At 43.5% G+C, this 210,599-nt stretch carries 165 protein-coding genes, 4 tRNA genes, 1 other RNA gene and 2 pseudogenes; 64 read left to right on the forward strand and 108 right to left on the reverse strand.

All coding sequences use genetic code 11. The features are described 5' to 3' along the window. Nucleotides 1-535: 535 nt before the first annotated feature. Both DWW52_RS15160 and DWW52_RS15165 read right to left on the reverse strand, forming a co-directional pair. Nucleotides 536-1,234, reverse strand: a complete 699-nt coding sequence (locus DWW52_RS15160) for a response regulator transcription factor (protein ID WP_118716360.1) — start codon at nucleotides 1,232-1,234, stop codon at nucleotides 536-538. Beyond that, nucleotides 1,174-2,577 (reverse strand): sensor histidine kinase KdpD, encoded by a 1,404-nt coding sequence (locus tag DWW52_RS15165; protein ID WP_118716361.1) that lies wholly within the window; start codon nucleotides 2,575-2,577, stop codon nucleotides 1,174-1,176. The genes DWW52_RS15160 and DWW52_RS15165 overlap by 61 nt, the downstream gene beginning before the upstream one ends. A 317-nt stretch (nucleotides 2,578-2,894) precedes the next feature. On the opposite strand from DWW52_RS15165, the gene DWW52_RS15170 reads away from it, so the two are divergent. Beyond that, nucleotides 2,895-3,626: a hypothetical protein gene (locus DWW52_RS15170; protein ID WP_118716362.1), complete on the forward strand. Its 732-nt coding sequence runs from the start codon at nucleotides 2,895-2,897 to the stop codon at nucleotides 3,624-3,626. A 760-nt stretch (nucleotides 3,627-4,386) separates the two neighbouring features. Here the strand turns inward: DWW52_RS15170 and DWW52_RS15175 are convergent. Continuing rightward, entirely contained in the window at nucleotides 4,387-5,505 is a 1,119-nt protein-coding gene (locus DWW52_RS15175) for a hypothetical protein (protein WP_118716363.1), read from the reverse strand. 225 nt (nucleotides 5,506-5,730) lie between these two features. On the opposite strand from DWW52_RS15175, the gene DWW52_RS15180 reads away from it, so the two are divergent. The 8 genes from DWW52_RS15180 to DWW52_RS15215 all read left to right on the forward strand — a co-directional run bounded on the left by DWW52_RS15180 (nucleotide 5,731) and on the right by DWW52_RS15215 (nucleotide 17,231). Beyond that, on the forward strand, nucleotides 5,731-7,068 hold the full coding sequence (locus DWW52_RS15180; protein ID WP_118716364.1) for a DUF4270 family protein: 1,338 nt from the start codon (nucleotides 5,731-5,733) through the stop codon (nucleotides 7,066-7,068). Nucleotides 7,069-7,101: 33 nt separating this feature from the next. Then, complete coding sequence (locus DWW52_RS15185; RefSeq protein WP_233556934.1) at nucleotides 7,102-8,361, forward strand: hypothetical protein; 1,260 nt, start codon at nucleotides 7,102-7,104, stop codon at nucleotides 8,359-8,361. 35 nt (nucleotides 8,362-8,396) lie between these two features. After that, nucleotides 8,397-9,482, forward strand: a complete 1,086-nt coding sequence (locus DWW52_RS15190) for a TlpA disulfide reductase family protein (protein ID WP_118716365.1) — start codon at nucleotides 8,397-8,399, stop codon at nucleotides 9,480-9,482. A 147-nt stretch (nucleotides 9,483-9,629) separates the two neighbouring features. After that, on the forward strand, nucleotides 9,630-12,563 hold the full coding sequence (locus DWW52_RS15195) for a glycoside hydrolase family 3 N-terminal domain-containing protein (protein WP_233556935.1): 2,934 nt from the start codon (nucleotides 9,630-9,632) through the stop codon (nucleotides 12,561-12,563). A 285-nt stretch (nucleotides 12,564-12,848) separates the two neighbouring features. Further along, entirely contained in the window at nucleotides 12,849-13,538 is a 690-nt protein-coding gene (locus DWW52_RS15200) for a succinate dehydrogenase cytochrome b subunit (RefSeq protein WP_118716367.1), read from the forward strand. Nucleotides 13,539-13,634: 96 nt separating this feature from the next. Beyond that, complete coding sequence (locus tag DWW52_RS15205; RefSeq protein ID WP_118716368.1) at nucleotides 13,635-15,575, forward strand: fumarate reductase/succinate dehydrogenase flavoprotein subunit; 1,941 nt, start codon at nucleotides 13,635-13,637, stop codon at nucleotides 15,573-15,575. Between the two features lie 20 nt (nucleotides 15,576-15,595). After that, nucleotides 15,596-16,357: a succinate dehydrogenase/fumarate reductase iron-sulfur subunit gene (locus DWW52_RS15210; RefSeq protein WP_118716369.1), complete on the forward strand. Its 762-nt coding sequence runs from the start codon at nucleotides 15,596-15,598 to the stop codon at nucleotides 16,355-16,357. 97 nt (nucleotides 16,358-16,454) lie between these two features. Then, complete coding sequence (locus DWW52_RS15215; RefSeq protein WP_118716370.1) at nucleotides 16,455-17,231, forward strand: alpha/beta fold hydrolase; 777 nt, start codon at nucleotides 16,455-16,457, stop codon at nucleotides 17,229-17,231. A 5-nt stretch (nucleotides 17,232-17,236) separates the two neighbouring features. Here DWW52_RS15215 and DWW52_RS15220 read toward each other — a convergent pair whose 3' ends face one another. After that, nucleotides 17,237-18,286 carry a hypothetical protein gene (locus tag DWW52_RS15220; RefSeq protein ID WP_118716371.1) on the reverse strand — a complete coding sequence of 350 codons (1,050 nt, stop codon included), beginning with the start codon at nucleotides 18,284-18,286 and terminating at the stop codon, nucleotides 17,237-17,239. A 131-nt stretch (nucleotides 18,287-18,417) separates the two neighbouring features. On the opposite strand from DWW52_RS15220, the gene DWW52_RS15225 reads away from it, so the two are divergent. Then, a complete protein-coding gene (locus DWW52_RS15225) occupies nucleotides 18,418-19,389 on the forward strand; it encodes a type I phosphomannose isomerase catalytic subunit (RefSeq protein WP_118716372.1) in 972 nt (323 codons plus the stop codon). A 32-nt stretch (nucleotides 19,390-19,421) separates the two neighbouring features. Continuing rightward, nucleotides 19,422-19,958 carry a thiol peroxidase gene (gene tpx / locus DWW52_RS15230; protein WP_118716373.1) on the forward strand — a complete coding sequence of 179 codons (537 nt, stop codon included), beginning with the start codon at nucleotides 19,422-19,424 and terminating at the stop codon, nucleotides 19,956-19,958. 185 nt (nucleotides 19,959-20,143) lie between these two features. On the opposite strand, the gene kdsA is transcribed toward tpx, so the two are convergent. From kdsA to DWW52_RS15265, 7 genes are all read right to left on the reverse strand, one after another. After that, nucleotides 20,144-20,938, reverse strand: coding sequence for a 3-deoxy-8-phosphooctulonate synthase (gene kdsA / locus DWW52_RS15235; protein ID WP_118716374.1), 795 nt, complete (start codon nucleotides 20,936-20,938; stop codon nucleotides 20,144-20,146). Between the two features lie 174 nt (nucleotides 20,939-21,112). Further along, entirely contained in the window at nucleotides 21,113-22,384 is a 1,272-nt protein-coding gene (locus DWW52_RS15240; RefSeq protein WP_118716375.1) for a replication-associated recombination protein A, read from the reverse strand. Between the two features lie 103 nt (nucleotides 22,385-22,487). Continuing rightward, the gene (locus DWW52_RS15245) at nucleotides 22,488-22,796 is read right to left on the reverse strand and encodes a DUF3276 family protein (protein WP_118716376.1); all 309 of its coding nucleotides are present in this window, start codon (nucleotides 22,794-22,796) and stop codon (nucleotides 22,488-22,490) included. Between the two features lie 176 nt (nucleotides 22,797-22,972). After that, nucleotides 22,973-24,181, reverse strand: a complete 1,209-nt coding sequence (locus tag DWW52_RS15250) for an OmpA family protein (RefSeq protein ID WP_118716377.1) — start codon at nucleotides 24,179-24,181, stop codon at nucleotides 22,973-22,975. 39 nt (nucleotides 24,182-24,220) lie between these two features. Beyond that, the gene (locus tag DWW52_RS15255; RefSeq protein ID WP_199692007.1) at nucleotides 24,221-24,967 is read right to left on the reverse strand and encodes a YjbH domain-containing protein; all 747 of its coding nucleotides are present in this window, start codon (nucleotides 24,965-24,967) and stop codon (nucleotides 24,221-24,223) included. Nucleotides 24,968-25,032: 65 nt separating this feature from the next. Next, a complete protein-coding gene (locus tag DWW52_RS15260) occupies nucleotides 25,033-26,937 on the reverse strand; it encodes a carboxypeptidase-like regulatory domain-containing protein (protein WP_158582628.1) in 1,905 nt (634 codons plus the stop codon). A 39-nt stretch (nucleotides 26,938-26,976) separates the two neighbouring features. Next, a complete protein-coding gene (locus tag DWW52_RS15265; protein ID WP_118716380.1) occupies nucleotides 26,977-28,215 on the reverse strand; it encodes a hypothetical protein in 1,239 nt (412 codons plus the stop codon). Between the two features lie 445 nt (nucleotides 28,216-28,660). On the opposite strand from DWW52_RS15265, the gene DWW52_RS15270 reads away from it, so the two are divergent. Beyond that, nucleotides 28,661-28,888: a hypothetical protein gene (locus tag DWW52_RS15270; protein ID WP_233556936.1), complete on the forward strand. Its 228-nt coding sequence runs from the start codon at nucleotides 28,661-28,663 to the stop codon at nucleotides 28,886-28,888. A gap of 39 nt (nucleotides 28,889-28,927) precedes the next feature. Here the strand turns inward: DWW52_RS15270 and DWW52_RS15275 are convergent, their stop codons facing one another. From DWW52_RS15275 to DWW52_RS15305, 7 genes are all read right to left on the reverse strand, one after another. Further along, nucleotides 28,928-30,124, reverse strand: a complete 1,197-nt coding sequence (locus tag DWW52_RS15275; protein WP_118716381.1) for an OmpA family protein — start codon at nucleotides 30,122-30,124, stop codon at nucleotides 28,928-28,930. A 34-nt stretch (nucleotides 30,125-30,158) separates the two neighbouring features. Further along, nucleotides 30,159-30,902 carry a YjbH domain-containing protein gene (locus DWW52_RS15280; RefSeq protein ID WP_199692008.1) on the reverse strand — a complete coding sequence of 248 codons (744 nt, stop codon included), beginning with the start codon at nucleotides 30,900-30,902 and terminating at the stop codon, nucleotides 30,159-30,161. Between the two features lie 56 nt (nucleotides 30,903-30,958). Then, nucleotides 30,959-32,293: a hypothetical protein gene (locus DWW52_RS15285; RefSeq protein ID WP_158582629.1), complete on the reverse strand. Its 1,335-nt coding sequence runs from the start codon at nucleotides 32,291-32,293 to the stop codon at nucleotides 30,959-30,961. Nucleotides 32,294-32,380: 87 nt separating this feature from the next. Then, nucleotides 32,381-33,589 (reverse strand): hypothetical protein, encoded by a 1,209-nt coding sequence (locus DWW52_RS15290; RefSeq protein WP_118716384.1) that lies wholly within the window; start codon nucleotides 33,587-33,589, stop codon nucleotides 32,381-32,383. A 223-nt stretch (nucleotides 33,590-33,812) separates the two neighbouring features. Continuing rightward, nucleotides 33,813-35,519, reverse strand: coding sequence for an acyl-CoA dehydrogenase family protein (locus tag DWW52_RS15295; RefSeq protein ID WP_118716385.1), 1,707 nt, complete (start codon nucleotides 35,517-35,519; stop codon nucleotides 33,813-33,815). Nucleotides 35,520-35,609: 90 nt separating this feature from the next. Then, nucleotides 35,610-36,629: an electron transfer flavoprotein subunit alpha/FixB family protein gene (locus DWW52_RS15300; RefSeq protein WP_118716386.1), complete on the reverse strand. Its 1,020-nt coding sequence runs from the start codon at nucleotides 36,627-36,629 to the stop codon at nucleotides 35,610-35,612. Between the two features lie 100 nt (nucleotides 36,630-36,729). After that, nucleotides 36,730-37,602, reverse strand: coding sequence for an electron transfer flavoprotein subunit beta/FixA family protein (locus DWW52_RS15305; protein ID WP_118716387.1), 873 nt, complete (start codon nucleotides 37,600-37,602; stop codon nucleotides 36,730-36,732). Between the two features lie 502 nt (nucleotides 37,603-38,104). Here DWW52_RS15305 and lpdA point away from each other — a divergent pair. Then, complete coding sequence (gene lpdA / locus DWW52_RS15310; RefSeq protein ID WP_118716388.1) at nucleotides 38,105-39,496, forward strand: dihydrolipoyl dehydrogenase; 1,392 nt, start codon at nucleotides 38,105-38,107, stop codon at nucleotides 39,494-39,496. A gap of 89 nt (nucleotides 39,497-39,585) precedes the next feature. Continuing rightward, nucleotides 39,586-40,965, forward strand: a complete 1,380-nt coding sequence (locus DWW52_RS15315) for an aminopeptidase C (RefSeq protein WP_118716514.1) — start codon at nucleotides 39,586-39,588, stop codon at nucleotides 40,963-40,965. Between the two features lie 40 nt (nucleotides 40,966-41,005). Here DWW52_RS15315 and ispF read toward each other — a convergent pair whose 3' ends face one another. Next, complete coding sequence (gene ispF, locus DWW52_RS15320; RefSeq protein ID WP_118716389.1) at nucleotides 41,006-41,485, reverse strand: 2-C-methyl-D-erythritol 2,4-cyclodiphosphate synthase; 480 nt, start codon at nucleotides 41,483-41,485, stop codon at nucleotides 41,006-41,008. A 79-nt stretch (nucleotides 41,486-41,564) separates the two neighbouring features. Here ispF and murF point away from each other — a divergent pair, with 79 nt between their 5' ends. The 3 genes from murF to DWW52_RS15335 all read left to right on the forward strand — a co-directional run bounded on the left by murF (nucleotide 41,565) and on the right by DWW52_RS15335 (nucleotide 45,074). Then, nucleotides 41,565-42,857: a UDP-N-acetylmuramoyl-tripeptide--D-alanyl-D-alanine ligase gene (gene murF / locus DWW52_RS15325; RefSeq protein WP_118716390.1), complete on the forward strand. Its 1,293-nt coding sequence runs from the start codon at nucleotides 41,565-41,567 to the stop codon at nucleotides 42,855-42,857. Nucleotides 42,858-42,867: 10 nt separating this feature from the next. Next, nucleotides 42,868-43,596: a polyprenol monophosphomannose synthase gene (locus DWW52_RS15330; RefSeq protein ID WP_118716391.1), complete on the forward strand. Its 729-nt coding sequence runs from the start codon at nucleotides 42,868-42,870 to the stop codon at nucleotides 43,594-43,596. A gap of 146 nt (nucleotides 43,597-43,742) precedes the next feature. Beyond that, nucleotides 43,743-45,074, forward strand: a complete 1,332-nt coding sequence (locus DWW52_RS15335; protein WP_118716392.1) for a dihydroorotase — start codon at nucleotides 43,743-43,745, stop codon at nucleotides 45,072-45,074. Here DWW52_RS15335 and DWW52_RS15340 read toward each other — a convergent pair whose 3' ends face one another. After that, the gene (locus tag DWW52_RS15340) at nucleotides 45,075-46,046 is read right to left on the reverse strand and encodes a hypothetical protein (RefSeq protein WP_118716393.1); all 972 of its coding nucleotides are present in this window, start codon (nucleotides 46,044-46,046) and stop codon (nucleotides 45,075-45,077) included. A gap of 16 nt (nucleotides 46,047-46,062) precedes the next feature. Continuing rightward, the gene (gene purD, locus DWW52_RS15345) at nucleotides 46,063-47,331 is read right to left on the reverse strand and encodes a phosphoribosylamine--glycine ligase (RefSeq protein ID WP_118716394.1); all 1,269 of its coding nucleotides are present in this window, start codon (nucleotides 47,329-47,331) and stop codon (nucleotides 46,063-46,065) included. A gap of 229 nt (nucleotides 47,332-47,560) precedes the next feature. Here purD and DWW52_RS15350 point away from each other — a divergent pair, with 229 nt between their 5' ends. Next, nucleotides 47,561-48,136: a Fic family protein gene (locus tag DWW52_RS15350; RefSeq protein WP_118716395.1), complete on the forward strand. Its 576-nt coding sequence runs from the start codon at nucleotides 47,561-47,563 to the stop codon at nucleotides 48,134-48,136. Here the strand turns inward: DWW52_RS15350 and DWW52_RS21045 are convergent. From DWW52_RS21045 to DWW52_RS15365, 4 genes are all read right to left on the reverse strand, one after another. Then, nucleotides 48,117-48,290 carry a hypothetical protein gene (locus tag DWW52_RS21045; protein ID WP_158582630.1) on the reverse strand — a complete coding sequence of 58 codons (174 nt, stop codon included), beginning with the start codon at nucleotides 48,288-48,290 and terminating at the stop codon, nucleotides 48,117-48,119. The genes DWW52_RS15350 and DWW52_RS21045 overlap by 20 nt on opposite strands. 278 nt (nucleotides 48,291-48,568) lie before the next feature. Further along, entirely contained in the window at nucleotides 48,569-49,228 is a 660-nt protein-coding gene (locus tag DWW52_RS15355) for a DUF2461 domain-containing protein (protein WP_118716396.1), read from the reverse strand. Between the two features lie 157 nt (nucleotides 49,229-49,385). Then, the gene (locus DWW52_RS15360) at nucleotides 49,386-49,949 is read right to left on the reverse strand and encodes a cob(I)yrinic acid a,c-diamide adenosyltransferase (protein ID WP_199692010.1); all 564 of its coding nucleotides are present in this window, start codon (nucleotides 49,947-49,949) and stop codon (nucleotides 49,386-49,388) included. A gap of 83 nt (nucleotides 49,950-50,032) precedes the next feature. Then, nucleotides 50,033-50,653, reverse strand: a complete 621-nt coding sequence (locus DWW52_RS15365) for a hypothetical protein (RefSeq protein ID WP_118716398.1) — start codon at nucleotides 50,651-50,653, stop codon at nucleotides 50,033-50,035. A 123-nt stretch (nucleotides 50,654-50,776) separates the two neighbouring features. Between DWW52_RS15365 and recG the strand changes: the two genes are divergently transcribed. Continuing rightward, on the forward strand, nucleotides 50,777-52,879 hold the full coding sequence (recG, locus tag DWW52_RS15370) for an ATP-dependent DNA helicase RecG (RefSeq protein WP_118716399.1): 2,103 nt from the start codon (nucleotides 50,777-50,779) through the stop codon (nucleotides 52,877-52,879). A 314-nt stretch (nucleotides 52,880-53,193) separates the two neighbouring features. Here recG and DWW52_RS15375 read toward each other — a convergent pair whose 3' ends face one another. The 9 genes from DWW52_RS15375 to DWW52_RS15415 all read right to left on the reverse strand — a co-directional run bounded on the left by DWW52_RS15375 (nucleotide 53,194) and on the right by DWW52_RS15415 (nucleotide 66,427). Then, entirely contained in the window at nucleotides 53,194-53,676 is a 483-nt protein-coding gene (locus DWW52_RS15375) for a DUF3332 domain-containing protein (protein ID WP_118716400.1), read from the reverse strand. A gap of 67 nt (nucleotides 53,677-53,743) precedes the next feature. Beyond that, nucleotides 53,744-55,156, reverse strand: a complete 1,413-nt coding sequence (aspA, locus tag DWW52_RS15380; protein ID WP_118716401.1) for an aspartate ammonia-lyase — start codon at nucleotides 55,154-55,156, stop codon at nucleotides 53,744-53,746. Nucleotides 55,157-55,771: 615 nt separating this feature from the next. Continuing rightward, on the reverse strand, nucleotides 55,772-57,424 hold the full coding sequence (locus tag DWW52_RS15385; RefSeq protein ID WP_148315384.1) for a hypothetical protein: 1,653 nt from the start codon (nucleotides 57,422-57,424) through the stop codon (nucleotides 55,772-55,774). A 33-nt stretch (nucleotides 57,425-57,457) separates the two neighbouring features. After that, nucleotides 57,458-59,782, reverse strand: a complete 2,325-nt coding sequence (locus tag DWW52_RS15390) for a DUF4906 domain-containing protein (RefSeq protein ID WP_118716403.1) — start codon at nucleotides 59,780-59,782, stop codon at nucleotides 57,458-57,460. A 21-nt stretch (nucleotides 59,783-59,803) separates the two neighbouring features. Beyond that, entirely contained in the window at nucleotides 59,804-61,213 is a 1,410-nt protein-coding gene (locus DWW52_RS15395) for a hypothetical protein (RefSeq protein ID WP_118716404.1), read from the reverse strand. A gap of 20 nt (nucleotides 61,214-61,233) precedes the next feature. After that, nucleotides 61,234-62,241, reverse strand: a complete 1,008-nt coding sequence (locus tag DWW52_RS15400) for a FimB/Mfa2 family fimbrial subunit (RefSeq protein ID WP_118716405.1) — start codon at nucleotides 62,239-62,241, stop codon at nucleotides 61,234-61,236. 429 nt (nucleotides 62,242-62,670) lie between these two features. Beyond that, complete coding sequence (locus DWW52_RS15405) at nucleotides 62,671-64,269, reverse strand: Mfa1 family fimbria major subunit (RefSeq protein WP_158582631.1); 1,599 nt, start codon at nucleotides 64,267-64,269, stop codon at nucleotides 62,671-62,673. A 50-nt stretch (nucleotides 64,270-64,319) separates the two neighbouring features. Next, nucleotides 64,320-65,858 (reverse strand): hypothetical protein, encoded by a 1,539-nt coding sequence (locus tag DWW52_RS15410; RefSeq protein ID WP_118716407.1) that lies wholly within the window; start codon nucleotides 65,856-65,858, stop codon nucleotides 64,320-64,322. Nucleotides 65,859-65,866: 8 nt separating this feature from the next. Next, nucleotides 65,867-66,427: a DUF3575 domain-containing protein gene (locus tag DWW52_RS15415; RefSeq protein ID WP_118716408.1), complete on the reverse strand. Its 561-nt coding sequence runs from the start codon at nucleotides 66,425-66,427 to the stop codon at nucleotides 65,867-65,869. Nucleotides 66,428-66,771: 344 nt separating this feature from the next. Between DWW52_RS15415 and DWW52_RS15420 the strand changes: the two genes are divergently transcribed. Then, a complete protein-coding gene (locus DWW52_RS15420) occupies nucleotides 66,772-67,743 on the forward strand; it encodes a hypothetical protein (RefSeq protein WP_148315385.1) in 972 nt (323 codons plus the stop codon). Nucleotides 67,744-67,922: 179 nt separating this feature from the next. On the opposite strand, the gene DWW52_RS15425 is transcribed toward DWW52_RS15420, so the two are convergent. The 3 genes from DWW52_RS15425 to DWW52_RS15435 form a co-directional block, all read right to left on the reverse strand. Next, nucleotides 67,923-68,435, reverse strand: coding sequence for a DUF4494 domain-containing protein (locus DWW52_RS15425; protein WP_118716410.1), 513 nt, complete (start codon nucleotides 68,433-68,435; stop codon nucleotides 67,923-67,925). Between the two features lie 203 nt (nucleotides 68,436-68,638). After that, on the reverse strand, nucleotides 68,639-68,935 hold the full coding sequence (locus tag DWW52_RS15430) for a hypothetical protein (protein ID WP_118716411.1): 297 nt from the start codon (nucleotides 68,933-68,935) through the stop codon (nucleotides 68,639-68,641). 235 nt (nucleotides 68,936-69,170) lie between these two features. Next, the gene (locus DWW52_RS15435; protein WP_118716412.1) at nucleotides 69,171-69,503 is read right to left on the reverse strand and encodes an RNA-binding protein; all 333 of its coding nucleotides are present in this window, start codon (nucleotides 69,501-69,503) and stop codon (nucleotides 69,171-69,173) included. A 320-nt stretch (nucleotides 69,504-69,823) separates the two neighbouring features. Between DWW52_RS15435 and DWW52_RS15440 the strand changes: the two genes are divergently transcribed. From DWW52_RS15440 to clpX, 4 genes are all read left to right on the forward strand, one after another. Further along, nucleotides 69,824-71,119 carry an alpha-L-fucosidase gene (locus DWW52_RS15440; protein ID WP_118716413.1) on the forward strand — a complete coding sequence of 432 codons (1,296 nt, stop codon included), beginning with the start codon at nucleotides 69,824-69,826 and terminating at the stop codon, nucleotides 71,117-71,119. Nucleotides 71,120-71,256: 137 nt separating this feature from the next. Next, the gene (locus DWW52_RS15445) at nucleotides 71,257-71,814 is read left to right on the forward strand and encodes a hypothetical protein (RefSeq protein WP_118716414.1); all 558 of its coding nucleotides are present in this window, start codon (nucleotides 71,257-71,259) and stop codon (nucleotides 71,812-71,814) included. 84 nt (nucleotides 71,815-71,898) lie between these two features. After that, nucleotides 71,899-72,576, forward strand: a complete 678-nt coding sequence (clpP, locus tag DWW52_RS15450; RefSeq protein WP_118716415.1) for an ATP-dependent Clp endopeptidase proteolytic subunit ClpP — start codon at nucleotides 71,899-71,901, stop codon at nucleotides 72,574-72,576. Then, nucleotides 72,576-73,793: an ATP-dependent Clp protease ATP-binding subunit ClpX gene (clpX, locus tag DWW52_RS15455; protein WP_118716416.1), complete on the forward strand. Its 1,218-nt coding sequence runs from the start codon at nucleotides 72,576-72,578 to the stop codon at nucleotides 73,791-73,793. The genes clpP and clpX overlap by 1 nt, the downstream gene beginning before the upstream one ends. A 60-nt stretch (nucleotides 73,794-73,853) precedes the next feature. On the opposite strand, the gene DWW52_RS15460 is transcribed toward clpX, so the two are convergent. The 3 genes from DWW52_RS15460 to DWW52_RS15470 form a co-directional block, all read right to left on the reverse strand. Next, nucleotides 73,854-74,567, reverse strand: a complete 714-nt coding sequence (locus DWW52_RS15460) for a ThiF family adenylyltransferase (RefSeq protein ID WP_118716417.1) — start codon at nucleotides 74,565-74,567, stop codon at nucleotides 73,854-73,856. 1 nt (nucleotide 74,568) lies between these two features. Continuing rightward, nucleotides 74,569-75,243, reverse strand: a complete 675-nt coding sequence (locus DWW52_RS15465; RefSeq protein ID WP_118716418.1) for a TatD family hydrolase — start codon at nucleotides 75,241-75,243, stop codon at nucleotides 74,569-74,571. Between the two features lie 134 nt (nucleotides 75,244-75,377). After that, on the reverse strand, nucleotides 75,378-76,682 hold the full coding sequence (locus DWW52_RS15470) for a serine dehydratase subunit alpha family protein (RefSeq protein WP_233556937.1): 1,305 nt from the start codon (nucleotides 76,680-76,682) through the stop codon (nucleotides 75,378-75,380). A 129-nt stretch (nucleotides 76,683-76,811) separates the two neighbouring features. Here DWW52_RS15470 and DWW52_RS15475 point away from each other — a divergent pair, with 129 nt between their 5' ends. Continuing rightward, nucleotides 76,812-77,357, forward strand: coding sequence for an SPOR domain-containing protein (locus tag DWW52_RS15475; protein ID WP_118716419.1), 546 nt, complete (start codon nucleotides 76,812-76,814; stop codon nucleotides 77,355-77,357). Between the two features lie 321 nt (nucleotides 77,358-77,678). On the opposite strand, the gene DWW52_RS15480 is transcribed toward DWW52_RS15475, so the two are convergent. Beyond that, nucleotides 77,679-78,665 (reverse strand): GSCFA domain-containing protein, encoded by a 987-nt coding sequence (locus DWW52_RS15480; protein ID WP_118716420.1) that lies wholly within the window; start codon nucleotides 78,663-78,665, stop codon nucleotides 77,679-77,681. Nucleotides 78,666-78,764: 99 nt separating this feature from the next. Between DWW52_RS15480 and DWW52_RS15485 the strand changes: the two genes are divergently transcribed. The 3 genes from DWW52_RS15485 (at nucleotide 78,765) to DWW52_RS15500 (ending at nucleotide 80,470) form a co-directional block, all read left to right on the forward strand. After that, nucleotides 78,765-79,319 (forward strand): manganese efflux pump MntP family protein, encoded by a 555-nt coding sequence (locus DWW52_RS15485; protein WP_118716421.1) that lies wholly within the window; start codon nucleotides 78,765-78,767, stop codon nucleotides 79,317-79,319. A 59-nt stretch (nucleotides 79,320-79,378) separates the two neighbouring features. Further along, nucleotides 79,379-79,780: a transfer-messenger RNA gene (ssrA, locus tag DWW52_RS15490) on the forward strand. Between the two features lie 306 nt (nucleotides 79,781-80,086). Continuing rightward, nucleotides 80,087-80,470, forward strand: a complete 384-nt coding sequence (locus tag DWW52_RS15500) for an MmcQ/YjbR family DNA-binding protein (RefSeq protein WP_118716422.1) — start codon at nucleotides 80,087-80,089, stop codon at nucleotides 80,468-80,470. 78 nt (nucleotides 80,471-80,548) lie between these two features. On the opposite strand, the gene DWW52_RS15505 is transcribed toward DWW52_RS15500, so the two are convergent. Continuing rightward, nucleotides 80,549-82,030: a catalase gene (locus DWW52_RS15505; RefSeq protein WP_118716423.1), complete on the reverse strand. Its 1,482-nt coding sequence runs from the start codon at nucleotides 82,028-82,030 to the stop codon at nucleotides 80,549-80,551. Between the two features lie 83 nt (nucleotides 82,031-82,113). Next, nucleotides 82,114-82,446 carry a PAS domain S-box protein gene (locus DWW52_RS15510; protein ID WP_118716424.1) on the reverse strand — a complete coding sequence of 111 codons (333 nt, stop codon included), beginning with the start codon at nucleotides 82,444-82,446 and terminating at the stop codon, nucleotides 82,114-82,116. A 164-nt stretch (nucleotides 82,447-82,610) separates the two neighbouring features. Here DWW52_RS15510 and DWW52_RS15515 point away from each other — a divergent pair. Further along, nucleotides 82,611-82,684, forward strand: a tRNA-Asn gene (locus DWW52_RS15515). Nucleotides 82,685-83,214: 530 nt separating this feature from the next. Here DWW52_RS15515 and DWW52_RS15520 read toward each other — a convergent pair. The 40 genes from DWW52_RS15520 to DWW52_RS15710 form a co-directional block, all read right to left on the reverse strand. Then, entirely contained in the window at nucleotides 83,215-84,483 is a 1,269-nt protein-coding gene (locus DWW52_RS15520; protein WP_118716425.1) for a co-chaperone YbbN, read from the reverse strand. A gap of 22 nt (nucleotides 84,484-84,505) precedes the next feature. Beyond that, a complete protein-coding gene (locus tag DWW52_RS15525) occupies nucleotides 84,506-85,663 on the reverse strand; it encodes an aspartyl protease family protein (RefSeq protein ID WP_118716426.1) in 1,158 nt (385 codons plus the stop codon). Nucleotides 85,664-85,692: 29 nt separating this feature from the next. After that, nucleotides 85,693-87,396, reverse strand: coding sequence for a S8 family serine peptidase (locus DWW52_RS15530; protein ID WP_118716516.1), 1,704 nt, complete (start codon nucleotides 87,394-87,396; stop codon nucleotides 85,693-85,695). Between the two features lie 107 nt (nucleotides 87,397-87,503). Next, nucleotides 87,504-88,490 carry a TlpA disulfide reductase family protein gene (locus DWW52_RS15535; RefSeq protein WP_118716427.1) on the reverse strand — a complete coding sequence of 329 codons (987 nt, stop codon included), beginning with the start codon at nucleotides 88,488-88,490 and terminating at the stop codon, nucleotides 87,504-87,506. A 9-nt stretch (nucleotides 88,491-88,499) separates the two neighbouring features. Further along, on the reverse strand, nucleotides 88,500-89,405 hold the full coding sequence (locus DWW52_RS15540) for a hypothetical protein (RefSeq protein ID WP_118716428.1): 906 nt from the start codon (nucleotides 89,403-89,405) through the stop codon (nucleotides 88,500-88,502). Between the two features lie 24 nt (nucleotides 89,406-89,429). After that, entirely contained in the window at nucleotides 89,430-90,944 is a 1,515-nt protein-coding gene (locus DWW52_RS15545; protein WP_158582632.1) for a RagB/SusD family nutrient uptake outer membrane protein, read from the reverse strand. Nucleotides 90,945-90,962: 18 nt separating this feature from the next. Next, nucleotides 90,963-94,475: a SusC/RagA family TonB-linked outer membrane protein gene (locus DWW52_RS15550; protein ID WP_233556938.1), complete on the reverse strand. Its 3,513-nt coding sequence runs from the start codon at nucleotides 94,473-94,475 to the stop codon at nucleotides 90,963-90,965. Nucleotides 94,476-94,620: 145 nt separating this feature from the next. Continuing rightward, nucleotides 94,621-95,796, reverse strand: a complete 1,176-nt coding sequence (locus tag DWW52_RS15555; RefSeq protein WP_118716431.1) for a FecR family protein — start codon at nucleotides 95,794-95,796, stop codon at nucleotides 94,621-94,623. Between the two features lie 153 nt (nucleotides 95,797-95,949). After that, the gene (locus DWW52_RS15560) at nucleotides 95,950-96,474 is read right to left on the reverse strand and encodes an RNA polymerase sigma factor (RefSeq protein ID WP_233556939.1); all 525 of its coding nucleotides are present in this window, start codon (nucleotides 96,472-96,474) and stop codon (nucleotides 95,950-95,952) included. Nucleotides 96,475-96,912: 438 nt separating this feature from the next. Next, nucleotides 96,913-97,788, reverse strand: coding sequence for a hypothetical protein (locus tag DWW52_RS15565; RefSeq protein ID WP_148315386.1), 876 nt, complete (start codon nucleotides 97,786-97,788; stop codon nucleotides 96,913-96,915). An 11-nt stretch (nucleotides 97,789-97,799) separates the two neighbouring features. Beyond that, nucleotides 97,800-99,353, reverse strand: coding sequence for a RagB/SusD family nutrient uptake outer membrane protein (locus tag DWW52_RS15570; RefSeq protein ID WP_158582633.1), 1,554 nt, complete (start codon nucleotides 99,351-99,353; stop codon nucleotides 97,800-97,802). Between the two features lie 15 nt (nucleotides 99,354-99,368). Next, complete coding sequence (locus DWW52_RS15575) at nucleotides 99,369-100,397, reverse strand: TlpA disulfide reductase family protein (protein ID WP_118716435.1); 1,029 nt, start codon at nucleotides 100,395-100,397, stop codon at nucleotides 99,369-99,371. A 26-nt stretch (nucleotides 100,398-100,423) separates the two neighbouring features. Then, the gene (locus tag DWW52_RS15580) at nucleotides 100,424-101,455 is read right to left on the reverse strand and encodes a TlpA disulfide reductase family protein (protein ID WP_118716436.1); all 1,032 of its coding nucleotides are present in this window, start codon (nucleotides 101,453-101,455) and stop codon (nucleotides 100,424-100,426) included. Between the two features lie 12 nt (nucleotides 101,456-101,467). Next, a complete protein-coding gene (locus tag DWW52_RS15585; RefSeq protein ID WP_158582634.1) occupies nucleotides 101,468-104,986 on the reverse strand; it encodes a SusC/RagA family TonB-linked outer membrane protein in 3,519 nt (1,172 codons plus the stop codon). A gap of 147 nt (nucleotides 104,987-105,133) precedes the next feature. Further along, complete coding sequence (locus DWW52_RS15590) at nucleotides 105,134-106,324, reverse strand: FecR family protein (protein ID WP_118716438.1); 1,191 nt, start codon at nucleotides 106,322-106,324, stop codon at nucleotides 105,134-105,136. A gap of 123 nt (nucleotides 106,325-106,447) precedes the next feature. Next, a complete protein-coding gene (locus DWW52_RS15595; RefSeq protein WP_118716439.1) occupies nucleotides 106,448-106,999 on the reverse strand; it encodes a sigma-70 family RNA polymerase sigma factor in 552 nt (183 codons plus the stop codon). Between the two features lie 199 nt (nucleotides 107,000-107,198). After that, nucleotides 107,199-108,332 carry a TlpA disulfide reductase family protein gene (locus DWW52_RS15600; protein WP_158582635.1) on the reverse strand — a complete coding sequence of 378 codons (1,134 nt, stop codon included), beginning with the start codon at nucleotides 108,330-108,332 and terminating at the stop codon, nucleotides 107,199-107,201. Between the two features lie 32 nt (nucleotides 108,333-108,364). Then, nucleotides 108,365-109,492, reverse strand: a complete 1,128-nt coding sequence (locus DWW52_RS15605; protein ID WP_118716441.1) for a TlpA disulfide reductase family protein — start codon at nucleotides 109,490-109,492, stop codon at nucleotides 108,365-108,367. A gap of 11 nt (nucleotides 109,493-109,503) precedes the next feature. Next, nucleotides 109,504-110,448 (reverse strand): hypothetical protein, encoded by a 945-nt coding sequence (locus tag DWW52_RS15610; protein ID WP_148315387.1) that lies wholly within the window; start codon nucleotides 110,446-110,448, stop codon nucleotides 109,504-109,506. Between the two features lie 21 nt (nucleotides 110,449-110,469). Continuing rightward, entirely contained in the window at nucleotides 110,470-112,047 is a 1,578-nt protein-coding gene (locus tag DWW52_RS15615; RefSeq protein ID WP_118716443.1) for a RagB/SusD family nutrient uptake outer membrane protein, read from the reverse strand. An 11-nt stretch (nucleotides 112,048-112,058) separates the two neighbouring features. Beyond that, entirely contained in the window at nucleotides 112,059-115,562 is a 3,504-nt protein-coding gene (locus tag DWW52_RS15620; RefSeq protein WP_158582636.1) for a SusC/RagA family TonB-linked outer membrane protein, read from the reverse strand. Between the two features lie 140 nt (nucleotides 115,563-115,702). Next, entirely contained in the window at nucleotides 115,703-116,851 is a 1,149-nt protein-coding gene (locus DWW52_RS15625; RefSeq protein ID WP_118716445.1) for a FecR family protein, read from the reverse strand. Between the two features lie 12 nt (nucleotides 116,852-116,863). Further along, complete coding sequence (locus tag DWW52_RS21050) at nucleotides 116,864-117,028, reverse strand: hypothetical protein (protein WP_158582637.1); 165 nt, start codon at nucleotides 117,026-117,028, stop codon at nucleotides 116,864-116,866. Between the two features lie 88 nt (nucleotides 117,029-117,116). Beyond that, complete coding sequence (locus tag DWW52_RS15630; RefSeq protein WP_158582638.1) at nucleotides 117,117-117,686, reverse strand: RNA polymerase sigma factor; 570 nt, start codon at nucleotides 117,684-117,686, stop codon at nucleotides 117,117-117,119. Between the two features lie 734 nt (nucleotides 117,687-118,420). Continuing rightward, entirely contained in the window at nucleotides 118,421-119,833 is a 1,413-nt protein-coding gene (locus DWW52_RS15635; protein WP_118716447.1) for a RagB/SusD family nutrient uptake outer membrane protein, read from the reverse strand. A 7-nt stretch (nucleotides 119,834-119,840) separates the two neighbouring features. Next, nucleotides 119,841-123,206 carry a TonB-dependent receptor gene (locus tag DWW52_RS15640; RefSeq protein WP_158582639.1) on the reverse strand — a complete coding sequence of 1,122 codons (3,366 nt, stop codon included), beginning with the start codon at nucleotides 123,204-123,206 and terminating at the stop codon, nucleotides 119,841-119,843. A 149-nt stretch (nucleotides 123,207-123,355) separates the two neighbouring features. After that, nucleotides 123,356-124,528: a FecR family protein gene (locus tag DWW52_RS15645; RefSeq protein ID WP_118716449.1), complete on the reverse strand. Its 1,173-nt coding sequence runs from the start codon at nucleotides 124,526-124,528 to the stop codon at nucleotides 123,356-123,358. An 84-nt stretch (nucleotides 124,529-124,612) separates the two neighbouring features. After that, nucleotides 124,613-125,209, reverse strand: a complete 597-nt coding sequence (locus DWW52_RS15650; protein ID WP_118716450.1) for an RNA polymerase sigma-70 factor — start codon at nucleotides 125,207-125,209, stop codon at nucleotides 124,613-124,615. Nucleotides 125,210-125,387: 178 nt separating this feature from the next. Further along, complete coding sequence (locus DWW52_RS15655; RefSeq protein ID WP_199692011.1) at nucleotides 125,388-126,656, reverse strand: thioredoxin domain-containing protein; 1,269 nt, start codon at nucleotides 126,654-126,656, stop codon at nucleotides 125,388-125,390. 25 nt (nucleotides 126,657-126,681) lie between these two features. Next, a complete protein-coding gene (locus tag DWW52_RS15660; protein ID WP_118716452.1) occupies nucleotides 126,682-127,851 on the reverse strand; it encodes an aspartyl protease family protein in 1,170 nt (389 codons plus the stop codon). A 3-nt stretch (nucleotides 127,852-127,854) separates the two neighbouring features. Beyond that, the gene (locus DWW52_RS15665) at nucleotides 127,855-128,994 is read right to left on the reverse strand and encodes a hypothetical protein (RefSeq protein WP_118716453.1); all 1,140 of its coding nucleotides are present in this window, start codon (nucleotides 128,992-128,994) and stop codon (nucleotides 127,855-127,857) included. A gap of 6 nt (nucleotides 128,995-129,000) precedes the next feature. Next, complete coding sequence (locus DWW52_RS15670) at nucleotides 129,001-130,704, reverse strand: S8 family serine peptidase (protein WP_118716454.1); 1,704 nt, start codon at nucleotides 130,702-130,704, stop codon at nucleotides 129,001-129,003. Between the two features lie 105 nt (nucleotides 130,705-130,809). After that, nucleotides 130,810-131,811 carry a TlpA disulfide reductase family protein gene (locus DWW52_RS15675; protein WP_118716455.1) on the reverse strand — a complete coding sequence of 334 codons (1,002 nt, stop codon included), beginning with the start codon at nucleotides 131,809-131,811 and terminating at the stop codon, nucleotides 130,810-130,812. A gap of 58 nt (nucleotides 131,812-131,869) precedes the next feature. Beyond that, entirely contained in the window at nucleotides 131,870-132,769 is a 900-nt protein-coding gene (locus DWW52_RS15680) for a putative zinc-binding metallopeptidase (RefSeq protein WP_118716456.1), read from the reverse strand. A gap of 17 nt (nucleotides 132,770-132,786) precedes the next feature. Continuing rightward, on the reverse strand, nucleotides 132,787-134,277 hold the full coding sequence (locus DWW52_RS15685; RefSeq protein WP_118716457.1) for a RagB/SusD family nutrient uptake outer membrane protein: 1,491 nt from the start codon (nucleotides 134,275-134,277) through the stop codon (nucleotides 132,787-132,789). 18 nt (nucleotides 134,278-134,295) lie between these two features. Further along, nucleotides 134,296-137,871, reverse strand: coding sequence for a SusC/RagA family TonB-linked outer membrane protein (locus DWW52_RS15690; protein WP_118716458.1), 3,576 nt, complete (start codon nucleotides 137,869-137,871; stop codon nucleotides 134,296-134,298). 102 nt (nucleotides 137,872-137,973) lie between these two features. Next, nucleotides 137,974-139,137 (reverse strand): FecR family protein, encoded by a 1,164-nt coding sequence (locus DWW52_RS15695; RefSeq protein WP_118716459.1) that lies wholly within the window; start codon nucleotides 139,135-139,137, stop codon nucleotides 137,974-137,976. Between the two features lie 223 nt (nucleotides 139,138-139,360). Continuing rightward, nucleotides 139,361-139,906, reverse strand: a complete 546-nt coding sequence (locus tag DWW52_RS15700) for an RNA polymerase sigma-70 factor (RefSeq protein WP_118716460.1) — start codon at nucleotides 139,904-139,906, stop codon at nucleotides 139,361-139,363. A 382-nt stretch (nucleotides 139,907-140,288) separates the two neighbouring features. After that, the gene (locus tag DWW52_RS15705) at nucleotides 140,289-142,898 is read right to left on the reverse strand and encodes a hypothetical protein (protein ID WP_118716461.1); all 2,610 of its coding nucleotides are present in this window, start codon (nucleotides 142,896-142,898) and stop codon (nucleotides 140,289-140,291) included. 17 nt (nucleotides 142,899-142,915) lie between these two features. Continuing rightward, on the reverse strand, nucleotides 142,916-145,069 hold the full coding sequence (locus DWW52_RS15710; protein ID WP_118716462.1) for a cation:proton antiporter: 2,154 nt from the start codon (nucleotides 145,067-145,069) through the stop codon (nucleotides 142,916-142,918). 123 nt (nucleotides 145,070-145,192) lie between these two features. Here DWW52_RS15710 and DWW52_RS15715 point away from each other — a divergent pair. Further along, nucleotides 145,193-147,559: pseudogene (locus DWW52_RS15715) on the forward strand (GH92 family glycosyl hydrolase); the annotation flags it as partial. Between the two features lie 37 nt (nucleotides 147,560-147,596). On the opposite strand, the gene DWW52_RS15720 reads toward DWW52_RS15715, so the two are convergent. Continuing rightward, the gene (locus DWW52_RS15720; protein WP_118716464.1) at nucleotides 147,597-148,613 is read right to left on the reverse strand and encodes a 2-oxoacid:ferredoxin oxidoreductase subunit beta; all 1,017 of its coding nucleotides are present in this window, start codon (nucleotides 148,611-148,613) and stop codon (nucleotides 147,597-147,599) included. Nucleotides 148,614-148,615: 2 nt separating this feature from the next. After that, entirely contained in the window at nucleotides 148,616-150,460 is a 1,845-nt protein-coding gene (locus DWW52_RS15725; protein ID WP_118716465.1) for a 2-oxoacid:acceptor oxidoreductase subunit alpha, read from the reverse strand. A gap of 395 nt (nucleotides 150,461-150,855) precedes the next feature. On the opposite strand from DWW52_RS15725, the gene DWW52_RS21125 reads away from it, so the two are divergent. Then, a complete protein-coding gene (locus DWW52_RS21125; protein WP_199692009.1) occupies nucleotides 150,856-152,394 on the forward strand; it encodes a mechanosensitive ion channel family protein in 1,539 nt (512 codons plus the stop codon). Between the two features lie 37 nt (nucleotides 152,395-152,431). After that, complete coding sequence (corA, locus tag DWW52_RS15735) at nucleotides 152,432-153,493, forward strand: magnesium/cobalt transporter CorA (RefSeq protein ID WP_118716466.1); 1,062 nt, start codon at nucleotides 152,432-152,434, stop codon at nucleotides 153,491-153,493. Nucleotides 153,494-153,619: 126 nt separating this feature from the next. On the opposite strand, the gene DWW52_RS15740 is transcribed toward corA, so the two are convergent. The 17 genes from DWW52_RS15740 to DWW52_RS15820 all read right to left on the reverse strand — a co-directional run bounded on the left by DWW52_RS15740 (nucleotide 153,620) and on the right by DWW52_RS15820 (nucleotide 170,586). Further along, nucleotides 153,620-153,928 (reverse strand): DUF3467 domain-containing protein, encoded by a 309-nt coding sequence (locus DWW52_RS15740; RefSeq protein WP_118716467.1) that lies wholly within the window; start codon nucleotides 153,926-153,928, stop codon nucleotides 153,620-153,622. Nucleotides 153,929-153,985: 57 nt separating this feature from the next. Beyond that, nucleotides 153,986-158,236: a DNA-directed RNA polymerase subunit beta' gene (rpoC, locus tag DWW52_RS15745; RefSeq protein ID WP_118716468.1), complete on the reverse strand. Its 4,251-nt coding sequence runs from the start codon at nucleotides 158,234-158,236 to the stop codon at nucleotides 153,986-153,988. 74 nt (nucleotides 158,237-158,310) lie between these two features. Then, nucleotides 158,311-162,123 (reverse strand): DNA-directed RNA polymerase subunit beta, encoded by a 3,813-nt coding sequence (gene rpoB, locus DWW52_RS15750; RefSeq protein ID WP_118716469.1) that lies wholly within the window; start codon nucleotides 162,121-162,123, stop codon nucleotides 158,311-158,313. Between the two features lie 93 nt (nucleotides 162,124-162,216). Further along, nucleotides 162,217-162,594, reverse strand: coding sequence for a 50S ribosomal protein L7/L12 (rplL, locus tag DWW52_RS15755; protein WP_118716470.1), 378 nt, complete (start codon nucleotides 162,592-162,594; stop codon nucleotides 162,217-162,219). 41 nt (nucleotides 162,595-162,635) lie between these two features. After that, complete coding sequence (rplJ, locus tag DWW52_RS15760) at nucleotides 162,636-163,154, reverse strand: 50S ribosomal protein L10 (protein WP_118716471.1); 519 nt, start codon at nucleotides 163,152-163,154, stop codon at nucleotides 162,636-162,638. Nucleotides 163,155-163,183: 29 nt separating this feature from the next. Further along, a complete protein-coding gene (gene rplA / locus DWW52_RS15765; RefSeq protein WP_118716472.1) occupies nucleotides 163,184-163,879 on the reverse strand; it encodes a 50S ribosomal protein L1 in 696 nt (231 codons plus the stop codon). 24 nt (nucleotides 163,880-163,903) lie between these two features. Continuing rightward, nucleotides 163,904-164,341, reverse strand: a complete 438-nt coding sequence (gene rplK / locus DWW52_RS15770) for a 50S ribosomal protein L11 (RefSeq protein WP_118716473.1) — start codon at nucleotides 164,339-164,341, stop codon at nucleotides 163,904-163,906. Between the two features lie 23 nt (nucleotides 164,342-164,364). Beyond that, nucleotides 164,365-164,913, reverse strand: coding sequence for a transcription termination/antitermination protein NusG (nusG, locus tag DWW52_RS15775; protein ID WP_087420801.1), 549 nt, complete (start codon nucleotides 164,911-164,913; stop codon nucleotides 164,365-164,367). An 18-nt stretch (nucleotides 164,914-164,931) separates the two neighbouring features. Next, complete coding sequence (gene secE, locus DWW52_RS21390; RefSeq protein ID WP_118716474.1) at nucleotides 164,932-165,123, reverse strand: preprotein translocase subunit SecE; 192 nt, start codon at nucleotides 165,121-165,123, stop codon at nucleotides 164,932-164,934. A gap of 19 nt (nucleotides 165,124-165,142) precedes the next feature. Then, a tRNA-Trp gene (locus DWW52_RS15785) sits at nucleotides 165,143-165,215 on the reverse strand. Nucleotides 165,216-165,260: 45 nt separating this feature from the next. Then, on the reverse strand, nucleotides 165,261-166,448 hold the full coding sequence (gene tuf / locus DWW52_RS15790; protein WP_118716475.1) for an elongation factor Tu: 1,188 nt from the start codon (nucleotides 166,446-166,448) through the stop codon (nucleotides 165,261-165,263). A 172-nt stretch (nucleotides 166,449-166,620) separates the two neighbouring features. Beyond that, complete coding sequence (hpf, locus tag DWW52_RS15795; protein ID WP_118716476.1) at nucleotides 166,621-166,917, reverse strand: ribosome hibernation-promoting factor, HPF/YfiA family; 297 nt, start codon at nucleotides 166,915-166,917, stop codon at nucleotides 166,621-166,623. Between the two features lie 18 nt (nucleotides 166,918-166,935). After that, complete coding sequence (locus DWW52_RS15800) at nucleotides 166,936-167,841, reverse strand: tyrosine-type recombinase/integrase (protein ID WP_118716477.1); 906 nt, start codon at nucleotides 167,839-167,841, stop codon at nucleotides 166,936-166,938. A 65-nt stretch (nucleotides 167,842-167,906) separates the two neighbouring features. Then, nucleotides 167,907-168,098, reverse strand: a complete 192-nt coding sequence (rpsU, locus tag DWW52_RS15805; RefSeq protein ID WP_118716478.1) for a 30S ribosomal protein S21 — start codon at nucleotides 168,096-168,098, stop codon at nucleotides 167,907-167,909. 477 nt (nucleotides 168,099-168,575) lie between these two features. Further along, complete coding sequence (locus DWW52_RS15810; protein ID WP_118716479.1) at nucleotides 168,576-168,851, reverse strand: tetratricopeptide repeat protein; 276 nt, start codon at nucleotides 168,849-168,851, stop codon at nucleotides 168,576-168,578. A gap of 15 nt (nucleotides 168,852-168,866) precedes the next feature. Next, nucleotides 168,867-169,766 carry a hypothetical protein gene (locus DWW52_RS15815; RefSeq protein ID WP_118716518.1) on the reverse strand — a complete coding sequence of 300 codons (900 nt, stop codon included), beginning with the start codon at nucleotides 169,764-169,766 and terminating at the stop codon, nucleotides 168,867-168,869. 136 nt (nucleotides 169,767-169,902) lie between these two features. Then, the gene (locus tag DWW52_RS15820; RefSeq protein ID WP_118716480.1) at nucleotides 169,903-170,586 is read right to left on the reverse strand and encodes a hypothetical protein; all 684 of its coding nucleotides are present in this window, start codon (nucleotides 170,584-170,586) and stop codon (nucleotides 169,903-169,905) included. 271 nt (nucleotides 170,587-170,857) lie between these two features. On the opposite strand from DWW52_RS15820, the gene DWW52_RS15825 reads away from it, so the two are divergent. Beyond that, nucleotides 170,858-171,511 carry a hypothetical protein gene (locus DWW52_RS15825; protein WP_233556940.1) on the forward strand — a complete coding sequence of 218 codons (654 nt, stop codon included), beginning with the start codon at nucleotides 170,858-170,860 and terminating at the stop codon, nucleotides 171,509-171,511. On the opposite strand, the gene DWW52_RS15830 is transcribed toward DWW52_RS15825, so the two are convergent. Then, nucleotides 171,485-173,173 carry a M23 family metallopeptidase gene (locus DWW52_RS15830; protein ID WP_118716481.1) on the reverse strand — a complete coding sequence of 563 codons (1,689 nt, stop codon included), beginning with the start codon at nucleotides 173,171-173,173 and terminating at the stop codon, nucleotides 171,485-171,487. The genes DWW52_RS15825 and DWW52_RS15830 overlap by 27 nt on opposite strands. An 88-nt stretch (nucleotides 173,174-173,261) precedes the next feature. On the opposite strand from DWW52_RS15830, the gene DWW52_RS15835 reads away from it, so the two are divergent. From DWW52_RS15835 to DWW52_RS15870, 8 genes are all read left to right on the forward strand, one after another. Beyond that, nucleotides 173,262-173,552: a hypothetical protein gene (locus DWW52_RS15835; RefSeq protein ID WP_118716482.1), complete on the forward strand. Its 291-nt coding sequence runs from the start codon at nucleotides 173,262-173,264 to the stop codon at nucleotides 173,550-173,552. Nucleotides 173,553-173,554: 2 nt separating this feature from the next. Then, the gene (locus DWW52_RS15840; RefSeq protein ID WP_118716483.1) at nucleotides 173,555-173,842 is read left to right on the forward strand and encodes a cell division protein ZapA; all 288 of its coding nucleotides are present in this window, start codon (nucleotides 173,555-173,557) and stop codon (nucleotides 173,840-173,842) included. A gap of 273 nt (nucleotides 173,843-174,115) precedes the next feature. After that, nucleotides 174,116-175,651, forward strand: coding sequence for a ribonuclease Y (rny, locus tag DWW52_RS15845; RefSeq protein ID WP_118716484.1), 1,536 nt, complete (start codon nucleotides 174,116-174,118; stop codon nucleotides 175,649-175,651). 213 nt (nucleotides 175,652-175,864) lie between these two features. Then, nucleotides 175,865-176,743, forward strand: a complete 879-nt coding sequence (locus DWW52_RS15850; protein WP_118716485.1) for a nucleoside phosphorylase — start codon at nucleotides 175,865-175,867, stop codon at nucleotides 176,741-176,743. A 13-nt stretch (nucleotides 176,744-176,756) separates the two neighbouring features. Beyond that, nucleotides 176,757-177,218, forward strand: coding sequence for a DUF4293 domain-containing protein (locus DWW52_RS15855; protein ID WP_118716486.1), 462 nt, complete (start codon nucleotides 176,757-176,759; stop codon nucleotides 177,216-177,218). Nucleotides 177,219-177,250: 32 nt separating this feature from the next. Beyond that, nucleotides 177,251-178,948 (forward strand): dipeptidase, encoded by a 1,698-nt coding sequence (locus DWW52_RS15860; RefSeq protein WP_118716487.1) that lies wholly within the window; start codon nucleotides 177,251-177,253, stop codon nucleotides 178,946-178,948. A 253-nt stretch (nucleotides 178,949-179,201) separates the two neighbouring features. After that, complete coding sequence (gene rplS, locus DWW52_RS15865; protein WP_118716488.1) at nucleotides 179,202-179,555, forward strand: 50S ribosomal protein L19; 354 nt, start codon at nucleotides 179,202-179,204, stop codon at nucleotides 179,553-179,555. Nucleotides 179,556-179,793: 238 nt separating this feature from the next. Then, complete coding sequence (locus DWW52_RS15870) at nucleotides 179,794-181,536, forward strand: phospho-sugar mutase (RefSeq protein WP_118716489.1); 1,743 nt, start codon at nucleotides 179,794-179,796, stop codon at nucleotides 181,534-181,536. An 87-nt stretch (nucleotides 181,537-181,623) separates the two neighbouring features. On the opposite strand, the gene DWW52_RS15875 is transcribed toward DWW52_RS15870, so the two are convergent. After that, nucleotides 181,624-183,048 (reverse strand): ATP-dependent RecD-like DNA helicase, encoded by a 1,425-nt coding sequence (locus tag DWW52_RS15875; protein WP_118716520.1) that lies wholly within the window; start codon nucleotides 183,046-183,048, stop codon nucleotides 181,624-181,626. A gap of 183 nt (nucleotides 183,049-183,231) precedes the next feature. Here DWW52_RS15875 and DWW52_RS15880 point away from each other — a divergent pair, with 183 nt between their 5' ends. The 14 genes from DWW52_RS15880 (at nucleotide 183,232) to DWW52_RS15945 (ending at nucleotide 194,629) form a co-directional block, all read left to right on the forward strand. Beyond that, on the forward strand, nucleotides 183,232-183,876 hold the full coding sequence (locus tag DWW52_RS15880) for a hypothetical protein (protein ID WP_118716490.1): 645 nt from the start codon (nucleotides 183,232-183,234) through the stop codon (nucleotides 183,874-183,876). Between the two features lie 27 nt (nucleotides 183,877-183,903). Then, nucleotides 183,904-184,746 (forward strand): DUF3822 family protein, encoded by an 843-nt coding sequence (locus tag DWW52_RS15885; protein WP_118716491.1) that lies wholly within the window; start codon nucleotides 183,904-183,906, stop codon nucleotides 184,744-184,746. After that, complete coding sequence (locus tag DWW52_RS15890) at nucleotides 184,734-185,273, forward strand: RsmD family RNA methyltransferase (RefSeq protein ID WP_118716492.1); 540 nt, start codon at nucleotides 184,734-184,736, stop codon at nucleotides 185,271-185,273. The genes DWW52_RS15885 and DWW52_RS15890 overlap by 13 nt, the downstream gene beginning before the upstream one ends. A gap of 122 nt (nucleotides 185,274-185,395) precedes the next feature. Then, nucleotides 185,396-186,382: a porin gene (locus DWW52_RS15895; protein WP_118716493.1), complete on the forward strand. Its 987-nt coding sequence runs from the start codon at nucleotides 185,396-185,398 to the stop codon at nucleotides 186,380-186,382. 99 nt (nucleotides 186,383-186,481) lie between these two features. Next, nucleotides 186,482-187,537, forward strand: coding sequence for a phosphate ABC transporter substrate-binding protein PstS (gene pstS, locus DWW52_RS15900; RefSeq protein ID WP_118716521.1), 1,056 nt, complete (start codon nucleotides 186,482-186,484; stop codon nucleotides 187,535-187,537). A gap of 93 nt (nucleotides 187,538-187,630) precedes the next feature. Then, complete coding sequence (gene pstC / locus DWW52_RS15905; RefSeq protein WP_118716494.1) at nucleotides 187,631-188,482, forward strand: phosphate ABC transporter permease subunit PstC; 852 nt, start codon at nucleotides 187,631-187,633, stop codon at nucleotides 188,480-188,482. Nucleotides 188,483-188,489: 7 nt separating this feature from the next. Then, nucleotides 188,490-189,353: a phosphate ABC transporter permease PstA gene (pstA, locus tag DWW52_RS15910; RefSeq protein WP_118716495.1), complete on the forward strand. Its 864-nt coding sequence runs from the start codon at nucleotides 188,490-188,492 to the stop codon at nucleotides 189,351-189,353. Nucleotides 189,354-189,389: 36 nt separating this feature from the next. Further along, nucleotides 189,390-190,148: a phosphate ABC transporter ATP-binding protein PstB gene (gene pstB / locus DWW52_RS15915; protein WP_118716496.1), complete on the forward strand. Its 759-nt coding sequence runs from the start codon at nucleotides 189,390-189,392 to the stop codon at nucleotides 190,146-190,148. 138 nt (nucleotides 190,149-190,286) lie between these two features. Further along, nucleotides 190,287-190,964, forward strand: a complete 678-nt coding sequence (locus tag DWW52_RS15920; protein WP_118716497.1) for a PhoU domain-containing protein — start codon at nucleotides 190,287-190,289, stop codon at nucleotides 190,962-190,964. A 12-nt stretch (nucleotides 190,965-190,976) separates the two neighbouring features. Continuing rightward, nucleotides 190,977-191,660 carry a response regulator transcription factor gene (locus tag DWW52_RS15925; protein WP_118716498.1) on the forward strand — a complete coding sequence of 228 codons (684 nt, stop codon included), beginning with the start codon at nucleotides 190,977-190,979 and terminating at the stop codon, nucleotides 191,658-191,660. 24 nt (nucleotides 191,661-191,684) lie between these two features. After that, nucleotides 191,685-193,445, forward strand: a complete 1,761-nt coding sequence (locus tag DWW52_RS15930) for a cell wall metabolism sensor histidine kinase WalK (protein ID WP_118716499.1) — start codon at nucleotides 191,685-191,687, stop codon at nucleotides 193,443-193,445. A gap of 172 nt (nucleotides 193,446-193,617) precedes the next feature. After that, nucleotides 193,618-194,298: a NigD-like C-terminal domain-containing protein gene (locus DWW52_RS15935; RefSeq protein WP_118716500.1), complete on the forward strand. Its 681-nt coding sequence runs from the start codon at nucleotides 193,618-193,620 to the stop codon at nucleotides 194,296-194,298. Between the two features lie 170 nt (nucleotides 194,299-194,468). After that, nucleotides 194,469-194,550, forward strand: a tRNA-Tyr gene (locus DWW52_RS15940). A gap of 6 nt (nucleotides 194,551-194,556) precedes the next feature. Continuing rightward, nucleotides 194,557-194,629 (forward strand) — tRNA-Gly (locus tag DWW52_RS15945). Nucleotides 194,630-194,853: 224 nt separating this feature from the next. Here DWW52_RS15945 and DWW52_RS15950 read toward each other — a convergent pair. From DWW52_RS15950 to DWW52_RS15965, 4 genes are all read right to left on the reverse strand, one after another. After that, nucleotides 194,854-195,900 (reverse strand): IS256 family transposase, encoded by a 1,047-nt coding sequence (locus tag DWW52_RS15950; protein ID WP_118716501.1) that lies wholly within the window; start codon nucleotides 195,898-195,900, stop codon nucleotides 194,854-194,856. Between the two features lie 148 nt (nucleotides 195,901-196,048). Continuing rightward, nucleotides 196,049-197,659: an ABC-F family ATP-binding cassette domain-containing protein gene (locus DWW52_RS15955; RefSeq protein WP_118716502.1), complete on the reverse strand. Its 1,611-nt coding sequence runs from the start codon at nucleotides 197,657-197,659 to the stop codon at nucleotides 196,049-196,051. 376 nt (nucleotides 197,660-198,035) lie between these two features. Beyond that, nucleotides 198,036-199,094: a DNA polymerase beta superfamily protein gene (locus tag DWW52_RS15960; RefSeq protein ID WP_118716503.1), complete on the reverse strand. Its 1,059-nt coding sequence runs from the start codon at nucleotides 199,092-199,094 to the stop codon at nucleotides 198,036-198,038. Then, nucleotides 199,091-199,858: a nucleotidyltransferase domain-containing protein gene (locus DWW52_RS15965; protein WP_118716504.1), complete on the reverse strand. Its 768-nt coding sequence runs from the start codon at nucleotides 199,856-199,858 to the stop codon at nucleotides 199,091-199,093. Before DWW52_RS15965 ends, DWW52_RS15960 begins: the two co-directional genes overlap by 4 nt. Nucleotides 199,859-200,152: 294 nt before the next feature. Between DWW52_RS15965 and DWW52_RS21395 the strand changes: the two are divergent. The 9 genes and pseudogenes from DWW52_RS21395 to DWW52_RS16010 all read left to right on the forward strand — a co-directional run. Further along, a pseudogene (locus DWW52_RS21395) lies at nucleotides 200,153-200,315 on the forward strand (flavodoxin family protein); the annotation flags it as partial. A 273-nt stretch (nucleotides 200,316-200,588) separates the two neighbouring features. Next, on the forward strand, nucleotides 200,589-201,167 hold the full coding sequence (locus DWW52_RS15975) for an RNA polymerase sigma-70 factor (RefSeq protein WP_118716505.1): 579 nt from the start codon (nucleotides 200,589-200,591) through the stop codon (nucleotides 201,165-201,167). Nucleotides 201,168-201,201: 34 nt separating this feature from the next. Continuing rightward, entirely contained in the window at nucleotides 201,202-202,353 is a 1,152-nt protein-coding gene (locus DWW52_RS15980; protein WP_118716506.1) for a FecR domain-containing protein, read from the forward strand. Nucleotides 202,354-202,513: 160 nt separating this feature from the next. After that, nucleotides 202,514-205,987, forward strand: a complete 3,474-nt coding sequence (locus DWW52_RS15985) for a SusC/RagA family TonB-linked outer membrane protein (protein WP_233556942.1) — start codon at nucleotides 202,514-202,516, stop codon at nucleotides 205,985-205,987. 11 nt (nucleotides 205,988-205,998) lie between these two features. Continuing rightward, nucleotides 205,999-207,591 (forward strand): RagB/SusD family nutrient uptake outer membrane protein, encoded by a 1,593-nt coding sequence (locus DWW52_RS15990; protein ID WP_118716508.1) that lies wholly within the window; start codon nucleotides 205,999-206,001, stop codon nucleotides 207,589-207,591. Beyond that, nucleotides 207,579-208,202, forward strand: coding sequence for a hypothetical protein (locus DWW52_RS15995; protein ID WP_117722443.1), 624 nt, complete (start codon nucleotides 207,579-207,581; stop codon nucleotides 208,200-208,202). The genes DWW52_RS15990 and DWW52_RS15995 overlap by 13 nt, the downstream gene beginning before the upstream one ends. A 10-nt stretch (nucleotides 208,203-208,212) precedes the next feature. Next, a complete protein-coding gene (locus DWW52_RS16000; protein WP_148315388.1) occupies nucleotides 208,213-208,998 on the forward strand; it encodes a hypothetical protein in 786 nt (261 codons plus the stop codon). Nucleotides 208,999-209,083: 85 nt separating this feature from the next. Further along, on the forward strand, nucleotides 209,084-210,364 hold the full coding sequence (locus DWW52_RS16005) for a thioredoxin family protein (RefSeq protein ID WP_118716510.1): 1,281 nt from the start codon (nucleotides 209,084-209,086) through the stop codon (nucleotides 210,362-210,364). Continuing rightward, nucleotides 210,361-210,594 carry a hypothetical protein gene (locus DWW52_RS16010; RefSeq protein WP_118716511.1) on the forward strand — a complete coding sequence of 78 codons (234 nt, stop codon included), beginning with the start codon at nucleotides 210,361-210,363 and terminating at the stop codon, nucleotides 210,592-210,594. The genes DWW52_RS16005 and DWW52_RS16010 overlap by 4 nt, the downstream gene beginning before the upstream one ends. The last annotated feature ends 5 nt before the right edge of the window (nucleotides 210,595-210,599 follow it).

A 210,599-nucleotide genomic window follows, 5' to 3' on the forward strand; every position in this document is an offset into this window, starting at 1 on the left:
ATGGAGAAAGGCATGGAGGAAGGTATGGAAAAAGGTATGGAAAAAGGAAAAGCGGAAGAAAAACAGCAAATTGCCCGAAACATGAAATCATTTGGCCTGGCTCCGGAGGCTATCGCTAAAATGACCGGACTCTCTCTCGAAGAGATCAATAGGTTATAATTTCCTCAATACCAAGGCTTACATCTCTTCGTTATCTCTCCGTTATCTTTTCGTTATCCCTTCGTTCCTATGTAGGGAAGTTTATCCTTACTATAACGAAAACATAACGAAGAGATGTAAGCCTTAGTATTGATTTAATACATCTTACAACAGGCATATCATTAAAGGTTTTCGAACCACACCTGAAAATATCATATCTACTTCTTTGGGCTTTCTGTTACTCTAGCTCCCATCTTCATTCTATCTAGCTTCTATCTATTTTCTATCAACATAGAATCGAGACAAAATAAACGAAGATGAAAATCAAGATGGAGTACATATTAAATATATTCCATCTTCCTTTAAGCATCAAAATATTTTCCTTGACACGCTTTTACTAAAATTCACTAGAAGACAAAACATACCCTTCCCCGAAAGTATTTGAGAGAAACAAGGAAGTATCCGGTTCCAATATTTTCTTCAATTTAATAATACCTTTTCTTAGCGCATTTCCTTTCTCTTTATACTCGAAATTTCCCCACAATCCACGGATCAGATACTCATACCCCGCCACCTCATGCATTTTAACACAAAGCAAATGCAATAGACGAGCATCCATCGTTTTCAGAAGTATCATTTGCCCGTCCATCGTCAACAGACCAGCGACAGCATTAAACTTTGTCATCTCCGATAAGAAATAAACCTGATGATTGCCATCATCCCGTACAACCCGACGGTAGACGTTGTTCAGTTTTGCTATTAAAAATTCCACGGGAACTCCCTTCCGGATACAATCATCTGCTCCCAATTTTATCGCCTCCAATTCCTTCGCAACATCCATGTGCGAACTGTAAAAAATGATAGGAACTCGCTCGTTTATTTTCCTGACGCATTCCACGAGCTCTAACCCGTCTTTTCCGGGAATCTCCAAGTCTACCAATAATAAATCCGGAGGATTATAGCGAAAGACATCCCACGCTCTCACCCCATCATAAACGACCCGAACCTGAAATTCATGTTCTTCCAACGAATCCTTCACCATTCTGGCAGTTCGTTCGTCATCTTCCGCGTACAAAATATCCACTTTCTTTCCCATTGTTCACAAGGTAAAATAATAATAAACTCGGTTCCTTCATTTACAACACTATTAACACTCACGTTCCCGTGATGAGCTTTCACGGCAGAATGCACGAAAGACAATCCGATGCCAAACCCTTTCCTCGAACGATCTTCCCGCACGGAAGGATCACGATAATAAATCTCGAAAATATGTTTTAATCCCTTAGGTGAAATCCCCAGCCCGTTATCCTTCACCCGGATCTCAACCCATTTTCCCCGTTCCTGACAAGTTATGTCTATCGTTACACTCTCTCCCGAATACTTTATTGCATTCCCGATCAGGTTCTCGAAAACCACGGGTAAATAAACCGGATCGGCCGATATCTCCGGATTCTTCATATCGCAACAGATATTAATTTTCACGTGTTTACCCAACGGAACTTGTACGAAATTCAACACGGACAACTTCTCGAACATTTCTTTCAAATGAATCATTCGAGGGTAAATCTCAATTCTGTGAAAAATATCCGATAGAGTTAACAAACGGGTAATCGCATTACCCATATCGTCTTGTCTCTCACCTACACCCTCTAGTAATTGCCGGTGCTTTTCCTTCATCATCCCCCCGCACTCCTTGTAAATAATACCTCGGGCCACGCTCATGTAGTCCAAGGGAGATCGTAAATTATGCATGACCGTGTTCAGGAAAAGATGTTGCCCGATTGTACGCTTTTTATCCCGGCTAATTTTACGTGTCAAAATCACGATACATACAACCAACAAAATCAAGAAGATAAACAAAATGCTAAAAGAAGCTTTCGATCGCTTCCAAAACAGGTGCAGCGGAAACATAAACTCCATTTTTAGCACATGTTTTTCTGAAAAGCCCAATTTAACCGAGTCAGCTTCAATCGTTAACCAAGAATATATATGCCCTACTTCAAAACGGTCGATTCCGTTTCCAAGACTATCTGACAAATAAATCACGGCAGGAAAGCTCTTTTCTTCTATTTTCATCTTTTGCCGAAGCATGGTATACAATTTATCCAACGACCAAAGTGCCGTGTCACGAATATCATACAGCGCCCGAAGTTCGGCCTCGGCTAAATCTTCCTCTCCTTGAATCGAACACTTCTTGATCTTCCCCCCTTTTGCAACCGTCAAACAATGTATTGCACGATCAATCGACACCGCCGTTGGTTTCTGTGCGGATAATAAATTCAATTCGTTTATGACACGAGTAACTTTATGATTCACTCTCGAAATAAACTTATCATTTTGGAATTGATACAACTTCACGATTGAAACGACTTGCCAGGCAAGCACTCCAAGAATTGCGATCACCGCAACAATCCAGTTAATTCCAATGCGTTTCTTCATATACAGGGGAATTACTATAACATATTTATCATATTAAACAAACTAAAACACGTGAAAAATAGAACAATTTTGCCACAACTGAGCCTATTATTCGACTATTTATTATCATACATTTACAAAAGTAACAAATACTAATTGAAATAAAAGAAAAAACGAGAATCTATTCCAACTTTAGTAGGTAATCTTATTTTTTCAAGAAAGAGAGGTGAAAACAAGAGAAAATCAGACATTTGAAGAAAAAACCGTAATCTTCACACGAATAACTCATTTGTGTTTCTATACCGGAATCAATATTTAATCAACAAAATCTAAAATTTATGAGAAAAATTACATTTTTTGCAGCTCTATTTATCAGCATCCTATTCGCTGCATGTCAAAACTCGGACCTAGAACTTGCACAAGTAGAAAACTTAACAAATGGGGAGCAAGTTACCCCGTTAAGAGAAACCTTCGATTTCACCTACAAAGGGGAATCTTATTCTTCACCTTTCTATATGGAGAACGACACGCTGATGATTCTTGAAGATGAAAAAGTTGCAGCCGTTTATGATAGAATTCAAGAGTTGCCGGAGCTAGCAACTTATGTTGCTCCCAATGGAGATATTGAATATTACGATTCTTATGAAGAACTGGAGATAAATAAACAATCTAAAGGACTTAAAAATAAGAATGCAATTTCCAGATCATTTGGCTATTCATACGAAATCTACATATACGAACATGCAGACTACAACACTCAACGCCAAGGAAGAAAAGTATTACTTAATTCTCCTGTTGCAATCCCACACCTTAAAGCTTATGCCATGGATGACATGATATCATCATTTACAGCAGGTGCTCGCAATCTGATATATTCTGCTAGGGGCGGAATAACATTTTTCAGAAATCCTGATTATAAAGCCCAATCTATAACATTTACAATTAATGGCATCATCAGTGAGGAATCTGGTTATCGCTATTATTGCAAAGTTAGGAATTTTCATGATTATAAGGTAAAAAAAGGAATTAATTGGAACGATCGAATTTCATCTATAAAAACCTTTGAATAATAAAATATATAAAAGCTCAATCGAAACAACCGAGTTTCATCTCTCAAAGTTCATTATTAATTAGCTTTTAAATAAACTTGTCACGCAAAAGTCAATGAATCCATTCTGGAATTGTTGACTTTTGTTTTCTAATAATAATCATAGATTCCAGCAGCATGAACTATCCTTCAAAAATAGTCAGAGGGAAGAAAACAAGAAGATAGGATGTTCTATTTCCATCGAAAATACGCAAGAATTTCATCACAACAATATCCCCTCATCATATATTTAAGACTCGACGATCTCTATTCAATTATTTTTCGGGTATAGAAATAGCATCCCACTACCATATAACAACAAGATAAGATAATTAAAGAAGGATGAAGTATCATAAACCTTAGATCAACTTTTGGATTATACTTGATAGTCTCTTATCATGTAAAAATTCAGATAAATAATCAACAAATAAAACTGGAATAATCCTATCCCCCGAGTATTCATCTAAAAGCTCCGGGAAGAGTGATTTTTTCCTCTCTGTTACTTCTATCTCCTAGCCGAAATCATATCCAAAAGATCGAATGACTTAAGACTTCCTATATTTTCATTTACAGTGGAGGAATGTAGTACTCTGTCACTTCAAAATATTCTAAGAAAATCACATCATAATCCATTCACAGAATCGAACTATTTCATTTATTTCTCTACGGCTACAAATCAATCCCAAAAAAAGAGGAGTCGGTAAGACTCCTCCTATATTTCATAGAAACTCTTTATATAAGAATTAATAGTCGTTTCTACGCGTTTCTTTCACATCCGGAATAAACTTCCAAGTAGAATTAGAAAAATATCTTACTGAAGAACTAGAAGAAGCATCTATAGGATCAGGGCTAACTCCTCCCGTAGTATAATATCCGTAACCATCAGCAACAAAAGAAACAGCCCCACAAACAGTACCTGCGGATGGAGCTAAATCCTCCATCTGATGCCATTGGTCTTTTTTGTGATTATATTTCCATACTGTTTGGATAGCAGTTCCCCCATACCCGGTTGCAATATAAGCATAGTAATCAGCATCTTTCCCTTTATTAGAAACAAAAGAAACAGCAAAAGCTCTTGGGATTCGACCATAATCCTTATCCTGTTTCACTCCAGGCTTATCAGTTAGAGCTTGCATTTCCTCCCAAGCAACCTTACCTCCACCAAGTGGGGTACACTTTATATTATCGTAGGCATATCCAGACCCCTTTGCTCCCAAACATACATAAGCAGCACCACCAACAACAAAAGCTGATGCACCATATTTTTGATCTCCTTTAAATCCTAAATCTCCTGACCAAGAATCATTTTCAGGATCATAGCAGTAAAAATCTTTAAAAAGTAATGCCTTATCAGCACGCCCTGTTCCCACGTATCCATAATTATCTAATGTGAAAGCGACTGCATCTCGACGAGCTTCACCAGGGAAATCGGCTACTTTTTCCCAAGTTTCAGTTTCAGGATCAAAGCGATAAAAATCATCCAAATACTCCTTAGGACGATTACCTTCCGTTGTATTCATTGAAGAGATATAACCTAATCCTACATAAGCATAGGTCTTCCCTCCCTTTTGTGCAACAAATGCAACTGCACCATGACGCCCTTTACCTGGGAAGTTATCAGGAACATCACTCCAAGTACCTTCTTTTAAATTATACTTTTTAAAGTCCTTATATTCAGCTAAATCGACTCCAAACCCCAATCCTACGTAAGCGTAATCACCTATCGTAAACGATACCGCCTGATTTCGCAATCTACCACTAAATTCAGGAGCTTTTGCCCAGTCACCCAAATGATCATCATCATCACAAGCGACAAAAGCAAACCCTAAAATGGCTAGTACTAATAAACTAAATGTTCTCATACTTTTTCCTACTTGATTATTTTATATTTGCAATATTCTAATAATGCTTTTTCTGATTCGAAAGGCAAAACTACATATTTTATTATGAAATCCAACAAAACAATGACAGAAATGTCACGCATTCTTTTTTTTTAACCTCTCATTAGATAAAATACAAGTCCAAATATCGATTTTTTAGAAAATAGTTATACCTTCGCATCTTGTTATAAAACAAAATCAAGAAACATGAGAGTATTCTTTATCGCTATTTTTTTGTTATCATTATATGCGTGTGACAATGATCTTACAACGATTGGAGATAATTTAATTCCCAATGATCGTTATGTAGAAGTTAAACGTTTTATACTGGATGAAACTTCAACAATCAAGTTAGATTCGTTTCCGACGTCCGCCCTGTCATCCACAAGTGCATTCTTGCTTACAATGGGAAATATTCAAGATTATTATACAGGGGAAACCAAAGCAACACCTTATTTTCAAGTAACTCCTACTGGTTTTGCGACAAGTGTTACGTGGGAATCGAACTGTATGTTTGACTCTCTAACGTTAAAGATTCCCAATCCCGTAACACTAGCAGGTGATACAACCAGTTACCAGACTTTTGATTTATATCAATTGGCTGAACACATGGTTTATGACATAGATAACCCCATATTTTGTAATATAGATTCCTTACCGTGGTACAAGAAACTATCGACCCTAACCATCTATCCCCAACAAGATAGTTATACAAGAGAATTGTATTTCAAAATAAATGACACGATCGGTCAAAATTTATTTGATCGTATGCGATCCCGTGACCCTATGTTTGAAGACGGTTACAAATTTATGGACTATCTTAAAGGATTAGCCATTGTTCCGAGAGACGACAATTCATTACTTACATCTCTTACAGCTTCAGGGATAGAACTCAGATGTTATTACCACATCGGTGCAAAAGAAGGATTGTATTTCAGCTTTCCAACATCCTCAGGATCTAGTTATGCCTATACAAATATAAAATATAAACATACAGAATCTGCAAAATTCAAAGCGATCAAAGATGCAACATTCAGAGACTCTATACCTTTCCAAAAAGAAAACATGGCCGTTATAGAGGGAATGAATGGATTCATGTTAAAAATGAAAGTACCATCTATCATAGAGTCTATCAAGTATCAAACAATCGTGAAAGCCGAGATCGAATTGAAGCCGAACACGGATATATGGGAAAATATTCCAGAACCACAACTATTAAGTGTATATGTTGTCAGCAGTGATAACTATGTAAAACAAGTATTGTCAGACTATTCTAACAATACTATATATGGAATTCTTTCTCAAAACATATTAGATCGTGATAGCAAGAAATATACTATTGACCTCACGGATTTTTACATGCAACAAGTGGAAGGACTCCAACCTTTAGATCGAGATATTTATTTATTGATCGGTTTGCCAGGATATATTTATTCTCCATGGAACGGTTATCAAATATTTGCCGGAGATGTCTATAATAAATTCCAACGGGTTATCTTCGAAGAGTTACCAGTATTCAGTATATATTATAGCAATTACAAGTAAACGAATTATTACGTAGGGTCAAAAATGAAACTTATGAGAAAGTTATTAGCATGTATCATTATTTTATTGATAACAATCAGTTCTTTTGGACAAAATAATTCAGGAACTCCCTATTCAAAAGAGGGATTCGGATTATTACCAGACAATTACGGAGCGTTTACGGGTATGGGAGGAGTATCTGCCGCAATGCGGGATAATTACAATATCAACTTTTTAAATCCGGCTTCTTATACGGCATTGGATTCTGTTCGGTTTTATTTTCAAACCGGAGCCACAGGAGAATACGTTGACATCTCGTCAAACAAAACACATTCAACTTATAAAGTTGCCCAAAATGGAGAAGTTACGATGGCTTTTCGCGTATACAAAAAACTATTTATGTCACTAGGTATTCTTCAACGATCCAACCGAGGATTTGACGTATTATATAATAACAATGTACGAGGAGATTATTCCATGCGTTACATACAACATATCGAAGGAGAGGGTGGATTGAATGAAGTATATCTGGGATTAGCTTATCAATTAGGTCGACTATCAGTGGGAGTAAATGCTTCTTATTTATTTGGACGAATCGATGATCGACTAACATTAGTCTTACAGCCTGCAACTAGTGGATATTACATGAAGACGCAAACGGTCACCCAGATGGGAAGTGCTCTATTTACCCTAGGCGCCCAATTACCATTCACTATTGGTAAGAAACATGATTTTGTAATCGGTACAAGCTTTAATTTTGGCACGCCATTACATGCAAATCAAACTTTTGTTTCTTACAAAATAAGTAATACAACTTCTACCATGATTCCCGTAGATAATGATGCAACAGAAAATAGTAGTGTATTTTATCCTTTCAGAATAACGACAGGGATCTCTTATCAGTTTAATAAAAAATGGCTCTTTTCAGGAGATTATACATTCCAAAACATGTCTCAATACGAAGAGTTCCATACAAACAAAGAATATCAAAATTATCACAAAGTAGCTCTTGGAGGATTTTTGCAACCTAACGTAAGTGGACGTTACTGGTGGCAAAGAAATAAATATATGGCAGGAACCTATTTCACAAGATCACATCTTAGATTCAATTCGACGGATATTAATACCTATGGAGTGGCCATCGGAACACAAATCCCAATTCGTCTTCAACGTCAGGAATTGATGTTGGGAGTGGCGGTAGATCTTGGAATGAGAGGAACGCACCGGAATAACCAGATTCTGGAAAAATACGCGAAATTAAGAATAAACATTGCCTTTAAAGAGATCTGGTTTATGAAAGCCAAGATTTATTAAAGACATCATATTTCATATTTAGAAAACTAAAACACATGAGAAAACTTTTTTTATCAATCGTTGCAGCAGGTATGACGCTTGCAGCATGTAACGCCCAAAACGGCTACAAGGTAACCGGAACTATCGAGGGTATGCCCGACGGTAAAGCTATTCTTGCCACTTATGACGGCAGCAAACTTGATACGTTGGCAAAATCAAACATTGTTAACGGAGCATTTGAATTTACCGGAAATGTAAGCGAACCTGTTGGTGCCCTTATGTTGGTTGAAGGACAACGTTTCCAACTTCCGATCATGCTGGAAAACGCAAACATAACTGTTAGTGCAAGCCAAAGCGGATTGAATATCACCGGTAGCGAAGGTCAAAAAATATATGACCAGATTTCGGCTCTCAATATGACAATTCAACAAGAACAACAAAAATTGATGCCGGAATTCCAAGCTGCCAATCAAGCTGGAGATCAAGCAAAAATGCAATCTATTCAAGAAGCATTCCAAAAAGTTGTAGAGGAAGTTCAAGCAAAACAAAATGAATTGCTGAAAGCTAATGCAGACTCTTACGTTGCCGCTTTCGTTATCGTATCCGGCATGGGTCAGATGGAAGTTGAGCAATTGAAAGAACAATACGCTTTACTTGGTGAAAAAGTGAAAGCAAGCGCTCAAGGAAAAGCTATTGCCGCTCAAATCGCTAAATTAGAAAGCACCGCTATCGGTCAAATCGCACCGAATTTCACGATCACTACCCCGGAAGGAGAATCTATCTCTTTGTATGATATCAAGGGTAAAGTGAAATTGATCGATTTCTGGGCTTCATGGTGTGGTCCTTGCCGTGGCGAGAATCCTCATGTAGTGGAAATCTACAAAGAATACCACCCGAAAGGATTGGAAATCTTCGGTGTTTCTTTGGATAACAACAAAGAGGCTTGGGTTAAAGCTATCGCTGATGACGGTTTAGTATGGAAACACGGTTCTGACCTGCAAGGTTGGAAATCAGCTCCCGCGAAATTGTACAGCGTTAGTGGAATTCCTCACACGGTTTTGTTGGACGAGAACAACAAAATCATCGCCAAGAACCTGAGAGGTGAAGAATTAAAACAAAAGATTGCTGAGATTTTGAAATAATTTCACAACAAATAAAAAAGTGCGGCAATCTATACAGTTTGCCGCACTTTTCTTTAGAGAAGACCAACCAACCTGTAACCGACAACATCTAAACTTGTAACCAAAATGTATAAGCTCCTTCTATTACTCGGATTATCGTGTTTTCTCATGGCACCATTTACCGGCAGGGCACAATCCTCATGGGTAGATTCTACACTGAACACCATGAGCCTGGATGAAAAAATCGGGCAATTGATCATGGTGGCCGCTTATAGTAACAAAGACAGTCTTTACGAGAAACAACTGGGTACATCAATAGAAAAATACCATATCGGGGGAATCATTTTTTTCCAAGGCGGCCCGAAAAGTCAGGCCCTGATGACGAACAAGTATCAACAAAAATCCCGAATTCCCCTCATGATCGGCATGGACGCGGAAAACGGGGTTGGCTGGCGCATCAAACCTGCTATGGAATTCCCCAATCAAACCTTGCTAGGAGCAATCCGGGACACGAATCTCATATACCGCCTAGGAGAAGCCATCGGTCAACAATGCAGGGCCTTGGGTATCCACGTGAATTTCGCACCCGTGGCCGATATCAACGTGAATCCTAAAAATCCGGTTATCGGTATCCGATCTTTCGGGGAGAAAAAGGAAGAGGTCGGGAACCGCACGCTTCAATACATGCGAGGACTGCAATCCCAACACGTTATGGCTGTTGCCAAACATTTCCCGGGACACGGGGACACGGACACGGATTCACATTTTGCCTTACCCCTGATACGACATTCCGTGGCACGTATTGATACTGTCGAATTATACCCGTTCAAACAACTCTTCGAAGCCGGAATACCGGGAGTAATGATCGCTCACCTGAATGTTCCCTCGTATGACACGACAAATATACCCGCATCCTTATCAAAACGTATTGTCACCGGCTTATTACGTGAAAAATTGCATTTCGACGGACTTTGTTTCACCGACGCTATGAACATGAAAGGAGTTACCAAGGGAAGGCCTCCGGGAGAAGCTGATGTTGAAGCTCTTGTCGCCGGGAATGACATTCTGTTATTCCCGGAAAATGTAGAGGCCACCGTGAAAAAGATAAAATCAGCCATCCGGAAAGAAATTCTCACGGAAGAAATGATAAACGAAAAATGTAGAAAAGTCCTCGAAGCGAAAGTGAAATACGTGCTCCCGTATTCCACTCTCGTGGATACGGCCCAGCTCACGGAACGCCTGAGTTCTCCCTCGGCAAAAGCATTATTACAAGAAACTTACGCGAAAGCGATCACGTTGGTAAAAAACGATGATCTTCTACTCCCGCTAACCCATTTAGATACTCTACGCATCGCATCCTTGAATTTCGGAGACAGAAAAGCAAAAGAATTCGAAAACATGCTGGAAAAATATGCCCCATGCGCCCATTTCTCCATATCCCCGGAAGCTTCAAAAGAAAAGATGCAAAAATTAGTCAAGGAGCTATCAGATTACAATTGCATTATCCTATACAACAGTGCCGCCCGTAACTCGGCTGCCCGCCAATTCGGGGCAACACTGGAATTGACAAAGCTGGTCAAAGAGCTGAAAGGCAAACACGTCATTTTCTGTCATCCCGCAACTCCTTACGGGATGGATATGTACAGTTATCTCCCGATGGACGCTATCATCGTGAGCTACTCGCATGATATTCCGGCACAACAATGTACCGCACAAGCCATATTCGGGGGAATTACTGTCAATGGTAAACTCCCGGTTAGTATCAATTACTTTTTCCCCGCCGGGACCGGATTATCAACCCCGAAAATCCGTTTGGGATATTCCCAACCTGAAAGTCGCGGGATGGATTCTCAAACATTACTCAAAATTGACAGCATTTGCCAAGCCGCAATCAAGGAAAAAGCGACTCCCGGCTGCCAGGTCCTAGTGGCAAAAGACGGTTACGTTATTTATGATAAGGCGTTCGGATTTAACACGTTCGACAAAAAAAAGAAGAACACGACCGATGACATATACGACATCGCCTCGATCACGAAGATCGCGGCCACTCTCCCTTCCGTTATGATGCTTTATGATCAGCAATATATCACTCTGGACTCGCCGATCGCTCAATATTCATACGCACTCAAAAACACGAACAAGCAAAATCTCACGATCCGGGAGTTACTCCTGCATACGGCCGGATTAAAAGCATCTTTTTCCTATTTTCAGCACGCCATTGACTGGGAAAAGATGCAAGGACGTTTGTTTACCACGAAATACACGAAAACAAATACCCGTAAACTCCGGGACAGGCTCTATCTCAACCCGAATTTCAAGTACCGGGACAGCACCTTCAACTTTTCCGGGGGTGAAAATTATTTGCTGGTTTCACCCCATTTCTATATCCACAAGCATTTTCAGGATTCCATACACGACCTTCTGTTAAATACCGACTTGTTGCCACATAAAAAATACACGTACAGCGACCTCGGATTCGTGTTATTAAAAGATATCGTGGAGGAACAATCTGCCACCCCGCTCGACATTTATTGCCGGAAACATTTCTTTAAAAAGCTGGGGGCTTATAACACGGCTTTCAACGCCCATTTCAATCTCGACATGAACAGGGTAATTCCCGCCAACGAGGATAATATTTTCAGAAAATCCCAACTACACGGCTACGTGCATGACCCCATCGCCGCACTCATGGGAGGAATTTCGGGAAATGCCGGATTATTCACCACGGCCAACGATCTGGCCAAAATCATGAGCGTCTATTTGAACAATGGGACATACGGGGGAGAACGTTTTATCGACTCCGCCACAATCGACCTTTTCACACAAACACAACTCCCCCTTGAACAAAACAGACGAGGACTCGGATTCGACAAACCGGAAACCCTCCCCAATAAATCCGGCCCTACCTGCAAAGAAGCTCCCTGTACCAGCTACGGACACACGGGCTTCACGGGTACCATCGCCTGGAACGACCCGGACAACCAGCTAATTTATATATTCTTATCCAATCGCACTTACCCCAACGAGTTCAACGACAAACTTATCAAAGATAATATCCGTACAAAAATTCAAGAAATAATTTACAGGGCGATGAATAAATGAGTCCATAAAGTCTGTAAAGTCTATAAGGTCTATAAAGTCTATAGACCCCTGCAGGGCGCTTTGTCTACGGCAGCACAAGCTGCCGATTAACACTGTCCGAAGGACACCCGTGACCTTATAGACTTTATGGACCTTATAGACCTTATGGACTAACTTTCATTACGGAAAAAATTCTTTATATTTAGAATGAATTTAAAATAGATAAAGCCGTTTAAAATGACAGAAAAATAGATACTTTTGTTGCCGGAAAAGAATTTAAATAGTTATCAATAAATAGACCTAATTATGAGTAATTTCTTAACATCGTCGATTGGGAAAAAGTTCATTCTGAGTTTATCAGGACTTTTTCTTATTGCGTTTTTGTGCGTCCACTTGGCACTTAATCTACTTTTAATTGTAGATAATAGTGGAGAGTTATTTAACATCGGGGCCCATTTCATGGCTACGAATCCTATCATTAAAATCGTTGAGCCGATTCTTGCCATAGGATTCATTATCCATATTTTGCTGGCTTCTATCCTGACTCTTCAAAACAGAGGTGCACGTCCCATCAAGTACGATCGTCGCAGTCAATCAGGCAATTGCACTTGGTCATCCAGAAACATGTACATCCTGGGAGGTTTGGTTCTGATCTTCTTGTTAGTTCACCTTTGGAACTTCTGGTGGAAAATCAAGTTTGCCGGAGACCCTCTTTTAGCAGAGATTCACGTGGACGGTACGGCCATGGAAAACACCTATGCTTTGGTTGCCGGACTATTTAAATCAAGTATCATCTACTGTTTACTCTACATCTTGGGAGGTATTTTCTTGGGATTACACTTAACTCACGGTTTCTGGTCTGCATTCCAATCTATCGGTTTCTGCAACCAAATCTGGAGAAAGAGACTGGAATGTGTTGCTAAAATCTTCGCATTTATCATCGCGGCAGGATTCAGTATCATCCCGCTTTATTTCATGCTTGGACTGGCAAACTAACAACAATTTTAAATTTATAGATTGTAGATTTTAAATTGCATAAATCAACGATCTAAATTTAAAATTTAAAATTCAAAATCTAAAATTAAAAAGGTTATGACAGAATTAAATGCTAAAATACCAGCAGGCCCGTTAGCCGAGAAGTGGTCGAATCACAAAGCACATATCGGAGTTGTTAGTCCTGCTAATAAAAGAAAACTTGATGTTATCATCGTGGGTACCGGACTTGCCGGAGGATCAGCCGCAGCCAGTTTAGCGGAATTGGGATATAACGTAACCACGTTCTGTTACCAGGATTCTCCCCGTCGTGCGCACTCTATCGCCGCACAAGGAGGTATCAACGCCGCCAAGAACTACACGAACGATAATGACTCTGTATACAGGCTATTTTATGAAACTATTAAAGGTGGTGACTACCGTGCCCGGGAAGCTAACGTTTACCGTTTGGCCGAAGTAAGTAACGCCATTATCGACCAATGTGTCGCTCAAGGTGTTCCGTTTGCCCGCGATTACGGCGGTCTCCTGGATAACCGTTCTTTCGGAGGAGCATTGGTAAGTCGTACGTTCTATGCCCGCGGTCAGACCGGACAACAGTTGTTGTTAGGATGCTACGGGGCAATGAACCGTCAGATTGAAAAGGGAAAAATCAAATCATATACCCGCCACGAAGTGCTAGATGTAGTCATCGTGGATGGTAAAGCAAGAGGCGTTATCGCCCGTAACTTGGTTACCGGAAAGATCGAACGCTTCGGGGCGCATGCCGTTGTGCTGGCTACCGGAGGATACGGAAACGTGTTCTTCTTGTCAACCAACGCTATGGGATGTAACGGAAGTGCCGCTTGGCAAGCATATAAACGCGGAGCCATGTTCGGTAATCCTTGTTTCGTGCAAATCCACCCGACTTGTATCCCGGTACACGGAGACCAACAAAGTAAGTTGACTTTGATGTCCGAGTCATTACGTAATGACGGACGTGTTTGGGTTCCCAAAAAACTTGAGGATGCGAAGAAATTACAGGCAGGTACATTGAACCCCAATGACATCCCGGATGAAGATCGTGACTTCTACTTGGAGCGCCGTTACCCGGCATTCGGAAACTTGGTTCCCCGTGACGTGGCTTCTCGTGCTGCTAAAGAAAGATGCGATGCCGGATTCGGTGTGAACAACACGGGTAAAGCCGTATTCCTGGATTTCAAATACGCTATCGACCGTTTGGGAAGACACACGATCGAAGAACGCTACGGAAACTTGTTCCAGATGTACGAAAAGATCACTGCTGTTGACCCGTACAACAATCCGATGATGATTTACCCGGCTATCCACTACTCTATGGGAGGTCTTTGGGTTGACTACAACTTGATGACCACGATCCCGGGATTGTACGCTATCGGAGAGTGTAACTTCTCTGATCACGGAGCTAACCGCTTGGGTGCTTCCGCCTTGATGCAAGGTTTGGCTGACGGATATTTTATCTTACCGTACACGATCGGAGATTATCTCGCACACGATATTCAAACCCCGAAAATCAAAACCAACACACCGGAGTTCGACGCTGCTGAAAAGAACGTTACCGATCACTTGCGTAGATTGTACGACATCAAAGGAACGAAATCTCCGGATCACTTCCACAAAATGTTGGGACACATCATGTGGGATTATATCGGAATGGCACGTGAGGCCGAGGGCTTGAAGAAAGCTATCAAGATGATCGCCGAGTTGAAAGAAGAATTTTACAAGGATTTGCGCGTGACCGGAGAGTTTACCGCCATGAACAACGAGCTTGAAAAAGCCGGACGTGTGGCTGACTTTATCGATATCGCACACCTGATGGCATTGGATGCCCTTGATCGTAACGAGTCTTGCGGAGGTCACTTCCGCTTGGAATCTGTTACCGAAGAAGGTGAAGCAAAACGTGATGACGAGCATTATCAGTATGTTTCCGTATGGGAATACAAGGGAGACAATAAAGAGCCTGAATTACACAAGGAACCGCTTGTATTTGAAAACATTCAGGTCGCTCAACGTTCTTATAAATAATCTTTAAATGAAAAATCGTTATGGCAGATAAAATATTAAAAGAACTAACCCTAAAGATCTGGCGTCAAAAAGATGCAAAATCAAAAGGTGGGTTTGAGACTTACAAAATTCATGATATTTCAACTGGTAGCTCATTCCTTGAAATGCTCGACATTCTGAATGAACAACTAGTAAGCGAGAACAAAGAACCGGTGGCTTTCGATCACGACTGCCGCGAAGGTATCTGCGGAACCTGTAGTTTATTCATTGACGGACGTGCACACGGGCCGGACGATGATGTAACCACTTGCCAATTACACATGCGTCGTTTCGAAGATGGAGCAACCATCACGATCGAACCGTGGCGTTGTGGTGCCTTCCCCGTAATCAAAGACTTGATCGTGGATCGTGGGGCTTACGAGAAGATTCTTCAAGCCGGTGGATATGTTTCAGTAAACACGGGTGGAGTACCTGACGGTAACGCAATTCCAATCGCTAAACCGGCTGCTGACGAGGCGATGGATGCCGCTGCTTGTATCGGCTGCGGTGCTTGTGCCGCTACTTGTAAGAACTCTTCAGCCATGCTTTTCGTGGCTGCCAAGGTTTCCCAACTGGCTCTTCTTCCGCAAGGAAAAATCGAAGCTGCCCGTCGTGCAAAAGCCATGGTTGCTAAAATGGATGAACTCGGATTCGGTAACTGTACCAACACGGGAGCCTGCGAATCAGAATGTCCCAAAAGTATCTCTATCGAGCACATCGCTCGCTTGAACAGAGAGTTCTTGTTAGCTAAATTGAAAGACTAGTACATTAGCCTTAAATAAAGAAAAGACCGCCCGATCGGGCGGTCTTTTTTGTTTATTCATTTCCTCTTTGTAAATTTGCACAAACAAATTGCTAACCATGAAATTATTCTTTCGCACAATCGGAGAGGGGACACCCCTGATCATACTTCACGGACTATGGGGAGCTTCTGAAAACTGGCTCCCGATCGCTCATATTCTGGAAAACAAATTCCGGGTAATACTGCCCGATGCTCGTAATCACGGGCAATCCCCCCATGACGAGGAGATGAACTACGAGGTCATGAGCAACGATATCATCGAATTGATTGAAGATTTACACCTCCCCGTCCGGCCTCATATCGTGGGACATTCCATGGGAGGCAAAACCGTCATGGCCCTATTACTCAAAAAACCGGAACTCGTGAACAAAGCCATCATCGTGGACATCGCTCCCGTATCTTACTCCCAACGGGACGGGGGAAGTCACAACCGGATCATTGATTTCATGGCAAACTTCGATCTTTCCCGCTTTAGTAGTCGGGAAGAAGTCAAAGAAGCCATCCGACAACATTTTAAAACAGAACGCTCTCAACAATTATTCCTGAAAAATATCAAGAAAACGCCCTCCGGGTTCGAATGGAAAATCAATCACCGGGTAGTCAGTAAACATTTTGATGAAATCAGCGGTTGCCCGGATAACCTACCGTTCGCAACCTACGGCAAAGAAATATTATTCATCAAAGGAGAGCAATCCAATCTTATAACTGGGCTCGACACCCTACAAAAACAATTTCCGGCCGCCCGCTTAATCGAACTCCCACGTTGTGGTCATTGGATCCATAGCGAACAGCCGGAAAAACTGGCACAAGCGATTAAAGACTTTATCTTCGATTAGCTTGCTTACAGCCAGATATCGTCAGTTACATAAATAACCGCTTGCAAATTGTTCGGAGCATAGGTGTTATTAAAAGCAATCCCATCTTCCAACATGGCAACGGTCAAACGCAATTTATATTTCTTATCCGGATTCAAGTCATTCAATCGATTAATAACACCCGCTGAATTCCGGGAAAGCTCGAAACCATTCTTCGGGTAAGCAATCAATTGACTGACATAATAAGGATTACCCTCTTCTTTCTCATCATACACTTCCAGACGATAACATATTTCCTTATCATCCACCTGAATATCTTTCCATGCAATAGTCCATATATTTTCAGTTTTAGCCATGGTCATACCGATCTCGTTCTTATTTACTACCGGAAAATTATCAGCGGACAAATACTCGTCAAATTTCACGTAATTTCCTCCGATTCGACAAGAGAAACGTACCCGCTTCGCTTTTTTATCATACCCGACATTTTGTTGGGTATTTTCTCCCCAGGTAGAACTCCCCAATCTCTGCAATTTTATACGTCCGGAAGTCTCGTCTGACAATAAAGCATAAGCATATCCTTCACGAATACTCTTATTTCCTTCCAAACGAACACCTAATCTTGTCTTAAGAACGTCACTATCAAACTCATTTACCCAAAAAGCATCTCCCGTCAAATTCTCCAGATAAGAAAGATCATTACGATATTCCCGATCACCCCAACCATTATTCACTTTTAAAGCTTTACCCGAACAGTCCATAACTGTCCAAGTCTCGGCCGTCTTAAAATTCCAATCCATTCGAAGCGTATTCACGCCAATCTCTTCCCACGAACCGGCAACCGAATCACGTCGCCCACTGAATTCGATACCAATAATCTGTTTATTGTTTTCAAAACGCATCACTTCAAGCACGTCAGGACTAGCATACGAAAATTGATCACCCTTGTAGCCATTATAATACCAATCCACCCCGGACAACCGCTCCGTGTTTAATACAAAATCTTTATCATCATCGCTACAACCTCCCAGCAACACTCCTCCCACGATGAGACTCAACATACTTAATTTCTTCATTTTACTCCGTTTTTATATCATTAACCCTTATTTTATCCCACAAAATTAATTCATAAATCTATAATCCCTCAATCACAAAATTCCTATCTTTGTTCTTTGTACAATAATTATGCCTAATAAAGAAATAAATCATGTTATACCCGTTAAAATTCCATCCAATACTCAAAAAAAAGATATGGGGAGGAGAAAAATTAGCTTACAAAAGTAACGAACACGAGGAAGCGATAGGTGAAAGCTGGGAAATATCTGCCGTGGAAGACAACATTTCGGTTGTTTCAAACGGAATCCTCGCGGACAATGATTTACAGGAATTAATTGAAGTTTACATGGGAGAGCTTGTCGGTGATCATGTCTATGAAAAATTCGGGATCGAATTTCCATTACTGATAAAATACATTGACGCCAACGATGACCTGTCCATTCAGGTACATCCCGATGATGAAACGGCAAAAGAACGCCATAATGCCTACGGGAAAACCGAAATGTGGTACATGGTCGACGCCGAGAAAGATGCTTCTCTCGTACTGGGATTCAATCAGGAAATCGACAAAAACACGTACCTGCAAGCCTTGCATCAAAACAAACTCATGGACTTACTGAACGTGCAGAAAGTAAAAAAGGGAGAAAGTTTTTTCATTCCTGCCGGACTCGTTCATGCTATCGGGAAAGGATGTTTCATTGCCGAAATACAACAAACCTCCGATATCACGTACCGGATCTACGATTACAACCGGAAAGATGCCAACGGGAACACTCGCGAATTGCACACGGACTTGGCAACTGATGTTATTGATTACAGCTATCACCCCCAACACAAGGTGAACTACACACCTCATGACAACCAATCCGTGCAACTGGTGAAATGTCCCTACTTCACGACCAACCTACTAGTATTTGATCGGGATATAGAAAAAGAATACGTACGTCTCGATTCATTCGTGATCTACATGTGCTTGCAAGGGAAATTCACGATCACCACCGGCGAATGTGACCCCGTTCTTGTCAACAAGGGAGAGACCGTCCTCGTTCCCGCTTGTTTCAAAAACCTCACATTATACCCGGATGATGTAACACAAGTACTGGAAATATACGTAGAAGAGTAAGCGACATTAAAAACAATCTTAAACAAAAGATTATGGCACTTACAAATTTTCTAATAAAAGCAATCCTTGTCACCACGGTTACTTTAGGAGGAGCCAAAATAACATTGGATGGCACCTTCCCTAAAGTGGGTGACACCGCCCCGAACTTCACGCTTGTGAACGGGGAATTAAAAGATATCTCTTTAAGCGATTTCAAAGGGAAACGGGTGTTACTAAACATTTTTCCCAGTCTCGACACCAAAACATGCGCCATGTCCGTAAGAGAATTCAACGAGAAAGCAGCAGATATGAAAAATACGGTAGTTCTGGCAATATCCAAAGATCTCCCGTTCGCCCAATCCAGATTCTGCTCAACCGAGGGAATAAAAAATCTAATTCCCCTATCGGCTTTCCGGAATGAATCTTTCGGGAAAGACTACGGTGTTGCCATCAAAGACAGTCCCATGGCCGGATTACTGGCCAGAGCCGTCATCATCATCGACGAGAATGGGAAAATTATCTACACGGAACTCGTCCCCGAACTCCGGCACGAACCGAATTATAAAGCCGCTCTAGCTGTCTTGAAATAAAAAAGAATATCTCAGGTAGCTTACCAACTACCACCTCTTTCCCCTCCTGTGTAAGGAGGGAAAATTGTTTGGTGATCAGCTTCTCCCCTGTATAAGGAAGCTTCACTTACTAGCTCTCCCCCTGTGTAAGGGGGAGTCGAAGGGGGTAGTCATTTCAGAAGAAAAATACTTTTTAGCGTCCCCCTTTATAATGCCTTTCTTATTCGGACTAACCTCTCCAACAACCCATCAATCAAATCCAACTGCAACATATTCGCCCCGTCCGATTTCGCACAGCGAGGATCAGCATGCGTCTCGATAAAAATACCGTCTGCACCCACGGCTATACCCGCTTTAGCAATCGTCTCAATCAATGCAGGTTGTCCCCCAGTCACCCCGGAAGCTTGATTCGGCTGCTGCAATGAATGAGTTACATCCACAACAACCGGACACTGGCAAGCCTGTTGCATAATACGAATTCCCCGGTAATCCACGACCAAATCCTGATATCCGAAAGTTGTACCCCGTTCTGTCACCATCACCTGCTCGTTCCCGGATTCCCTTACCTTATCCACGGCAAACTTCATCGATTCGGGAGAAAGGAATTGTCCTTTTTTGATATTCACGATCTTCCCGGTCTTTGCCGCGGCTACCAACAAATCGGTCTGCCGACACAAGAAAGCCGGAATCTGCAATACATCCACGTATTCTGCCGCCATTTCCGCATCGCTTTCCGTGTGGATATCCGTGACCACCGGTATATTAAACTCTTCTCTTACCTTAGCCAATATTTTCAACGCCTTCTCATCACCGATACCCGTGAAAGAATCCAACCGCGAGCGATTAGCCTTTTTAAACGACCCCTTAAACACGTAGGGAATCCCCAACCGATCGGTAACCTTTTTCACGTGTTCGGCAATATTCAACGCCATCTCCTCCCCCTCAATCACGCAAGGTCCCGCCAACAAAAAAAACATCTCTTGATTTATCAACTTATCCATCTTACATTTAAATTTTAGATTTTAGATCCCAACCACACAAGGCCGGATTCTTTCTGTGATTTAAGATTTCAGATTAGGTGATTCCTGTCGCGCAAGAATAACGTTTTCAATAATCACTAAATCATTAAATCGGCAATCACCGAATCTTTCCATCTTTATCTTTTATCTTTTATCTTATCTATACTTTCTCCACCAAGCCCTCAACCGTTCCAGAATCTTCACCTCTTGGGCATTCTGCTGTGGCAGATAAAACTTCTTCTCCTTCAACTCTTCCGGCAAATAAGGCTGTTCCACGAAATTTCCCGGATAATCATGCGGGTACTTGTAATCCTGCCCGTAATTCAAATCCTTCATCAACTTGGTCGGGGCATTCCGCAAATGCAATGGTACCGGAGAATTTCCAGTATGTCTCACCGTATCCATGGCCGCATCAATTGCGAGATAAGCCGAATTACTCTTGGGCGAAGTCGCCAGATAGATCACGCATTCGGACAAAGGAATCCGAGCCTCCGGCATCCCAATCTTGTGAACCACCTCGAAACACGTGTTCGCAATCAAAAGTGCATTCGGATTAGCCAACCCGATATCCTCCGATGCGGAAATAATCAAGCGACGGGCAATAAACTTCGGGTCTTCTCCCCCCAACAACATACGGGCCATCCAGTAAACCGCCGCATTCGGATCACCGCCACGGATCGACTTGATCATGGCTGAAACAATATCATAATGCTGCTCCCCGTCCTTGTCATACATCAACGGATTTTCATGCAATTCCCGATGTACCGCCTCGTTATCAATCACGATATCACCCTCACCCAATCCATTCACCACCAGCTCCAAAATATTCAGTAACTTCCGTGCATCTCCCCCACTATAAGAAATCATGGCATCCTTCTCCTTCACCGTGATATTCCGCTTACTCAGGTAATAATCCTTCGAGACAGCACGATCAATTAAATCCTCCAAATCCTTCTTCTCCTGCGACTTCAACACGTACACCTGACAACGGGACAAAAGAGGAGAAATCACCTCAAACGAGGGATTTTCAGTCGTGGCCCCAATCAGCGTCACCGTCCCTTTCTCTACAGCCGCTAACAACGAATCCTGCTGGGCTTTTGAAAAACGATGAATTTCATCGATAAAGAGAAGCGGGTTCGGGGTATTAAAAAAACGCTGTCCCTCGGCTTTCTGGATCACCTCCCGCACATCCTTCACCCCGGAATTTACCGCACTCAACGCGTAAAACGGACGCTTCAACTGCTCCGCGATAATCATCGCCAATGTCGTCTTTCCCACACCCGGAGGTCCCCATAAAATAAAAGAGGATACCACCCCGGAATCAATCATTTTCCGAAGCACCTTTCCCGGTCCGACTAGATGTTGCTGCCCGATATAGTCTTCTAAAGACTTCGGCCTCATTCGCTCTGCCAACGGCTTATTTTCCATTTTTCTCTTCTTTCTATCCGTACAAAGATACTACAAAATTCAGAGACGAAAAAGCGGAACACCTTTACCGGCATTCCGCTTTTATATCTAATTACAGTACTATTTACAGGTCTAAGTCTTTCTCGGGAAGTTCGCCATTGATTGCAGCTTTTACCACTCCAATAGCCTCTTCTAAGCCCTCGACAAACTTATCAAAATCTTCTTTATACAAGAACACCTTATGCTTCTCGTAGCTTGGATTTCCATTATTATCAAATTTTTTCTTGCTTTCGGTGATCGTCAAATAGTAATCATTATTACGGGTCGCCTTCACATCAAAAAAATAAGTTCTTTTCCCTGCTTTCACTGCATTGGAATAGATTTCATCTCTATCGTTCGTATCCATTCCGTCGTTTTGTTCGTATCCTTCCATTGTTTCTCAATTTTATTTGACTTCGCACCCCAAAGGTAAAAAAAACAAAGCAATAAATAGACTTTTTTAATCTTTTTTTTCGCTCATGGCCCATTCTACTGCCATATAGAAAAAAGAGGTCGCCTAAATTCGACCTTTAGACACCTCTCTTTTCTTTTTACTTCTCTCGAATCTTATTATCTTTCACCTAAAATTATCACGGAACGATTATACACATCCTCCTTGAAAGGCTGTTCTTGATCTCCGAGACCAATATAGGTCAAACGTTCAGCGGGAACCCTGAATTTCTTAACCAACAAATCGTAAACAGCTTTCGCTCTTTTTTCACTGATTTTCAAATTATAACTTGCTTTCCCGCTCTGTCGATCCGCATAACCTACAACTTTCATTTTCACGTTGGGATTAGCCGACATATAATTTGCAACCGCCTGTAAAACGACCATTTGCTCTGCTGTAACAGCATTCTTGTTGATCGTGAAACCCACGTACTGCCTGAAATCTTTTCTAGCGGCCTCTGCCGTTGCTTTTGTTATCGCTTCAGCTTTCTCCGTTTCTGTCCGGGCTAACTCTTTTTTAGCCACGGCCTCCGCAACTTTAGCTGCATCCAACTGGGATTGAGTATTCTTCAACTCTTTTTCGAGAGAATTAATCTTATCATTCAACTGTTGACGTTCCGAGGCAGTACTTCTTTCATAAGCAACAAATTTCTTCCCCCCGAAGGTATAAGTAGCTCCCAAGGCCACGGAAAGCAACCCGTCCTGATAAGAACGTCCTGCAATCTCTTCGGATCCGGAATATTTCGTCGTATAGAAAAAAGTCGGCATAATATGCGTACGAGCTTCCAAATCAATAGCCCAGTATTTATTAATATTATACTTTCCTCCCAATCCGATAGACCCGTTTATGGCAACATCCACATCCTTGTTATGAAACTTTCCAAAACTCAGACCCGAACCGAGAAACAATGTCATATCCCACTTATTATCAAGACTATATTGACGCCACAAATTTGTCAGGTTCAACATGAAATCCACGTTAAAATTGACATACTTATGCTGGAATTTGTTGTAAACGTTACCATTATTCAAACGATCAATATCCGTGTACAACTTTGCTTGCCAACCGGACAATTGTGCCCGAAGTCCCCAACAGGGATCCACCCACTTACCCACAGACAAATTAACTAATGGCTCCATCACTTTACCAAAGCCATAATCAAAATTATCCGTATTCAAATAGCCTTGCACACCGACACCGATACTAATAAAAATATTGTCTCTAAATTTTTCAGACGAATATTTCACTTTGGGAGTCGATGTTTGGGCACTCACGGAACAGGATGCCCCCACAACCAAGGATAGAAATAATAAAGTCTTTATTTTCATTTCATTTCTTTTTACGTTCTATAAATTTCATCGTCATCTCTATTTACCTTTCAAATAAATCTTGTATGCCAATCCCCCGCTAAAATATTTACCATCCTGCAAAAGAACTTGCATAAACAGATGTCTCAAAAGCAAATAATTGGCCCCGACACAAAAACTACGCGAATCATATTGAGCGATCAGGTTCAAATCCGGGGCAAATGACGGCCTATAACTAATTCCTCCCGCAAAACCGTTTAAATGGTTAGAAGTTCGCCGATTATACATATATGACACATGCAACCCCACTTTCTCCAGCTTGCTCACGCTCACGTATTTCGAAGCACTCGCATAAAACCGGCTGAAATATTGATTACCACTTCCTTCTGAAAGAATCTTTCCCCCGCCACTTTGCGTGTAAAGGTCGTTAGACCCTACCACGATCGCCGGAAGATACTTTCTTTCTCGAAGCAACCGTAAACGCACCGAGAAAGACCGATCCTGATTCACGAACCTCCCTTTCTTTTCCGGGACAAAAGTATCTGTCGCTTTAAACAAGGTACAGGTATACGCCACTTCCAAAAAAGGCAAAAACGTGATATTCAAGAAATAATTATACGTGTCATACGGGAAACCGCCAGGTGTGATATGATCATTCAAAAAATTCCCGCCTATCATCACGGTCTTATCCGGCTGCATATCTGCCGACGGACTGTTTAACAAACCACTAGTGCCCAATGTTAGCTGAGCCGAAAGCAATAACGAGCTAAACAAAAATAAACAAATAAATAGTAGTTTCTTTATCATGTTGAATTTCATTACGTTATTACTTTCGACCCATTTTATAATTTCATATATTTCAAGTTTTTATCTTATTCGCCGGCTCCACCACCAGTTCCGCCTTCTGTGATATGTCCTCCATGAGTGTGATGTTGGTCATATAGCTCAGACCGACCGCTTATCACAACAGCTTTTGCCTCGCGAACAACCACTTTCACCTCTTTTCCATCAATACCGAAGGTATACGTCTTGGTCACGAATTGTTGTTTTCCGGTAGCGATATAAATCCAACCCGGGATTATTTCAATATCATTCGTTCCGGTCATATTAACCGAATCAATACCAGCTATTTGCTTCATCTCTACCGCTTTCTTAAGCATAATCGTAATCTTGGCATCAGAGATTCCCGCGGCAGCCAAAGCGTCTTCCACTGAAATCACGTATTCAGAACCCTTGTAAGCTTTATACGAGAACTTGCCTTCACCTTTGGCAATCGGTTTAGCCCCCTCGTTCAAGATAGTGCCCATTGTCAAAGCTTGTGATGCAGTTGCAGTATCAACCTTAGAAGTTACAACCATACGATAACTGGAGAAGTGATGAATTTCTGTCGAATACACCCCATTCTTATAAGTCACCTCATTCTCAACATCACTCCAAACTTTACCATCTACACTGTATTGCATTTGCAATTCATCAAAAACGTGGCCGGATTCTTTAAAAGGATTAACAACATTCCAGACAATCGGTTTCTCGAAAGTAAGACCGTTCGGTAAAAATTCGCCAGTAACAAAGGCTGCATTGGCGGGAGTCTCGTCCGTGATAGGAGTTGTTTCATCAGCAATAACCGCATTTTCAATCACACCTCTCACAATTGCCGTAATTAACGTTTCTTCTTTCAATGCTCCAGCTGGAATATTTAAATCTGTTTTCACGGCAATCGAAGTTTCAACTTCCGGATCAGCCACAACCTCTGGCACATCTATCATTGTCGGCTCGTCAGGAAGCACCACTTCTGAAACATTCCCTTCTTCAGCCAAAGTCAAGTACACGGGTAAATTAATTATTGTCCCTATATTAAATGCACTCAAGTCATACGTCATAGCATAACCATTATATTTAGAATCAGCAACTTTAACAAAAATAGTAACAGTCCCGGTTTTCAAACCAGATATCATACAAGAACCAGAGCTAACCGGCATCTTAACAGCCTCCTCGTCATTGTTCCGGTACACGAGAGTCACATTCTTATTATAAGGAGTTCCATCCGTATCTATAATATTGCAACTAAGCGCGTAAGTCTTACCCTCAACCGTTCCTTTCTCGTACATCGGCACTTCCAAGTTAAAATTATACACTTGTCCAGCAGACACTTGCTGTAATGTTGCGGCATAACGAACATCGTTCATACCTTCTTTCGTGATCACGATATCATAAATTCCCACTTCAGCAACTTCGGTGTAAGCGAAAGTTCCATCCGCATCCGTCGTCTTCTCTGCCAGCGTAACATCCGAACCTCTCAACGTTCCGTTTACCTTTGCACCCGCAATCGGCTCGTTCGTTATTCCGTCAAAAACTTTACCCAATATATTATAAACAGCCGGTTCTTCAACCTTCACCGCTTTCATAAAGAATATGGCTGGTACAGTAACTTTCTCGCCATTTGCAGCTTTCGGCAAAGAGACCGTGTAGGAAACATTTTCGTATCCTTCTTTCACTAACGAAAACACTACATTTCCCGAACCCGTTTGTGTATAAGTACTCTTACCACTCGCATTGGTCGTCAGGTTCATCGGGTAGATACTTACCCCCTCAAGTGCCCCTTTGTCACTAATAACGGTAATATCCACCGTGTACGTGGCCGGGTCTGTTGATACCGTTGGTGGAACCACGGGAACATCATCTTTCGTGTAACAACTACTAAACAGTGATCCGAAAAACACTGTTATTAACAGCATTAAATTAATACCAATTCCTGAATGTTTTACTTCTTTCTTCATTTTCATGTTATTTAAGTTCGAAACTTTGCGTACCGCACTCTAATTTTTTAACTGCGATTTTATATATTTAGGGTTAAAATTATTGATTGCCTTATTTTCTCCGGGCCTTGTCTCGTAGGACTTTCCGTTAAAGAATAATCCTGCCGCCTTGTATTCCAAATCAAAATACCGGGCGGGCATTACCCGAAAATATTTCCCTCGCTTTTGCCTCATGGGTGGCAGGGCTATTGCGAAATGAAATCCGCCATCCACGTTCCCCCGGTTATTCTTCATGATATAAAACCCGACCGATGCTCTCTTGAAATGGCGTGTCATATCAGCCCTCACCCCGTAATCTCCCGCCAGAAACTTTATGGCTTTGACCTCACACAACACGTTAAACATCGGGTTGAAATAACTTCCCCCGACATTCCATGTTATCAACTTCGCCGGCCCGTAATGCCAGTTCCAATGATAAAAATAAGAGGAGCCGGTTAGACCGATTCGTCCCTCCACGGCAAAATTACTTAGCCATCCTTCGGTCATAACCGGACGAGACAGGCGCAAATCCAACCCCCAACGGTCTTGGTTAAAAATCCCTGCAGTCAGGTCGACAAAATTATTCAGTACGCGAAAATGTTGTTCGAGCGTAAAGAAACCTGGACGTATTTGCTCGTATTTGGCACCGTACTGATTAAATACAGGGATAATCACCTGTCCCGTGATCTTCATTCCTCTCATCGGTGCAATTTCCAGCGCGGGAGACAAATTCAACAAAACATCATATATTCTTCGATATTTCTGATTTCTAAACGCAAATTGCGGGTAAAAGACAAGGTCAACCTTCCACCTTGAACGATTGATCCGGGGAGTGTTTTTTACCGCTTTCCACACGTCGCCCAACCCATACGTTGACAACCAGCCGGAGTTTGTGGTACCCGGAACGGCAACAGGAGCAGATGGCGGTAGAACTAATGAGATTTGAGGAAGCCCCAGTTGCAAAACAATCACCCTCCTTGTCTTTCCCGCAATAAAAGGATATTTCTCGATAACATTAATAGCTTCACGGATTCCTTCTCCGTCGGCTTTCCAAACAGAATTTTCAAAAGTGATAATTTCTTCCGTATCCGATACGACCCGGCTGACATTCTCAAAGCCTGCATTTACCAATGCCTTGACAATTTCATCATCTTTCTGGGCATATAGCCCGGCAGAACAAAAGATGGTTAAAATCAATCCAAGCATCCATAAACGACAAACACGTACACATCCCTGTACTATTTTCTTCTTTGCAACCATTAAGAATCTGTTTACATTATATTCAGCAACACGTCTATAAATTCTGTTTTAACCATTTTCTAATCGAATCAAAGAAGAATTCATTATTTCCAATAAATCTTCTAGTTATCGAAACACGAAAATAATCTATCAGTAATCCAACGATTAATGGTATTCATATTTTTTACACAATTCCATTTTACGCAATAGGATAACTCTCTGATTACGAAAATGGACAATTTTCTATAAATTATTTTTCAATTAACAAAATTGTCGTATATTTGTATCGCATTAATCGTTCGATTAATAACACTTTTTCACAAGACATTTATAACACCTGCAGTAGGTAAATGAACTAACATAGTAATCCTAACAACTATTTTCCGCAAGCATTCAATCTTAAAAATAGACAAAACTCGACTCGCTACTTGGGAAACCGGAGGATTGTTAGTATATTTGTATAAACATGAACCGAATAATTATGATAGGTATTTATTTTACAATCATAGCCGTGTTGGTAGGAATCGCTTTTTTAGGCCTAGGTATTTCTACCTTCTTCAGCAAAAAAAAGAAATTCCCGGATACACATATCGGGAAAAATAAAGCGATGAAAGAACGAGGCATCAGTTGTGCTGCCACGACGGATCGCAAGGAAAGAGAAAATTACAAACCGATCGAAATAGATCAAAAATAGGAATAAAAAAAACCGCCTCGAAACGAGGCGGTTTTCATATTATCTTTCTCCCAGGATCATCACCAAACGGTTATACATATTATCCTTGAAAGGTTGATCTTGGTCTCCTAGACCAACATAAGTCAACCGATCAGCAGGAACCCCGAATTTCTTCACCAACAAATCGTAAACGGTCTTCGCCCGTTTCTCGCTAAGTTTCAGATTGTAATTCTTCGTTCCGGTCTGCCGATCAGCGTAACCGACAACTTTCATCTTCACGCTAGGATTAGCCGACATGTAATTGGCCACAGCTTGCAAAACAACCATTTGCTCAGCCTTCACCGCACTCTTGTTGATCGTGAAACCAACGTACTGCGTGAAATCTTTCCTAGCTGCTTCTGCCATCGCCGCAGCTTTCTCGGCCTCGGTTAGAGCCAATTCTTTCTTGGCCACAGCCTCTGCAACTTTAGCCGCATCCAACTGAGATTGAGTATTTTTCAATTCATTCTCAAGCGAATTAATCTTATCGTTCAACTGTTGACGCTCCAAAGCGGTACTTCTTTCATAAGGAACAAACTTCTTGCCCCCGAAAGTATAAGTAGCTCCCAACGACACGGAAAGCAACCCGTCCTGATAAGAACGTCCCGCGATCTCTTCAGACCCGGTATATTTAGACGTGTAAAAGAACGTGGGCATCATGTGCGTACGAGCCTCCAGGTCGATTGCCCAATACTTGTTGATATTGTACTTTCCACCCAAACCGATAGAACCGTTAATAGCAACATCCATGTTCTTGTTATGGAATTTACCGAAACTCAACCCCGGTCCCACGAACAACGTCATATCCCACTTGTTATCCGGGCTATATTGACGCCACAAATTCGTCAGGTTCAACATGAAATCCAGATTCAAGTTGATATACTTATGTTGGAATTTATCATACACGCCGCCATTATTCAAACGGTCTACATCCGTATACAACTTAGATTGCCAGCCGGAAACCTGTCCGCGAAGTCCCCAGGTGGGATCCATCCATTTACCGATAGATAAATTGACTAGCGGCTCGATTACCTTACCGAAACCATAATCAAAATTATCTTGATTCAGGTAGCCTTGAATACCGACACCAACACTGATAAAGATATTATCCTTGAACCTCTCGGATACATACTTTACATTCGTGTCTGTCTTCTGGGCGCTTACAGAGTAAGAGGCTCCCAAAACCAATGCCGAAAGTAATAAAGTTTTTATTTTCATCGTATTCTTGTTTATATTTTCATTAAATCCCCTCTCACTTGCCCTTCAAATAAATCTTGTACGCAATCCCGCCGGAAAAATAACGGCCGTCCTGCAAAAGCACTTGCATAAAAAGATGTTTCAAAAGCAGGTAATTCGCACCCACGAAAAAATCCTTCGAATCATGTTGCACGATCAAATTCAGATTCGGCACGAATGAGGGTTTATAACTAATTCCGCCGGAAAAACCATTCAAATGGTTCGATGCCCGCCGATTATACTGATATGCCAAATGCAACCCGACCTGTTCCCGTTTCGTCACGTTCACGTGTTTCGTTGCCGCCACGTAAAACCGGCTGAAATACTGGTTTCCACTCCCCTCGGAGAGAACGCTCCCGCCACCGCTCTGCGTGTACGCGTCATTTGACCCGATCACGACAGCCGGACGGTATTTCCTCTCTTTAAAAGGACGTAAACGAACTGAAAAAGAACGATCCTGATTGACAAACCGCCCTTTCTTTTCCGGGACAAACGTGTCTGTCGCCTTGAACAAGGTACAGACATAAGCCACTTCCAGGAAAGGCAGGAACGTGATATTCAGAAAATAATTGTACGTGTCATACGGAAACCCGTCCGGGGTTATCTTGTCGTGCAAAAAATTCCCACCCAACATCACCGTTCCATCCGGTTGCATTTCAGCCGACGGACTATTCAATAATCCGGTTGTACCTAACGTCAGCTGGGCCGAAAGCAACAATGTGCTAAAGACAAATATACAGGTCAGTATTATTCTCTTCATATCCGATACTATTTATCACTTCCGGCTTTCACTTTAACGTTCGATTCTCTCTTAAATTAGTCTCCGATTACCATACCACCACCGGCACCACCATTATAGATGTGTCCGCAGTGTCCGTGTGTATGATGCGCCCCGCAGAACTCGTTCTGCACGGATATGGATACTTTACCAGCCACCTTAGCGTTCACGGTCAAAGTAACCTCAGTCTTGGTATTTTTATCGTACACCTTAAAAGTAAAGGTATAATAATTGATATCCTGCGTACCTTTCGATAGTAAATGATAATCATATAATAACGATATCGGATCTCTTAACTGGAAAACAGCAGCAACAGGTCCGTTAAAACCACTCAAATCAACTTGTACTTTAGCTTTCACAGCCTCGGTTACCAAGTTCTTGATCTGATCCAAGTCAGCACCCAACGTTGTCCATTCCGTTCCGGCAAACTCCAATTCTCCTCCCTCGTATTTCTCGTAAGGAATTTCAGTAATTTGCACGGTTCCGGCAGTCTCGTTCGTAATCGGTGCGATTGCCGGTAAATTCTCGACCACATCGTTCGAGTTCATGCTGCTAGCCCGATACACCATTCTATATTGAGAGAAATGAGTCAAGTTAACATTATATTTACCATTTTCGAAGATAACCCCAGTCTCAAGGATTGTCCAATCACCGGCTCCGTTATTAGCCCGGTACTGTAATTGAGTATTCGCTAAATAATAATTTGCCAAACTCGGGTAAGCCACGCTCCATGCAACCGGAGAAGAGAAGATCGTACCGCTGGGACCAAACTCTCCCAACAAGAATTGAGCGGCAGCCTCTTGCGTTCCATTCACTTCGATCGCCTGTTGAACATCGCTATTAATGTTCATCGTGATATTCGTATTTGCAGCCAAAGCTCCGGCAGGGATCTCCAAAGTTGCGTTACCTTGTGTTACCGTTCCTCCAGAAGTTCCAACCTGTCCCTCGCCGGGATTAGACGTGTTCTTAAGATACATCGTCAACTGAACATTCACTGAAATCAATTGTCCTGTAATCTGATCACCGGGACTCGGAACAACCACTTTATACGTGATATTATCATATCCATCTTTCGTTAACGTCAAGGTATAAATATCCGGACTCGGTACTGTTACGATAAAGTTGGCATCACCCGACGTAACCACCCCGTTTTTGTCGGAAGTCACGGTCACCCCTTTCAAGGTTTCTTGCTGCCCGTTATTATTTGTCACGATTGTCCCCTCGATCACATACTTGTTAGGAACAACTTCCGGTTTCTGCACAACTGGAATATCATCTTTCGTATAACAACTACTGAAAAGTGTTCCGAAGACAACCATTACCATTAGTATAGCTTTCGCGCTTATACCTAAATGTTTTACTTCTTTTCTCATCATTCTTAATTTATAAAGGTTTACACTTGTTTTAATATTCTCTTTTTGATTCAATCTTTTGCTTTTTTGACTACTTGGTTTTAAATGTTAATTATTCGGTAATTGTGATTTTATATAATTTGGATTAAAATTATCTTCTGCCCGATTCTGTCCGGGCAGCGTCTTGTACGATCGCCCGTTGTAGAACAATCCTGCCGCCTTGTATTCCAGATTAAAATACTTGGCTGGAGCCACCCGTATGTGACGTCCTCGCTTCAATTTCATCGGCGGGATCAAAATTGAAAAATGGAATCCTCCATCCACGTTATCCCGGTCATTCTTCATCACGTAAAAACCAATCGACGTTCTCTTAAAATGCCGGGTCATATCGGCACGTACACCAATATCCCCGGCCAAAAATTTCTCAACCCGCAAATCACACTGAACATTGTATTGCGGGTTATAGTAACTTCCCCCGACATTCCACGTGAAGAGTTTCGTCGGTCCGTAATGCCACTCCCAATCATAAAAATAGGAGGAACCCGTCAGACCGACCTCTCCTCGAAGTGCAAAATACTGCAACCAGCCCCTCGTGAAAGGACGAAATAACGTCAAATCCATTCCCCAACGATTTTGGTTAAAATTACCCACGGACGCCTGTACGAAAAGATTCTCGACACGAAACGTCTGCTGCACCACGAGATACCCCGGACGAACTTCCTCGTACAGGGGCCCGTACTCGTTAAACACGGGAATAACAATCTGCCCTACCACTTTCATTCCCCGAAATGGAGCAATTTCCAAAGTCGGGGCTATATTAAATAACACATCATATATCTTGTGAAATTTCTGATTTCTCAAAGAGAGTTGCGGGTAAAGCACAATATCCGCCTTCCAACGGGAATTGTTCATGAACTTCTTTTCTGGCACCGGTTCCCACGACATCCCCAGTTCATAACTGACAATCCAATCCGAACCGAACTCCCCGGCAGGCAACAACAGCGAAACTTGAGGAACTTTATTCCTCAGAATAATCACACGGCGACTCTTTCCAGGAATCATGGGAAACTTATCCACAAGCTTCACGATCTCACGAACCCCGTCACCATTTCCCCTCCACAAAGAATTTTCCAACAGGATAATTTCTTCGGTCTCCCCCACACTTCGACTGACATTTTCATAACCGGCTCCCGTCAACGCCTTCACAAGGTCATTCCCGTCTTGCGCGTACAAAAAATCTATCGTACAGAAAAGTATAAAAAATACCCCTGACGTTTTAAAAAAAACATTATAAATAGACTTTTTTATCGCATTCATATAATCACAACTCGTTAACTTTGCCCTTCTAGAGCCTATTTTAGAAGATTTAATACATTCTAAATCAACTACTTACGAGAACAAAGATAGTGTTTTAATTATATATATATAAAAAACATTGCTTTTTTTTTGTAAAGAAAATATGGGATCAAACGTGTAAAAATAACGAGAGGGATGATTCGAAAATCATCCCTCTCGCGATATGGTTAACTGTAGGTAAGTACTATTTTTTATACATACCCAAATCTTTCAACTCAAAATCGTTAATAAAGGCAGCATATCCGGCCACTTTCGATTGTCCATATTTCACGAAAATCTCGGCAGACTTGGCGAACCGATCACAACGTTGAGAATCTATCAGCAACAAGTACCCAAGAATAATGTATCCTGCCATTTCCACTAGACGACGAGCATGGAAATCCACGTACTCCGTTTCCCCGGCAGCCGTCACTTTCATCACGGCAGCCTCGTAAGCCCCGGTCATACCTTTCAATGTCTCGCGTACAAATTCCTGCTCCGGACAAATAGGAGCCTTCTCGTATTCCTCACGGATTTGTTTCAGGAACTGCCCGGTAGTAACACCACGGATTGCGGCAACCACCTGCAACTGGGAAGTACCCTCATATATATTAGTAATACGTGCATCACGAACCAGACGCTCGATCGGATAATCTTTCATAAAACCGGATCCCCCGTGAATCTGCAACGCATCGTAAGCGATCTCGTTAGCATACTCGCTGGAGAACAATTTCAACAGTGGGGTGAAGATATCGGCCAGCTTCTGGTATTTCTTCATCTCCTCGCGCTCCTCCTTGTTCAACGTGCGCTCGTTAGCGATATGCGTGTAAGCCTTGTACATATCCACGAAACGGCTGGTCTCGTAAAGAATAGAACGAGCCCCATGTAACTTGGCCTCCATATTGGTCAACAACTCGTACACTGCTGGGAATTCTATGATCGCCTTACCAAACTGACGTCTTTCCTGTGCGTATTTCAAACCTTCACGGTAAGCAGCCTCGGCAATACCCACTGATTGAGCGCCCACACCCAAACGTGCACCGTTCATCAACGACATCACGTACTTGATCAACCCAAGTTTACGCTCGCCAACCAATTCAGCGGGAGCATCCTTGAACACCAACTCGCAAGTCGGCGATCCCTTGATACCCAATTTATTTTCGATACGGCGAACAGTCATCCCGCCGTTAGCCTTGTCATAAATAAACATGGACAACCCGCGTCCGTCATGTGTACCCTCTTCCGAGCGAGCCAATACCAATGAAATATGAGCGTCACCGTTCGTGATAAAACGTTTCACGCCATTCAGATACCATTTACCACTCTTCTCGCAATAAGTAGCTTTTAATTGAACGGATTGCAAATCCGACCCGGCATCCGGCTCGGTCAAGTCCATCGCGTAAGTATCGCCTTTAGCAGCACGGGGCAGATATTGACGTTTTTGCTCTTCGCTAGCGAACTCGTGAATCGTCTCTGCGCAATCCTGCAATCCCCAGATATTAGCGAAACCACCATCCCCACGGGATACCAACTCGGCAGCCATCACGTAAGGAACCATCGGGAAGTTCAACCCGTCATACTCGCGAGGCAAAGACATCCCGTACAATCCGGCTTGGGTCAACATATCATGATTCTGTTGAGTTCCGGGAGCGTATTTCACCCGACCGTCAATCACTTCCGGCCCCTCATGATCCACACCCTCTGCATTCTCGGCCAAAACGTTACCACAAATATCACCCACAATCTCCAACACTCTATCATAATTATCCATTGCATCCTCGAAATCACGGGGTGCTATATCATATTTCCCTGCCTCCTCGAAATTGCGCTCCTTCAAAGCTACAATCTTCTGCATCAAAGGATGTCCCAGGTGGAACTTCAAATCCTCGTTATCTGTATAGAAATTTGCCATACCTTTTAAATTTTAGATTTAATGATTCTGTGATTTAATGATTTCCGATTCCGTGATAATCACCCAATCGGCAATCTTCTAATCACTTAATTACTTGCTATTCTTCTTATAATACTGGATCATCTTGGGAATAACCACGTTCAGATCCCCCGTAATCACGTAATCGGCAAATTTATTAATCGGAGCGTTAGGATCCGAGTTAATAGCAATGACCATAGAAGATTCTTCCATCCCGGCAGTATGCTGAATCTGGCCGGAAATACCACAAGCAATATATAATTTAGGACGAACCGTCGTACCCGTTTGCCCGATCTGACGCTCGTGTTCACAGAACCCGGCATCAACGGCTGCACGTGAAGCTCCGACCTCACCACCCAACACGGAAGCCAGCTCGTATAACAAATTAAAGTTCTCCTTGGATCCCACACCATAACCTCCGGAAACGATGATCGGGGCACCCTTGATATTCACCTTGGATTTCTCCATGTGACGCTCGATCACTTTTACCACCAGATCCGTGTCATCCAAGTACTCGTCCACGTTCAACTTCTTCACTTCACCCTTGTGCTGCAAGTCGAAGATTTCTTTTTTCATCACGCCCTCACGAACGGTAGCCATCTGCGGACGACATTCCGGATTCACGATAGTTGCCACGATATTTCCCCCGAATGCCGGACGAATCTGGTACAACAAATTCTCGTATTTCTTCCCGCTCTTGGCATCGGTATACTCCCCGATTTCAAGACTCGTACAGTCAGCCGTCAAACCACTATGCAACGCAGAAGACACGCGGGGTCCCAAATCACGCCCTACGCTAGTCGCTCCCATCAAAGCCACCTGAGGCTTCTCTGCATCAAATAAACGCACGAGAATCTTCGTGTGAGGCAACGTGGTATAAGGAGCCAAACGGGCATCATCTCCTACCCAAAGCACGTCAACACCATAAGGGAATACTTGTTTTTCAACATCCTTCATTCCTTTACCCAACGCGATAGCCTCCAGCTTCACGCCAAGTTTTGATGCGAGAGCACGTCCTTTTGTCAACAGTTCTAGACTCACGTCGGCAACCGTACCCTCTTCTATTTCGCAATATACAAATACACTATTCATATCATTTTAAATTTTAGATTTTAGATTTTAGATTTCATGAATTCAAATTATCCTGTCACAATGAACACTCAATTTAAAATTTACAATTTAAAATCTAAAATTACCCGATTGTATGGTTTGTTATCAACTCTTTCATCATGGCATCCAATTCGGCATCCGTACCGGAAAGCACCTTTGCCTCTTTTGCCTGAAATACCACGCTCTCGATATTCTTTACCTTGGTCGGTGATCCGCTCAAACCGAGATCTTCTGCATTACTCTTGATATCGTTCACGCTCCACTCGGTCAATTTCAAGTAAGGACGTTCGTTTACCAGTGTGAAATAATCTTCGTTGGCATCTTGAGCCTCCTGTGTACCTTTCGCGTTCTTGTATTTCATCACGAAACGAGCATTTCTGGGACGACAAGCCGCAGCCGAACCGTTCACGGTCACCACGCAAGGCATCGGACAGGTTACCACCTCGACTCCTCTTTCCAGACGACGTTTGATCGTCACGATCTTCCCGTCACATTTCTGTATCTCTTCCGCGTAAGTCACTTGCGGTAAAGCCAGTTTCTCCGCTACCTGCGGACCTACCTGAGCGGTATCCCCGTCAATAGCCTGACGACCGCAAATAATCAGGTCATATTCCAAATTGCGTAATGCACAAGACAAAGCATAAGAAGTTGCTAAAGTATCCGAACCTGCAAAAGCACGGTCTGACAACAAATAACCACCATCTGCACCCCGGTACATGGCTTCACGAATAATCTCGGCGGCACGTCCCGGTCCCATCGTTAAGACATGAACGGTTGTCCCTTCAATTGTATCTTTTAATCTTAAAGCTTGCTCTAAAGCATTTAAATCCTCAGGATTGAAGATGGCAGGTAAAGCTGCCCTGTTTACAGTTCCGTCTGCTTTCATCGCATCTTTTCCCACGTTTCTCGTATCGGGAACCTGCTTAGCAAGAACAACAATTTTTAGTCCTTTCATATTAATATCCAATTTTATGTTTCAAGCGACATGAAATACTCTATTGATTTACAACCAGCGGCATGAATTCACAACACAGAATACTCCATATACCAAATATTTTCAACACTAATAAAAATTTAAGCGTGTAAAGATACTATTTCAACTTAGAAAAGCAAAATTTTAACATCAAGTCTTATCCTCCCGGTCAACTAAAAGCATGTAAAACAACTGTCAAGCACCTTTCCAGTACAACAGAGGGGAACAAGCCATTCCACGTATAACAACAAAGAAGAAGAACAAGGGGACAAAAGATCCGAAAGGGATTATTCCTTGAGATTTACACTTAAATTAATCCGAAATCAATATAAATACACGCCAATCAAAAAAATCAACAGTCAACACCATCATACCTGATCCGACACAAAATTCAAGGAATTATTTCTTATTCTAAACAAATCCCCTAATTTTGTGTCCCGATGATTCTATAGAAAAATTATTCACATTATAAAAAATATAAAAAATGAAATACGACTTAATCGTGATTGGTAGTGGCCCTGGCGGATACGTGGCCGCAATACGTGCTTCTCAACTAGGAATGAACGTGGCTGTGGTTGAACGTGCAGAACTGGGAGGTATCTGTTTGAACTGGGGATGTATACCCACGAAATCCTTACTCAAATCGGCACAAGTATTGGAGTATTCCAAACATGCCGCTGATTACGGGGTAAAAATCGAGAATGCCGAAGCGGATTTCAACGCCATCATAGCCCGCAGCCGGGGTGTTGCAGACAAGATGAGTAAAGGTATTCAATACCTGTTCAAAAAGAACAATATCACCGTGATCGAAGGACACGGTAAACTTACCGCCGAGAAAACCGTTGAGGTAACCAATGCGGCCGGGGAGAAAACCATCTTCGAGGCTCAACATATCCTGTTGGCAACGGGAGCCCGCTCTCGTCAACTTCCGAATATTCCCCAGGATGGGAAACGGATTATCGGTTATCGTCAGGCCCTGACGCTCGACCATAAACCGGAATCCATGATCGTGGTAGGTTCGGGAGCCATCGGTTCCGAATTAGCATTCTTCTACAATGCCATGGGGACCAAAGTACTATTGGTTGAATTCATGCCGAACATTCTCCCCCTGGAAGACGAAGAGGTTTCCAAGCAAGTGGGACGTTCCTTCAAGAAAGCAGGTATCGACGTGATGGTGAAATCTTCCGTGGAGAGCGTGGAAAGCGGCGAAGGTCTGCTGAAAGTAAACATTAAAAACAAGAAAGGCGAGATTGAAGTACACGAGGCGGAAATCGTGCTGTCAGCCGTGGGCATCTCCCCGAACGTGGAGAACATCGGACTAGAAGAATTGAATATCGAGATGGAAAAAGGCCGTGTGAAAGTGGACGACTACTACCGTACCAACGTGGAAGGAGTTTACGCGATCGGCGATATCGTGCATGGTCCGGCGTTGGCTCATGTGGCTTCGGCAGAGGCTATCTGCTGCGTGGAACACATCGCGGGGGTTCACACGGAACCGATCGATTACACGAACATCCCCGGTTGTACTTACACGACTCCCGAAGTGGCATCCGTCGGGTTGAACGAGGCAAAAGCCCTGGAAGCCGGGTATGAAATCAAAGTTGGAAAATTTCCGTTCTCAGCATCGGGTAAAGCAAGCGCCGCCGGGGCTAATGAAGGTTTTATCAAGTTAATTTTCAACGCTGCCGACAACACGCTACTCGGAGCACACATGGTGGGAATGAACGTGACCGAAATGATCGCCGAAATGGTATTGGCGCGCAAAATGAAAACGACCGGACACGACATCATCAAAACGGTACACCCGCACCCGACCATGAGCGAGGCTATCATGGAAGCTGCCGCCGCCGCTTATGACGAAGTTATACATCTGTAATGTCGCTTCGCGACGTTGCAGGTTGGCAGGTTACAAGTTACAGGTTACAGGTTAGAACAAAAAAAATAACTAATATTATCAATAACATGATGAAAATACAAGCTACGCTTATTTCTCTATTCTTGCTCGGGGGGTCGCTTTGCGCCCAAACGATCACGGATAAAGAATTACAAGACATCAAGGGAAGCTTCAAGAAGGACGCTTCCACGAAAGCCATCCAGAATGTGCTGACGAACGATAAAAATATCCGGGATAACGCCTTGAACCGGGATATTCAGGGAAAAATCGATCACTATTTCAAATACAAAGTAAAAGTACAAGGAATTACTGATCAGAAAAGCTCAGGCCGTTGCTGGATGTTCACCTCCATGAACGTGTTGCGTCCGGGAATTATCCAGAAATACAATCTCTCGGATTTCGATTTCTCCCACAACTACCTTTACTTCTGGGATATGTTCGAGAAATCCAACCTTTTCCTTGAAAACATGATCTCCACGGCCAACAAACCCATGGACGACCGGGACGTGACCTTCATGTTCCAAGCTCCTGTCGGGGATGGTGGCGTGTGGAACTTATACTATAATCTTGGAGAGAAATACGGGGTTGTACCGAAGTCCGTTATGCCCGAAACCGCTCACTCTAACAACACGAGCGCCATGGGAGCCTTGATCAACGAGCGTCTCCGCAAAGGAGGATACACCATCCGCGAAATGGCAGCCCAAGGTAAAAAGGTAAAAGAACTACGTGCAGAGAAGATGAACGTGTTGAAAGACGTTTACCGGATTCTGGCCCTTTGTCTCGGTGAACCTCCTACCACTTTCACTTGGAGATACAAGGACAGAAACGGGGAAATCAAGGAATTGGCTAATTACACCCCGCAACAATTCTACAAAGAAATCACTCCGGCAGACTTCAACCCGAAGAACTATATCATGATCATGAACGACCCGACACGGGAATATTACAAGTTATATGATATACAGAACTACCGGAACACGATCGAAGGCATCAACTGGGTATACCTGAACCTGCCGAACGAGGACATCAAAGAAGCCGCTATCGCTTCCATCAAGGGTAATGAAGCCATGTATACTTCCAGCGACGTGGGGAAATATTTCAACCGGGAAACGGGAATCCTTGACCCGGAAATGTATGACTACAATTCACTCCTGGGCGTAGACTTCTCCATGGACAAGAAAACCCGTATCCTAACCCGTCAGAGCGGTTCGGCTCACGCCATGGCACTGGTAGCCGTTGACGTTGACGAGAACGGCAAACCCACGAAATGGGAATTCGAGAACAGCTGGGGAGCACAAGCCGGACACAACGGTTACCTCACCTTCACCGACAAATGGTTTGACGAATATATCTTCCGGGTGGTTATCCACAAAAAATATCTGGGAGAAAAAGCACTGAAAGCACTAGATCAGAAACCGATCCAGCTGCCAATGTGGGATTATATGTTCTAAATTATAAAAGAAAAGGGAGATTTAAAATCTCCCTTTTCTTTTATAATTTAATAACCAACACCGTGACGTAAGCGGACACCCCCTCTTCCCGTCCCTCGAAACCGAGTTTTTCAGTAGTGGTAGCCTTTATGGTTAAATCCTCCAGATCTATCCCCATAATCTCAGCCAGACACTCCCGCATCTCCAACGTTCGCATCTTGATTTTCGGGCGTTGCAAGCAGATAACACAATCAACATTCCCGATAGCGAAACCTTTCCGCTCAATCATGTCGATCACCTTCTTCAACAAAATCTTGCTATCAATCCCCTTGTAAGCGGGATCGGTATCCGGGAAGTAAACACCGATGTCATCCAACCCGGCAGCACCCAGCAACGCATCACAAATAGCGTGAATCAACACATCCCCGTCCGAGTGAGCCACGCATCCTTTTTCATGCTCTAACTTGATCCCTCCTAACCAAAAATCCAGTCCCGGTTCCAGCCGATGGACGTCGATCCCTATACCTGTCTTTATTTTCATGGTCTTTATATTAATTACCCTGCAATATTAATGAAAAAAGTTTTATAAATTTGTCACTCTGATCGAATGTTACGAAAAGATGAAAGAACTAGAATCAATATATAAATCTTTCCAAGCAGGAAGCCGGATAATCACCGACTCCAGGGAAGTTAAAGAAGGGGATATTTTTATCGCTTTAAAAGGTGAAAATCATAATGGTAACACGTTTGCCGAAAAAGCGGTTGCCCGGGGAGCCAAACACGTCGTTATCGACGAGGCCGCCTACAACGTAGCTCCCCAATGCGTGCTTGTGCCCGACACGTTGCAATTCCTGCAACAACTGGCAAACCACCATCGCCACCAACTGCACATCCCGATTCTGGGCATCACCGGAACAAACGGTAAAACGACAACCAAAGAATTATGCCATGCCGTCCTTTCTCGAAAATACAACACGGTGGCCACGAAAGGCAATCTAAACAATCATATCGGGGTCCCTTTAACCCTGTTGAGCATGGACAAAACCACAGAATTCGGAATCGTGGAAATGGGAGCCAATCACCCCGGTGAGATCAAAGAATTATGCAAGATCGTGGAACCGGATTACGGTATCATCACGAACATCGGCTACGCACATCTGGAAGGATTCGGGAGTTACGAGAATATTATCAAAACGAAGAACGCCTTGTACGAGGCCGTGAAAGAAAAACAAGGAATGCTCTTCGTGAATGGCGAAGACGAATTATTATGCCGCCTCTCGGCCGATCAGAAAAGATATACTTACGGTGTCGAAGGACACGATGTAAACGGAGAAATCGTCCAGACAACTCCTTATCTCGTGTACACGTTGAAAACCCGCCACGGCCACCTGTACGTCCGTACAAAACTAATCGGGGGATACAACTTCGATAATGCCATGGCTGCCTCCGCGCTGGGAATCTATTTTGACATAGATCCCTTGCAGATACAGTCCGCCCTCGAAACCTACATGCCCTCTAACATGCGATCCCAGTTAGTGAAAACCGAACACAACACGATTATTCTGGATGCCTATAATGCCAACCCGAGCAGTATGCAGGTCGCCATCTCTAATTTTGCCGAAATGACAGCCGACAACAAGTTGCCGGTCATCGGGGAAATGCGGGAACTAGGAGCAATCTCGGAGGAAGCCCACCGGAAAATCGTGGACTTGATGGCCCAAAATCACTTTACCCAAGCATTCTTAGTGGGTCACAATTTTGAATCATTCGCAAATAACTATACCTTTACAACATACTTTCCCGACACGGAAGCATTAATAGAGTATCTTAAAACAAACAAGATCACGAATGCTTTCATCCTAGTAAAAGGTTCGCGGGGAAATAAGCTGGAAAGGATTACAGAATATTTATAAAACATACATTATGAACGACAGAGTTGTCATCATACCGACCTATAACGAAAAAGAGAATATTGAAAATATTCTTCGCTATGTTTTTAAACTGGAACCGACGTTTGATGTGCTCGTTATCGAGGACAACTCTCCCGACGGGACAGCGCAAATCGTGAAACGCCTGCAAACCGAATTCCCGCAACTCCACATGATCGAACGGAAAGGGAAACTAGGACTGGGAACCGCGTACATCACGGGATTCAAATGGTCACTGGAACACGGTTACAATTACATTTTCGAAATGGATGCAGACTTTTCCCATAATCCCGACGATCTTGTAAAACTTTATCACGCCTGCGAGAGCGGGGAAGGCGACATGGCGATAGGTTCCCGTTACGTGACAGGCGTCAACGTGGTCAACTGGCCGATGGGACGGGTACTCATGTCCTATTTCGCCTCCAAATACGTGCGATTCATCACGGGAATGCAAGTACACGACGCGACTGCCGGATTCGTTTGTTACACCCGGAAAGTCCTCGAAGCCATTGATCTCGACAACATCCGTTTCAAAGGATACGCATTCCAGATCGAGATGAAATTTACCGCCTGGACTTTAGGATTCAAGTTAAAAGAAGTACCCATCATTTTCACCGACCGTACCTTAGGTACCTCGAAAATGAGCGGGGGCATCTTCAACGAGGCCTTTTGGGGTGTCATCACGATGAAACTCCGCAGTCTGGGAAAAAAAAGGAGTTCATAAAATCTATAAAGTCCATAAAGTTTATAAAGTCTATAAAGTCTATGGACCCCTGCGGGGCGCTTGATTCACGGCAGCTTTATGCTGCCGAATCACAGAAGAACTGAATTCTTCAATCTAAAATCTAAAATTTAAAATCTAAAATTGCTATGTTTTTATACATCCACGGGGGAACAATCATAAATGAAGGAAAAAGTTTTAGAGGAAACATTTTAATCCACAATGATCGGATCGAAAGAATCTCGGAAAACGACAGGGAAGACATTCCGCAAGAAGCGAAAATCATCGACGCCACGGGTAAATACATCATTCCCGGAGTCATTGACGACCAGGTGCATTTCCGCGAACCCGGACTAACCCACAAAGGAGATATCCGGGAAGGAAGCCGGGCAGCCGCCGCCGGGGGGGTCACCTCTTTCATGGATATGCCCAACGTGAAACCTCCTACCGTCACGAATGAACTACTTCGGGAGAAACAACAAATCGCCCGGGAAAACGCGGCAGTAAACTACTCGTTCTACCTCGGGGCAACCACCGATAATATCGAAGAAATCAGAAAAGTTGATCCGCACACGACTTGCGGGATCAAAATCTTCATGGGCTCCTCCACGGGGAATATGCTGGTAGACAACCGGGAAAGTCTGGAAAAGATATTCGCAGAGTCGCCTATTCTTATCGCCACCCATTGCGAGGATAACGCCACGATCAACCGGAACCTGGAACTCTACAAACAACAATACGGGGAAGACATCCCGCCTTTCTGCCACCCACTGATCCGGAGCCGGGAATGTTGTTACCTCAGCTCTTCCATGGCGGCAGAACTTGCCCGGAAACACAACAGCCGTTTACACATTCTCCACCTGAGTACAAAAGAAGAATTGGACTTGCTGGATCAAGGTCCCCGGACACAAAAACACGTCACGGGAGAAGTATGCGTGCATCACCTCTGGTTCAACGATCAGGCTTACCACACGAAAGGTAATCTCGTGAAATGGAATCCCGCGATCAAGACCGAAGAAGACCGGAAAGCTTTGTTGCAAGCATTAAGCGAGAACCGTCTGGACATCATTGCCACGGATCACGCCCCCCACTTGCCGGAAGAAAAAGCCGGAGTTTACACGAAATCTGCCAGCGGTGGCCCCATGGTACAACACTCGCTAGTCGTGATGTTGGAACTCATGGAAAAAGGTGAAATCACGTTCGAGAATATCGTTGATAAAATGTGTCACGCCCCCGCCGACATCTTCCGGGTGGAAGAGAGAGGATATCTCCGGGAAGGCTACAAGGCAGACATCGCCATCATCGAAAAACACCCTTGGACTGTAGCAAAAGATAATTTGCTCTACAAATGCGGGTGGTCCCCGTTGGAAGGCCAGAAATTAACTTACAAAGTGGAAACAACCATCGTGAACGGGCAAATCGTCTACGACCAAGGCAAGATCAATGATACTGTTCGCGGAGAAATGTTGACGTTCTATTAACTACAACACCATCCACGCACAAGCAGCCAAAAACAACAGGAACAACACGTTCCCGATCCATTTCGTGCGATGTGAGATAAAATACTGCGTGAACAGGTAGGACAAGGGTACCGCTATCACCAACATCACCCCGTGACAATTAAACGGGATAAAGAACAGCGCACTCCCTAAAAAAAGTAACATCGACAACATGGATAACATCCCCCGGCGTTGCGCGACAATCGCCGTGGGGTAATTCACGACTACATTATGCAAAGAAACAACAACCAGTATCCCGAACACGACAAATGCAGCTAACTTTTCAGGCATAATCATCCAAAATCCTTGCCCCACAACTAACGCGTCTACAAAAATATCGGGAAGTTCCACAAGCTGATCGGTCAAAAAATAATAGCCACATGTAAAAAACAGGGTTGTAAAAATCCCGATAAACAAAGCCACCAGATCTTTAAATGCAGCTCTTCCGGAGAAAGGCAGCACCACGATAGCCCAAACAAGCAACATCACCAGTTTCGGGCAGAAAAGCACTGCCAATGTCGAAAACAACCCGAAACCAAACACGGGTGCATTGGACTGCGTGTTCACGATAGCAGCTTGCAAACGAGCCACAGCCAGTGCCGCACACAACGCTGCCATGAGATAATTATTCATCCCGTAACGACAGATGATCCCCACGCCCAACAAGCCATAAATCACCGCCGGCAACACCGTAATATGCGACAAAAACTTGTATCTATCCGCGACGAAAAAAACAATGAAAGACAAACACAACAATGCCAGAACACCGACTTCTTTCAGCCACGGATTCTCCTGCATGCTAAAAAAAGGAATAGATATAACGCCGGAATCCGCACAGACGACAAAATCATCCGGCCCGAAAGTAAAGCGCAAGAACGCGATTACTGCCAATACAAATGGCAGCAAATACAGCATATAAACATTCTTCGTCCTCAGGACGGCGTTAAATCTCATTTTCCGCTATTTATTCTTACAAATCAAAACCTATATCTCTTCTGAAATTCACCCCGTCAAAATGAATTTTAGCCACGTTCTCGTAAGACCGGTTCAAAGCTTCCTGCATGGTCTTCCCGAACGAACTCACGGCAAGTACCCGTCCCCCGTTCGTCAAAACCTTACCGTCCGCCAGTTTGGTTCCCGCGTGGAAAACAATACTTCCGTCCACCTCCGACAACCCCGTGATCTCTTTCCCTTTCTCGTAATCACCGGGATATCCCTGAGAAACAAGCATCACGGTCGTGCAGAAACGATCGTCCAGATGAAAAGCAGCATGCTCCAACTCTCCTTTCGCCATGGCCTCGAAAAGAGACAGGATATCCGTCTTCAATCTTGGCAGAACGACCTCGGTCTCCGGGTCGCCCATGCGCACGTTATACTCGATCACGTAAGGATCACCCCCCACGTTCATCAATCCGAAGAACACGAAACCTTTATAATCAATCCCGTCTTTTCGCAATCCCTCAATCGTGGGACGCACCACTCGCTCTTCCACCTTACGATTAAACTCGTCATTGGCAAACGGGACCGGAGAAACCGCCCCCATTCCGCCTGTGTTCAATCCCGTATCCCCTTCTCCGATACGCTTGTAATCCTTGGCAGAACCTAATATTTTGTAACTTTTCCCATCAGTCAAGGCAAACACGGAAAGCTCGATTCCCTTCAGGAACTCTTCAATCACCACCTGATTCCCGGCCTTTCCGAACTTTCCTCCCAACATCAAATTCAACTCCTTTTTCGCCTCTTCCAAGTCTTCCAGTATAAGCACCCCTTTCCCGGCAGCCAATCCGTCCGCTTTCAACACGTAAGGAGGTTTCAAGGTTTTCAGGAAAGCAACACCCTCTTCCAGATTATCTTTTGTCACCGTCAGGTAAGCCGCCGTCGGGATATCATGACGAGACATAAACTCTTTAGCAAAATCCTTGCTTCCTTCCAGAATAGCACCAGCCTTTCCGGGACCGACGATCATCAATCGGGCAAAACGGGCATCCGCTTCGAAATAATCCCGAATACCCTCAACCAGCGGGTCCTCGGGTCCGACAACCAGCATTTCGATTCCGTTATCCTCCACGAAAGCAGCCAACGCTTCGAAATCCGTTACTTTAATATTCACGTTCTCTGCAATTCCGGCTGTTCCGGCATTCCCCGGAGCCACGTAAAGTTTCGTTAATCTCTCACTCTGATTTATTTTCCACGCCAACGCATGCTCGCGTCCACCGCTACCCAATAATAATACTTTCATCCTTTTTATAGTTACAAGTTACAAGTTTACAAGTTACAAGTTGAATGCTTACATCTCCGGTTGCAAGAAAGTTACAAATCCAATAACCTGTAACTTGCAACCTGCCAACCTGTAACTCGGCTTTGCCGAACGACAAAGATAAGGGTTAATCATAAATCATAAATCATAAATCACAAATAAATTTGGTGTTATTGAGGGATTTCTATAACTTTGTTACAAATCAAAAGCCATGAACAGATACTCGACCAATGGCGAAGAGGGAGAACTTCTCCCCAACTTACTCGGACTCACGAACGAAGAGGCTATACACAATGCAGAGTTCGAAGGTTTTTTAATGGCTGAAATTCTGTTCACGGAAAACTTGACCGCCAAGACTAAATTCACGGTAAAATACATTTGCGACATCCACCGTACAGCCCTGAAAGAACTCTACTCTTTCGCCGGACACTTTCGTTCGGTAAATATTTCCAAGGGTGGTTTCGTCTTCCCCGCCGGAAGGTTCATTCCGGACAACATGCGTATATTCGAGGATGAAATCCTCTCTCAATTACCGGATTACTACCCGAATCAGCAAGCCTTGATAAAAGATATCGCGAAAGTACACGGGGAATTGCTTTTCATTCACCCGTTCCGGGAAGGCAATGGTCGCACCTCCCGCATCTTGGCCAATCTAATGGCCCGTAAACAAGGATATCCCGGGTTGAATTTCAGAAGAATAAACTTTGATGAATATATTATCGCCGTTCAGCAAGTAGCGCGAAAAGACTACTCCAAAATGGAGAAGATTATCGCTTACACGTTTTAAGCTTCAAATCTACCCGTTCTAAAATAGTATAAGCAGTCTCTTGGGAAATCTTTATTCCTTCCAACTGAAATGAAGAAATCATTCCTTGCAAAATCTCTTCCCGAACCGTGGCATTTTTTACGAGCGGCGGCATCTTTTCTTTTATTTTTTCCATAATACAAATATACGAATTTTGCTCTTATTATCAAAGAAAAAGAGGGCAAAAAACATAACGTTCCTGCTGAAAACAAGAAGGAAATAGGCTGAAGAGAGGAACAAGACAGGCTACAACTCCAGTACCGCTCCCGAACACCTCCGGAGTACCACCGGACGGTACGGTCGCGGAACGATTGTTGTCAGGATCATGTACCCCCCGAGAAGTTTCACCTCTTCTCGTTCGCCTCCCTCTCAGAGGGAAAAATCTTGCGAAACCTGTAACTCGCCGCAGGCGCCCTATCTCCATGTCTCCTCCACCGTGTAATTCAAGAAACGATGAAACGGCTGCATCACCAAAAGGCGTTTCACGATTCGTTCAATAGCATCCTCCCCCTCGAAAAAAGAATCCGGAACTTTATTCTCGATCGTGTAAGATTTGTATTTCAACAACTCTCCCTCCGGGAAATCCTTCGGGAAAGGCGCCGGTACGGTTTTCAATTTCTCCCCGTCCAAAACGTAATATTTCTGGAACTCCTTATCCCGGATGATTCCCGTGAACTCGTCGATATTATCATACACATCCTTCCGCAAAGCCTTTAACAACGAAGGCTCCGGGCACCAGATACCTCCCGCCAACAAAGAATTTCCCGGCTCTACATGCACGTAATACCCCGAACGAGGACTCTTTTTTCCTCCTTTCACCATGTAAGCCCCGATATGAGTCTTGTAAGGCTCTTTATTGGGAGAAAAACGGACATCCCGGTAAATCCTGAAAATACAATCCTTCGCCGTCAACCCGTCAACTTCCGGGTCGACCTTGGCCAATGCCGGTATTAAACGATTAATAAAAGCCTCATGCTCCGCTTTCACGGCCAAATACCACTCTTTATTCGCGTTAAACCACTCCCGGTTATTATTCTGCCTCAATTCTTCCAAAAAACGATATACTTCTCGCATTTCAATTTTAGATTTTCAATCCTATTGATTCTGTGATTTCTTGATTTCGGATTAAGTGATTCCATCCGCACAAGGCTAACGTTTTTAATAATCACTGAATCATTCAATCGGCAATCACAGAATCTTAGAATCTTTTTTCATTTTCAATTCTCCATTTTCAATTACTCCTCGGAATCCACTTCGCTTCTTCCAACCCGCAATCCTTCGCCAGCTTCCGCCCCAGAACAAACAGATAATCGGAAAGTCGGTTAACATACCGCACGATAATATCCTCCACCTCGATCTCCTCGCTCATGTCGATAATCCGGCGTTCCACCCGACGACAAACCGTACGGGCTATATGACAAGCCGAAACTTCCGGCCGTCCGCCCGGCAAAACGAAATATTGTAACGGTGGCAATTCCTCGTCCATCTTATCAATCGCCTGTTCCAAGAACAATACATCCTCTTCCGTACAAGGCAATTTCTTTTGCATATTGCTCACGGTCGTATCCGTCGCCAGATTTGCCCCCACCACGAACAACACGTTCTGAATCTCGATCAACTGCTTCTCGCTATTCTCGTCTATCGGGTACGAACGAATCATCCCCAAATGGCTATTCAACTCATCCACACTCCCGTAGGCCTCCAGCCTCACGTTATTCTTCGCCACCCGGGTTCCCCCGATCAACGACGTTGTTCCCTTATCTCCCGTCTTCGTGTATACTTTCATATTCTTAATTTAAAATTTTTAATCCTGGATTCCAGACGCCCAAGGCTAACGCTTTTATCCTAACTTTTAGCTTTTAGTTTTTAACTTTTAGCTTATATAATCATATTATACCTTCCCCTCTGCAACCGCGCGTCAAAAAAGACGATCCCATACCACATCATATCAATCGACACCGTCCCGTGTTGCCTCAATTGCCGCCATACCAAGGAATTAAAACGTCCCTTGTAAATATCTTTAATCACGATACACAGGGGTCCTTCCCTGCGTTCCCGTAGAACTTCTTCCCATGCCTCCTCCCAATCCGCCTCGAAAGCCTTTCCTAAAAAGATCAAGTCGATCTTTCGCCCCTTCAAATCTTCCGGTTTCACCTCCTCGTCATATTCCGCTCCCGGACATTGACCTCCCCCGTTCATAAGATGCATCTGTTTCGACACGGACGAAAGATAGCGAGAAACCCACGGTCCTTGCACCCCGACACACAACACATCTCTATAAGAAAAATACTCTGCAAGCCGGAAAAGCAAACGATACAATTTCTTCTCTTTCTCCCGCATCTCGCCCATCGCCTCTATTCGCCCGAAGTCATAATAAACCGCTTTCTCTTTTATTACATTCGTGATCAGATCAAAAACGAAAGGGGAATGTACCCCGTATCCTCTTTTGTGTCGAAAACGAATGGCATGTTTAAGTCGTTGTTTCAAATAATTATACATCTTCCGGTAAACTATCTGTCAAAATTATTTATTCTACGAAATTAAAATTTATTCCCGATATGCTCAACTAAAGTCACCGATTTTTTTTACTTTCGTTCGAGAAATCAATAATCGAAAATTTGTATTTTGGAACTGGCAGGACTGAACATAAAATTCATACCGGGTGTTGGAGAGAAACGGGCCTCGTTGCTGGAGCAGGAAATGGGCATCCAAAGCTACGAGGACATGCTCTACTACATCCCGTATAAATACATCGACCGAACCCGTATCTACACGATCGGGGAACTTACTTCCGAACTGCCCTACATCCAGATAAAAGCCAAGATCACCAACCTCACCACCGTGGGGGGCGGCAAGCAAACGCGCATGGTCGCCACGGCTTACGACGGAACCGGGGAACTGGAACTCGTCTGGTTCACGGGCTACAAATACCTAACCAGCCAGATCAGCCCCAACACCGAATACCTGATCTTCGGCAAACCCTCGATCTTCAATCACAAGATGAACATCGTTCACCCGGAGATCGACCCGTACGAGGCAAACGCCAAACAACTGGTAGGTTTTCAGGCAGTCTACCCGACCACCGAGAAGATGAAAAAAAGCTACCTGACTTCCCGGATAATCAGCAAGATACAAGCGAATATTTTCAAAGCGATCAACGGACGGATTCAAGAAACCCTTCCCGCCTGGTTTATCAAGAAACACAACTTGACATACCTGCACGAAGCCCTCTATAACATTCACTTCCCGGAGAACCCGGATATGCTTCGTAACGCACAATACCGGCTCAAATTTGAAGAATTATTCTATATCCAGCTCAATATCCTGAAGCTCAAATTCAACCGGAAAGCTGCCTTTCAAGGACATCCTTTCACCACCGTGGGAAATTACTTCAACGATTTCTACCACAATTACCTCCCTTTTCCCTTGACGGATGCCCAAAAAAGGGTGATTAAAGAGATTCGTTCCGACTGCGGTTCCGGAAAACAAATGAACCGGTTATTACAAGGGGATGTCGGGAGTGGCAAAACCCTCGTTGCCGTCATGTGCATGCTCATAGCGCTGGATAACGGTTTCCAAGCTGCCATCATGGCCCCGACCGAGATCCTCGCGACACAACATTACGAGACTATATCCGATTTGCTCAAAAATACCCCGATCAGCGTGGGATTACTAACAGGTTCCACCAAAAAGAAGGAACGGGAAGTCCTTCATGAAGCCCTCGCCGACGGTCGCCTGCAAATCCTGATCGGCACCCACGCCCTGCTGGAAGACGTGGTGAATTTCAAAAATGTGGGGCTTGTCGTTATTGACGAACAACATCGCTTCGGCGTGGCACAACGGGCCAAATTATGGCAAAAGAACACGATTCCCCCACACATGCTGGTCATGACGGCCACCCCCATCCCCCGCACGTTAGCCATGACACTATACGGGGACCTGGACGTGTCGGTCATCGACCAACTTCCTCCCGGACGCAAGCCGATCACCACGCACCACGCCTTCGAGGCTCGACGCCTGCAAGTCTACAAGTTCATCCACAAGGAACTGGAACTCGGACGACAGGCTTACATCGTCTACCCGATGATATCCGAATCAGAGAAAATGGACTATCGCAACCTCGAAGAAGGCTATGAACACGTGATGAGTTATTTCGCTCCCCTCGGCTACACGGCCGATATCGTGCATGGCAAGCTTAAGCCCGCGGAAAAGGAAGAACACATGAGGCGTTTCGTGTCGGGAGAAACCCGTATACTCGTGGCAACCACGGTCATCGAGGTCGGTGTGAACGTCCCCAACGCCTCGATCATGGTGATCGAGAGCGCCGAGCGTTTCGGGCTATCACAACTCCACCAGTTACGCGGACGCGTGGGCCGAGGAGCCGAGCAATCCTACTGCATCCTCATGACCTCTTACAAACTATCCAACGAATCCCGAAAGAGGATCGAAACCATGACCTCCACAAATGACGGTTTTGAAATTGCCGAGGTCGATCTCAAATTACGCGGACCGGGAGATATCGAGGGCACGCAGCAAAGCGGTCTTACCTGCAACCTGAGAGTAGCCAACCTCGGAAAAGACGGTCGTATCCTCAACGAAGCCGCCCAAGCCGCCACCCTTATCTTGGAAGACGATCCTCTCCTGCAAAAAGAAGAGAATCAAACCTTCGCCTCCCAGGTTAAACGCCTGTTCAAGACAAAAATCAACTGGAGATACATCAGTTAATGCAAAATTTAGAATGTAGAATTTAGAAAGAACAAACGAGGGATTAATATTTCCAATGTTTGCTCTTTCATTCACATTGACGAACTATTACCCTGCAATTTCACCGGGGTCTCATCAGTTTTTTGACTATACCTCAACAGTATATCAAGAATAAATTAACGCTTCCGATCAATCAACTTTCAATCAAGTTTCAATTAACTTTCAATCAACTTACGTCCGGAACTCCGGCACAAGTAGAGCGGGATACCCCGACAAACATAAAAAAAGGACGTCCGAAAACGTCCTTTTTTTTATCTCGATATAATCCGAAAAAACTAGTTTACAGCCACAACAGCCTTCATCATTTTTTTCGTGTTTTTCATCAACTTCGCCTTGTTCTGGCCATCCATCAAATACCATGATTCTTCTTCCGGGAAATATTGGAATTCAGCAACAGCATCAGACTCTTCGCTGGCAACAACCATCTTATTCAATGATTTTGTCACGTGATAAGAATGTCCGGCGTACATTACCTGTCCTTCCTCAACGTCACCGGCTTTCATGGCAACAGGATTTGAACCGCCCCAGAATTCAATGGAGTTAAAGATTAACGCATCACCCAAGCAGCACAATTCGTATGCCGGAAGGATACACAAACCTAAAAATACCAACTCGTTCACGAATTTCGCATTAGATACCTGCCCGTTCCAGTTGTGCAACTTGGAAGTCAAAGCGAAGGAACCATAACACCCCGTGAAGGCTACGGATGATATTGCAATCATCGCAACCGCGATCATTTGATTAAAACTTTTTTTCATAACCTATATTAATTAAATTTAGTTTTACTAAGATATAGATTTTAGTACGAAACTAAATAACCTTTGGTTATTTTTTCTTATAGAATTTTTTCGGAGCAATCATTAATTCGGGGCGAAGCACGTTATCTAGCTCTTCTTTCGTCAATAATTTCTCTTCCAGAACCAAATCATAAACACTTCTGTTTTCAGTCAAAGCTCTCTTGGCAATACGAGATGAATTTTCGTATCCCAAGGTCGGGTTCAAAGCAGTAACGATACCGATACTGTTCATCACCATATCCTTACAACGTTGAGCGTTAGCCGTGATTCCGTCAACGCACAACACGCGCAAACGATCCATCACCTTAGTCAACATCTGCATGGAGTTGAAGATAGCGTAAACGATCACCGGCTCCATCACGTTCAATTCCAACTGACCGGCCTCGGCAGCCATCATCACGGTCGTGTCGTTACCGATCACACGGAAGCAAACTTGGTTAACCACTTCAGGAATAACCGGATTCACTTTACCCGGCATGATTGAAGATCCCGGTTGCATCGGGGGCAAGTTGATCTCGTTCAAACCGCATCTCGGACCGCTAGACAACAAACGCAAGTCGTTACATATCTTAGACAATTGAACGCAGAAACGTTTCAATTCTGAAGAGTAAGACACGCAAGCTCCGGTATCGGGAGTAGCGGCAATCAGGTTCGGTGCTAACACGAACTCCTCGCCACTGATAATACGCAATTCACGAGCACAGATTTCAGCGTATTCCGGTTCCGAGTTAATACCCGTACCGATAGCCGTGGCACCCATGTTCTCTACCAAGAACAATTTGGCAGCCGCGTTCAAACGCTCGATATTTTCCTCCAAGGTATAAGCATAAGCCTCGAACTCCTGACCTAAAGTCATCGGCACGGCATCCTGCAACTGGGTACGTCCCATTTTCAGCACGTTTTCGAACTCTTTTGCTTTTCTTCTGAAAGAATCAACCAACAGTTTAATTTCAGCAACCACTTCCTTATTGGTCAAAATGATAGCCAAGTGGAAAGAAGTCGGGTAAGCGTCATTCGTTGATTGAGATAGATTCACATGATTATTCGGGTGACAATATTGATATTCACCTTTCTGGTGTCCCAGCAATTCCAAGGCACGGTTAGCAACCACCTCGTTAATATTCATATTCGTGGAAGTTCCGGCACCACCTTGAACCATGTCTACCGGGAATTGATCGGCCAGTTTACCGTCAATAATCTCCTCACAAGCGGCAGTAATGGCGTTCGTAATATCGGCGGGAATCAAACCCAATTCAAAATTAGCTTTCGCGGCAGCCCATTTTACCATAGCCAAAGCTTTCACGTAGTTAGGGAACATCCCGATCGTGTAGTGACTGATTCCTGCAAAGTTTTCGATAGCTCTCAAAGTTTGAACGCCATAATACGCATCCATTGGCACTTCTTTGTTGCCGAGTAAATCATGTTCTATTCTTGTTTTCATAACTCTTATAATTAATTATTTCCAAATACGTTTGAATTTCTTTCAAGTTTCACTTCTTCGTTAAAAACGATAACTAAATGTCTCTCGCTCATAATAAACGACCTGAAGAAAATTAATCCGGCAAAGGTATAAAAGTTAATAGTACAAAGCTAATTTTAGACAAAAAATTAAGGCCTTGCACGGAAAGAATTATACGTCTGTATATCAACCATATATATTAATTATTAACAAAATAAAGCTTGACAAAAGGCTTTTTCACAAACGTTTCCGATCAGAGATATCCCCCGAAATTTCCTTACCCCCCTCTAACTCCCCCGTCAGTTTCCTCTATAAACAGAGGAGGAACTGGTGATTCTTCCCAAAGACAGAGAGCAACTCATCTATCCCGCTGTTTATCGAGGGTTTTGAAAAGTCCTTTTTGAGAGGAACAACTACCCCCTCCGGCTCCCCCTTACACAGGGGGGGGAGGACTGATTACCAAGCGGTTTCCCTGCCTGAGCAAGGAGGGACTAGGGGTGATAGTTCAAGATAACAGGACTTTTTCATCTCTCCCTCTGTTTATAGAGGGAGTTCGGCAAAGCCGAGAGGGAGTTAGAAAGATAAAAGTTAAAAACACTAAGGTTGATTATCCGCTATGTTTATAACAATCCTTGCCAATGAAGAACGGTAATTCTCATCATTATAAGGAGCGTATTTCCCCTTGATGTCATACATGATTGATGCCTCGCCCGTGAACCCCTTGATCGGGAAAAACATCACTTCTTCCAATCCCGGATCATATACCCACGTACCCTGCCCCGTTACTTCGTGCCTGAACACCGAGGCTCCAAGACAATTCTTTTCGCTCGTCCAGAATCGAAGGCTCTCCGGGTCCAGGTTATCCTTGTCGGCGGAGGGTTTACCGCTACCATCCTGGTATGCCTTGTCGTTTTCCAAGGGTCGCACGGTAACGGGGCCCCGTCGGTGATCGTAAATATCATCTTCAGAACGAGCCCCGTACAAAGGAGTAATTCGCAAATTTTTGATGACATTCGTATGCGCCGTGAGCTGTCCCGTCGATGCCATAAACCCGACGAGCAATTTTTGCGGGGTATTAAGCGAAAGATCTGTTACCGGAGGATTCTGGTACCATATCGGGGTAGGGGGATCACCCGAAGCCACCCGGATCGGGATACCGTTCTCCGTGTAGGACAACGAAGAAGGATAAACATATTCCTCTATCACAACCGTTTTCTCTTTCCCGTGTTGTATTGTCACGGTTATAATAAAACCGCCCTCCACAAGGTTAGGTTCCAAGGCAATAATAGCCTTTCGGTACGCGGGATCATCAGCATTGGAAAAGACTTTCCCTCCCGATATATTGAACGGTTTATCAATCCTCGGACTAACATACTGTTCAAACTTACCGCTCGTGGTGTTCAACATAAACCCAGCTTCATTTCTCAACCCGTTCGTGTTCTCGTCCTCAAGTCCCTTGTCAATATCCCATCCCGTGTGCCGGGTTATCAACACCGGGAATCCCCAACTGCCTTCCGGAATCGTATGGGTCTTTTTATCTATTGTTATTACTTTTGTTCCTCGCCCGGCCGCACCCCGGATCGTAACATTACTCCGGGTGCTGTATTTTTCAAGCTGCACGTTATCTATTTTTGTCGGATTTTTATCATAGGGAATTCCATTTCTCATCTCGTAATCTTCGAAACGCCAGCTTTTGAAATGCCCCTGATCCAGCGCCACCGCGAGATACCCGCCTTTCATCCCGACAATAGGGGTTACCCCGGTACTCGTGCTCGAATGAACCGAAGACCTGTGCGTGTAACCGAATCCCGCACCCTCGGCCCCGTATTTCAGGTTAGTCCCGATGTAATTATTCGAGGTGGCATCCACCAGAAACATACAGATCCCGTCCGTCAATCCCGTCGCCGAGGAGCTGGTGTACATCATGATATATTCGAACTCGATCAGAAGACCGTCCCGTGTCGTAAACGTGTAATCCGGCAGGTAAAAAGCCCCCACCTCTTCTTTCCCGGTCGTGAGTTGTAAGCCCAACCCGTCAACCAATTTAGCCTGATTCTTTCTTTTACTGGTTCCGTTACTTGTCGTTCCCGAAGCATAGGGATTATTGGGTTCGTGAAAGTCCACGTTACTCAGATTCTTGTCCAGAAAGGACCTGAAGAAAGGGAATGGCCCCTTTTCCTGGGCCACAACCTCGGTACACGTTACCGCCAGCAAGAACACCGGCAAGAAAAAAAATAGTTTCTTCATCATACATTTTCGAGTTTCCATGTTTTCTAAATAGGGTCAATAATCCTTTATACAACGTATCGGGAATGCATACGAACGGTCGGCATCGTAAAACACTACTCCATCCTTTTGAATAAAGAGATAGTTAACCGTGTATTCACTATTCACCGTGTAAGGTGTCGCAGACCAGTAATACCCGTAAGCCCCGACATGTACCACGTTCCCATCCCCGTTCGGATAACGATGTCCCGCGGCAGGCAGGAATACCGTCCCGGCAGGAGGAGTTTTCCTATTCTCCGGCGACGGGATCGAGGCGGTTACATTCGCCCCCACAAACCACCCGCTCTCCGGGTCGAACATTCCACCCGCGTGATTCTCCGGGTTCGTGTTAAGATCAGACATCTTGTTGCCGAAATCCCCCATTTTCACCGTTTTCACGGCTGTCTCTTCATACAACAACTGCAATTCGGCATACGTGGGCAAACGCCATTTGCCTTCCACCCAACCTTTTCCACCCTTCCCGCTCGACACGTAACGGCAGATATCACCGATACCCGCTCCCGCGTTGAAACCCGTGTTATCGGAATATTCCTTGAAAACATCCGCGTCATCTCCCGACGGGGAAGGTGTCGTGAAACTAAAATTCGGGTGAGCGTACGGGATTCGATCCCACCCCGCAAGACCTATCCCCCAAGAGGACGGGTCCAACCCGGCGGGACTATACACGACACACGATTCCGGATCATAAGGATTCCCGGCAGGAGCCAGCGCAACGAGTGACCCCCATTTGAAGAATACCCCCTGCGACCAGGCCGGAATAGTCCGATTATCCTCTGCAGTAACGGCAAAAATTAGATTCCCGCCATGCCGGACGATATTACTACGCGCAAACATTTCGGCAATCGGAACCCTTCGAACGGTTAGTGTATCCCGAAGTCGTCCGGCTGTAAACACAATCTGCCCCGTCACGTAATCTTTCCCGCTACCCGGGGAGGGAATTGTTGTCACGACAAGATCTACCCCCGTCTGGTTTATATCAGTTCCGCTGCTCGCCGTCTGATCCCCGGTAAGCCGGAGCCAGCTACTTTCGTTCGGTTTAAGCACCTCCGCTTTCCACTCGCCATGATAGTCGGAGCTTACCCGGTGCTTCAATTGTCTGCCCACACCATACGGCATATCCAGCACCCGACTCTCCACACCCATGAAAAATTGCCCGTCATAGACGATATTATTTATCCCATTCATATCCACCACAAGAATCGTGGTCTTCAAGTTCGACAACACGGTCGACGAATTAAGAGCCTGTTCAAATGTGTCGTACCCACCTCCCTCGGCCGCGATAATATTCACGCAATACTTATGATTCCGGTACAAGGGCATGTATTCCGTGGTGGCGGAAGCAGACGTTTTCACCGTGAAATCAACACGATAATAACACTCCGCCCCCCGATACATTCCCTTGATAATTAAACACGTCCCGTTTTTAGCATCATTTTTCGTGGTTTTAGCGGCCTCGTAAGCATATATTTTCCCGTCGAGCAACAGAACCTCGACATGATCATCCTGCTTGTATTCATACCCCATCGCCGCATCCAACGTACCCTCTTGTTTACCTGCCGGATTCGGGATCATCGGGTTGTCGTTGCCCGAATAAGGGTCCCGGATCATGCTGCCGTCAGACGTGTTCCACGGCGGAGCGATATATCCCGAAGTGTTGTAACTCACCAGATAAATCATTTCGAGCTTGAATATATCCCCTTTCACTTCATTCTTCACGTCAACACGTGCCAGCATACGGGTTAACGGCACATTCACCGTCGCATCCGCGGCAATTCCCTCTACCGAAGTCTCCCCGTACATGGGTATCGGGGTATACCCCGGAATCGACACGTTCCAATGGTAAGCACCGTTCTCGTCCGCTTCCGTCCTGAATTTCAACGCTTCCAGCACGACTTGCTTTTCAGTTCCGGTAGCCTGTTTCGACAAAACCAGATCGACCTCGTCCGACGCGTTGGCAATGGCCACGACAGTACCGACATTCTCGTCCTTCGTGAATTTCAAACGATACTTCACTTTGTAATCCGTACCCGACACGTCCTGAGTAAAATCGCTCACTTTAAGCCCCCGAATCAATTTAGCCGCAGGCGTCGATTGGTCGAAAAGCAGGAGGTCAATACTCCTCACGGCAGCTTCTCCCTTCTCTCCCGCAATCGAGCGGGTCACCGGAATCTCGAAGCCCGGAATGATCATCTCTAAGGTTATCGACTCTCCCTGTACATCAAACCCATCCAATTTATCAGACACGCACCCGATAACACCTGACATGAACACGACAACAGCCGTGTAAAACAGTTTCGATAATATCCTGGATCGTTTCATCATATACCACTCATTTATTATATATTACGAACGGGTAACCCTGATCTTTTTAATCATGTTCCCGGCTTTCACCTCCACAAGAGCATAATACCCAATAGCCATATCACTCAGATCCCGGATAGTCGTGAACACCACGTCCCGGGACAAATCACCGTCGGCCCCCGACATCGAAACCTCCAGCCAGCCACTCTCCCCGTGAGAAGCATCCAACAATCGACCGTCCAGATCGTAATAATCAATCTTTCCCGTCAGAATCCCCTTGGGAAACCCGCGATCGGTCCTATCATAATTGGTTTCGGCCGTGATCATGGCGGAATTGTTCGTGTTGTTGACGTAAAGAATATCACGACCCACCCGCAGAAAATACTGGGGATCAATAATAATTTCTTGCCCGGCCTCCGTCCACGGCACCACAACATGCTCGAACTGTACTGTTTTCTCTTTCACCACCCCCGTGATCCGGTAGATATGATTACGCCGTAGCTCGGTAATCGCTTGAGGACTCCCTCCTCCTTCCGGGGAAAAAGCGGATAAAACAGCCTGCCCTCCCCGATCCCCGTCCGAAGAACTTATTCCCGACATATTCAACATCAACTTATCCGCATCCCCGGGAGCAGAACACGTGCGTTCCGGGGTGTAGAACACGCAGACCAACCGGGGTGTTTCGTCCAACTCCAAAGCGGCTGATTCCCCGTAATTCCAACCGACAAACGTATAATTATTATCGGGAACCAGCATACGCCCGAAATTATTCTCCACGTCAGTCCCAGTCTGGAAACGGGTCCCGTCAAGTTCCGTTCCCGTCACGAGAAATCCTTCCGCATAAGAATTTTCCAACGTCACCCGCGTGGCGGTCGTTACCCGAGCCTGAGGAACCGCAGTTTCCTTCTTCAACCACAACTCAACCCGTGCCACCCCGCGCTCGATACTAATTTTTTCCTCACTGGTAACCTCCTTGACAACTTCAATTTTTCGTTTTACCCCGCTCATAGGAATCCCTGATGAGGAAGGAACCGTATGATTGGGGGTAAACGATTCATCCATAAGGAATATCATCTCTTCCAAATCAACCGGGGACATCACGGCCCCCAATACCCCGTTCATTGTCGGAGGTTCATTCAGAACCACGACAAGCATCTTGTCCGGGTTACAACTGACTTCCAAAATAGTCTTGAATTTTTTAGAATCCTGATCTTTTGCCTCCAAAGTGATCAACTCGTTGATATCGACCGTGGGAACAACCGAAGCGTTATCGAACACCACAAAACGGGCCGTGCGAACATAATCATGTTCATCAGCCCCGTCAACAAGCACTTCCACCGTCATCAGACTCCGGGATCCCCGCGGCGTGTCGGCATCCTCCCCCGAACGTTCCGAAGTACAGGAAACAAGAAAGACGATTCCGAAGATTATATGTAAGATATTATTTTTCATAAACTCTTGATTCTAAAAAATCAGACACCAATATCATTGAGCCAGATGATCCAACCGTTAACCTTGACTGATATAGCCACGAAACCATTGACTACCTTACACCGCACTTCCAACTCCCACTCGCTTTGGCGGTCCAGGAATTCCTGCATGGGCAACGGACTGCCATCCGGACGCATCCCCGGCTTGATCCGTTTCAGAAATTCCATCAAGTCGTACACCCACAAGGGATTCCCGGTCCGCACATCACGCACGATAAGTTGATAGTCATAGCCCTCCCCGTGTATCAACCGGGTCGTGTTGAGAGTTCCCTCGGACAATTCTCCCGGTTCACTTCCCGCCCTCAAGCGATAGGGCTTGAACGTCACCGATTCCTTGACTTTCGGGGTGTTGTCATGACCATATACCGCTCCCTCGGGAGTTATGATTTCAAAGGTGTATTCAACATTTCCCGCCCGCCCCCCGGTGTTATCATCCACTTGGACTAATGATATATCGAAACGATTGGTATTCTGCACAAGCTTCACCGGCCATACGGATAAATCAGCCTTATAATCAACGTCGATCGTGGTCCCCACCCACAAAGGCGAGAATTCGTGAGACACCGTTCCGTCTTCTCGGCTTAACGCCACCCGCACGTCATCCAACATCGTCAAACCCGGTGAAAGAGCATTCCCGTCAACATCGGATACGTTAAAATGGTCTGTCAACCCGCCCACGGTCAATATCTTGTAGTGTCCGAAACGGATATCTCCACCCAGAAACATTCGATGCCCGTTGATTAGTTCCTCCTGCCGGGCGTGTTTCGAGAAAAGATATTTCCCCTCCGCATCGAACACGAACAAGTCGACCGTCGCGATACGCGCATCAAAAAGGTCCTTGTAATCCATGTTATGATCATAAACGAACTCCAAGTATATCCCACAATCGTCCATATCGTCCCTGATTCGCTCGCACGATAACAGAAAACTCGAAATGACAGCCGTCAAAACCAGATTGATCAAATTCCGATATATATTCTTAATGTTCATATTCCCGCGTTTTAGGCACACCCGATTTTGATTTCAGATTTTAAATTTTAAATTCTAACCGCACAAAAGATCGCCTTTGGCGAGTTACAAGTTACAGATCACATTTACCTTCGGCAAGTTACAGGTTATTACTCCACGCTCCGACCAAGGCTTTTAACTTTAAATTAAATTCAACTTTTATCTTTTAAACTCCCTCCCGGCTCCGCCGTACTCCCTCTATAAACAGAGAGAGCTGAGTTACTCACCGTCTTCGGGAAAGATCATCAGCTCCTCCCCTGTTTATAGAGGGAACCGCCGGGTTAGCGAGGACAGATCGGGAGCTTGCTCGTTGTCTGTCGAGCGGGAGGCGGTTCGAGACCGCTTCGGGCTCACTTGGCAGCGAAGCTGACGGAGGAGTTTATTTGTCACTAAATCATTCCATATTTTTTATCATATTCCGATCTCGTTCTCCCAGATAATCCACCGGGCAACGTCCACCGTAATACCCAGATAACCTGTCGTTCCGTCAATCGGGTCAGTCGGATCAGGATCACCGGGTCCCGGATTATCAATATCGGGATACCAAGGAGTACCCGCTCCGTTCACGGAACCAAGCGTCAACTGGTACCAGTTATTCCGCACGACACCATATTTACCAAAATCCATATCCTTGGTCGTCTCATTATCATGACGAATCTCGTAATAGTAGTAACAAAGCCCGGCCTGATACCAACGGATAACAGGATTCTTGCCATCCTTGATTACCTCCCCGCCGTTCTTGATCTGCAATAAATCAGACACTTCGAGCGTTTCAAACGACGTACCGATCAAAGTAACTTCCGTATGTGCGTCCGCGTAATCCTTAATCTTAACGTACATTTTCTCGCAAGCCGCTTTAAAATTAGGCCCGGCCTCCGTACCCTCGTAATAAGCTTTCAATGCCGCAAAGTCCGCGTAATCTCTACCGGCAAAACTGAACCAATCCCCCTGGCCGGAATGATTTGCGGGATAAAAAGTTCCCTTGATTACAACCCGGGTCGCATTCCCGAAATCCTGTTCAGCCGCACTCATCGTATTTTCAAGACAGTAAACCATCTTTTTCGCATCCATCCAAGTATAAGGTTCTGCCAATTGCGGTTCAAAACTAACCTTGTGAACCGTGGCCTTCACCAACCCCACGTCATCCGTAAAGTTCGGATCACGAGTATAGAAACTCTTGGCATAACTTCCGCTGGACGAATGAGTCACTCCAAGCAACGTTTTCTCGGCGAAAGGGAAAAACGTACCGTTCACCGCATCGAGCGTCCACTGCCCGAAAGCGAAAGTCGCACCGCTAGGTTCCACCTTAATATCATCATTACTGTCACCTTTAAGTTCAAATTCCACCTTAGAAGCCAACCGTTCGACCCGGATCAGCACCCGGTTATCATCTTTTTCCGCAGCTTTCTTGGCTTCCTCCTCGCTCACGTCATCCGTGATTTTCTGAATCTTGTCGCTAATACCAATAAGCGGGTCGGCAATCTTATCCCCCGCAGCCTTCCCTTCCTCATCGCCACTATTAATCATGGTAAATCCCCGTTCCACGGGAACAACCTCATCCACGATCTCGCCTTTATCCACTCCTTTAATCGCCAAGTTGACCGTACCAAATGTCGTCGTCGCATTGATATCGGTGATCACGCCTTCCAACTTCATCCCCGGGTTGGCAATTACCAGAAGTTTCGTCGCGGCTGCCGACACCTTGACCGCCGTCGGTTTCAACGAAGAACCTTCAACCTTCGTGAAGTAAGCCGTCGCCCCCGGCTCACCCACGACATTCCCCGCGTCGTCAAAGAAAATCAGGTAGAGCGTTTTCAAATCACTCTCATTGGCCCCTTCGTTTTCTCCTGAAGAACGAGCCGCACTATTCCGCGCATCAATTTTAATGGAGATATAAGCCACGTCCGCACTGCCGGAATTTATCGGCTTGTCGCGTTCATCATTCTTGTCACTACAACCGGCCAATACTGCAACCGCTAGCATCGACACGAGAATCATTTTCATTTTCATGTGTTTGTGTTTTAATGGACAATTAATCATATTTTCTATAAAACGGGGAGTTATTCAATCCCGTACGTTTTCCATTCTTCCAGTTTCTCCCGGTACAAATTCTCATCGACCTTGTACCGTTCTATCAACCGGAGATGCACCACGGCCTCCGGGTTACCCGCATCCGCGGCTTTTTTCGCATATTCCTCGGCCTTATCCAGTTCGCTATTCCGGGCATGAAACGACGAGAAATAAATCCACACTTCCGGATCATCCTCCAATCCCTGCAGGTACTCCAGGGCGACCGTCACGTCACCGGAGAGGTAACTGAACATCGCCATCGAGATACGACTGATTTTCTCCTCGGGAAAAACCGTCGCTGCCTTCTTGATCACATCCAAGAATCGCGGGCTACCCGGCTCGTATTCATTCGCCAACAGGTAAAATTCATACAGGGATAACATACCCGGACGAGAAGTAAACACCTCCTTTATGGTTTCAAGAGAATACTCCGGCACGGTAAAATCAATCCGGTAAGCACTCCGGCGAAGCTCTGGGAAAAGATTCGTCAACATATAACGATACGTCCGCCCGCCATCCAGTTGCATCAACTGTTTTTCACGCCCGTCATGAACTCCCGTCCCCCCGATAATTTGAAGTACACGTTCCCGCTCCATTTCCGTCATTTTTAAATCCGCCCGCACAAGTCGTTCCAGCCCTTCCCAGTCCTCGCCATTTCCCCGGGACGAGAGTTTGATTCCTGCAATATCGTAATTCCGACGAATCCACCCCGACAAGGAAGCCGCCCGCCGTTCGGACAAATCCAGATTATAATTCCAACTTCCCTCGGGCGAAGCATAAGAAGATATCGCGATAGAGTTAATTTTCACCCCCTGTACACCCCGCACCTCCTCCAGACTACGACGAATCTTATCCAACTCCACCTGGTTATTGGACAGCGCAGGTTTGATCTCCGCATTACCCACCGTGTAAATAATCTGAGCCTCGCCCGATTCCGTCCGGTACTTTATCTCCTCCCTCGGGGGTACGGGAATTTTCACCGGAAGATCGTAGGCTACACGCACAGGTTTTTCCACGAACCTAATCCCCTCGGCGATCACCTCCATCGAGAGGTGATGAAACTCGCCCCGGCAATTACGCCGCTCCTGTGCGATAGCCACATTCGCGTCTCTCATCCAGTCTTCTACGGGAACAGTCGCACTATAAGCAATCCTTTGATGAAAAAGCTTCTGCCCCTTCGTGCAGAAAGAAGCATATACAGGTTCTACATGCCCGGAGAGCCTTTCCGCCCGGCCCACAACCGCTTCCTGAATCCTGCCACTGATAACGACAGGAGCCATTTTCCGCTCGTTCATCCTGTAACGGATCACAGGATATAAATACATCTGTTCGCGGGGAGCCACCGACACCCCGATCACTTCAATTTCCAGCAGGGCGCGTATACTGTCCCGTTCCTGACGGACATCCCGCACCACCACCCGCACGTCAGAAACTTTCTGCTGGGCTCCCACGAAAACGGGTGCTATCATAAGCAACACGCCCCCGATCAAGGCAACAATTTTACATTTTATCTGATCATTCATTCTCATATTCTACATCATTTTAGCAGGAACACTAACGTTAATCCCAGTTTCGTTAACCCGAAATAGTTCACATGCTCGCGACCGATCTTGGGCTGACACTTCCCGCACGCGTATTTATCGTGGGCCATGTGCGCATAACCGACTCCCACCGTCGTTTCCAGCGACCAGCGGGGTGCAAGTATCCAGTTGTAACCGTAACTCACCCCGGCCCCGATCAGCCACCCCTCGTATCTATTATTCTTTATCGTCTTGAAAGGCCCGATTCCCCCCACATTATAAGAAGCGTAGTGAGCGTGAACACCCAGAAAATGTCCCGTGAAAGGTTGACATTTCCACCAGCGAAACTCCGGTTGCACGGCGACATGTTTAAATTTCTTGTCATCACTAAAACTCCATAAATTCAGACTGGCCGGGATATTCAGCGTGGTGCGCCCCCCCGTCTTGAACTCCATCCCGAAATTGACGGACGCCATGGCATCCATTAGCAAGTTATTCTTCAACGCCACCTTCTGGGCGCTGGCAAACATACAGAACGGCATTACCACGATTAATAATATGAACCTTCTACTTCGCATAATATTAAATTTTCTAAAAACAAAGGTAGACTATTAGGTGGACCAGAAAAAGACAACTTCGTCCTATCCCCCACGTGACAATTGTATGTTTGGGAGAAGTTTCAAACGACAATCGGCATTATCCCGCACGACCAGCAGGAACAAGATATCATTTTCCTCTATTTAAGAGACAACAAAGGAGGACACATCTACAAAAAAGAGGAAAAGACTCCCCCTACAATCATTTTTTACACTTCCGAATAATTTAACTTAATATTCGACAAACTACGCTACATTTATCATTATTTTTGATCATCGGTTAACAGCTAACTTTAACCATGTATATAATTATAAACAAAACAGCTATGAAAAAAAGGGATCTTCATGACGAATTCATAGATGAACTAGGTAACAGAATACCCAAGAGAGCAGACCTCATCAGCCGCGCATCGGATATTTTAAGACTGGAAAAGGAATCAATTTACAGACGAATGGCCGGAAAAGTGAATTTTTCCATCCGGGAAATGGGCATACTGGCCAAGGAACTGCACATTTCCCTCGATAGCCTGTTATACAGAGAGGAAGATACTCAATGGTTCCCGTTCATACTGGGAATACCCCTGAAATTTCACTCCATAAACGCACTATGCGACATGGTAGACCTTAACCTGAAACGAATAGGAAACATCAGCCGGGCTGGTCCTTGTGAAACAGGGAAAGTTTATCATACCCTCCCCCTAGAACTCTTCATCCATTTTCCTCTCATCATGAAATTCATGTTTTTCAAATGGGGCAACTACTTCGTGAACTCTGAAGAGTTCAATAACTTTTCCCGTTGGGAACTTCCCGACAGGTTATCCACAATTACCGAAAAATATCACGACATCAATAACTTCCAAAAAGCTTTTTATATTTGGGATAACTCACTGATCTGGGCTCTATCTAAAGAGATTGATAATTTTTACCGGATGCACATCATCACGCCACAAGAGAAGGAGGAGATTAAAAATGACCTCAAAAGCCTTTTATTAAAACTAGAGAAAACACTGAACGGGACTTTTATCCCTAACATACCCTTGGTTCCTCAAATAGCCTTCTACGTATCTTCCATTCCCATGGGATTCACTAGCTGCTATTATCAATCCGAAACCCAACGTCTCGCCACGTTACAAACGAACTTCAGCTTTTCTTTGTTAGAAAACTCGAAAGAAAACCTTGACAAGGTAAAAGAATGGATCAAATCTTTCCGCAACATCTCCACTCTCCTCTCTGAAAGCGGCCGCATCGAAAGACGATTATTTTTCGAAGCTCAGTATAAAATAATAGACAATATTTAATATCACCCGTCAACCCTGATATTAGGGTAAAACCATAATAATAATACCTCTTCTCCGTTACAACCCGCTAAAACACTTATCCCACACCCCACGGGGCAACAAGATAACCGTTAGCCAGATGAAACATAGAAGAGGTTTTATAAGATCGGATTACGATTAGATAACCCCCTAATCTACTCCTAGTTGAATTCTTCCGTGTTAGCCTCCATATCATCAAGAGGTTTCAGGTTAGAAGGGATCTTTTGCTCGGCATCATCCGAGAAATAAGGAAACACGTCCATGATATTCGTGTCGGTTATCGAGGCAATTTCACAAGGAACCACGTAAGTCGACAAGCTCTTGTGCAAATTAGCCAAAGCGCTGTCAATGTCCGCCCCGGCCACGAGATAATACTGATTTGACTTCTTCTCCTTCCCGCTGATCTGGTCGGCATCAATAATATTCACTTTCGCCTTGAACCATTTATCATCATTCCCGTCATTCGACTCCACCAGCTCCGTGATATTCGACTTTTTCAATCCCACAATATAAAAATCACCCTGAATCATCTCTCTCAAACTCTCCGTGATCCGGCTCTCGGCCTCGGTATAGGACATGGCATCCAACAGATACAACTCGGACATTTTCTTCTCTTTCCCATCCTCACCCATTTTCACGTATTTCACTTTCGCTTCAAACCAATTTGCTATCATATCTTTTCTTTTTTATTTCTTTAAAATGAACAGCAAAAATACACAAACTTCTCAAAAATGATTTCCGATTCGGAAAATTAAAAATAAGGAGGGGATTCCCAACACTTGTTTGACCTTTTCGATTAAAAAGAAAGCCCTCGAAAACTTTTTTACAAAAGTCTCTCGGGGGAAATCTCACAAACAACTATCGAGCTTTACCACGATTATTTATACCACACACCTGTACTACATTTTTGCAATCTATTTTTAATCATCATCTGCCTTCTTTGCACCATATTTTTATTGTCTATTTCACCGCTTTCCAGAAATGCCTGATTCAAACATTGTTTAGCCTCATTCGTTTTCCCGATTCCTTGATAACATTCAGCGGTGATCATCAACAATTGAACACGCGTCATCGTATCCATATCTTTTTTCAATGCACATGTTGTCCAGTCAATACATTTAAGTTGCAAAGTCTCGGACATTGTTTTTCCATACTCGGCATGCACCTCTTCCAAAACTCACGTGTAATCGTTCACACTTATTTTTTCTGCGCTGGTAAATATCCATATTCTTAATATCGACATTTTCATCATGACGATACAAACTGTGGAAAAACACCTGCAAGTCGGCCTAAAAAAACTACGTCAGGAACTCGTTGACTACCTACCCGCCGGGCTACTTCTGTGGTTCCTGTATCCATAAAAAAAGAGGCTTGGAAACCAAGCCTCTTTTTTAAACCATATAGATAGATTAATATCTTCTGTTTGAATTATAACCACCTCCGCGATTACCACCGCCTCTGTTATAACCACCGCGGTTACCACCACCGTTTGATCTTTCTTCTCTCGGTCTTGCAACGTTCACGGTAATTACTTTACCATCATATTCAGCACCGTTCAATTCGTCGATCGCTTTTTGTCCTAAAGCATCATCAGCAATTTCCACGAAACCGAATCCTCTGGATCTTCCTGATTCTCTGTCCATAATAACTTTAGCAGAAACCACTTCTCCGTATTCTGCAAACAATGTGTTTAAATCAGCGTCATCAACGCCATAACTTAAATTTGAAATGTAAATGTTCATCAAGTACAATTTTAATTGATTAATAAATAATGATTGAGAATGGTCTCATTGAAAAAAGTCTACTTAACGATACAAATACATTGATAGGAAAGTGATTTAAATACAAATAATTCAACTCAATCTGGGACAAAGGTACACTTAAAATCGGATATACAAGCATTTTCCAAATTTATTTTCAATTTATTTTCTGTCAAGTCATTCTTTTTTCCAACCTAAACCACCTCAATCGACACCAATTTCCCGTGATTTTTCAGCGATTAAACACTTGATAATATTCATTGTATTCATTAATTTCGTGAAAATTTAATTGAAACCTCACCATGAAAAACACATTCATTATTACACTCTTATTATTCACGACCTTATTTTGCTCTGCCCAAGAGAAATACATTCCCTCGAAAGAAAACCTTGAGAACCGGGAATGGTTCCGGGACGCCAAGTTCGGGATGTTCATTCACTGGGGAATATACAGCATGCTCGCCGACGGCGAATGGGTGCTGACAAACAAAAGCCTGAACGAGGCGGAATACCAAAAACTCGCTGACGGGTTCTATCCTTCAAAATTCAACGCCGACGAATGGGTACGTATCGCCAAAGAAGCCGGGATGAAATATATCTGTTTCACCTCTCGTCATCACGACGGTTTTTCCATGTTCGACACCCGACAATCGGATTACAACGTGGTCAAAGCTACCCCTTTCAAACGGGACATCATCAAGGAACTTGCCGAAGCCTGCCGGAAACACGGGCTCAAACTATTTCTCTATTATTCCCATATCGACTGGCACCGTCCGGATTATTACCCATGGGGACGCACGGGACAAAAAACGGGACGTACCCCCTCCGGCACGTGGGAGGATTATTTGAAATTTATGGATGCCCAGTTAACCGAACTACTTACCAATTACGGCCCCATCGGTGGTATCTGGTTCGACGGTTGGTGGGACAAACCCAATGCCGATTGGCAACTGGAAAGACAATATCGCCTGGTACACCGCCTACAACCCGGATGCCTGATCGGGAATAACCACCACAAAGCACCTTTTGACGGGGAAGACTTTCAAATGTTCGAACGAGACTTGCCCGGCCAAAACAAAGCCGGATACTCCGCTGAAGCCGAAATCAGCACCCTCCCCTTGGAAAGCTGCGAAACCATGAACAACACGTGGGGGTACAACATCAACGACCGGAATTTCAAGTCCACGAAAAAACTCATCCACACGTTAGTCGGCGCGGCTGGCAACAACGCCAACCTCTTACTAAACGTGGGTCCCCGTCCGGGAGGTGATTTCCCCGAAGGCTCGGTAACCCACCTGAAAGAAATCGGCGAATGGATGCAAATTTACGGGGAGACCATTCAAGGAACCCGTGCCGGGATCATCCCTCATCAGGATTGGGGTGTTACCACTCAAAAAGGAAACAAACTCTACGTTCACATCCTGAACTTGAACAAAACGGAACTTTTACTTCCCATCACGGACAAAAAAGTAAAGAGTGTCACGCATTTCAAGGATAAGACCCCGGTAAAATACAAGAAAACCAAAGAAGGCATCTTGCTCCAATTAAACCAAGTTCCCACGGACATCGACCACGTCGTGGAAATCACTTGGAGATAAATCGCTCGCACGTAGCATGAAACCGGACATTCAAAGCTTTTCTAAAAATTGTCATTTTATTTTTAGAAAAGCTTTGTTATATAGGATATTTTCTGCACCTTGCCTCGTAAGTTTAACAACCACTAAAAAAAGAAATGATGAAGAACGGTAAATATTTATTTATGATGCTTATCCTGTTAATTTTCGGGATAACGGCTTCTGCCCAAAACAAAAAGAGTGACCGGGAAATGTTCAAAGAAGGTTACGTTTTACAGACTAAGGACATTCATTTCGCCCCGCCCAGTGAAAAATACGAACCCATCATGCCACGCCTATACAGTATCGAGAAACGTCGTCGTGAAACCGTAGTCACCTTTGTACAGCCTATCTATTTTGACTCGCAATGGGTAACTTACGGTCACGGTTATCAACTCGTAGACAAGAAAAGTGGGGACATTTATATGGTTCGCAGATATGATGGCGACCTCCCCATGGATCGACTATTAATCGTCAGGGGATGCAACAGAAAAAATATTCTTATCTCCCTCGTCTTCCCCAAGCTAAAAAGAAAAGCGAAAATTATAGATATCGTGGAAACCAGTCACGAAAAAGACCTCACGCCCTCAAACGCCGACTCTAAAAAGACGGAGATATACAACGTACCAGTTAAAAAATATCTTGTGAAAAAACAAAAAAAGGGAAAAATATACTACTAATAGACAGGGGGACTACAAAAAGCTTTATTTTCCCCTCCTTTTTTCGTAACTTAGCACCCGTATAACCAAAATACATATATAATTATGTTTTCACAAGACGAATTTAAAAAATATGCAATCAAGCATAAAGGGATCAGCAGCTTGAATCTTCACCGTTTCGAGTCGGCTACCTCCAGCTATATAAACCCCACGATCATAGAGGAACGCCAACTAAACGTGGCAAGCATGGACGTATTTTCCCGGTTAATGATGGACCGGATTATTTTCCTCGGAGTCCCCATAGATGACGATGTTGCCAACATCATCATGGCGCAGTTGCTTTTCCTGGAATCAACAGACCCGACCAAGGATATTCAAATCTATTTCAATACCCCAGGAGGTTCTGTATATGCCGGATTAGGAATCTACGACACGATGCAATACATCCAGTGCGACGTGGCCACCATTTGTACCGGAATGGCCGCATCCATGGGTGCCGTGTTGATGACAGCCGGAACTAAAGGCAAACGTTCCGCCCTCCAACACTCCCGTATCATGATCCACCAACCGATGGGTGGAGCGCAAGGACAAGCCTCCGACATCGAGATCACGGCTCGGGAAATCATGAAATTGAAAAAAGAACTTTACCAAATCATCGCCGACCACTCCGGTAATCCCATTAAAAAGGTGGAGAAAGACTCCGACCGCGACTACTGGATGACAGCCGCCGAAGCGAAAGAGTACGGAATGATTGACACAGTATTAACTCGGGAACACAAATAATGCAAGATAAATGTTCATTTTGCGGAAGATCTCGCGATGAAGTAGATCTTCTGATTTCCGGTGTGGATGGTTTCATCTGTGATATGTGCGCACAACAAGCGTATGATATCGTGCAGGAAGAACAAAGAGGCCACTCCACGCCCCTTGACATGGATCATATCGAGGTAAAAAAACCGATAGAGATCAAACAATTCATAGATCAATACGTGATCGGACAGGACGATGCAAAAAAGCATCTCGCCGTGGCCGTTTACAATCACTACAAACGACTGACACAAAAGCATTCCAATGATGACGTGGAAATCGAGAAATCGAACATCATCATGGTTGGGCGCACGGGTACAGGAAAAACCCTGTTGGCCCGCACGATTGCCAAGATGCTTCACGTGCCTTTCACGATTGTCGATGCCACCGTCTTGACGGAAGCCGGGTACGTCGGAGAAGATATCGAATCAATCCTGACCCGCCTGTTGCAAGCCGCCGACTACGACGTGGATGCCGCCGAGAAAGGGATCGTTTTCATTGATGAGATCGACAAAATCGCCCGTAAGGGTGACAACCCTTCTATCACGCGTGACGTGAGCGGTGAAGGCGTGCAACAAGGATTATTGAAACTTCTGGAAGGCTCCATCGTGAACGTTCCCCCACAAGGCGGACGTAAACATCCCGACCAGAAAATGATCCCGGTAAACACGAAAAACATCCTGTTCATCTGCGGAGGTGCATTCGATGGAATCGAAAAGAAGATCGCCCAACGCATGAACACGCAAGTCGTGGGATTCACGGCAAGCAAGGAAACGGCCATTCTTGACCGGGATAACATGCTGCAATACATCGCCCCGCAAGACTTGAAATCATTCGGGTTAATCCCCGAAATCATCGGTCGTCTCCCGGTATTAACTTATCTGGAACCCCTCGACCGTCAAGCCCTACGAAACATCCTCACGGAACCCAAGAACGCGATCATACGCCAATACGTGAAATTGTTCGAACTGGACAATATCACGTTAAATTTCAATGAAGATGTCTTCGAATACATCGTTGACAAAGCTGTTGAATTCAAACTGGGAGCCCGCGGCTTACGCTCCATCTGCGAGGCGATCATGACCGACCTCATGTTCGAGATTCCCTCTCAGAACTGCGAATCAATCACGATCACCAAAGAATATGCCGAAACCAAACTCGACAAACTAATGGTTCAGAAATTACGAGCATAAAAACAAATAGCGTGGAGCAAACTCCACGCTATTTATTTTATCTTACACTTCGAAATATCTTTACTTCCCCGTCAAATCCCGGATCACCACCGAGGCACAAAAACACCCGAACAAGGGAGGCATATATGAAATCGTCCCGACATTCGATTTCTTATTCTCGCTCTCGCTCAACACCACCGTCTCGGGATCAACTTCCTCGGGCGAAAACACCACTTTTACCCCTTTATAGACACCCAGTTTATGCAACCTTTTCCGTAGCATCCGGGCCAGATTACAATTATAAGATTTGGAAATATCCGCGATACGAATTTGCTCCGGGTCCATCTTCCCGCCGGCTCCCATGGAACTAACGATACGATACCCTTTTTGCAAGCTATGATAAATCAGGAAGATCTTGGGAGCCAACGTGTCGATCGCGTCCACCACGTAATCATACTTCGCCATGTCAAGAATTTCAATCATCCGGTCGTCCTTGATAAAATCATTAATGACATGTAATCGAATATCAGGATTTATATCCCGGAAACGGGCGGCCATGATCTCGGCCTTAGCCTTCCCCATATTACTATCCAACGCGGGAAGCTGCCGGTTCTTATTGGTCACGTCCACGCAATCCCCGTCAATAATCGTCATCTCCCCGATCCCAGCACGACACAACTGTTCGGCAGCATAAGCGCCGACTCCCCCCAACCCGGCTACCAGTACGTGTGCTTTTTTCAACATTCCCAGCCGCTCTTCTCCTAAAAGCAACTCCGTTCTACTTAACCAATCCATATTACTTATTAAAAATCTTTTTATAATTTTCCCATAACCTCTCCTTCAATCGCTCTTCCTCCAACCCGACTAGACAAGAAGCGGCCTCGTATATCACCGGGATTTCAATCTCCCGGTCATCATTTTCCAAGAAAAGCCTCTCCAACGGGATATCGCGAATCAAGTGAAAAACATTCGATCGAGGATTCAACAAAGCCGCCCCGATAGAAATATAAAAACCATGATCCAGTAATTGCGCCAATATCTGCTCGTTATTATTAAAACCGTGAATAATCCACGGCACCGACGTCCCTGATTTTTTCCGGATAGAAATCAGCTCGGAATATGCCTTCACGCAGTGAATAATTAAAGGTTTATGGTATTTCTCCGCCAATTGCACCTGTTCGAGCAACACTCGTTCCTGCTTCTCCATTGTAGCCGCAGAACGGCGATCCAATCCACATTCCCCCACGGCAATCACCCGCTCGTCAAGAATGGTCTCCCGGATAACGGTCAACGCTTCATCAGCCGCCTGTCCCACTTTCATCGGGTGTAAACCCACGGAATAAAAAACATCCTGTCCTTCCGCCAAAACACGCACATTCTCGTCCTCCAACCACGCTCCTCCCTCACCAACATCCAAAACATTGATACCCTCGCCGACATGATGCGTGTGCGTGTTTACATACGGAGACATGACCTGATTATATTAAACATTAAATTTTAGATTTTAGATTACGCCCCGAAAGGCTAAACCCGATCCTCCGACAAAGTTACGGAAAAACAGCATAACCGTGACCGGCTTCCCAATCTAAAATCTAAAATCTAAAATTATTTCATGTTCTTATTACACATGATATTCAGTATCGTCTTATCGGTCTCTTCCATCCCCTTCGTCCCGATCAAGCCCACATTACGGATTGTCCGTTCGATATCCTCTTCCACGATACCATCGTTATTCGTCTTGATTCCCCGCATAGACAACAAGGCAGCCTGCACGGCGGCAGATACCCCGGAATATACCTTCAAGGCACATCCCTGTTTTGCCCCATCGCACATCATACCCGTCAGGTTGGAACACATCGTCTTGATCGTGTTCACCATATTCTCGTAAGTACCACCCATCAAGTAAGTAATAGCGGATGCGGCGCCTGTCCCGGCAATCAAAATACCGCAGAGAGCGGAAAGGTGTCCCATGTAATGATGAATATGCACGGCAATCAAGTTACTCAACGCCAGAGCTCGAATCATCTGCTCGCGGGAAGCTCCGAACGTCTCGGCAGCCACGACCACGGGCAGATACACCGTGATTCCCTGGTTACCGCTACCGGAATTCGTCATCACCGGTTTCGGGCACCCGTCCATACGGGCATCCGATGCAGCCGTGGCACGGATCAACGTGCGGTTTAACAAGTCATCTTCCAACAATCCCTTATCAATATTCTCTTTTAAAGTCTTACCAATCTGTAAACCATACTCGGATCGCAACCCCTCGGCAGAAATAGCCTTATTCATCTCGGCCCCGACCAACACGAACTCGACGTCCTTCACGTCCACATCATGCACGAAATCCCAGATACGCTTCACGCTTAATTCCGGTCCTTTCGTCTCTGGCTTCGTCACGTCCAGTTGAAACTCCCTGCGGAACAACTCTTCCCCGTTCTTCTCGACCAGAATGATATTCGTGTGCGTGTGAGCGATAATCACCTTCACCCGGTCATTCCCTCTCGTTGCCAAAGCCTCGGCGTACAACTTATCGGGGGCATTCTCTTTCAAAGAAACCGTAACATGCTCTAACAAATCTTTGGCACGTTGCAGGTTATCACCCTCGGCTACATCCTTCAACACCTCCAATCCGTACTCGGATTTCCCGCAAACAGCACCCAAAGCGGCAGCGATAGGCAACCCGACCATTCCGGTCCCCGGGATACCGACACCCATACCATTCTTGTAAATATTGCCACTAACCAATACATCCAAATGCTCGGGCACGCCTCCTAAAACTTCTTTACACTTTGCACACGCCAGAGCACAGGCTACTGGCTCAGTACACCCCAAGGCCGGAACGGCCTCTTTTCTCAATATTTCAATGATTTGTTGATCTGTTACTTGATTCATCTTTTCTTCCTTTATCATGTAGAACGCTAAAATTTTTGCGAGTACAAAAATAGTGTTATTTCTCTATTTTTCTACCACAAAAAGACAAATTATACTATCTTTGTCGATTGAAGTCGAATTAGTTGAACTCACGATAGACATTTACCCATGAAATTAACACTCGTAATACTATCTTTTTTCGTTACCACGCTGGTTTACGCCCAAACAGATACAATCCCTTCGGATTCCATCGTTCCGGTAAAAAAAGAAATTGACTTTCTGAAACAGCTCTCGGAAACGGATTCCATAACCGGGGGAAAAGTGGTCGTTCATGGCGACCCGAAAATCGAGCAATTGCTAAAATTGAACATCTCCGTGAACCGGAAAGAACATGCCTTTCAAGGGTATCGTATCCAAATCCTGTCCGCGAGCTCGTACAACACTAACATCGACACGTTAAAGAATTACACCAAGCGATTCGAGGAAGAGTTCCCGGAAATCCCGGCCTATCTTCAATACACCGATCCCGACTTTAAAATCCGGGTGGGTAACTTCCGCACCCGTATTGAAGCGATCCCGACACTCAAACGAATCCGTAAAAAATACACCGGAGCTTACCCGGTCAAAACGATCATTTACCTGAATGAACTCACCCCCGTTCAGGAACAAGACACGATCACGTCTCCCGCGAACACGGGCAATTTTAATTTTTAGATTCACAATTTCAGACCATTTACCCGCATCCGGGAAGCACTCGAAACAGGACTTCCTACCCCAAATCATACCCAAAAAATGGGCAACACAGCCACAAAAGAACCCAATAGCCTGAAAATAAACAGCTAAAAAGTCGGAATAAACAACAATTACCCATTCTTAAAAAGAAACTTCACCTGTTAAAATGGCGGCTAAATGGCGGTTAAGTGGCGGCCAACTGGCGGCTAAGTCGCCTAAAAACCTGTAAATAATCAGGCAATAGACAAACAAGTGGCATATTTGCCCATAGCATAAGCCATGCGAATCCCCCTCTTCAAAGATTCACGAACCGCTTAATTGATCAAGTTTCTCCTTCTCCTCGCTAAAATCAATCATCGGGAAAGAACGAGATATCATGGCAATCTCCGCCTGCATCTTTTTCACCAAACGCTGGTAATCCCCTGACTTCGGGTCGAAAGGCCGATGCGCCACGCCTTTATTAATCCGACCGATCCGGTTCATCAAACCCAACACGTCGGGACTGATAAAACTATACAGGAAACGTTCCCAAATATAATCAACCGTGAAGCCGGACACGTGCAGCATATCATCAGCATAAAAACGATAATCTCTCAATTCATCCAAAACGATCTCGTAAGCCGGAAAATAGTACAAATAATCCAGTTTCTCCCGCAACTGATCTATTGCCAACAACAACGTGGCCTTACTCAACTGGTTCCCGTGCGCCCCGTCCTTCCAATGACGAATCGGGCTTACCGTGAACAATACCCGTAAACCGGGATTAATTTCCCGCAGACGTCCGATCAATTGCACGTATTCCGTCACGATATCTTCCAAGCTTAAACGATAACGCTCGAACTCCCGCGAAGGAATTTTGTGACAATTGGAAACCACCATGTTCTCCCGCACATGCTTGTACACCCATGCCGTTCCCCACGTGATCACCAGTAAATCCAAAGAACGAAGTTCCCCGGTTGCCTTTTCCAACCGCTCGTTGATACGATGCAAGCACTCGTCCGGATCGCTGGAAGAAAACGCCCCGTGATGATACAAACTCACCCATTTCCCCGCATTTTCCCGGAGGTCTTCCTTCTCAAAACGCTTCCCGTCAATGATCAGGCGCAGCACGTTCGCCACGGAAAGGGGATTATAAATAATCCCGCACGGATTCACATCCACGTCGAACTTGTAATACGAGAACTTACTTCCCATGTTCTCGGCAAAACAGGATCCCAACATCATCAGTTTGGAGTTGTAATCTATCGAAAAATCCGGAGCGGCAATCGTAATCTTCGTCTGTAAATTCATATTTATTCTTTATATAAATAATCACTCGTTCTCTACAAAGTTACATTTTTTACGCTTATTTTCTCCATCATTTTTATACTTTTGCCAAAAATTTTAATCATGGGAATTATCACCGTATTCATGATCGCCATAGGATTAGCCATGGACAGTCTTGCCGTCAGTATCAGTGGAGGTATTGTCATGCGTCCTTTCTGTATGCGACAATCTTTACGGTTAGCCCTGACCATGGGAATCTTTCAAGGGGGAATGACGTTACTAGGCTGGGGGCTGGGTGTTAGTTTCAGTTCGTATATCACCGCTTTCGACCACTGGATCGCTTTCGTACTTCTGGGTTTCCTCGGCGGGAAAATGATTTACGAGTCTTTCGAGGAAGAAGAGACCACGATCTCCTCCTTCTCCACGAAAACCCTGATCACCCTAGGGGTTGCCACCAGCATTGACGCTCTCGCCGTGGGAGTCAGCATGGCATTTCTCAAAACAAGCATCTATATCCCGGCCTTCATTATCGGATTCGTGACCTTTTCCCTCTCCCTGATCGGTGTTATCAGCGGCTATCGCTTCGGGAAAATTAAAGGTGTGAACGTCGAGTTACTCGGGGGTGTTATCCTCATCGCTATCGGTATTAAAATCCTTGTCGAGCATTTGATGGAATAATTTTCAATTCACCATTCTCCATTTTCAATTATATTCGTATCTTTGCATCACATATCTATGGGGTAGACGTGGATTTGACAGCATGATGAATAGGTATGTAAGCATGTCGGGCGTAGTGAAGCCGGCCCGTTAATCCCGGACGCAAAATTTTAATTGGCGAAAGAAATTACGCTCTTGCTGCCTAATCGAATCATAGTAGATTGAGGCTTAATCTCCGCTCAAGGTAGTGGAGACAAGACATCCCGCTGGCGGTCCCACCTTGTGCCAACCAGCATTCGGGGTGCAGGCAATACGAGGTTAGTCAACGTTTTGCTTCGTGACGTTGATGAAATAACAGAAGCTAAGGTATAGTTTGGGTGCTTTTTTCCGGGCCATACTCGAAAACCAATAAAAAGCTAAGCATGTAGAAAGCATATGGATTCCGTGTTTGGACCAGGGTTCGATTCCCTGCTACTCCACCCACACAAGAAAAAGTCACTGATTCTCGGTGACTTTTTACTTTCCTCAGACCTTACAGGATAAATTTAAAATCCCTCGCTTTCAATATCCGGTTTTCCGGGGCTATAACCATTTCAACATGAAAGCGATAAATATACTCTAAAATCTCTTCTCCCCGCATCGAAACACCTATTGCGATACCCCCTGCTAAAGTAGTCCAGAGAATCACGTCTGTTATATCCTCATTTTCTCACAAGTACACGAATCTATGAAAAATATAGAAAACTCACGAAAATTCCTATCTTTGTCAAATCATAATAACAACACGTATGGATATTGTAGAGCTTAGAGAATTTTGTCTTTCCTTCCCGCACACGACCGAGGAATTCCCCTTTGACGAAACCACGCTGGTCTTCAAAGTCTTCAATAAAATGTTCTGTTGCACGGATATCATGCCGTTCGAATGGATTGCCGTAAAGTGCGACCCGGAACGAGCCCTTGAACTACGTGAGAAATATTCGGAAATCACACCCGCTTACCATTTCAACAAAAAGTACTGGAACGGGATAAACATGCACGGGAACCTTCCCGATAAATTCATCGAGGAACTCATCGAACACTCTTACCGGGAAGTCATAAAGAAACTCCCCAAGAGCTTCGTGAAAGAGAACTTCCCCGAATTCTCCCTGACCGAATCCAACCGACTGAAATAAAGACTAACAGTTGGAGTATTCTATCACCAGATATCCCGGAACACACAACGTTTCCTCCAACCATTAGTCAATACAAATCTATTTATCTTCTTGCTGCTGGCGTTTCACCTCGGCAAGTACATCTTTCATATTCAAACCCGCGGCCTCGGCGATCCCCTTACCACAACGTTCATCCGCCTGGTAAAAACGAGCGGCTACCCGTACCTTGATTTCCACGGGTACGCCAGTCATCGCAGCTGCCACGTTCGTGGGAATCCGTTGTTTCTCGTCCTCGGGAACCAAACGGTACAAATCACCGGGTTGCGTGTAGTAATCCTTATCCTGCTGATAATGATTGCCCATACCCTTTATATCAAAAACAGGCTGGTTATAAGCGTGATTATCTACCGGACCACCAAAACTGTTCGGCTCGTAATTCACGGCTCCCCCGCTATTACCATCCACCCGCATGAACCCGTCCCGATGATAATTGTGGACCGGACAACGCGGCGCGTTCACCGGGATCGAATCGGCGTTAATCCCCAGGCGATAACGATGCGCGTCACCGTAAGCGAACAACCGTCCCTGCAACATCTTATCCGGCGAGAAATGGATACCCGGAACCACGTTGGCCGGGTTAAAGGCAGCTTGCTCCACGTCGGCGAAATAATTCTCCGGATTCCGGTTCAACTCGATCACCCCGACCTCGATCAACGGGTAATCCTTGTGACTCCACACTTTCGTCAGGTCAAAAGGATTAAAGCGATACGTCTCCGCATCTTTCTCCGGCATGATCTGAACACACATTTTCCATTTCGGGAAATCACCCTTCTCGATGCTCTCGAACAAATCCCGCTGGGAATGTTCCCGGTCGACAGCCACGATCTTCTCCGCCTCCTCGTTCGTGAAGTTGGCAATTCCCTGCATGCAACGCAAATGGAACTTCACCCAACAACGCTCCTCGTACTCGTTATAGAAGCTGAACGTGTGACTCCCGAACCCGTGCATGTGGCGAAAATCCTGAGGTATCCCCCGGTCGCTCATCAGGATCATCACCTGATGCAACGTCTCCGGCGACAAGCTCCAAAAATCCCACATGGCGGTATTACTTCGCAGATTCGTCTTCGGATCCCGCTTCTGCGTGTGAATAAAATCAGGGAACTTCAACGGATCCCGGATAAAGAAAACGGGCGTATTATTCCCGACCAGATCCCAGTTTCCCTCGTCGGTATAAAATTTCATGGCAAACCCGCGAACATCCCGTTCCGTGTCAGCCGCTCCCCGCTCACCCGCAACCGTGGAGAACCGCATAAACACGTCGGTTTTCTTTCCCACCTTGGCGAAAATACTCGCTTTCGTGTAACGGGTGATGTCATTCGTCACGGTAAATGTCCCGAACGCCCCGCTCCCTTTGGCGTGGACGATTCGTTCCGGGATTCTCTCCCGGTTAAAATGAGCTAGTTTTTCAAGCAACCAAACATTTTGAAGAAGAGCCGGACCGTGAGGGCCTGCCGTCTGGATGTTCTGGTTATCACCAACCGGGGCCCCGGCTTCGGTAGTAAGTCTTTGTTTCTTTTCCATGGTTAATCAGGTATTATCATTATAATGTCTATGATGATTATACCTCATTAACCATTAAAAAGTTTTATAAACAGATCAAAATTTTATTCCGTTTTCGGTTTCCGTACATAGTGCGGCATCTCAAAAGGAATCTCCAGAGAAAATTCCACCAATCCCATAAACTCGCCGTTCTCGTACCACGGGGTCTGGTAAATCAATTTCTTCACACCGTTCTTTTCAATCGTATAAGCATTCGTTGCATGTTGTTCCATCAACTCCACCAGTTTCGTACGGGCCGGTTCCGGGTGACAATCCAACACGTTTTGCCCTACCAGATCACCATGATTCGTTTTCTGGGATTTATCGTTCATCTGAAGGATTTTCCCCTCTTTATCACATACCGTGATCGCCACGTTCAGTTCTTTCATGTAATCCATAGTTGTCATTTTTTTATTACTCCTGCAAAGCTATAATTTTTCATGATGTAGTATGCTCATTATCCCGAATTTATAAATGAAAAATAATTATCACTACAATTTTTCTCTCAAATATTTTGCAAATTCCCTAAAAGGCTCTATATTTGCATCGCTTTTGAGAAAATTCCTTAGTAGCTCAGTTGGTTAGAGCGGCGGACTGTTAATCCGTAGGTCGTAGGTTCAAGTCCTACCTGAGGAGCTTCAAAAACTAAGCCAGCATTTCTGCTGGCTTTTTCTTATTTATAAAATTTCGTCCCTTAGCCCGGCTCACGTGAGCCCACATTCCCCGGTATCTCGACGCACCCGTACCCGTGTCTCCCCGGTAAGTTAATTGAAAGTTGATTGAAACTTCATTGAAAGTTAACTAAGCAGAACCGTCAAGATTTTATTGATTTTCACAAAAAAAGCAATCAACATATTAACGAACCACCGACGAGCCTCCCCGGAAAATACCAAGAAACACGCTTGATTCATTCAAGTATCCTCCTACCATCTCACACCCAACTCTCAACCCACACAACCCGTCCCGCTTTTTTTTTTCCTCCCCACTTCCTTATAAAAACCTTCCCGATAAACTCTGATCAAACTATAAATGGAGCCAAACCAAGCGTGAATGCAGTTTTAGTCAAGCGTTGGGCCTAGCAAAACACGAGACCGATATCTATAAAAATCAGCGCATGAACCGAAATCCACACGCTGACCATCCTACTGCTATTATGTTGTAACTGACTATTTTTTCAACAATTGTTCTTGAATTATTTTCTCGTATTTTTCGGGAGTTGCTCCCATCTCGACAACGGGTTTACCTCCAACCGGGATAAAAAACAAAGTTGGCAAAGCATTTACATTAAACCTGCTACAAAGTTCTTTTTCCTTATCCGCGTTGACCTTCAGGAACACGATCTGCCCCTTGTACTTTTCCGCCATCTTTTCCAATTCGGGGATCAATCGCATGCAAGGTCCGCACCACGTGGCCCAGAAATCTATCACGACAGGTTTATCACCCTTGAACACGAATTCATCACTCACCCGGTAGTCATAGACATGCTCTAAGAAATAATCCCGGGTGATCGGGTTCAACTTGCCCGGCTCGACCGTAGAAGCTATATCCTTTACCTCCTCGTCTTTTATCTCTACCAGATCAAAAGGTTGAAAATATATTTTCTGTTTCGGGTAATCAATTGAAATAATTCCTTCCTTCAAAATCCCGTTACCCAGCACGGAGCGGGATAAAGCCGCGTTCTCGGAAATAACGATCCGATTCAAACGACTCTTCACGAAATCACACGTCCCGGCTATTTTCGTTCCGGCAGTCGGTTCCGCAATCTTATAACCGTTCACGATGACAGCCTCACCTCCTTTATCCCCTCCGAGTTTGGCAAAATCCCCGGTTGTCATTGAAATCATCCCGTCACTCCACGTATCCAACAACAAGGCGTATGGAATCCCGTCAATAGTCAAGGTACACGAAATAGCGGTTCCGGGTAGAACCTTCACGTCAGCCCGGTGCTCCAATTTCATGTACGAGGGGCGATAAGGTACAGAGGTGGTTATCTTCTTACGTTTGCTATCAATCGTCAATACCACGTTACGAAACAACGCTCCCCCCACGACACCCGCCACACCAAGCTGACGCAAATAGGGTTCGTCCACCAAAACGAAAGCGGGTACGGCATTACCGAACACGTTATTCCCGAATGCCATTGTATTTACACTCACGGTCTTCGAGATTGGAACCTCCTTGTACAAAAAGTGGTTATACTGGAAATCACCCGGTATCTCCGGGTCTATTTTCAGTTTTTCCAGAAACTCCGGCAAGAGAGCCGTGTGCCCGGACAAGTCCAGGACGAAACTGGCCATTTCCCCGTTCACCGCCAAATCCAAGATTATTTTCCCGTCCACTTCCCGATAATCCTTCACCTCGGTAGACGTGTTCTTCGTCTGAGTCCACGTCAAGCCGGGAAACAAACAAAACAGTAATAATATCAATATCTTCATGTGCTATAAATTTTACTTGTATCTAGGATCTTGTTATCTCGACCCTCTTCTCTTTCCCGTCTTTCAGGATTATGATATAAGCCGAATCGCCCTCAATCGCATCAAGGATGGCCTCCACTTCCATCTGGTTTTGCGCGACATCGGAAAGCTCCTTACCGTTAATATTCACCACCTGGTCACCAAACGCGACCTGACCTTTCAGGCTATCCCAAACGGTTGTCACCTCAAAATGTCCCTTGACCGGCAATATCCCCACGTTCCATGTCCGGGGTGCCCCTCCCGCATCAATCACGGCCTGATCATACGGGAAGAAATAGAAACGATGACGCATGTAGTCAATAACCACTTTCCCGTACTGCAACATATCCACCCCGACAATACTCATCCCCATGTTGATCGTGATACTTCCCACGTTCGAGAACTTTCCGGACAGGAAATTCATCTCATCGATCACGACTTTATCAATCTCCACCGGTTGCCCGACACCTCCTATGCCCACGATATTCACCCCGATCCCTTCTGCCACTTTCGTGTTCTTGACCCGCCCCTTCAAATCAGTATAATCAGTGGAAGAAAGCAATAACAAACCGGTCGCTCCCGTGTCAAATAACACCCTTTTGGTCGCACCACCAAAACCGACCTCTACAATCGAATGATTGGACTGTCCCGGAAACAACTCCACGCCATCCGTGATTTTCAATCCCGCCGGACGATAGGGATAATTGATGACCATGATCTTTTCCCGAGCATCAAAAGTGATCACCGACTGAGCGAATGCATCCCCACCCAAAATACCGGCCACCCCAAGTTCCCGAAAGAATCCCGTGGTAGGAAAAATCATCGTTTCCAAACGGGATAATTTATAATTCGGGCTCAATTCCACCTCTTGTAATATCCCCGTGGGATAATTCACTCCCAGACTATTGGCATCCGACACGTTCGTCGAAGTCCCCGTACTCATCGCTTTCATCTCGACAGCCGCTTCCCGCATAGTTCCCGTCTTTCCCCCGGTATCAACGATGTATCTCACGTTCACCCCGTTCACCATCACCGGGATAATGATCTTCCCGTGTACAAATTCATAATGTATCGTGTCGCACACCCGACGAGAAGTTTGTCGCGCAAAACTCCTCGCGGAGAATAGTGTCAACAGACCGACAATGATTAATATCGTTTTCATGGCATAGAACAGTTGCTCAAACTTTTAATCTATTTTGCCAATTTATCCGCGGCCATTACTGCCTGATAAGCATTCAAAATCCCACCGGACAGGCATAAATCTTCAAAAAGGAACAAATCCTGAGTCGGTTTCCCGTTAACCTCTATTCCTTTCTCCACCTCTACCCCCGCCCGGGAAGTCACGGATTCCAACAAGATATCACGTATTTGTGTCCCTGTCAAAGCGGGATAATAAGCCTTGATTAGAGCAGCCACTCCCGCCACGGAAGCCGCTGCAAGCCCGACACCCGTACCCGTTTGATACGTGTCGCCCGTGTAAGTCGAAAACACGTCCATCCCGGGAGCGAATAAATCCAGTTCGCGAGCCCCGTAATTCGATCTCATGGAAGGATTGCCCTCCTTGTTGGAAGAAGCCACCACCATCAGGTTCGTCAATTCCTTCCCTCCCGTCATCCAACGATTCGGGAAAAAAGTCTCTTTAGCCAGATCCCGCGACAGGTCCCACACTGGAACGATCACGAGTATCCCCTTCCCCTCGGCATATTGCAGAGCCTCGGTTATCCATTTTTTCTGATCTTCGGGATACAACGTGTTCTGTTGCGGCAACACAATCACGTCTGCCTTGTGATCCACGGCATACCGAATGGCAAGGGCCATATCCTTTAAATAAGGTTCACCGCTTCTGCCCGTCACCCGCAATGTCATGATCTCCACCCGGTCGATAATCCCGTCACCACCCAAGCCGTTACCTCTCTTCGCCCCGATAATCCCGGCTTGCATAGTACCCAAAGCCGCATCGGAAGTCAACAAAACATTATTCCCGTATTTCTTATCGTTTATATCCATATAGTTGTCCCCGACGATGTCCTTACGTCCTCCGGGATTAATCGCTTTCAACGCTTTCTCGTAAGCGGCTCGACCACGCTCGACTTGTCCCCCGGTAGCATACAAATTATAAATATCTTCCCATTTTTCAGTCTTCATGATCGAAAAACCGTAAGCCATAAGCGTGAAAGCCACCTCGCCCAACGAATCACGGGGAGCTTTAGGATCATAGCAAGTCTGAAATTCTTGCAAGGTTAATTCCTTGTCCGGGAATCGCTCTTTCAACTGCTTGTCGAATTTCAAGGCGTAATCCCTCAATACATAAGCCAACCCTATCCCTCCGTAGGCTCCGGCCACGGATGACTCACACATGACTTGATTCCGGTAATATTTAAATTCGTCAATATTTTCAGGCGCGGGCACAGGCATCAATTTATCATCCGCTACCCGGTAATAATTTTTCCCGTCAAAAACATAATCGCCATACTTGTCTTTCAACCGGAAAAATTCACGATCCCCTTCCTTTAGCAATGTCTCCATCACTTGCCCGTCTTTTCCTCCAAGGAAGTTCCAACCGTTAATATCATCCACCAACCCGTTTTTATCATCATCTTTTCCGTTCGCTTTTTCTTTCGGGTTGAACCAGATAGATTGCTTCAAATCCTCGTGTTCCACATCCAATCCCGTCCCGATCAAAGCCACCACGGGCCTTTTCTTTATTTTCTTTCCTTTCAGGAGATCATAAGCCTTGTTCACCTCGGCTCCATACACCCCGTCCTGATCAAAAGAACAATTGTACCAGTCTAAATCTGACTGTTTCTTGGGGATTTGATTGTCCTGCTTGATTAATTGCGCACTCACCGTACAAACGTACAAGCCCAGCACAAGCAATAAAAAATACTTTCTCATCATTTACAATTATATTATTATACAATACGAAATCATCATGAAGCTAAAAGTTAAAAACTAAAAGCTAAAAACTTACCCGAATCTACATTCCCATTTTCAATCTAAAATCACCGTTGTCGTGCTTTCAGTATTTCTTCTCTCACCTTCTCTCCCCGTAAACCGCGAGCGACAATACGTCCCTCCTTATCAATCAAAACGATAAAAGGTATCGAATAGAAACCATAGGCTTTCTGTATCGTGTTGGGAGCATCGCCCACGATGAATCCCTCTTTGTTCCAAAGCATCACCCAGGGTAAATCTTCCACATCAAGCATCCGACGCCAATCTTTCTCCCGTTTATCCAGTGAAATACTGATAAATTCCAGATCCTCCCCCTTCAATTCTTTATAAACCGGCAACAGATTTTTCATTTCTTGCCGACAAGGGCCACACCAAGAAGCCCAAAAGTCCACAAGCACATATTTACCCCGGAAGTCACTTAAACGAACGTTCTTCCCATCCGGATCGACATACTCGAAATCATAAGCTTCCGTCCCAATAGCGAATTGTCTCAAACTATCTACCCGGTTTTCCAACCACTTCGCGGAAAGGGCTCCCCGATTCACTTCCGGCACTAAATCCAACAACATTTTATTGGGTTCATACGCTTTCATATCAGCCATATAAGCCAAGGCACTATACATCGTTCCCTGCAATTGTCCCCGGACTTCATCGACCACAGTTTTCTTTCTTTCCGGTACCCATTTCAATAATTCCAGAAAATCATCAATTCCAGTGAACGATAAAGAACTATTATCCGGATTTTTCTCGTCATAAAATCCCTTGATCGTCACGTCCGTGTTTGTCAGGTAGACCGGTTGTTTCGTGTTCCCGATTGACAAGATGTATAAATCAGGCTCTATCTCTTTCGGTCCGGACTTAAACCCACCGTCTTTCGCGACCTGTAAGGATAGTAATATATCACCCTTTAGAGATTCTACTCGAATCTCTAAAGGGTTCAATAACCGTAACTTCCCGGAGAGAGTAAAAGCGTTCTGCGCGATACCCTCCCCGCAAGTTACCAGAATGAATAATATAATGATTCCTTTCAGCATAATAAACGACTAGTTAGCAAGAGCATTCCCGATTGCCTGAAGGTCTATCCCATAGGTATCTTTCATGTGCTTTATCAGGATATCATACCGTTGACGGATCAAACCGTTCACGTCTTTCACGGGATTTAATATTCCCTTATTCGTGTAATTGGTTGCCGGATATTCCGCGATCAAATCCTCGTAAGTATTAGAAACAATCGCCTCGACATAGTATTCCACGTCATTTTCTACTTTAGTACTACGATTGAGGAAACCCCGCCCGTACATGGTTTGATTGGTAATCGCTGTCGCGTAAGTAACGCCATCATAAAATTCCGCATTCTCGACAATCTTACCATTAGCAAGTATACGTTTCAGGAAAGTCACGTTTACATCGTTCTTGAAAGTGATTTTCTGAGCCTGCGTCATGGTCAGGATGTTCTCGTTTCCCCAGTTAAACGCAAGACCATCGAAAGTACTATACGTGTTATATAATGTACTTCTACCGGCTGTAGTTCTCCAATCTAATTGACCACAAAGGAGCAACTTCAAGGGTAAACAACGAGCCAGCGTGGTATCCGGATACAGGTTCAAGAAAGCCGCTTCCAGCAAATCCAATTGCTGTCCGACATAATTTTCGTCTGCATTCGCAGCAATCAATCCGTTCGTGTAAGGGTAAAGAGGATTTCTATCATCCTCGACCGACTCTAACCATCCGGTTACGGACCAGTAAAGCTCTTTCACTTTAAACTGATACAAAATAAACGTATTGCATCTTTCTTTCCAATTCACGATACGCTGATCGTAATCATGATTACCTTGTGGTACAATATACCCGTTTTCGGGAGTTTCCGTCGGTGACAATGTATCCTCGTCATTGCAAGACACCATCCACACGGAAACGCATATCAATATATATAAAATTTTCTGTTTCATCCTATTTGTTTTCTAAATTCGACATTAACGTTCATTCTGGACCAATAAAGGATTACGATTCAATGCCACGCGGGGAATCGGTAACGCATACCGAGGGTCGTCTTTTCTCAACGTGATTTCTTCCCGATTATCCGTACTTATGAAATAAGAATGCGTGATACTCGGCATTCCATACCGACGCAAGTCAAACCAACGATGATCCTCGAAACACAATTCCCGACGACGTTCATTTTTATAAAATTCGAACAACTCTTCCGCATCCCGGATATCTTTCGGCTCATACGCGACATTACGGGTGTCGTAACGATGCTCCCGTAGATTATTCAGGTCATCTAATGCCAGTTGACGATAGCTATCATCACCGGAAGCCATGTATTTACGGATGTACACCTCGGCACGATTCAAATACAATTCTGCCGTACGAATGCCCTTACCACCTATCGTAGTGCTATGCTTTCCTCCTTTAAACGCATAAAGTTGGTAATAAACAGCACCCGAAGGTTGAATGTAAGCAGAGTTCACAAAATACATGAATGGTCGCAAATCCATATAATTCTCCTTTTCCGTATCATTAACAAATTCATATAATGCCATCAAATCAGAGGAGACACCAAAAGCCGCCCGATAATTATACCCTCCGGCCGAATACAAGGAACCTATTTCCCCGGTATTACTATAAATCCAAATCACCTCGTCGCTAGTTTCCACGTTATACACGCCAAAAGGACTTTTTCCCTGCCAGGCAAAAGCAGCATCCTCCGCACTCGCAAGAGCCGTCAACGTGGGTTTCACCGCAAGTACTTCATTAGCATATTTCAGGGCCTCGTCCCAATTTTCCATATAAAGATACACTCGGGATAAGATGGATTTTGCCGCCAACACACTAATCTTGTATTCAGACATCGACAACGGATTCTTCTCCAGTAAATCTACACCTGCAAGCAAATCTTCTTCGATCTGTTTATACACCTCGGCCACCGAATTTCTCGTATAATAACCACCCGTTATTTCCATTTCCAATTTCAATGGGACACCCGGATTCTCCTCAGGATTACCGTAGTTATACGGCAATCCGAACAAATTCACCAACGAGAAATAATACCATGCCCGCATGGTCAAGGCTTGTCCCCGAAGATTATCTTTATTCACCTGATCACCTTTGACCTGATCTATATGTTCCAAAACCGTATTAGCTCCCATAATTTTATTGTAATATACCTTCCAAGCATTCACCCGATCATGAGTTCCGGCCCCCTCGTTAAACATCTCGTCATCCCACGAGAAAAGCCGATACAAATTCTCTATAGGAGCTTCCAGTATTTCCTGGTTCTGGGCTCCAAAACATTCCACGTCATCCGTCAGAAAATCCTGAAAACCTCTTACCGTATTACTCATCGGGTATACCTCGCCAACCATGATCTGCATCAAATCATCAATCGACGTTGGACGTACTTCATCCAAACTGGACTCCTCCAGAAAATCGCTACATCCGGCAAAACTCAGTATGGACAACATCAATAATAATACTCTATATTTCATACTTGTCATTTTTATTCATTAGAAACTTAAATTCACGCTCAACGTGTAGGTTTGAGAAATCGGCTGAGAACCGGTTGCCACCTCAGGGTCTCTCCCCTTAAACTCTTTACTCACGAAGATGAAAGGATTCGACACACTGAACGTAAAGCCCATGTTTTGTGCAATTTTCCGAATCCGATCCCCGTTTAAATTATAAGACAATGTGATATTATTACATCTCAGGAAAGAAGCATTCACAACCCGTATGTCAGAAAAATTATATAACAAATGCGCCCGTTCGGTAGTTGTCGGTAAGACAATCGCACCCCGGTCTCTTGCTGGTAAAGAAGGAATATTCGTGATCTCCTCGTCGCCCGGCTTACGCCATCTATTCACCAAATCCTTCGGCAAATTATTGTACTCGTAAGGGGTCGTGTTATTCATATCCGAATCGAACACCGTGGCCAAGAACTTTTTTCCGCCCACTTGCAGATTAAACGAAGCGGATAGCGTCAATTGTTTATATTTAAAAGACGTGGTTATTCCCCCCGTAAAATCAGGATCAAGTTTTCCCATATACTTCATATACTCGGTCGCATCCGTTTCCGAATCCGGGTTATTTAAACCTTCCAGATTAAATTCGGGACTTCCGTCCGTAGATGATAATCCGGTATATTCAAACGCCCAGATTCCGGTCACCGGGTAACCATCTTTTTGCAAAGCACCGGAAGCAGCCGTTTGCCAGCTTTTATTCGTTTCCAGAGAACTTGTAATCTTGTTATAATTCTTAGAGGAATTCAAGCCTAACGTCCACAAAAAGTTTTTCGTCCGAACCGGAGTCAAGCTAAAACTCAACTCCCAACCGGAATTCTTCAAGGATCCACCATTCATCGGCATGCTCAAAACTCCATCCTCGTAAGGAAGCTCTCGGCTAACGATAACATCAGTCGTTTTCTTGTGATAATACTCGAAAGAACCGGAGATTTTATTTTTCCAGAAAACGAAATCAACCCCAACATCCACGGTTCTCGTCTTCTCCCATTTCAACTTTGGATTAGGCAAACTTCTGATCTTCAACAGATACTCCCCTGTTTCCTTGGCATAACCAGCCGAACCGGAAGGGATATAGGCAATCAGGTCAGGACCGGCACTCTCGCTTGCATTTCCCTGGTACCCGAAAGACGTACGAACACTAAATTCGTTCAGAAAATCCTGGCCTTGCAAGAAATGTTCCCGTCCCATATTCCATCTCAAACCAACAGACCACACTGGCTGGTAGCGGGCACTCTTGTCCTGTCCGAAACGATTGGAAGCATCGGAACGAATACTCGCATTCAACACGTAACGCTCGTCAAATGTATAGGTGAAAGCTCCATAAAAAGAAAGCACATTCGACGTGTTATCTTTTATAGTCATTTTCGTATTTTCTTCCACCAATGAATTGGCAATTGTAGCACTTCCCGAATTATTCAATATCGCACCCGGAGGATTCAACACTGTCTTACCGCGTCCGGGCAGGTATCCGTAAAGCGTCTGGGTGTACCCGTTATACTTGGTACTTTTAACCTCCTGGCCAACCATGGCTGTAACCAGATGCAGACCGTAATTTTTCACGTAAGAGAACTGATTCCGCCAAGTATAGGATTCATTCCGATACTCTGCTATTGCCAACTCACCTCCATGAGGTAATCGGGAACGCTGGTATTCCAAGTCGTTCGGCCCGTAAGCCCCGAATTCATAACCTCGCATCTGAGTAATATAAGCCGAATATTCCGTAGCCCAAGTCTCCCCGAGCGAAGAAGTATAACCGTAACCAAACGTCGTCTCGAATTTCAATCCTTTAAAAATTTCCCATGTTAAATTCAGGTTGGCATTAATAGCACTTGTTCTGTTTTGATTTCCCGTGTTCTCCAATTCATTCAACACGTTATACATGAAACCATTCGAATTTTTATAATAAAAATAATCCCCCTCGTCATCATGAGCTGCGATCACCCGGCTTGTTTTAGAAGCATAGGTATAAGGCACGACTTTATTAAAACCGCTCGTTTTAGCCACGCTCCCCGAAAGCTTTCCCGCAACCTGTATTTTATCCCACAGCTTGGAAGTAACCGTCAAACTCCCTTGATATCTCTCCGAATCGTTTCCTTGGGCCGTACCGTTGTTTTTCGTGAGTCCGAAAGAGGCATAATAAGTTGCCGTTTCGTTTCCCCCGGATAAACTAAGATTATGACTATGACTAAAAGGATTCTCATATAATAAATCAAACCAATCCGTGTTCAACACTTCCAATTTCTTCACTCCCGCATTAAATTGATCATAAGAAATTTTCTCTTCTAGATATTGTTGTAATAATCCCTGGTATCCCACGGGACTCAAACCTTTCGTGGAAACCAAACCTTCCTCGAAGATTTCACGGGAAACATCAACACGTTGTTTGGAATTCATCAGATTCAATTTATCATACGTGACCTTTGAACCGATAGAAAAATTCCCGGAATAACTAACGGACATACGCCCGGTTGATCCCCTTTTCGTCGTGATCACGATGACTCCATTTGCAGCCTTCACCCCGTATATGGCCGTGGCCGACGCATCTTTCAACACAGTTACATCCTCAATGTCAGAAGGATTTAACCAAGAGATAGCACTACCCACGAAGTTACGGATCATATCAATATTATCCGGGTCCCGACCAAAAGCAACCAACTCGGTTGCCTTGAAAGGAAGCGGATCTTCCTGGATTATACCATCAACAACCCATACCGGCTCCTGACTACCCAATAAGGTGGAAGTACCGCGAACCCGAACTTTCTGTCTCGTCCCGACCAAACCGTCTTGATTCAAGACCACGACTCCCGGAAGTTTACCTTGTAAAGCCTGCTCCAAAGATTGTGTTCCGTTTAATATCAAATCCTCCGCACTAATCGTACTCACGGAACCCGCCATATTAGATTTTTTGATCACCTGATAACCGGTCACCACGACTTCATCCATTTCCTGCGCATCTTCTTCCAACACGACATTCAACTCCTTCTGCCCTCTCCAAAGTACCTGCCTGGTTTTCATTCCCACGAAAGAAAAGATCAAGGTAACCGTATCCCGTTTCACGGTTGTAAAAGTAAACTCACCGTTGATCCCGGTAGCAACCCCGACAGTCGTTCCCTTTTCCAGAATCGTTACACCGGGCAACAACTCGCCTTTTTTATCCTTCACGGTACCCTTGATGACAATCATCTCTTTCTTGTCATCATCGGCACGTTTAATAATCACGGCGTTCCCGGAAATTTCGTAACGCAACCCGGTATTACGCAAACATTCATCTAAAATCTCGTTCACGGTCTTGTCGGCAACATTCACGGTCAACTTATCCACTTTAGCGATATCTTGTGTTCCATACATGAACACGAAGTCTGTTTGCTTTTGAATTTCCCAGATCAACTGTTCCAACGTGACTTCTTCCATCTTCAAAGTCAACCGATTATTCTGCGAATGTACCGCTGCAGTTAGTTGGAAACAGCTGATTAAAATCAGTATGAGTTTCAATTTCATGACAAATAAGATTTTTTGCCACTTTCTTCGGTTGAAGAAAATGGTTTCTTGGTTTTTTTTCATAATTTTGAATGATTAAAAGTGTAACGAACTTTAATTTTAAACGAGATGCGTTTCGTGTAGCCAGCACTGACGCATCTTTTTTCTATTTAGCACTTGAAATATATAACATATCATCAACTTGTGTAACATTTACTAATCCTGTTTTACGCAACATCTCGACTATCGGATTCATATTATCGTACCGATCCAAACGTGCTCCAAGCTGCACCCGCTTCGCCTGATCATCAATAAACCGATATTTAAACCCGTACCATCTTGACAAATAAATCATCATATCTTCCAACGTCTCGTTTCTGAAAATAAATTTACCGGAATGCCACGCCGTGTATAAAGAAACATCGACTTCCTTCACCTCCATTTTTCCCGTTTCTTTTATATAAACTGCCTGTTCTCCTGGCACGAGCATTTTCTCGACCTCCCCGTCTGAAACGGCCACTTTCCCCTCCACCAACGTGGCGGTCACATCATGTTCATTCACGTAAGAACGCACGTTAAACGATGTTCCCAACACACGTACATTCATTGAAACGGTTTTCACGATAAAAGGATGAGCCTCATCTTTCCGAACCTCAAAATAAGCCTCTCCTTCCAACTCCACCACTCTTTGATCCCCTTTAAATATCGTCGGGAACTTCAACTTCGTTTCTGCATTCAAAAACACTTTCGTCCCGTCCGATAAGGTCAGCGTGTACTCCATTCCCGTCAAAGTCTGAACAATATTCCGAATTTCGGCGGTATCCTTCGCCGTGATCGCCGAATAATCAATCCCGGCTGAATCCGTCACTATCGTGGTTCCATCGGCCTCTTCCAATTCGATCGTACGGTCTTTAATAATATCTACCGTACTCCCATCACCCAATATCAAACGGGCTCCTGTGGTTCCGGCTGAAATCTGGTACATCACAGGAGTTATCTCTTTCACACCGGAACGATCCAACCAGAAATACACGCCCACGGACAGCAGAACCAGCACGACAGCCGCATATCTCACGACATTTTTCCATAACGGAATCTTTTTCGTCGGTTCTCCCAATCTTGCATCTATTTTATTCCACACTTCTTTGGCCTGAAATTTTCGCAGAGCCCTCCTGTTCTCCTCGTATCTATTCGGGTCCAATAGCTTATCGGCAAATACTTTATTATTCTCCCGTTCTTTCACCCACTCATCAAACTCCCGTTGATCTTTCTCCGTCTGCGAACCGGTAAACAAAGCCGCCAAAATCTCGGCTATCTTAAAATGTTTCTTCGTTAATCCCATAATTCCTTTTTATCGCGTTCACATTAGTATAACAATCTCATTTCAAAACAGGGGTAGTCTGAAGAATTGAAAATTGAGAATTAAAATTGAAAATGATGAATAACACAAAATCAGCAACCTAATTAACAACGAGATACACAAATAAAAAATATCTCACATGAGAAGAAAAAGATAGAAATGTTCTTTCAATTGTTCCCGTAACTTACGATAAGCCGTTTTCTTTAGTGAATGAACTGTCCCTTCGGCAATCCCCATTTCAACCGCAATTTGAGGGTTTTTCAATCCCTCCATCGCGTATTTTATAATCGTACGCATCTGAAGCGGCAAGCTATCAATTGCCTCTTGCACCAGCCTGTAGGTCTCCTGCTCGATGACCTCTTCCCGGAAATACTCCTCCGATTCCAAACGAGCCTCATCCAGATACGCCTGATTTACCTGTTCCCGTTTCAAATGATTCAAACAACGATTACGGGCCACCATATAGAGGAATCCTTTCACTTTATATATATCCTCGAAATCCGCCCGCTTTTCCCAATAGCCCAATAATGTCTCCTGCGCTATATCCTTACACAACTCCTCATCCTTCACGTATTTAGAGGCAAATACACATAAGATAGGGTAATAGTCTTCAAAGAACTCTTTAAAAGAATCCCTATTTCCCTTTTTTATATCTGCCACAATATCCTGCATATAGCACCTAGTCTAAATCTTATCCAATTCCAATCTGATCAATAAGTGATCATCTAATCCATTAGACAAAAATACATAATATATTTTACAATTAAAACTTTCGAATTCTCCGGAACTTCCATAATCAGTTATATAAAACCACATCAACATCACTAATATCAATTTAAAAATCAGATCATTACATCACAATCCCACTCTACATTTTTTTCACTCCCTTGAAGCTTCACTTACGAAATTATAAAAACAAATCTTCCAAAAATACCGCATAGAGATAAGAAGTAGAACACCAGTTGCATTTTTTGAAAAATATTTACACAACATCAATACTCACGACTTGTATTCCTACAATAAAAATAACCGCATCAAAAAATGATGCGGTTACTTGAAATATCCTCGTACAGATACATCTTCAACTTACAAAATCACTCAGTTTCTCGTGTAAATTTTAACCCCATACGATTGTAACACTTTTACCACCTCTTCCATCTTCTTGATCACGATAGGATATTCTGCATAAGTTTCTCTAAATTCGAATTCGGAAAACTTGAATATTTCTTCCACGTAAGCTAATAAATCATATTCCTTCGAATTAAAATTCTTCCAAAAATCGTAGTAATAATTCTCCAAAAATCCCACGCTTTGTATCGGGGTCGGCACCTGATTTTTAGGAATACCGTAATATTGTTGGCTATAACTATAAAACAGCGTAAAATCAGAATCCGGTATTGATGAAAGTTTACTAGTTACCATTCCCTGTACTAATATATTCTTCAAACGAACTTTTTCCTCCGGCTGTAATTCCAAAACGTTCTCACAAGCAATAGCCATAGCCTTCATCCCGGAATACACGGACAGCTCCTCTGTTTCATATTCATCAGACCTCTCCATGTTCCCGATCAACAACACCGAATAAGGACGAAATAACTTCGGGACATTTTTTAAGACATCATTCCCGACAAACTCTGCCATAGCTCTCTTTTCTGCCAACGTTTCGTAAGGACGAAAAGCAAACGTATACTCCCCCGAACCACTCGACATGTTATAGCTCAGGTTGAGAAGTTCACACTCCATCTCCTTCCGGCCTGATAAAGTCGTCACTTCCCGATATCCCAATGTATCACTAAACAACAGGTATACCTCATTTTGATCGTAAAATTCCCGCCGTAACACGGATTCTTCGTCAGTGGCACCCTCCGGAACTGCAAAATAATTTCGTTCTATCCCACTATTATCCAGATAATCATCATTATCGCAAGCATACAAACCCGCCATAATTATTAATCCAAGCAATATATTTTTCATCGTTTTCCCGATTAATGATTAACATTTTTATAAGCTCTCTCATTCCGAGGATTATTCAACATTCCCGTGTTCAGATCAACCTCTGCTTCAGGCAAAGGCATCACCCAAGCCGCATCATCCGTCGGCAACACGAATTCGCGGGTCCATTGCACATTGTATTCCCACCAATTATCACCCTGCACTTTATGAGTCACGACATGCGTTAACGTGACAGCCTGCGGATATTTCCCGGCTACCCGATAACGTCGTAAATCAAACCAGCGATGTCCCTCCAAACAAAGTTCTCGCTGCCGTTCCTCCCGAATGAAACGTACCAACGCCTCACCCGAAAGATCATTTATTTCCGACTCGTCAAAAGCCTCCTGCTTGATTCTTTTTTCCCGCAAGGTTTTCAAGGCCAACCGGGCTGTCGGTTCATCATCCGAACAAGCCGCCGCCTCTGCCAGATTCAACCATGCTTCAGCACTTCTCAAGACAAATACATCCGAAAGTTCCGTTTTTACCCATGTACCTCCTTGCAATTTCCGGTAAAAAAGCCCACCCCCATCTTCGACAACAAAATATTGCGAGCGTAAATCTTCCCCTTTCTCCGGGGCATAGGCTTCGTACAACTCGCGAGAAACCATATAATTATTCCCATAATTAGAATATGGACCGATAGCAACATTCCCCGGCAATGATGAACTTCCCATGGAGAAGATCAATTCCGACAAATCCGGGGTTAGGAATTCCCCGCCCGAAAAAATATTCAAATCTGCCAGCAAAGGCCCCTCGGTTGTCACCAATTCTGCATACTTTTTCGCATTTGCATACGACGACATATAAAGATACATCCGGCTCAACATGAGTCGCACGGCATTCACATCCGCTCTCCAAACCGACTTTTTAGGTACGTCTTTCAAACAAAGCTCTGCCGTCAACAGATCTTTTTCCACTTGTTGATACACTTCTGCCACGCTATTCCGGACATAAGACTTATCCTCCACGTAATTTGTCAACTTCAATGGTACCGCAGGATCTTCTGATGCCGTAGCGGCAACATAAGGTTTCCCGTAAAAATTAGCCAACAGGAAATAACAGGCTCCCCGTAAGAAATAACACTCTCCCTGTATCCGGGATATATTCTGCTTATCCGTATCGTTTTTCCCCTCGAAGGCTTTCAACTCCTCCAGAATCATATTACAGGCATTGATATGAGCATACAAATTCCGATAATCCGCACCATCATCCCACACCTTATTACCCTCCGGATCTGTCCAGACATGCAACTGCCAAGTGTGATAACCAAAAGTTACTTTTCCGGCTTCAAACCAGCTACTACTAACGGCATCCTGCACCAACTCGTCCGCAACCACATGAATCCAAGGAAAATAAAATTGTCCCGATCCCGTCCCCGAAGCCATCCAATAACCGGACGTAATCCGAGAAAAATAAGCATTCCCCAGCAACAACTCATCCAGATCTTCATAGTTCTGCACGTAAGCCTTATCCTGTGAATATTCTTCCAAAAAATCAGAACATCCGAATAAAGCAAACAGGTAAATCAATATATATAATCTTTTCATACTCATAACTTCAACTTATTTATACAATGACGCAACTTTCGCTTCTAACTCCTCACCAAAGAGGTTGATTGCCACAATCCGCCCTTCCGGATCAATCAAAAAATGTTTCGGAACACCAGAAACACGATACGTTTTAGCCGCCGGACAAGACGACCCCTCCAAGGAAGATACGTTTATCCAGGGTATTTCCAACTCTTTACTGGTACCCGACCAAGCCCCACGCTTGCTATCCAGCGACACGGCATATATCCTGAACCCGTTTTTTTCGAACTTCTCATAGAGGGCCCTCAGAGCAGGAATCTCTTTGCAACAAGGCCCGCACCAGGATGCCCAGAAGTCCAACAACACGTAATGACCACGCAAAGAAGACAGTTTAACATTCTCCCCTTCAAGCGTCGGGAGGTCTATATCCGGAGCCATACTTCCCACGGTCGTACCCCGAATTTCGTCGATCATCGCTTTTATCGACCGCCCTTGGGGAGAATCCTTCACCTCAGGCTTCACTACATGATAGTAATTTTCAATCTTATCCAACGGGTAACCCGCAGCAAGCAACTCATTCACAAAATAAGTCGTTGCCAGCAAGTCTGCATGGGAAAGAATAAATGCTTCTATTCTCTCATCATGCACCTTCTTCTCTTCTTTGGACAAATTTCCCCAAATCATTCTTCGCAACAAAGCATTCGATTCTTCCAGCACCTTTTGTTCAAGACTAGGCTTCAGAACTTTCACGAATATACCGCCAATCTGACTCCCGACATTCACCTTTACCGGCTTTTCCCCCAGCATAACCTGTGCCGTATAACCCGGAAGAAACAATATGTACCTACCGGGCACCTCGATCGGTTTCTTCATGCAGAACTTACCCTTATCGACCACGGCAGAATCAAGGGGTTTCGCCCCCCGTTTATCTTCCGCATACAAATAAACGACTTTCCCGTTCCCCTTTTCCCAAATGCCAAAGACAGAACATTTCTTATTCTGGGCACAGGCAGAGAATGATAGCCATAATATACCTAAACCGTATAATAATATATTTTTCATAATACCTTCTTATTAAATGAAAGACATTATTCAAATAATGAGGCAACTTTCGCTTTCAGTTCTTCACCTCGTAAATCAACAGCAATAATTCGTCCCTCCGGATCAAGCAGGTAAATCTTCGGGATTCCGACGATACGATATTTTTTTACTGCCGGACATTCCCCTCTCTTTAACGAGGATACATTTTCCCAACATATTCCCAATTCATTACTTTTCTTTACCCAAGCATCCTTATCATTATCTAACGACACTGAGTACATTCTCAACCCGTCTTTCTTGTGCTTCTCGTAGATCGCACATAATGTCGGCACTTCCGCACAACAAGGCCCGCACCAGGAAGCCCAAAAATCCAGTAACACGTAATGACCGCGCAAAGACGACAATTTCACGTTCTTCCCTTCGGGTGTCGGGAGGTCGATTTCCGGGGCAATACTCCCTACCGCAGTAGCCTTTATATCATCAAGCTCTGCTCTAATCTGTTGGCAGATGCGGGAATCCCTGAGTTCCGGTTTCACTTGGCGAAGATAATTTTCAACCTTATCTAAAGGATAAGTCATGGGGATCAACCACCTCACGAGATAAGCCGTGGATAAACAATCCACGTGAGAAAAGATAAATTCATCCAAAGCTTTAAGATGCGCCTCTCGCTCGCTTTTAGAAGCCGCCATTGACCTGATACTCGCTTGTTCCAAAGCCATCGTCTCCTCCAGTATTTTCTGATCAGAAGAAGGTTTCACCACCTGTACGACCAAACCGTTAGTTCCATTTTCAACCTTCACGTTCACCGGCTTCCCGCCCAACATTAACCGAGCAAGATAATCGGGAAATGACAACATATACTCGTCAAGAGTTTCTATCGGTGTTTTGAAAAAGAATTTGCCCTTTTCAACCACCGCAGAATCAATAGGCTGATCTCCCCATGACCAATGCGGATACAAATAAACAACATTCCCGTCTCCATTTTCCCAAACACCCGAAACCGTATATCCCTTATTTTGGGCACAGGCAGAAAACGATAACAACACGATGCTTAAACAATATAATAATAAATTTTTCATGATATTTCTTTTTTAAAATGTTACATTTAATGAAAGCGTAAACGTCGGACGCTCTGATAATTGAATATTTGTAAAACCACTTTGTACCGGAGTCTGTCCTTTCAATTCACTTGAACACCAGATAAAAGGATTTGTAACCGAAGCCGCCACCTCCAGTAAAGAAATGCCCCAACGTTCTGTGTTCACGGAATAAGTCAAACCGAGATTCGTACATTTCAGATAATTAGCGCTCACTACACGGATATTACTATAATTATACATATCCCATATCGAAGAAGCGATTACCAGCATTTTCCCGTTCAGCGAAGTAGACCAATGCGAAAGAATCCCTCCGCTAGGCAACATTGCCGGGATATCGGTATAATCTTCATCCCCTGCATGCTGCCAACGATTCAACAAAATCCGGTTCAGATTATCCTCCGGACGAAAACGTCCCGTGTTGTCATTATACAATTTAAACAACCGGGTCTTTGCCCCCAAACTATAACTGAACGAAGCATTCAAACGCCATTTTTTATAATTCAATGTCGTATTCAATCCCCCGAATATTTTCGGTTCCCGACGCCCGGAAGACTCCAATACCCGCGTGAAAACTTCATATTTCGATAACCCGTAAAGCTTCTCCTGTTCATTCTCCATATCATCAAACATCGGCATTCCGTTTTCCGGATTCAACCCGGTAAATTTATACGAGTAGAAAGTACTCACGGATTTACCTTTAACCACGGCCTTTCCATTCAAAAAATCACCCAGCTCGAATTGCTCCGCCGCAGGCGAAGTATTCACCTCGTTATACGCATGAGAAAATGACGTAGAAACATGCCAACGTAAATCTTCCGTCTTCACGGGGGTCACCGTAAACGACACATCATAACCGCTATTCGTGATCTCGCCGCCATTCACCACGTAAGAATTCATTCCATTCGTTTCGGATATCTTCTTATCCATATAAGCATCCTTTGTTTTCTTGCGATAATAAGCCCCACTCACCATTAAACGACGGTTAAACATGGAAAATTCCACTCCCACATTCAGCGATCCCGTCTTTTCCCATTTTAGGAATGGGTTCGGAAATGTCTTTATCGTCGACACGTATTCCCCGAAATGATCATCTTCCGGCTGTTTTGCAATAATCATCACCGGTGACTGCCCATCAAGCATATTACCCTGATAACCATAAGACATTTTCAAACGCAAATCATCAAACCAATTTTGTTTTCGATTGAAATGTTCCATTATATTATAATTAAACGAGACCGACCAGATCGGTAATATCTTATCGTTGCTCCTTTCTCCGAACTGATTGGAACCATCATAACGCATATTAGCATTTAACGTGAACAAATTCAGGTAACTATAGGACACACTCCCGTACCACGACAACATATTACTCAAATTATCCGTCACAACCGGAACATTCGTTGCCAGCCACTGATCATAAGCGGGGTAAGTACCCGGTGTAACGGTTACGAATTGCTTTCCCCGATCAGGATCATATCCCCGGGTAACATCCTTGTAAGCATCATATTGCGTGGAATTCACCTCCATACCGGCAGATGCATTTATATTATGCTGTTCCCGATATCCGAAATACTTATTCAGGTCAGCCTGAAAACGGAACATGTATGATTTACTACGCACATGTTCCACGGTTAACTCTCCCCCTTTAGGCAGCAACGTGTTCTTCGCGTCTAACGTCTCCCCGTAATTACTTCTCCGAAGTTTAGTCGCATGAAAAGTTTCCGGCCCCCAATAACCTTCAAAATCCGTACTGTTCACTGAATAAGAAAGAATCGCCGTCATCTTCAGCCATTGCCAAGGCTTCACGTCCAGATTTACCCGAAAAGTCCCGGCAGAAGCATCTTGTCGTTGACTACTATGATCCAACTCGTTCAGTATATTATAATAATAACTCGTGAGAGACTGGGGAATCTGGTAAAAACTATAATCTCCCTCTTCCGTGTACGCAGGGATAGCACGACTGGTATTGTAAGCGTAATTGATCGGGGCGATCTCTTCCTGGTAATACTTTCGCTTGGATACATTACCGTTCATATTAAAAGAAGCCGCCAACCAAGAGGTAAAATTCATATCCAAATTCAACGTCGCCGTGTATCGCTTATTCAAATTCGTCTTCACCACGTCCTCTTCAATATTAGCCCCCAAGGATGAATAATAACGAATCTTTTCCGTACCTCCCGTCACGCTCACCGTGTGAGAAGAGGAAAAAGCATCCCGGGTCAACAACTTAAACCAATCTGTGTTCTCCTCTCCAAGATAAGCGACTTGCTTTTCAAAATCTTCGTGGGTAATCGATCCGGCATACAACTGACGTAACAATTTCTCATAACCGACCCAAGTAACATTAGAGGCATATTCATATCCGGACTGGGCCAATTCCCTGGAAACATTCAACCGTTCCTTGGCATTCATCAAATCAATACCCCGGTCTGAATAACGAGGACGCAATTTCAATGTTGCCGTTCCCCGGTAAGAAATCTGTGGTTCCCCGATATGCCCTCGTTTCGTGGTAATCACGATCACCCCATTAGCCGCCTTTGTCCCGTAGAGAGCCGTTGCCGAAGCATCTTTCAACACGTCTATACGCTCTATATCCTGTGGATTCAGTCCTGAAATCGCATTACCGATACGATTAATATAATCGGGATCATTCAACTCGTCCGGGGATATCTTTACCGGGTCTTGCACGATCACCCCGTCAACCACCCACAACGGTTCCCGGTTCCCGATCAAGGTCGATGTTCCCCGAATCCGGATACGTGAAGCGACCCCCGCTTCTCCGGAATTTGTCATCATCATCAAATCCGGAATCTGTCCTTCCAACATTTTATCAATAGTTGTCACACCCGGAATCATAATATCCTCTGCTCTTACCGAACTCACCGCACTCGTTGACTTTCGACGATCTACCACTTGGTAACCGGTAACAACAATTTCACTCATCTCCTGTAAATCTTCTTCCATGATTATCATCAAAGCAGTCTCCCCCCTCCAACACACCTCCTGGGTTTTCATTCCCACGAATGAAAAAATCAATACCACAGAATCCGCTTCAGGTATATTCCATGTGAATTTTCCATTATTATCTGTAGACATTCCAATGGCCAGCTCTTTCAGCCTGACAGTTACTCCCGGTAAGGGCGCACCCCTCTGATCCTTCACTTCTCCCGTGATCCTGACTGTTTTTAACGAATCAGCAATCATCCCCGGGGTTATCTTCTTTATAACCACCACTCTATTCTGAATCTCATACCGAAGTTGCGTATTTCTTAACAACCCATCCAGAATTTCTTTTAAAGACGCATCCTTAAACACGGCATTAACCTTCGGCACTTTTGCAATATCTGTCACGTTATAAAAAAATGTAATATCACTTTTCTTTTCTAACGCCCACAAAACCTCTTCCAAAGTCACCCCACGCATCTCGATATCCATCTTACCTTGTTGGGCTCGTACTCCGGCAGATAATGTCAACATTCCGCAAAACAAAAAACATAGGCACAATTTCATAGCTCTAAAAATTTTCACACACATTCCCCTATGGGGAAAGCTGTCCTTCCACTTTTTTTTCATAACTTTGTTACTCAATTTAATTAAACTTGTATTTATACGAGGTAAAAACAAAAGCAGGTGATGTTCGCAGCATCATCTGTTTTTTTATTTCAACCCGATCACAATCTTCTTTCCTTTCACATCAACCGACAACTTATCCGTCGCCCGCAACACGTCCAGGATAGGAGTAATCTCTTCTCCCCGGTCCAACTTCCCGGCAAAAAGCATATTTTTAACCGACTCGTTCAGATAGACCACTTCCACGTCATACCATCGGGCCAATGTTCTCATGATATCCTCCAAACGATCCTGACGGAAAATAAACCGCCCATTCTTCCATGCCATAAACAAGTCGGGGTCCACTTCCTTCACTCGCACCTTCACGCTATCACGATACCATTCCGCTTGTTGATTCGGCTTAATTTCCACCTTTTCCTTTTTCTCAAAACCGGAAAAAACAGTTACCGCACCTTGTAATAAAGTCGCCTGCACGTTCATTTCATCCGGGTATGCTTTCACGTTAAATTCCGTCCCGGTCACCATAACATCCATATCTTTCGTTTTCACGATAAACGGATGCTCCTTAGAAGCCGTCACGTGAAAATAAGCCTCACCTTCCAAAAAAACCTCTCGCCTATCCCCGGTAAAATACTTGGGAAACGTAATCACACTCTCCGCGTTCAAGTACACCCGGGTCCCATCGCTCAATATCAGATTATACTCGCCCCCTGTCGGGACAATGATCTTGTTCAACGTCTCTTTCTCTCCCGTCTTCAAAGCAGGTATATACTCCACCCGGGAAGAATCATTCACGATGACAATCCCACTTGCTTCCAAAATTTTGCTTGCCTTATGATCATCCAACTCGATCTCTCGCCCGTCATCCAAAACTAGTAACGCCTTTGCCCGTCCCGGTTCTATTGTCATTTGAGCCAATTGATCCGCTTCATTATTTTTCAACTCATTCATCCAGATCGTCGCCCCGACAACACACAACACCAATATTGCCGCAGCATATCCCCACAATTTATTAATTCTTCCACGAACGCCCAACCCGATCTCCCGGTCATAAGCCACCGCATACTTCTTCACGTCAATCGCCCCCCTTTTCTCCACATACCGACTCACGTTTTCCCGATTCGTCAACTTCCGGTAAAGCACCTCGTTCTCCGGAACCGACAGTCTCCACTCTTCCAGTTCCAACCTTTCATCATCATCCAACCCTTCCCAAAGTTGCTTGGCAATCAAATGACAAATTCGCTTATTTTGTGAAATGATATCCATATATTTTTCCATTATTACATTTATATAACAACTGAAAAAATAAAAACGATGAATCCCCTTGCAAAAAAATTATTTTTTATTCAATAATTCCCTTCGACAGACGAAATTACGACGTGATAATCAGCTTACAAAAAATTAAGGTAAGCTAGTGAAATCCAGTAAAAAAAGAAGATAAAAATAGTCTTTCAACAACCCCTTCAATTTCTTATAGGCATTCTGTTTCAACGTTCGTACCGAATTAACCGAAATACCTAACTTCTCCGCAATCTCTCCATTTGAAAGTTCCTGAAGTGACAATAAAATAACTTTCCGAGATTGAGGGGCCAACTCGTCTATCGCCTTATAAATAATCGCATAAACCTCCTCTTCGACCACGTTATCCCGCAAATATACCTCCGACTCCAACATCCCTTTTTGCACGTACCGGGCAACAATCGCATCATGCTTCAACTCATTCAAGGCCAAATTTCTTGCGGTCGTGTATAAAAAACCTTTCACTTTATCTTCCGACTCAAAAGTCATATTGCCATGCCACAAACGGATAAAACACTCCTGGGCGATATCGGCAGCAACCTCCATATCGTCCAAATATTTATCGGCAAACATCACCACGGAAGAAAAATTCTTCTCGAAAAATGTCTTGAACACCCGATTATTTTTCTCGTTTATCCCAGCAATTATATCCATAAAACACCCTGGTTATCGAACAAATATATACAATAACCTAAACTTCACGCAAGAAACAACCAAATATTTTTACGCCAACTTCTCTTGTCTGATACAAAAATAAGCCCATGATAGTGCTTTAAACAAAAAACATGGTATCATTTCTGATACCATGCTACCCTTGATGTCACACCTCGACATCTACCATAGATGAATACTTTCACCGGGTGAAAAGCTCTTCCATCTTCTTTGCCAGCTCCTCGCCCCGCAAATCCTGGGCAATAATTTTACCATCTTTATCAAGAATATACATCCGTGGAATACCTGTCACTCGAAACAATCCCGCGATAGGGCAATCAAATTTATTCAAGGTTGAAACATGATACCACGTCAACTCGTTCTTCTCGATTGCGTTAACCCAAAGTTCTTTCTTCGAATCCAGAGAAACGCCCAGAATCTCCAGACCTTTATCGTGATATTTCTTATAAATCTCCTTCACGTTAGGCATCTCTGCCATACACGGGCCACACCAGGAAGCCCAAAAATCCAACAACACAACATGCCCCCGCAAATCATACAAGGAAAATTCTTTTCCATCAGGAGTCATCGCCTTGAAGTTCGGGGCTATTCCTCCCACGCTCACCGTACCCATCTCGTCGATTTTCTTCTTCAACTCGATACCCGGAGCTGATTGCTTCACTCGATCCGTCAAACGATTATAAAAACCTTCCACCTCCTCAAACGAGTAATTATCCATCAGGTAAGACTCGAAAAAATATGTAGAAGCGTAATTATTACGGGTTGAATCCATATAATTCTGCACCGTACGAGTCAGAGAGCTATCAAGCACTTGAATCATCCGTTTAACGGAATCCACTGCCACCGGATCATTGTAATCCACCTTGCTGGCCGCCATCATCTTTCCCAATTGCATGAAAGAAATCATCGTCTTCAAACTGGCCCCTTTTTCAAGCCACTCCTGTTCTTCCCCTCCCTTGCAAACAACATTTACCGAGGTTGTCGGTTTACCCTTCCACTCCTTCGTCACCTCGGTAAATGTAATCTCCAGAGGCTCTCCGGCCACGATAATCTCCTTCTTCTTGTCCTTGTCATAACTCAACGCCATTTTCTGGACCTTATCCACGTTGCCCTTCATCGAAAATGTAAAATCAGGCTTCACGATAGCCGAATCCACCACGCGCAATTCTTTCCCCGTCACAAATTCATTCAAATAAAATTTCTTTCCCGCACCATTTTCCCAAGTTCCCGTGATCCGGTAAGAAACTCCCCGTGAACAGGACAATACCGACATAACACACGCGATCACGATCACCCCTCTTGTCAACATTTTCATCATATACAATTTTATTATTATTCTCTGATACTTTATTGAAACAACTCATCTATCTTCTCCCTCAAATCCTCACCCCGTAAATCTTTGGCAATAATCTTACCGTCTTTCCCCACGATGTACAATTTCGGGATAGCCACCACCTGATACAACTTCGCCACCGGACAACGGTTCATTCCTTTTAAAGAAGAAACATGATGCCATACCAACCCGGTTCTCTCGATCGCTCCTTCCCATTTGGCTTTATTATTATCCATGGACACACCCACGATCTCCAAGCCCCGATCATGATATTTCTCGTACAAAGCCTTCACGTTCGGCATCTCATCCATACACGGCCCACACCAAGAAGCCCAAAAATCAATCAACACGATATGTCCTCTCAAATCTTTTAAAGCCAATTTCTTACCGTCAGGCGTGGTCAATTCGAATTCCGGTGCGAAGCTTCCCGGTGCTAACTTCTTCAATAGCGCAATCCGTTCTCCGATCTCCTTTCCCTTTTCGGTCTGTTTCACCCGATCCGTAAACCGATCATAAAAAGAAGATATCTGCTCCAACGACATCATCCGCAACATATTCATCTCTATAAAATAAGGAGCGACATCACTATCATTATACTGTTGCAGGAAAGCGTTCATTTGATCCCGTTGCATCTGTTCAACCTGCTTTATCTCTGCGGCGATAGAATCCTGTTTCTCCTTGGTTTCAGCTCTTTTTAACGAAAGCCCCAAACCTCCCAATGAAAAATTACGAATATAATCATCCCCCCAAAACTGCATCATTGCCTGGACAGCCAAGTGATCCTTGGTCTCTTTTTCCAACACGTAAGGAGCGGACGGATTCTTGTACGAATACCCGTCCGTGTTAATGGTAAACTTCAAGGGCGTCCCATCCAGAAAGATTGCCCGAAAACCATACTTTGCACTCGCAATCATCGCACACTGTTTCTTGTCAACCTTTCCACGCAAAACAAAAGTCCCGTCAGCAGCCACCACCGCGGAATCCAGAAGCGCCCCCTCCACATTCCCCCCTTCCAGCGTCCGTAACTGAAGCGTTTTCCCTGCTCCATCCTTCCAAACTCCCGTGATATCATAAACCACCTGAGAATAAGCTGCCCCCGAAATGAGGCAGCACACGATCAAACTTAAAAATCTTACAATCATTACATTTCTTATTATTGTTCATCAAAATAACCAGCCGGGAGCGGATCATTCGGACAGAACGAATTCTGTAAAGCAATCGGGTCCATCTCCATCTCCTCAACCATAAACTTTGCGATCAAAAAAGACCTCTTTTTCACGATATCGAAACGGGCAAAAATTCGGTCCATTTCCATCTTCGGGGTTGACATCAAGAAGGAAAGGTAATCACCTAAATCATCTCCGTTCCGATGTGGCATAAAATATCCGTAATCCGGGTAATTAGTTGAATTCACAAATCCCCATCCGTATAGGACATAATGATACGCATCAAATTCCCCTTCTGGGTCTGCATTCTCTTCCTCATCATACTCGAACACAATCCGATACTCTACTAAAGTAAAGAACTCATCCGGTACTTCCATCGTGTTATAGATATTCCCCATAATAGTAGCAACAATACCGGCACGCATCGCATCCCAATCGCTATCTCGATAAGAATCCATCTTGGTACCCACGTACGAAACAACCAAACCGTGATTATCCGTGGATAACGTATTCACCAAATTACGTTGAACATAAGTAGAAGTATTACAAATCGAATCTACCAGATAAATCTTCTTAGGCAAGAACTTACTGATAAACGCCTCCGGATAACTGGCAAATACATCCTCGACCATGAAAGTAACCATCTGACTCACGTACGCTTCATTCCCCTTCTTCACCGGGGCATACCAGTACACGACCCGCCCGTTCCATGTCGTGTAAAACTCCTTCTGATCAAAATCATACAGCACGAACGATCCGTACTTTTCATAAACCGAGTAAATCTGTTCCTCCACCGATCCAGCCTCTCCACGAGGTAATTCGAAGGGAGGATTTCCCAATTCCGGTATCGGCTTAATCGAATCTTCCGAAGTACATGAGGTTATTCCTGTCATGAATAAAACCAACATGAAATATATCATCTTTTTCATCATATTCATCTCAAATTATCGCTATTAATTCCCTGTAATCGTAACCCGGGGATTATTCGTCACCCCGTCATTATATTCCGTCTCCGAAAGCGGGATCGGCAACAAATAATTCGGACTCCCCTGTTCCAGCACGTACGTTTTCGAAGAATTCATCGAAGAATAATATTTATGTTCCACCCGAGGCATCCCTTGCCGACGCATATCCCAAAAACGCATGGCCTCTTCGAAACAAAGCTCCCGACGACGTTCTTCCCAGATAAACCGGATCAATTCGTCACGAGATGCGAAATCCGAAACAGAGATTGCCTGATAAGCATCCGAAGAAAATTTCTTTATTCTCACTTGATTCAACAAATCAATTGCCACTTGACTCACGTTATTATCTTTTCGAGCATAAGCTTCCGCCACATTTAGATAAACCTCCGGACTTCTCCAACATTCACGGGCTTGCCCGCTACTCGTTGACATGTACGTATCAGATTTCATCGGGTAAGCCTGTCCGGAAAAATATTCCGGTCTCAATCTCGTTCCTCCTAATTTAAACAAACGGGCAAAATAAACCTCTTTACGTAAATCTCCATCCTCGTAAAGATTCAACAAAGCACCCTCGCCTGTCCATGAAGGGTGATACCCCAATGTGTAATTAGAATAATACAAATTAGGAGCCAGATATTGATATCTTTTATCCTCCTTGCTAAAAAGGAATACGGTCTCACTAATATCAATTTGATTAATCCAGAACCCTCCATTCGTAGAATTAGGCAATCCACATAATTCCCGATCAACGTTATTCAAATCATAAAGGGCATTTTCTCCTAACTCCATAAACTCCCCGGAAGTACGAATAACTTCATCCCAATCTTCCTGAAACAAAGCCACCCGGGAAGCTAGAAAATAAATTGCAGCCGGGGTTATTTCCCATTTTGAATAATTCGTACTCGCATTCTTCAAATATTGTTGAGCGTACTTCAAGTCTTCATTGATCAAGGTATAGATTTCACCCACAGTTGCTCTTTCTGTCGCTCTTACATCCACTTCCGGAGAAATACGTTTAATGACTCCCAATTTATTCTTGTTTTCTTCCGACCAAGGAGTACCGTACGTATTCACCAGACAAAAATAATGATAAGCCCGTAAAGCGTAAGACTGAGCAGCCAACTTACAATAAGTTCCGTATTCACTCTCCTCGTACTTCATATCCGGCAAAGCATCAATCACGATATTACACGCCAAGATATTCTTGTAACGAGCATCCCAGAACTTATCGGCAATGTAATTCGAATAATCCGCCCACCAAGTATACAAAACCTCACCATCCCCCATGCTCGGATCAAAACCATCAATAATTGTCACTTTGCTATTATTATACATGGACTCGTCATAATATAACGGTCCCATCTCTATATCGTCCGTCATCAAATACGTCCAATCAATCTGGGAAGAAAAATTATCGGGATACGCCTCTCCCAACAATATCGGGACATAATCATTCACCAGTGAAGGAATCAACAAATCGGCAGAATCTTCCTTCAAATAATCATTACAAGCCGACATAAACCACGGTAGGAATAATAACAGAATATATATTTTTATCTTTTTCATAACGACCTATTTTAGAAAGACACATTTAATCCAAAACTATACGTCGGGAGGGAAGGGATATTCGCCCCATTCGTTTCCGGGTCCAACCCTTTCCACTTCTTGTCGGCTATCGTGAACAAATTCGTGACTTGAAAACGCACCATCACACTGGATACATGTAGGTAATCCGACACCTTCTGAGGTACATTATAACTTAACGCCACCATTTTCAACTTCAAGAAATCGGCCTTTGCCACACGAAGGTCACTATTATTATACAAATCATAGGGACTACTTCCTAATCCATCGCTAATATCATACCCCATCCCAGCGTCTGTTGCCAGATAATCTTTCAAATCACTATAATTATAAGGTGCGGGATAGTTCGTATTATCACCCGCTTGCTTCCAGCACTTCAGCCATTCATCCGAAAGATTGGTCAAAGGATCAACTGTCGATGAATCGTAGAACTTGGGAAGACGGGAAACACTACCCGTGCTATAAGCAAAATTCAATGATAATGAAAGTACTCTTCGGAAAGTCACCTGCGTGTCAAATCCCCCGGAAAGCTTTGGAAAAATGGAACCGCAATGTACTAATTCCAAATCTTGTCGATACGCCCGATGCACCTTTTCCCCGTTCTTCGCATAAAACAATGGATAGCCATTATCTTGATTCAAACCGGCAAACCGGTAAGCGTACATCGAACCGATCGGTTGGCCCTCTACCGCCAACGTCCCAGCCAACATCTGATCGACCACCGTGGCATCACTCAGATCATCCCGGTTTGCCAACGTGATCTCGTTCACGTTACGCCCGAAATTAAACCCGAAACGCCAGTCCCAATCTCGCGTGCTCACCAAACCGATATTCAAAAATCCCTCGAATCCCTTGTTCACCATTTTACCGGCATTGTAATACAACACATTTTGTCCCGTGGAACCAGCCACAGACTTGGACATAATCAAATCGGAAGTATTCTTCCGGTAGATATCAAAACCTCCTTTTACACGCCCCTCGAACAACGTGAAATCCACGGCAGCATTCCATGAACGGGTCTTTTCCCAACGTAAATCCGGATTCGGTAACTTCTCTATTTTTGAAATCGGCAATCCGGTAACCCCGTCCCGATCCCCCACTTGAACGATCAGATAAGGCGTCGCACTTTCATGAATATTTCCCTGTATACCGAAAGACCCTCGAAAGGACAAATTATCAATCCACTTTACCTTTTTCAAGAACTCCTCGTTCGAAGCAATCCACTTCACTGCAAAAGAATACGTCGGTAACCACCTGTACTTCGGATCACTACCAAACTTGTTGGAACCATCCGAACGAATATTAGCGTTAAACACGTATCGATTATCATAGCAATAACTGGCAATCCCGAAAAACGAAGCAACCTGCGTGAACGAATTGGAATTTGTCGGTTTATTATTCCCGTAAGTACTGATATAACTATCTGTCTCCACCGGGCTGAACATCTCCCCGAATTCCGGAACCCAACCGTACCCCGTCACCGAAACACCTTTATACTCGTTCCGACGAGCCTCCGTACCCGCGGAAACAGAAACATCATGAACGCCAAACAAATGTGAATACGACAACATATTCCGAAGCGTGTAACCGTTCTTCCGCGTATTCCCCTGTGTCAGCACACCGCCATAAGGCAATTTCGATGATGCGAACTCGGGATCATACTCCGTGTAAGCCCCGTACTCGTAGCCACGAATCTGGGTCACCTTGTAAGATTGCGCGGTCGCCCAATCCCGGGTAGAAGTATTCCCGGTATGCCAGGAGAAAGTTCCCTCGTATTTCAGCCCCCCCCACAAATTCAACCTCAAAGCCAACAAAGCATTAAAATCATCCATCTTGGAAGATTTCCCCGTGTTATCCAGCTCTTTCAACACGTTGTACCCGATATAGTCTCTATTTGTGGCACCGGCAGCCCGATAGCTCATGTAATAAGAACCGTCCTCGTTATAAGCCGGCATCGTCCGGGTAGTTGAATACGCGTAATCAAAAGGATTCACCACGGAAGAATAACCGGAATTTGATGTCGTCGTGTAATCAATCTTGGCCGTGAAACTCACGTACTTGTTGTACTCCACGTCAACCTTAGCCAAGGTACTCAATTTCTCCGAATCGGAACCTCTTGCCGCACCCTCGATATTCGAATAACCGGCCGACACGTAATAACGCACGGCCTCAGAACCACCGCTTACATTCAGCGAATGCGTGTGAGTAACATCCGAGCGGAATAACAAATCAAACCAGTCGGTATTCCGTGTCTGCAACTTCTCCACTTTCTGTTCGAACTCCGCCTGAGAAATCTGCTTGCTCATCAATTCCTCGTAAGCCGCCTCGTAAGTCTCACCGATAGGCACACGCCCGAAATTCATGTTTGACTCGATCAACTGGCGGGAAAATTGAACCCGTTCCCGCGAATTCATCCGGTGATAATTATTATACGACGGTCGGGTATTAATCGTCAAGTTCCCGTTGTACGAAATTACCGGGCTACCTATCGCTCCTTTTTTCGTGGTAATAACAATGACCCCGTTAGCAGCCTTCACCCCATAGATAGCCGTGGCCGAAGCATCCTTTAACACGGTAATCGTTTCTATATCTTGTGGATTCAACCCGGAAATAGCGTTACCGATCAGATATTCCGCATCCTCGCTGTTTATATCCGATGCCGTAAACGGAACATCCTGTTCAAGAATAACCCCGTCAACCACCCAAACCGGAGACTTGTTCCCGTTGATAGTCGCGTTCCCCCGAATCCTGATCTTGGGCGTGGCACTCGGTTCTCCCGAAGTATTTAACACCATCATACCGGGAACACGCCCCTGTAACATCTGGTCAATCGACCCGACGCCCTGCACCATAATATCTTTAGCCTTAATCGTCGATATCGCACTTGCGGATTCTCTCCGGCTAATCGTCTGGTAACCGGTCACCACCACTTCCTCCATATCCTGAAAATCCTCTTCCAGAACAATACTCAACGTCTTTTGCCCCGTCCATTTCACCTCTTTCGTCTTCATACCGACAAAAGAAAACAGAAGAGTCAAAGAATCCTGCTTCACCGTCCCCAGCGTGAACTCACCCTTCGAATCCGTGGCGACCCCGATAGACGTCCCTTTTATCAAAACCGTCACCCCGGGCAAGAGTTGTCCCCTCTCGTCCCGCACGACACCCTTGATCACCATCTCCTCCGGTTGCTCCTCCTTCTGCACCCTAGTCAACACAATCACCCCATTATCATACAGACACGTGATCCCCTTACCCGTGAAAATTTCGTTCAACAAATCCATCACTTGCCTTTTATCGGCATGTACATCGAAACGAGGTATCGCCTGCACGTATTCACTCTTGTACATGAAACGAATTCCCGTCTGATCCTTGACCTCCCGTAAAAATTCCTCCACGTTACAATTCTTCAAATCCATGCTGACAACCTGATTCTGGGCAATCACTTCCCCCCGAACCTGTAGCAAAAACACAAACATTAGAAAACACAGCATTTTCATGACTCTAAAGATTTTCTGAGCCGAGCGTAAATTTCCTTTACATTCTCCACTTTTTTTCATACTTTTGTTTGATATAATTATTACTAGCCAGTCTTACTGGCACTTCTTCAAAACGGAGAGATTGGCAGATCTTTCCGTTTTTATTTTGAACCGACGATAATCGTCTTACCCTGCACCTCGAATCTCGCCCCCGTACTGATTTCCAAGAAATGTAAGAACTCTTCCACCTCCCCGTACCGCTTCATATCACCGGACAGACGCACGTCCTTCAAATCGGCATTCTGGTAAAACACCTTACAATCATACCACAAGGACAACTTATCCATCACCTCCTCCAAACGATCACCGCTAAACACGAAATCCCCGTTCTTCCAATCAATATACTTCCGCACGTCCACGTTCTTTACCTCGATCCGATTTGTCCGGACATCATACACGGCCAACTGGTTCGGTTGCAACATCACCCCGTCATCCCCTTTCCGCACGTTCACTTTCCCCTCGACCAAAACAGATTCCACCTTGTTTTCCTTACGGGTATTCACGCAGAATTCCGTACCCACAGCCCTAACCTCTACTCCATCAACATCAACTATAAAAGGACGTTCCGCATCGGCCCGCACCTTAAAATAAGCCTCACCTCGAAGCTTCACGATCCGCTTGTCTCCAACAAATAGGATCGGGTAAACCAACTCCGACTCCGAGTTCACCCATACCTCCGAACCATCCGACAAAACAATCCTGTACTCCCCTCCCCGGTTCACCACCAGACGATTATAAGCCATTTCCCGCTCTGTCATCGCGACTGCCGTATCCTGATAAGCAACCACCCCACTCTCGTTTACCCGGATAGCCACATCCTGACGTTCACGGATAGCCATATTCTCCTTCTCCAAAGCAATCTCGTCCCCCGACGAAAGATACAACTTCGCCTTTGCCGATCCCACGTGAATATCATTTACCACGACCACCTGTTCCGGCTCAACCTCCACCTGCCAACCATAATACCCCACTCCGACCAGAAGGAGCAGGGAGGCGGCAACCGTCGTTACCCACTTGACAAGCACCTTTCTCCGGGCCACCTGCCGATAACGTCTTTCCCCTTTTCGCCCGATCAACCCCTCACGCATCACCCAGCGTTGCCTCAGATAATCCCGTTTCAATTCCTCGTAATACAATTCATGTTCCTCGCTCGCATCCAGCCAAGCCCGAATCTCCGCTTCCTCTCCCGGGGAAAGCGGCTCTCCTTGCCAATGCTGGAGTAATCGAATATCTAACTCTTCCTGATTCATCTTTCATTCTATCTATTGCGTACACAAACATCTATATGCTCGTTTCAACTCCTCGTAATATTTTCTATGCTCTTCACTCTCACCAACCCAAATCCGGATCTCTGTTTTTTCCTTTTCTGAAATAGGTTCTCCCAACCAATAATTCACTAACAAAATATTCAACTTTTCCCGATCCATACATATTACATTTTATATCTACTCATAGTAGACATCAAAATCAAAATCGGTTGACAAGAAAAACAGATTTTTTTTATCTTTTGAAGAATTACTTATTCATTCTCCTATAAACAAGCATATATAACAAGAAAGCAGAATCCGACACGACTCCTCTCAAAGTCTTCAAACTCCGCACCAATAACGTCTTCACCGTTGCCACCGATATACCCAACATTTCGGCAACATCAGCATATTTCATATTTTTTAAATGCACGCACTCCAACACTTCCCGGCTCCGGGGAGGTAATTCGTCCAACGCCCTCATAACTTGATTTACAACATCCTCGTGCGTCATATCCTCATCTTCCCACACGCTCTCTACGAACGCGATATCAGGAATACGCTCCACCCGACTCTGATCCTTCAGTTTCCGGACTGCCATATTTCGCACGGATACATACAGGTACGAGCGTACCCGTTCTCTTTTCAAATTTTCGTGCAATTTTTTCTCCCACAACCGCACGAAAAAATCCTGCACTAAATCTTCGGCCATTCCCATATCATGCAATATGGTATCCGCCCACAGAACCAACTCATTGTAAAAACGGTCGTACAACTCATCCACGGAGAAAGAGTCGCCACCCGAAAAATGAATTTTACTATCCTGTCTATTCAGCACTTTTTGAATATTATAACTTCGCTATTTGCACTCAAAAATAGACAAGTTTTCCACATTTTCCAAAAGCCCACCTATTTTTCCATAGAAATTAATCAACATCAACCTGATGAGAACTCTGTGACAATCCTATTAAAACACTGTTATAAACAGTATTTTAACGCCAGTTCGATAAAATTTATTTGATTGATTTATCAGTAAACCAACTTTATCAAACTGATGTCAAATTTTTATAGGAGGAAATACATCTGTAAATCAGCATAAAAACGAGTGGTTGTCACGGAGAGTTACTATTTTATTAGATCATTAATAGTTAATCACTACCAATCAAATACCGTCATGAACCTTATATGAACCCTATAGTAACCCTATATGAACCCTATTATAATAAGGTTTATAAAAGATTCATATTAGATTTCTAAAAGATTATTACCGCTATTAACCAGTAATTCATCAAGAATTCATGACGTAATCATGTATTATATCAATAGGAAATCTCCTGTAATAATACATATACAATCAACTAATTTTTAATTAAATAACGTCAGTTCGACGATTTTTTATAGGAAAGTAAACTGACTGTTGACCACTTTTTTCATGTTGATCGTCGGCTTAAGTTTATTCTAAAAAAATCATCGAACTGATGTTATTTTAATAGGATTATTACAATGTATCTATAATCTTTTAACCGCTATTACACCTCACACACCCTTCTTTCTCTCTTTTCCCCCATGAGATTACATCGGTTTTTGCTTCACGCTAGGATTATGTTCCAATTCTGCACTGGGAATCGGGAAACATAACTGATCATCATTCTGAAAATTCGGATTCATATCCTTCAACTTCCGATGCCCACTTTCGTTATACCGCACCGTAAGGTAAAATATCGCACCGTTCTCCATACTCAATTCCCGAACATTTTCCCGGAATACCTCTTCCAGTACATCATCAAGAGAAGGATAATCCGCCGCATCAAACAAGGTATTTTCTGAACGTTCCCGCAAAATGTTCAACACATCAATACAATCTTTTATCGGTTCTTTCGTCCGGGCCATCGCTTCCGCCTTTATCAAATACATCTGGGCAACTCTCATATAATACATCGGACAGTTACCACTCGACACGTAATGTTTTTTCCATATCAACGCCTTTTTGGCCATCGTTCCGTTCCCAACCATCATGGAGTCAAAAGTTACCTCGTAACGTTTGTCTTTCGGCGTCAGGATTTCCAAAAACAACTTACTTGGTTTGTAAGTTCCTCCCCCGAACAACTTCAACAAACTTCCCACATTCGCATTCATCGTGGGCACACTCTTTAAATGTCGCGTAAACATCAACTCTTTCGAATTATACCCATTTGTGAAAACATCCCCGTATTTTGTTTCCAAACCGAATTCACTACTACCGATTACCTCGTCAGCCAACCGGATCGCCTCCTCGTAATCACCTTCTGCTCCTCGATTCATCAACAAGTCTGCTTTAAAAGCCTTCGCCGTTGTCGCGCAAGCACGATACTTGGAATAAAACACCGGACCATATTTGATCGCGTAATCCAAATCCTCAAAAATTTTCTCGTAACTCTCTTTCACGGAACTACGTCCTTGATTATTATTCGAAAGAGCGGAAGGTTCCATGCGGACAATCGGCCCGTAAACACTATTTATATCCCAAAAATAACCGTATCTTCTGAGCAGGAAAGCATGAGCAAAAGCCCGGGTAAACTTGGCTTCCGCTAACATTTCAGTTTTCCGGTTCTGCCCAAATTTGCTCTCCGATAATCTTTCTACATTGTAGATAAAGTTATTGGCGGCATTCACCATTTTGTAAACAAGTTGCCAAGGGGCAGAAACATACGAATTCTCATCATTCAATTCGAATTTCAACAATCCGTTTATTTCAAAATCCGTACGATAAGCACTGTCCAACAATCCGGTACGATACTCGTTATCACTGATATAATAAGCACTCATCGTTCCATACGCCGTTAAATAAGAATAAATTCCATTTAACGCTACTTCCGCCGAGGATTCATTGGTGATCGCATTCTCTCCGACCAGATTATGAGGGGGAAGTTCTTTGTCAAACATACTATCACATCCTGCCACCAAGACACAAAACAAAAATACCCAATTATATATAAATCTATTCATAATCAAATTATTTAACGGTTACTTTTATTCCAAAATTAAACGTACGAGTTCTCGGATAAGCCTCCGTATCAATCGCAGCTCCCTGAATGGTATTGCTACTATATGATTCCGGAGAAGGCCCGGGATAAGAAGTAAATGTACACACGTTATTTGCCGAAACAAAAACACTGATATTCCCGAAGATCTTTGTCTTATTGACAATGGATTCCGGCAACTTGTATTCAAGATTTATATTTTGAATCTTGAGATAAGAAGCATCATGCACGGAAAAATCCGTAAAATCAGTATTAAGGAAATCTATTCTCACGCACGGGTAATTACTCGTCGGGTTCTCTGAATTCCAACGTTTCAGGGCAACATCCAACACGTTTACCGTTCCGGCAGAAGAGAACGTGAATTGATTCGCTTCCGCCAACCATGCTTTCTGCGCACCATAACTAAATGTTCCTTGTAAACTTAAGGTCAAACCTTTCCATCTTAAACGCGTGTTGAAACCTCCCTCGAAATCCGGACGAGAACACCCCAAAACGACCTTATCATCCAGATTACCGTAGTCTCTATTCACCCGCCCGTCATTATTCTGGTCTACAAACTTCAAATCTCCCGGTATCGTCTTCCGGTAGGAGTACTTTTCCTGATACATGTAATCCGGATTCAAAGACTCGTAATAATCCACCTCTTCCTGTGAACGGAAAACACCATCGGTCTCGTATCCATAAATTAACCCCAACGATTTTCCCTCTTGAATAACCGTATTTCCCACGGAAGTCGATCCCGGATAAGAAACGTAGTCTGCATCAAGTCCCGTGACCTTATTTTTATTCTTTCCGATATTAAACCCGAAAGACCAGTCCCAATTTTTATTTTGAATAATAGCGGCAGAAATATCAAACTCCACTCCTTTATTCTCGATATTAGCAAAATTCACGGTCGTAGAAGTCATTCCCGTACTCAGTGCCATCGTAAACGGGTACAACAGTCCTTCCGTTTTTTTCAAATAAAATCCTAATGATCCCCGGATTCTCTGGTTTTTCAAAAAACCAAAATCCAATCCCAGATCATATTGTTCTGTGGCCTCCCATTTCAACTCGTCGTTACCGATCTGGCTCGGTACCATAGCAGGCTTTCCCTGGTAATCGGTAGAAGAATATAATGTTCTCCAACCATACTCTCCAACAAACCCGTTACCGGACTTACCCCAACCGGCCCGTATCTTCAAGAATGACAACCAATCAATACTTCTCATGAAATTCTCCTCGGAAACAATCCACGCTGCAGCAAAAGACGGGAAAGTACCCCAGCGATAGTCCGGGGCGAATTTGGAAGAACCATCCGACCGGAGCGTTCCGGTAAACAAATAGCGATCCATGAACTTATATTCAACCCTCCCTACAAAAGACAACAATTTCGAACCGCTGGCACTACCATTCAACATACCGTATTGATAGGGGTTCGTACCTTGCCATATAGCGTTCTGCACGTAATCATCCGCAAAATCGGACATCGCTAACGAATAAGATTCTGAATCTTCCTCGTTAAAGTTACTTGCAAACATCGCTGACAAGCGGTGTTTCTCGCCAAAATTTTTCGTGTATGACAATCGTACCTCAAACTCTTTGCTGGCCACTTTACTATGTCTTTTCACCCCGAGGCCTTTCTGATTACTCCAATTAAAACTTCCTTCTTCAGTCTGGCTGGAAGCATAGCCGTACCCTTCTCCTTTCCGGGTCTGATAAGTATATTGCGTCATCAAAGTTAATTCCGGTAAAATCTTAAATTCCAGATTTCCCGTAAGACGGATATTATGGCTTTCACCTTGATTCGTGTTCTCCTCCATCTCGACAATAGGATTCCCGATATAATACGTCCGTCCATACCAGTCGTACGAATGAATGTAATAAGACCCGTCTTCGTTATAAGGTTCAAGATCCGGTCTAGCCTGGGTTGCAATATCCAGACTTGCATTATTGCTTGAACGATCGGCAATCGTTCCCGCCACTTTTACCGAGGCCCGTATCCACGGGTTTATATCCGTGTTGAAACCGACATCATACGTGTATCTCTCATACTCCGTACCTTTCACCTGTCCCAACTCGTTCGTGTACCCCAAAGAAGCATTATAACCGAACATTTCTCCACCCCCGCGAATGGAAATTTTATGCTGCTGCTTGCTTCCATCTCGCATAATATAGTCCATCCAGGGAGTATTGGCATTACCCCAGAAATTCGGATCGGCAAATTTCTTATACGTTGACCATTTCGTAACATCCTCGTACCCGGCAGCCTTGGCTGAGTTGCTGGCAGCCTCTAAAACCAACATTTTAAATTCATCCGTTGTCAAGGTATTAATATCCGACACCAAGCTTGTCAAACTGTAATCAAAGCTATAATTGATAACAGGTTTCTGGTTGCGTCGCCCCCCCTTTGTCGTTATCATGATTACACCGGCCGCTGCTCTCGACCCGTAAATCGCTGCCGAAGAAGCACCTTTCAAAACATCAATACTCTGTATATCATCGGGATTCAACTCATTGATATCAAAATCACTCGTCATGGGGACATTATCCACCACGATCAAAGGCGAGGTTGCCCCGCTCAAAGAAGGAACTCCCCGAATTTCCAAACGAGCCGGACTACCGGGGGCCCCGCTTCCTGCCAATATACTTAATCCCGCGATCTGTCCTTGCATCATTGACGCCACGTTCGTGGCTGTCGATTCCTCGATCACACGGGTATCAAAACTAGCCACCGAACCCGTCAAATCTTTTTTGGTAGATGTACCGTAACCGATTACCACGACTTCATCCATCTCGCTCATCTCGTCTTCCAACACGACATTGATCTCGGACTGCCCTCTCCATTTCACCTCTTTCGTCTTCATTCCCACGAACGAAAAAACTAAAGTAGCGGTATCCTGCTTAACCAGATTCATCGCAAAATCACCATTCACTCCCGTGGCAGTTCCCACGGTTGTTCCTTTAATAACAACCGTCACCCCGGGGAGGACACTCCCTTTTGAATCTTTCACCACTCCTTTAATAATCACGCTTTCCTTTTTTTCCGGTTCATCCCCAACCTTCTTCACGGAGATCAGGATCGTCTGGTCCTCGATCACATACTGCAAAGGAGTATTCTGCAAACATAACCTCAAAACATCATCCACCGAAGCACCGTCCACTTTCAGACTCACGTTTTTCACCCCCTGCACATCCTGTTTATTATACAGGATATAATAACCCGATTGTACACGCAGTTCTTTGAGTACCTGTTCCAAAGGTACCCCTTGCACCTCCATCTTGATTTGTTTCTGACTATGAGCCGGTATTGCAAACGTAATTACGGGAACCAATACCATGAGTACAACTAGTTTCATCACTAACATTTTTTTCCTACTCCATCGCCATAAATGGAGAATTAATTCATCTTTTTTCATACATTTGTTTAGTTTTACTTAATACTCGCGTCAAATGCCAATCCGAGGCGAGTTTTAAAATTACAATAGCCTGGTAAGTCGTCGAAAACTTATCGGGCTTTTTTAATCACAATCTTCTTACCTTGAATTGAATAATCAATATTTTGAGTTTTTTTCAACATATCCAGAATTTTAGAAATATTCTCGTACTTCCGGATTACCCCGTAAAATATTTTCTCCCGCAAATCAGGAGTCTCGATGCTAATATCCACATCATACCAGCGAGCCAGTTTTCGCATCATCGTCTCCAGATCCTCCTCGTCAAATATGAAAAGCTTATCTTTCCATCCGGTATAATTCTCCACGTTTACAACCCGCATCGTGATATCCCCGTTGTTCTTATCTAACTCGGCCTGTTGCCCCGGTGTCAACAATACCGTTTTACCCGATTGTTCATCCAGAGTAACCCGCACGCTCCCCGTCACCAAAGTAGTTTGCACCTTGGGCTCGTCCCGATAAGCCATCACGTTAAAAGAAGTTCCTAACACCCGCACGTTTTGTCCTCCCCCGTGTACCACGAAAGGTTTCTCGGAACGAGTTACCTCAAAATAGGCTTCCCCTTCAAGATATACTTCCCGCTTTTCCCCGATGAAATTAACCGGGTAACGCAAGCGGGTACCGGAATTTAACCATACACGGGAACCATCCGCCAAAGTCAATTGATATTCTCCTCCCCGAGGGATAATAATTGTGTTATACTCCAATTGATTTACCTTTCCGGCCTGTTGATAAGAAAGGCAATTAGAATCATTCGTCACCACTGCCCCCACAAGTCGTAATTGCCCTAGATTCTTACCCGGAACCAGTTCCACCAGTCGGCCATCAGCCATTTCCAACACGGCGCATTCTTTACCGGGAATAATATCTGCTACTACCGGTGTTTTTTCTTCCTTCTCATCCATCAATAAAAACACCCCACCCAAAACAAGCGGAATAAACAAAACGGCAGCAATTTGCTTTATCCGATACGTAAAACGAATATGCCGTCCCTGCTTTCTTGCCAGCGGCATTATTCGTTCCTTCAATGCCTCTAAAGAACAAGTTTCATACCCATCCAACCTCCCCGCAAGATACTCTTGATCCATCATCCGCTCGTAGAAAAGTCTATGCCCGTCACTCTCATTAATCCATTCTTCCAACGCCTTCTCTTCCTCCGGACGAATGGTTCCTTTCAACCGGGCTGCTATCCACGAAGCTATTTTCAAATTATTTTCGTCATGCATACACTTGTCATTTTCACGTTTTCGCACAAAGAACGACTACCCTTCCCAAAAGGATGACAAGGATTACACTTTTTTTCAAAAAAATCAATGAAGTAAATCGGTCATGCCCAGAAGGACCAAAAGCATTCCCGTACTGAAACGTTTCTTCAACACAGTCATCGCCCGCTGCTTCTGGGTCTTAACCGTGTTCACCGATATAGACAGGGTATCCGCAATCTCCTGATTACTCAGCCCTTCCAACCCCAACCGGAATACACGCCCACATTCCGACGGTAATTCATCAATCGCACGGTAAATTTCTCCCAGCATTTCTTCCTCGATCATCTTCTCATCCAAAAAATCTTCGCTAAACTCTTGCACCAACGAAGCCTCATGCTTGTGAATAACTTGCTCGTGTTTCAATAAATCCATACATTTATTACGGGCTGTCTGGTAAAGAAAGACCCGAACAGGAAGCAGCGCAACAAAATCTTTCCGTCGTTCCCACAGGTTCACGAAACTTTCCTGCACGACATCCTCCCCGAACGTACTATTTTTAAGTATCGAATTACAATAAAAATAAAGTGATTTCCCGTAAGTATCAAAAAGAAAAGCAAAAGCCTCCTCATCACTATCCCGTAATCGCTTAACAAGATAATTCGCATCTTCCTTGAATTTTCTATATTGCATTTTCTTATCCATCCAACACCTCTCTTCTAAGCATGAACTCGACAAAGATGCAAAAAAATATAATGAAATAGGTAAACTCTTCTATTTTATTCTTATTCCCCCACAAATCATATATCGCATAGGAAATCATAACGAGATAAAAAAGCAGTCCGGAAATTATCCCGAACTGCTCTAAAAATTACTAATCCTACTATTTCAATAATTGCTCCAGAATAATCTTTTCAAACTTCTCCGGCATCGCCCCGGTTTCTATAATGGGTTTACCCCCGACTGGAATAAAAAACAAAGTCGGAAGAGCCACGATATTAAACATACTGCACAATTCCTTTTCTTTATCCGCATTCACCTTCAAAAATATCACTTGATCCTTGTATTTCTCTGCCATCTTTTCCAATTCAGGAATTAAACGCATACAAGGTCCACACCAAGTAGCCCAAAAGTCAATCACGACAGGTTTATCTCCCTTGAACACGAACTCCTTGCCGACCCGGTAATCATAAACATGATCCAAGAAATAATCCCGGGTGATCGGATTTAGTTTACCAGCTTCAACAGTAACAGCACCTCCACCTTGTACCTCATCTTTCACCTCTGCCAGATCAAAAGATTGAAAATACACTTTTTGTTTCTGGAAATCAATAGAGAGAATCCCCTCTTTCAATATCCCCGTTCCCACCACGGAACGAGGCAAATCTTTGTTTTCCGCAACAACGACATTCGAGAACGTATTCTTCACGAAATCGCATTTTGCCACAATTTTCGAAGCTCCAGTCATCATGGTTTGCCCGTAACCGTTGAATAATTCAACCTTTTTCCCGTCATCCCCGGTTATTCTAGCAAAATCCGAAGGTGTTAAAGTAATCATTCCGTCATTCCAAGTATCAAAAATCAACGGGAATACGGTACCATTTATCGCTACCGAAAAAGTAACCACTGATCCGGAGAGAACGCTAATATCAGCACGATGATCCAGTTTCATGTACGAGGGACGGTAAGGAACGGAAGTTGTTATTTTTTTCCGTCTACTATCAATAGTCAACACCACATTACGAAACAATGCACCTCCAACAATTCCCGCAACGCCTAGTTTACGCAAATAAGGTTCATCCCCCAACACGAAAGCAGCCACACCATTACCAAACACGTTGTTTCCAAAAGCAATCGTGCTTATTGAAACACTCTTCGGGGTCTCCACCTTCTTGTACAAAAAAGTATCATAACGAAAATCCCCCTTTTCGTCCGGATCTATTTTAAATTTCTCCACGTATTCCGGTAAAATGGCATTATGTCCTGCCAAATCTAGCACGAAATCCGCCCGTTCGCCATTCACAACCATCTCTAGGATAATCTTCCCGTCCACTTCCCGGTAATCCTTTACCTCGGTAGCCGTATTTTTCGATTGAGCCCATGTTGCCACCCCGAACAAACACAAGCTCACGATCATTATTAATCTCTTCACCATAAATTCAACATCTTAAATTATCTCATTCTCTCCTAATCTCCACCTTTTTCTCCTTGCCGTTTTTCAAGATCACGATCTCGGTAGTCTCTCCCTCCACGGATTCAAGCAAAGCATCTATTTCCAATTGACTTTGTTTTAACTCGGACAACTCTTTTCCATTCACACGAATCACCTGATCACCTAACGCCACCTGATCTTTCATGCTATCCCATACCGTCGTGATTTCGAAACGATCAGTCACAGGTAGAATACCGACATTCCAATTTTTAACTTTCCCTGCTAAATCCTCTACTTGATCCTCGTAAGGAAAGAAATAAAAACGATTACGCATGTAATCAATCACCACTTTCCCGTATTTCAACATTTCAACTCCCATCAAGGACATTCCCATTTTGACGGTAATGCTCTCCATGTTGATAAACTCTTTGCCCACAAAACTTACATGATCAAAACTAACCTTGTCTATTTCTGTCGCATTCTTGTAATCAAAACCTCCAATTCCGATACTATTGATGCCGAAAGCACTTCCTAACAAATGATTTTTCATACTATCCCTCACTTCCTCGTAATCATCAGCAGAAAGCGACAACAATCCTCCGGCTCCCGTATCAAACAACACACGCTTCACGCAACCTCCAAAATCAACATCCACGATAGGATGATTCATGCTTCCCGGATAAAACGGTACTCCTTCCGTGATCTTCAATCCTTCCGGACGATAAGGGTAGTTAATAACCATAATCTTCTCCCGGGCATCAAAAGTAACTACCGCCTGTGCAAAAGCATCACTCCCAAGAATCCCAGCAACACCTAAATCCCGAAAAAAACCATTCAGGGGGAAAATAATACTCTTCATCTGAGTTAACTTATAATTCGGGCTCAGCTGTACGTCATTCAAAACACCCTCTTCATAAGACAAACTCATCCCGTTCACGTCGGACACACCACGAGTCCCGCCTCCCCCTATGGCTTTCATCTCCACGGCCTTCTCTCTTATCGTTCCGGTTTGCCCGCCCGTGTCCACGATATATTTCACTTTTACCCCGTTTACCGTCACAGGGATAATGATCTTATCCTGAACAAATTCGTAGTGAATCGTGTCACAAATTCGCCGGGTTGATTGTTGCGCCTTTCCTACCAAAAAAGGCAACACGGCAACAAACAACGTGAATAATAGCCTCGTACTCCACATACACTATTCTTTTTGATAAATAATCACCTTCTCTCCTTGCCGGGTTTGAATCGTCAATTTAGTTTTCTTCTTCACCTTCAACTCCGGAATCCCGTTAATAATACTTTCACAAAAATCATATCGCCCGACAGGCTTCCCGTTTATCTTTATCACTTTATCTCCCACCTCAACTTGCCCCTTCATGGCTCTCCACACGGTTGCCACAACAAGTTCTCCATCTTTCACTCTCAACCCCACGTTATAATGCTTACATTCCAGATCGTTCTCCTGTTCATACGCCTCGAAATAAAAACGGGCACGAGGATAATCCAACGTCACCTTACCATAATCCAACAAGCTCACGCCCAACAGTGTATACGGGGGTATTGAAGTCTCGGAGTCAACATTCTTGAACTTTGTACTCCCAACCGATAATAATGGAAAACGTACCCGATATGACACATCCGCATCTGCCATTCCGGTCACCCCGATAGAGCCTTCTCCATATCCTTCAGACAAAACTTCAAGAGCAGCAGCAGACCGTAATGCTTCGAAATCAGTGTCTTTCAACGAAAGAAAAGTCGGGTTTCCCGTATCAAACAAACAAGTAATCGCATTCCCCACACCCGCTTGCAACGATATAATCGGCATTCCCGCTCTCACGAAAGGTAACATCTTACGCAACGATGCGGTCGAAGGATTCTCTGCCGAAGTAATCGTGACCGTTTTCGCTTTCCCGTCAATTTCCACTATCGTCCGCACAAACAAATCACTACCAATCAATCCGTCAGTATGGAAACACTCGAAAGGTGAAGGTTTGGATAATTTCATCGCTGGCACATTCCTGAAATTAATTTTCTCATCAGGAGTAAGTAAACTCTCTATCAACACGAGCGGATAAACAGCCTCGTTACTATTTACATCCGTTACCACCAACGAATCAACCACTTCCAGCCCCAATTCTTCACAAATCTCCCCGGTCAAAGCCGTACGTCCTCCTGTATCGAAAATAAACGAACGGGGAGTTCCATTCATAATCATATCCACGATCATTTTGCCACCGACCATCCGGTAGGGTAGCACAGTTTTATACTGTTGTGCCCCTACCTGAACCGTCGTTACACAAAATAACAAGATAGTTATTACCTTATAAAACAATCTCATACCTTATTATTTTCCTAATTTATCAGCAGCCACGATTGCCTGATAAGCATTCAAAATACCCCCGGACAAACACAAATCATCGAAAATAAATAAATCTTGAGTCTGCTTGCCATCGACCTCAATTCCTTTTTCCACTTCTACCCCTTTTCTGGAAGTCACGGATTCCAACAAAATGTCACGAATCTGACTCCCCGTCAAACTAGGATAATACGCCTTGATCAATGCGGCCACTCCGGCCACAGAAGCAGAAGCAAGCCCGACACCCGTTCCCATTTGATACGTGTCTCCCGTATAAGTAGACAACACGTTTATTCCAGGAGCAAAAAGATCCAATTCCTTAGCCCCATAATTCGAATTCATTGCTGGATTCCCATTTTTATCGGAAGAAGCGACAACCATCAAATTCGTCAGTTCTTTTCCTCCTGTCATCCAACGATTCGGGAAAAAAGTCTGTTTTGACAAATCTCTTGATAATTCCCATACGGGAACAACAACAAGAACTCCTTTACTCTCGGCATATTCCAACGCCTCGATCATCCACTTTTTTTGTTGCTCGGGATACAAAGTATTTTGTTCCGGCAACACAATCACATCTGCTTTGTGCTCCACGGCATAGCGAATTGCCAAGGCCATATCCTTCAAATAAGGTTCTCCATTCCCGGTGCTCACACGCAAAGCCATAATCTCCGCCTGATCCATAATCCCGTCTCCTCCAAAACCATTACCTCTCTTCGCACCAACCACTCCGGCCTGCATTGTTCCCAGAGCTGCATCGGAAGTCAATAAAACATTATTCCCGTATTTATTATCTTTGATATCCAAATAATTATCACCAACAATTTCCTCACGACCATCATTCCCCAAATTCTTTAAATTCTGCTCATAAGAAGACATGGCTCGTTGCACCTGTCCCCCAGTCGCGTACAAATCATAAATAACCTGCCATTTATCCGTTTTCATAATTGAAAAACCGTATGCCATAAGCGTGAAAGCAACCTCGCTCAATGAATCTCGGGGAGCCTTAGGATCATAACAAATCTGAAATTCTTTCACTGTCAATTCCTTCCCAGGGAATTGCGCTTTCATTTGCTTATCAAATTTCAACGCATAATCCCTTAATATATACGCCAAACCAACACCCCCATAACTTCCTGCCAACGGAGATTCCATCATCACTTTAAAACGAAAATACACATACTCGTCCATATTTTCGGGAGCGGGAACAACTGTCATTTTATCATTAATTACCTTATAGTAATTCTTCCCGTCAAAAATATAATCGGCATATTTCTCTTTCAAGCGTAAAAACTCACGTTCCCCCTCTCTTGTCAAAGCTTCCATCACTTTCCCGTCTTTCCCCCCGATGAAATTCCAACCGTTAATATCATCAATCAACCCATTTTTATCATCATCTTTCCCGTTCGCCTTCTCCTTCGGATTGAACCAAATCGCTTGTTTCAAATCTTCATGTTCAACATCCAATCCAGTCCCGATCAATGCAACCACGGGTCTTTTCTTGATTTTCTTCCCTTTCAGAAAATCATAAGCCTTATTCACCTCAGCTCCATACACCCCGTCTTGATCAAAAGAACAATTATACCAATCCAAATCCGATTGCTTCTTCTGGATCTGGTTATCTTGCTTGATCAATTGTGCCTTTGCCGTACAAACATACAAGCCAATTACTAGTAACAATAAATATTTTCTCATCTTACAGTTTATTTTGTTATACAATACGATCACAGAAATTTAAAATATAGAATTCTGAATTACACATACTTCATTCCAAACTCTATATCACTTTAAAATCTAAAATTATTTTCTCCGGACTTTTAGTATTTCTTCTTTCACCTTCTCTCCTCGTAACCTGCGAGCAAGAATTCGCCCCTCTTTATCAATCAATACTATAAAGGGAATACTATAAAAACCATAGGCTTTCTGAATCATATTAGGAGCATCCCCGATAGTAAATCCCTCCTTGTTCCAAAGCATCACCCAAGGTAGATTTTCAACCTCAAGCATCTGACGCCAATCCTTCTCCCGTTTATCAAGAGAAATACTGATAAACACCAAATCATTCCCCTTTAACTCGTTATAGATCGGTAGTAAACTCTTCATCTCCTGTCGACACGGTCCGCACCAAGAAGCCCAGAAATCAACAAGCACGAATTTCCCTCGAAAATCACTCAAACTAACCTCTTTTCCCTCCGGATCAACATAGGTAAAATTATAAGCTTCCGCCCCGACAGCGAACTTGGCTAAACTATCAACTTTCTGATTTAACCATCTTACTGACAACACGTCATAAAATTCTTCCGGGATCTCGTCCAATAATAATTTATTGGGCTCAAGAGCTTCCATATCGGATAAATATGCTAAGGCACTATACATGGACCCTTTCAATTTCCCCCTCACGTCCGGATTTATCGTCCTTTTTCTGGAATTCTTCTCGGTAGGAATCCATTTTGACAACTCTAGAAAATCATCAATTCCAGTAAACGACAACGAACTATTTTCCGGTCTTGTCGCATCATAATACCCCTTAATAGTTACATTTGTATTTGTCAAGTAAACAGGTTGTTGTGTTTTTCCCAACCAAAGAATATACAAATCAGGAACTATCTCCTTCGGTCCAAGATCAAAAACGCCATCACGTTCTACTTGAGTTGAAAGTATAGTTTCTCCGGAAAGAGAAGTCACTTTCAGTTCCATAGGTTCAAGTATTCTTAATTTACCTGACAATTTCAAGCCCGATTGCGCAAAAGCAACACTAAAACTTCCCAATATAATAAATAATACAATTGCAACTCTAGACATAACATTCTATTATAAATTTTACCATGTCCTATAAAAATAGGACATGGTAAAGCAATTATTAAATTACAGAATCACCTATCTTTTGGAGATCTATACCATATTCACCTTTGAAATAATTAACAAGAATATCATATTTTTTTCGAATAAGTCCATTCACGTCTTTTATCGGATTCAGAACTCCTTTGTAAGAATCGACGTTATTATACTCTGAATTCAAATCTTCATATGAAGTAGAAATAATGGCTTCTATATAATAATTTACATCGTCCTCTTGTTTGGTCGCTCTACTCAAAAAACCCCGAGAATACATGTTTGTTGTCGTTATTCTATCCGTATAATTACTTCCAACATAAAAATCACTTGGAACAACAATTTTTTTCTTATCAAGCAAACGTTCTAAAAATAGTTTATTTGCTTCTACTTTAAAAACTTTCTTTTGATCTGTCGTCATGCTCACAATTTCAGCACTTCCCCAATTAAAGGCCAAATAATCATAACCACTATACACGTTATATAATTTCATCGCTCCTCTAGCATCCCTCCAATCCATCTTACTACAAAGCAATAATTTCAACGGAATACAACGTTTCAACATGGTATCACGATAAAAACTCAAGAATGAATTCTCGATTAATTCCAATTGCAATCCGACATATTCTTCATCAGCAACTTCGGCAACAAGTCCAGCACTATAGGGATATGCAGCATTTTCCGGTTGCTTTTGTGATTCTTGCCAAGCATTTACCTGCCAATAAAGTTCTTTCAGATTATACTTATACAAAATAAAAGTATTACACTTCTTATTCCACTCAACAATTGCTTGATCATAATCATGCTCGCCCTGTGGAACAAAATATCCGAATTCCGGAGTCTCGGTTGGAGTTAATTTATCGTCATCATTACAGGCCACGAACAATATAACTACGCAAATAAATATATATAAAATTTTTTGATTCATAACTATCCCTCCTAAAATTAACGTTTATTTTGAATTAACCGAGGATTACGCTCAAGAGCACTCTTTGGAATTAATAACACGTAACGAAGATCGCCTTCATTCAAGGTAATCACTTGTTCATTCCCACTATTTACAAAATAGACATGAGATAAACTAGGCATCTCATAACGGCGTAAATCAAACCATCGATGATCCTCAAAACATAATTCCCGGCGTCTTTCTTCCTTATAAAACTGGAATAATTTATCCGCATCCTGAATATCTTCATCAACATAATCTACATTCCGCGTATCATAACGATGTTTCCGAATATTATTCAAATCGACTAAAGCCAATTTCCGATAATTATCATCACCCGAAGCCATGTATTTTCGGATATAAACTTCAGCCCGATTCAAATATAACTCCGCCGTCCGTATTCCTTTAGTTCCATATACTTGATTTTTTCCTCCTTTATACCCGTACTGAGGATAAAGGACGGGGAGAAATGAAGCACTAAAATAAGCTGAATTATAAAAACACATATAAGGTCTTAAATCCAAATGGTTATTCGGATCTGTCGATGTATTATATAAATCCATCAAATCATCAGATACAGAAAAAACAGAAGGATATGTTCCTCCTCCTCCCCCATAAAGTGAAAATTCTCTCTTACCGCTATAAATCCAAATAACCTCATCGCTAACGTTCCAATTATACAATCCAAAAGAAGAGGATCCTTGATACTGAAAGGCATCTGCATCCGCACTAGCTAATGCTGTTAAGGCAGGTTTTTCATCCAACACAAGATTCGCATATTCTAATGCTTTATCCCAGTTTTCCATATAAAGATACACTCTGGATAACATCGCTTTACCTGCTAAAGGACTGATTTTATATAACGACATGGATATATTATTCTCATCTAACAATTTTATCCCTTCCAGCAAGTCCTTCTCTATTTGTGCATACACCTCCGCTACCGTATTTCTTTTATAAAATGCATCTGTAACTTCCATTTCTAATTTTAGAGGTACACCAAGATTCTCCTCCGGATCCCCATAATTATAAGGTAAACCATACAGATTAACCAATAAAAAATAATACCAACCTCGTAACACTAAAGCTTGTCCTTTCAAATTATCTTTTACGTTTTGCTCTCCAGTGACACGATTCAGATACCCTAACACCGTATTACACCCCATAATTTTAGAATAATACACCTGCCATGAATTAATATTAGATGACTCAAATTTTTCATACATATCATCATTCCACGAAAAAATATAATATAATTGTTCTATAACACTCTTTTGTTCATCACCTTGAGCGCCATTACATTTCATATCATCCGTCAAGAAATCCAGATATGAATCAATTATATTATCCATCGGATAAGCTTCACCAACCATCACTTGCATCAAGTCATCAACTGTTGTTGGACGTACTTCATCTTGGCTGGATTCTTCCAAAAAATCAGAACATCCGGCCAAACCTAAAGTCAAAAACAATACTAATATATATTTCATACAATTCACTTTATTTCATTAGAAACTTATATTTACACTGAAAGTATAATTTTGAGAGATTGGCTGCGAACCAGTTGCCACTTCCGGATCTTTCCCTTTATAATCATGACTTACGATAATAAACGGATTAGAAACAGAAAACGTGAATCCCATATTCTGAGCAAATTTTGTAATCCAACCATTCGACAAATTATAAGAAAGCGTGATATTATTACATCTTAAAAATGACGCATCTGCAACTCGTATATCCGAGAAATTATACATTCGATAAGCGTAATCACTTCCATTAGCCAAATCCACAAAAGCTTTACCTTTTGCTGGTATAGAAGGAATATTTGTAATTTTTTCATCCCCGGCTTTTCGCCACCGTTTTACTAAATCTTTAGGCAAATTATTATACTCATACGGAGTATTATTCGACATTTCCGAATCAAAAATCGGTGCTAAAAACTTCTTCCCTCCTACTTGCAAATTAAACGAAGCGGATAACGTCAGATCTTTGTATTTAAAGGTTGTATTTATTCCTGCGGTAAAATCAGGATCTAATTTCCCCATATATTTCATAAATTGCGTTGCATCTGTAACAGCTTCAGGCTTATCAACCCCATCCAAATTATATAAAGGAGTCCCGTTTTCTGGAGATAACCCGGCAAACTCAAACGCCCAAAAACCAGAAACAGGATATCCTTTCTTGTACAAGGAACCAGAAGTAGCTTCTTGCCAATTTTCATTCGTTTCCAGATTACTAGTAACTTCATTATAATTCTTAGAAGTATTCAAGCCTAACGACCAAAGGAAATTCTTTGTTCTAACCGGGGCAAAACTAACCCCTAATTCCCAACCTGAATTTGTCAACGATCCCCCATTCATTGGCATACTTAAAACTCCCGCTTCATAAGGAACCTGACGATTAATTATTGCATCACTGGTCTTTTTGTGATAATACTCAAAAGAACCGGAAATCTTATTTTTCCAAAAAACAAAATCTATCCCCAAATCTACCGTTTTTGTCTTCTCCCATTTCAAGGTAGGATTTGGTAAACTTTTTATTTTCAACAAATATTCTCCTGTTACATTTGATACTCCCGTCGAACCAGAAGGCATATAAGCGATCAAATCAGGCCCCGCACTCTCATTTGCATTTCCCTGATAACCAAAAGAAGCCCGGATACTAAATTCATTCAAAAGATCTTGTCCTTCCAAAAAATGCTCTCTTCCCATATTCCATCTTAATCCAACAGACCATACCGGTTGGTAACGAGCACTCTTATCCTGACCAAAACGATTAGAAGCATCCGAACGAATACTTGCATTCAACACGTAACGTTCATCAAACGTATAAGTAAACGCACCGTAAAAAGACAACGTGTTTGATGTATTATCCTTAATAGATACCCTCTGACGGCTACTATACAAAGTATTCTCTCTTATATTACCCAAAGCATCTTGAATCGTGGCAGGAGGATTCATAACCGTCTTGCCTCTTCCTGGTAAATAACCATAAATTGTTTCTGTCAATCCATCATACTTTGCGCTCTTACATTCCTGTCCCACCATTGCTGTAATCAAATGCATGCCAAAATTTTTCACGTACGAGAATTGATTTCTCCAAGTATAACTACCATTACGATATTCTGCAATACTCAATTCTCCTCCATGAGGTAATGAAGACTGCTTGTACTTCAAGTCATTGGGACCATATTCTCCAAAATTATACCCGCGGATTGCTGAAACATAATTAGAAAACTCCGTTGCCCAAGTCTCGCCAAACGAAGAAGAATAATTATAACCAAAGGTCGATTCAAATTTCAATCCCTTCAAAATTTCCCAAGTAACATTTATACTTGCATTTATACTATTAGTCGTATTCTTATTCCCAGTATTATCAAGTTCATTAAGAACATTATATTTATACCCATTCTGAGCCTTATAATAACTATACTCTCCATCCTCATCAAAAGCCGCAATGACCCGGCTTGTTTTAGATGCGTAAGAATAAGGATCAATCTTGCTAAAACCGGTCGTTTTAGTAACAGTTCCGGAAACTTTAGCTGATACCTGCAATTTATCCCAGAAAAGAGAAGTTACATTAACACTCCCTTGATAACTCTCGGAATCATTTCCTTTAGCCGTTCCATTATTTTTATTTATTCCAAAAGAAGCATAATATGTGGTCGTTTCACTACCACCCGATATACTCAGATTATGACTATGACTAAAGGGATTTTCATACAGTAAGTCAAACCAATCCGTGTTCACGGTTTCTAGTTTTTTTACCCCAGCATTGAACTCCGTATAAGATATTTTTTCTTGCAAATATTGTTCCAATAGCCCCTGATAACCAACAGGATCCAAACCTACACTAGATACAAGTCCCGTCTCAAAAATCTCCCGAGAAACATCCACCCTCTCTTTAGAATTCATCAAATTCATTTTATCATAAGTTATCTTGGAACCAATTGAAAAATTACCAGAATAATTTAAAGACATACGTCCCTTTGATCCTTTTTTCGTCGTGATCACAATAACCCCGTTTGCTGCTTTCACGCCATAAATGGCTGTCGCAGAAGCATCCTTCAAAACTGTTACATCTTGTATATCAGACGGATTCAACCAGGCGATTGCACTACCAACAAAATTGCGAATCATATCGATATTGTCGGGATCCTTACCAAACAAGGTTAGTTCTGTTGCTTTAAACGGAAGCGGATCCTCCTGTATAATTCCATCCACCACCCATACAGGATCCTGACTTCCCAATAAAGTCGAGGTTCCCCGTACTCTTACCTTCTGACGAGTTCCCACCAATCCATCTTGGTTCGTAATAACAACTCCCGGTAATTTCCCCTGCAACGCTTGTTCCAGAGATTGCGTACCGTTCAATATCAAATCTTCAGCTTTCACTGTACTCACGGAACCAGCCATATTTGACTTTTTTACCGTCTGATAACCCGTCACCACAACTTCATCCATTTCCTGGGCGTCTTCTTCCATCACCACCTTCAATTCTTTTTGCCCCTTCCAAAGAATCACCTTCGTTTTCATACCGACAAACGAAAAGATCAGAAATACACTATCCCGTTTTGTTGTCGTGAAAGTAAATTCTCCGTTTATCCCGGAAGCAACTCCAACACTTGTTCCCTTTTCAATAATTGTTACTCCCGGTAGCGGCTCTCCCTTTTTATCCTTCACGCTTCCCTTGATAATCATCATCTTGTCTTCCGGCTTCTCGTCTCTTACCCGGATAACAACCAAGCGACCGTTAATCTCATAAGTTAACTTCGTACTAGCAAGGCAAATATCCAACACTTCCTTCAGACCGGCCTGTTTCACGTTAATATTAATTGATGAAACATGATCCACGTCCTCGATAGAATACAAGAATGTAAACTCACCCTTCTGTTCAATCATCTTGAACACATTTTCCAATTTCCCCCCCGACAACGAAATATCATACTTCGCCGTTTGGGAATACACGCCAGCCATGCTTTGCAGCACACTCACCACAAGTAATAATAATGTCACTTTCATTTTTAACAAACTTAATTGCAACTTTCTCTTACCGAGGAAGCCTAAACCTCGTTTTTTTTTCATAGATTTGTCTATTATTAAGGTTAAACTCTATTGTTAGTTTGTTGGAGCAAACTAACAATTCGAAACTTTAAGCAGGAACCTGTTGGAGCATGTTCCTGTTTTTTATTTCACTCTCACTATAATTTTTTGGTTATCAACTATAAACAATACTTTACCGGTCTTCTCAAGCATCTTTAACGTCTCCGTGATATTGGCATATCGTTCTACAATCCCGGAAAACAATATCTCTTTAGCACTACTCTGCTCGTAAAACACGGTCACGTTATACCAACGGGCAACATCATCCATAATCGTCTCCAGACGTTCACGACGGAACACGAATTGCCCTTTCGTCCACGCCCGATAAGACTCTGCATCAATCTCTCGTATTTCCAGACGATCCTCACCGACTATCAAATCGGCCTGTTGATTTGGTTCCAACACCACATTTTTTGAAAGAGTTTTAACTTCCACTTTCCCGCTAATCAACGTTGCGGTTGTCCGCCCGTCCTGCTTGAAAGACCTCAAATTAAAAGACGTCCCTAACACTTTAATTTCCATCCCATTCAACATCACGATAAACGGCTTCGCATCATCCCGTTTTACCTCGAAATACCCTTCACCCTCAAGTTCCACCCGGCGTTCTTTTCCGATAAAAGCTACCGGATAAGTCAACTTCGTTCCCGCATTCAACCACACCTGGCTTCCATCAGCCAATGTCACATTAAACTCCCCGCCTTTGGGTATTTCCAACATATTCATCTTCATCTCTTTAATTCCATCTTCCACCTGGTATACCAAAGCATCATTCACCTGTTCAATCTTACCGGACAAACTATCGTCAACGATAACCGCATCCATTCCTCCTAAAACAACTTGTTTTCCCGGTTCCAAATGTAAAATAGCTTTCCGCTCACCCGGGGTAATCGTTGCAACCTGCTTTGCCTTTTTCTGTTCCTCGTCTCGTCCCGTTATCGAGAACATCAACCACCCGGCCACGATCAACACGATCACCGAAGCCGCATACCCCAACCATTGCCACGACAACCTCCAAGTCTTAGAAACAATTTGATGTTCAATTTGTTCCCAAACTTGTTTCCGATGTATCGCCCGGTACTCCTCGTAGCTTTGGCTCAGACCACTCCCCTTAGATAATTCCTCAAATATCTGTTGATTAAAGTCTGATTCAGCCAACCAATCAAGTAATTCTTGCTTCTCTTTCTCGGTCGCAATCCCAACTTTATCCTTGTAGATCAAATCTGCTATTTGAATATACTTTTTCGTCATTTGTTTTCAATTTACATCACTAAAACAACTGAAGAAAAAAAACGGGTAGTGAAAAAACGAAAAAAATCACCGAATATGATTTTTTTAATTATCCATGTTTCAAAAACCAAAGAGATAAACACGAACAAAATATAGATCAAAACGTTATAAATCCGTACCACTATACCCCGTGACAAAAGAGCACAACTGTAACCAATTTTAACTGATTCAAGATAATAATATTCTATATAAGAAATAATAGATAGAACTTATCCTTCAACTTATCCCGTAACAATTTGTATGCGTTTTTCTTGTGAAACTTCACTGTATTCAAGGAAATTTGCAATTCATCTGCAATTTCCTGATTATCCAATCCCTCCAAATTCAACAGACACACCTTTCTACAATGCTCCGGCAAGGAATCAATCGCCGTGAAAATCAACCGCCGAGTCTCCTCTTCCACCACGGATTTCATATAATAAAGTTCCGCATCTTCATCCCGGAGGATATCATTCATGTACTGTTGTTCTATCTTACGATGTTTCAACACGTTTAGAGCCTTATTCCTCACGGTTGAATAAAGGTAAGCTTTCACGGAAATTTCATCTGGGAACTCCAAACGATTTTCCCACAAGGCTAGAAAAGCATCCTGCACCAAGGATTCACTCTCTTCCCGTTCCCCCAAATACCGGTCAGAAAAAAGAACCAAGGAATTAAAATATTGATCAAATACCTGCTTGAAATCAAGCTGTACCCCATTTGTCAACGTAAAACAATAATTCCTACTCATAACATCTATTCATCCATCTCAATGAAAAGCAAATATGCAAATAAATTTTGAATAATCTCTTATATACATTCTGAAATTCGGATTACAATAGACAGATGAAAATAAATCAGAAAATCATCCTTGAAAGAACAAACCGTATTACTATCAAATATTAAGTAAAAAAGCATTCCCTTTACACTTACTTACCTTAAACTTCTATCTACATTCCATCAAGCCTCTATCAAGTTAGAAAAACATGGAGGGTACACTCTTTCTTGTATATAGTTGTCAACTAGATGATATATAAGCTCTACTTCGTTAAGATTTAACGTGCTTCTTATCTTTTTCGTTACAAAAACAGTCCGGAAATTGTTCCGGACTGCTTCCCAAATTAATAATTGAATTATTTTAATATCAACGGAATTTTTTTCCTACAAATCACCCCTTTCGACGTGATTCCTTCCACGATAACGGAATATTTACCATAGGTATCAGCCGTGTAAAACTGCAATTTAGCGGGGCCCTCCTTACCGACCTTCACCACGGGCTGCCAGTAAATCGTGGAACGTTCGTCATAGCGATTATCCAAACGCACGGAATCTATCTCATATTTCGGCACGTAAAACTCGCTCGGTACTTGGTATCCCATAATCTTAAAAGGCAACATATTAGGACGTCCTACTTCTTTCGGGGTCCACCCCGGTTGTGCCGAAATAATCAATACCCCGTTTTTACCCCGGTCCCCGAAAAAGATTTGTCCCTGCATTTGATCCAGTAAAGAAATATTTAACAGGGAACCCGTCGGGATCAAACGAATCTGATCCATCGGCTCTTCAAAATCATTGACCAGAACATACAATTTTCGCCCGAATTGCTTGAAACAATCTTCCCCCTCGTCATCTTTCTCGAATGTCACACCCGGCAATTGTTGTATGATCATCTCTATCGGCATCATGGCGTACTCGCTAATCCGGGCTGAATCCAATTGATGATTAGCCATGTTATCATAGAAAGAATAACTCTTCTTTTGCTTTCTGCGGGAAACGATGACCTCATCCAGCACGTAAACCTTCTCTCCGTTCTCATAATAATAATCCTGCCCGAATTTCTTGTAAAAATCATCCTCTTTCTTCTTCGCTTCCAGCGTATTCGGCAACGAATAATGCATCGGCAGAAACTCATCCTGATCCACCTTCACGGTTACCCCCCGACGTCCCTTTGCACTCAACGCTTGCACCAGAAAAGTCGTACTATCATGAAAGGCCAGACCATCAATCAGGAAATTCCCAGACTCATCAGTCTCCACCATCCGGCAAAGGCCGTAATTAGACAACAACACAATATTCGCTCCTTTTGACTTTTTCCCCCAGAAATTATTCACTTTCCCGGAAATCACCTGCCCGATCTCTAAAGGATATTTCAAATCCGAGAACTCTCCTTTCGCCAGCTTGGAAATATCAAAACGGGTCCACCCGTGAGTCATCATCACCAAATCCAAGTTGTTCGCTACCTCAGCCGTTGTATCGCTAAAATAATAAGCCGGATTATCAATATACCCTTTCAAATCGGAGGTAAGCAACAAATTCGACAATATATTATCTTCCAAGGAATCCTGTACCACTTTTTGATCATCCGTCACGGATATCGAAAACGAACCGTCAAACAAACCTTTATACGGTTCCTCAAAATCAATCTCCATTTCGACCAATTCCCTGGCAATATAAGTCGGTTTATTAGTCGTGATCTTCAACTCCGGACGATGATTACGTTTCACAAAAAACAATCGCTGACTGTACACCTTCCCCTCCCCGTCAACCAGCACGATATGCGAAATTCCTTCCGGAATGATTCCCAGGCTGATCGTTCCTTTCGTCAATCCGTTCACACGAGTAGAACCAATAAATATTCCCCGACAATGCACCACGGCATATAATTCTTCCGGCAACGTGGCTCGCTCTCCTTTAATTACTCGATAATGTAATACCGAATCCTGCCCCGTAACCGTAATACCCCATCCCGTTTCAGACGCTGTGGGCAAGTCGAACCGTTTTTCCACACCCTCTTCTGTTCGCATAATAGCATAAAACGTCTTTCCCGGGTTCACGGGCAAACGGAATTTTCCCATCCCGTCGTGTTCCGTCTTGACCGTAGCAATAACTATCGAATCCTGATACACGTCACCCGTGGCATGTACCGCTCTCCCATCCGCCCCGATTGCCTTGAACGCCACCTGTTGCCAGTTATTCGACAACAAAGCTCCCCCTTCCGGGAAAAACTGCACGTCAAAATCCTTTAACTGGGAAGGGATATGAATATATCGTTTAAAAGGAAAAGGTTGTCCATCCCGGAACTCGATCTCGATAGTTTTCATCGTGGTATCGATCTTCACGTCAAATTTCCCCTCTTTGTCTGTCCGGGCCCCTTTCACGGAATATTGATCTTTTTTCACCCCGGCAATATAAGTGAGTGAAGTCCGGTCATAAGGTTCTCCCTGCCCGTCCAGCAACTGAATCGTGGCCGTGTAATTATTCTCCCGATTCTTCGTGTAAGTCACATTTGTCCAAACCCTTGAATCTTTCGGGTTAATCACCCGAATTTTCTTCTTGAAAAAATAATCTTCCCCGATATTCTGCATGTAATAAGTAAAAGCCCGCAGACAATAATCGCCTTGTTGCAAATCCTTCGGGATATCTATTTGCCCGTAAAAACAGGAATCCCGGTGTACCACCTTTACCCGCTGTATCAAAGAATCTCGCCGATCAACCAGATCGACATACACGTAATGGCTGTAAACCATGGGAAATATAGCCGCCGCATGTACCTGATAAGCCCTGAACCATAGCTTATCTCCAACCGTGTACACGCTTTTATCCGTGTGTAAATACAACTTTTCCTGCTGTAACTCCTGCACTTGAGCCGTCAGGTTTCCAATCAGTTTTTTTTCAAAGGGAGACAATTCCTTAAAAGCGTATACCAGTAAAATGACTCCTAGAAAAATGACAATTTTTTTCATACGGCAAACGGATTAGATTACTTATTTCTTTTAAACAGACTTCTCAACACATCAGCCAAATCATCCAGACTATCATGTGAATCCGCATGAGGTATGCTTTTCAACGCTCCCAGTTCTTGATCTCCGATACCGATCTGCATCGGATAGATCAGGATACAACTATTTTTACAAAAATATTTATTCAAATAAGAAGGAATCTGAACCATATTTCTTAAATACGAAGGATAATTCTTCCGGCTCATCACAATCATCAAAGCGTCATTCTCCTTCACATCCCTGGAAATTATCAGGAAATCATCCCAATTATTAAATTCGTTAAACTCCACCTCGATATGATGTTTCGCCTGTATCTCCTGCAAAACTTTCAGCACCGAAGCATCAGCATAAAACACGATTTTACTACTTGAATTCTTGGCAATATTCCAAATACGGATCACCCAATAAGGGAAACCAATCTCTCTTTCCGCCCGAGAAGGCACCACGACAACATAACGTTTTACCGTCGATAAAGGTTGTGCCGGACGATAAACCAAAGTCGTTGTGGCACATTTCGACAACACCCGATCGGTCAGGTTCCCCAGGAAAGTGTCGGAAATGACCCCTTCCTTACGTAAGCCAAGTACAATATCGGTAACCTTGTGTTCTTTCGTCGCATTCTTAATCCCGCTCACAATATCATCGTCATAACGTAAAGAAGTTTCCAATTGATTATCCGTGGCGGCGGCAGCCTTCGTTGCCTTTTCAAGTAACATATGAGCTTTCTTTTCTGCTGTACTATCTCCGGCATCAGCCTGTATAACATTCAAGGCAGTCATCACCGACTTTGCCTTCTTGGATTTTATAGTAACCGCCAAACTAACCAATTCCTCCACGTTCTCGATATTACTCAATGGTATCAAAATTCGATCCTCTACCTCCTCGCTATCCACGCTTTCATCCTCTGCGAACTCGGCCAACGCTACTTCCTGCGCCCCTTTCTGCGTGGCAAAAGAAGCGATGATACAAGTCACCAGAATCATCACGATCGTACCGTTCAACACACTTTCATTCAGCAAACGGATAGGTTCCCCCTCCGGGGTTGTCCCCAAGATCACGTTATATCCCACCAAAACGGCCGCCAATGTCGCGGCAGCCTGCGCATTACTCAACCCGAAAATCAAGGTCCTTTCGGAAGAGGTAAAACGGAAATTCTTCTGAACCAACCAAGCCGGAATAAATTTAGAAACCGTTGCCACAACTGTCATAACAACAGCCACCCAGATCGTCGTCAAATCATTCAAGAACACCTGAAAGTTAACCAACATCCCGACCCCGATCAAAAAAAAGGGAATAAACAACGCGTTCCCGACAAATTCGATCCGGTTCATCAATGCAGAAGTATTCGGTATTAACCGGTTTAAAGCCAACCCTGCCAAGAAAGCCCCGATAATTGCTTCCAGTCCGGCTGTTTCCGCCAAGAAAGAAGCAAAGAAAACAAGTCCGAGAACAAATATAAATTGGCCGACACGATCGTCATATCGTTTGAAATACCAACGTCCGACAAACGGGAATCCCCAAATAACAATAAAGGCAAATAGAATCGTAGAAACACTCAATTTTATCCAAAACCCCTGAGTCAACTCCCCGGTAGACATACCCACGATTACCGCCAATACCAGTAACGCCAACAGACAGGTTACAACCGTCCCCCCGATAGCAACGTTTACCGCCCTGTTTTTCGTGATCCCATATTTACTCACGATCGGGTAAGTCACCAGCGTGTGGGAAGCAAACATACTTGCCAACAATATAGAAGTCGGATAGGAAAAACCCAGTAAATAAACCCCGGCAAAAGTTCCCACGATCATCGGTATAAAAAAAGTATAAAGCCCGAAAATCAAACTCCGTTTGCTATTCTTTTTGAAATCGGCCATATCTATTTCCAACCCGGCCACGAACATGATATACAACAACCCCACCGTTCCGAACAACACGATACTGCTATCCCGATCCATGACATGCAAACCGTAAGGTCCTACCAAAGCACCCGCGATGATTAACCCCACGATATCAGGAATCTTGAAACGATGCAATACAAGTGGGGCAAACAGAATAATAAAAAGGATTACAGAAAAAATTAACACCGGATTCGTTAATGGTAATGTAACACTCAATATATTCTGATATATCATAGAAAATATATTTTACTGGTTTTTTAATTCTTCGCTTTACAAATTTATCCTTTTTTAATGAATAGAGAAGCAAAAAAGGATAAATTTGTCCGCAAAATCATCAAAATATAAAAAACGAAACAAACCATGAGAAACCTAGTTAGCCTATTCCTGCTGATTCTATCCCTCCACTCATGTCAATCCTCACCGGAAAACAAACAACCGGTCGATTGGGTTGACCCGCAAATCGGCTCGGTGCATTGCCGTTGGTTCTTTTACACGCCTGCCGCCCTCCCCATGGGTATGGCAAAATTGGCCCCGACCACGAACGCTTACGGAAGTTACGGGAGTTGGTTACCCTGCGGGTATGACGACCGCCACAACTCCATTGAAGGATTTGCCCATTTTCATGAATTCCAAATTGGAGGAGTCATTACCATGCCCACGACCGGAAAATTGAAAACCTTACCGGGTTCTCTGGAAGACCCCGACATGGGTTATCGTTCCCGCATTGATAAAACCACGGAATATGCCACTCTTGGTTATTACTCGGTAAACCTCTCGGATTATAATATAAAAGCTGAAATCACGGCAACTACCCGAACCGGATTTCACCGTTACACCTTTCCTGAATCATCTGAATCAAGGATACTTTTCGACATCGGGCACAAACAGGGTGAAAGCGCAACAGTTACCGGTGCGGAAGTCACCTATCACCCGGAAAACAACGAAGTTACCGGTTGGGTAGAGAATTACCCGATTTACGCCACATTCTGCCAACCGGAAGGCAAGGTGAAAATCTATTTCGCCGCCAAGCTGGACAAGAAACCGGAAACAACCGGCACATTCATCGACGAAGATGTACAAGAAAACACAAATACCGTGGAAGGCCCCGGATGCGGATTATTCCTGACATTCAACACAAAAGATCAAGAACAAATCCAAATGCAGGTCGGTCTATCTTACACGAGTATCGAAAACGCCCGTAATAACCGGGAAGTGGAAGCCAAAGGAAAAAACTTTGATGACGTGAAACTAGCCGCCCGTCAGACTTGGAACGAAATGCTCGGTCGGATTCAAGTGGAAGGAGGAACCGATGCCGACAAGACCAAATTTTATACCGGACTCTATCATGCTCTATTAGGTAGAGGCATTGCCAACGACGTGAACGGACAATTCATTCAACACGATAAAACCATCGGCCAGATTCCCCTAGATGAAAATGAAACTCTCCTCTACGCCCATCATAACACGGACGGGATGTGGGGAGGTTTTTGGAATTTGACTCAAATCTGGTCACTAGCCTATCCCGAAATCTATTCCAGCTACGTGCAATCGAATCTCGACTTCTTTAAAAATTCCGGTTGGCTACATGACGGGGAAGCCGCAGGGGTTTACACGAATGGGGTTCAAACCAACTTTCAGGGACTCGTGATATGCGCCGCATTCCAAGCCGGAATCCGAGATTTCGATCTTGAAACCGCCTGGAAGGCCGTTCGCAAAAACGAACTGGAATACATGGGAAGAGACATGGGAAACGGGAAATACGACAATGAATTCTTCATCAAACAAGGTTATATCCCTTTAAAAGACTACCTGTATCCCAATGGCTGGATCTGCAATTTTGGAGCATCCCACACGCTAGAGTATGCATTCAGTTGCTACGCGGCGGCTCAAATGGCAAAAGCTCTGGGAAAAACAGCCGAACATGACACTCTCATGCAATATTCTCTCGCTTACAAAAACCTGTTTGATCCGGAAACAAAATACATGCGTCCCCGTGAAGCCGATGGCTCGTTCTTGAAAGATTTCGACCCGATGAAAGGCTGGAAAGGCTTTCAGGAAAGTAATGCGGCTCAATACACCTGGTATGTTCCCCACGATGTCAAGGGATTAATCAATCTTATGGGAAAAGACCTCTTCAATGAAAGACTGGAATACACCTTTGTTGAATCACGCAAGACGTTATTCGGGGGAGGCAAAGAGATCGACAGTTTCTCCGGCGTGGAAAAATTATATAATCAAGGAAATCAACCCTGTTTGCATGATGCTTGGCTTTTCAACTATTCCGGGAAACCGTGGCTTACCCAATTATACACCCGTCTGATCTGTGATGAGTTTTACGGAACGACTCCCGAACATGGATACGGATTCGGGCAAGACGAGGATCAGGGACAACTGGGATCGTGGTACGTGATGGCTGCCATGGGGTTATTTGACGTACAAGGAGGTACGAACATCACCCCTTCTTACCAGATCGGTAGCCCGAAATTCAATAAAATCACGATCAAACTAGACCCGAAATACTACTCCGGCAAAGAATTCGTGATCGAAACCACCAATAACGCCCCGGATCACTATTACATCCAATCAGCTACTCTTAATGGCAAACCCTTGGAGGATTGTTGGTTCTATCGCCAGGAAATCATGAACGGCGGTCACTTGAAATTACAAATGGATTCTATTCCAAATACAAAATGGGGCATTGCATCCATGCCCCATTCCAAATGACAAAAAAGGCGCTCTTCAACCGAGCGCCTTTTCAATATTATTTTACTTCCCAAACGTCACCGCTGTTCAGTAAATCTTCAACACAATGAATGGATGATTTAGCTTTTACAGTCTCGATCTGTCCTTCCAACGCATCGTTGTAGGTAACACCTTCCACATCACGGATAACACCCAAAGCTACCGGATATTCAGGAGCTTTCATGTGTACCAGCATCCAGTGCATAGAGGGATTCACACTATGAGCATCATGAACCATGATGTCATCAAGCGTGATACCATCTTTACCGATCTCAACGACCTTTAATTTCCCGGCTTTCATATCGAACATAATACCTTTATCCTTGTTCTTTCCGAAAACCATCGGTTCGCCATGCTTCAAAATTAACTGACGTTCCTCTTTCATCTCTTTATCGGTAATAGCCGAATGAGCCCCATCCGCAAAAATCACACAATTCTGAAGGATTTCTACAACAGCAGTACCCTTATGACGTACACCAGCCTCGATAACTTCTGCCGTCAAATTGATATTCATATCCAAAGAGCGGGCGAAAAATTTTCCCTGCGCACCGATTACCAACTCACCCGGATTAAACGGGGTCTCGATTGTTCCGTAAGGAGAAGTTTTAGTCTTCGTACCCAATTTCGTGGTCGGAGAATACTGACCTTTCGTCAACCCGTAAATCTCGTTATTGAACACCAGCGTGGTAATATCAATATTACGACGGATTGCATGAATAAAATGATTACCCCCGATTGCCAATGCATCACCGTCACCGGAAACCTGAAGAATATTCAATTTTGGGTTAGCACTCTTTGCTCCGGATGCGATAGCGGCAGCACGTCCATGAATCGTGTGGAATCCATACGTGTTCATGTAATAGGGGAAACGGGAAGAACACCCGATTCCGGAAATAACTGCCCACGATTCTTTCGGGTACCCCAATTCAGCCATGGCTTTCTGCACGGAGTTAATGATACCATGGTCACCGCAACCCGGACACCAACGAATCTCTTGGTTGCTCTTAAAATCTTTCGGTGTATATTGTTCTGCCATGATTATTTTCCTAATAATTCGGTTATTTTTTCTTTCAGCTCAACTACCGTGAAAGGTAATCCTGCTACTTTGTTATACTGATAATAAGTGTAATGCGGGAATTTAGCTCTTAAATATTGAGCAAACTGTCCCAGGTTCAACTCGCAAACGATGATCTTTTTGAATTTACCAAGCACCTCGTCCGTGTTCTTCGGAAGCGGGTTGATGAAATTGAAATGAGCCAAACTTACATCCTGTCCCTCTTCTCTCAATTCACGAACAACCGAGTACAAGTGACCATAAGTACCACCCCAACCAACAACAAGCACGTCACCACCATTCTGGTTTCCGAAAATTTCTTGTTGAGGCAGACAATCCGCAATCTTAGCCACCTTAGCATCACGCAAATCCGTCATGATTTGATGATTTTCAGGAACATAACTAATTTCACCTGTTACATTCACTTTTTCCAGACCACCGATACGATGTTCCAATCCTTTCGTTCCCGGCAAGGCCCACATTCTAGCCAATGTCTCCGGATCACGCGCATAAGGTTTGTAGTCATCGCCTTCTTTAGCTATTCTCGGGGTGATCACGGGAAGATCCTTCATGGAAGGAATTTTCCAAGGCTGAGCACCGTTACCCAGATAACCGTCAGTCAACAAAACGACCGGGGTCATATGTTCCACGGCAATCTTAGCAGCCCAGAAAGCATAATCAAAACAGTTACCCGGGGTACTTGCAGCCACCACAGGCATCGGGCTTTCACCATTACGTCCGTAAAGAGCTTGCAACAAGTCGGATTGTTCTGTTTTCGTGGGAAGACCGGTAGAAGGACCGCCACGTTGAACGTCAACAATAACCAAAGGCAATTCAGCCATAACCGCCAAACCGGCAGCCTCACTCTTCAATGCCAAACCGGGACCTGAAGTCGTGGTGATAGCCAGATTTCCAACGTAACTTGCACCGATTGAAGTACAAATTCCGGCAATCTCATCCTCTGCCTGATAAGTCTTAACTCCTAAATCGCGTCTCAACGCCAACTCCTGCAAAATATCCGTTGCCGGAGTGATAGGATAAGAACCGCAGAACAAAGGTAAATTCGCCTTCTCTGCTGCAGCCAGGAATCCCCATGCCGTAGCCTTATTACCGGTAATTGTCCGGTAACGTCCTTTCTCGATCTGGGCCGGGGCCACGTTGAAGTGTACGGCCAAAGCGTGAACGTTAGCAGCATAGTTGAACCCGCTTTCCAATACTTTCACGTTAGCATGAGCGATCTCGGGTTTCTTGCCGAATTTCTGGTTAATAAAATCTCTCGTGTGATCTACCGTACGATCGAACATCCAGTATATCATACCAAGAGCAAACATATTCTTACATTTAACGATAGACTTCTGATCCAGACCACTGTCTTTCAAAGCCTCTTCCGTCAAAGTCGTGATCTTTACGGGGACCACGTTATAATCTTGCAAGATAACATCTTCCAGCGGGTTTGATTTATACCCGGCCTTCTCGATATTCTTGTCATTAAATGCATCCAAATTCACGATAATCGTCGCACCCTTTTTTGCCCAACGCAAGTTGGCCTTCAAAGCGGCAGGATTCATCGCCACCAGCACATCTGCAAAATCTCCCGGAGTCTTCACGGGATCATTCCCGATATGTACCTGGAAACCGGAAACACCACCTACCGTACCTTGCGGGGCGCGTATTTCAGCCGGATAATCCGGAAACGTTGATACACCGTTTCCAAATAAGGCCGCAGCATCCGAGAACTGCGAGCCGGTCAATTGCATCCCGTCTCCCGAATCTCCGGAGAAACGAATTACAATATTCTTTTTTTCGATAACTTTTGTCTTTTCACTCATGACTTAGTTACTTGTTCTTTAATATTAGATTATAAATAATATACTATGATATCACACTAATTTTATGTTGTAAAACATGCGTAAAGGTAGCCAATAGAAATATCTAAACAAGTTTGTATCAGTATTTTTTTCTTCTTCGATATCGCCCTGACATTCAAGGTTGAGCATGTCGAAAAACATGTTTTTCAGCATAAATTAAATAAAACAATTCTAAATAACGAACATTTTTCCGCCATTTTTTAGTTACTTTCTTGTTACGATTGAAAATTTCAGGAACAAAATCCCTTTCAATATGGAACAAATTCATGCTTTAAATTGTATAGATAATAAGTTTTGTATAATTTTATCAAGTAAACACGTACATAGCCACAAAGTAATTTTTTAAACATACCGTCATGAAAAACTATCTGATTTTACTCTGCCTGATTTTGGGAACAATAAGTTGCGGAAAGAAATCATCCATTTCCGATTTTATCAATCGCCCGGACGATTCACAAAACCCGTACACGATCAGTTCTACCCACGTGGGGCCGATTGCAAGAGGCACGAACATCCGCCAACTTTACGCCATGTATCCCCCGAAACAGATTAAACTTATAAAAAACAAAGGCGGGTTCTTCAATCAGGAGTTCGACGACTACAACATCTATGATCGCAACGGGAACCTGTTGTTTACCGCCACTCCCGAAGTCGCCGGGGATACTAGTTCCTTCATTAACCGGATCATCATCCGGGATACATCCTTCAAAACTTCCGAGGGTATCGGTTTGAATTCCACGCTTGGACAACTCCGGAATGCCTACCACAATATAAACTTCCTTCCTTCCTCTGGAGAGATTGTAGTTTCAGTTCCGAAAGTCAGCACCAATTTTTTGATCAACAAGACTAATCTCGATGATTCCTGGTGGGACAACAACACGAATCAAGTCATCGAAAAAAATATCCCGGATAGCACACATATAGACGGGGTTGTCGTTTTTTGGAACACGAAAGAAGCACAACACACACCAGCTATTTTCACCGCCGTATTTTGGAATGAAATGTTGACAAAACTCGTTACCTGGTGTGTGATCGAACTTCCCTCCATCGCGATCTTGATCATTTTATTCGTGTCTCTACTGCGAGCCTTACGATTTACCACCCAAAAAATGAAAAAAATAGCCATCAATAAAGCCCATCGAGCCGAAAATATAGACGACAACGAGGCTGAAAAACGAATCAATACACTAACGGGAATTATACACGGAATCGGAAGAATTTTCCTGTGGGTAATTTTCCTTCTGATCTTGCTCGGAAAATTCAATATCAACATCGCCCCCATCCTAGCCAGTGCCGGGATCGTCGGGTTAGCCGTCGGCTTCGGGGCACAGGAACTTGTGCGGGATTTCATTTCCGGGTTCTTTATTCTACTGGAAGATCAACTACGCACCGGAGACTGGGCCGTAATCAATGGAACGGAAGGATTGGTTGAAAAAATCGAGCTACGAACCGTCACCCTCCGCGATAGTTCCGGAACCGTACATATTTTCCAGAACGGGAAAATAAACACACTTTCCAACATGACCAAAGAGTGGTCCGCCATTGTCCTCCAAATCGGTATTGGCTACAAAGAAGACACGGATAACGCTATCATGCTCATGCAACAAGTAGGTGACGAAATGTTCAACGACCCGGTTTACAGAGAAATGATGTTAGAACCGATATCCATCAGCGGGGTAAATGACTTCGCCGATAGTGCCGTTGTTATCCGTCTTGTTCTCAAAACAAAACCCATGCAACAATGGGCTGTCGGAAGAGAATACCGTAGACGCCTGAAAAAAGTATTTGACGCGAAAAACGTGGAATTCCCCTTCCCCTATCGTACCCTCACCTGGGGAGACAGTTCCAATCCCATCAAACTAAAAATAGAAACATCAGACTCGGATTCGAAATAACTTTTATCCTTTAGTCATTAACTTTTAACTTCATCGTATGGCTCGTTTTCTAAAAGATCGAACAAAATCACAAGGTGCCCCTCCCGGTTCTCTCATCTTTATCGGGAAGCAAAAAATGACAAAGAACTCTATTCATGTCATTCAATACACGAGCGAAGGAATCAAGGAATCCTTCCCCGAAACACTAACAGACATCATGAATGCCGTATCCAATGATCACATGACCTGGATCAACATATCGGGCTTACAGAACACGACTCTAATCGCGGAAATGGGAAAAGCTTTCGATGTATCACCCTTATTCTTGGAAGACATTTTGAATACCGATCAGCGTCCCCGGTTCAGCGAGGAATCCGACCACCTATACATCATCGCCAAATCATTCTATCTGGGACCCGAAGACAACATCGTACACATGGAACAACTATCTTTCATCGTAGGTTCACACTATCTGGTCTCGATTCAGGAAACAGATGCGGATTATTTCAAAGCGGTAAAAAAACGCCTCTACGACGGAAAAACCCGCATCCGGTCTTTCGGAACGGATTATCTCTGTTACGCACTACTCGACACACTTGTTGATAGTTATATCATTAACCTGGAAATTCTCGGAGCCGCTATCGAAGAAAGAGGTAAAACCATCCTGGATGCCGACCCGAAAGCCATGGAAGACCTTTATCATTACAAAACGGAACTGTCCTATATTCGGAAAAACGTCCGCCCTTTTAAAGAAGTTACTACCCGCTTTACCAACTGTGATTCTCCTTTAATTAACCAGAACACGTATACTTACCTGCACGATTTGGATGACCTTGTCGTCCAAGCTCAAGAAGCCATCGAGATATACTACTCCATGATATCCGACCAAATGAACCTTTACCAAACGAATATCAGTAACCGGGTAAACGATGTCATGAAAATATTAACCATCTTTTCCGCACTCTTCATTCCACTCACCTTTATCGCCGGAATCTACGGGATGAACTTCGAGTACATGCCCGAATTACAAAACCATTACAGCTACTTTATCCTATGGGGAATCATGATCGTCATCACCATCATCATGTTACTCTACTTCAAAAGAAAAAAATGGCTTTAATAACTTTAGATTTTAAATTTACGATTTTAAATTCCAGCCACACAAGGCCACGCTATCCGATTATTTGAATGCGTTAACTTTGTGCGGCTGGAATCTAAAATCGTAAATTTAAAATCTAAAATTACCTCAGGCTTGTCCCTGCTGTTCCAAATCCAACGGAAACACCGGACCGAGAGATTCCGGTAAATTGATTTTCCCGAAATCCTGCTCATACCTCCGGATATTATCCTGCAAAGCCAACATCAAACGTTTGGCGTGTTCCGGGGTCAAGATAATACGACTTTTCACCTCAGCCTTAGGCAAGCCGGGCATCATACGGATAAAATCAACAATAAACTCGGATGTTGAATGAGAAATTATAGCCAGATTTGCATAAGTACCTTGTGCAACTTCATGGTTCAATTCGATGTCGAACGGATGATTTTTTTCTTCCATAACAATCTTAGGTTAATAGTATATAACAATAGAGGCGCCTTTCAGCGCCTCTACCTATCATTTGTCTTTTTCCATCCTCTCAAGGTCTGCCTTAGAACCTACAATCATACTTCTAAATTCTTTCATACCTGTACCCACTGGTATCAAGTGACCGCAAATCACGTTTTCTTTCAATCCTTCCAACGGATCGACTTTACCGTAAATTGCTGCTTCATTCAATACTTTCGTAGTCTCCTGGAATGATGCGGCAGAAATGAAACTAGCCGTTTGCAAAGCTGCGCGGGTAATACCCTGCAATACCTGTGCGGAAGTTGCGGGCACGGCATCTCTGGCTTCCACTACTTTCAAGTCCCGACGTTTCAACTGAGAGTTAATATCTCTCAACATACGTACAGAGATAATCTGTCCCGGTTTCACCCGATCCGAATCCCCGGCTTCAAGAACAACTTTCTTTCCGTAGATCGCATCGTTTTCCTCCATGAACTCACTCTTGTCAACCACTTGGTTTTCCAAGAATCTCGTGTCTCCGGCATCTTGGATCAATACCTTACGCATCATCTGGTGTACGATAATCTCGAAATGCTTATCGTTAATTTTCACACCCTGCATACGATACACATCCTGTACCTCGTTCACGATATACTCTTGTACCTTAATCGGTCCTTCGATATTCAAAATATCAGTCGGGGTAATTGCACCATCAGACAACGGGGTCCCGGCACGTACATAATCGTTCTCCTGAACCAAAATCTGTTTTGACAAAGAAACCAAATATTTCTTCACCTCGCCAGCTTTCGAAGTCACGATGATTTCACGGTTACCACGTTTGATCTTACCATAAGTAACCTCTCCGTCAATTTCCGATACAACCGCGGGATTCGACGGGTTACGAGCCTCGAACAACTCGGTAACACGAGGAAGACCTCCCGTGATATCGCCTGCCTTACCGACAGCCCTCGGAATCTTGGCTATTGTACTACCGGCTACAACCTCGGCCCCCTCTTTCACGACGATGTGAGCACCCACGGGCAAGTTATAACTCTTCACCGTGTTACCGTCTGCATCATTTATACACAGAGCGGGAGCTTTCATCTTATCACGGAACTCGATGATAATCATTTCTCTAAATCCGGTTGTTTCATCGGACTCTTCCTTGTAGGTTTCACCATCAATCAAGTTCTCCAATCCGATCGTACCCGAAAATTCAGTAATGATCAACGCGTTGAACGGGTCCCATTCGCAAAGTAATTCACCCTTGCTGATCTCCTGACCATCCTTCACGAACAATTTAGCTCCGTAAGGAATAGCGTGAGAAATCAATATAATATTCGTGTTCTTATCCAATATACGCAACTCCGTCAAACGACCTACAACCACGTCACAGGTAGTTCCGTTATCTTGCGTGTACTCCACAGAACGCAATTCCTCATATTCAACGTAACCATCATACTTGGCCTTCAAAGAGTTCTCGCTGGAAATATTTCCTGCGGTACCTCCCACGTGGAAGGTTCTCAATGTCAACTGAGTACCCGGCTCACCGATTGACTGGGCGGCGATAACTCCAACGGCCTCACCTTTCTCAACCATACGGCTGGTAGCCAAATTACGTCCGTAACATTTAGCACATACCCCCTTCTTCGCCTCGCAAGTCAATACAGAACGAACCTCAACACGTTCGATCGGGGATTTCTCGATAATATCGGCAATCTCCTCCGTGAACTCCTCTCCGGAAGCCACGATCAATTCACCTGTATTCGGGTGATAAATATCATGTACAGAAACACGTCCTAAAATTCTCTCCGACAAAGAAGACACAATCTCCTCGTTATTCTTGATAGCTGAAATGGTGATACCTCTCAACGTACCGCAATCCTCCTCGGTAATCGTGATATCGTTCGCCACGTCAACCAGACGACGAGTCAAATATCCGGCATCGGCAGTCTTCAAAGCCGTATCGGCCAAACCTTTACGAGCACCGTGGGTTGAAATAAAGTACTCCAACACGGAAAGTCCCTCTTTAAAGTTAGCCAAAATCGGGTTCTCGATAATTTGAGCCCCGGTAGCTCCTGATTTCTGCGGTTTTGCCATCAATCCACGCATACCTCCCAACTGACGAATCTGCTCGCGAGATCCACGGGCTCCGGAATCCAACATCATGTAGATAGAATTGAAACCTTGATCATCCGCGGCCAACTGCTTCATCAAAGTTGAAGTCAGGTTAGCGTTCACGTGTGTCCAAATATCAATAATCTGGTTATATCTCTCGTTGTTGGTAATGAATCCCATGTTATAGTTCGCCATCACCTCCTCAACCTGATCATATCCTTCCTGCAACAACTCTTGTTTGTTCTCCGGAACAATAACGTCTCCCAAGTTGAAAGACAAACCACCCTCAAATGCCTTACGATAACCCAAATCCTTGATATCATCTAGGAACTTGGCCGTCACATCCACACCGCAACGTTTAAACACGTCACCGATGATATCACGCAAAGCCTTTTTCGTGATCAACGTATTAATATAAGGATAATTCTTCGGGGTAGATTGGTTCAGGATCACACGACCGACCGTAGTCTTGATCATGTGTCTGATCGGTTGGCCATCCTTATCCACGTCATCAATCTTCACTTCAATTTCAGCGTGCAAGTCTACTGCTCTCTCGTTGAAGGCAATAATAACCTCTTCGGGAGAATAGAACTTCAAACCTTCACCCTTTACACCCTTTCTCGGTTTCGTGATATAATACAAACCGAGTACCATATCCTGAGAAGGCACCGTGATAGGCGCACCGTTCGCGGGATTCAGAATATTGTGAGAACACAACATCAAAATCTGAGCTTCCAACACGGCCTCATTACCTAACGGCAAGTGTACGGCCATCTGGTCACCATCGAAGTCGGCGTTGAATCCGGTACAAGCCAGCGGGTGCAGACGGATAGCCTTACCCTCGATCAATTTCGGTTGGAATGCTTGAATACCCAAACGGTGCAGGGTCGGGGCACGGTTTAACAATACCGGGTGACCTTTCAACACGTTTTCAAGAATATCCCAAACGATCGGATCACGACGATCCACGATCTTCTTGGCACTCTTTACCGTTTTCACGATACCGCGCTCGATCAACTTACGGATAATAAACGGCATATACAATTCAGCCGCCATATCTTTCGGAAGACCGCACTCGTGCATCTTCAAGTCTGGACCGACAACGATTACCGAACGGGCTGAGTAGTCAACACGCTTACCCAACAAGTTCTGACGGAAACGTCCCTGTTTACCTTTCAAACTGTCGGAAAGAGACTTCAACGGTCTGTTATTCTCAATCTTAACAGCGTTGGATTTACGAGAATTATCGAACAATGAATCCACGGCTTCCTGCAACATACGTTTTTCATTACGCAAGATCACATCCGGAGCCTTGATCTCGATCAATCTCTTCAAACGATTGTTACGGATAATTACCCGTCTGTACAAATCGTTCAAATCCGAAGTCGCGAAACGACCTCCATCCAACGGAACCAACGGACGCAATTCGGGAGGTATTACAGACAACACCTTCACGATCATCCATTCCGGTTTATTTATCTCTTTGCTCTCACGGAAAGCCTCCACCACCTGAAGACGCTTCAAAGCCTCGTTCTTTCTCTGTTGAGAAGTCTCCGTGTTTGCTTTATTTCTCAAATCATAGGAAAGATCATCCAAATCCAAACGCTCCAACAGCATGGAAATAGCTTCCGCACCCATTCTAGCGATGAACTTATTTGGATCATCATCATCCAAATATTGATTATCCGTCGGAAGCTTATCCAGAATATCCAGATACTCCTCCTCCGTCAAAAAATCCATTGTTTTGATACCCGACTCTCCCATGATTCCGGGGTTCACCACCACGTATCTCTCATAGTAGATAACAGTATCCAGTTTCTTGGAAGGCAAACCTAACAAGTAACCAATCTTATTGGGTAACGACTTGAAATACCAGATATGAGCCACCGGAACCACCAACTGGATATGTCCCATGCGTTCACGTCTAACCTTCTTTTCGGTAACCTCTACACCACAACGGTCACAAACGATACCCTTGTAACGGATACGCTTATATTTACCGCAATGACATTCATAATCCTTCACCGGACCGAAAATACGCTCGCAAAACAAACCGTCACGTTCGGGTTTGTAAGTACGATAGTTGATCGTCTCCGGTTTTAATACAGCACCACTAGACCGTTCCAGAATCTCTTCCGGAGAAGCCAATCCGATGGCGATTTTAGTAAAATTTTTTACTTTATTGTCTTTTCTGAAGGCCATATTTATGATTTTAGATTTCAGATTTTAGATTTACGATTACATAGAATCATAAATCTAAAATCATAAATCAACAATTATATTAAATTTACGCTCAATCCTAATCCACGAAGCTCATGCAACAACACGTTGAACGATTCCGGGATACCCGGTGTCGGGAGAGGCTCGCCTTTCACGATATGCTCGTAAGTCTTGGTTCTACCCATCACGTCATCCGACTTCACGGTCAGTATCTCCTGCAAGATATGCGAAGCTCCGAAAGCCTCAAGTGCCCAAACCTCCATCTCTCCGAAACGCTGACCTCCGAACTGAGCCTTACCTCCAAGAGGTTGCTGCGTGATCAACGAGTAAGGTCCGATAGAACGAGCATGCATCTTGTCATCAACCATGTGTCCCAGTTTCAGCATGTAAATCACACCCACGGTTGCCGGCTGGTCGAAACGTTCTCCCGTTCCTCCATCATACAAATACGTGGTTCCGAATCTAGGTACACCCGCTTCATCCGTGTACTTGTTGATATCTTCCAAAGTAGCACCGTCAAAGATCGGGGTCGCAAACTTCAATCCCAGATTCTTTCCGGCCCAACCCAACACGGTCTCGAACACCTGTCCCAAGTTCATACGAGAAGGCACACCCAGCGGGTTCAGACAGATATCAACCGGAGTCCCGTCAGACAAGAACGGCATATCTTCCACCCTTACCACGCGGGATACGATACCCTTGTTACCGTGACGTCCTGCCATCTTATCTCCGATTTGCAATTTACGCTTCTTAGCCACGTAAACCTTAGCCATCTTGATAATACCGGAAGGAAGCTCGTCACCGACAGTAGCGTTATATTTCTTACGTTTAATCTGTCCCTCGATCTCCTTGTACTTGATGATATAGTTGTGCAACAAGTCGCGAATCATATCATTCTTCTGCTTGTCGGTCGTCCACTTGTTCGGGTTGATCTGCAAGAAGTCCATATTCTGCAACATCTTGTAAGAGAACTTCACGCCCTTCGGAACGATATCCTCATTCAAGTAATTCTTCACGCCTTGCGAAGTCTTACCGTTTACCAACTCGAACAATTTATCAATCAACAACGAGGTCAAATCACCGACTTTACGTTGGAACTGTTCATCCAACTCGGCCAACAAGTTCTTACCCGCGGCTTTCGTCTTACGATCACTCACCGTACGTTGGAACAACTTCTTGTCGATAATAACCCCCTTCAACGACGGGGAAGCCTTCAAAGAAGCATCCTTCACGTCTCCAGCCTTGTCACCGAAAATAGCTCTCAACAACTTTTCCTCCGGACTTGGATCAGACTCGCCTTTCGGGGTAATCTTACCGATCAGGATATCTCCCGGTTGAACCCGGGCCCCGATACGGATAATACCGTTCTCGTCCAAATCTTTGGTTGCTTCCTCACTCACGTTCGGAATATCAGCCGTCAACTCTTCCAATCCGCGTTTTGTTTCGCGAACCTCCAAAGAATACTCGTCCACGTGAACTGATGTGAAGACATCATTCCGCACAATATTCTCAGAAATCACGATAGCATCCTCGTAGTTGTATCCCTTCCACGGCATGAACGCCACTTTCAGGTTTCGTCCGAGAGCTAACTCCCCTTTCTCTGAAGAATACCCTTCCGTCAGAATCTGCCCTTCTTCCACGCGTTGACCTTTCTTCACGATCGGTCTCAGTGAAATCGTCGTACTCTGGTTAGTACGTTGATATTTCGGTAAATAATATTCTTTTGTATCGGATTCAAAGCTTACAAAAGCCTCTTCCTCCGTACGGTCATACTTAATTACAATCTTACGTCCGTCCACAAAAGAGATCACACCGGGTCCTTCCGCAACAACTTGCGTTCTGGAATCCTTGATCAAATTTGCTTCCAAACCGGTACCCACGATCGGAGACTGCGGAGAAATAATAGGAACTGCCTGACGCATCATGTTCGATCCCATCAATGCACGGTTCGCGTCATCATGCTCCAAGAACGGAATCAAAGAAGCCGCAATAGAAGCAATCTGGTTCGGGGCAACATCGATTAAATCAACATCCTCTCCGGCTGCTAACGGGAAATCCGCATCTTTTCTGGCTTTTACCCACTTGTTAGTGAATTTACCATTCTCATCCATCGGCGAATTTGCCTGTGCAATAACTAATTCCTCCTCTTCCTCGGCTGAATAATAGCGAATTCCTTCCTCCGACAAATCCACAACACCATTATTCACCTTCCGGTACGGGGTTTCAATAAATCCAAGGTCATTAATCTTAGCGTACACGCAGAGAGAAGAAATCAAACCGATATTCGGTCCCTCAGGCGTCTCGATCGGACACAAACGACCATAGTGAGTATAGTGTACGTCACGCACCTCGAATCCGGCACGATCTCTCGAAAGACCACCGGGTCCCAAAGCTGACATACGTCTCTTATGAGTTATCTCGGCCAACGGATTCGTCTGATCCATGAACTGAGACAACGCATTTGTTCCGAAGAACGAGTTAATCACCGAAGACAAAATCTTCGAGTTAATCAAGTCAACCGGGGTGAACACCTCGTTGTCTCGCACGTTCATTCGTTCACGAATCGTACGGGCCATACGAGCCAATCCTACACCGAATTGATTATATAATTGTTCGCCAACAGTACGTACGCGACGATTGCTCAAGTGGTCAATATCGTCCACGTCAGTCTTGGCATTCAACAAACGGATCAAATACTTGATGATCTCGATAATATCCTCTTTCGTCAGGATACGGATATCCGGATCAGTTGCAAGTCCCAATTTCTTGTTTAACTTGTAACGTCCCACGTCACCCAGATCGTAACGTTTATCCGAGAAGAACAACTTGTCGATCACATCACGGGCCGTAGCCTCGTCAGGCGGCTCCGAACTACGCAACTGCCTGTAGATGTGCAACACGGCCTCTTTCTCAGAGTTACAGGGGTCTTTCTGTAACGTGTTATATATAATGGCATAATCTGCCAGATTTTGCATCTCTTTGTGAAGAAGGATCGTCTTTGCACCTGACTCGACAATCGCATCAATATGCTCAGGCTCCAGTACCGTTTCACGATCAACGATAATCTCGTTACGCTCGATAGAAACTACTTCACCGGTATCTTCATCAACGAAATCTTCAATCCAAGATTTCAAAACACGAGCAGCCAAACGCCTGCCAACGACTTTCTTCAACCCCGTACGGGAAACATTCACTTCATCCGCGAGACCGAAAATCTCAAGAATATCCTTATCCGTTTCGAAACCGATAGCCCGTAAAAGAGTTGTTACCGGTAATTTTTTCTTCCGGTCGATATACGCGTACATCACGTTATTGATGTCCGTGGCGAATTCGATCCAAGAACCCTTAAACGGAATAATTCTAGCGGAATAAAGCTTCGTACCATTCGCATGAATACTCTGCCCGAAGAAAACACCGGGAGACCTGTGTAACTGAGAAACTACCACTCGCTCTGCCCCATTGATCACGAAAGTACCTTTCGGGGTCATGTAAGGAACATTCCCTAAATATACATCCTCGATAACGGTATCAAAATCTTCATGTTCCGGATCTGTACAGTACAACTTCAATTTCGCCTTCAAGGGTGCGCCGAAAGTCAATCCCTGACCCAGACACTCCTCGATCGTATAGCGAGGCGGATCTATAAAATAGTCCAAAAATTCTAAAACAAAGTTGTTCCGAGTATCAGTAATAGGAAAATTCTCCTTGAAAACCGTGTAAAGGCCTTCATTCTTTCTGTTCTCAGGCGTGGTACCTAATTGAAAAAAGTCTTTGAAAGACTTTAATTGCACCTCAAGAAAATCAGGGTATTCCAGCTGATTTTTTATCGACGCAAAGCTTATTCTATTGTTTGAATTATATGAAGACATCTATTATTTTTTTTGAACCTAAACAATCATAACAACAAAATGGTTTAGAGTCCACATGAGACTCTAAACCTGAAAACCGACCGGTTTTATACTTTATTTAAGTTCAACTTCAGCTCCTGCTTCTTCTAATTGAGCTTTCAGTGTGTTAGCTTCTTCTTTAGAAACTTTTTCTTTCAATGGAGCCGGAGCCTTGTCAACTACTTCTTTAGCCTCTTTCAAACCAAGACCGGTCAATTCTTTTACTAACTTAACAACAGCTAATTTAGCAGCACCAGCTGATTTAAGAATTACATCGAATTCTGTTTGCTCTGCTTCAGCGGCAGCAGCACCACCAGCTGCAGGAGCAGCAACAGCTACAGCAGCTGCTGCAGGTTCGATTCCGTACTCTTCTTTTAAAATATCAGCTAATTCTTTTACGTCTTTTACGGTAAGGTTTACTAGCTCTTCTGCAAGTTTTTTCAAATCTGCCATTTCTATACTATTTAAAATTGTTTGTTAACTAAACTATAAAATTATTCTTTTTCAGAAAGTGTTTTAACAACACCAGCGATTGTATTTTGTCCGGATTGCAATGCGGAAATAACATTCTGCATCGGTGCTTGCAACATCGCGATGATGTCTGCAATCAACTCTTCCTTAGACTTGATACTAATCAACGATTCAAGCTGATCCTCGCCAACATAACTACATTCCTCAACGAAAGCAGCCTTGAATACCGGCTTATCTTTCTTCTTACGAAATTCTTTGATCAGTTTCGCGGGACCGTTTCCGGTATCACACAACATGATCGCGCTATCGCCTTTCAACGCGGAGAAAATCTCCTCGTAATTGTTGTTAGCGTTTTCCAAAGCCTTTCTCAGCAAAGTATTTTTCACCTGCACCAGTTTGATGTTGGCATCAAAACAAGCCCGACGCAAAGCCTGTGTGTCGACAGCGTCAAGACCGGAAATGTCACTAACATACAAGTGCTTGTAAGAATTCACTTGCTCCGTCAAGGTTTCTATTACGACTTTTTTATCTTCTTTTTTCATACTACTGAAGTCCTTTTTAGATTACTACATTAATCAAGTAAAGTCTTTTGGTCTACTTGAATACCGGGACTCATCGTACTTGACAGATACACGCTCTTGATATAAGTACCCTTCGCGGCTGCCGGTTTCAATTTATTGATCACGTTCAAGAATTCTATCGCGTTCTCCATAATCTTGTTCGGCTCGAATGTAACTTTACCAATAGAAGCGTGAATAATACCGAATTTGTCAACTTTAAAGTCGATCTTACCCGCCTTAACCTCGGTAACAGCTTTCCCGATTTCCGGGGTTACAGTACCGCTTTTCGGGTTAGGCATCAATCCACGAGGACCCAAAATTCTACCAAGAGCACCGACTTTACCCATTACAGAAGGCATCGTGATGATAATATCGATATCGGTCCAACCGCCTTTCAATTTCTCGATATATTCATCCAAACCCACGTAATCCGCACCGGCTGCTTTAGCTTCTTCCACCTTGTCAGGCGTACACAAAACCAAAACTCTTACTTGTTTACCGGTACCGTGAGGTAAAGTACACACGCCGCGCACCATTTGATTGGCTTTACGCGGGTCTACACCCAGTCGAACGTCCATGTCAACTGACGCATCAAACTTCGTGAAAGTCACTTCCTTCACAAGCTGTGCGGCCTCGTCGATAGAATATACTTTTCCACCTTCGATCTTCGCTAAAGCTAACTTCTTATTTTTTGTCAGTTTACTCATTACGTTTGAAGTGTTACAAGTTCATTAAAAAGGTCTGTCACCGGTTACGGTTATACCCATACTTCTGGCAGTACCAGCTACCATACTCATTGCTTTCTCGATTTCAAAAGCGTTCAAATCTTTCATCTTGTCCGTAGCAATTCCCTTCACTTGTTCCCAAGTGATAGAAGCCACCTTCTTACGATTGGGCTCTGCGGAACCGGATTTGATTTTAGCGACTTCCAAAAGTTGAATAGCAACAGGAGGTTGTTTTGTAATAAAATCAAACGATTTATCACCATACACCTGTATAATTACCGGGATGATCTTTCCTGCCTGCTCCTGAGTTCTAGCGTTAAATTGCTTACAGAAGTCCATGATATTGACTCCCTTAGAACCTAGCGCCGGTCCTACTGGAGGAGACGGGTTTGCAGCTCCGGCTTTAATTTGCAGCTTGATAATAGCTTCAACTTGTTTTGCCATGATTGTTTTTAATCAAATAATTGTTATTCTTTTTCTACCTGCATGAAACTTAATTCGAGTGGCGTTTTCCGTCCGAAAATCTTGACAATTACTTTCAAGCGTTTCTTGTCGGTATTCACCTCCTCTATCACACCGGTAAAACCATTAAACGGTCCGTCAGTCACTTTAACCGACTCGCCCACGAAATAAGGGATACTTATTTCTTCTGGTTGTTCCGCAAGTTCATCCACCGTACCCAGAATTCGGTTTACCTCTGCTTGACGCATCGGTACAGGGTCTCCTCCTTTGGTCTCTCCCAGGAAGCCTATCACATTCGTGATGTCACGAAGTATGTGGGGGATTTCTCCAACGAGCGCGGCCTCGATCAATACGTAACCCGGATAAAGATTTCGCTCACTGCTATACTTTTTCCCGTTGCGCACTTGATACACCTTCTCGGCAGGTACCAAAACCTGTGAAACGTAATCCTGAAGCCCTAAACTGGCGATTTCGTTTTCGATGTACTCCTTTACTTTCTTCTCTTTACCTCCAATGGTTCGAAGTACATACCATCTTTTTTTCATTTCAGCCATGTCAGACCCCCAAGATTTTTAGTAAAACAAATTATATATACCGGTCACAATGTGTCTGAACGAAAAGTCCATCGCGAAAATGCAAAGAGCTATGATAACGGAAGCGATCATCACAATCGTTGCACTACTCTGGAGCTCAGACCATGTAGGCCAAGTTACTTTATTAACCAGCTCGTTATAAACATCTGATATATAAGTCTTAATTTTCATTTGTTCTATTTTTAAGTTGCACGGGAGGAGAGGTTCGAACTCCCGACCCTCGGTTTTGGAGACCGATGCTCTACCAACTGAGCCACTCCCGTATGTGGGCCGACCGAGGCCGGCCCTATTTTATTCTATTCCTTGAATCATTCAAGAATTTCGGTAATCTGACCAGCACCTACGGTTCTACCACCCTCACGGATAGCGAAACGCAAACCTACTGAACAAGCAACCGGAGTGATCAACTCAACAGAGATCGTCAAGTTATCACCAGGCATTACCATCTCGCGTCCTTCCGGAAGAGTGATTTCACCGGTAACGTCCAAAGTACGGATATAGAACTGAGGTCTGTATCTGTTGTGGAACGGAGTGTGACGACCACCTTCTTCTTTTTTCAAGATATAAACCTCAGCTTTGAATTTAGCATGCGGTTTAACAGAACCCGGTTTTGCCAATACCATACCACGTTTGATCTCGTCTTTATCGATACCACGAAGCAACAAACCAACGTTATCACCAGCTTGACCTTCGTCAAGAATCTTACGGAACATTTCAACTCCGGTACATACGGTTTTCTTACCGTCAGCACCCAAACCGATAATTTCCAACTCATCACCCGTGTGAACGATACCAGTTTCGATACGACCGGTAGCAACAGTTCCACGACCAGTGATAGAGAACACGTCCTCAACAGGCATCAAGAACGCTTTGTCTACTGCACGTTGCGGCAACTCGATCCAGTTGTCAACAGCGTCCATCAACTCCATTACTTTCTCTTCCCATTTTGCTTCTCCGTTCAATGCACCAAGAGCAGAACCCAAGATCACCGGAGTATTGTCACCGTCATATTGATAGAAAGACAACAATTCGCGAACTTCCATCTCAACCAATTCCAACATTTCTGGGTCATCCACCATATCCACCTTGTTCAAGAACACAACGATTCTCGGAACGTTTACCTGACGAGCTAAAAGGATGTGCTCACGGGTCTGAGGCATCGGACCATCGGTAGCGGCACAAACCAAGATAGCACCGTCCATCTGAGCAGCACCAGTTACCATGTTCTTTACATAGTCGGCGTGTCCCGGACAGTCAACGTGTGCATAGTGACGATTTGCAGTCTGATATTCTACGTGAGAAGTATTAATGGTGATACCTCTTTCTTTTTCTTCAGGAGCGTTATCAATAGAATCGAATGAACGCAATTCAGAAAGACCTTTTTTCGCTAATACCGTAGTGATAGCAGCCGTCAAAGTAGTTTTACCGTGGTCAACGTGACCGATAGTACCAATATTTACGTGTGGTTTGGACCTGTCAAAATGTTCTTTAGCCATAACTCTAAAACAATTTTTATTATTAAACAATTTATCTCAATAACTCAATTCCATGCAAGTAACTCGCTGTTTTCCTGAATCTTAATCAAGCAAGTGCGAGAAAACCCATTTAATTTGGCTTGCAAATGTACAAATTAAAAATCATATCTCACAATAAATGAGATCATTTTTCTTAATTTTCTCTTTTTTCTTTTACTTTAACGAGTTGTCTCTTCAATACATCGTACAATTCGTCAACCGTCTCTTCAAAGGTTTTCGCGTTCTTTTTAGCGAACACGTCCTGCCCTTTGACATCAACATGCACCTCGGTCAGTTTATTTTCAAGGTGGTCATCCTTTTCCAACTTCAAAGTAACATCCACCCCCATAATACCGTCATGGTACTTTTCCAATTTCGAAAATTTCTTGTTGATGAAATCCTCCAGCACTGGATTCACTGAAAAACCTACAGGATTAATTCTAATTTCCATATCGTTTCCTCCTATAATTTATGCTCGCGGGTGAGCTTGTTTAAAAATCTTCAACATCTTTTCCACCGAATTGTGAGTATACACCTGAGTGGCAGCCAAACTAGAATGTCCGAGCAACTCCTTGATCCCCTGGATTGGCGCCCCGTTATCCAACAGGTGCGTGGCAAAAGAATGCCTCAACACGTGCGGGCTGCGCTTTGACAAAGAAGTATGCTCCCCCAGCTCTTTCGTCACCAAGCGGTAGACAAAATTCGCGTAGATCGGATCTCCTTTATCCGTCACGAAAAACATACCATGTTCTTGTTCAACGATACGCTTTCTGGTTTCCAGATAACACTCCACGTCCTGCATCAACTCGCTCACGATCGGAATCTCCCGCTCTTTTCCTCCCTTACCGTGAACACGAATACAACGCCGTGAAAGATCAACATCTTCAACTTTCAATCCAACAATTTCAGAACGTCTCATTCCAGTATCGTAAGCCATCAACAAAATCAGGAAGTTTCTCAAACCGGAGAAACCCTCTCCCTTTTCCGCGTCGTTCAACGTGTTTTCCATATCCTCTTCTCTCACGAAAACCGGTAATCGCTTCGGTAGCTTCGGCCCGCTGATACCTTCAGCGGGATTCTCCTTTACCACCTTTTCTTTTACCAGAAAACGGAAAAACGCCTTCACGCTACTCAACTTACGTTTGCCAGAGGCAGCACTCAACTTATCCCCTGCAGCACTCAAGTCCCCCCTCATCTCCGCGACGATCCATGCTCTCACAAGCTTGGTCGTTATCCGGGAAAAATTCTCATCACTTTTTTTTAATCCACAGAATTCGTAGAACTGGTACAAATCAGTTTTATAAGCAGTTATCGTGTGAACGGAATAACGTTTCACGTCGCTCAAATACTTCAAAAACCTCTCTATCTGCATCATTCCTACTATTTTAAAGACGTAAGCAAGTTACGCCTTTTGTTTGGAAAAACAAAGAAAGTGATCGATTATTCTTCTGCTTGTTGTAAAGATTGACGATAAATAGCCTTCATCCGAGCAACTCTGTTGCGAATAGACGGCTTCGTGAAAGCCTGACGATCTCTCAGCTCTTTAATAACGCCGGTTTTTTCGAATTTTCTCTTGAATTTCTTCAATGCTCTCTCAATATTTTCGCCTTCTTTTAATGGTACAATTATCATGATTTTTAATTTTAAAAAATGAATACTTTATTATAATACAAAAACTTTGCAACACATCAACATGCTGCTAACGAACTAAATATATGTACATTCTTTACTATCTCAAAAATAATTGACCACCCCCTTTCAAGCGGATTGAAGTTTATATTTAACAATTCGAAAAACTGGCTGCAAAGATAAATCAATTAATCGAGATATGAAAATAATATCTCATTTTAAACACTCAAAGCCACTCACTATTAAGATCCATCGGCAAAAATCACGTCTTTATTGATAAATATGCCGAATTCTTAATGACACTGGCTTTCATATACACCCCGGCCCCCCGGACAACAAGCGATCCGAACAAAGCTTATATTTAAATGTATCACCATGGAAGAGTTTGAGGCCAACCCGGGATGACAACCATTTTTAAATGAATTGAGGCCGAAAGATTCGCCCTCAATTCATTTAAAACTTCAATTTAATAAAACCTTTTCACGGGTTCAACAAATCCTTGCAAAAATAATTAAGTATCCCGTTGATCATATCCAAATAATTCTTCGCCTTCATGTTTTCCGGGTTGATCCGCATCACTTCATTCAGATGATTCAAGGCTTGTGTCGTGTTCCCCATGGCATAATAAACAGCTCCCAACTCCAACAACACCAATTCACGTTCACCCTCGTTCTTTTCCAACATCTGTTGAAGCATCGCGATAGCGTCTTCTCTCCTGCCCTGTTTTGCCAATTGTTTTGCTTCTTCTATTCCCATATTCAAATCTCTTTATTATCCGATTGGAGATGCAAGCATCTCCAATATTTTCTCTTCAGACATACCCGAAGCCTTTAACATTCGGGTTATATTTTTCACCTGTTCTTCCCGTTGTCGCAATTCTCTAGCTTTTTGTTCAATCTCCTGAGATTTTCTCTCGATCTCCTGCTCTTTCTGCATTATCAACGTGTCACGAGCCTCGATTTCCGACAGGATTTCATCCTCGACCTCCATAGCACGACGGACATCAGGAGCCACCCCAGCCTTCAGCAAACGAGTCACGATAAGTTGCTCCTCCCCGACAAAAATATCCTCGTTTATCTCTAACAAGTGCGCATTTTCATCCATCTGGTAATCTTGATCAAAAACGTTAAGCAATCGTTCCAGTCGGGTCCGCGTCCGTCCCTTCAAGCAAGGGATCTGCACGATAATACTATCATGCGTCAGGCTCTCAATAAAAGGATCTTTTTGTTCAATCACCCGATCGTCATAATCGAGATAACGCCTACGGACATAAATCACAGGTTCCTGTAAGTCCCCTAACAAATGCCCAAGAATGTAAATCGAAATGATCGGCAAACCGAAACGAGGGTCATCTTCGCACATACTTGTCTTGCTCAAGTACTGAGTTCCCAAGTATTGCCGGAAACGCAAGGTTTCTGTTGCCAACCACGTTTTCTGCAACTCAATCAAAACCATGTGTTCGTCACCGTCCGGTTCCTTGATCTTTGCAGAGAAATCCATGCGAAACGACGAGATTCGGTTCTGCATCACCGAGGTATACTCATGTTGCCGCATCTGTAACGTCACGATTTCTTTCTTCAACAAGGCAGAAAGAAGCATTTTCGCTACACGCTCATCCTCCATCAAGAATTTGAAAACGACATCATATATCGGGTTCGCAATTAAAGTCATTATTTTCCTTTTTGATTTCAAACAAATGTACAACATTTGCATGACATTTCAAAACACTCCTTATCAATTTCAACCCACCTATCATCACCAGACACATGACATTCAAGCAACGAACTCGCCCATAAACACCTTTTATTTACAACGGTTTCCGCAAACACACGGAATTCGAAGCGTCCTTTCCGGTAGCTGTCGTGGCAAAAACATAAACAACAAGCCCGGCAACCTGGGCTTCTTCCGGGAAATTGACCTTCACGTTAAAAGTCTCACCCCGCACTCCCAGCTCCACGACACGGCAGCGGTGGTTGAGCGGGTAAAAAAGCACGCCAAATATTTTGTCGTCCAGCAAACGACCAATCGTGTTCAGCGGGAATTTCTGATGCTCAAAAGCAACCGCACGGTTTTCCTCATCGACTTCGATCGTAAGAATCGGAGTTACCAACGCCCCGGCCGCTACCCGCAACTTATCGTAATCAATGACTCCCCGGAACTCTCGGACCGCTTTTTTACGCCGACGGATCAGCTTATCCGGATTAATTCGTTCCACCGTGACCGCACCCGGCACGTTCACACTGGAGAAGCCATTAGCACCCTTGGGATAGCCGTTATCTCCCGGAAATCCCAAACGAATGGCCGGTCTCAGCCATCTCCCTTCCCGCACCACGGTCCCGAAAGCTACAGACTGTTGTTTTTGGGATTCCTGGGCAGGCTTTCGGCTCACCTCCGCCCCCTTGCAATAATTCTTCCCGTTAGCCCCCACGTAAGCAATCACATTCCCGAATTTTCCTCTAATTTTCCCGATAGGATTCATGAGTTCTGCCATATCCTCGTTTTTTTATTGTTTCTCTCGACAAACATACTGAAAGTAATTGACAAAAACAATCCTTTATAGCCTGTTTTCAGAAATAAATACATCATTAATTCTTGATGAATTTCGGACAAATTGTTTCATGAACCCTATACGAACCCTATATGAACCCTTTATAAACCCTATTATAATAAGATTCATAAAGAGTAATTATTGGATATTTAAAAGATTTTTAGTACTATTGTACCGGAATTAATCAGTTATAAACCACCTAATCAGGCATAAAATGGATAATATCTCACCACTTCTTGCAGCTTTACTGGCTAAAGGACCCGTTCGGGCTGACGGGTTTACTTATTACATGTACGGGAACACGTTACGGAAATGCAAATCCAAACGAGGCCCCAAGAAAACAAAAGCAGAAGGCGAAAAAAAGGGAGTGGAACGTTTCACTATCGCCCGGAAGATGTGGAAAGTTTATCGTTTGGCCATAGGCGACCTGCCTATCTGGCGGGTCATGGCGAGAGAAACGAACATGAGCAAGAGTGATTCGCTGTTTCACGCCACGAACGGGGGATGCCTCCGTCCGGGAGTCGGGGTGTGGGCCTTCCCGACCTTCCGTTTTTCGGTAGGGACGCTCGATGCCCCGCTGATCACGGGAATAGAGAGAGACGGGTGGCAAGTCACGATTCACTGGAAAAACGACGAGGATCGCTCGGAAGCATATCTGGCAGAACGGGTATTCATCGGCTACTTTTACGACTCGTTGCCGGATTCGCCTCAATTAATCAAAGACATTCCCGCACGCAGAGGCGACAGCAGCGTGACCGTGAACATTCCTATCGCCGGACAACCGGACGGAACTCCTCTACACGTGTATCTGTTCTTCGGCGACGAGCAGCTGAATCATTTTTCACCGAGCGGATATGCGAGCGTGTGAGATATTGGTTTCAAAAACCGATTCATTCCCCACGACATCCGTCACCTTCAACACCAACCGGTTTTTCCCGTTCACGAAAACCGGTTCGTTCACATCTCCTTCCAACAGGCGATTCTTAGCGTCATACGTGAACAGGCACCATTTCCCGTTCACCTCCACCCGGTAAGAAGCGATCCCCGACAGATCGTCAACAATCCGGAACCGGATTTGCCGCCCGGCCCGTCCGGCATAAATAATAACCGGGGCCGTCGTGTCCTGACGAACCGTATATTCCCCCAACACCCGTGGAGAAGCCTCTAGCCCGTCAGCAGTCCGCTTCGTCTTCAACGCGGAAAAACGGCCATTCTTTTCCAACAGGCAGATCACGGATTTATCAGAGAACTCCCCGTTCACCGTCAAGCGGGCATTTTTAAGCAAGGGATACATCTGTTTTCCGGTGGAAAATACCGTTATTTTCTCCGTGCTATCTTTTAGCCGCGAACAGACCTTCGGCTGGCAAACCACCGGATAAGACAAGGCATCCGCTTCCAGATAGAGGGCATAAATCCCTTTTTGCAAATGATTTTCCCGGTCATTCTTCAACAACTGTTCGCCCGCTTTTAATACCAGCTCCGGGGAAGCCGCCTTGCCTAATAATTGAAACTTGATTCTTGAACGATTTCCGTTAATATCCCGCAAATCCACTGCGACATCCACCATGCTATCTTTCTCGACAAGAACAAAACCTTTATCCCGGTTATTCACGGATAGCAAACGATCTTGATAATTCCCGCAAGTAGTGTAAACAAGCCGTCCCTCCCGGTACTGGTGGAAATCTTTTAGCTCATTCACCAGATAAGTCTGGTCAAAGGAAAGTTCGTTCATGGTCATGTGGAAAACCTCTTTGTCATCGACGGACACTTTTAAATCGTATACCCCGAGTTTATTCCACGAATCTTTCATGTAATCGTCGGACTGTACCCCGATCCCAACCCGACCCGCCGGAATTCCGATTTTTCCTCCCTGAAACACCCGGTTTCCGATATTCTTCACTTCTACCCGACGAGGAACGTTCCTCACGCCTTCCCTGGAAAACGAATAAACATACACGCCCCGCACACTAGGTCCCGTTTCGTCCTTCACGGAAAGAAAACGCAGGGGATTCAAAGCATGTTCACTTTTCGTGTCCCGTACCTCGAAATGTAAATGCGGTCCACCGGAAGAACCGGTATTCCCGCTATAAGCAATAGTGTCACCCGCACGAAAACGAATTCCCCGGGCGAGCATGTTCTCATCTATCTCAAAAGACTCCTTATTATATTGTATCTCCCGTACAACCGCGGCCACCTTGGGCACAAAACGATTCAAATGACCATACACCGTGGTAATTCCCCCTTCATGCTCGAGGTACAGGGCGTTCCCGTATCCCGTGGCCGAAACTCTTATCCGGGCCACGACCCCGTCTTTCACGCAGATCACGGGCAACCCCTCACGTCCCCCGGTCTTGAAATCTAACCCGGAATGCAAATGAGTTGCCCTCAATTCACCAAAATTTCCACTCAACAACGGAATATTTTTCAACGGGTAAAGCAAAGTATCCGTCTGCGCGCAAATATTTGATGATAAAAGGAGTAACATCACACTCCATACTCCAAATCCTCTCCACATTATTTTATTTGTCATAAAAAATCAATTAAATCCTCCGCAAAATTAATAACACTCTTGATATTTAAAAGAAATTATTTTATCTTTGTGGTGTAAAGATTATGTTATGACAGCAAAACAAGATGCCGTTATTAACGAGCTAAACATAAAAGTTGAACGACTGATAAAACTATATATATCCTCGCTGGACAAAAACAGAGAGAAGGATTCGGAGATTAAAGAACTTCGGGGCCGGATCGAGCAAATGAAAAGCGAGAACATGAAATTACATGAAGAAATCAAGACATTGAAGGTGGCGACCGCTATCTCGACCGGAGAAGGAAGTTCCGAGGCCAAGAACAGAATAAGCCAGCTTGTGCGGGAGATTGATAAATGTATTGCTCTTTTGAATAATTAGATATGAATGATAAACTTACTATTACGCTGAATATAGCCGGTAGGCCATGCGCCCTGAGTGTAGAGAGAGAAGAGGAAGAAATGTTCAGGAATGCTGCCAAACGAATTAATAGTAAGATCGCAAAATATAGGGAAAAGTACGCAACTGCTGATCCCGTTGATTTTCTAGCCGTTACCGCGTTACAATTCACGGTAGAATTGCTGGAAATTGAAAAACGAAACGACATCGAGCCGATTTTGGACGAGGTGAAGAGGATTAGTAGCCGGCTGGATGAAGTTGTGAAAGAGTAAAATTAAAGAAGAGTTCTTTGAAAAGGAAATAGATATACCCGCATTATTTCGTATTTAACTGGAAAACTCAACACTTAACCAATTAGAGTGAAGCTTAGTTAGCCAAAGGCAGGCCTCAACCCTTCGGGGTTCCTTCGGGACGGTGGAAGCCTGAATCTGACGGCAGCTCTACCCGTGTCTAACAGGGGTTTTTTAAAGAGAAATAGTGCGGGTTTTTTGTTTGAACAAAAAACACCAAATATTATATAACAACTATAAATTCAAGTTACGAATATGATAACAATAATAATTACCGGTGTTATTGCTTTAGTGGTAGGATTAATAATCGGATACCTGCTAATCAACATGACCTTGAAATACAGGAGCAAAAACATCATCAAAGAAGCGGAAGCAGAGGCGGAAGTGATCAAGAAGGACAAGATTCTGCAAGCGAAAGAGAAATTCCTGCAAATCAAGGCGGAACACGAGAAACAAGTGAACGCCCGCAACAGCAAGATTCTTCTCGCCGAAAACAAGTTAAAACAAAAAGATGCCGAGCTAGCTCGCAAAATGGAAGAATGCCAACGAAAAATCAAAGAAGCGGAAACACAACTGGAAACGTTGGAAGTACAAAAAGAATTATTCGAGAAAAAACACGCTGAACTGGATAAATTCAAAAAACAGCAGATCGAACAACTGGAAGCAATTTCCGGAATGTCTGCCGATCAGGCAAAAGAAAAATTAATCAGTTCTTTGAAAGATGAAGCCGAAACGGAAGCCATGTCATACGTGAACGAGATCATGGAAGAGGCAAAAATGACGGCAAACATGGAGGCAAAGAAAATCGTGGTAAAAACCATTCAACGGGTGGCAACGGAAACGGCAACGGAAAACGCTGTCTCTATTTTCCATATCGACTCGGACGAGATCAAGGGACGTATTATCGGACGTGAAGGACGTAATATCCGTGCCTTGGAAGCCGCAACCGGAGTGGAAATCATCGTGGATGATACCCCGGAAGCGATCGTTCTTTCCGGCTTCGACCCGGTTAGACGCGAGATCGCCCGCCTTTCTCTTCACCAACTGGTGACGGACGGACGTATCCACCCGGCCCGGATCGAGGAAGTCGTGAACAAGGTAAAGAAACAAATCGAGGAGGAAATCGTCGAGACCGGAAAACGTACCACCATAGATTTAGGTATTCATGGACTACATCCGGAACTGATCCGCTTGGTTGGTAAAATGAAATACCGTTCTTCTTATGGACAGAATTTGTTGCAGCATGCCCGCGAAACCGCCAATCTCTGCGCCATCATGGCCGCCGAGCTGGGGCTGAACGTGAAAAAAGCGAAACGCGCCGGATTGTTGCACGATATTGGTAAGGTGCCTGATGACGAACCGGAATTGCCGCACGCTATTCTCGGTATGCGTCTAGCAGAAAAGTACAAAGAGAAACCGGATATCTGTAATGCTATCGGGGCTCATCACGAGGAAATCGAAATGACCACGATGATCGCTCCCATCGTTCAGGCTTGCGACGCAATCTCCGGCGCACGTCCGGGAGCTAGACGGGAAGTAGTGGAATCTTACATTAAACGTTTGAAGGAAATGGAAGATTTGGCCCTCTCTTATAACGGTGTGGTTAAAACTTACGCGATACAGGCAGGCCGTGAATTGCGGGTTGTCGTGGGTAGCGAGAAAGTATCCGACACGGAAGCCGAAAAGATTTCGTACGAGATCGCTAAAAAAATCCAGGACGAAATGACTTATCCCGGACAAGTGAAAGTAACGGTTATCCGCGAAACGAGAGCAATCAATTACGCGAAATAGTTAAAAATCCAGCCGCAATGGCTGGATTTTTAAGTTACAAGTTACAGGTTGGCAGGTGACAAGTTCACGACAAGCATAGAAGTAGGGGTATAAAAAACTGTAATTTACAAAGCCGAAGGTTTAACCTGCAAATCGAAACCAAATAATACCGGACAAATGTTTGTCCGGTATTATTTGTTTTACTAAATTTGGTTGCCCAAAAGTAAACGATATATGGAGCCAATAAAATCATCAGAATTAATCACGAACGATGATGGAAGCGTCTTTCATCTTCATCTTCACCCCGAAGATTTAGCAGATCAGGTGATCCTCGTGGGTGACCCTTCCAGAGTAGAAATGATTGCCTCGTATTTTGACCAGATTGAGGTTAAGAAAAGCGATCGGGAATTCAGCACGATCACCGGACAGTATAAAGGACACCGGATTTCTGTTATCTCTACCGGGATCGGGGCTGACAATATCGACATCGTGATGAACGAACTGGATGCTTTGGTAAATATAGATTTACATACGAAAGAGATAAAACAACAAAAGAAATCATTGAATATCGTACGAATCGGGACTTCCGGTTCCGTGCAGGCTGATGTCCCCGTTCATTCATTCGTAATCTCGGAAATGAGCCTGGGAATTGATGGCGTGTTACGTTTTTACAAAAACAACGAAACGGTATGCGACGCTGATTTTGAGGATGCGTTTATCGCGGCATGCCATTGGACACCACGGGCTGCCCGCCCATACGCAGTTAAAGCATCCGGGGAACTGGTAAACAAATTGCACACGGAAGGAGTTACCGTAAAAGGAGTCACGCTGACTGCGAACGGATTTTACGGTCCGCAAGGACGTGTTCTGCGTCTACCGATTGAAATGCCGACAGTCAATGATGAAATTGCCCGTTTCAGTTTCGGGAATTACAAGATTGTTAATTATGAAATGGAAAGCGCGGCTATCGCGGGGCTGGCAGCTCTCATGGGACACCAGGCGACCACGATTTGCCTGATTATCGCTAACCGGGCAACCGGGGACGCTTCTTCCAATTATAAACCGTACATGAAAAAATTAGTTGAATACACGTTAAATTCTCTCATACGTTAATTACTTATTTATTATGATTCAAAGAATACAAACCATCTATTTGCTTGTGATAGCACTCATCATGACGATCCCATTGTATGTACCGATCGCTCAATTGCTTATCCCGAATGCCGCAAGCTATAATTTTTTTACTTATGGAGTGGTTATGATTGGAGAAAACACGGAATTGCAGGCTTACTACTGGGCTTTGTTTATCCTGAATATCTTCACGATAGGTTTACCCCTCGTAACCATTTTCCTGTTCAAGAAACGTTTCCTGCAAATACGCCTGTGTATCGTGGAAATCATTTTACTCGTGGGTACGCTGGTCCTGATGTGGTTCCATATCAGTCAATTTGCCGGTAAAATGAACGCGGACATTCTCTACAAATTCAGTTTTATACTCCCCGTGATCTGTATCATCATCGCGAACTTGGCCATGCGGGGTATATTTAAAGATATCAAGTTACTCAAGTCTCTGGACAGAATCAGATAATTATCAAAATAATCATAAACCAATAACGAAAAATGAGAAAAGTACACTTACTGGTTACATTAGCGTTAGTTTGTTGCAGCACGTACACGATGGCTTGCACGAACTTCTTGTTCACGAAAGGATCAACGAAAGACGGGTCTACGATGGTTACTTATTCCGCCGACTCCCATGTTCTATACGGAGAATTATATCACTGGCCCGCGATGGATTGGCCTGCCGGAAGCATGCTTGATGTCTACGAATGGGACACCGGTAAATTCATGGGAAAAATCCCGCAGGTAGCACACACGTATAACGTGGTCGGAAACATGAACGAGCATCAGTTGGCTATTTCTGAAACCACTTACGGGGGACGCAAAGAACTGGAAACACAAACCGGAGCTATTATTGATTACGGTAGTGCCATCTATATCACGTTGCAACGTGCCAAAAATGCACGCGAGGCTATCGTGGTGATGACCGACTTGATCGAGAAATACGGCTGGGCAAGTAGTGGAGAATCAATTTCTATCATCGACCCGAACGAAGTTTGGATCATCGAGATCATCGGCAAAGGCGAAGGCGAGAAAGGCGCGGTATGGGTAGCCCGCATGGTTCCGGACGGGTATGTTTCCGCACACGCTAACCAGGCCCGTATCACGACGTTCCCGTTAGAAGGCAAAACTTCCATTTCCTCGGATAAAATGAATAAAATCTACGACCCGAACATCACGACCGTGTATGCCAAGGACGTGATCTCTTTCGCGAAAGAAAAAGGCTTCTATCCCCAGGAAGGAAAAAATAAAGATTTCAGTTTCTCGGATACTTACGCACCTGTTGATTTCAGCGGAGCCAGGGCTTGCGAAATTCGCGTATGGGCGTTCTTTAACGCCGTGAACCCGGATATGGCCCAGTACTTTGATTACGCGACCGGAAGAAATATTCAACGTGACGGCAAAGGGTACGCCACGAACCGCATGCCTTTGTGGATCAAGCCGAGCGAGAAAGTTGACGTAATGCAAGTAATGGATTTCATGCGCGACCACCTCGAAGGAACCGAACTGGATATGAGCAAAGACATGGGCGCAGGTCCTTACGAATGTCCTTACAGATGGCGTCCGATGAGCTTTAAAGTAGATGGTAAAGAATACGTTCACGAAAGAGCAACGGCCACCCAACAAACGGGATTCACGTTCGTAGCTCAATGTAGAAATTGGTTACCCGATGAAATCGGTGGTATCCTTTGGTTTGGAGTGGACGATGCTGCCAGTTCGGTATATTTCCCGATGTATTCCGCGGCAACCGAAGTTCCTTTTGCCTTTGCCGTGGGTAACGGAAGTATGATGGAATTCACGAACAAGGCCGCATTCTGGGTATTTAACCAAGTGACCAATTTCGCATATACCCGCTACAACTTGATTCACCCGGAAATTCGTGCAAAACAAGTCGCCCTTGAAAAACAATACGTTGATTTCGTGCAAATGATCGATGCCGGAGCCAAAGATATGTTGGGCAAAAATAGAGAAGAAGCGGTTAAATTTCTCACCGATTTCTCTTGCCGTACCGGAAATCATCTGGTTGACACGTGGAGAGATTTCTACGGATACCTGTTCTGCAAATACATGGATGGAAACGTGAAAACGGCTATCCCCGGAGAGAAAAACCCGAAAGTAGAACAACCCGCTTTACCGGAGTGGTACCTGCGGATGATTATCGAACAGACCGGGAAGAAATTAGAAGTCGTGGAATAACCACGATTTCTAATTTCTGTTACAAGTTACAGGTTGAGCCTACGGCTCTGCAGGTTACAAGTTTTTGCCACTGTTATCATGAACTTGCCATCTGTAACTTGCAAACTTGTAACAAATAAATATTCCGATACTTGCATCGGAATATTTATTTTTATACCTTTGCCACTCGATTTTTAAACGTACGTAGTCTCTTACATGAAAGACTGAAGTCGTAATACTGCGTTCGATAAATAAACTTTTTAAAATAAAGACAATGGACTTAATTAAAGTTGCGGAACAAGCTTTTGCACGAGAAAACGCTACAGAACTTCCCGTATTTTCAACTGGTGATACCATCAGCGTACATTACAAAATCGTTGAGGGAAGTAAAGAACGTGTTCAGATTTTCAAAGGTGTAGTTATCCAAATCAAGGGTACGGGCACCACGAAAACTTTTACGGTTAGAAAAATGTCTGGTAACGTAGGAGTAGAGCGTATTATTCCTTTCAATTCTCCTTTCATTCAATCAATCGAGGTGAACAAGAGAGGTGTCGTTCGTAGATCCAGAATTTACTATTTCCGTGATCTTACCGGAAAGAAAGCAAAAATTAAAGAGAAGAAGTATTAATTTGCGCTTTAGCCATATAAAAAAGCCTCGTTTTGAACGAGGCTTTTTTATTTTCCTCCAACCGGAAAATAATCAACTTCAATTTTGTTTCCTCTTCATCATATCGTAACTTTAAATCACAAAATTCGTACGGTAAAAACGAACATATTATGACAATCCACTTACAATTTAAATAAAAAAGATATTTTTCCGACGAGAAAATCCTAACTTTGTAAAAAGGTAATTAAAATGACCACTTATGGAAAACAACGAGATAGTAAAACTAGCTAGAGCCAAAGCCGAGAAATGGCTGGATAAGGCTTATGACGAGAAAACACGGGCTGAGGTAAAACGGATGCTGGATAACACAGACACGGGAGATTTGGTGGAATCTTTTTATAATGATCTGGAATTCGGAACCGGAGGTTTACGCGGCATCATGGGGGCCGGAACGAACCGGATGAACATATACACCGTGGGAGCAGCCACCCAAGGATTTTCAAATTATATCAACCGCATGTTCCCGAACGAGAAAAAAGCCGTGTGCATCGGACATGATTGCCGACACAATTCCCGATACTTCGCGGAAACGGCTGCCAATATTTTCTCGGCAAACGGAATCCACGTGTATCTGTTTGAAGACCTACGCCCTACCCCGGAAATGTCGTACGCCATCCGGGAACTGGGATGTAAAGGGGGTGTTATCCTGACCGCGTCGCATAACCCGAAAGAATACAACGGCTACAAGGCTTATTGGGATGATGGTTCCCAACTCGTCCCCCCTCACGACAAGAACGTGATTAACGAGGTAAAAAAGGTACTTGTCACGGACATCAAGTTCGAACAAGCTCCCGGGATGATCACGATTCTGGGTAAGGAATTTGATAAAAAATACCTGGATAAGGTAAAAACACTGAGCCTTTCCCCTGAAGCGATAAAGAAAGAACATGATTTGAAAATCGTGTTCACTCCCTTACATGGAACCACTTACGAACTGGTGCCGGAATCTCTTCGAAACTGGGGATTCACGAACATATATCCCGTCCCTGAACAGAGTATCCCTGACGGAGACTTCCCGACCGTAGCTTCCGCTAACCCGGAGGAACCGGCTGCCTTCAAAATGGCCTTGGATTTGGCCCGCAAAATAGATGCAGATCTAGCCATGGCCTGTGACCCGGACGGGGATCGTATCGGTATTGCCGTGAAAAATGACGAGGGGATATGGACATTATTAAACGGAAACCAGACCAATATCATTTTCACGGAATATATTATCCGCCGTAAAAAAGAACTGGGACAACTCACAGGGGGCGAGTACACGGTTAAAACCATCGTCACCACTGAATTAATAAAAGAGATTGCAGAGAAAAATAATATCATTTGTTACGACGTGTACACCGGATTCAAATGGATTGCCGACGTTATCCGTAAAGAAGGCGGGGAAAAATTCATTGGAGGCGGGGAAGAATCATTCGGTTACATGCCGGGAGCATTCACACGAGATAAAGACGGGGTATCCGCCACGTCCCTCATGGCTGAGATCGCGGCCTGGACGAAGATGCAGCACAAAACTCTCTATTCTTTCCTGAAAGAGATTTACGCAAAATATGGATTTTCTCAAGAAAAAATGATCTACATCGTGCGCAAAGGTATTTCCGGAGCCCAAGAGATCAAGGCGATGATGGAAGAATTCCGCCACAACACTCCCAAAGAGATCAACGGAAGCCAAGTCATTCTGAAAAAAGATTACCTCACGTTGGAATCCACGGATTTCCGCACGGGAGAAAAAACGCATCTTAATTTTGAAACGACTAGTGATGTGTTGCAATTTTTCCTGGCTGACGGGAGTAAAATCTCTGTTCGTCCTTCCGGAACTGAACCCAAGATCAAATTCTACTTTGAAGCCAGGGCTCAAATGAAAGACACGAACGATTACGAGCGGGCTCAACAAGAGGCAAACGCCCGAATTGATGATATTATCAAAGACTTGAAGATTCAATGACGCGGAGAGGGATGTCAAACTTAATAAACACCTCCGTTGGTGTAGCCGACGGAGGTGTTTATTAAGTTTGACATCTCCCGCAAAACATCAATCATTGACAGCCTCGATCATCTCGTCCTTAAAATTGATCAGGTATAATTTTTTACGAGCGCGGGTAAACGCCGTGTACAACCAACGCCAATATTCATCATCATAAGCTTCTTCGACCATCCACCCCGGATCAATAAACACGGCATCCCATTGTCCTCCCTGTGCTTTATGGCAGGTGACGGCATAAGCAAATTTTATTTGCAAGGCGTTATAATACTCGTTCTCTTGTATTTTTTTGAAACGCTTCTGCTTGGAAGCAATGTCCAAGTAATCCTCCTCGACAGCCATATACAACCGCCGATAATCCTCGTAACTCAAAGCCGGTTGTTCTGTTGTCAACGTATCCAGCATAACCCATGCCGTGATTTCTTCCTCGTAACCGTAGATGCTCAAGCGTGTTTTAACAAAATGGAATCCGTATAAATCCTTGTATTTCCCGACTTTCTCCACGGTTGCAATGTCCCCGTTAGCGATAAAATCGACCTTATCGTATTCCGCTCCCCAGAAGTAATTATTCTTTACAATCATAATCTTATCTCCCCCGGTAAAAGCGTCTTCCCGGTACAAGATTCGAGAACGGATACCCGCGTTAAACCGGTTAGCCCGTTTATTGGAACGACAGATTACCATCGTTTCATCTATCCCGAATGAACTGTAACACAAATCCAGTTCTTCCAACAGATCGCCCCCTCCCACCCTCACGATATCCGGGAAACCCGAAACCCGGAGTAAAAGTTTAGCGTAAGGTCCGGCCCCGATCATTTCCCTCACTCTGGTGGCGTTAAACAATATACCGGATTGCTCGGACTGTCGCATGATATCCGTCAAATTAGCCTCGTAAATCTCCATCCCGTAACTCGCCTGCAAGAAATCTGCCTCCAAGGCGGGACTCACATCTACTCCGATCGGCGGTAATTGAGCGGTATCCCCGATCAGCACCAACCGATTATTACGCCCGTTATACACGAACTCTATCAAATCATCTAACAAAGAACCCGTGCCAAAATTCGAATCCTGCGAATTCATCGAAATCATGGAAGCCTCGTCCACGAAGAATAAGGTGTTGGCGTTCCCGTTAAATCCTAAATTAAAAATACCGACTCCTTCCTGTGCATTTTTCTGTCTATAGATTTTTTTGTGTATCGTGAAAGCAGCTTGACGCGAATAACTGGAAAATACCTTTGCCGCCCTTCCGGTAGGAGCGAGTAACACGACCTGTTGCTCGAATTGTACCAGTGTGTTAACGATAGCTGCCACCAACGAAGTCTTTCCCGTTCCCGCAAATCCTTTCAATAAAAACAAACTTTCGGGATGACGATCGAAAAGAAAAGCAAGAAAACGTTCCATCGCAACCTGTTGCGTAGGCGAGAAGTCAAAGCCAAACTTCTCTTTTACAATACTTTCAAAATGTTCGGTTATCATCATTAAATTTAATAGACAAAACTGTGCCGTGATCTTTTTTTTTTTTATATTTGCCGACACGACAATCCGCAAAGGATTCGTGTATGGTATTGTATAAAATACCGTGTAAAGATAGAAAAAACAGCTTAAATTAACGACGAGAACTAACTTGTTTAATATATAATAAATATACTGACGAAAAAGATGAAAAAACTTATTATTCAAATTCTTTTAGCAGCTGGAGCCCTCTACTTGGGATACTTGTGCTATCAAAGCGTGCAGAATCCTATTCAATTTCAAAAGTTGAAGGACCAAAGATATGCTAGGATCATCCAAAAACTGAAAGACATCAGAACCGCTCAGGATGCCTACAAAAGTATTCATAACGTGTACACGAGTAGTTTTGATACATTGATCTATTTCGTGAAACATGACTCGTTGAAGACCGTTCGCTCTATCGGAGAGCTTACCGATGATCAGCTCGAAGAAGGTATGACGGAACAAGAAGCTCTTAAAAAAGGGTTGATTATCCGTGACACGATCCGCGTTTCCGCTTTGGAGCAATTATTCGGAAAGAACTACCCGATTGATGACCTCCGCTATGTTCCGTTTACCAAAAAGAAACATCAATTCTTGATGGGCACGAACATGATCTGGACAGATTCAGGTATCGAAGTTCCCGTTTTCGAAGCTCGTATCTCCAACATGCAGATCTTTGAAGACCTGTTTGATGAATACGAAGATGCGATTCTGGAAGAAAACGGCGAAAGAATAAGATTAAATAAATACCCCGGATTAAAAGTGGGTAGCGTAAAAGAGGCAAACAATAACGTGGGTAACTGGGAGTAATTTCTCAAGTACGTAAACGAATAATACATGCAAAGCATTTATTTTGTTGACCCTAATTTTACTTACGAATTATCTACAAAATCGATATTATCCATCCGTTATGCAACGGATGGATTTTCATTTTGCGTGCATAATGCCGCGGATAAATTAGTCGTGTTCGTTCATGAACCTCATGTTGTTGATTCGAGAGAGGCCGCCGTGGCACGTTTAAAGAATTACGTGGTAAATGATGCCATCTTGAACCTTCGTTTCAAGAAAGTATACATCATGCCCTGTTTCAAAGAAAAACTTCTTGTCCCCGGAGCCTTTTTCGACAAGAATAATGTTGCCACTTTATACACGGTAAATCAAGAGATTACACCGGACGACATGCTCCTGTATCATCATATCGAAAGCATTGATGCCTACCTGATAGAAACTATCATTGCCTCGTTTAACGATTTTATCCGGGAACATTTCCCCGTGGTCCAAATCGTGAATGAAGCTTATCCCTTTATCCAAGGAGCCGTGGCAAAAGCCTTACACGATACGGAACAGATATTCTTGGACATTCAGGATAATTATTTCGATATTCTATTTATCCGTAACACGGGAATTCAACTATTCAACTCATTTAGTTATAAAGCGGCAACGGACATCGTGTATTTCCTGTTGAACTGTATCAAGGAATGCGGAATTAACAAAGAAAAAGTACATCTTTCCATTTCCGGCCCGGTATCCAAGGACTACAAATTAAAAGAATTACTTTCGGCTTATCTCCCGAATCCCTATTTTGCCAAAGAACCCCTGTTGAATAGTATCCTTCAGGATAAAGAGTTCAACGGTTCCCATTTTACTCATTTACTAAATCTTCACCGATGCGGATTATAAGCGGAACACACAAGGGCAAAGTCATTGTCCCGGATAAAAACTTCAAGGCACGCCCCACGACGGATTTTGCCAAAGAGAATTTATTCAACGTGCTCAACAACTACATTGATATAGAAGATACATCCGTGCTGGATTTGTTTTCCGGCACGGGAAGTATCAGTTATGAATTCGCCTCGCGTGGGGCAAAAAAGATCGTTTCGATCGAACTGAATTATAATCACTACTCCTTTATAAAGAAAACAGCCAGTCAACTAGGCTTTAAAAACATGACGGTTTTTAAAACCAACGTGTTCGTGGCTTGTAAAAAATTAAACGGAACCACGTTCGACATTATTTTTGCCGACCCTCCCTATGACTTGAATGAGATCAAGGATATACCGGCAGCCATTTTCGATAACAATCTGTTGGCCCCGGACGGGATAGCGATCATCGAACATCCCGGAACCGTCGACTTCTCCTCGGAACCCCATTTCTTCGAACACCGCCAATACGGTAGTGTAAACTTTTCGATCTTCAAAAGACAATAAACATATCTAATAAATGTAACATTGATGTAACCGAATCGTATTATTTAGGAAACCTTTTCAGTCTACTTTAGCTGCCGAAAACAAGAGGTATTTAATTTTAATATTAACTAAAAGTTTGACAAATGAAAAGGATTTTAATTAGTGTGGTTTTAGTTGCTATTTGTTTAAGCAGTTTCGCTCAACAACAAGAAGAAAAGAAGAAATTTCAAATTAAAGGGCAACCTATCGTTACCGTGTTTGCCAATTATCACGCAGGAATCGGGAGGGCGAACAAAGAATCCGGGTTCGCATTGGATCGTGCCTATCTCGGTTACCAATTCTCTTTAACGGAAAAACTCGGCGGAAAAGTTGTTTTCGACATGGGTTCCACGAAAGTATCCGGTTCGGATCTTGAAAGAGTGGCTTACGTGAAAAACGCAATGTTAACCTGGAAAACCGGAAACTTCTCTTTGGATTTCGGTTTGATCGGCCTGGAGCAGTTTAACGTGCAGGAAAAATTCTGGGGATATCGCTATATCATGAAGTCTTTCCAGGATGAATACAAGTTCGGTTCCAGTGCTGACATGGGAATTCTGGGTAAATACAAGTTCACGAAATGGCTTTCTGCCGACGTGACGATCAGCAACGGGGAAGGGTACAAGAAATTGAACGGTGACAACAAGTACAGGTATGCCGCAGGCGTGACCGTTACTCCTCTTGAATCATTAACTCTTCGCACTTATTACGATCTGGCCAGCAAAAATGTAGAAGATGACGATACGAAAGATCAACAGAATCTGGCCTTCTTCGCCGGGTACAAACACAAACTCTTCTCTATCGGTGCCGAATACAACCAAATGTTCAATACCAAGTACAAAGAAGACAAAGATCAATCCGGTTATTCTGTTTATTCAACCGTTAAATTGGAAGAGAAATTCAACATCTTCGGAAGATACGACAACCTGAGTTCTAAAGACGATTGGAGCAGTGCTGACGGACAAAGAATCCTCGTTGGTTTGCAATACGCCCCGATCAAACAGTTGAAGATTGCCCCGAACTTCTCTACATGGAATCCAAGAGACGGTGAATCAAGCTCTTTCGTCTATCTGAATATTGAATTCAAGTTGTAACATTATTGTAACAAATGTGCAACATTCATGTAACAAGATTCATCTAAACTTGCAGTGTAATAAATGAATCAGAAGACGTTGAAATTAATACTATCAGAAATGAAAAACTTACTTATCATTATTTTGGCGATTGCTATTGCATCTTGTGGAAACTCTAAAAAGAAGGATTCGGACAACAAGAAGATGAATATTGCTGCAGCTGGCGCAACCTTCCCGCTACCGTTCTACAACCTGGCTTTCAAAACCTACCAGGAAAAAACGGGTAACACGGTAACCTACGGGGGTATCGGTAGTGGCGGCGGGATCAGAAGCCTGAAAGACAAGATCGTGGATTTCGGGGGATCGGATGCTTACCTTTCAGACGCGGAGATGCAGGAAATGCCCTACGCAACGGTACATATTCCCACTTGCATGGGAGCCGTGGTAATGGCCTACAACATGCCGGAATTGAAAGATTTGAAACTTTCCGGAGAGGTCGTTGCAGACATCTACCTGGGCAAAATCACCAAATGGAATGATGCTAAAATTCAGGAATTAAATCCCAGGATAACTCTTCCCGATAAAGGAATGACCCCGGTATACCGTTCTGACGGTAGCGGTACGACCTTCGTTTTCAGCGATTACCTGACAAAAGTAAGTAATGACTGGAAAGAAAACGTGGGAACCGGGAAATCTCTAAAATGGCCGGTAGGTCTGGCAGCTAAAGGGAATCCAGGTGTAGCCGGAACCATCAGTCAGACTCCGGGAGCTATCGGATACGTGGGATCGGAATACGCATTCTCCCTGAACATCCCCATGGCGCAAATGAGGAACAGTTCCGGTAACTTCATCATACCAAACACAGAGAGTATCTCGGCTGCAGCCAAAGGAGAAATGCCTGCCGATACCCGAACCATGATCACCAATTCATCCGCACCGGATGCTTACCCAATCAGTTGTTTCACCTGGATCATCCTCTACAAGGAACAAGCCTATGCCAACAGAACTCTGGCACAAGCACAAGCTACCGTGAAATTACTCGACTGGATGTTAAGCCCGGAAGCACAAGCCTTAACAACCAAAGTTCACTACTCTCCCCTCCCTCAAACAGCCGTGGCTAACGCCAAAACACTATTAAACTCTATAAGTTTCGAGGGCAAACAAGTCCTAAAATAAACAAAGTTACAAGTTCGCAAGTTGCAAGTTACAGGTTCAAAACTTGCCTACTTGCAACTTGTAACCTATAACTTGTAACCTGTAACCTGCATTATGCGTGATCTTATTTTTAAACGATTACTCTCTGTTTGTTGTATCCTGATTTTACTGATCAGTGCCGGAATGATCTATTCACTTGTCAGCGGATCCGTTCCCACTTTAAGTCACTACGGATTCTTCCAATTCATCGGGTCGACAGAATGGGATCCCCACCCGGATAGAGAGACTTACGGAGCGCTCTCGTTTATCGTGGGCACGCTTCTCACTTCTTTTTTGGCGCTGATATTCTGCATTCCGTTCTCTTTACCCGTAGCTCTTTTCACCGGAGAATTTTTCCGAGGTAAAAAAGTGGCTGTTTTTATCAGTTCGATTATAGACCTACTCGCCGGAATTCCCTCCATTGTTTACGGTTTATGGGGGTTCTACACCTTCCGCCCGATCATCATCGAATTAGGCATCAACTCGCAAGGGTTCGGGATATTAACATCATCTATCATACTGGCAATCATGATTATTCCCTATGCATCCTCCCTTAGTGGCGAATTTATCTCTATGGTTCCGAATGAACTGAAAGAAGCTGCATACAGTTTGGGAGCAACTCGTTTCGAGGTGATAAAAACTGTAACTTTCCCCTCGGCCGGTTCCGGAGTCTTCGCCAGTTATATTTTAGCTCTTGGCCGGGCGTTAGGTGAGACGATGGCCGTGACCATGCTTATCGGGAACACAAACAATTTACCGGGTTCTCTTGCAGACACGGGTAACACCATGGCAAGTATCATTGCGAACCAATTCGGAGAAGCCGACGGACTTAAATTAAGTTCCCTAATCGCTATCGGATTATTACTATTCCTGATCACGGCTCTTATTAACCTCGTGGCAAAACTCGTCATCAAGAAACTTAATTGATCGCAAAATGAGTAGTTTAAGATATAGAACCATTAAAGACAAGACTTTCTTTTATACCACTTGTTTCCTGGCTTCCCTGACGGTAATCCCGCTATTCGCAATCATCTGGGAACTAATCAAGAAAGGATACAAACAAATCAACTGGAGTTTTTTCACGGAAAGCGCTCCCAGCACGCTGGATGCCATGCTGGCCAGAAACACGGGAGACATTATCCCCGGTGGTATTGCCAACGGGATCACCGGTACACTGCTTATGGTGGCATTGGCTGCCGTGATCGCTATTCCGATTGGAATTATGGTCGGCATACATTTATCGGAACACCCGAAAACAAAATTTTCAAATATCACACGCTTCCTGACGGACTTGATTCAGGGTAGTCCCTCCATTGTCATCGGTATTATCGCCTATGCCTGGATCGTGAAACCCCTGGGAAGTTATTCCGCCCTTGCCGGAAGTGTTGCCCTCAGTATCATGATGCTTCCCTTGATCATCCGTTCCACGGAAGAGACTTTAAAAATGCTTCCGGGCAGCCTGAAAGAAGCTGGCCTTGCCCTGGGAGCCTCTTACACCAGCGTTATATTAAAAGTATTATTGCCTGCCGCATTCGGAGGATTGTTCACCGGTATTCTGTTAGCCATTTCACGGGTAATGGGAGAAACAGCCCCCCTTATGCTAACCGCCCTGGGAAGTACCGCTGTGAACTGGGATGTTCTTAAACCGACAAGCGCCGTCCCCCTGTTGATCTGGGAATTCTACAACGATCCCAACCTGATCGACATGATCTGGAGCTCGTCTCTCTTCCTGTTAATGTTAATCTTGGCCCTCAATATAATAGCAAAACAAATAGCAAAAAAATGGAGAGTCCAATAATTCTCCGATCGTAAATCATATAATCACTCCATAAACATGAATCCAATATTACAACTCAAAAACGTATCCATCTCATATACTCCCGGAAAAAATGCCGTGCAGGAAGTTAGCGCTGATATTGTCGAAAAGAAGATCACGGCAATTATGGGGCCTTCCGGATGCGGGAAAAGCACGTTGTTACGAGCCATCAACCGGATGCACGAACTGTACCCGGATATCAAAACTACCGGAGAGATTATTCTCAACAACAAGAATATATTAAAAACCAACCCCATGGAGGTTCGCCGCATGGCAGGAATGGTTTTCCAACGCCCGAACCCGTTTCCCACGATGAGTATCTATGACAACGTGATCGCCGGTTACAAATTAAACGGTATATCCCTCCCGAAACAGGAAAAAGATAAACTGGTGGAGGAAAGCCTGAAAAATGTCGGTCTCTGGGAGGAAGTGAAAGATTCTCTGTTCAAAAAAGGGACATTTCTCTCAGGAGGTCAGCAACAACGTTTATGCATTGCCAGGGCTTTAGCACTAAAACCCAAGGTATTACTCATGGACGAACCGACATCCGCCCTGGACCCGATAGCCACGAACCGGATAGAAGAACTGCTATTGGATCTGAAAAACGAATTCACCATCCTGATCGTTACTCACAACATGTCACAAGCAGCCCGCATTTCGGACTACTCGATGTTCATGTATCTGGGAAACCTGATCGAATACGACGAAACACAAAAAATGTTCACAAATCCAAGTGATAAACGTACCGAAGAATACCTGACGGGACAATTCGGATAATTCTGTAATTTATGATTTTAGACGAAGTGACTCCAATCGCACAAGGCTAATATTTTAGTAATCATAGAATCATCGAATCGTCAAATCCCTGAATCTATTTATCTTTTAGTTTTTAACTTTCAATTTTTAGCTTAAATCATGTCTACCATAAGAGAAAAATACCTGGAGAAAATCAAAGAAGATTTTGAAGTCCTGTCCACTATCGTGTTACAACAAATGGAGCTTATCATGATAGCCACCGAGGACAACAAGAACACGGAACTATACTCGAAAATCGAGCAGAACGAAGTCATTATCGACAGCCTGGAAGTCAAGATCAGGGACGAAGTTATCAACTCGATCGTGCTCTATTGCCCGCGAGCCAGTGATTGCCGGAAGATCATGTCGTACCATGACATGACCGCTTACCTGGAACGAATTGGCGATCTATTATTGAACATAGCCGACTTTCTCCGGGAAGTGGAACTTCAGGGTTCCCTTTACGACACTTTTCACGAGATCATTTTATTGCAACTGGAAACAGTTAAGAAAATGACACAAAATGCTATCTTTGCTTTTACATGTGAAGACGAAAATTTGGCAAAAGAGATTATCCGGACAGATGATCTAGTGGATAACAACCACAAGGAGATTGTTCACGGAATACCTCTTCATTTTGTAGGCAGGACGATCAAAGACCAGGACATGCTGGATGCCCTCTCCTTAAGCGGGATGTCATACAACATCGAGCGGATCGGCGATAATGCCACAAACATCGCGGAGGCCGCCATCTACTTGCTAGAAGGGAAGAATGCAAAACATATTCATAACAACTAAACTTGGAAAACAATGGATAAACAGCGAATTCTAGTGGTCGATGACGAAGAAGATTTGAGAGAAATTTTGAAATTCAACTTGGAAAGCGAGGGGTATCTGGTAGATACCGCACCTTCCGCGGAAGAAGCCTTGAAAATGCTCTCCGAAACCTATGACCTGATCTTGCTAGATGTCATGATGGGAGGTATGTCCGGTTTCAGAATGGCAGAAAAACTCCGGAAAGATCTTCACAATGCAACCCCGATTATCTTCCTGACTGCTAAAGACACCGAGAACGACATGCTTACCGGCTTTAATATTGGTGGGGATGATTACATATCAAAGCCCTTTTCAATCAAAGAAGTTTCGGCCCGGGTAAAAGCCGTGATGAAAAGAGCGGGTTCGTTGGATGCTTCTAACAAGAAACAAACGATTGATGTCGGGAAAATGCATATTGATTTAGCCACGAAATCCGTTTCGATCGACGAACACATCATCCCGATCACTAAAAAAGAGTTCGAGATTCTGAACATGCTGGCACAATCTCCCGGAAAAATATTCTCCCGCGAGGATATTCTCAACAAAGTATGGAATGACGACAGCTACGTGCTCGAACGCACGGTCGACGTACATATCACCCGGTTGAGAAAGAAACTGGGCGAGCAAGGGAAACATATCGTCAACCGCTCCGGGTATGGCTATTGCGTGGAACTTTAAACGTTAACACAAAAACTATTTTCAATGAAATTATCCTATAAACAGAAGTTATTCATTTACTTCTTCATCGTGTTTGCAGCTTTCACTGTCATCATTATCTTTTTCCAGCAAAGCCGGGAAAAAAGCTACAAGACAGAAACCCTACGTACCACGCTGGACGACTACTCGGACATTATCGCCCGGTATATCCAACAACATCATCTGATCGATCATCAACACATCGACTCGTTGAACAACATGCTGATCCTCCTGCCTTCGAACCTGCGATTAACCATTATCAATCACGATGGCAAGGTGTTGTATGACAACAATCTGGACAACGAGAAAGATATCGAAAACCATTTGCAACGTCCCGAAATTCAGACCGCCCTGATCCAAAAAACGGGAACCGCCACACGTCTTTCACAAAGTACCGGGATCGAATATTACTATTTCGCCAAGGATTACATGAATTTCTTTATCCGTGTCGCTCTTCCCTATGATATCGAGGTCCAGAATTTCCTGAAAACAGATAATATATTTTTATATTTTATCACATTACTATTCTTCATCACGCTGATTTCATTGATTTACCTCTCCGACCGTTTCGGGAAAGCCATTTCCAGTTTGAAAGATTTTATCGTCTCTGCCGATAACAATAATGTCAATTACAAGAACATTCACTTCCCTAACACGGAACTGGGAGAAATCGGTGAAAAAATCATTCGTAATTATCAACTTCTGGAGGAAAGTAACAAGCAAATCAAGGTAGAACAAGAGAAATTGCTTCGCCATTTTCACTACTCGGACGAAGGTATCGCCATCTTTTCTGCCAAACGGGAAAAGATATACGCAAACACGCACTTTATCCAATACTTGAATACCGTTCTTGACGAACCCACATTCAAAATCGAAGGTTTACTGGAACAACCGGACTTTAAGGAAGTGAACGACTTCCTGCAAAAGAATACCCCGGTAAACCCCAATACCACAAACATTCCCGTGTACCAAAACAAAATCAGCAAAGGAGGCAAGCATTTCGCCATAAAATTGCTAATTTTCACGGACAACAGTTTCGAAATCACACTGAACAACATTTCGGATAACGAGAAAAACAGACTGTTGAAACAAGAGATGACAAACAACATCGCCCATGAATTGAAAACTCCGGTAAGCAGTATCCGCGGTTATATCGAAACGCTCCTGGAGCAACCCAATATCGCCCCGGATAAACAACATTTCTTCCTTGAACGTACCTATTCACAAATCGTACGTCTGTCCGACCTGATCCGGGATATCGCTTTGATCACCAAGACTGAAGAAGCCTCCGAACTTTTCGAGAAAGAGGGGATTAATATACATAACACGTTGCAGGAAGCTATTGAGGACCTGCATGATCCAATTATAGCACATGGTATTTCGGTAAAAAACGAGATCGATCCGAAAATCTTTATCGAGGGCAACAAAACATTGATCTACGCCATTTTCCGCAATCTAATTGAAAATTCGATCAATTATGCGGGTGACGGCATCACCATCGGGATAAACAACTATACGGAAGATAGTGAATTTTACTACTTCTCTTACTACGACACGGGACGAGGAATTGAAGAAAGCCATTTAAACCGGATATTCGAACGCTTCTACCGGGTATGCGAGGGACGCAGCAGACAAACGGGAGGTTCCGGCTTGGGACTCTCCATCGTGAAAAATGCTATTCTCTTCCATAAAGGCGATATATCCGCCAAGAACAGAAAGGATGGGGGATTAGAATTTTTGTTCTCGTTAAAAAAAACACTCTTTTAAACTAATAAATCCCGAACCTGAAAAGGGAATCTGGCTATTACAAATACTGTAATAGCCTTTTTTGATGCATTTTAATATTATTCAACGCAACCATTTCAACAATTATTCATCTATTTCATAGAAGATTGAAACAATCGACAAAAAACAACAAGTAATAAAAAGGGGTTAATACATGAAAATTAAAAAACTAGTAACGCTAATTATTCTTTCGCTCTCAGCCGCACTCGCTTTCACTTCTTGTAGTGATGATGACGGGTACAGCTTGGACAAATTTTGGTTAGAATTCGGTACTATTGAAAAAACAAGCGATCAAGACTATAAAATCATACTGGATAAAGGTCCTATACTGTTTCCTTCTGTTTCAAACGTACCGGTTCGTTATCTGGAAAATAAAATGCGTGTGTATGCGGATTTCACCATCCTACAGGATGCCAATCCGGGAAGTAGCGTAGACCATTACGTGAAAGTAAACGACTTACAAAAACTTCTTACAAAACCCATCGTGCCCTACACCGAAGCGATCAGCGACAGCTTGGGCATGGACCCGGTTGAATTACCGGAATACTGGATTGCCAATGATTTCATCACCTTCCGTTTCTTCTATGCCGGAGGGGGCGAAACTCACATGGTAAATCTCACAAAGCACAAAGAATTGATCGAGGACGGGAAGGCTTTGTTGGAATTCCGGCATAATGCTTACGGAGATCCGGTAAAAGAGAGTATGAACAGTTATGTCAGCTTCCCGCTAAAAGAAATATTTAGCGAGGTAACAGACTCTATTCAACTGCATATCAAGTACAAGGGTTTTGACAAAGAAAAATCTATCGACATTACTTATCGTCCTCGTAAATAGGTCTCATAGTGACGATGAGATGTAACGAGGAGTTTTCGGCACCGAAGACTCCTCGTATTTTTTATACCAAAACTCTTTTTTTTCAAGATTTCTTCATCTAATGTTTGGTAATTACACAAATCTACCTATCTTTGTACCCGCTTTAGACAAGCAACTGTTCTTTGAACAATGGGGAGATACCAAAGTGGCCAACTGGGGCTGACTGTAACTCAGCTGACATCGTCTTCGTAGGTTCGAATCCTGCTCTCCCCACATATTGCGGAAATAGCTCAGTCGATAGAGCACTAGCCTTCCAAGCTGGGGGTCGCGGGTTTGAGTCCCGTTTTCCGCTCTCTGAATAAAGCACTTACAAAAGTAGGTGCTTTATTGTTTTAGGTGGTTTTCATTGGGTTTTGAGCATTTATTTAAACCAAGGTTTAAACCGAGATTTAAACATGAATGCTTCTATTTCAATAGTTTACTACACGTCAAAGACTTTAAAGAATGGAAGTCATGATAGTGTTTCAAAAAGTGTGTATAGCCCTTGTTTTTTCATTTTTGCAAATCTATTAATTTTTAATAAAACAATCTTGATTCTAAAAAATTATAAATGGGATATTTATAAATATCCGCGTTTTGAGCGACGGTCCCCATCAGTAGAATGACGGCCCGTGGGTTCGGCATGGCACCTCTCATGTTGATAACTCTTTTATAATCCCTGTTCAGTCTTTCGATCCAGTTAGTGGTATAAATCATCCCCCTGATTTCCCTTTCATATTTGAAGTATGTAAAATAAAACCTGTACCTGTCATACTGGTATCTCTTCAGCGGCGGGTAACTCTTTTGCCACCTTTGAATGAATTCCTTGAACTTCCCGAATGCTTTTTCCGGTGTGATGTCCCATTGGTCGGGAGAGCAGATCTGTTTAAGTTCTTCCATGACCTGTTTCTTGCCCCTTGGCTTGACTTTACCCGCAATGTTCCTTTTCAGATGGACGGTACACGGTTGCAGATCCACTTTTGGGAAAGTATCGGCCAGGGTGTTTTCAATGCCGGGTAACCCGTCACATACCAGCAGGTCCACTACTGCTCCCCCTCTTTCTTTGAGGTCTTCAAAGACATCTTTCCAATTGGTCGCGCTTTCGGTGGGGAAGTTTACCACGGTTAAAACTTCCCGTGTCCGGTCTTCTTTCACCCCTAAAACCGTGTAGTAGGCTTCGTTGCTCACGGACTCATCCCACCGGGTGAGGACATAAGTGGCATCGATATAAAGAATGGGGTAACGCTTCTCAAGTTTACGCCCCAGCCACGCGTTTACATCTTCACGTGCCGTGTTCAAGAGACGACTTACCTGACTTTTACTGTAATGCTTGCCGTAAAACTGCTCGTAAATTTTACCCACTTGTTCCGTGGTTAAACCGCTACAATAAAGACTGCTCACTAGCTTTTGGGCTTCTTCTTCCTGGTCTTTCAACACGCCTAGTAACATCGGGTAAAAATTACTGTTACGACTACGCGGGACACGAAGCTCGAAGACCTTACCTCCATGACATACTCGACGAGCGCGATAACCGTTGCTCACGTCGTTATGTGCCGCGTTATGAACTGCACGTTCGGTATGCATTAAACTTTCAAGACCTTGTTTGACCAGACTTGGAAACCTTGGGCGCCATTTGTGATTTCTGAAATTATTTCCGTTATTTGTTCAGGTGTAAATTCCATAATAATTCATTTTTGAAATTGGTCATTACAAAAATAAAAATTACTGGGATTTACACACTTTTTGAAACACTATCTAAAATATACCTATTTACCATTATTTCCTCCATGAAATAACGATCATGCGAAACAGCGATCACGGTCCCCCGGAAGTCCTTAATCGCAGACGTGATAATTTCAATATTTAATATATCCAGGTTATTCGTCGGTTCGTCCAGCACGAACACGTCAGGAGTATTGTTACCGATCATCAGGCAACAGAACACGAGGCGCATCCGCTCTCCACCACTCAATTTATAACACGGTTTATCCCAGACTTCCCGCGGAAACAGAAAGCGATTCAGACGCATTTTCAATTCATGCTCCGGAAAATTCTGTTCATTGAAACATTCTGCCTGCTCGTACACGGTCAATTCATTCCGTAATATAGAACACTCCTGATCCACGTACACATACTTGAAATCCGCCCTGGTTAATGTGCCCTTGGTCGGCTCCAACTGTCCCAGCAATAATTTCAACAAAGTAGTCTTCCCGGAACCATTTCTTCCATCCAAACCGACACGTTCACCACTTTTGATCTGAAAAGTAAGTACCTCTTCCCACAACATTTCTGACTGGTAGCCAAAATTAATCCCGTCGGCCGAGATTAATATTTTTCCCTCATGCAGTTGAGAGGAATTAAAATCCACTTTCATTTGCTCCACACCAGACAAAGAGGCTCTACTTTCCGAAAGCGTGGTTGAAATCGAATCTATTTTCTCGGCATGCACATCGCTCAACTTGGAAGTACACCTTTCCGCCTTATTCTTCAAGGTGTTCATCATAATACGTGGAATCCCCTTACGCAGACTTTGCTTTTCCCCCCGCACTTCCCGTTTTTGTTGCCGTTCTGCTGCTTCTCTTGCAATTTTCTTCGCCAGTCGTAATTCTTTTTGTTTTTCCTCTACCTGCTCTCGTAAGGCATTCAAATGCATTTCCTTCTGTTCCTTGTAAAAATCAAAATTACCACCGTATAGCGTTATTCCCTTGTTCCCCAACTCTAACATCGAGAATAGTCGATTCAGCAATACCCTGTCATGGCTTACCACAAGCACTGTCGCCCTACCCAAACAAATCAGATCATACAATTTACCCCGACTCCATTTATCCAGATGATTGGTCGGTTCATCCAATAAAATCACGTCAGGCGAATGAACTTGTATCCCAGCAAGAAAAACCCTCGTTTTCTCCCCCCCACTCAAAGAAGACATCTTCTGTTCCAGGTATACATTCGATAAATCCCAATCCGTTAAGGCCGCATAACTCCTCTCTTCTATCTCCCAGTCATCACCTAGAACCGTAAAATTATATTCACCCGCATCACCCGCAAGTATCGCCCGCAAAGCCTTGATCTTCCGGTCTACCCGCAAAGCTTCCGCCACGGACCAATCATTAAACTGCCCCATATGTTGCGGGATGTAATAAACATTCTCTGCCCCGATAATCTCCCCCGATTCCGGAAGTAATTCTCTCGCGATTATTTTCAATAATGTCGATTTACCAGAACCGTTATTCCCGATCAACGCCACCTTACTACCGGAAGGCACGCTAAAACTAATATTTTGAAATAACGATTCTCTATCGGCATGAACATACGTAACCTGTTTTACTATTATCTCACTCATAAGCTTTTCAAATAAAAAAATAAATATCGGATTAACTCGTATCGGGCGATAGCATATATACAAAAGTCCCACAGGCTCAATCAAAAGCCTGTTCCCGTGTTAATGAATGCATAGAATAACGCAATTCGTTCTATTGGACTGGATACATGATCTCTAAATTAAAAGTCGGCATTTCACAATCTTCAGATAATCGTGACGTGCACATGAACTAATTAATAAAACCCGATGCTCCTATCACATGGACTTCGGAGACTTGTATCGGTTTTTACAACCGACTTTGTTATTTAGACATCTTCATTCGTGTAAGTATTAAGTTTATAGAGACAAAAGTAAGTATTATTTCTGAAACAACAAAATAAAGAAAATCACGCCTAAGTCATTTCCTCGCGTAAAATCTCTCCCGCAACTCAAACGCAAGCCGATTTATCCGCTCCACATCCGGGAGCTCCGGCAAAATAGAACTCGCAAACGCCTGTTCCATTTCAACCTGTTTAACCTCTGCCATACGAAGCAATTCTTCGTACTCGTACTCCCCACTCTTTATTGCCAGAAGGAATTCCCGTTCGGGACGCCGAACATTTACCCGCCCTTCTTTGGCGATCTCGATAGCCATTTCCAAAAGCCGGAAAGTATGCATCATATTCTTGGCATCATAGTTCTTTCCGTGAGACAAAGTATTCTGATAACGCTCCTCACTACGTCGTTCTACCCACTCCCAGTACTCTTTGTATTCCTTGCAATAAGTAGAATAACCGTCTTTATTAAAATACAACAAAGCTATGCGTTCCCGATCCTTAGGAATAGAGCTCAGAGCAACCTCGTTAGAACACTCGTCTTTCATGATACCCCGGTATCCCCCATCCGCATCATGATAAAGTCCGTACATATCTTTCATGTGAGGGATATTTACCAAACCGCAATCCTCCTGTTTCCATTTCCTGATTTCCAGAAATTTTAACAAGGGAATCGCCCCCTGAGCATAATCCACGAAACAAAAAGCGAGGATATTCTTTCTCTCCCTATCTAACGGATTCATTATTTTCTTTTTCAGTCCTTTCGCTTTCTTGATCTGCGACAAGGCAAAATTCCCGAACGTGTCTTTACACAATTTCGAGAGAAATATTTCCGGCTTAATTTCAGCTAGAAATGGATGTCTGTACAAGATCGCCTCTTCCGGGGTATTTAACAATTCTAATATATTCGGATTATTTTGAGATAGCAATTCCACGAAACGCCGTAATTCGTAATACACGATATCGTTAGTCTCGTTATTTACCTGAGGAACGTAATTCAACCCGTAAAAATCCTCTTTCGGTAACAAGAAAACACCTTTTATATCCGTGTCCGAAGAAGGAGTATCCAAACCATACGCCCGGCTACCACTAATACATTCCAAGATGATCAATTCCCCAGATTTCAGATCAGATATTGTCATAGCTCTTTCTTTACAATATTCCTGAAAAAAGTATCCAACTCGAACATATCTCCACTAGCCGCTGGCAAACATTTACCACGTTCCTCTCCTAAAGCGATTGATTCGTCAATAAAAGCGATCAACGCCTCTTCTCCTTTATGCAAATAAGACTCGTTCTCCCCGGATTTTAACTTGATCAACTCTCCGATACGTTCGTACAAATCTCCCGAAACATGAATTCCTTCCAACATTTCAGAAAATTGAATCGGGGGCATTCGGTCTGTTTCCAAGATCCAACGACAAGCAACAGCTGCACGCAATGCATAAAAAAACTTTTTCAACTTATAGCTCTCTTTGCCATTTATCTCTTCAAAGCATTTTTTAGCCATGCTCAAATAATGGTGAATCGTTGCCACTCGTGAATAATAACGAGGTGCAATCGAATTCATTCCTATCAGGAATTCTTCATCCGCCACATAAACAATCGGAGATTGAATTCTCTCCAGCAACGGCGGATTTGATTTCCATAACAATCCTAGCGTTTTTCGAATATCCCAACCCGAAATATCAAAATTATTGTCCTCCAGCATTACTTCGAAAGTATCTTTCGGCTCCAAAAGCGACAAATACCAGTCCATACGATGCCGATATATCAACCTTACATCATAATCACTATCCGGGGAAGGAAATCCCCAAGCCCTAGATCCCGTCTCACAAGCAAGAAGCACTTTAATATCTTGCGCCTTCTCGATATCCTTAATATATTGTCTTATTCGCTCTTCCATAATAATAATTCTATAATCAAAAAACAGTTATCTATACACTTTGGGAGACACTATCCAAATTTCTAGTTTAACTCTCGGTTTACTTTTACCAGCTAATCCACCCAAATGAAAATTCCGATGTAATTGCCCCCTGTAAATTTTCCCCCAAAACGGCCAAATTATCTTTTTGTACACGTGCATGAAATTCTACTGGTATGCCATTATTATTAAAATTTTATTCACAAATATAGTAATTTTATCTTTTAGCTTGCAATTTTTCAATAGAATCCCCGTAAAGGCGGGAATTCCGACACTTTGCGCAACGAATTTCTACAGGGAGCTAAAGAAGCAGGAAATAACGTTGAAAAGATTTTCTTACGAAATAAAAAGATTAACTACCGCACGGGATGCAGCACGTGTAACCTGTAGTCGGCATCATAAACCATGCCCGCAAAAAGATGATGCCGCAGTGCTGCTTACGTTCACCACCTCGAAATGACCGAGGAGCTCGCACGGTAAGATTAAATCTAGAAGTCCTTTCATCAACGTCATATTTATTATACATGCGAAGATAACACTTTGGAGGCTGATCCTCCTAACTTTTCACACGAGCCCATGTCCGTCAGATGATTTAGCCAAAGCCGGGTAATTTGAAAGAACCGAAAGGCGAAATATCATTCGGAGAATTGATACGGAATATATAAGAGTTTTTTATTATTTTTAGGCCGTAAAATGCGGATCAAATATTGGAATGAAAAACTCGGAGAGGATATTATTACAATTTAAAGATGACGAGCGGAAAGGTTTTCGTCTATTATATGATTCATTTTATGATTCTTTGGTCCTATTTGCGACTCAGTTTATTGGTGAGGCGGAAGAGGCTGCAGATATTGTTCAGGAGTGTTTTGTAGATTTTTGGGTAAATCGTCGTTTTTCTTTGTTGCAGGGAAGTCTGGAACATTATCTTTTCTCGGCAGTAAAACATGGATGTTTGAATTATTTGCGAAATACCCGTCGGCGGGAAGGTAAGTACGAGCAGATTCGCGATGAATTATATGGTGAGGTGTCGGGAGAGAATTCAGAATTAATTGAAAAGTTGTATCTGGCAATAGAAATGCTACCGGAAGAACGTAAGCGGGTATTGCATATGGTTTGTATGGAAGGGATGAAATACCAAGAGGTCGCAGATTGTTTAGGTATCAGTATTAATACTGTTAAAACACAGATGGGAAGGGCCTTTCAATTTCTACGGCAAGCACTCGGTGCGGGTGATGCATTAATTCTAGTATTATTTTTCAAAAAAATTGTTTCCTGCTGTCACCCGAAATGAATAGTTAGGTTCCTTTAGGGAAAAAGGAATAATAATGAGTGATAAAATTCATGAAATAATAGCTGCTTATTTGGCGGGAGAGTGTGTGTCGGAAAAAGAGCAACAGGAAGTTGAAAGATGGCTGCAGGAACACGCAGAAGAAAAGGACATGGAACTCCTTCAAGGAATGTTTCGGAGTTCCCGTTTGATGAGGGAAAAGGCGGTTTGTCGGAAAGAGTTTGTTCTCGAACAAATGGAAAAGGAGGTGCGGCGGCGGCAAAGAAACCGGAGGATAGGATGGTATTATTCCGGGGTAGCTGTTGCTGCTGTCTTGTTGGGGTTTGTGCTGATGTTCTGGAGATCGGGAATAGAGGCAGAGGATCTTGGCGCTCCTAGAGATCTTCAAAAAATGGATGTTTCCAAAGCTTACTTGAAATTGAATACGGGAGAAGTGATTGAACTTGATAAACATCAAGGGATGATGATTCGTGAAGATAGCATCCGGATTGCCAATGCTGATTACACGTTAAGGTACTCGTATGATTCTGTTGCTCCACTAGAGATAAAATATGATACACTCATGATTCCTAGAGGATCGGAATATAGTGTCGTGCTGGCAGATGGCACAAGGGTATTTTTAAATGCCGGTTCGGAAATTTATTATCCTGTTGTTTTTTCCGGAGACCAGCGAGAGGTGGGATTGAAAGGAGAGGCTTATTTTGAGGTGGCAAAAGATGAATGTCGTCCTTTTTTCGTGCAGGCAGGAGATGTACGAATTCGGGTATTAGGGACTTCCTTTAACGTAACTTCTTATCCTGAGCGTGAAAGGATAGAGACGACCTTGGAACAAGGACGAATTCAGATAACGAATGGAAAGGAACAGATAAACGTCGTACCGGGAGAACAGGTTGTTTATAACAAGAAAAACAACCGGTTCGAAGTGAAGGTTGTTGACACGAAGTTACATACATCGTGGAAGGATGGGTATTATAAGTTTGATCAGATGACGTTGGAGGAGATTATGGAAACCTTGGCTTTGTGGTATGATCTGAATGTTTTTTACGCAAATGCGGAGGCTAAATCTTTGGAGTTCACGGGACGTTTGAGGCGATATGATCGTGTGGAGGGATTATTCAAAAAAATAGAACAGACGGATTTGGTTGAATTTGAATTGAATGGAAAAAATGTTGTGATAAGGAAAAAATAAAAGTTGGAAATTGGGGAATTTCCAACTTTAGGTAAAGTACAACAAGTATGTGTAAGATGATTGTTGTACCATGTGTAATTTTAAAAACAAAAGTATGCAAAAAAGTCGAATTCGAATAAGAGCGCCACGGGGTATTCTTATTCGGAAAATGTTAATCTTTATGAAATTATTTTGTCTTTTTCAGTTTGTTTTTTTCATCTCGGTACAAGCTAATGTTTATTCTCAACAGGCTGTGATAAACGTGGAGATGGAGAATGTTTCTTTAAAGACTATTTTCACGGAGCTCAGTGTACAGGCCGGTTGTGATTTCTTGTACAATAACCAGATGATTCAGCAAAAGGGTTTGGTAAGCCTGAAAGTTCAGAACAAACCTTTGGATCAGGTATTGAAAGAGTGGTTACCTTCATTAGGGTTGACTTTTTCTTATGATGATAACGTGGTGATAATCCGTGCTATAAAGGAGGAAAAGAAAAAGGTGTATATGATCGAAGGCAAGGTCGTTGATGGAAACAATGTGCCAATGCCGGGTGTTACGGTACTTTTAGACAGTACCCAGTTCGGCACGTCAACGGATACTGCTGGGCGTTTTGTTTTACCCTTGCCAAGGGAGAAAGGTTCGTTAGTATTCTCCTTTGTCGGTTTTAAAACAAAGAAAGTTGCTTATATGGCTGGGAAGTTGGTGGTGGTGAAAATGGAGGAGGATATTTCCGGGTTGGATGAAGTTCAGGTCGTGGCTTATGGCTCCCAGAAAAAGCGTACTGTGATCAGTGCAATTTCATCCGTAAAAGGAGAGGAGTTAAAAGAATTGCCGACTCATAGTTTGGAGAATTTGTTGCAAGGGCATATGGCCGGAGTTGAGGTCAGTAATATATCCGGGTCTCCCGGTGGTGGCGGTTCTTTGGTTGCTATCCGTGGTTATAATTCTTTGGCCATGGAGGGAGAAGGTGCTGACAGGCAGTACGGGACTCCCCTATACGTAATTGACGGGGTGCCTATGCAGGCATTTACATCTTCGGTAACAGGGGCAAACACCTTATCCGATTTGGATCCCTCTATGATCGAGTCCATTGAGGTTTTGAAAGATGCGGCTTCGGCAGCCATTTACGGTTCTCGTGCGGGTAACGGGGTTATTTTGATTACCACGAAAAAAGGGCGTGCCGGGAAAGCACAATTCAATGCTAATGTATCTTACTCTGCATCGTGGTTGCCGAAAGCTCCGGAACAGTCAGGAGGACGGTACGAAAGATTGTTTTTTTTAAATGCTTTGCGTAACACGGTTGCTCCTTACAAAACCGCATCCGGAGAGTGGAAAATTCCTGCATCTTATGAAGAGGTCTACGCCAATAAGAGCACTAACGGTCCCATGTATAACTGGTTTTGGGGGAAAACGGGGCCTCAAGATGCCGTGGTGTTACAAGATAGTTTGAACCCTTTTTACAATAACTCAACGCATTGGTATCGTCAAAATTACAGGACCGCGGGAGTGGTTAATGCGAACTTGCAAGCATCCGGGGGATCGGAGAACGTGCGTTACATGGTTGGAGCCGGTTATTATGACGAGAAAGGAATCGCAATCAATACTGATTTTAAGCGTTTTAACATATTATCTAATTTAACTGCCCATCCGACTAAACGTTTGCGCATGGATACGCAGTTGGGACTTACTTACAGTGATCGTAGTAGGGGAACTTCCGCGGGAGCCGGGGGAAGTAAGTTTGAAGGAATTAGTTCTGAGGCTAAAACGACTTCTACTCTGTTGCCGGGAGGAGGAGCTATTGGTGATTTAATTATTCAAAAGTATAACGAGATTTCGGAGAAAAATCAAAGCTATTCTTTACGTTATAATCTGGCGTTGGATTACGAATTGGCACGTAATTTATATTTGAGGGTATCTGCAGGGATCGATTATAATCAACAGAATCAGAATACCTTTAAACCACGGGCTCTAGATGCCTATACACATTTTTCCAGTTCGGAAGGGACGATTACGAAAGATTTGTCGATCTTGAATGAAAATTTGCTGACGTATACGTTTAATTATTTGGATAAGCATAATTTGAAGATTATGCTAGGATTGTCGTTCCAAAAAGACCAGTCCTTTAGTAATAAAGGGAAAGCGATGAACGGGCCGAATGATAAGATTCATTATGTCGGTGCCGGTTGGGGAGGAGCTAACGGGTTGAATAATACGGGTACGGCGGATAATCCTTTTTATGTCTCTGCTTTTGACTACTCTTCAGGTTTTTCAGAAGAACGGATGAATAGTTATTTCGGGCGTTTGACTTATAATTATAAAGAAAAGTATTTATTTGAAGCAACACTTCGGCGGGATGGTTCTTCTGTGTTCGGGGAAGATGTGCGTTGGGCTACTTTCCCTTCTATAGCCGTGGGGTGGACTTTTTCGGATGAAAAGTTTATGAAACCGTTCTATTGGTTGAGTTTTGGAAAAATACGGGCGAGCTGGGGGGTCTCCGGTCAGAAATTCAGTCAACGTTATTTGTCTCAGGGATTATTGTCTGCTAATGGAACAACCTTTCATGGGGATATAGCCATGTTCCCAGATATAAGAGGAGGAGTTATTAACAAGAAATTAAGTTGGGAAGAGACTAATCAATATGATTTGGGATTTGACTTGAGTTTTCTGGATTATCGCTTGCGACTTGTCATAGATTATTATTACCGTTACACGAAGGGACAGCTGAATCAAATTTCTTTGCCGGGAGATATTTATTACCATCAATTCCAATGGCAGAACGGAATGGCGATTTCCAATCAAGGTTTAGAGCTTGAATTGGAGGCTGATATTTTGAGACACACGGCAGTAAAATGGAAAATGAAATTCAATGCTTCACGAAATTGGAATCGTTTTGAAAAAAGTGCTGACGGTTTTGATTTTATGGAACAGGTTATCGGAAAACCTTTACATCAGATAAAGGTTTTTAAAACAGACGGGTTCTATAATTCATTAGATGAAGTTCCGGTTTATTATTTAGCTAATAAGGAGGTACAACCTCTTTATTCTGGAATTACGGCTGGGATTTATCTTCCGGGGAGTCGGCGGCTTGTTGATTTGAACGGGGATGGTAGGATTACCGAGGATGCTGATGTTTATTTTGCAGAGAGTCCTCTACCTTTAGCTCACGGTGGTTTTATTAACCAACTTCGCTGGAAAAATTTTGACCTGAATATTTTCTTCAACTATTCACTGGGGCGTCATATCGTGAAAGTTTACGATGATGTGAGTATGACGGCAAATGGGAGCGCAAAACCTTTGTTCGTGGATGTCAATGATGTGAAAATTTGGACGGAGGCAGGTTCTAAGGCTGATTACCCGAAATCTCAAGTGTATGCTTATTTGATGAATCAAACAAGTGGACGTTATGATTGTGATATCGAAAATGTTAGTTTCTTGCGGTTAAAGCAACTGACATTAGGGTATAATGTCGGGGAACGGGTTCTTAATAAGTTGAAAATTTCAGGGGCTAGAATATTTATTACGGGAGAGAATTTGTTCCTATTGACAAATTATTCCGGTTTAGATCCGGAACTGGTAAATCCTACCCAAGGTGTGGATAATATGGGGTCTTATCCCTTACCTCGCAAATTTACCGTGGGTTTGTCTGTAAACTTTTAAATTGTAAGCACATGAAGAAAATATTAATACTTTTATTATTTGTTCCCCTGTTTTCATGTAATGATTGGTTAACTGTCGAGCCGGAAGATTCGGTGACTTTTGTCAATTACTTCAAAAATGAGGAAGAACTTAAGGCTTTGCATAACGGTATTGCTTCCTACATGAAGAATATTTGCGTGGGGGATCAACCTCAATTTTATAATTCTTTGGATGCCGATAATATTGAGTGGACTTATCAGGGATTTTGGACATTGGATCCTGATACTTATTTGCCCGAGGAAAGTATGGTGTTGAATGTGAGTTGGGCCAATTTTTATGAGGCGATATATATGGCTAACGTGATTATAGAGAATGAGTATCGTTTTGAAAATATATCCAAGGAAAGGGCTGAGTTCTGGTTGGGACAAGCTCATTTCTCTAAAGCAATGACTTATTTCCGGCTTGCCCAGATTTGGGGAAATGCTCCCATATCTAAAGGTTCTGAGTCTATAGCCCCGGAGGGTAAACGGCCTGCCCTAGAAGTACTGGAAGAAGCGGCTAAAGAGGCAAAATTGGCTTTGACTCTTCCGACTTATGATCAGTTGAGAGATGTGAATGGGAAACAGATTACTTCCAAACAATATGCTAGCTTGGGAACGGTGAATACGTTGTTGGCAAATATTTACGCTTGGATGGGAGGTTTGACGCATGAGGAGAAATATTGGAAAGAGGCCGAATCTTACGCTTCGGAGGTGATTGAAGGACGAGCCGGTGCATACGACTTGGAAAGTATTGACGGGTTGATCACGAATGTATTCGGAAAAGCGAGGTCGAGCGTGGAGACAATTTTTTGTATAGATAATGATCCGATAGATATTGATCGTCAATATGAAACCCGTTTTAAGGCTGAACTCCCGGGCCAGATGTTGATGACTTATCCTTATACGACAACGGACGAGTCGACGATCGCTTTGCTTGCGGAGGATTATTGGGATGACTATACGAAAATTTACGTGGAAACGGTAGAAAGTATTTATCCGGATGAAAATGATGCACGGCGGCGGGAGTTCTGGTATCAGTTGGGTGAATTGACTTATCCGCTGACAGAATGGGATGATGAAGTGGGTGATTTTGTAGAGGTGGGAAGAGAGGCAAGTCCTTGCGCACATATTGCAAAATGGAGGGACGTAATTATTCAAGAGAATACGCAATTTGTACAGGATCGTCCAGTAATTGCTACGGATGGAGATTGGATTGTATGGAGGTTGGCCGATTTAATTTTGCTTCGTGCGGAATGCAGGGCAAATCTTGGATTAACAACAGCCGTGGATGATTTGAACCGGGTGCGTGCTCGTGCGGAATTGACCGATTATAACGGGCCCACGGATAAGGAGAGTTTACGTCAAGAAGTTTTTGACGAACGGAGACGCGAACTTTTTGGAGAGGGGCAATTTTATTTTGATATTGTGCGTAACGGTTATTACAAAAAATATTTGAAAGGTAAGTTTCAAGAACTTACAGATCAAGATATAAAAAATGGAGCTCTTTACGCTCCGGTTGGTAGTGGGGCTTTTGAAAAAAATACGTTAATGACTCAAAATACTTATTGGCAATGGCAAAAATAACATATATGTTGAAAGGAGTTATCCTTGTTATGGTGTTAGCATTAGGATCATGTACAAAATGGAATTATCACGACGGGGGGTTGTCTGACGGTGTTCATGATTGTTCTATGTGGGAATATTTTCATACACAACCACATGATTGGGATTCTACAATGATTATGATTGAGCATGCCGGTTTAAAAGAATTGTTTGAAGGACGGGGGGAACATGAGCAAATTACATTCTTTGGTGTAACAAACTTGAGTATCCTGAATTATATGTTGCAAAATGGGTACAAGAGGGTGATAGATATTCCGGTTGAGGACTGTAAGAATATCTTGTGCAAGTTAATCGTGCCGAAGCGATTGATGGTCAACGATATTCCTAGAGGACAGATTATTGCCAATACAGGGGAAAAAGTGGATGGCATGGAAGCACAGACACTAAGGGGATCTGTATTTATGTGGACTCACCAGGAACCTTATATGCAAATAGAGGAAGCGGGAGAAGTTTCATTGTATATCAGGACTAATTCCGGTTCTGTCAGTTTTAGGGTTGTGTCGACAGATATTCAGACAAATAACGGTGTCGTACAGGCCATGGGATATGCTTTTGATTTGAATAAAATTTAAGAAAAAGGAAATGATGAAACTACATTTATATATTGCCATGTTATGGGTGATATCCTTGCTTGCAGGTTGTAATGATGTCACTGTCGGTTATTTGTACACGACTGAAGCTTCTTATTCAATGGATACTTTGCAGGTTACACGTTTTTCTGCTCTAGAAGATAATATCAACGAATTGGAAAGTGTTTTTGAGAAGTATACTCCGGAAATTCAAAACCTGCTGGCAGAGACCGACCAATTGGAAAAGGAATTTGTTTCATTGTCAAGCAAAAGGGATGAGTTATATGAAGCTTATAAGCGGGCGAGAATAGCTTGGCTGAATGCTCCGGCGTCAGATAAGGAGTATTACCAAGAGTTGTTGAATAAAGCTACTGAGGAATATACATATTGGAAAGATGAGGTTGTAGCTCCTGCAGAAAGAAAAATCCGTTCTCAGAAAAATACAATTTCTTCGATGTGCGGGAATATCGGGCTAGCTGATCCCTATACACTCCGGGAGCAAATTTCTCAACTTCAAGAGCAAATAGATAAAAATATTCCATGGACTACGGCTCAGATTGAACAAGTGTTAGGAACCGAACCGTTGCACTATTCTCTTTATAGAGTGAAGAGTAGTAACGGGCAGGCAGCTGCCGATGATTTTGCTAAATATATGACTGTTATCGGGGGAGGACGGATGTATGTTGATGCAAAGGTGGATTCTCCCGTGGGCTATTATACCGTGTCTCTGAAGATCGAAAATGAAGGTCATACGGCTATTTTGGAGGATATATTCACGTTTGAAGTGAGAAATAACTAATTGTTTTTTGGGTGTGTCAAAATCCGCTTTTAGATGAAGTCCATTTCGTGGATTTTGACACACTTTTTCTTTAAATTTTATTGCAATGAAATATATTAAATTATGGTTGGTGATCCTATTTTTAGGATTACTGGGAACGGTATCTGCCCAGATTACTTTTTTTGAAGGGACATTTGAAGATGCCGTGGCGAAAGCAAAAAAGGAAAAAAAGAATCTTTTTGTAGATTTTTATGCAGATTGGTGTGTGCCTTGTAAACTGATGGGGGAGCAGGTTTTCGTGTTACCTGAAGTAGGGGGATATTTTAACAAGAATTTTGTTTGTTGCCAGTTGAATGTTGAGTCTCCCGAGAACAAAGCGTTAGTACAAAAATACAAGATAAATGCTTTACCTACAATGTTGTTTCTTAACGTGAAAGGAGAAGTACTTCAATCTATTAACGGCACAAAAGAGCCTGCTGCTTTTGTGCATGAGGCTAAGGTCGTTATGGGAGAAGCTTTGAGTTTTGAAAAGTTGTACGAGAAAGTTAAGAAGGAAAAGAAAAATTTGGATTTGCGACAAGAGTTTTTATTGCAAGCTCCGGCTTTTATCGGTACACAGGAGGGATACAACCGGGAAAAATGGATTACTCGTATAGAGTCCTTGTTCGATGCTTACGTAGCAGATAAAACATTGGATAAAATGGTGACCCCGGAGGATTTTACTCTACTGACAATATTTCACCAGCAAAAAGATAAGAATGACCCGATTTTTGATGCTTTGGTGAAGAATTATCAGGGATACGTGGAACAAGTGGGGAAGGCTGACGTGAACAAGTATATTATCAGTTTGTATAACGGATATATCATATCCTTGTGTCGTAATGGCAAGGTAGAATACAAGCAGGAGCTAGAGCGGTTGAACGGAGACCTGAATCAGGTTTACGATGGGATACCGTTGGGGAATCTTACAGCTTTTGAAGCTGTTAATTTTCTTGCAGACGGGTATTATAATTTGTATCGAAAGAATTTGGATGTGTTTTTTGAAAATATGAATAAATATTTTCAAGGAGCAAGCTCGACATTGACGGTTAATAATTATACGGGACCGGTGGAAGATTTATTCTCGTTATATCAAGGTAATATTCCTGAAAATGCTTACCCGAGAGTGATTCCATGGTTGGAAAAAGCGTTAGCTTTTCCGCAAATGTCCGTACAGTTGAGAACTCGCGTACTTTGTCTGTTGGGAGATTGTTGGAAAGAAACTGGGGATCGGGCAAAGGCAAAGCAGTGTTATAATCAGGCTTTTATCGTGAGTGCGGAGATTGAGAACAAACAGTTGATGGTACAATTACAGCAAATGATTCAAGATCGATTAAGCGTGTTATGAGAAGTTTACTATTGTTGTTGTTCCTGTGTTCTCATTGTTTTGCCATCGCCCAGAAGGATTCCAATACCTTCCGTTACGGTAAGCTAAAGAACGGGTTGACTTATTATATCCGCCATACGGCAGCCCAACCGGGATATGCTGATTGTTATCTTGTGCAGAATGTCGGTTCTTTGATGGAAGACGAGAACCAAAATGGGTTAGCCCATGTTGGAAAAGCCACGCGACTTTGACCCTT

The sequence above is a fragment of the Odoribacter sp. AF15-53 genome, from assembly GCF_003479425.1.
Lineage (GTDB): Bacteria > Bacteroidota > Bacteroidia > Bacteroidales > Marinifilaceae > Butyricimonas.

Coding starts and splice junctions, on each gene's coding strand:
- DWW52_RS15160 (WP_118716360.1), bottom strand. CDS start 1,234: ATGGGAAAGAAAGTGGATATTTTGTACGCGGAAGATGACGAACGAACT.
- DWW52_RS15165 (WP_118716361.1), bottom strand. CDS start 2,577: ATGAAGAAACGCATTGGAATTAACTGGATTGTTGCGGTGATCGCAATT.
- DWW52_RS15170 (WP_118716362.1), top strand. CDS start 2,895: ATGAGAAAAATTACATTTTTTGCAGCTCTATTTATCAGCATCCTATTC.
- DWW52_RS15175 (WP_118716363.1), bottom strand. CDS start 5,505: ATGAGAACATTTAGTTTATTAGTACTAGCCATTTTAGGGTTTGCTTTT.
- DWW52_RS15180 (WP_118716364.1), top strand. CDS start 5,731: ATGAGAGTATTCTTTATCGCTATTTTTTTGTTATCATTATATGCGTGT.
- DWW52_RS15185 (WP_233556934.1), top strand. CDS start 7,102: ATGAGAAAGTTATTAGCATGTATCATTATTTTATTGATAACAATCAGT.
- DWW52_RS15190 (WP_118716365.1), top strand. CDS start 8,397: ATGAGAAAACTTTTTTTATCAATCGTTGCAGCAGGTATGACGCTTGCA.
- DWW52_RS15195 (WP_233556935.1), top strand. CDS start 9,630: ATGGCACCATTTACCGGCAGGGCACAATCCTCATGGGTAGATTCTACA.
- DWW52_RS15200 (WP_118716367.1), top strand. CDS start 12,849: ATGAGTAATTTCTTAACATCGTCGATTGGGAAAAAGTTCATTCTGAGT.
- DWW52_RS15205 (WP_118716368.1), top strand. CDS start 13,635: ATGACAGAATTAAATGCTAAAATACCAGCAGGCCCGTTAGCCGAGAAG.
- DWW52_RS15210 (WP_118716369.1), top strand. CDS start 15,596: ATGGCAGATAAAATATTAAAAGAACTAACCCTAAAGATCTGGCGTCAA.
- DWW52_RS15215 (WP_118716370.1), top strand. CDS start 16,455: ATGAAATTATTCTTTCGCACAATCGGAGAGGGGACACCCCTGATCATA.
- DWW52_RS15220 (WP_118716371.1), bottom strand. CDS start 18,286: ATGAAGAAATTAAGTATGTTGAGTCTCATCGTGGGAGGAGTGTTGCTG.
- DWW52_RS15225 (WP_118716372.1), top strand. CDS start 18,418: ATGTTATACCCGTTAAAATTCCATCCAATACTCAAAAAAAAGATATGG.
- tpx (WP_118716373.1), top strand. CDS start 19,422: ATGGCACTTACAAATTTTCTAATAAAAGCAATCCTTGTCACCACGGTT.
- kdsA (WP_118716374.1), bottom strand. CDS start 20,938: ATGGATAAGTTGATAAATCAAGAGATGTTTTTTTTGTTGGCGGGACCT.
- DWW52_RS15240 (WP_118716375.1), bottom strand. CDS start 22,384: ATGGAAAATAAGCCGTTGGCAGAGCGAATGAGGCCGAAGTCTTTAGAA.
- DWW52_RS15245 (WP_118716376.1), bottom strand. CDS start 22,796: ATGGAAGGATACGAACAAAACGACGGAATGGATACGAACGATAGAGAT.
- DWW52_RS15250 (WP_118716377.1), bottom strand. CDS start 24,181: ATGAAAATAAAGACTTTATTATTTCTATCCTTGGTTGTGGGGGCATCC.
- DWW52_RS15255 (WP_199692007.1), bottom strand. CDS start 24,967: ATGATAAAGAAACTACTATTTATTTGTTTATTTTTGTTTAGCTCGTTA.
- DWW52_RS15260 (WP_158582628.1), bottom strand. CDS start 26,937: ATGAAGAAAGAAGTAAAACATTCAGGAATTGGTATTAATTTAATGCTG.
- DWW52_RS15265 (WP_118716380.1), bottom strand. CDS start 28,215: ATGGTTGCAAAGAAGAAAATAGTACAGGGATGTGTACGTGTTTGTCGT.
- DWW52_RS15270 (WP_233556936.1), top strand. CDS start 28,661: ATGAACCGAATAATTATGATAGGTATTTATTTTACAATCATAGCCGTG.
- DWW52_RS15275 (WP_118716381.1), bottom strand. CDS start 30,124: ATGAAAATAAAAACTTTATTACTTTCGGCATTGGTTTTGGGAGCCTCT.
- DWW52_RS15280 (WP_199692008.1), bottom strand. CDS start 30,902: ATGAAGAGAATAATACTGACCTGTATATTTGTCTTTAGCACATTGTTG.
- DWW52_RS15285 (WP_158582629.1), bottom strand. CDS start 32,293: ATGAGAAAAGAAGTAAAACATTTAGGTATAAGCGCGAAAGCTATACTA.
- DWW52_RS15290 (WP_118716384.1), bottom strand. CDS start 33,589: ATGAATGCGATAAAAAAGTCTATTTATAATGTTTTTTTTAAAACGTCA.
- DWW52_RS15295 (WP_118716385.1), bottom strand. CDS start 35,519: ATGGCAAATTTCTATACAGATAACGAGGATTTGAAGTTCCACCTGGGA.
- DWW52_RS15300 (WP_118716386.1), bottom strand. CDS start 36,629: ATGAATAGTGTATTTGTATATTGCGAAATAGAAGAGGGTACGGTTGCC.
- DWW52_RS15305 (WP_118716387.1), bottom strand. CDS start 37,602: ATGAAAGGACTAAAAATTGTTGTTCTTGCTAAGCAGGTTCCCGATACG.
- lpdA (WP_118716388.1), top strand. CDS start 38,105: ATGAAATACGACTTAATCGTGATTGGTAGTGGCCCTGGCGGATACGTG.
- DWW52_RS15315 (WP_118716514.1), top strand. CDS start 39,586: ATGAAAATACAAGCTACGCTTATTTCTCTATTCTTGCTCGGGGGGTCG.
- ispF (WP_118716389.1), bottom strand. CDS start 41,485: ATGAAAATAAAGACAGGTATAGGGATCGACGTCCATCGGCTGGAACCG.
- murF (WP_118716390.1), top strand. CDS start 41,565: ATGAAAGAACTAGAATCAATATATAAATCTTTCCAAGCAGGAAGCCGG.
- DWW52_RS15330 (WP_118716391.1), top strand. CDS start 42,868: ATGAACGACAGAGTTGTCATCATACCGACCTATAACGAAAAAGAGAAT.
- DWW52_RS15335 (WP_118716392.1), top strand. CDS start 43,743: ATGTTTTTATACATCCACGGGGGAACAATCATAAATGAAGGAAAAAGT.
- DWW52_RS15340 (WP_118716393.1), bottom strand. CDS start 46,046: ATGAGATTTAACGCCGTCCTGAGGACGAAGAATGTTTATATGCTGTAT.
- purD (WP_118716394.1), bottom strand. CDS start 47,331: ATGAAAGTATTATTATTGGGTAGCGGTGGACGCGAGCATGCGTTGGCG.
- DWW52_RS15350 (WP_118716395.1), top strand. CDS start 47,561: ATGAACAGATACTCGACCAATGGCGAAGAGGGAGAACTTCTCCCCAAC.
- DWW52_RS21045 (WP_158582630.1), bottom strand. CDS start 48,290: ATGGAAAAAATAAAAGAAAAGATGCCGCCGCTCGTAAAAAATGCCACG.
- DWW52_RS15355 (WP_118716396.1), bottom strand. CDS start 49,228: ATGCGAGAAGTATATCGTTTTTTGGAAGAATTGAGGCAGAATAATAAC.
- DWW52_RS15365 (WP_118716398.1), bottom strand. CDS start 50,653: ATGTATAATTATTTGAAACAACGACTTAAACATGCCATTCGTTTTCGA.
- DWW52_RS15375 (WP_118716400.1), bottom strand. CDS start 53,676: ATGAAAAAAAGTTTTAATCAAATGATCGCGGTTGCGATGATTGCAATA.
- aspA (WP_118716401.1), bottom strand. CDS start 55,156: ATGAAAACAAGAATAGAACATGATTTACTCGGCAACAAAGAAGTGCCA.
- DWW52_RS15385 (WP_148315384.1), bottom strand. CDS start 57,424: ATGATGAAGAAACTATTTTTTTTCTTGCCGGTGTTCTTGCTGGCGGTA.
- DWW52_RS15390 (WP_118716403.1), bottom strand. CDS start 59,782: ATGATGAAACGATCCAGGATATTATCGAAACTGTTTTACACGGCTGTT.
- DWW52_RS15395 (WP_118716404.1), bottom strand. CDS start 61,213: ATGAAAAATAATATCTTACATATAATCTTCGGAATCGTCTTTCTTGTT.
- DWW52_RS15400 (WP_118716405.1), bottom strand. CDS start 62,241: ATGAACATTAAGAATATATATCGGAATTTGATCAATCTGGTTTTGACG.
- DWW52_RS15405 (WP_158582631.1), bottom strand. CDS start 64,269: ATGAAAATGAAAATGATTCTCGTGTCGATGCTAGCGGTTGCAGTATTG.
- DWW52_RS15410 (WP_118716407.1), bottom strand. CDS start 65,858: ATGAGAATGAATGATCAGATAAAATGTAAAATTGTTGCCTTGATCGGG.
- DWW52_RS15415 (WP_118716408.1), bottom strand. CDS start 66,427: ATGCGAAGTAGAAGGTTCATATTATTAATCGTGGTAATGCCGTTCTGT.
- DWW52_RS15420 (WP_148315385.1), top strand. CDS start 66,772: ATGAAAAAAAGGGATCTTCATGACGAATTCATAGATGAACTAGGTAAC.
- DWW52_RS15425 (WP_118716410.1), bottom strand. CDS start 68,435: ATGATAGCAAATTGGTTTGAAGCGAAAGTGAAATACGTGAAAATGGGT.
- DWW52_RS15435 (WP_118716412.1), bottom strand. CDS start 69,503: ATGAACATTTACATTTCAAATTTAAGTTATGGCGTTGATGACGCTGAT.
- DWW52_RS15440 (WP_118716413.1), top strand. CDS start 69,824: ATGAAAAACACATTCATTATTACACTCTTATTATTCACGACCTTATTT.
- DWW52_RS15445 (WP_118716414.1), top strand. CDS start 71,257: ATGAAGAACGGTAAATATTTATTTATGATGCTTATCCTGTTAATTTTC.
- clpP (WP_118716415.1), top strand. CDS start 71,899: ATGTTTTCACAAGACGAATTTAAAAAATATGCAATCAAGCATAAAGGG.
- clpX (WP_118716416.1), top strand. CDS start 72,576: ATGCAAGATAAATGTTCATTTTGCGGAAGATCTCGCGATGAAGTAGAT.
- DWW52_RS15460 (WP_118716417.1), bottom strand. CDS start 74,567: ATGGATTGGTTAAGTAGAACGGAGTTGCTTTTAGGAGAAGAGCGGCTG.
- DWW52_RS15465 (WP_118716418.1), bottom strand. CDS start 75,243: ATGTCTCCGTATGTAAACACGCACACGCATCATGTCGGCGAGGGTATC.
- DWW52_RS15470 (WP_233556937.1), bottom strand. CDS start 76,682: ATGATAAAGGAAGAAAAGATGAATCAAGTAACAGATCAACAAATCATT.
- DWW52_RS15475 (WP_118716419.1), top strand. CDS start 76,812: ATGAAATTAACACTCGTAATACTATCTTTTTTCGTTACCACGCTGGTT.
- DWW52_RS15480 (WP_118716420.1), bottom strand. CDS start 78,665: ATGAATTTACAGACGAAGATTACGATTGCCGCTCCGGATTTTTCGATA.
- DWW52_RS15485 (WP_118716421.1), top strand. CDS start 78,765: ATGGGAATTATCACCGTATTCATGATCGCCATAGGATTAGCCATGGAC.
- DWW52_RS15500 (WP_118716422.1), top strand. CDS start 80,087: ATGGATATTGTAGAGCTTAGAGAATTTTGTCTTTCCTTCCCGCACACG.
- DWW52_RS15505 (WP_118716423.1), bottom strand. CDS start 82,030: ATGGAAAAGAAACAAAGACTTACTACCGAAGCCGGGGCCCCGGTTGGT.
- DWW52_RS15510 (WP_118716424.1), bottom strand. CDS start 82,446: ATGGATTACATGAAAGAACTGAACGTGGCGATCACGGTATGTGATAAA.
- DWW52_RS15520 (WP_118716425.1), bottom strand. CDS start 84,483: ATGAAGATATTGATATTATTACTGTTTTGTTTGTTTCCCGGCTTGACG.
- DWW52_RS15525 (WP_118716426.1), bottom strand. CDS start 85,663: ATGAAAACGATATTAATCATTGTCGGTCTGTTGACACTATTCTCCGCG.
- DWW52_RS15530 (WP_118716516.1), bottom strand. CDS start 87,396: ATGAGAAAGTATTTTTTATTGCTTGTGCTGGGCTTGTACGTTTGTACG.
- DWW52_RS15535 (WP_118716427.1), bottom strand. CDS start 88,490: ATGCTGAAAGGAATCATTATATTATTCATTCTGGTAACTTGCGGGGAG.
- DWW52_RS15540 (WP_118716428.1), bottom strand. CDS start 89,405: ATGAAACAGAAAATTTTATATATATTGATATGCGTTTCCGTGTGGATG.
- DWW52_RS15545 (WP_158582632.1), bottom strand. CDS start 90,944: ATGAAATATAGAGTATTATTATTGATGTTGTCCATACTGAGTTTTGCC.
- DWW52_RS15550 (WP_233556938.1), bottom strand. CDS start 94,475: ATGAAATTGAAACTCATACTGATTTTAATCAGCTGTTTCCAACTAACT.
- DWW52_RS15555 (WP_118716431.1), bottom strand. CDS start 95,796: ATGGGATTAACGAAGAAACATTTTAAGATAGCCGAGATTTTGGCGGCT.
- DWW52_RS15565 (WP_148315386.1), bottom strand. CDS start 97,788: ATGAAAAATATATTGCTTGGATTAATAATTATGGCGGGTTTGTATGCT.
- DWW52_RS15570 (WP_158582633.1), bottom strand. CDS start 99,353: ATGAAAAGATTATATATATTGATTTACCTGTTTGCTTTATTCGGATGT.
- DWW52_RS15575 (WP_118716435.1), bottom strand. CDS start 100,397: ATGAAAAATATATTATTATACGGTTTAGGTATATTATGGCTATCATTC.
- DWW52_RS15580 (WP_118716436.1), bottom strand. CDS start 101,455: ATGAAAAATTTATTATTATATTGTTTAAGCATCGTGTTGTTATCGTTT.
- DWW52_RS15585 (WP_158582634.1), bottom strand. CDS start 104,986: ATGAAATTGTGCCTATGTTTTTTGTTTTGCGGAATGTTGACATTATCT.
- DWW52_RS15590 (WP_118716438.1), bottom strand. CDS start 106,324: ATGGAAAAATATATGGATATCATTTCACAAAATAAGCGAATTTGTCAT.
- DWW52_RS15595 (WP_118716439.1), bottom strand. CDS start 106,999: ATGGATATAATTGCTGGGATAAACGAGAAAAATAATCGGGTGTTCAAG.
- DWW52_RS15600 (WP_158582635.1), bottom strand. CDS start 108,332: ATGAAAATGTTGACAAGAGGGGTGATCGTGATCGCGTGTGTTATGTCG.
- DWW52_RS15605 (WP_118716441.1), bottom strand. CDS start 109,492: ATGATTGTAAGATTTTTAAGTTTGATCGTGTGCTGCCTCATTTCGGGG.
- DWW52_RS15610 (WP_148315387.1), bottom strand. CDS start 110,448: ATGATGAAAAAGATGATATATTTCATGTTGGTTTTATTCATGACAGGA.
- DWW52_RS15615 (WP_118716443.1), bottom strand. CDS start 112,047: ATGAAAAAGATAAAAATATATATTCTGTTATTATTCCTACCGTGGTTT.
- DWW52_RS15620 (WP_158582636.1), bottom strand. CDS start 115,562: ATGAAAATGCTGTGTTTTCTAATGTTTGTGTTTTTGCTACAGGTTCGG.
- DWW52_RS15625 (WP_118716445.1), bottom strand. CDS start 116,851: ATGAATCAGGAAGAGTTAGATATTCGATTACTCCAGCATTGGCAAGGA.
- DWW52_RS21050 (WP_158582637.1), bottom strand. CDS start 117,028: ATGGATCGGGAAAAGTTGAATATTTTGTTAGTGAATTATTGGTTGGGA.
- DWW52_RS15635 (WP_118716447.1), bottom strand. CDS start 119,833: ATGAATAGATTTATATATAATTGGGTATTTTTGTTTTGTGTCTTGGTG.
- DWW52_RS15640 (WP_158582639.1), bottom strand. CDS start 123,206: ATGAAACTAGTTGTACTCATGGTATTGGTTCCCGTAATTACGTTTGCA.
- DWW52_RS15645 (WP_118716449.1), bottom strand. CDS start 124,528: ATGCATGACGAAAATAATTTGAAAATAGCTTCGTGGATAGCAGCCCGG.
- DWW52_RS15650 (WP_118716450.1), bottom strand. CDS start 125,209: ATGGATAAGAAAATGCAATATAGAAAATTCAAGGAAGATGCGAATTAT.
- DWW52_RS15660 (WP_118716452.1), bottom strand. CDS start 127,851: ATGTGGAGTACGAGGCTATTATTCACGTTGTTTGTTGCCGTGTTGCCT.
- DWW52_RS15665 (WP_118716453.1), bottom strand. CDS start 128,994: ATGAGATTGTTTTATAAGGTAATAACTATCTTGTTATTTTGTGTAACG.
- DWW52_RS15670 (WP_118716454.1), bottom strand. CDS start 130,704: ATGAGAAAATATTTATTGTTACTAGTAATTGGCTTGTATGTTTGTACG.
- DWW52_RS15675 (WP_118716455.1), bottom strand. CDS start 131,811: ATGTCTAGAGTTGCAATTGTATTATTTATTATATTGGGAAGTTTTAGT.
- DWW52_RS15680 (WP_118716456.1), bottom strand. CDS start 132,769: ATGAATCAAAAAATTTTATATATATTTATTTGCGTAGTTATATTGTTC.
- DWW52_RS15685 (WP_118716457.1), bottom strand. CDS start 134,277: ATGAAATATATATTAGTATTGTTTTTGACTTTAGGTTTGGCCGGATGT.
- DWW52_RS15690 (WP_118716458.1), bottom strand. CDS start 137,871: ATGAAAAAAAAACGAGGTTTAGGCTTCCTCGGTAAGAGAAAGTTGCAA.
- DWW52_RS15695 (WP_118716459.1), bottom strand. CDS start 139,137: ATGACGAAAAAGTATATTCAAATAGCAGATTTGATCTACAAGGATAAA.
- DWW52_RS15700 (WP_118716460.1), bottom strand. CDS start 139,906: ATGAGTAGGAATTATTGTTTTACGTTGACAAATGGGGTACAGCTTGAT.
- DWW52_RS15705 (WP_118716461.1), bottom strand. CDS start 142,898: ATGAAAAAAATTGTCATTTTTCTAGGAGTCATTTTACTGGTATACGCT.
- DWW52_RS15710 (WP_118716462.1), bottom strand. CDS start 145,069: ATGATATATCAGAATATATTGAGTGTTACATTACCATTAACGAATCCG.
- DWW52_RS15720 (WP_118716464.1), bottom strand. CDS start 148,613: ATGGCAGAACAATATACACCGAAAGATTTTAAGAGCAACCAAGAGATT.
- DWW52_RS15725 (WP_118716465.1), bottom strand. CDS start 150,460: ATGAGTGAAAAGACAAAAGTTATCGAAAAAAAGAATATTGTAATTCGT.
- DWW52_RS21125 (WP_199692009.1), top strand. CDS start 150,856: ATGAAAAACTATCTGATTTTACTCTGCCTGATTTTGGGAACAATAAGT.
- corA (WP_118716466.1), top strand. CDS start 152,432: ATGGCTCGTTTTCTAAAAGATCGAACAAAATCACAAGGTGCCCCTCCC.
- DWW52_RS15740 (WP_118716467.1), bottom strand. CDS start 153,928: ATGGAAGAAAAAAATCATCCGTTCGACATCGAATTGAACCATGAAGTT.
- rpoC (WP_118716468.1), bottom strand. CDS start 158,236: ATGGCCTTCAGAAAAGACAATAAAGTAAAAAATTTTACTAAAATCGCC.
- rpoB (WP_118716469.1), bottom strand. CDS start 162,123: ATGTCTTCATATAATTCAAACAATAGAATAAGCTTTGCGTCGATAAAA.
- rplL (WP_118716470.1), bottom strand. CDS start 162,594: ATGGCAGATTTGAAAAAACTTGCAGAAGAGCTAGTAAACCTTACCGTA.
- rplJ (WP_118716471.1), bottom strand. CDS start 163,154: ATGAAAAAAGAAGATAAAAAAGTCGTAATAGAAACCTTGACGGAGCAA.
- rplA (WP_118716472.1), bottom strand. CDS start 163,879: ATGAGTAAACTGACAAAAAATAAGAAGTTAGCTTTAGCGAAGATCGAA.
- rplK (WP_118716473.1), bottom strand. CDS start 164,341: ATGGCAAAACAAGTTGAAGCTATTATCAAGCTGCAAATTAAAGCCGGA.
- nusG (WP_087420801.1), bottom strand. CDS start 164,913: ATGGCTGAAATGAAAAAAAGATGGTATGTACTTCGAACCATTGGAGGT.
- secE (WP_118716474.1), bottom strand. CDS start 165,123: ATGAAAATTAAGACTTATATATCAGATGTTTATAACGAGCTGGTTAAT.
- tuf (WP_118716475.1), bottom strand. CDS start 166,448: ATGGCTAAAGAACATTTTGACAGGTCCAAACCACACGTAAATATTGGT.
- hpf (WP_118716476.1), bottom strand. CDS start 166,917: ATGGAAATTAGAATTAATCCTGTAGGTTTTTCAGTGAATCCAGTGCTG.
- DWW52_RS15800 (WP_118716477.1), bottom strand. CDS start 167,841: ATGATGCAGATAGAGAGGTTTTTGAAGTATTTGAGCGACGTGAAACGT.
- rpsU (WP_118716478.1), bottom strand. CDS start 168,098: ATGATAATTGTACCATTAAAAGAAGGCGAAAATATTGAGAGAGCATTG.
- DWW52_RS15810 (WP_118716479.1), bottom strand. CDS start 168,851: ATGGGAATAGAAGAAGCAAAACAATTGGCAAAACAGGGCAGGAGAGAA.
- DWW52_RS15815 (WP_118716518.1), bottom strand. CDS start 169,766: ATGACTTTAATTGCGAACCCGATATATGATGTCGTTTTCAAATTCTTG.
- DWW52_RS15820 (WP_118716480.1), bottom strand. CDS start 170,586: ATGGCAGAACTCATGAATCCTATCGGGAAAATTAGAGGAAAATTCGGG.
- DWW52_RS15825 (WP_233556940.1), top strand. CDS start 170,858: ATGGATAATATCTCACCACTTCTTGCAGCTTTACTGGCTAAAGGACCC.
- DWW52_RS15830 (WP_118716481.1), bottom strand. CDS start 173,173: ATGACAAATAAAATAATGTGGAGAGGATTTGGAGTATGGAGTGTGATG.
- DWW52_RS15835 (WP_118716482.1), top strand. CDS start 173,262: ATGACAGCAAAACAAGATGCCGTTATTAACGAGCTAAACATAAAAGTT.
- DWW52_RS15840 (WP_118716483.1), top strand. CDS start 173,555: ATGAATGATAAACTTACTATTACGCTGAATATAGCCGGTAGGCCATGC.
- rny (WP_118716484.1), top strand. CDS start 174,116: ATGATAACAATAATAATTACCGGTGTTATTGCTTTAGTGGTAGGATTA.
- DWW52_RS15850 (WP_118716485.1), top strand. CDS start 175,865: ATGGAGCCAATAAAATCATCAGAATTAATCACGAACGATGATGGAAGC.
- DWW52_RS15855 (WP_118716486.1), top strand. CDS start 176,757: ATGATTCAAAGAATACAAACCATCTATTTGCTTGTGATAGCACTCATC.
- DWW52_RS15860 (WP_118716487.1), top strand. CDS start 177,251: ATGAGAAAAGTACACTTACTGGTTACATTAGCGTTAGTTTGTTGCAGC.
- rplS (WP_118716488.1), top strand. CDS start 179,202: ATGGACTTAATTAAAGTTGCGGAACAAGCTTTTGCACGAGAAAACGCT.
- DWW52_RS15870 (WP_118716489.1), top strand. CDS start 179,794: ATGGAAAACAACGAGATAGTAAAACTAGCTAGAGCCAAAGCCGAGAAA.
- DWW52_RS15875 (WP_118716520.1), bottom strand. CDS start 183,048: ATGATAACCGAACATTTTGAAAGTATTGTAAAAGAGAAGTTTGGCTTT.
- DWW52_RS15880 (WP_118716490.1), top strand. CDS start 183,232: ATGAAAAAACTTATTATTCAAATTCTTTTAGCAGCTGGAGCCCTCTAC.
- DWW52_RS15885 (WP_118716491.1), top strand. CDS start 183,904: ATGCAAAGCATTTATTTTGTTGACCCTAATTTTACTTACGAATTATCT.
- DWW52_RS15890 (WP_118716492.1), top strand. CDS start 184,734: ATGCGGATTATAAGCGGAACACACAAGGGCAAAGTCATTGTCCCGGAT.
- DWW52_RS15895 (WP_118716493.1), top strand. CDS start 185,396: ATGAAAAGGATTTTAATTAGTGTGGTTTTAGTTGCTATTTGTTTAAGC.
- pstS (WP_118716521.1), top strand. CDS start 186,482: ATGAAAAACTTACTTATCATTATTTTGGCGATTGCTATTGCATCTTGT.
- pstC (WP_118716494.1), top strand. CDS start 187,631: ATGCGTGATCTTATTTTTAAACGATTACTCTCTGTTTGTTGTATCCTG.
- pstA (WP_118716495.1), top strand. CDS start 188,490: ATGAGTAGTTTAAGATATAGAACCATTAAAGACAAGACTTTCTTTTAT.
- pstB (WP_118716496.1), top strand. CDS start 189,390: ATGAATCCAATATTACAACTCAAAAACGTATCCATCTCATATACTCCC.
- DWW52_RS15920 (WP_118716497.1), top strand. CDS start 190,287: ATGTCTACCATAAGAGAAAAATACCTGGAGAAAATCAAAGAAGATTTT.
- DWW52_RS15925 (WP_118716498.1), top strand. CDS start 190,977: ATGGATAAACAGCGAATTCTAGTGGTCGATGACGAAGAAGATTTGAGA.
- DWW52_RS15930 (WP_118716499.1), top strand. CDS start 191,685: ATGAAATTATCCTATAAACAGAAGTTATTCATTTACTTCTTCATCGTG.
- DWW52_RS15935 (WP_118716500.1), top strand. CDS start 193,618: ATGAAAATTAAAAAACTAGTAACGCTAATTATTCTTTCGCTCTCAGCC.
- DWW52_RS15950 (WP_118716501.1), bottom strand. CDS start 195,900: ATGCATACCGAACGTGCAGTTCATAACGCGGCACATAACGACGTGAGC.
- DWW52_RS15955 (WP_118716502.1), bottom strand. CDS start 197,659: ATGAGTGAGATAATAGTAAAACAGGTTACGTATGTTCATGCCGATAGA.
- DWW52_RS15960 (WP_118716503.1), bottom strand. CDS start 199,094: ATGACAATATCTGATCTGAAATCTGGGGAATTGATCATCTTGGAATGT.
- DWW52_RS15965 (WP_118716504.1), bottom strand. CDS start 199,858: ATGGAAGAGCGAATAAGACAATATATTAAGGATATCGAGAAGGCGCAA.
- DWW52_RS15975 (WP_118716505.1), top strand. CDS start 200,589: ATGAAAAACTCGGAGAGGATATTATTACAATTTAAAGATGACGAGCGG.
- DWW52_RS15980 (WP_118716506.1), top strand. CDS start 201,202: ATGAGTGATAAAATTCATGAAATAATAGCTGCTTATTTGGCGGGAGAG.
- DWW52_RS15985 (WP_233556942.1), top strand. CDS start 202,514: ATGAAATTATTTTGTCTTTTTCAGTTTGTTTTTTTCATCTCGGTACAA.
- DWW52_RS15990 (WP_118716508.1), top strand. CDS start 205,999: ATGAAGAAAATATTAATACTTTTATTATTTGTTCCCCTGTTTTCATGT.
- DWW52_RS15995 (WP_117722443.1), top strand. CDS start 207,579: ATGGCAAAAATAACATATATGTTGAAAGGAGTTATCCTTGTTATGGTG.
- DWW52_RS16000 (WP_148315388.1), top strand. CDS start 208,213: ATGATGAAACTACATTTATATATTGCCATGTTATGGGTGATATCCTTG.
- DWW52_RS16005 (WP_118716510.1), top strand. CDS start 209,084: ATGAAATATATTAAATTATGGTTGGTGATCCTATTTTTAGGATTACTG.
- DWW52_RS16010 (WP_118716511.1), top strand. CDS start 210,361: ATGAGAAGTTTACTATTGTTGTTGTTCCTGTGTTCTCATTGTTTTGCC.